Genomic DNA, 230686 nt, shown 5'->3' with positions numbered 1-230686 from the left:
ATGTCTGGCGTGACGATCTCCAGCCGGGTCGGATCGAGGTCGACAGTTGCCGAGCACTCAACGATCTCGGTCTGGCATTTGAAGCCGACCCAAGCACCGGAATAGCGGCTCATCGCCCAGCCAAGCAGACCGTAGTCGATATATTCACTGATGCCGGCCGGCGACAGAAGCGGCACCATGGCCGAGATCAGGTTGTGCTCGCTCTGGTGGGGCAGGGTCGACGACACCGCGCCATGGTCGTCGCCGACGAGCAACAGCACGCCGCCATGCTTGCTGGTGCCGACGGCATTGGCGTGGCGGATGACATCCATGGTGCGGTCGACGCCCGGGCCCTTGCCGTACCACATGGAAAAGACGCCGTCGTAGCGCGCGCCGGGGAACATGCCGGTCTGCTGCGTGCCCCACACCGCGGTCGCCGCCATGTCCTCATTGAGACCGGGCTGGAAGACGATATGGCTTTCCTTGAGATGTTTCCGGGCGCTGGCCATCTCGCGATCGAAGCCGGCTAATGGAGAGCCGCGATAGCCCGAGACGTAACCTGCGGTGTTGAGCCCGACGGCCAGATCCCGCTGGCGTTGGACCATCGGCAGGCGCACCAGCGCCTGCGTGCCCGAAACCAGGATGCGGCCGCGTTCGAGCGTGTAGCGCTCGTCGAGCGCCGAGGGCATGTCGACCGGGCGGGCGCCATTTTCAGGAGAAGTCACAGCTGTCATTGCGGCACTCAGACGTTGGGCAGGGCAGGGGGCATGTCGAAGATGCGGCCCGGATTGAGAATGTTGTTGGGGTCGAGCGCGGCCTTCAGGCGGCGCATCGCCGCGAGCTCGGCCGGCGCGCGCGTCAGATGAAGATAGGCCTTCTTGTCCAATCCGATGCCATGCTCTGCCGAGATCGAGCCGCCGCTTTTCGCGACGCAATCGAACACCGCGCCGGCGACCTGGTCGGGCCTGTCGGTTCGCACGACGTAATGCAGGTTACCGTCGCCGAGATGGCCGAAGAGATAATCCCGCGCCGCCGGGTCGACCTGCCGCTGGGCCGCGCGCGCCATATCGAGGAAGGCGCCCATTTCAGGCAGCGGCAGGCTGACATCGAGGCTGAGCATCGCATCTTCGGCGAACAGGAAGCGATTGACGTCATCGCGCAGCGTCCACAGCGCATGAAACTCGCGATCCGACTGCGAGACCACGACGTCCTCGACCAGTCCGTCCTCGATTGCCTGCGACAAAGTCTCGATGAAGGCCTCCTCGTCGGTTCCCGGGCTCATGCCCTGGATATCGGCGAGCACGTAGACCGGTGTCGACAGGGCGACCGGCGCGGTGAAGCCGAGCGCTGCGACCATGTCACCCATCAGCGGCGCCAAGATGACCTCGAAGCCTGACAGCAGGTTGCCGAGGCGGGCGCGCAGGAATGTGAGCAGGCCGAAGGCCGCGCCCAGCGACGGCAAGGAGCAGAAGGCCGCGGACTGCGTCACGGGCCTGGGATGCAGCCTGAGGCAGGCGCGGGTGACGACGCCGAGCGTGCCTTCGCTGCCAATGAAAAGCTGGCCGAGATCGTAGCCCGAATTGTCCTTGGCGAGCCCCTTGAGCGAGGACAGAACACTGCCATCGGCGAGCACGGCCTCAAGCCCCAGCACCTGGGCGCGGAAGCTGCCATAGCGCAGAACGCGAATGCCGCCGGCATTGGTGGCGATGTTGCCGCCGATGGTGGCGGTGCCGCGTGCGCCGATGTCGACGCCGAAGACGAGGCCCGCAGTGTCGGCCTTTTCCTGCACGAGTTGCAGCGGCACGCCTGCATCGGCAACGATGGTTCCGGCCGTCGGCTCGACCTCCCGCAAGGTGGTCATGCGCTCGAGCGACAACACTGCCTCGCCTGCCAGCACCCTCGCCCCGCCCGACAGTCCGGTGCGGCCGCCCTGGACGACCAGCGGCAGGCGCGCGTCGTTGCAGACCTTCAGGATCTCGGCGACCTCGTCGGTGCCGCGTGGCCGCAGCACAAGCTCCGGCCGGGCGCCCCGCTCACCGGCAAGATCGTCGCTGTAGCGTGGATCGATGGCGTCGCCTACCAGGATGGCGGCCTTGTCGAGCCGTGCCTGGAGGAGGGAGAGAACCTGATCGCTCTTGGGTGTCATGGCGCCTGGATGGCCCGGAGGAAGCCATTTCCGGGCGCTGTCTCGGTCAAGCTTATTTCGCTTGCAATATTTGTCAAACCTATATTGTTTATCTTCATATCGAAACGGAGGCGGCCGCAAGGCAGCACCGACGGAGGGCGAATGCCGATCGAATATCAGGACGTGGTTCGCACTGGCGTGGCCCGGCAGGTCGCCGACAAGATCCGCGCGGCCATTCTCGACGGCCGCCTGCAGATCGACGAACGCCTGCCGACCGAAGAAGACCTCGCCAAGAGCTTCGGCATATCGCGCCCGACGGTGCGCGAGGCGCTGAAGCGGCTTGCGGCACAGAACCTGATACGCTCGCAGCGTGGGCCGACCGGTGGCACCTTCGTCAGCCGCCCCGATCCGGAGGGCCTGTCATCGGCGATCACGGGGGCCGCGACATTGCTTGTCGGCGTCGGCGCCTTCGACATCGACGAGATCATAAGCGCGCGGCTGGAAACGGAAGCAATCTGCTGCCGGCTTGCCTGCGAGCGACGCAGCGACGCCGACCTTGCCGCGATGCGCGCCGAGATCACGCTGCAGCGTTCCAAGCTGCTCAGCGACGAGGATTTTTGCGCCTCAGACGTGCGCTTCCACCGCGCCGTTGTACAGGCGGCGGGCAACGGCCCGCTCAGCCTGATGATGTACACGGTGGTCGAGGCGTTCATGCCGATCACCAACATGATCGTTTCGCATGTGCGCGAGCGCAGCACAGTCGCCGATTTCCATGAAAAGCTTGCTGGCGCCATCGAGGCGCGTGACGCAAGCGATGCCACCGCCGTGCTGTCGGAGTTGCTCGCCTATGTTCGCGACAGCTATGCGCTCAGCCTGACACGGCGCGCAGAACGCGAGGCCAAGCGCGGCTAAGCCGGAGATTACCCCATGACTTCCTGGAGACTTTCATGAGCGAGACTTTTACGGCGTTGATGCTTGAAGACGTCGACGGCAAGCCGCGCGCCGGCTTCCGCGAGATCACCAAAGCCGACCTGCCAGACAACGACGTGCTGGTCGAGGTCGCCTATTCAAGCCTCAACTACAAGGATGGCCTCGCCATTTCGGGCAAGGGCCGTATCGCGCGCCGCCTGCCGATGGTCGCAGGCATCGATATTGCCGGCACTGTCGTCGAGTCGCGCTCACCGGCATGGAAGGCGGGCGACAAGGTCGTGGCCAATGGCTGGGGCATGTCGGAAACGGAGTGGGGTGCCTACACACGCTTTCAGCGGCTGAAGCCGGAATGGCTGATCCGCCTCCCTGAGGCCTTCACCATGGAACAGGCGATGGCAATCGGCACCGCGGGTTACACTGCGGCGCTGTGCGTCGACGCGCTCGAAGACTGGGGCAAGATCCAGCCCGGCAAGGGCGAGGTGCTGGTGACGGGTGCTGCTGGCGGCGTCGGCTCGACAGCAGTCAGCCTGTTGTCCTCCAAGGGTTATGCCGTCGTTGCCTCGACCGGCCGGGCCGAGACGCATGACTATCTCCGCTCGCTGGGCGCAACTGCCTTCCTCGACCGGGCAGAACTCGCCGGTGAGGTCAGGCCGCTGCAGAAGGAGCGCTGGAGCGGTGCCGTCGACAGCGTCGGTTCGACCACGCTCGCCAACGCGCTGGCGCAGACTGTTTATGGCGGCGCTGTCGCGGCCTGTGGGCTGGCCGGCGGCCACGACCTGCCCGGCACCGTGATGCCGCACATCCTGCGCAGCGTGACGCTGATCGGTGTCGATTCCGTATTCGCGCCGCAGGCGAAGCGGGAGCGCGCCTGGCGCACGCTGGCCGACCATCTCGACCGCACCAAGCTTGCGGCAATGACCGAGACCCACAAGATGAGCGAACTGCCTGACCTCGCCAAACGCATCGTCGCCGGCCTGGTCCGCGGCCGCGTCGTCATCGAAATCGCCTGAGGGGAGGGGAGACCATGAGCACTGACGTCGTTATCTGGGAGAAGGACGCCGAGGATGCGTTCGTCACCCTGACGCTCAACCGCCCCGACAAGATGAACGCCATGAACCAGGAGCTCGGCGACGCGCTCGAGGCGGCGATCGCCCGGGCGGTCAAGGATCCCGAGATCCGCGCCGTCATCATCACCGGCGCCGGGCGCGCCTTCACCGCCGGCTTCGACCTCGGCGGCGAGGACTTCGAGATGGATGCGGAAGCCTGGCGCGAGGACATCGGCGCCAACATGCGCCGCATGAAGCTCATTCGCGAGGCGCCGATCCCGATCATTGCCGCCGTCAACGGCTATTGTCTAGCCGGCGGGCTAGAGCTGATGATGTGCTGCGACATGACTGTCGCCGCCGAGGACGCGATGCTGGGTGAGCCGGAAGTTCGCCATGTCTCGGCGCCACCGACGCTGATGCTGCCGTGGACGGTGCCGATGATCCATGCCCGCCACCTGATGTACACAGGCGACCTGATCGACGGCCGCGAGGCCGCGCGCATCCATCTGGTCAACAAGGCCGTCCCGCGTGACCAATTGAGGGTGGAAGCCGAAAAGCTGGCGCGCAAATGTGCGCGCATGCCGGGTGCCGCGATCAAGTTCGCCAAGGCAGCGCTCAACCACCAGCAGCAGACGGCCGGTCTCGAGAGCTCCTGGACTTACAATCGCGAAACCACCGCGATCCTGCATGCCTCGGAAGAGGGTCGCTACTGGATGCGGCTGCTCAAGGAGCATTCACTGAAGGAATTCCTCGACATCCGCGAAAAGCCGTTCCGCGATCTGGACTAGGCTTTCAAGGCGTCAGGCGCCCACGGGTGCCTGACCGCCACCTGCCTGAAGCGCCTCGAACAGGTCGGCGTGGTTGCGCAGATAGCGCGACTGGACGATTTGGCCTTTGTCCGACTGCTCGCCCTTGCTGCGATCGGCCGGCGCAGTTGCGAGATCGAAACGGGCTATCGCGGTCGACCCCGAGGGATTGGCGGCGTTCCAGGCGGCAATGCGCGCGCTGAGTTCGTTGGGACGAGCCTTGCCCGCCGGCGAGGGAAACACCAGCGCCACGAGGCGGTCACGGTTCTCGCCCGAAATGACGATGTCGTCGGCAAGCGGCGCACATTGCGCCAGAAGGCCGGCGCGCAGCGGCCCGGTGCGCACCTTGACCCCGCTCGACAGCTTGAAATCCTCGGCGAGACGGCCATCGAAGCCGAACACGGCAACACCGTCCGAGCGCAGGCGCAGAACGGCGGCGTCGCCGCTGCGATAGAAGCCATGCTCGTCCATCGGCAGGTCAATTCGTCGGCCCTCGATCAGATAGCAGGGCGCGATGTTGGGACCAGAGACGCGCAGCTCACTGCGGCCGTCGATGTCGACAAGCGCCACGCTGTGACCGGGCAGGGGGTGGCCAAGCTCACCCGGACGCTCGAGCGGCGCCGGCGACAGCGTGATCGTCGAAGCCGCTTCGGTCGCGCCATAACCTGAGAGAATCTGGAAATCGCCATGGCTGTCGCGAAAGGCGGCGAGACGGCGCCACAAATCGGCATCGATACCTGCGCCGGCAAAGAAGATGGCGCGCAGATTCCGCGTCAGGGCAAGAGCGCCGGCATCGTCGTTTTCCAGCCGGTCGAGCAGGAGCCTCAGCCCGAGCGGAACGGCGATGTGCATGGTCGGGCAGACATCGGCCATCAGCTTTGCCGTTGCCTCGATCGTCGCGGGGCCGGGTGCGGCGTCGACATGCATCGCGCCGCCGTTCCAGATCACCTTGAAGATGTTGTCGAGGCCGCCGAAGACGTGGTGCCATGGCAGCCAGTCGACGAGCACGGGCGGCGTTTCCACGACGAACGGCCACATCGCTGCGATGGCGGCCTGGTTGGACGAAACCATGCCTCGCGTGATCGGCACGCCCTTGGGCGCACCGGTGCTGCCGGAGGTGAAGAAGATCGCGGCCCAGTCATCCGGCGACACTGGCTCGTCCACTCCGGGCGTGGCCATGTCGCTGCCATCGGCTGCAAGGTCGTTGAGCGAAACGGCGTCCATGCCCTGGATGGCCGGATGGCCTGACGGCGCCACGATCAGCCGGGGCCTGGCGTTTTCGAGAAACGAGCTTGTCGCTTCGGTTTCAACGCCATCGCGGAAAGGAAGGGAGGCAGCGCCGCATGGACGAAGCCGCCGGACAGGCAAGCGAGCTTGAGCACCAGCGCATCGATGCCGGCCGGAGCCAATGTCGCCACGCAATCGCCCTTGCGCAGGCCATAGCGGCCCGTCAGCACCTGCCGCAGGGCACGGGCGCGGGCAAGTGCCTCGCCATAGCTGATCGACCGCCTGGCGCCTTCCCGCGGCTCTGACAACAGCACCTTGTCAGGCTGCTCCTTCGCCCATCTGGCAAGCCGCACCAGAATATCAGGCAGCTCGTCTGGCAGGGGGATCGAACTGCTGTAGACGCGGCGCCCATCGGAAAGCTGTTGTTCGACCAGCTTCTGCCCCGGCGCCACGTGCTGTCCCATCAGGCTTCCTGCCGCTGGGCGCCGTCACCCTGGCGCGCCGACAGCGCCTTTTCGTAGACGCTGGACTGATAGGCAATGAGCTCCTCGAAGGCCGCCGTGGCAGCCGAGGCGTCGCGGGCGCGCAGCGCTTCCAGGATATCGGCGTGCAGCGAGACGACGCGGCCGCGTTCGCGGAAGCGGAAGGAGATCATGTTGGTTGCCGGAATCAGCGAGTCGTTGACGACCAGCATGATGAAACGCAGCTCGTTGTTGCCGGTGGCCTGGGCAATGGCGTGGTGGAAGGCGACGTCGAGGCGGCAAAATTCCTCGTCGGAAATGTCGTCGCGCTCGAACGCCTCCAGCGTCGCCTCGATCGTTTCTAGATCTTCCGTAGTGGCGCGTTCGGCGGCGAGCTGGACGCAGGTGCGGCCGAGCAACAACCGCGCCTCAACGATCTCGTTGAGCCCGAATACGCCGAGCCCGACGAACCATGTGGTCATCTCCTGCAGCATCTGGCTGGCGGCGGTGAGCGAAGGCGCATTGACGAAGACGCCGCCATTGGGGCCGCGCTTCGAGCGCACCAGCTTCTTCGCCGCGAGAATCTTGAGCGCCTCGCGCACCGTCGGCTGCGAGACGCCGAAGCGCTGCGCGATCTCGGCTTCGGACGGCAGCCGCGCCTCGACGCTGAGCGTGCCCTGCACGATCTCCTGCTGCAGCGACGTCGCGATCTGATGTGCCAGGCTCTTGGTCGCCTGGACTGCCTGCTTGGCGTCCTCCATGCCCTTATGCTCTCCCTCGTTGGCCGCTTCTTATTATTTCAATATTACAATATCTAAATTGTTGACCGCCTGGTCCAAAAATGCAAGCCTTCGATCCAACAGGGCTGCGCTTTCGACCCGCGACGCAAGCCACCATAAGAACTTCAGTGGGAACATGGGAGATAATTTCCGATGAAGCTGACTAGGCGTGAATTCGCCGTCGGTATGACGACGGCTATTGCCTCGATGACCCTGCCACGGCTTGCCGCGGCGCAATCGCCACTGGTCGTTCCGACCTATGGCGGGCTATGGGCCAAATTCTGGGAAGAGAAGCTCTTGCCCGGCCTCACGGCCGCAACAGGCATCCAGCCGCAGCTCGACGTCGGGCTCGGCAAGGATTTCGTCGCCAAGATCCGCGCCGGCGGCGGTCGGTCGCCCTACAGCATCTTCATGGGCAACGAAAACATAGCCGCCGTGCTGCGTGCCGAGGGCTTCTTCGAGCCTTTCGACCTCGCCAAGGTGCCGAATGCGGCAAAGACCTTCCCGCAATTCGTCAACAAGGACGCCAAAGGAATCCGCGCCATCGTCTCACCGATCGGACTCGCTTACCGCACCGACCTGGTGAAGACGGCGCCTACCTCCTGGCACGACCTCTGGGACAATCCCGAGTTCAAGGGCAAGACCGGGCTCTACCAGATCGGCAACACCGGTGCGGTCCTCTTCCTACGCCTGGTCGCCGAATTGTTCGGCAGCGGCCCGGACGATTTCGACACCGCATTTGCCAAGATCAAGGAACTGCTGCCCTTCACGCAGGCTTCATGGAGCGGCGAGGTGGCAACGGCACTGATCCGCGGCGACGCCATCATCGCGCCGGTCGACTGGACCGAGATCATGACGCTGCAGGACAAGGGGGCACCGGTGGCCATCGTCGCCCCCAAGGAAGGGGTGCTCGCCTTCGAGCAGTCGTTCAACCTGGTCGCGACCGGGGCCGAGAAGGACGCCGCGCACGCCTATCTGAACTACATCCTCGACGCCAAGGTCCAGCAGGACATGGCCAAGGCCTTCTACACCTCTCCGAGCAACAGCGAGTCTTCCGTCGACGACGCGATGAAGGCGCGCACGCCGATCGTCGGCCCGCGCATGGCCGAGATCAAGAGCTACGACTGGGACAGCTACGTCGACAAGGCGGCAGACATTGCCGACCGCTGGAACCGGGAGATGGCGTAAAGCCACCCCGCCATCGCATCGACGTAATGGCCGGGAGGGATGCCCCCACCTCCCGGCCGAGAACCCCGCGAGGACGCCGGATGACCGCACTGACCATCGACCGTATCAACAAGCGGTATGGAAACCTGCACATCCTGAAGGACATATCGATCCCGATCGCCCAGGGCGAGTTTGTCTCGCTGCTCGGCCCCAGCGGCTGCGGCAAGACAACGACGCTGCGCTGCATCGCCGGCTTCGAGCGGCCCGACGATGGCCGCATCCTGTTTGGCAACCGCGACGTGACACGCGCCTTGCCGGAGCAGCGCGACATCGGCATGGTGTTCCAGTCCTACGCGCTTTTTCCGCACATGACGGTGGCCGAGAATCTGAGCTTCGGGCTCGAGGTGCGCAAGGTCTCCTTGCCCGACCGCCAACGGCGCATTGCCGACGTGCTCGCGATGGTGCGCCTCGAAGGCTACGACAAGCGCTATCCGCGCGAGCTTTCCGGCGGCCAGCAGCAGCGCGTGGCGCTTGCCCGCGCGCTGGTCATCGAGCCGTCGGTGCTTTTGCTCGACGAGCCGCTGGCCAATCTCGACGCCACCTTGCGCGACGAGATGCGCTTCTTCATTCGTGACCTGCAGCAGCGCGTCGGCATCACCAGCATCTATGTCACCCACGACCAGGCCGAGGCGATGGTGATGTCGGACAAGATCGTCGTGATGAGCGCCGGCGCGATCTCGCAGTTCGGCTCGCCGCGCGACATCTATGAGCGGCCGGCGTCGCAATCGGTTGCCGGCTTCATCGGCCGGTCGAACACCATTGCGGGCAAGATCGCCGAAGCGCTTGGCCCGGACAGCTACAAGGTCGACACGCCATGCGGCAGCATCGGCACGACGGGCCCGGCGGGGCTCGCCAAGGGGGCTGAGGTCAAGATCATGATCCGGCCGGAAAACATCGACACCCGCAGGCAAGGGACAGGGGAGACGGGTGACAATGACAACGTGCTCGCCGGATCGGTGATCAACTCGGTCTATCAGGGCAGTGCCAACCAGCTGGCCGTCAGGCTCACCAGCGGCGACCGCATGATCGTCGACGTCAATGGCCGCAACCCGCTCGACATTGGCGAGCAGGTCGCCTTGCGTTTTGCCGCACGCGACAGCTGGGTCCTCGCATCATGAGCGCGGTCGAGGCGGCACCTCGCGTGGACAGCCGGGGCAACCGTGGCAGTGCTGCCTGGATGGTGGTGCCGGCGCTGGTGCTGCTGATCGGTTTCTTCGCGCTGCCATACCTGACGATCATCACCATGAGCCTGCGCGAGGCATCGACCCGCGCCGTCTATGGCGACGGCTTCACGCTGGCGCATTACACGACGGCGCTCGGTGATTTCTACATCTGGGGCATCCTCGGACGCACCTTGCTGATCGGCGCGACCGTCACCGTCATTTCGCTGCTGCTGGGCTATCCGGTCGCCTATCACCTCGCCAAGTCGCGCTCGCGCTGGACCAGCCTGCTCTACATCTTCGTGCTGTCGCCGCTGCTGGTCGGGCTGGTCGTCAGGACCTTTGCCTGGATGATCATCCTGTCCAACAACGGCGTCGCCAACCAGGCGCTCAAGGCGGCCGGCCTGATCGACTTCCCGCTGCAGCTGATGAACAATTCGCTCGGCGTCACCATCGCGCTGACGCATGTGTTCCTGCCCTTCATCATCCTGCCTTTGCTCGGCAATTTGCAGGCGATCAGTCCCGACCTTGCCATGGCGTCGCGCTCGCTCGGCGCCTCGCGCATGCGCACCTTCTGGAAGGTGACGTTGCCGCTCAGCATGCCCGGCATCCAGGCCGGCACGATCCTGGTGTTCGTGCTGTCGATCAGCGCCTATGTCACGCCCGCCATGCTTGGCGGCACCGGCGGCCGCACCATGTCGGTGCTGGTGGTGCAATACCTTGTCGACAACTTCCGCTGGCCGGCGGGGGCGGCACTGGCCATCATCATGGCGGCGGTGGCGGTCATCTTCGTCGGGCTCTATCTCAGGCTCACGGCGCGCGCGATGCGGAGACTGCCATGACAGGTTCGTCGAACGGCGTCGAAAAGACCATCTGGGACCGCCTGTTCACCGCGCTGGTCACGGCGATCTACATCTTCCTGATGTTCCCGATCGTGCTGGTCGTGCTGTTGTCGTTCAACTCGGGCGAGTTCCTGGCGTTCCCGCTCGAGGGCTTTTCGCTGCGCTGGTTCGAGGCGCTGTTTTCCAACAAGCGCTTCCTCGATGCCACGCTCTACTCGATCCAGATCGCCGCGACATCGACGGTCGTCAATGGCGTGATCGGCACACTGGCGGCGATCTACGTTGCCCGCCACGCAACGATGGCCCGCGACTACATCCGCCTGATCATGACCGCACCGCTGCTGGTGCCGGAGATTCTGACGGCGATCGCGCTGCTGTTCTATTTCTACGAAATCCGGATCGGCACCGACTATTCGATCGGCATCCAGATCGGCCACATCGTCGTCACCTTCCCCTATGTCTTCCTCAACGTGTCGTCGGCGCTGTTCAACTTCGACCGTTCGCAGGAAGAGGCGGCGCGCAGCCTCGGTGCCGGCGGCTGGATGACCTTCCGGCGCGTGACGCTGCCGGCGATCAAGCCTGGCATCATCACCGGCTGCCTTTTTGCCTTCGTCATCTCCTTCGACATCTTCAACATTTCGCTTTTGCTGAAGTCGCTCGGCAAGAACACGCTGCCGCTCGAACTGTTCGACTACCTGCGCTTCAACTTCGATCCGACCGCAGCGGCCATCGCCTCGCTCAGCATCTTCATGACCTTTGCCGCGATCCTGATCATCGACCGCACGGTCGGGCTGCGTTCGCTTCGGTTCTGATCGTGGCGGGTGAAGCACGAAGCGATATCGAGTGCCCGTTCTGCCGCCGCGATTTCTGTGACAGGGCCGGTGCTGCTCGCTTGACAATTCAGCGGCCATAAAAATACATTTCAATATCAGAATTGGTTCTGACGTGAACGCCGACGGCAAGAAGCGCACTTCATCGAGGGGAGGGCGGTCACGGGGACGAAGCCAGGGGCAGCCGCCGCCGGCCATCTCAGCATCATGAGGAGGAACAAAGTGCATCATTTTTCGCTTCTGCGCGGCGCAACGTTGGCCGCAACGGCTGCAACCGCCCTGGTGACTTTTGCCGGCGCGCTGACCGCCGCCGAACTGCCGAAATCGGCCGAGGTCAAGGACACCGGCAAGCTGATCATCGCCAACACCCTCGAATACGCGCCGTTCGAATTCATCGACGAAAACGGCAAGCAGGTCGGCATCAACATCGAGCTGGCCCAGGAAACCGCCAAGCTGCTCGGCGCCGAGCTTGAAGTCACCCGCATTCCCTTCCCCTCGATGGTGCCGGGCCTCGCCGCCGGCCGCTTCAAGGTCGCGTGGGAAACCTTCGCCGCCACCGACGAGCGCCTGAAGCAGGTCGACTTCGTGATGTTCATCAAGTCAGGCATCGTTGCGTCTACGACCGCCGACAAAGCCTCGCAGTTCCAGGGCGAGAACAATCTCTGCGGCAAGCGGGTCGGCGTCATCGGCGGCGCGGTGTCGGACTTCATCGCCGACCGTCTGAGCGCCGAGTGTAAGGAAAAAGGCCTGCCGGAGATTGCCAAGAGCATCTTCCCGGAGGGTAAGGACATCATCCAGGCCGCGCTCTCCGATCGTATCGATGCCCGCCTCGACGACGCTACCGCATCGGGCTATTTCGAGGTGACCAGCAAGGGGCAGATGGTGGTCGTTCCGGGTCTCTACGACGTCGCACCGCTCGGCATCGCCATCCCCAAGGGTGACAAGGAAACGGCCGACATGCTGGCCGCCGGCGTCAACGAGCTGATCAAGAACGGCACCTACAAGACGATCATGGCCAAGTACGGCATGACCAGCGCCATGATCGACGAAGCCTATATCGTCGACAGCGCCGACAAGATCCGCAAGTAATACGAAAGGCCGGCGAGGGACATGGAACCTTCGCCGGCCATCAGCACTGCTGGGAGGGCGGCTGAATGGACCGGGCCGAAACGCAAACGCCGCCGCCGGAGGCGCTGACAGTCGTGCCGCTGCGCCACTATGGCCTGTGGGTCGGCACAGCGATCACGCTGGCTATCCTCGGACTGATCCTCAAGGCGCTGGCCACCAATCCCGCCTTCGACTGGCCGACAGTCGGAAAGTACCTGTTCCACCCCTCGATCATGCGCGGCCTCGGCCAGACGCTGGTACTGACCGTCACCATCATGGTGCTGGCGATCGTCATCGGCACCATCGTCGCCATCATGCGGCTGTCGCCGAGCCGCATCCTGAACGCCTTTGCCAGCGCCTACATCTGGTTCTTCCGCGGCGCACCGGCGCTGATCCAGCTGATCTTCTGGTTCAACCTGGCACTGGTGGTGCGCGAGTTCTCGCTGACGCTGCCCTTCATCGGCACGCTGTTCACGGTCAAGACCAACGATTTCATGACACCTTTCGTGGCGGCCGTCATCGCGCTGTCGCTGCATGAAGCCGGCTACATGGCCGAGATCGTGCGCGCCGGCATCAACTCGGTGGCTTCAGGCCAGACCGAGGCTGCCGGCAGTCTCGGCATGAACCACCGGCTGATCCTGCGCCGCATCACGCTGCCCCAGGCAATGCGCTTCATCGTGCCGCCGACCGGCAACGAAACGATCAACCTTCTGAAGACGACATCGCTGGTCACCATCATCGCCGTCAACGATTTGCTCTATGCCGCGCAGAGCATCTATGCGCGCACCTTCGAGACCATCCCGCTGCTGATCGTCGTGGCTTTCTGGTATCTGTTCGTCGTCACCATCCTGTCGATCTGCCAGCACTACATCGAGCAATATTACGGTAGAAGCGACCTGCAGCAGGGCGCGTCCTTCGGCGACACGCTGAAACGCGCCTTCAAGTTCGGACGGGTGGCACAGCCAGCATGACATCGAAAGCAGAAAACCAGGCCCGCTTCGGCGTTCCCGACAATTCGATGGTGTTCGCACGCGGCGTGCGCAAGTCCTTCGGCGCAGTCGAAGTGCTGAAAGGCATCGACCTCAACGTGCCGACCGGCTCTGTCGCCTGTGTCATCGGACCGTCGGGTTCGGGCAAGAGCACCTTCCTGCGCTGCATCAACCATCTCGAAGAGGTCAGCGGCGGCGTGCTCCTGGTCGACGGCGAATTCGTCGGCTACGACCTGCGCCACGGCAAGCTCTACGAGGTCAACAACAAGCTTTTGTGCCAACGCCGTGCCGACATCGGCATGGTATTCCAGTCCTTCAACCTGTTCTCGCATATGACCGCACTGGAGAATTTGATCGAAGCGCCGATCATGGTGAAGGGCATGTCCAAGGCCGAAGCCAAGGACAAGGCCCATGCGCTGCTCGAGCGCGTCGGGCTATCGGCCAAGGCAGACGCCTATCCGCGCCAGCTTTCCGGCGGACAGCAGCAGCGCGTCGCGATCGCGCGAGCATTGGCGATGAACCCAAAGGTGTTGCTGTTCGACGAGCCGACCTCGGCGCTCGATCCGGAGCTCGTCGGCGAGGTACTGGTGGTCATGCGCGACCTGGCCGAGAGCGGCATGACCATGGTCGTCGTCACCCACGAGATCGGCTTCGCCCGCGAGGTCGGGGACCAGCTGATCTTCATGGATCGCGGCGTCGTCGAGGAGCGCGGCGAACCGCGCGAAATGATCGCCAACCCGCAATCGCCGCGCACGCGCGAGTTCCTGTCCCACGTGCTGTAAGGCGACGGGCTGACCAGATATGTGGCGGTGCTGATACGCTTGGCGCATGGCGCCCGATGCTGACAAGAAGCGGCTCAAAGGCCGCTTTTTGTTGTCGTGGCACAGCCGGCTAAAAGACTGCCAAGTATTTAAGCAGCGAAACAATACCGATAATGATCACAATTATCTGCGCAATCTGCCGCATCTTGGCGTCGATCGGCAGGCGCTGAACCAGATAAAGCACAAGTATGATCACCAGGAACGTGATCAGGATACCGATGAGCACGGATGAAGCCATGTGGTTCTCCTATGGGAACTGAATGGAATGGGGCCGGCTGGTGGCGCTGTGATCGTTCAATACCAGCGGCCACCCTGATCGTTTGAGCCTTTCGCGATCGCAAAGCCGATTATGAACCCGACCAAACCTGCCAAACCAATCACGGCACCGGTCGTGGCCGGATTCTCGCGGGCGGCCTCGGAGACAGATTGGGCTTGCGAGCGAAGCTGCCGGGCCGCTCGCGACGTCCGCATCGACGCCCCCTCAATGACGCCGTGCGCCGTGTCGGTTGCTTCCGCGACAAGGTCCAGGCTGCGGTCGGTAAGGGATTTGTTGATTTTGGCGATCTCCTTGCGCAGCTCGGAGATCTGCTTTTCGACCGACTTTTGGATGCCGTCGATACCAGGAACCTCGGTTTTGGGGGTGTCAGCCATGATTTTTCCTTCTGCAACCAGATGGCAACGGTGCAGACAGGAATTTGTTCCGTGGCCGGTCGACCGCAACGGGTCACCCCGACGCCCCTCCAAAAGAGAGCCGCGCAACGGCTCTCCCAGCTTCGTCGTGAAAAATCAGACGCCCGTGACGAGCCGCCGCTGCGAAGCCTGGTAGACGAGCGAGGTCCAGCTGTTGCTCGATGCGAGGTGGCAATAGACCAGCCCGAGCGCGCCCGATCTGCGCAAATCGAGAAAGGCTTCGTCGGAGAGCTTGTTGAATGCCGGCTCGTCGATGACCTGGAAATCGGTGACGTTGAGCACTTCACCGCCTTCGAGCGTGACCGTGCTCTGGCGCGGCGCAAACAGGCCGTGGGCGTCGATCTTTTCCACCATCGCGCGGGTGGCATTGAAATCGATCTGGAACTGGTTGCAGAAGGCGAGCGCCTGCTTGCTTGCCTCGCTGGCTTCCGCCGCATTGAAGAACGGTGCGACCTTGCCGGCGCTGGAGGATACCTCGGTGACGCGCTCGCTGGCGCGGTCGACGCACAAGGTCAGCCGGCCGGTGCCCGTTCCGGAGTCGTCGGCGAGGATAAAGGGGTAGCGGCGGACATAGGCCGGGATGTAATGCGGCTCGAGCCACTTGCCGCTGGCCTCGACGAAGAGGTTCTCGTTCTGGCGCAGCCCGGTGATAATGACGGGCGCCTTGGTGGCCCCGATAAAGACAATCGGATAGGAGCGCATCGCCGCCGGCATTTCGGATGCCACCACCGGGATGGCATGCGCCTCGCGGGCGAAGGAAAAATCACTGCGCGCCGTCAGGCCGAGCGAGCCATGCCGTGCCGGGTTGAGCGCCTCGGGCCTGGAATAGAACAGCGGCAGGCCGGCGGCCGCGGCACCTTCCACGGCTTTGGTTTCGGTCGTCGGTTCAGTCATCGGTCAAGTCCTTCCGGCGGCTCGGATCGCGTGGCGACTGCGCGATCGTCTTGATATTTGCTTCATAGAGTTGGCAATGTCGTGAAACTGTACTGCGACTATGGACAGGACACTGGCAAGCAGCAAGATTGGGTGCTTCTCGGATTGTGCACTAGTGGGCGGACCAGATGATTTCGGCTTCGGATTTTGAAAGCTCTGTCGGGCAGACCTTCACCGTCGACGCCGGCGGCACGCAGTTGCGGCTCGAATTGCATGCGGTGCGCCCACTGTCCTCGAGCGCGCGCCCGGGCGGCGGCTTTTCGCTGCAGTTCAAGGGGCCGCGCAATGCTGCCCTGCAGCAGGCAACGTACCGCTTTGTCGGCGCCGATTTCGCCGACGACATCTTCATCGTGCCAGTGTCGGCCGACGCGACTGCCGTGTTCTACGAGGCCGTGTTCAACTGAACGCGTCATGACGGCTGCGAGCCGGGCGGAAACGCCGCCATCAGGTCGTAGACGCCCTTGTCTTCGACGACGGTGAAACCCAGCCTGAGATAGAGCCGCTTTGCCGGATTGTTCTTTTCGACGTGGATCGAGGCGCGCTTGCCCGCCGCGAAAGCCTCGTCGAGCGCGTCGCCCAGCACGGCGGTGCCGTAGCCCTGGCCGCAGGCCTCGGGCACGAAAGCGACATCGACGATACGATGCTCATCCTGCCAGCGCGCGACATAGAGCCTGCCGATGGGACGGCCCGCGTGATCGATGACGAGCCGCTCGGCACCGGGATAATGCTTGATGTAGTGGTAGTGTTGAGCGGCAAACTGCTGTGCCAGGAACGATTGTTTCTGGCCCTCCGACCATCCCGTCGGCTCGAGCTCCTGCCATCGCGACGAGGCATACAGCGCCGACAGGAACGGCAGGTCCTGATCGCCAGCCGGCCGGAAACTCAGCCTGGCCTGGCGAGAACGACGCCAGGACGACAGACTTCCCGCCGAGACGGTCTCGGCCTTGCCCCTCAGAATTGCAGTCATCAGACCGGCGGCGTCAGGTCACGCACCACCGAGAAGCGGCGGATGCCGCCGTCGGCCAGTTGATCCCAGTCGAGGTCCCATTCCGTGCTGTCGAACGCTGTCTGGCGCTTGGCCCACAGGCCGCCTCCGGCCGGAGATCTCGTCGCATGGCTGAACAGCATCAGCCGGCCATCCGCGTTGTAGTCGAGCTTGAATTCGACATTGCTGTCGGAACTGGAAAAATCGCGCCAACCGGTCCAGTTCTGCGTGCGCGCGCTGTTCTGCGCATTGAACTGATGAACGAAACTTCGGTCGCTGCCGACAAGGACTATGTCGTTGTCGCCCTGGATGCCGCTGGCGAGCGTGTAGATGGGCGTGCGCGAGAAGCCCGGTGTCGCCCATGGCGTCCACGTATCCGATCCCGCCGGCTGCTGCCTGGTGTGGACCACCTGGCCATTGCTGGTCAGGCCGAAGAAATTGAGTCCGCCGCCGGGCCCCAGCACCGGTGACATTCCCACAAACGTGCCTGTCGTCGGCGTGTTCATCATCACCCAGGGCGTCCACTGGCCGACAGCGGTCGTGCGCGCCACCGATTGCTGGCAGCGGTAGAGATTGAGGCCCGAATTGATGCCGAAAAGGACGATGCGGCCATCGCCCTGACGCTTGGCTGATATGGCAACGACGCTGCCCGGTATCTGCTGCCAGTCGCTCCACGGCTTGTCAGGTGGTGCCAGCTCCTGGACGGTTATGGTGATCGGCTTGTCGGTGCCGGGCGGCGTGACGGTGACCGTCTTCTCCACGACCTTGGGCGGGTTCTCCCGTATCCACCAGATCTGGCCATTGGCGGTGACGACAAAGATCTCAATCAGACCGTCGGCATCCCGTGCCATCGACATGCTCTGATAGCCCGTTGCGCCCGGTACCGCGCCGATGTTGACCGGCGGGTTCCATTTCTCGATCGGCCCAACCTGGTTGGCGTCTTCGGTGATGAAGACGAGTTGCGGGCCGCCGGACGGCTGTGCCACCACTGCGACCCGGCCATCGCGCGTCAAGCCTGTCGCCATGATGGCGTAGGTGCCCGGCGCGACAGGCGACCAAGCCTTGGCCCAGGGGCCATTGGGACCGTTCTGCGCCTTCTGCACGAGCTGACTGTTGCCATCGATGGCGATGACCATCAGCCGTGACAGCTCGAAAAACTTCACGCCAGGCGGCAGGTGGCGCAAGGCCGGTCCACTCGACCGTTTCGCGCGCACGGCCAAGGCTTTGACGGGCGTTGTTGCTTTCGCCGTCGAGGCAGACGCCTTGGCAAGGGCCGTTTTCTTCGTGGCCGAAGCAAGCGCGGCTTTCGCCTTCGATGCGGGCGCCGACTTGGCCGCCGCCTTCTTCACTACCGGCGTCGACGTTGCCTTTGCGGTTGGTGCCTTGGCTGCAACAGGCTTCTTGGCGGTTGCGTTCTTGCCGGCGCTATCACGCGCCGTCGACTTTGGAGCTGCTTTCTTGGCCATGATGTTGGTCCTGCGTGGCTCGAAATTCATTAGCCTCTGGGCGGGAAGACGCCCTGCAGCGCGATACAGAAATAGCAGGTGAGATAGGGCTGCAGATTGTTGTGTGCTGCGTCGCCACCGGCGGGTGCGAGAGCATTGGCATTCATGCTTGTCAGATTGGCTGAGACATTGGTCTGGTAAAGCTTGCCGCCAACCGAGGTGGCCACGGTAATGTCTGCCGTCAGCGAACCTTGCGTGCCATCCTCGTTTGTCACCATCAAGCTATGCGAATGCGTCGGGATCTCGGATTCGAGCAGGGTCACCGTCTCTTCCCCGCCTGTTTCGCCGAGATCGTGCAGCGACAGCCCCGGTCCCTGGCCGGGGTGCATCGGCGTTCGTCCCTGCAGATCGGGCAGGGCGAAATTGGACTTGCCATTGCCGCCATAGGTCGTGCCAAGCAGCGAGAACAGGGCGGTGTTCTGCGACAGCGGCAACAACTGGCCGTCGCACCACGCCCACCCCCTGGGCGCGAAGTTGAAGGGAAAAATACGGATTTCGGCGACGAAGGGGTCGGCCATTGCTTCCTCTCAGGTCGGCGACGGGAAGATTCCAAAAAGCGAGATGATGAAATTGATGCAGAGATAGGGCTGGAAGTTGGCGTGCGGCTGGCTGCCGCCGACCGATCCCACCGCGGCTTGCGCCATAGCTACAGTCACCGTCTCCGGAGCGTAGGGTGTGATCACAGTCGAGCTGGCCAGGACGTTACCCTCGGGTGCCGGCTGAGCGCCATTGACTGTCGAGCCGAGCAAGGGATGGGAGTGCGCGGGTATCTGGCCGATGGTCAGCGTGATCTCCTCGGCGCCGCCGGTCTCGGCCAGGATAAATCCATTGCCGTGGTGCAGCGGCACCCGGCCGCGCAGATCGGGCAGCGCGAACGTGCTCTCACCGTCGCCGCCATAGGTCGTACCGATGAGGTTGAACAGCGTCTCGTTCTCGGAGATCGGCAGCAGCTGACCTTCGCAGAACATCCATCCCGCCGGCGCGAAATTGCCGGCAAACATGCGAACCTCGCCAACATAGGGCTGTGCCATGGCTTTGCCTCCTCAGGTCGGCGAAGGGAAGATGCCCTGGAGGGCGATACAGAAGCTGAGCGTCAGGAACGGCTGCATGTTGAGATGCGCCTGGCTGCCGCCGACGTTGCTGATGCTGCCGGCTTTCAAAGCCACCAAACTCTGCGCGCTCGCCGAGTAGGTGTTGCCCGGGTCCTTGGCAAACACCGTGCCGTTGGTGTTCTGCGGTCGCGGATTGACGGCGTCACCTTGCGAACTGGACCCGCTGAGAACATGGGTGTGAGTGGGTATTTCGGAGATCGACAGCGTATGCGCCGGCTCACCACCACGTTCACCCAGCGTATGGTTGGAGCCGACATGGATCGGCAGCCGACCGCGATAGTCCGGCAGGGCAAAATTCACCCGGCCATCGCCGCCGAACGTCGTGCCCAGAAGAGAAAACAATCCCTGGTTCTGGTTTATCGGAAGAAGCTGTCCATTGCACAATGCCCAGCCTCTGGGCGCAAACGCAAAGGACATGATGCGAATTTCTGATAGAAATGGTTCCGCCATGATCGCCCCTCAACCCATTTCAATCTAGAATCAAGAATTAGAACTGTCTACTAAAACAACTATTATATCAACTACTGAAATTATATTTCAAGACATCTTAGACACTATTCACCCAATCCGGACCATCCGAGCAAGAGATGAATGCCGGTCAAGGCAGCGGTGGTGGCGCCGCCCCGAAGGTGATTGTCCCTCCAATGCTAAGATCCGCCAGGGTGAGCCCGTTCAGCGTTGCGAGATCAGCCGCGCTGAGCTGAACCAGATTGAACGTTCCACCAGCCAGCTGGCGAAGCCGGATCTCGGTCCCGTCGCCGGCTTGGCCAGCGACATTGGCAAACGTGTTGCCATGAATGGTCGCGTTCATGATGCCTGGGGCCGTGCTGTTGTTCTGCTGGATGGTGATGCCGCGACTGTTGTCTACATCGGAAATAATGTTGTTCCGGACCGTGACGTTCTGGGTGCGGGTAAACGCCTGGCCGACGATGCCCTGGTTGACATTGATCGCCGCGAAATTGGCAAGTTCGCGCACTGTGTTATTTTCGATCAATACCGTAACCGCATTTGCAGTTGTGGTACTGCCCTCGTTCTGGACACGAATACCGAAGCCGAGATCGGCACCCGATCCTGTGACACCTGCCGTGCCGATGATGTTGTTGCGGAAGGTTCCGGTGACCGCTCCTGTGCTCGACGCACCAACAAAAAGATTGAGACCATGTGCACGATTGCCGGTGGCGGTGACGCCATTGATGTCGAAATCGAGATTGCCGCCATTTGCCGACGACACGCTCACGGCGACGTTGTTGTTGGTGAACGTGCCGCCATTGACGTTGGCCGTCATCAACCCACCGGTGCCCGAATGGTCGATATGCAGACCCGTCGCCGTGTCCGGCGCGGCGCCGGTGTAGCTGCCGCCACTCGCATTCAGCGTCATGTTGGCCGTGCCCAGGCCCAGGAAGTTGACGAGATTGCCATGGGCTCCGCCGACCGGGCCGTTGCTGCTGATGGTGTTGTTGGTCAGACGGAAATCGCTGAGCGTGCCGGCCGTGTTCGTTATCTGGATTTCGAACTCGTGGTTGTTGCTGATCACCGAGTCGATGATTCCGGTGTCGTTCGTGCCACCAAATGGGGTGCCGGTCAGCTCGTAAACATTGATGCCGGATTCGTCGGTCCCAGCGTCATTGCCGTTGCCGCTGATGTTGAACCGCTCGATCAGCAGCCCGTTGATCGTGGAACCACCGATGCCGCTGCCAAGGTTGTTGGTGATGTTCATCCGGGCGAGCCGCACCTGCGCGGTGTTGTTCAGGCTGATGCCGTCTCCGCTCGAATTCTGGATGATACCGCCCGAGCCGTTGTTGCTGCCGCCGCCGTCGCCGGTCACCGTCAGGCCGCCAAGAGCACCCGTGGTGTTGAGCACGATGCCGTTGGCGGCACCGTTGGACGAAATGCTGCGGAAGGTCAGGTCGTTTGCACTGATGGTCGTGCTGGTGACGGTGAGCGCCGTACCGGTCGTCGAAGCGATCGTGTTGTTCGAGCCCTGGACGCCGACCGTGCCGCCGCCAGTGGCGCTGAAACCGGCGCCTGACGTCGTGGAGATGGCCAACCCGCCACCGGTGAAATTGATGGTCGTGCCGGTGTTGCTGGCGAGGCTGACTGCCGTGTTTGCGCCCGTCGTCAGGGTCTTGGTCGAACCTGAGAAGTTGATCGTGCCACCGCTGTTGCCGGTGACCGAGATGCCATTGGCCACACCGCCCGTCGCGCTGAGGCTGCCGGACAGGGTCAGCGTGCCGCCGGTGCGGCCGGCGATGCTGACGACATTGCCGGCCGTCGTCTTGGCGATGGTGCCGGCATAGTCGACATTGGCAGATCCGCCGCCGACGAGGAACGCGGCACCCGAGGCACCGGAGAGCGCGCCCGAGCCCAGATTGACCGTGCCGCTGACATTGGACAGGCCAACATTGTTGGTACCGCCGGTCGAGTTGACCGCGGTGAAGGTGGCGTTGGCGGCAACGCCGTTGAGCAAGATCGCCTGTGCCGAGATGGCATTGATCGTGCCGGTGGTGACGTTGACCGTGCCGCCATTGCTGACCGAGAAGCCGGTCGTGCCGCTGCTTGCGATATCGAGGTTGGCGAAGCTGATCGTCGAGGCCTGACCGTTGTTGTTGATCGCAACGGCAGTGCCGGTCATTGCAGTCGTGGTGCCGAGGTCGACGGTTCCGGTGAAGCTCACCGCGCTTGCCGCCGTGGCGCCCGAGACGCTGATGCCGCTCGCCGCGCCATTGGCCACGACCGTGCCGCCGAAGCTGAAGCTACCGCCGGTGCGGTTGGCGATCGTCACGGCGGTGCCCGAGCTGTTGGCAATGGAGCTTGCCGCATCGAAGCTGATCGCGGCATTGCCGCCGGTTATGGCAAGGGCGTTGGCGCCGCCGATGTCGACATTGGTGGCAGTGATCGTGCCGGCCGGGCCGGAAACGCCGCCGAAGGAGATGCCGCCGGTACCAGCGCCGGTGATCGAGATGTTGCCGAGCGTCGTCGTGCCGCTGGCGTTGCGGATGTCGAAGGCGATGCCGGTCGCGCCGGCGCTGGTGACGTTGCTGATCGTGGTGTTGGACGCATTGAGGATGGCATCGGAGCCGTTGGACGAGAACACCACGTTGTTGATCGTTGTGCTTGCGGACGGCGTGATCTCGATGCCGGCGGTCAGGAAATTCCTGATCGTCATGTTCGAAATCATGGTACCGGAAGCACCGAAGCCATTGTCCTTGATGCCGCGCGCCGCAGTTGCCGGGCTGCCGTCGAGGATGAAGCCGTCGATGATGTTGCCGCTGGCGCCGAGCGTGATGACATTGCTGCCGGCGCTCGTGGTCAGCGTCGCGGCACCACTGCCGACGGCGGCGATGCTGATCGTGTTGCTGGCGAGCTGGATCGTGCTCGGCACCGTCATCGCCAGGTTGATCGCACCATTGCCGAAGCCGCGCACCTGCGTGCCGGCAGCAAGATTGAGCGTGTTGTCGGCGTTGGTGCCGGCAGCCGTGATGACGCTACCGTTGTTGATCAGGACGATGATGTCGTTAACGCCCGCGACCACCTCGGCCTCTGCCAGCGTCATCGGGTTGGCGCCGTCGATGCCCGACCCGTTGCCGCCGCCGATGGCGCCGTCCGAATCCACGAAATAGACCTTGCCGATGCCGAAGCCGAGGCCAGGGCTCGCCTGGAAGTCGACGTCCTGGAAGTCGTAGCTGCCGGCGACCGGCGCGCTGCTGGCGTCGATCGCCACATTGGCGCCGATCGTCGACAGCTTGTCGGTGGCAGACTCGCCGTCGCCATAGGTGAAGGCAAGGTTGGTCGAGCTGTTGAGGTAGATACCGGTATTGACGCCTGCAATGCTCGAGCTGTTGCCGCCGACGACGGCATCGCCGAGCCGCACGGTCTGGCCGCCTATGGCACCGCGCAGGTCGACGCCGATCGAGGTGCCCGCCGCGCCCGAATTGGTCACGTCGAAGTCGTTGGCCGTGACAGCGGCGTTGATGGTGGCGCCATTGAGGTCGAAGGCAACCGCCGAGCCGTTCAGGCCGATGTCCAGGTCGTTGAAGGAGACCGCAGTCCCCAGCGTGCCGGAGATGTCGACACCACGGACGGTGATGCCCTGGAGGTTGACGGTGCCCAGCGCGATGGCGCCACCGCCGCTCGAACTTACATTGTTCAGCACAATGCCCGTGGCCGCGCCGTTCGCTGAAACCGTCGCAAAATTCAGGCCTGCCGCGCCGACGGTGGCGCCGTCGAGGCTCAGAGCCGTGCCAGTCGTCGTGGTGATCGTGTTTGCGTTGACGCCGGTGCCGACACTGATGGTGCCGCCGCCGCTGGCGCTGAAGCCGCTGCCGCTGGTGGCACTGATCGCCAGCCCGCCATTGCTGAAATTGATCGTCGCGCCGGCATTGTTGGTCAGGTTGACGGCGTTCGCGATGCCAGAGGTCAGGATCTTCGTCGCGCCCGAGAAGTCGATGGTGCCGCCGCTGTTGCTGTTCGCGGCGACACCGGCCGCGTTCAGATCGCCCGACAGCGTAACCGTGCCCGACGTGACGCCCTGGACATTGGCCGCCAGACCGCTTGTCGAGGCGATCGCCGAATTGATGTCGACAGCGACTGCACCGACGCCGCCGGTGACGGTGACACCCGTGCCGGATCCGGTGTTGATCGTGTTGCCCGCGCCGGAGACGGCGACGCTCGCGGTGCCGCCGGTGCCGTTGACACTGATGCCGGTGCCCGTCGTGGTGTCGATGTCGAGGCCGCCATTGATGAAGCTGACCGCCGTCGGCGAGAACACACGCACGGCGTTGAAGGTGCCAGTGTTGAGGGTCTTCTGCGTGCCGGAGAAGACGACGCTGCCGCCGCTGCCGCCATTGACCTCGACGCCGCGCAGCGCCTGGGTGATGTTGCCTGAGATGGTGACGGTTCCACCCGAACGACCGGTGATCGACGCACCCAGACCGACGCTCGAGATCGATGCGGCGCTGCTGATCGTTCCGCTGCCGCCAACGGCCAGGAATGCCGTCCCAGCCGCGTTCGTGGAGGTCAGGCTGCTCGATGCGTGCTGGATCGAGACCGCCAGATTGCCTGTCGTGTCGTTGAGGTCGACGGCATTCATGCCGGTGGTGACGTTCAGCGGCCCGGTAAAGTCGACGGTCAGCCCGGCGCCGGTGTTCCTGATGTAGACGCCATTGTCGTCGGCCCCGCCTGTGATGGTGGTCGAACCGGCGAAGGTGTAGGTGCCCGTCGTGCCGCCACCGATGCTGATGCCGTAGGCGGTTCCGACCGTGGCGGCATCCGGTGACAGGGTCACCGTCCCGCCGAAGCGGACGGCGCCGGAGCCGGCATTGATGTCAATGCCGCCACCGCTGAGATAGCCGTTGGCGCTGACATTGTTGAACTCGGCCGCGCCGGCAGCACCGTTGCTGAAATTGGCGCCGTTGATGACCAGCGCACGCCCATTCGTCGTGGCGATGTTTCTGGTCGCAGCACCCGACAGCACGACATTGCCGTAGGTGGCATTGAAGCCGACCCCAGCATTGTTCTGGATGTCGAGACCACCGGCGAAAGTCAGCGTATCGGTACTGCCGGCGGAGCGCTGCCACTTGACGCCGCCCTGGCCGGCATTGGTGATCCCGACGGTCCCGGCGAAGGTCACCGAAACGCCGTTGGTGACGTTGTCGAGCTGGATTGCGTTGACCGTGGTATTGGCGATGGTGACCGGGCCGTTGAACTGGACCGTCGGCGAGGCGATCAGGTTAAGCAGCTTGATGCCGTTCTGGCCGCCGGTCACATTGATAGAACCGAACTGTGCCGGGCCCGCAGCACCATTGGTGAGCGCAACATTCGAGACGTCCAGTGCCGGACCATTGACATTGAACGCGTTGCTGGCGCTGGCGAAGAACAGCTCGCCGCCAGTGGCTGCCGCGCTGTTGGCGGAGATGCCGCCGACACCGTTCGTGCCGGTGAAGCTGGTGGCGCCGGAGAAGCCAATCTTGTTGGTGCTGTTGACCAGCAGATACGCGCCGTTGAAGAAGCTGCCGGCCGTTCCGCCGCCCGCGATGTCGACCGTCGCCGTGCCGAAATCAAGCGTGCTTCCGGAACCGTCGAGAGCGTTGGCGTAGATGCCGAGTGCGACATTGCCGCCAAAGAGCACGTTCGTTGCCTGCTGGACGGCAATGTTCGTCGTGTCGAACTTCAGATTGCCGGAGATCGTATCGTCCAGCAAAAGACCAAAGCCGCCAACACGGTTGGCCGCGGTGCCGGCGACGAAGGCACCGCCATCGACCTGGTCGATGCCGGCGGTCGCCGCGTTGGCGTCAAAGACCACGCCCCCAAGAATGAAGCCGCCGACTTCGCCATTGTTGCCCAGCAGCGTGACGTCGGAGAAGGCACTGACCTTCAGGACTCCCGCCCCCACCGCACCATCGACGACGCCGATGTTGCCGCCGGTCGCCGACAGGATCAGGTCCGACAGCGCGATCTCGCCATTGGCAACACCGTCGGTCAGCGACAGCGCGCCACCACCGCCACCAGCGATCATGGCGCGGCTGAGCATCAACTTGGTGATGTCGCTGCCCTGGATGCCGATGCCTGAGGCACCGGTGTTGGCGATAATGACGTTGTCGATGCTCGCCGTGCCGGTGAAGCTGATCGTGTTGCCGTTGGCGGTGGTCAACGTCGGAAGCACGGTGTCGATGCCGCTGGGTGCATCGATGATCGTCGACGAGCTGATGCCGCTGAAGCTGAAGGCATTGCCAAGGCCACCGCCGACGGCGCCGAGCGGCGCCGTGTCGATGGATTCGCCTGCCTTAAGTCCGATCACCACCTGGCCATCGGCCAGGTTGAAGGTGTTGTTGCCGGCACCGACCTGCTGCGCCAGCATCATGTCGATGAAGTCGCTGGTGCCGTTTACCGACGTGTCGATGAAGACGATGACGTCGGCGCCCGAGGCTTCCGCGCCCTCGATAGATCCCGGATTTGCTGCCGTGCCGTTGCCGGTGCCGTTCTGGTCGACGTAATAGACCGTCGGCCCTTGCGCCTCCGAGATATCGCCGACGAAACCGCCATTGGCGCCGTCGACGTCCTTGAAATTGTAAGTTCCGGCGACGGGGAAGGCGCCAGTCGAGGCCATGATGTCGACGGCCTTCACCGTCGACAGCTTGTCGACTGACCCCTCGCCATCGCCATAAATGAAGTTGACGGCCGTCGTGCTGGTGAATTGAAAGCCGATCGCCGGTCCGTTCCCGCTGCCGCCGATGGTGGCAGCGGTCGTGTTGCCGGGCGCGCCCGCGTCGCCGAGCTGGATGGTACCCGTGCCGGTGGTGTTGGACAAATCCACTGCCGTCGTGCCGAGCGAACTGTCGCTGCTCAGGTCGAAGTCAGTGGCGGTGAAGTTCCCGTTCATCACCGCATTGGCGAAGCTGATGCCGGTAGCACCATTGCCGGACATGGCGATGCCGAGGCTGGCGAAGGACACCGTACCCGCATTGGTCCCGGACACGCTGACACCGGTCTGGCCCAGCCCTACGTTGGTCACACTGGTAGCGCCGAATGCAACGGTGCCGGTGTTGTTGCCGAGACCGATGCCGGTCGCGGCGTCACTGACCGTGACGGAATCGAAAGTGGCGCTGCCGGCGACATTGGTCACCAGCAAGCCGGTCCCGGTTGTGTTGGAAATCGACAGCGGCGCGCTGGCGTTGAAGGTCGCACCGGTGCCGAGCCCGGCCATCGTCACCGTTCCGCCGCCGCTCGCGGTCAGCGCCGAGCCGGTGAAGCTGATCGTGCCGCCGGTCGGCGCAGTCGTCGCGCCGATGGTCAACAGGTTGCCGAAGCTGGTCGAGGTGACAGGACCGGTGAACGCAACCGAGCCGCCTGTGATGCCGTCGATCTTGACGGCATTGCCCCCCAGGACGGCCGAGCTCGAGATCGAGGCTCCGATGGTGATCGCAGCGCTGCCGCCCGAAACGACGACGCCGTCGCCGGAGCCGCCATTGGTGATGGTACCGCCGATCGAGATCGTACCGGTGTTGTTGGTCAGGCTGACGTCGGCGCCGGCGACATTGGACGTGACCAGGTTGTTGACGTTGATGGTGGCGGCACTGCCCTGGACGGCGAAGCCCGGACCCGTTCCGCCAACCATTGCGATGGTGGTCGTACCACCAAAGGTATAGGTGCCGCTCTGAACATTTGTCAGCCGGATGGCGTCGCCCATGGCACGGCTGATGTTGACGGTACCGAAGGTGACGTTGCCGCCGCTGGTGTTCTCGATGAGGATGCCGGTCGGCACTGTGCCACCGGAGCCGTCGACGGTCACGCTGGCGAAACTGATTCCGCCAGTGCCAATCGTCAGGCCGGTGCCGCCGAGCTGGATGCCGCGTTCCGTCACGCCGGCGCCGGTGCTGATGGTGTTGCCGGCCGCCGTCACCGACACCGTGCCGCCATCGATGGCCCTGAAACCGAAGCCGCCATCCGTGGTCAGGCTGAGGGCACCAGTGAAATTGATCGTGCCGCCGGCATTGCTGGTGAGGTCGATGGCATTGGCCACGCCGGTACTGGCGGTGATTGCACCTCCGAATGTCGCGCTGCCTCCGGTCATGGAGCTGACGCGCACAGCGCTTGCCGCGCTGCTGTGGTTGATGGTGCCGTCATAGGTCAGGTCGGGCGTCGAGCTATCTATGTTGAACGCCATGCCCGCACTGTTGGCAATCGAGCTCGCCGCGTCGAAGCTCATCGTGCCGGTGGAGCCGCCGGCGATGCTGATACCGGTGAATGCGCCCGAAATGTCGAGATTGGCGAAGGTCGCCGTGCCGCTGTAATTGTTGAACGACAGCGCGGTGCCACTGACGCTGCCGATCGTATTGGCGCCGGTGAAGGTAACGGTGGCAGCCGTGTTGGCCAGCAGGATGCCGGTCTGGGCAGACTGGATGGCAAGATTCTGCACGCCGATCGCGCCAGCAGCACCCGTCAGGTCGAGTCCGGTAACAGCGCTGGCGATCGTGACGCCGGCAACATTGAGGCCCGAGATGCTCGTCCCGTCGATGGCAGCACCCGAGCCGCCATTGCTGACGGTGAGGTTCTGGACGAGGTTGCCATTGGCGAGGTTGATGGCGCTGCCGGCAGCGTTGTTGAGAACCGCGCCACCATGGCCGAAGGGATCCACCTGGGTCGCGCCGGTGACGACATTGGCGCCGGTGACGTTGGCAGGCGGCGCTCCCAGGTCGACCGTCGCGCCATTGGCGAAGGACACCACCGACTGGCCGTTGGCAAGCGTGAAGCCATCGGCGTCGGTGTTGATGAGATCGAGTGCCGAAGACTTGACGAAGACAAAGATCGTGTTGGCGTCAGTAGTCAGGTCGTCGGCGGCGGCGGCGTTGATGAGGTCGTTGACGCTCGAACCGGTGCCCGAACCGGTGTTGGACGATCCGACGAAAATCAGATTGGCCGTGTCGAACAGTTGCGGACCGACCAGAGCGGTCGTGCCGAAGGCATAGGTGCCACTGCCGGCTAGAAGCCCGCGCATATCGAGCGAGGCGACAGAGCCGGTGATCGAGCCGCCGCCAAACGAGAAAGTGATGTTCGCAGTCGCGCCGATCGCCCCATTGGGGCCCATCTGGACACCGGTGCCGACGCCCGAAATAACGCCGCTGCCGATAGTGACGGTGCCGCCCGAGGTGCCGGAGAGGTCGATACCCGTCGAGGTGCCGCCGGTTCCGGCAATATCGAGCGTCGTTGCCGTGAAGGTCGAGCTGCTGCCCGACAGGTCGAGCCCTGTTCCGGTAGCCGAGACGCCGGTAACGTCGATGTTCTGGAAACTGATCGTTCCGTTGACGCCCTGGACGTCGATGCCATTGGCGCTTGGCTGGCTGATCGCCACGTCGGCGAAGCTGACTGCGCCCGAGTTGCCGTCGAGCAGGATGCCGCTTCCGCCGGCATTGCTGATCGTGACTGCGCCCGCGAAGCCGACCATCGCCGAGCTGCTGACGATCGAGATACCGTGGCTGGTGGTGTTGGAAATCGTCGTCGTGCCGGAAACGGCGAAGCTTCCGGAAACGCCGTTGAGGTTGATGCCGGTCGCGCCACCGGTCTGGCTCAGGCTGCTCAGCGTGACATCGAGGCCGAGGCCTGTGGCGTCGAAACCGGAAGATGCGTTGCCGGAGATGGTTCCGCCGTCGATCGTCAGCAGACCCGCCGACGAGCCGGTGGCAACGACGCCGCTGGAGCCGTTGCCCGTCGCGTTGAGCGTGTCGAAACTGTAGCTGCCGGAGCCACTGCCGATCAGCAATCCACTACCCGTATTGCCGGTAAGCGTGGTCGTGCCGGTAAAGGCGTAGGTGCCACCACCCTGGAGCGAGAGACCGGCACCGCCATTGCCCGACGACGTCAGGTTGGAACCCGTGACACTGCTGGCACCCGCGAGCAGTACACCATTGAGGTCGGCACCCGAAATCGTCAGCCCCGTCAGTGCGACGTTGGTGACGTTGTTGCCATAGATGCCGTTGCCGCCGCCTGCATTGGACAAGTTGAAGTCGAGCAGCGACGTGTTGTTGGCCAATGTGACCGTGTCGCCGCCACCGGTGTTTGTTAGCGTCGCGGCGCCGCCGGCGTCCGATATGGTGGTGCTGTGCTGGACGTTGGCGCCGGTCACGTTGATCGGCACGCCGCCGAGCGAGAACTGTCGTCCGTTGCCGAAGGAAGCAAGCGTCTGGCCGGCACTGAGCGAGAAGCCGTCGGCGTCGTTGATGTCCGTGCCACGATTGACCAGCACGAAGATCGCCGTGCCGTCGGTGTTGGCATCGGCGGTGGCGATCGAGGCCAGGTCCAGCAGCGACGAGCCTGTGCCCGAACCGGTGGCCGAGGCGCCGACGAAGATCAGATTCTGGGCGTCGAAGAGCTGCGGCCCGACGAAGGTCGTCGATCCAAAGGCATAGCTACCGAGCGTCTGGTTGAGGCCGCGCGCGTCGAGCGACGCAGTGACGCCCGAGATCGAGCCGCCGCCGAATGTGAACTGGGCATTTGCAGAATTGACCAGCGAGCCGGAGATGCCGAGGCGGACGCCGGTGCCGACATTGGCAATGACGCCGCCATTGGTGATGACGATCGTCGAGCCGCCGACGGTCTGGGCCAGATCGATGCCGATCGATCCGGCGCCGGTACCTGTGATGTCGACCGACTGGGCGGTGAAATTCGTCTTGCTGCCGGAGAGATCGAGACCGGTGCCGAGGCCCAGACCCGAAATGACGATGTTGCCGGCAACGACAGTGGCATTGACGCCGGCAAAGGAGATGCCGTCGCCGCCCGGATTGGTGATGCTGATGTCGCCGAAACGGATCGACGCCGGCGAATTGACGATGTCGATCGCCGGGCCAGACGTGTTCGAGATCGTCGTCTGGCCGGTGACGGTGAAGCTGCCGGCGAGGTTGTCGAGCACCACGCCCGACGTGCCGCCGGTATGGCTGATCGAATTCAGGGTCACATGGGCCGTGATCGGGTCGATGAAGACGGCGATGCCGCCATTGCCCGAAACGGTGCCGCCTGTGGTTGTGAAGCTGCCCGCAACGGAGGTGCCGGCGACGTAGATGCCGGCGTCCGCATTGTCCTGCGCATTCAGGATGGCGAAGCTGTAGGTGCCCTGGCCTGATATATCCAGGCCATCGTCGCCATTGTCCTGCAGCAGCGTGGTGCCGGTGAAATTGTAGGTGCCGTTGCCTACGATGTGCAGGCCATCGAGGCCATTGCCGGTCGAGGTGAAGTTGGAACCCTTGATGCCGGTCGACGTGCCGGTGAAGTTGGCGCCATGGCCGCCGGCGCCGCTCACGGTCACGCTGGTCAGGGTGGCGCCGTTGACGTTGTTGCCGAAGATGCCGTCGGCACCGCCTGTGATGGTGATGCCCCGGAGCGTGTTGCCGTTGCCGAGCGTAATGACGTTGTTGCCGGCGTTTGTGCCGGCGATAGTGCCGTTGCTGCCGCCGAGATTGTAGGAACCGGTGCCGCCGCCGAACAGCTGGGCGGTGACGCTCTCACCACCGCCGATGACCGTCTGGCCGTTGGCCAGTGTCACGCCCGCCGTCAGCAGGTTGCCGCTGCCGCCAAGCACGACGACAAAACCGTTGGCGCCCGCATCAGTGACGGCATCATCCAGGGTCGTAGGATCGCCTAACGTACCGAGGCCGAGCGTGTTGGCGCCGTCGGCGAAGAAGAATTTGCCGAACGCCGTGCCCGTGGCGGCGTTTATCGCCACCCGCGTCGACGAGCCGACGAGCTTTTCGCCACCCTCGATACGGACACCGATGTCACCGCGGACGCGCTCGTTGACCCGCTTGCGCAAGCCTTCGCCGACCGCATGGACCGGCTCCGGTCCCTCGGCGTCACCCTGGGCCTCGCCCCCCGGATTGAACGGGATCGTCAGCCTGACGCTGCCGGCGAACTGCGTATCGTCGCGATTGTCGTTGCGCACCTCGCCGGCGAAGGCGAGGGACGCGCCGCTGCCGAAGACGTCGCCGATCTGATATTCGAAGCCGGCCTTGCCGCCGGTGATGCCGTCGTCGTCGCCGTCGGGGTCGCCGAAATGGTAGGCGCCGATGGAGAGCCGAAGCGCATGGTTCTCGGGCAGCTCGACCGGCACCTGCGCGCCGATCTCACCCTCGATGCCCCATGCGGCATAATTGCGCCGGTCGATGACCGATATCTGCTCGAGCAGTTGGTTGCCGACCATCGACAGACTGGATCTGGTCGATTGTTCTGCCCGGTCTCCGCTGATCGGCAGGAAGACGTTCACATGCGCGTCGAAATTGGTCGTAATCGCTTCGAGACCCAGCGTGGCGCCGGTGAACTGGTGTCCGTCCTGTCGCTGGGTGTTGATGTAGGCATAGCCGCCAAGCATCAGGTCCGGATTGACGATCCGGCGGATGCCGATGCCGAAGTCCTGGCCAAAACCGTCCTCGAAGTCGTGCTTGGCCCTGACATCGAGGAACAGGACCGATTCGGCCGTCTGCTTGAGCGGAACGAAACCTTCGAGCGCCGCGGTGGCGCCGTCATTGTTGGCGCCGATGATGGCGCGCACTTGCGGCTGCCACAGCCCGCCTTCCTCGGCAAAGGCCGCCATGCCCGACAAGGCCAACGCGATCGTTGATAGGGCGGACGTCCGCAACAAGCCCCGAGCGCTGCGCGACAGCCTATACTCGACCGAAACTTGCGTCGCGGTCGCGGGCGGTACATTAGACACTGCTTGTCTTGCGTTTCCGGGCAGGAACAAACGCGAATGCATAGATCATCCATCCAAGGGGGGCGTTCTTGGTTGCTGCGATTGATCTGCCAATGCCCGGCACTTGCAAGGGGAGTCTTTGCTACCAACGCGTGTACACACACAAAAAACAAAGATGTTGCCGTCAAGCAACACCTAATATGATTGTTTGCGCATAAGTTTCGCGCAGTTCACCAAGTCGATTTCCCAGAAAAGGCAAGCAATATGCGCTCCACGTTCACGCGAACAACAAAGCCAGGTCGCATCATCAACATGATGGCCGCCGCAATCGGACTGTTGTTTGCCGGCAGCGCGTTTGCGCAGGAAGCCAAGCCAGTCGAAGCCAAGCCGGCCGACGCCAACCCCTGGGCGGTCAACTGCGCCAGCGGTGCGACGATCAACGAACTACAATGCCAGGTGTCGCAGAACCTGACCGAGTCGAAGACAGGTCAACGCGTGTTGACGGTCACTATTCGCAAGGAAAACGACAAAGGCGGCCTGGCCATGCTGCTTGCGCTGCCGCACGGCCTGTTCCTGCCCTCCGGCGCGTCCTACCAGATCGACCAGGGTGAGAAGGTGACCGTCGCGATTCAGACGAGCGACCAGAACGGCGCCTATGCCGCGGCACCGCTGACGCCGGAATTGATCACGGCAATGAAGGCAGGCACCAATCTGAACGTTGGCATGGAATCGGTCACGCGCAAGGCGGTGGCGATCCCGGTGTCGCTGGCGGGCTTCACCGCCGCGATCGAAAAGCTGCAGGCCATCAAGTAGCGCGAGCAAGGACGGGGCGGTTCACCCCGCCCTGTCTTTCAACCAGGCCTGCGATCACTCCTGATCGTCATTCGTCTGCGCGTGGTCACGGCGACCGGCCATGATCTCGCGCTTGCCGACATGGTTCGGCGCGCCGACGAGGCCTTCCTTTTCCATGCGCTCGACCAAAGATGCAGCACGGTTGTAGCCGATGCCGAGGCGGCGCTGGATATAGGAAGTCGAGCACTTCTTGTCGCGCTGCACCACCTTCACCGCCTCGTCATACATTGCATCGCCGTCCTCGGCAGCGACCGAGCCCTTGTCGAAGACCGGGCTGTCATCGACGTCCGGCACCTCGTCCTCCTCGTCGGCGGTGACGGTCTCGAGATACTCGGGACGTCCCTGTGCCTTGAGGTGATTGACGACATGCTCGACCTCGGCGTCCGAGACGAACGGGCCGTGGACGCGGGCGATGCGGCCGCCTCCGGCCATGTGCAACATATCCCCCTGGCCGAGCAGTTGTTCGGCGCCTTGCTCACCAAGGATGGTGCGGCTGTCGATCTTGGACGTCACCTGGAACGAGATGCGGGTCGGGAAGTTGGCCTTGATGGTGCCGGTGATGACGTCGACCGAGGGTCGCTGGGTTGCCATGATCAGATGTATGCCGGCGGCACGTGCCATCTGCGCCAGGCGCTGGATCGCACCTTCGATCTCCTTGCCGGCGACCATCATCAGGTCGGCCATCTCGTCGACGATGACGACGATATAGGGCATCGGGGCAAGGTCGATTTCCTGCTCCTCGAACAGCGGCACGCCGGTGCCCTTCTCGAAGCCGGTCTGCACCTGCATCACCACCGTTTCGCCCTTGTCGCGGGCGATCGCGGCACGCTCGTTGTAGCCGTCGATGTTACGCACGCCGAGCCGCGCCATCTTGCGGTAGCGATCCTCCATCTCGCGCACTGCCCATTTGAGTGCCGTGACAGCCTTCTTCGGATCGGTGACGACAGGCGTCAGCAGATGCGGGATGCCGTCATAGATGGAGAGCTCCAGCATCTTCGGGTCGACCATGATCAGGCGGCACTCTTCCGGCTTCAGCCGATAGAGCAGCGACAGGATCATGGTGTTGATGGCGACAGACTTGCCCGAGCCGGTGGTGCCTGCGACGAGCAGATGGGGCATCTTGGCGAGTTCGGCGATGACCGGCTCGCCGCCGATCGTCTTGCCGAGGCAGAGCGCCAGCTTGCAGGCGGTGTTGCGGAAGCCGTCCGATTCGATCAGCTCGCGGAAATAGACCGTCTCGCGTGTCTCATTGGGCAGTTCGATGCCGATGACGTTGCGGCCGGGGATGACCGCGACACGCGCGGAGATCGCGCTCATCGAGCGAGCGATGTCGTCGGCAAGGCCGATCACGCGCGACGATTTCACGCCCGGCGCCGGCTCGAATTCGTAGAGCGTCACAACAGGGCCCGGGCGAACATGGATGATCTCGCCACGCACGCCAAAGTCCTCGAGAACGCTTTCCAGCAGGTCGGCGTTCTGCTCCAGCCGCTCCTGCGACATGTAGAAGCCCTGGCCTGCCGGCGGCAGCTGCAACAACTCCTCTGAGGGCAATTCGTAGGTATCGCCGGTGGTCGCCGGCACGATCTTGCCCATCAGAGGCAATGGCGACACCGCGCGAAGGGGAGCCGTCGGCTCGGCGATGGTGACTGGTTCTGGCGTGCCAGCGACGACCGACGCGCGCTCAGCGCGTTCGGCAATCGTGGGAGCTTCGATCTTCACCTCATTGGAGTTGGCAGGCGCTGCAGGCGCTGTGTTGACCTGTTGGGTCGGAATGCACTCGATGACCCTGAACAGCGCCGTGATTTCGGCTGCGGCAATCTCGGCCTGCCTGGCGACAACAGGTACCGGCGCAACTCGCACCGGCACCGGCGCGGGGCGGGCGGTAGCAACCGCGGCTACCGGTGACGGACCGTCCGATGTGCTCGGCGCCATCAGCTCGAAAAATGCGTGATCGGAAAGATAGGACCACCGAGCCTTCTTGGGCTGGGCCGCCGCATATTCACCGGCGCCGGCCAGCTTGGCTGCGGCTTGCACTGGCGGGTTGGCGGAGTTCACTGCTGCAACGGGCTGTCGTACGGGCGAGGGCGCCTGTGGAACCGGCGCGGCAATCCTGCTTGCGATTTGCGCCTGCAAGGCCTCGATGACCTGGGCCCCTGTCGTCACGGTCGCCGGTCTTGCCGGAACCGCGACAGGTGCGACAACTGTCGCGCGCTCGGCCGTCAGCGGCTGCAGGCCGGCGGCGTTCGCCTGGGCTTCATTGTGGGCGGCCTCCGCCGCTTCATATGCCTGGCGCTTGGCGGCATCGTAATCCGGCGTGCGGGTGAAGCGCACATTGGGCGCGAGGAAGAAATAATCCTGCCAGCCGGGGCCATCGGCCGGCGAAGCCACATGCGTTCCGTCTGCCTTGCTTTCCGGGCGATTCTGGCCGTCATCGTGCGAGACTTGGTTCGAAAAATTCACTCGAGGCAAACGCGTGCTTCCCATGCTCAAGACTCGCTGATGAAACGTCCCCCGAGCAATAGGAAGCCAGTGGTTAACAGTTCCTTCCAGCTTCCTGCTTTGTGATCTGGAAGCGGCAATTCGCGACCACCGCATCACGCCATGCTGTGATTGTTAGATGAGTGTACGGCAATCGCTGACACCAATGGATGGTTGTGGAGTTCGCACGCCGAGTGTTTGCAAGCCCTTGTTCCGCTGTGCTAACTTTACGTCATGCGGTAAGGAGATGCGGACTTGTACCGCTTTTGGAATTGGTTTGGGTATCCGAAGGCTGGGGACAAAAGAGGCGGAGGGCAGGGGCCCTCGAACCTCTCGATGGCCCGCGATGCCCGCCTTTCAGGTTTCCTCGCCAACACCACCGATCTCGTATCGTTTTATGACCACGAATTCCGGCTGACCGACTGCTCGGCCCGACTGAAAAGCATTCGCGGAAACGCCATGACCCCGGGCGCGGTGGCGTGGGAGATCTATCCGAACTTTGGCGAAAACGAGCTTCGCGCGGCAATGCAGCTCGCCGCGCGCGATGGCTCGTCGACGCGAATCAAGCTCAAGGCGCTGTCGGGCCAGCCGGCGGGAGTGGTTTTCTGTTTCGGAATGGCCGACGGCGTCGGCATCATCGAGACAGCGGAAACCGGTCATGACGGCCGCGCTGCCACCGAGGAAGCCGATCGCGTCAAACTTCTGCAGCATCAGGCGACACATGATGCGCTGACCGGATTGCAGAACCGCCGCCGCTTCAGCGAGCGCCTGGACGAGGTTCTGGCGGAAAGCGGCGATTCCCGGGACAAGTCGGCGCTGCTGCAGATTGATCTCGACGACTTCAAGTCGGTCAACGACACGCTTGGCCATGGCACTGGCGACACCTTGCTGCAGCTGGCGGCAAATCGAATCCGCGGCGCGCTCCAGGACGGCGATGCGGCCTACAGATATGCCGGCGACGAGTTCGCGGTGATCCAGGCCAACAAGCAGCAGCCCATGGCGGCCGAACGGCTGGCTCAGGCGATCGTCGATTCCTTCAAGGCGCCCTTCGTCATCAACGACATCCCGCTGTTTGTCGGCGCGAGTGTCGGTATCGCCTTCGGCCCGCAGCACGGCGCGGAGAGCGAGGAGCTCATGAAGGCGGCCGACATCGCTCTCTACGCCGCCAAGCGCGACGGCCGTGGCTGCGCCCGCACCTTCAATCGCTCGATGATGCTGCTTCTGGAGCAACGGGAGAACCTTAGGCGAAGCCTGCGTATGGCCCTGGAACGGCAGGAACTCTATCTCGAATATCAGCCACTCATCCGCCCGCCATCGACGGTAGTCGGGTTCGAGGCGCTGCTGCGATGGCACCATCCCGAGGTTGGCCTCATCCCGCCCAACGTCTTCATTCCGATCGCCGAGGCCGATGGCCTGATGGACGACATCGGCCGTTGGGTGCTCGAGGAGGCCTGCCGCCAGGCGATGACCTGGCCATCGTCCATGAACGTCGCGGTCAACCTGTCGCCGGCGCAGTTCCTGAGTGGCTCGCTCACCGACACCGTGGCGCACATCATCGACAAGGTCGGCATCCGCGCCGACCGCATCGAGCTCGAAATCACCGAAACGGTGCTGCTGGAGCAGACAGTCGACAACCTCGACACGCTGAACACGCTGAACGTCCTGGGGATCCGGATTTCCCTCGACGACTTCGGCACGCACTACTCGTCGCTGAGCTATCTCAAGAATTTCCCGTTCGACACGCTGAAGATCGACCAGTATTTCATCAAGGACCTGGTAGCCGACCGCAAGAGCCAGGCCATCGTCCGGTCCGTCATGAGCCTGGCACACGGCCTGGGTATCAGCGTCACCGCGGAAGGGGTCGAAACGGCCGGCCAGGCAAACTGGCTGATCGAAGAGGGCTGCGATTGCTTGCAGGGCAACTTCCTGGGGCGGCCGATGGGGGCGGACGCGACGGGTGAGTTTGCGGACCGCCCGCCGGCGGAACAGAAGGCGCCGCAAGAACAAGACCGATCATGACGACAGGCAACACCCTGCAAGCTTGCCTCGACGGGGCAAGCGAAGAAGGCCATACATACGCATAGTGTGACGGCGCACCGACTTCGGGCCGGACACCGCAGATAAGCCGAGCAACCCTGTTGCACGGCCAGAACGGTAAGAGGGTGACATGCCTACGAAAGATGCGAATGCGGAACCAAGTTTTCGCACGATGATCCAGGTCGACATGGAGATCGCATCTTTCCTTTCGAATTGGGCGCATTGCGACTACATTTCGAGTTACCTTGCGCGTACTATCAGCCATAACAGACCAGACTCCGTTCTTTTCTCCAATCTCTTTTCGTCCGCACTGAATGAATTGCTGGAGGTCACTTTCAGGACGCGTCATTCTGGGGGAGCACTCGAGTGCAGGCTGTCTCGCTTGGGCGAGACTGACCGAATCGAGTTGACGTTTGCCTGCAGCCGGGAAGAGCACACCTTCCTGGAGGCTGCCATTGCGCGGGTTCAGGGTGCCGACCGGCAGGCACGTTACCTGAGTTCGCTTTCAGGCGATGTCGCGCCTAGCCGCGACATGATGCTTCTCGAACTGACCGTCAACTACAACGCCACGCTTCGGCTTGAAGAGGTTGATGGCGATACGGTCACAATCGTTGTCGACCTCCCGCTCGGGGGCCTGGCAAATTGACTGCGCACCCTGCCCCTTCCAGTATTTCAGGGCGCTTCAAGGCGCATTTCGACCTGAACAACCAGGAATTCTCGCTTGCCGGGTCGGTACGCCCGCAAACGATTGACGAGCTGGCGCCCAGCCTGGGCCTGCTGAAAGAATCCATCGAAAGCGTCCGCGGCGTGCTTTACATCAACGTCAGACGCCTCGCGCAGATGAACAACACTGCGTTCCATGCCTTTTCACGCGTCATCATCGACGCCTGCCGGGTCAGGCCGGACCTGAGATTTGTCGTCATTACCTCCAGCGTCGTCGGCTGGACGACGCGCAAATTCGGCCGTCTCAGCAAGATCGAGCCGGGTATCACCGTCGAGGAATATGACAGCGAGTTCTACCCCGGCCAGAGCTTCCTAGAAGAGGGTGGGTTCATTCCCATCCTGCGGACCCAGACCAAGATGACCTGGCGTCACGAACGCTCTATCTTGCCGCGTCACGGCATGCGGCCGGGCATCGTCATGGCCGACATCTGCTGCGGCATCGGTGATTTCGCGGTGCTGGTGCAGAAGGAATTCGAGCCGTCGCGGATCGTCGCCCTCGACCATTCCAAGTCGAGCCTGGCCTACGCCAGGAAGGTCGCTACGGAGTTCGACATCACCGGCATCGAATACACCTATGGCGACGCCTCCGAGATGTTGCTCGACGACGACCAGTTCGACCTCGTCACCTGCCGGCACTCACTGCAGATCTTCAATCGTCCTGCGCAAATCCTCAAGGAGCTGTTCCGGATCTGCAAGCCGGGTGGCCGGGTCTACATCACCAACGAGAAGAACTCGCACTGCCTGGGCGAACCACGCGGCGAAAGCATCCGCTGGACCTACAACGAGGTAGCCAAACTGTTCGAACATTTCGACATGGACGTCGAGCTCGGGCCCAAGAGCCGGCGCTATCTGGCGGATGCTGGCTTCGACGACATCCGCGTCGAACAGTTCATGGTCACCAATCTCGACGGCGATCCGAAGGACTTTGCCGACATGATCGCGGCATGGGAAGACGTCTATGCCGGCGACATGGCCGTCAAGCGCGGCGATTCCAGCGAGTTCATCAAGCAGTTCAGGCAAGGGTTCAAGGACCACATCTCGGCCGCCCTCCACCCGAAGGGGTATGCCGGTTGGCCAATCTGGGCTGCCTCAGGGCAGAAGCCACTATGAGCACGGACATGCAGGACACCCCTCGTTTCGGACTGCATTCCTTCCGCGCGAAGTTCGTGCTGGTGGTGGGCGGAGCAGTGCTGTTCGACCTGCTGATGAGCGGCGGCCTGGCGCTGTGGAACGTGCAGCGGCTGTCCCAGGACGCGACCTCCGAGGTCGGCGCCGGCCTGACGACGGCAAACCAGGAGTATATCCGCTCCTATGCCGAGTCGACGGCGTCGCGGGTCGACCTGTTGCTCGACCGGGTCCATGCCGACGTCAAGACGCTTGCCGGCGTCATACAAGGGCAGATCGACGACCCTGACCGGCAGAAGCAGGTCGGCGCCACGCTGGCAAACCAGGCCGCAGCCTCGGTGAATGTGGTCTATGACACCAAGGGACAGTGGGCGCAGAACTTGCCAGGCGCACCTTCCGTGGTCAGCGTCTGGGGTTACCTGCTTGGCCCCGACCACAAGCCGCTGCCGGCGGTCCAGGATGAGATTGAAAACAGCGCGGTGCTCGACCTCGTCGCGCCGAGCCTGCTGACCAGCGGTTCGTCAAAGCTGCAGATGTATTACATTGGCCCAAAGGAGCGCCCGATCTTCAGGACGGCGCCTTATACGGACCAGGCCCAGACCTTCGATCGCCTCTATCCCGGCCACAACAATTCGGAATTCTGGGAGTTCTTTTTCCCCGGCATCTATGGCTCGTGGCAGAAATGGGCGCTCGATCCGGCGTCGCGTTTCATCCCTGACAACGACATCACCCAGACCGCGCCCTATACCGACGCGATCACCGGCAAGCTGATCGTCAGCTTTTTCCATCCGCTGTGGACGCGCGACCGCACGGGCGTGGCAGGTGCCGCCGGCGCCGATATCACCCTCGACCAGCTCGCCGAGATCGTAGAGAACGTCAAGATCGCCGAAACGGGTTTCGGCTTCCTCACGATGCCGAACGGCAATGTGGTCGCCATCAACGCGAAGAGCGAAGCGACGATCGGGCTGGTTTCCTCGAATGAACAGGGTACGGGCGGGGTTACCGGCCTCGAGCGCTCTCTGCGTACCAGCACCCAACCTGCGATCGCAACCCTCGACCTCGACAGCAGCAATGACGGTGCGATTCAGCATGTCCTCTTGCAGAAGGACGGGGAGGACGTCCCTTACATTGTCGTGCTGAAGGGGCTGAAGCCGACAAACCTATGGACCACCGGGCCTATCGAAAAACAGGCGATGTCGGTCGGCATCGTCGTGCCCGAGCGCGAGATCTATGCTGCGCTGTTTGCAGCGCAGGACAGCATTTCGAAGGCGACGAACCGGATCCTGCTTTATCAGCTCCTGGCCATCATCGTTTCACTGATGATCGTGTTTGCCGCAGTGTTTGGCTTGTCCAAGCGCATCACGGCAGGCCTCAGCGCGCTTGCAGCTGGCGCCAGGAGGCTGCAGGCAAAGGATTATTCCGTCCGCGTCAACATCCCGTCCAAGGATGAGGTGGGCGAGGTCGGTGTGGCCTTCAACCGCATGGCCGAGCAGATCAGCTTCCACACAGAGAACCTCGAGCAGCTGGTTGACGCGCGCACCAGGGATCTCGAAGACGCCAATGTCGAAATCTCGACGCTCAACGAAAAGCTGCGCAGCGAAAATGTGCGGCTCGGCGCCGAACTCGACGTCGCGCGCCAGATTCAGATGATGGTGCTGCCCAAGCCACGCGAACTGGCGCTGATCCCGGGCATCGAGATCGCGGCCTACATGCGGCCGGCAGACGAGGTCGGCGGCGACTATTACGACGTCCTACAGGATGGGCACCGCCTGAAGATCGGCATTGGCGACGTCACTGGACACGGCCTCGAGAGTGGCGTGCTGATGCTGATGGTGCAGTCGGTGGCACGCGCGCTGCAGGAGACCGGCGAGGACAATCCCCGCCAGTTCCTCGACCGCTTGAACCGCGCCATCTTCAAGAACCTGGAGCGCACCAACTCCGACAAGCACCTGTCACTGGCCTTCCTCGACTATGAAGACGAGCGCCTGGTTCTGTCGGGTCAGCATGAAGAGGTGCTTGTCGTCCGCGACGGCGGCAAGGTCGAACGGATCGACACGCTCGACCTGGGCTTGCCGGTTGGCCTCGAACGGGACATCTCGCCGTTTGTCGCCACTCGCAACATCCCGTTCAGCAGCGGCGACGTCATCATTCTTCACACCGACGGCGTGACCGAGGCTGAAGGAACGGGCGGCAAACTGTTCGGCCTCGACCGGCTCAGCGAAAGTGCACGCTCGCGCTACGGTAGCAGCGCGGAAGAGATCAAGAGCGGAATTGTCGACGACCTGATGGCGTATATCGGCACACGGAAGATACACGACGACATTACACTCGTCGTCATGAGGCACAGGTGAGCACATGACAACTATGTATGGACCGGCCGACATTGCGATGGGCATGCGGGACAACATCAGCCGCGTCAGGTTGTTTGACGGGCCGCTGGACCTGAAATGGCACCACTGCGCAACGACTTCGGACTTCATCGCTGATCTTTTCGCGCTGCCCTTCCACGCGTCGCGAAACGACTACAAGGAAGTGCGCCACAGCATTGGATACCTCGTCAACGAGCTGATCGAGAATGCCGTGAAGTTTCGCGAGCCGGGCGAGATCATCGTCGAAGCATCGATGGACTCAAACAATTTCAAGGTGAAGGTTTCCAACGTCGTGGCAGACAAGACCGCGATAACGTTTCAGAAGCTTCTCTCCCAGATTACCATAGGAGATCCGGGAGACCTTTTGATCCAGCAGATCGAGGCGAATGCAGCTGATCCCGATGCTACCGGCTCGGGGCTTGGATTGCTGACGCTGATGAGCGACTATGGCGCCAGACTGGCATGGATCTTCAGCCCGGTTGAGTCCAGCAACCGAGTGCACGTCGAGACCTATGCCACGATCCCGATCTCGCAGGCTCACTAGGAAAGAATGAAGGCGCACATGGAAGTAAGAACCGATGACTATCGCGTCTGGACCGAAAACAGCGATGTCTATTTCGACGGCTCCATGCGGCTTGCCGGCTCCGAAGCCTATGCGCCGGTGCTGGCTGTCATGACCGCCATTCTGGCTGAAAAGCCTGAGACGATGACACTCAACTTGACCGACCTCGAGTTTCTCAACTCATCCGGCATCAACCTTTTGGCCAAGTTCACCATCGAGGTGCGCAAACACCCAGATGTGCAACTCGTCGTGCGCGGCAGCTCCGAGATCCCATGGCAGTCGAAGTCGCTGCCGAACCTGAAGAAGCTGCATCCGGCGCTGGTCCTGCAGATCGATTGAACGAACACCATCCAGCCTCCGCAACGCCGGACAGCAGAAAAAGCCGCGGCATCGATGCCGCGGCTTTTTCGTTTCGACTGACGTCATCCGATCAGTTGACCGCTGCAATATTGCCCAGACGAATGAACAGGGTTTCGCCCGAAGAGTCGTCGACGCCGTCATTGTCGGTGACGACAAAGGCCTCACCCGACGTATCGATGGCAAAACCTTCGACCTTGTCGACGACGTAGCCGTTGGTCGCGGCCTTGAGATCCGGCACCAGGTCGCGCACCAGCGTCTTCGCCACCACCGGCAGTTCACCGCCGAGCTTGGCCGGCTTGAAGCCATCGAGCGCGACCGAATAGAGACGCTTGTTGACAGCTTCCTGGCCGATCAGATTGTCGCGTTCGATGATGAACAGCTTGCCGTCATGGGCGGTGATTTCCGACAGGCCGACCCAGCCCTTCTCGGTCTTGTCGAGGGGATAGCGGACCGCCGACCATTCCTTGTCCGTGGGCTTGTAGGCCAGGAGCTTGACCTGGCCCTTGGGGTCGTCTGCCCATTCGCGCTGGATCGCCATGACCAGGGTCAGGTCGTCGCCTTCGCCAAGCGTGGTGATGCCTTCGAGGCCGAAGCGGGTCTCGTGCGCCAGCAGCTCGGCCGGGAACGCGATCTCTTCCTTGATCTCACCCTTGGCGTTGACGTTGAAGATGGCGTGCGGGGTCAGCTTGTCGGTACGGCCTTCGGAAGCGAGCCAGAAGCCGCCCTTGCCATCCGGTGCCAGGCCTTCGAGATCAAGCTTCTGCGCCGGCTTGCCGTCACGCGTGACGACGGTCGTTGCGGTGATCAGGGCAGGGGTCTTGGTGGTATCGACGGTGAAGATCGCCGGCGCCGAGCGGTAGACCGAATCCGACACCGCATAAAGCTTGCCGGCTTCCTTTGGATCGGCGGCGAGGCCGGAGAGCGCGCCCCAGCCGAGCGGGGTGCCGTCCTCCTTGAGAGCTGCCACGATTTGCGGATAATTGGCGGCGCCTTCGCCGAGCTCATAAACCATGACATGCGAACGGACGAGGCCGTCCTCGACGAGATCAGTCTCGTTGGCGGTGACCAGCAGGTTGCGCTGCGGGATGGCGACGAGGCCCTCGGGGCCGACACCCGAGGGCAGGAGTTGGACGAATTCCGGCGTCTCGCCGGTGTCCTTGTAGACGCCGACCAGCGACGCCCGCTCGGCGGCAACGAAGATGTACTTCTCATCGCCGAACTGAGCGAACTCCAGGCCTTCCGGCTCGATACCCTTCTTGTTACGGCCGTCGGGATAGTGGCCGGCAGCAGCTGCCTGGTATTCGAAGGATGGACCGGACTCGTAGAGCACTTCGCCTGACTTGGAGAAGATGGTGAAGCCGCGCGCACCGCCCTTGTAGTCGCCTTCATTGGCAACGACGAGACGATCATTGTCGAGCCACTTCACCGCATCGGGTTCGCGCACAGCGTTCTCGACCTTGCCGGTGAAGCTCAGAGCACCGTCCTTCTTGGTGTCGACGTTTTCGAGCGTCACTTCGCCCGCCGAAAAATGCGAGACGATCTTGCCCGAGGCTGCATCCACGATCGCGATGTGGTTGTTTTCCTGCAGCGTGACGGCGATCTCTCCAGCTTCGTTGAAGGCGACGAATTCCGGCTCCGGATCTTCCGGCGCAACCGCTGCGATACCGGTCAGGTCGACCGTCCTGATCGACGCACAGTCGGCTGTACCGTCCTTCAACGAGACGATCTTCAGATTGCCGGCCGGCAGCTGCGGCAGCGCACCTTCGTTCAGCTCTTCGTCGCGCTCGTTTTCGATCGCAATGGCGAGGAACTTGCCATCCTTGCTCAGCGCCACCGAGTCCGGCTGGCCGCCAAGATCGCAGGAGGTGTCGATTGCCTTGGAGGCGAGGTCGATAATGGTCAGGTTGCCCGAAGGCTCCTGCTTGGTCTTCGATGTGTTGACGCCGGCGAAGACCTTGCCGCCCAGGACCGTGACGGAAGTCGGCTCGCCTTCGATCTTGACGATACCGGCAGCCTTCGGCGCCTTGGCGTCGGTGATGTCGATGAAGCCGACGGCGCCGAGCGGACTGTCGGAGTAGACCAGCGTCATGCCGTCTTCGGTCGCGGCGATGATCTCCGACGAGGTCAGAGTCGCGGCGTCGACGCCAGCCGGCAGATTGGTTGCGACCGGGAAGGTGGCGATCCGGTTGAACGCCTGGTCGGCATAAGCGGGGAAGGCTGCGGACGCCGCCAGCGCGGACGTCAAAAGCAGGAGCTTGCGTGACATGGGAAACCTCTTTGCCTGAACGGAATTGCGGTCCTCGTTTGGGGCAATGAGATTTCAGCGCGATGACAACAGCATGATGGTTTCATGACAGGTGCGACGAGCGCCGAACGATGGGGAGGGGGTATTGCATTGCCGCGAAAGACCTCCCGGGCGACGAGCGCCGCCCGGGAGTCTTTGCAGGTCAGGATGGGGTCGACCACTGGCCGCCCTTGTAGAGGCGGGTGGCGGTGTTGGTCGAGGTGAGGTCGATCTCGGTGGACATGGAGCGAGCCGAACTGAACATCGTCGAGGTGGCGATGTCCTGCTGGAACCACACCATCACGGTATCGATCGGGGTCAGCGTCACCGAGCCCTGAACCATGCCGCTGGGCGCCACGTAGAGCGGCGTCGTCTGCTGGACACCGTTCAGCGTCGAGATCTGGCTCAGCGCCGGGTGGATCAGGCCGAACTGGTTCTGCATGGAGACACCGGTGACTGGACCGCCGGTCGCCGGCGGCTGCAGGATACCGTTCGCGTCGAGCAGGCACTGCTGGCCGAGGCCGAGCGCCCGCTGGTTGGTTGTCGCCGTGACCGTCACCGTGTCGGCGAAGACATTGGTGCCGAACAGCGAGAATTGAGGCGTCCACGAGAAGGCAGTGCTGTAGACATATTTGGTCAGCGACTGCCAGACGACGTTGTAGCTGCCGCCGTCGCTGCCGGAGGCGACCTTCTTGGCAAAGCACATGGCGTAGTTGTTGGTCTTGAGCGTGGCCAGGTCATCGAGATCGACAAGGATTGTCACTGCCTTGGACACCGCGTCCAGGGCCGCGTAGAAGCTCGCCAGGCTCTGCCGTGCGACATCCCGTTCGTAGGTCTCCACCTCGTCGGCCGCCGCCGCGCTGAAGGTCGCGTTCTTGCCGTTAACCGCAGTGCAATTGCACAGGTCGCCGGTCACCGACTGGCCTTGCCTGATGTCGTAGGTGTTTCCGCTGGTGACGGACCCTGACGACAAGGTAACCGTGAACGGCTCGTCGGTGCTGACGGTGCCGTCACCATTGGCGATCTTCGTCCATGTATTCCCGACCTTCTTGTAGATGTGTAGCTTCGCCATTTTGGCCTCCTGGAACTATGGTTGACAAAAATCAGACACAACAGAAATCGCCGCGAAGCGCGCTCCCACGAAACTCTTGGAACTCCAAGAATATTTCGTAGTATTTTAAGTAACCTTCCGCCACGCCGCTAAATATAATCTGTCGCAATTTCGGAGACCCGTCCTCCGGCTGGCGTCCCAAAAACATGTCTGTCTGTCCCAGCAAGCTCTGCTGGCTCTCCACCGCGAGGCGCCTGTGGGTAGGTCACCCAGCCATCAACTCTTTGAGCCAATGCTCCAGCTGATTACCGCCCGGTGCGGGAGAGGCGACCGCGAGCCATTCAGCATCGCCGCGCTTGCTGGCAGCGCGTGCAGCACGGGGCGAACTGCCGAAGGCGTCGTGGAAGATCCGGCTGAAATGAGCCTCATTCCTGAAGCCGAGATCGTAGGCGATGTCGCCGATACGCCTATGGCGAAGGGCCGGGCTGCAGATGTCGAGCAGCGCGCGGCGAAGGCGGCGACGGCTGATGTAGTGCCTGACGCCGCCAGATGTCTCGAACAACCGATAGAGTTGGCTTCGCGAAATGAGGAACGCTGAGGCCACTTCTTCGGGCGCCAGGTCCGGCTGATGCAGCCGCTCTTCGATGTAACCTCGGATGGACCGCATGAGACCGCCGTGAGACGTCGTCGTGGGCGCCGGATACGAGACGGCGCCGATGCCCAGGCATGTGTCGGCCAGGTTCGCCGTCACCCGAGCGAGCGCCACCGCCTCGTGGAGCCATAGCCGTGGCGCCGTCTGGCACAAGGTCACGATGTGCTGCCCAAGCAGACCGCCAACCGGGGTGTCCCGCAACAGAATGCGGCCATGCTGCCTGTCCAGTTCGCCGGTGGTCGGCGACAGGAGCGATCGCGGCAACACAAGGCTTACGCTTTCGCTGGCATAGGCGACGAAATCGAGCGGGCTTGCCAGGTCGACGATCCCGACATCGAGATGGTTCAGTCGCCTGTTCTCGCCGGCGCGCCTGAGATGGCCGCCGCCCTGGCTGCAGACATGGATGAAAAGATGATCCAAGTCATCGCGCAGGGTCCAGGCATCGGAGCGCGAGTAACGCACGGCATCGCTCTTTCCGTGCAGAACCAGCGCCAAGCCTAGGTGGTAAACGGTCAGCGAGGCGAAAAAACCATGCTCTCGCCGATGAAACGGCCGCGTCACCCTGAACAGCGACGCCAGAAGCTGTTGCCAAGATTTAAAGCTATCAGAGTCCGTATCACCTGAGACTGAATAATTGAGAGTCTGTACTTTTGAGCCATTCGTACCGGTCTGTTGCATCTCGGGAAATATACTTGACACGACCACACCGCACCCCCATGCGACCTACGGAGGTGATCAATTATCAAACTATCATCTATTCACGAAGTTGCTTTTAAGATGCACATAAATTTAAGTATATATATACAATATATCTCGGCAGGTTCGGTCATGACAGCAAGACCAGACGCAGGCCATGTCGCCTGGCGATATCGAGATCCAGCCGCGGTCCAGGCATCAGCTCCACCAGATCAGGGACCGCTGACGCGGCGCCGCTCCACAACCGAAGCGCAACGCCAAGCTTCACGGCCGTGTGGGCGTGGGCACGCTGTTCCATGCCATCAGGGCCGATCCTAACCGGGCAAACCTTCGCGCCCCGAAGGAGCTCGGCGAAGAGGGATCGACGTGCATTGGCCCAAGCATCAATGCCACTGGATCGGCAGAAAAGGTTTGACAACAACCGACAAAAGCCTAGCCTCTAAAATATGGAATATATTCCATTACACTGGAAGTCTGGGAGGACTGGCATTATGACGATGAGACTGGCTGTTGTTTCTGCGTTGGCCGCGCTTTCAACCGCATCTGCGGCTTATGCGGAGCCAACCAAAGGTGGCATTATCAATGTCGCGACGGTTGGAGAGCCACCAACGCTCGACGCGATGATTACGTCGACAGATCTCGTCGGCATGATCAGCCAGCACATCTTCGAGACGCTCTTTACCTTCGACAAGAACTGGAATGTCGCGCCGCTGCTGGCGGAGAGCTTGCCCGAGGTGAGCGACGATGGGACCGTGTACACCATCAAGCTGCGCCAGGGCGTCGTCTTCCACGACGACACCCAGTTCGACGCCGCAGACGTCGTCGCTTCCCTGGACCGCTGGATGAAGCTCGCAGGCCGGGGTAAGCAGATCGCTCCGACCGTCAAGCAGATCGAGGCTGTCGATCAGTCGACAATTCGTATCACCCTGACCAAGCCCTATTCAGCACTGCCGGCTCTGCTTGCATTCAACAATTCCGCCGCGATCATGCTGCCCAGCGAAAAGCAGACAGACCCGATGGTCGAGGTCATCGGCACCGGCCCCTATCAGCTCAAGGAGCGCAAGCCGGATCAATACATCCAGCTGACGCGCTTTGACAAATACAAGCCGCGCGCCGAGGAAGGCTCCGGTTATGCTGGTGCGAGGATCGCTTATCTCGACGAGATCAGGTTCGTTCCGGCACCGGACGCCTCCACCCGTCTCGAAGGGGCCATTGCGGGGCAATTTGCATATACGGACTCGCTGCCCGTCGAACAAATGGGCCGGCTCGCCGACAGCAAGTCAGAGGCGGTTCTGTTGCAGAACTCCGGTTGGCTGATGATGCGCATGAATGCCAAGCAAGGCGTTCTTGCTGACGTAAAGGTGAGAAAGGCCGTGCAGGCGGCCCTCAGCGAAAGCGATATGCTCGCTGCCGCCTTTGGCGACCCGAAATTCTTTGCTGTCGAGGGCGCAATGTATCCGGAGGGATACCAATGGCATAGCAACGTCGGTGTTGAGGGCAACTATGATGTCGGCGATGCCGATGCAGCAAAGAAGCTGCTCACCGACGCCGGGCTGACGACGCCGACGCCGCTGCGGATTCTGACCAGCCGCCAGTACGAGTTTCATTACAAGATGGCGCTGGTCGCTGCAGAATACCTGAAGCTCGCTGGTTTCGACGTGAAAATGGAGGTCGTCGATTGGGCGACCTTGACCCAGCGCATCCTGAATCCTGAATTGTGGGACATCTTCATCACGCACAGCCCGTTCTTGGCTGAGCCGGCGCTGATCAATATCTTTTCTCCAACGGCGGTCGGCTGGTGGAGCACGCCAGAAATTGCGGATGCGATGACGGCGCTGACAGGCACCGCCGATCCGGCGAAGCGCGTTGCTGCTTTTGGCACCGTGCAGTCGCTGATCATGGAGCAAGCGCCAATAATCAAGGTTGGAAATTTTAGCGCACTTTCGGCCAAGGCGCCCGGATTGAAGGGTTTCTGGCCGTCTCCTTGGGCCTCGTTCTGGAACGTGTCGCTGGAGAAGTAAGGGACCGCCTGTCCCCGTTCCTCACGGGGACAGGCTTCTTGTCGCGGAATATTAGCGGAACATCAAATGTCTGTTTCTCAGCGTTCGGGATCGCTCGGATCAACCGAAGTCGCATTGCTTGATGCATGTATCTCCGAGGCAGCATCGCCCGACGGCCCCGGCGTCGCCGTAGCTGTTCTGCACAAGGGCCGCCCTGTCTATCAACGGGCGAGGGGGCTTGCCAGCCTGGCCCATCGACTGCCGCTGACGGACCGCTCGGTTGTGCGAATAGCGTCCCAAAGCAAGCAGTTCACCGTGCTGATGATCCTCATGCTGGAGAGTGAGGGCAAGCTTTCGCTCGAAGACGACATACGAGATCACTTTCCATGGCTGCCCGATTGGGGCAGCCGGGTGACGCTTGGCCATCTGGCATCGAACACCAGCGGCATTCGCGACATCCTGGATTCGATGATCATGGCTGGTATTCCAATCACCGCGCCGTCCTCCAGGTCGGCTGCAAAGGCAATCGTCGCACGGCAACAGGGGCTCAATTTCGAGCCCCTGACAGACCTCCTCTACAGCAATTCCAACTTTCGCCTGCTGTCTGAACTGATCGAGAAGGTAACAGGCAAGAGTTTCAACGAGGCGCTTGAGCACTACATCAGCGGTCCCCTCGGGATGACTGATACGCAACTGATGGTGAGAGATGACGAAATCCGTCCCCGTCTGGCGGATCATCACCGGCGTGGGCCACAGGGCCAATGGCTCAAATCTGCCTGGGGCATTGCGATCGGCGGGGAAGGCGGCCTGGTGTCGACCCTGGCGGACATGATCATCTGGCAGCAAAACCTGCGGGAGCCAAAGGTCGGCACAGCCGAGATGATCGAGCGCATGGGAAAGCCCTATGTAACGATCAACGGCGTCGCGTCGCCCTATGGACTAGGCCTCGTCAACACATGCCACAAGGGCGCTCCGCTCGTCGGCCATGGCGGCTGGATCGCCGGCTCGCGTTCGGAATCGTTCCGCAACCTGTCGGAGGACATCTCCATCATCGTCTTGTCCAATCACGATGATTTTTCATCGTTTGGGCTCGCGCGCGACGTGCTCGACATCGTGCTTGGCCGCAGCCCTGGCGGCCTGCTCTCGCCGGAAGGCATTGCATCCCTCGAGACCCGTTACGGGTTCTGGCGATCCGACGATGGCGGCCGCGTCTTTGGTCTCGAGGAGTCGGGCGGACTGCCAGCAATCGTCGGCAGCATGGGCGTCTCGGCACTGGAGGAACCGGAAGTGGGTAAGTTCCATGCCCGTGGTTCGCTGCCGGCATTTGTCTTTTGGTTGGAAGCGGACGGATCCATACGAACCGAAACGTTCGGCCGTTCAAGGCGCTATCGACGGGTGGAAGCATCAAGGCAAACCGGGAGCGACCCGTCAGGCACGTACAGCAGCACAGAGAGCGGTTTGACCGCAAGCATCGGAAATGTTGACGGCCGCTGGAGCATGCGCGTGACATCGCCTTTTGGCACGGCACGGCTTTCGCTCGATGCATGCGATGCGGACATGTATCTCGCTCGCCCGAGCGAAACCGACATCCACGACCAATGGCGTATCGCGCCCTGGGTGCTGCCGTGGCTCTACAGTGTTCGCATCAGGAGCGACGCGATCGTGCTCAACAGCGATCGCGGTCGTGACGTGGTGCTCACCAGGCTGCCCTAGACACGCGCCGGACGCCTCGCAATGGCAGGCGGCGTGGCCGAATGTCCGTCAGCGGCCATCACCCTGGCAACAGCAATTGCCGCGTAATCTATCTTATGGAACTTGCCAGACGACATTGCGACAGGTAACTACTTGCGCCTCACTCGGGAAGCCCCGCCTTGCAGAAACCGTCGACGAAATGCGCAAGCGTGGCGGCGTCGCGGAACGGCTCAGTCGCGGCCCAGTGGCGGGTGGTGTAGTCGGGGTTGCCGACAAGAAACAGTTCGGCTTCCGCACGTGCCTCGTCGAGCCTGCCCAGCTGGGCCAAGCTTGCCGCCAGGAAACGGCGCGAGCTCGTGCGATAGGTCTCGTCCTTGAGCAGCGTCTCGGCGGCAGCCTCGTAGTCCCGGGCCGCATACTGCGCCTGGCCAAGCACCAGATAATACCAGCCTGCCGGAAACGGGTTGAGCCGGAACGCCTTGTGGATGTGAGCGAGGCCATCTTCGATCCGTCCTGCAAGGATCGCGATGTCGGAGAGTGCAGCCCAGGTGTCGGCTTCGTTCGGGTCGAGCTCGATCGCCCTGGCGAACTCCGCATCGGCCTCGGCGAAGCTTTTGTCGTAGGCCAGCAGATATGCCAGCACCCAGCAGCAGCCGGCGTCGCCGGGATCGAGCGCCACAGCCTTGCGCGCCAGGTCCAAAGCGTCCTTGCGGCCGGCTTCCGCCGGTCCGCCGCTGTGCACCCATCCCATCCAATGGTTCATGGCGAGCCAGCGATGGGCCTCGGCGTAACCGGGATCGAGCGAGATCGCGCGCGACAACATCAGATGCGCTTCACGCGCCGCTTGCGGTGAATCGTCCATCAGCTTGCGTGCCCGGACGCACAGATCATAGGCCTCGAGGTTTTTGGGCCGGACGCGCGGTGGCGGGGTGCGCAACCGGCCAAGCAACGCCTCGACGATCTTGCCCGTGACCTCGTCCTGCACGGCGAAGATATCTTCCAGGCTGCGGTCGAAGCGCTCCGCCCAGAGATGATCGCCGCTCACGGCATCGACCAGTTGGACGTTGATGCGCACCCGCCCGGCAGCGCGCCGGGCACTGCCCTCGAGCAGGTAGCGCACACCGAGCTCGCTTGCGATCGTGCGAACATCCATCGCCCTCCCCTTGTAGGCAAAGGACGAGTTGCGCGCGATGACGAACAGGCCTGGAACCCTGGACAGGTCAGTGATCAGGTCTTCGGTCAGGCCGTCCGCGAAAGCCCCCTGCTCTGAACCGTCGCCGACATTGACGAAAGGCAACACGGCAATCGACGGCCTGTCGGGCAGCGGCAAGGGTTTTCGCCCGGCTTCGCCAAGCTGCTCGACCCTGCCCAGGAAGCGGTAGCCGACGCGCGGGACCGTGGAGATCCATTCGCCACCGTCGGCCTTAGGACCGAGCATTTTCCTGAGCTGCGCGATCTGGACGGTGAGATTGCCCTCCTCAACGGTTGTACCGGGCCAGGCCGCGTCCATCAACTCGGCCTTGCCGAGGATCGCGCGCGACCGCCCGACCAGCGCTGCAAGCAGCTTCATCCCGCGATGGCTGACGGCTACGGGATCGTCGTTCCGGAGCAGCGTTCCGGCATCCGGATCAAGCAAGAACGGACCAAAGGCGAAACGCACTCCCATGCAGCGCATCTATAGCCGGTTTGGAAGTTTTTGGAACTATTTGGCGGGACTTAAGGACGACGCCGTTCGTCTTCTGCAGAAGTCATCCTCATCCAGGTCGAAGCTCCAGCAACCAGACGGAGGGTGGCATGAACGATATTTGCATGGACACATCTGCCTCCCCTCGAGCGAGATGGGCGGCCCTGCCAGGCACCATAGCCAACTGGCGCTGGCGGATACGCTTCCGCTGGGAACTCGAGCAGAAATTGAGATCCGATTCCCACTTGATCGAGGATATTGGCCTGACGGCACCACAGGTCGAGGCTGAGATCGCCAAGCACTTCTGGCAGGCGTGAAGAAGACCGATGACACCTGACCGCCAATACCCCGAACACCTGCAGAGGAGCCGAGAGTGGCTTGCCGTAGCGCGACATCGAGGCGAGAGGTCCCATGGGAAGCGATGGCCGGTGTCATCGCCACCGTCACGGTGTTTGCGGTGGCACAGGGGCTGACCTATCCACTGCTCAGTTTCATCCTCGAACGCCAAGGAACAGAGCCGAGCCTGATCGGCCTGTCGGCGGCGATGACGCCGCTGGGCTTCATCGCCTCTTCGCCTGTCATACCCGCGCTGACGCAGCGCATCGGCGCGGGACGGCTTGCGATCCTGTGCTCGATGCTGGCGGCAACGACGCTGATGGCGATCGCCTTGATGCAGGACGTCTGGGCCTGGATGCCGCTGCGCTTCCTGCTCGGCTTCTTCGCCAATCCGCTTTACGTGATCAGCGAAACCTGGCTGCTGGCGATCACGCCGGCATCGCGCCGTGGGCGCATCATGGGCCTCTACTCGTCGATCGTCTCAGGCGGCTTCGCCATCGGCCCGCTATCCCTGGGCTTCGTCGGCACCGATGGCTGGCCGCCCTTCATGGTCGGCATCGTGGCATTCCTTGTCTGCGGCACAATCGTGCTTGCTGTCATACAACGCATGCCAAAGATGGCGCATAACGGCGACGCAGCTTCGATCGGCGGCTTCGTCGCGCTTGCGCCGCTGTTGTTGTTTGCGGTCTTCACCGCCGCAGCCTTCGAGCAGACATTGATCTCCCTGTTTGCGGTGTATGGCGCTGCACTTGGCAGCGCCGAGGGCAGGATCGCTTCGCTGATCACCTGCTTCATCGCAGGAAACGCCCTGCTGCAGATATTGCTCGGACGGCTGGCCGAGCAGTTTGGCGCGGCGCGGACCATGCTGCTCTGTGCGCTGGGGTCCCTGGCCGGCTGCCTGCTTTTGCCGCTGGTCTTCGACGCGTGGCTGATCTGGCCGATGCTGTTTCTATGGGGCGGCGCATCGTTCGGGATCTACACCATGGCGCTGATCCAGCTCGGCGAACGCTTCGCCGGCCAGGCCCTGATCGCCGGCAATGCAGGCTTCGCACTGGCCTGGGGCGTTGGCGGCATCGCGGGCTCGCCCGCGACCGGCCTCACCATGCAACTGATCGGACATCAGGGCCTGCCATTGGCACTGGGCCTGATGAGCGGTGCGTTGGCGCTGTTTCTGCTGTTGGCCCGACGGAGACTGTGACCTCGGTACGAACCGCACGCGCCTCGATGTCGACCTATAGCGTCTTCAGAAAACCCTCGGCAAGGCGCGTCTCGCCGAACCAGTTGATACGGTTGATGGTGATGTAGCCGGCGTCGATGGTGCTGTTCTCATCACCCTCGACTGTTGTTCTTTCACGGCCGCGGGGCACCACGAGCACGGTGCGGTCGCCATCCTGTTCGACGACCTCGGAGCGCCGGGCGATCTTGTCGCGACCGATGCTTGGCTGGCGGATTTCGGCCGGCAGCGACGACGGCAGGTTGATGCTGAGCCAATGGCCCTCCAGCACCCAATCAGCCCGCCTGCGCCAGAGGTCGGCGATCAGGCCGCCGAGCCAGGCATCATTGCCGGCACGGATTTCCGGCGACTTGACCTGCGAGAAGCCGATCGCCGGCACGTCCCAGAAGCTCGCCTCGCGGGCAATGCCAAGCGTACCGGAGTAGGCGAGATCCTCGGCGACGTTGCGGCCGTCATTGATGCCGCCGAGCACGAGGTCGGGCCTGCCGTCGCCGGCAAGCAGCCAGGTCATGGCGGTCACGACGCAGTCTGCCGGGCGACCCGAGCACGAGTACCAGCGCTCGGCGGTACGACGCATGGTGAGCGGCTCGGCCATGGTCAGCGAGGCCCCCGCGGCGGTGTGTTTGCGTTCAGGCGCCACGACCCAGACATCGTCGCTGATGGTCTCTGCCGCTGCCGCCAGGCGGGCAAGGCCCGGCGAAGCGATGCCGTCGTCGTTGCAGATCAGGATTCTCATGGCGGACCTCAGGCAGCGAGAGTGTAGCTGTCGCCGGTGCGCAGGCCTGTGCGCAGCGACGGCATGTGGGGCGCAAGCTCGGCGAGCATACCGGGCGGGCAAGAATGGCCAAAAGCAGTCGGGCGTCCAGCGCCTTCCCAGATGGCCAGGCTTCCCGACAATGTCGGGTGCGTCGGCATGCGTATCCAGTCGGCGCGACCCGCAGCATGCAGCACATCGCCCGGCGAACCGGCCGGCAGGTGGCCAGAGAGCAGGATGGGATAGCGGGCAGCGTCCGCCAGCGGCAGAAGCATCGCCGACGGCCCGGCCTTGCCCATGCCGTCGTCGGCGAGCAACGGGCAGGCCGGCAAGGCATCGCCGTCATGCCAGTCAATGGCTGTGGCCAGACGCTGCCGCAACTGGGGGACCATCGTCGGATGAAGAGCCGCCCTCGCCTCGATCTGGACGGCGAGCGATGCCCGCATGCTGGCATGGATGGCAAAGGGGCCATCGAGAATGGCCATCAGCTCGAGCGAGCGACCGGAAAGCGGCGTCGGCAGCAGGCAGCCGCCGGGCCGGGCTGCGACCCATTCGGCGATGGCTTGCGCACGTGCCGTACCGCTGACCGGATCGGCGCCATAGGACGCATCGAACACAAGAAGGTCGCAACGCGGCATCGAATCCATGACGAACACGCTGCTGTCAGGCACGACGTCGGCGGAATAGACGACCTTGCGGCTGCCGTCATCGACGGCGAACCAGACACCGCCGACGACATGGCCGGAGCGGCCCGTCGCTATCGTCAGCCCGCCGATGGTCAGGCTGTCGCCGGGCTCAAAAAGTTCTATCCGTTCCTCGGCAAGCGGAAAGCGCTTGAAATCATCCGGCTCGGCATAGGCATCGAGCGTTGCGGAAGCTTCCTCCCGCGTCTCGGCCGTCATCAAGATACGGCCACGATAGCCTTGCGCCAGCAACCAGCTCAGCGCCCCGACATGGTCCTCGTGGGCGTGGGAAATCAGCACTGCATCAATGTCGCCGACGTCGGCAGGAAGCACCGGGTAGTATTCCGCGCCGGAAGCGCCGACTTTGATGCCGGCGTCGAGCAGGATGCGTCGGTCGCCGCCTGACACGGCAACACTGGTGCGTCCCTTCTCACCGAAACCACCGCAGAGGTCGATGCGCATGCTCATGCCGAGGCACCGCCCGGGATGAGCCAGCCGGAAGCGATGCGGACGCGGGCCCTGGCGCCGGCCTCGAAGGGATTGGGATCGGGTTGTTCGAAGTGCAGCACGACCGAAGGATCGGCATCGGGGGCGAATTCGATGCGTGCCACGCCGCCCTTGTAGACCGCGCGCCTGACCGTGCCGTCGATGCCCGGCTCGTCCGGGGCGGCCGCCGAGATTTCAGGCCCCCGGCAGCAAATTTTGGCTTCGGCGCGTCGCATCTCGTCAGGACGGCAGCGGACCACGACCTCCTGGCCGAGCACATCGACCTTGACGTGGCCGCCTTCGGCCGGGATCAGCACCTTGGCCGGGAGGACGATGCCTTCTGATATGAATGACGCGACCATCTCGTTGGCCGGCTCACGATAGAGATCGCGGGGAGCCGCGAGCTGGGCCAGGCGGCCATTGTCCATGACGGCGATGCGGTCGGCCAGCGCCATCGCTTCGGCCTGGTCGTGGGTAATGTAGACGATCGTCGTGCCGGTGCGCTTGTGGAAGGCGGCGAACTCGTCCTCCATGGCCGCGCGCAGGTGGACGTCGAGATTGGCCAGCGGCTCGTCGAACAGCACCAGCGACGGTGCCGCCACCAGGCAGCGGGCGAGCGCGACGCGCTGGCGCTGGCCACCCGATAGATTGGCGGGGCGGCGGTCGCCAAAACCCTTGAGGTCGACCAGCGCCATGGCATCCTCGACCCGGCGCTTGCGGGTCTCTGCATCGACCTTGGCGACCTTCAGCGAATAGCCGATGTTTTCGGCAACCGTCATGTGCGGCCACAAAGCGTAATTCTGGAAGACGATGCCGACCCGCCGCTTTTCCGGCGGAACACAGCCTTGCGCGGTCGAGACGATTTCGCGGCCGATGCGGATGTCGCCCGATGTGACGTTCTCGAAACCGGCGACGAGCCGCAGAAGCGTGGTCTTGCCGCAACCCGACGGCCCGAGAACAGCGAGGAACTCGCCGTCCCTGACGTCGATGGAGACATCCTTGACGGCGTCGAAATCACCGAAGGTCTTGGTAACGCCGTTGATGGTCAGTCCCGCCATGGGAGCACTCCGCTGGGTAGGTGGGCGGCAAGCAGATTTGCCAGCAGCATAAGGACGAAGGTAATCGCCACCGTGATCGCCGAAATCGCCGACGCGTAGTTGGAATCGCCGCCTTGCTCGAAAGAGAACATCAGCACACCGATAGTCTCGGAACCTGATGACCACAGCAGCGCCGAGACGGTCAGCTCGCTGAGTGCGGTCATGAAGATGAGCAGACCGCCGGCAAGGGCCGCCGGTGCGACGAGCGGGAAGATGATGGTGCGCATGCGGGTGAACAGGCTGGCACCTGCGACCCGCGCCGCCTCCTCGAGCGCACGGTCGATCTGGTGGTAGCCGGAGATCGTCGGCCTGAGCGCCAGGACCAGGAAGCGTGCGAGATAGGCGTAAAGGATGATCCAGACGGTGTTGTAGATCTGGATGCCGGTGAACGGAATCGGCTTGAGGAACATCAGCAAGGACGCAATCGCCAGCACCACGCCCGGCAGGGCATAGGGCAACTCGACTGCGAGGTTCAGATACTTGACCCACTTCTTGCCGCTCCAGGCAACGAGATAGGCGACCGGGATGGCGACCAGCACGGCGAAGGCGGCTGCGGAGAGAGACAGTGCGAAACTGTTGAGGAAAGCGCGCCTGGCGGCGCTATATTCGAACAGCACGAAGCGATAATTGTCGAGCGTGGCGGTGGCGGCGGTGAGCGGGATGCCATAGCCGGGCACCAGCGACGAAAGCAGCAAGCCGAACAGCGGCAGCACCAGAATCAGCACGATCAGGCACCACATCACGACCTGCACCGGCACCCGCCACTTGCCAAGCTCGTAGGGTTCGGCAGCAAGCGATGTCGAGCTGATACGGTAGTCGCGGCGCCGGCTCATCATTTCCTGGGCGAGGATGCCCGCCATGGCGATGAGGCCGATCAGCACCGACAGGAAGGCGGCGTCGCCGAGCACGGCCGGGCCGCCGCCGGCGAGGCGCTGATAGATCAGCGTCGGCAGCACGAGATAGTTGGCCGGGATGCCGAGAAAGGCAGGAATGCCGAAATTGCCGACGCAGGAGACGAAGGCAAGTGCAGCGGCGGCAACGACCGACGGCGTCATCAACGGCAGCACGATGGTGCGCAGCACTGTGAACCAGCCGGCGCCGCTGGCGCGGGCGGCCTCGACCAGCTCGCGCGGCAGCTTGCGCAGGCCGGCGCGCACGAGCAGAAAGACCAGCGGGCCATACTGCACGCCGAGCAGCAGGATGATGCCCTCCGGCGAATAGAGCGGATTGCGGCTGCCGAGCGGGGGCGCGATGCCGAGCATCTTGAGCAGCGGGCTGGCCGGCCCGAACAGCTGCAGCCAGGCAAGAGCCGTCACCTGCGGCGCGATCATCAACGGCATGACGTAGCAGAGCACGAAGGCGCTGCGTCCCCGGACGTCGGTGAGGGTGACGAGCAGCGCGACGGAGGTGCCCAGGATCACGGCGAGAGCTGTGCCGAAGAAGCCAACCACGAGCGTGTTGCCGGTGGCGACCCAGGTCGTCGCATTGGTCAGTCCGGCGCTGATCGCTGCGGTGGACAGCGTCCCGCCGGGAGCAAAGATCTCCTGGATCAGGCGCAGCATCGGCAGGATGGACAGCAGCACGATGAGTGCGGCAACCACCACCGTCATGGCCCATTCCTGGCCGCGACCTTGTTTCAGCCTGACAGACATTTTTCGGGTTCCGGAAAGCAGGGCGGCACTCGCTAACAAGGATGCCGCGCGATACTGGCACATCGGCCAGTTCAAATCTGGAGAAAGGACCCGGAAGGCCGATCGGCCTTCCGGGTCGGACGATCAGCCGCCGAACAGGCCGGAGAACTTCGCCTTGTCGGCTTCGATCTTCTCGACGATCGCCTTGACGTCGAAGTTCATGACCTTGACCTCCACGCCTTCGGGCAGCCAGGCGGGCCGGCCGACGGAAGGCTTGGCCGGCAGGTAGCCCTGCTCGAGTGCCAGCTTCTGGCCATCGTCGGACAGGATGAAGTCGACGAACTGCTTGGCGCCCGCGACGTTCTTTGCCGTCGAAAGAATGGCCACCGGCTCAGTGACGGCAGGTACGCCCTCGGACGGGAAAACGAACTCGACCGGCGAGCCCTTGGCCTTGGCATTCATCGCCATGAAGTCGACCAGGATGCCATAGGGCTTCTCGCCGCTGGCCACGGACTTCAGCACGGCACCGTTGCCGCGAACCGAGATCGTGTTGTTGGCCTTCAGCTTGTCGAAATAGTCCCAGCCATAGTCGGCATTGCCGGTAAAGCCGGAGAGCAGGTAGGCGGCGGCGCCGGAATAGAGCGGGCTCGGCATAACGAGGCCGTCGGCGTAAGCCGGCTTGGCAAGATCGGCCCAATGCTCGGGCTTCTCGGCAGCTGCGGTGTTGTAGGCAATGCCGGTCGTGATCAGCTTGGAGCCGAAGTAAGTCTTGTCGACGTCATAGGAGTCCGCTGCGAAGCCATCGAGCTTGGCCTCGGCATAGGCCATCAGGCGAGAGTCCTTCTTCAGCAGTTCCATCGAGACCGCATCGGCGATCAGCAGCACGTCCGGCTGCGGGCTGTTTGCGGCAAACTCGGCGGCGAGCTTGGCGAGGATATCGCTGGTGCCCGAACGGTAGACCTGCACGTCGACGTCCGGATGGACCTTCTTGAAGGCCTCGACGGTCTTGGTCGCATCAGCTTCCGGCTGCGACGTATAAAGGGTCAACGTTTCAGCGCTGGCAGCGCCGGCGAAGAGCGCCACGGCCAGGGCGAGCTGGCTTGCGGCCAGCCTGGCGAATGTCGTTTTCATGAAACCTCCTGTTGTGTCCACACATGGCAAGTCGGCTTCAGATCCGCGTGCCACGACCTCCCTACACAGCGCGTTTGACACTTGGGTGACGGAACGCTGACACATTTATGATATGATCATTTGTTGCGTGTCAAATACAAATGATCATGCTGCATTGCGAAATTTGGAGCATGAAAACAGGCTTCGGAACCGGCATCCGGCCCTTGCGCCAGACTGCAGAACAGCCATTCTCCAGAATCGTTGTGGCGCCGAGGGGGAGACCGGACAAGGAATGCGCACGAAGCAGGAAATGTCGGTCGAGCCGGGTGCCGCCATGGTCTCGTCCGACCTCGCGGTGAAGACGGCATGGCTCTATTATGTCGAGGGCCTGACCCAGGAACAGATCGCCGACAAGCTGAAGGTCAGCCGGGTCAAGGTGATGCGCACTCTCGCCGCCTGCACCGCCGACGGCGTGGTGGTAACGACGATCAACGCCCAGACCGCCAGGCAGGTCGAGCTCGAGCGGGCGTTGGAAAAGCGCTGGGGGCTCGACGCCGCGATCGTGGTGCCGACACCTTCGGCCGACGAACATCTGGAACGGGCGATCGGCCATTCGGTGGCGCTTTATCTCGACCAGCAGATGCAGGACGGCATGACGCTGGCGATCGGCGGCGGGGCGACGCTTCACTCCAGCATCGGCTTTCTCAACCGCCGGCAGCTCAAGAACGCGAGCGTTGTCGCCCTGGTTGGCAGCCTGCCGCACTCACAATGGGTCAACCCGTCGGCGGTGGCGGCAAAGGTTGCGGAGACGCTTGGCGTCGACAGCTACCAGATCACCGCGCCGGTCATCGCCCACAGCCGCGAGCTGCGAGACCTGTTGTGGGCCCAGCCGGAACTGCTCGACGTGCGCAAACGCGCGGCAAAGGCCGATGTCGCTCTTCTGACCGTTGGAGAGATGTCGGCAAACGCCACCATCTTCCGCCACGGCATCGTGCCGCAATCCTTCGTCGCCCCGCTCAAGGCCAAGGGCGCGGTTGCCAATATGTTATGCTACTTCATCGATGCCGAAGGCAAGATGGTCGACCACGAGGTCAATGACAGGGTCATGGCGATCGATCTCGAGGCCGTCAGCGCCGTGCCGAACCTGGTCCTTGCCGCCGGCGGCAAGCGCAAGATCCCGGCCATTCGCGCCGCCCTTGGAGCCGTCAACGCCAATGTGCTGATTACCGACAGCGACAGCGCCGCAGCGCTGACCTAGCTGTCCTGAGACCTCCGGACAGCGGTTTAGAGCAGCCCTCTTTCGCGCAGAAAGTCCTCGATGCCGACATGGGTCATGGCCTCGAATTCGGCGATGGCCTCGGCCATCTTCCGGCGCTGCGCGGCAAGCAAGGTGAAGACCTGGCGCATTTCACCGGAGACGCCGAACCGGCCCCAACGCTCGGCAATATGGCCGGGAAGGCCGATATCGGCACAGAAGGCTTCCAGGCTGCCATAGCCGAGTTCCGTGACAAAAGCCCTCGCCGCCTCGGGCGACATACGCTCTTCGACAGCATGGTCATGCAGGCGCTGCGCGATAAGCCTGACGTCGGAAGGCGACGCCCTCATGACCTTGCTGACCAGGGAGCGGACATTCTCCGGGTTGAAATCAGGCATGGGACCTCCAATTGTGGCAAAGCTATCCGGTTCGTCCGGCGGCTCGTCGAGCAAGCCGCCATTCGCGATCATGCAGGCCACACCAAGGGATGACAAGCACGGCAGGCATTTGTAGCTCAGGGCGCTTCGATCATCCGTCTTGCGCTGTGTTCATCGGTGATCAGCACCGTCGGCTTGACCAGCTTCATGGCGCCGAGCAGCGCGTCGATCTTGTCTGAGCCACCCGAAGTCAGGATGCGCAGCGGCGCACGCAGGATGCGGTCGACATCGACCGACATGCCGAGCTGGTTGATGGGATGGTCGACAAGCTTGCCGGCGCGGTCGAAGAAATGGAACAGAAGATCGCCGACCGCGCCCTTGGCAGCCAGCTTTTCGCGCTCGGCCTCGGTCAGGAAGCCGCCGCGATAAAAGGTCGAGGCCGAAGCGATGTCGCCGACGCTGACCAGCACCGCATCAAGCGAATCGGCCAGCGCAAATACTTCGGACAGGCCGCAGCGCTCGATCAGCGCACGCTTGGTCTCGATGCTGTCGACGACGGCAGGCGCCGGAATGAGATAACCGTCGCCCTGGAAGGCCTGGGCGAAGCGCCAGGCGAATTCGGCCGGGTTGGTACGGCGTGCGACGCCGACGCCGCCGAGCAGCGAGATGACGCGGAAATCATTGAGTGGTTTGCCGCTGATGTAGGGCAAGGTGCCGGTCAGCGTGCGGCCCCAGCCGACGCCGACGGACATGCCCGACTTCATCGCTTCGGATAGATAAGCGCCGGTTGCCGCTCCAATCGTCGGGATCGGATCAGCGCCCTCCCCGGAGAGCGGTGCGACGATCGCCCGCTGGACGCCGAACTTCTGCTCCAGCGCCCGCTCCTGGCGGACGATATCGGACAGGTCACCTTCGATGGCGATCTTGATCTCGTTGCGCAGGCGCGCCTCGGCCAGCATGCGCACCACGGTGACGCGGCCGACGCCGAGAACCTCGGCGATGTCGTTCTGGGTCATCTGTTCGATGAAGTACATCCAGGCCGCGCGAACCCGCAGCCGGTCAGCCCGGCTGTCGGTGGGGGAACCCTCGACATCCTGAGGTGTCTCGGCGGTACGCGATCTTCCACCCGACCCTTTGACACCTTTGCTCACGCCGCTCCCCCCGTTTCAGTTCACATCACTTTTCAAGGAACCGCGGCAAGGTCAAGCGGCGAGGTGTCGCGATTGATTTGCACCCCGCGCAAAACAGTGCTGCAATGCCCCGAGGCTGCGGCTTCGTGACGGAGCCGCCACGGCAGCAGGGAATGCGCAAGATGCTGAGGAGTCTTTCGGAAGATGTTGTCGTCAACATCAAGGATCGCCTCCGCGACATGCGCCATCTCGTCCGCTCCAGCCGCCACGACAATCCCGGCGGACCGCGCAGGCCACAAATGGCCGAGCCGTTTGCCCCGCCACCTGAAATCGAGCGCCTGCTGGGTCGCGCTGCAAGCGTTGTCGATGACACGCTGACCGTCGCCGAGACGGTGTCGCGCACGCTGCTGCCGATGGTGCGCACCGGTGACAGCGCCCGGCTGCATGGCTTCGACACCTATTTCGCCACCGGGCGCTCGGCCACGGTCGAGGGCGAGCGCTTGTTTCGCCGCGACCTTTATGCAGCTTTCAAGGCCATGCCGCGAAAGGCAGTCGGCGATGGATTGCCGCTTCACGAAGCAGGTTTCAGTCAGGCGCATCTGGCCGTCCGCAAGAAGCATGGCGGTTTGCTCACCGCCATGCACATCGCGAGCCCGGAGAGCCGGCTTGAAGCTGTCGCTGCCGTTGCCGCCGCAACGTTTGTCGAACTGCTTGCCTGCCAACCCCGGTCTGGCGACGAGGCTATGGTCCCTGCTCTCGTGCCGCTTGCGCCCATGGTGCTTGCCGCGGCCATCTTGACGTTGTCGCCATCGGGTATGAGCGACGCCGACCTGCTGGAAGCCACCGGCATGGCGGTCGACGCGCGCCGCGAGCGCATCTTGCGCGCACTCGACGGTGCCAACCCGGCCAACGAGCTTGGCGCCATCTTCCGGGTGCTGCTCGCGCATCTGCCCTGAGCCGGCTAGGCGCCGAGCTCGGCTATCCGTTTCTTGGCACGCTGGATCGAGGCCGGGCTCATCGAGAGCTCGGTCAAGCCCATGCGCAGGAACTCTGGGATCAGGTCCGGCCGCCCGGCGGCCTCGCCGCACATGCCGACCATGATGCCCGCCGCTACCCCTGCCCTTGCCGTCATCTCGATCGCCGACATGACAGCGACATTGGTCACGTCGTTGAGCTTGGCGACCGTCGGGTTCAGTCGATCGGCGGCCATGATGTATTGGGTCAGGTCGTTGGTGCCGATAGAGAAGAAGGCGACTTCTTTCGCCAGCGCAGGCGCAATCAGAACCGCAGCCGGCGTCTCGATCATGACGCCAAGCTGAAATTCGCCGAAGGTTACCTTCTCCGCCGCAAGTTCGGCCTTGCAGGTTTCGATCAGCGCACGCGTCGCGCGCACTTCCGACACGTCGGCGACCATCGGCAGCATCACCTTGACGTTGCCATGGACGGCTGCGCGCAACAGCGCTCGCAGCTGCGGCTTGAAGATGTCGGGCCGGTCGAGGCACATGCGAATGCCGCGCCAGCCGAGGAACGGGTTCTCCTCCTGAGGGAACTCGATACCCGAAATCGGTTTGTCGCCGCCGATGTCGAGCGTGCGCACGATAACGGGATAAGGCGTGAAGGCCTTGGCAAGAGCCGCATAGGTCTCGGCCTGCATGTCTTCCGAAGGCAGGTGCATGTGACGCATGAACAGCAGTTCGGTACGGAACAGACCGACGCCCATCGCACCCGCTTCGCGGGCGGCGTCGATCTCTTCGAGTGAGCCGATATTGGCGGCCACTTCGATGATCGTGCCGTCGGCACGGCGCGGGGTGGTATCGCGGAATGCCTTCAGCGCTTCACGCTCGCGTGCGGCCTCGTCGATGCGGGTGCGGAAGCGGTCGAGCACCGGGCCCTCGGGATCGGCCACGACATGACCGCGATGGCCATCGAGCGCGATCTCGCGTGCCTTGGCGAGGTCATGCACCTGCGCGCCCATGCCGAGAACCGCCGGAATGCCATGGGCGCGGGCGATGATGGCGATGTGGGATGTAGCTCCGCCATGGCCGCAGACGATGCCGCCGATGCGCTTCAGCGGTGCGCGTGCCAGGTCCCAGGCGCCGATGTCCTCGGCGATCAGGATCGCCCTCTCGGGAATGTCGTCGAGGCTGATGTCGGCCTGGCCGAGCAGCGCCAGGCAGATCTGGCGACCGACCGCCTGAACGTCATCGGCGCGGGCGTTGAGGTAAGGATCGTCGACCTGGCCGAACTGGGCCGCAATCTTGGCGGCGGCGCCGATGACCGAGGTGACCGCGTCGCTGCCGGTGTTGATGGTGGCGACCACTTCGTCGCGCAGCTCGTCGTCAGCGGCTATGTCGCGCAGCGCGGCGATGATGCCACGATCATTTGCCGACAGCGTGTCCGATGCCAGCGAGGCGTTCATGCGCGCCTGCACGGCCTCGACAGCCTCGGCGAAGCGAACGAGTTCGGCGTTGATGTCGCCAACCGAAAGCGTGCGGCGCTCCGGCTTGATCTCGGGCGGGAAGTGGGCGAAGGCGGTGCCGACGGCATAGCCCTCGCTGGCAGCCACGCCCTTCAGGGCGCCTGATATCTCTTCCTCGAATGCCGCGGGCTTGGTCGGTTCGATCTTGAGCGTCACGCCCGCGGCGGCGGCGGCATCAGGCTCGCCCGGCGCCTGTTCCTCGGCCAGACCGGCGAGCGGGTTCTCGAGATAGCCGACCAGCGCTTCCACTGCCTCGATCTCGTCAGCACCTTTGGTGCGGATCGTGACTTCGTCGTTTTCCTTGACGGCGAGCAGCATCAGCTTGACCGCGCTCTTGGCGCTGGCCGACTTGCCGTCCTTGATGATCTCGACCTCGCTTTCGAAGCTCTTGGCGAGCTTGACGAAACGGGTGGCGGGCCGGGCATGCAACCCTTCATGCACTCTGACGATCGTCGAGCGTTCCATAGGCAGGTCTCTTGTTCCAGGTCAGTATAGCGGCGTAACGCGCGGCAATCAGCGGCCGATGGTAATGGCTGCGCCGGCCTTGAGAGCTCCGACGAGCACTTCGCCCTCGACCACCGAGGCGCAGATTTCGCCCGGCCGCTCGGCGGCATCGGCGCCGTTGAAATTGATGACCACGTGGCCGATCTCGCGCACCTTGTTCCAGGCACTGTCGCCCATGGCGGTGATGGTGCCCTCGAGTTCGCCGATGGCAATGGCGGCGCCGACGACTGGGGCCGCGTCGCTCGGCCCGACTTCAGCCTTGTGCAGCACCGACACCTCGGCCAGCTCAGGCGGAGCACCGTCGGCGAACAGGATCAGCACGCCGCCTTCGGCCAGCTCTGCCACTTCCGGTCCGATTGCCGTTATGAGCGTCTTGAGATGAACCGACATGATCGAAGCCTTTTTCTGGGCCCGGGCTGGAATGCTGTCCGGGCGTACCTGTTTTGCCGGCTTGGCCGGCCGATGAAATGCCCGGCGACGACAAGCGCCGCCGGCAAGGATCTTAGAATACGACCAGGCTGACCGCCCAGGCGATGAGCACCGAGACCGGGCCCATGATCTGGCGGCTGATCAGAACGGCGGGAACGCCGATCTCGATGGTCTTGGGCTTGGCCTCGCCGAGCGCCAGGCCGACCGGCACGAAGTCGCAACCGACCTGGGTGTTGTAGGCAAACAGCGCCGGAAGCGCCATTGCCGGCGAGATCGTGCCGTTGGCGATCTGCGGGCCGATGATCGCCACGCCGATGACCTGGGCGATGACCGCGCCTGGCCCGAGGATGGGCGACAGGAACGGCAGGCCGCAGATGGCCGAGATGACCAGCAGGCCAACGATGTTGTTGGCCAGCGGTCCCATCGGCTGGGCGAGCACGTCGCCAATGCCGGTATAGAGGATCAGGCCGATCAGCATCGTCACGAACGCCATGAACGGCAGCACGTTGCGGACGACCTGGTCGATGGTGCGGCGGCCGGCATTGAAGAAGATACCGACGACACGCCCCATGACGCGGCCGATGCTGGCGACGAGGTTGATGAACCCGCCGTCGTTGGACGCTGCGGGGGCGGTGGTGTTTGTCGCCGTCGCGAACGAGGCGTTGTTCGCGTTGGAGGCAGAGCCTGCCGATGTCACGGCTTCCGAACCGTCGGCCATGGTGATGTCGCTTTCCTTGACGCCCGACACGTAGATGTCTTCGGTGATGAACTGGGCGAGCGGGCCCGCCTGTCCCACCGGGGTGAGGTTGACGGTGGGGATGCGTTTGCGCGGATACACCCCGCAACGCGCGGTGCCGCCACAATCGACGACCACCACCGCCATCTCGCCTTCGACCGGCGGCGACTTGAAGCCATCCACGGCTTCAGCACCGGTCATCTCGGCGATGCGGGCAGCGACAGGGTGGATGCCGCCGCCGGTGACGGAGACGACCTTGTTGCGCTGGTCCGTCGGCTGGACGACCAGGGGACCGCCCCAGCCGCTCTTGCCGCGGGAAATCTTGACTGCCTTGTAAGACTTGGCCATGTGCCCCTCCCCGCCCTTACAGCTCGACGCCCTGGCGGCGTGCCATGATGGCGGTGATGCGCTCGGTCAGCATGCCCTTGAGCAGGATGACGACGAGGCCGACGATGGCGTACCAGATGGCCACCTGGATGTGATAGCCGCCGGGAACAACGCCCTTCTTCTCAAGCTCGAGCAGAGCCACGAGGATGCCGCCCCAGACGAAGTATTCGCCCGGATTGATGTGCGGGAACAGGCCGAGGGGCGGATGCACGTAGGACACGGCCGCGTCATAGAAGGCGGGCTTGTGCTTTTCTTCCAGGAAAGAGCCGAAGGTGTAGGCCATCGGGTTGGTCAGGAAGAACACCGAGATCAGCGGCAAAACGGTGTAGCGGGTCAACGCGATGCGCCCGGCGCCACGGGCGATGCCGTGAACCCTCTCCTCGCCGACGAGCTCGGTCAGCGCGTAGAAGGCAGTCATCAGCACGACGAGCGTCGGGATGATGCCGGTGACGAAACCGGCGAAGACCTCACCGCCCTTCTGGAAGATGCCGATAAAGTATTTGCCGATGCTGGTGAGCCAGCCGAGCTGTTCCTCCTGAGCAACGGTGTTGAGCTTTTCCTTGAACTGCTCGACGGTCAGGTCGCCGCTCGCCTGGGCGAGCACGACGAGATCGTTCGTCGCTCCCTTGACGGCGAGCTTGCCGTGAATTGCAGCATCCGTGGCCATTGAACCCGCGACATGCAGGTTCTGGACGGCCATGTCGGCGTGCTGCGCCAACATAGATAGGACTGACATTTCTCCTCCTTGATATCCTCACCCTAGGGACCGCGCCCGAAAGGTGCCGCCCCTACATACCCACTGGCTTGAGGCCGGCGAGGCCGGGCCCCTTTGGCTCGAGCCGCGCGCGGTCGACTTGTTCGACAGCCTTCTTCACGGCTTCCGCCACACCGGCTTCCCCCTCTCCCAGTACAGCGGGATTGGACCGGAGTTGATCGAGGGAAATTCCCTCCAGATTTTCATGACGCTTGAATTTGGCGAAGACGGAGCGCCCGGTCATGGTCAGCAGCCGCTGGACCTTGAGGTCCGGCGTGACCACGATCAGCGCGATCGTTCCCTTGCCCAGGCGGCCGCGGCAATTGCCGGCGCCGACATAGCCATCCTGGTACTTCGCCGTGATGCCCTTGAAGACATCGGCGTAGTGCCGCATCTGGATCCACACGCCGAGCGACTGCAGCGCCCAGACGACGCCCAGAAGCAGCAGTCCCCACTGCCAGATTGCCATAAGGCTCTTCCTCCCGAAGTCCTCCGGAGCGGCGACATGCTGAGCCGCTCACATATCAATCAAAGAACATTTGTCTTTATGAATGTCAATATGTATAACTTTGGACACCCCGCACGATGGTTCCGATCCACAGCGGCATTTGGCATTTTGCCTGCCGATGGTATCTTCGGACAGGGCAGGAGCACTGCGACGATGGACCTGATCTTCAAGAACGAACTGGCGCTGGTGCCCGACCTCCGTCACAGGCTCAGGCAATTGCGCTGGTTCCGCACGACCTTCCGCAACAGCGCGCGTGCCATCACCGCCCGCTATGGCATCCGCTTCGACATCGACGAGAAGAAACTGACGCGCATCTTCCTCGACTGGGTCGAGATCGTAAACGCCCAAAAATCATATGCACAGCTCGACCGCGCCGACTTCATCGTCTACGCCGCCGGCCTCGCCCTCAAGGAGCTGATCAGGCAGGCGCCGGTGCGGATCGACGATGCGCGGCCTCCCGAGGCGTCGACACCGGCGCAGGCCATTCCCGACATCGTAAGGTTCTGGCCGGAGGGCTTCGTCTACACCAACTTCTGCGTCTGCTCGATTGCCGTGCTGTTCGAGCAGGAGTTTGGCGAAGCCCCTGCCCTCGACGCATGCGCCGACGACCTCAGGACCTGGTGGTCCTACAAGGAGAATACGGCCGAGATGCCGAGCTATGCCGTTGCCTATCTCGACCGCTTCCTCGGCGCCGAGCCCAACTGGCTCGCGCCCGACCTGCCGGAAGAGCGCAGCGCCATGCAGCGTGCGCTGCAGGCGTCGCCACGACCCGAGGCGATCGGCCGGGATTAGATCTTCCACCATCGCGGCTGCAACGCGGCGCGACCGCAGCAGCCTGCTTTCGACAAACGGCGGCCTGTGCGCCGCAAAGCTTCCTGGAGTTCGACTTGCCCAAAGACAGCCTGGTGATTTTCGATTGCGACGGCGTGCTGGTCGACAGCGAACCGCTGGCCGCCCTTGCCTATGTGCGCGCCTATGCCAGGAACGGCCTCGAGATCGAGGCAGAGGTCATCTCGCATTGCGTCGGCATGAAGCAGGCCGACATCATCGCCAAGATCCACCAGCTCACCGGCCATTTGCTGCCCGACGACGCGACCGACGATATCTGGGGCGAGACCAAGGCGCTGTTCACCGAGCAGCTGGCCTCGACGCTCGACATCGCCGCTTTCCTGTCGAAGCTCGAAACCGCCCGTTGCGTCGCCTCGTCCTCGTCGGTCGAGCGCATCAACCACAGCCTCGAAGTCACCGGCCTCGCCCATTATTTCGGTCCATCGATCTTCAGTTCGTCGATGGTCAAGAACGGCAAACCGGCGCCCGACATCTTCCTCTTTGCCGCCGAGAAGATGGGTTTTGCGCCCGAGCGCTCGGTGGTCATCGAGGACTCGCGCTACGGCGTGCAGGGCGCTGTCGCTGCCGGCATGACGGCCATCGGCTACGTCGGCGGCGGCCACACCCATGACGGCCACGGCCCGGAGCTTATGGCGGCGGGCGCATCAGCCGTCTGCGCCAGCTGGGACGAGATCTCGGCCGAGCTGCTCAAGCGCGGCTTCGTCTGACGACAAACCACCTTTCCCGTTGTTGCCGCTACTTGATGCGGGCATAGTCGCGCATCACCGCGACCAGCTGGTCATGCGGCATCGCCTGGATGCGGAAACGATCGAAGGCGGTGCCGCCGGCGTCCTCGGCCGCCAGCATCGCATTGACCACGGCTTCCTCCACGCTGTCGACGGTCGCGGCATAGACCGGATCCAGCTTCTCGTCATTGACGATTTCGAGGTTCAGCCTGGCCGGCGCATGGTGGGCCATGGGTTGCGGGTTGGCGGTCGAGAAGGCCAGGAAGATGTCGCCTGAATTGTTGCCCCCTGGTGTGCCGCCACGGCCGATGCCTATGGCGGCGCGGCGCGCCAGCCGCTGCAGCTGATGTGGCGCCATCGGCAGGTCGGTGGCGACGACGACGATGATCGACCCGCGTTCGGCGAGCTGGCTCTGGGGCGTGCCGTCGCGCATATGCTCGCCGACGGGCACGCCCCTGATCGTCAGCCAGTCACGCTGGCCATGGTTGGCCTGGACGAGCGTGCCGATCCTGTGCTCGCGGCCGCCGAATTCGACGATACGCGACGACGTGCCGGTCCCACCCTTGAAGCCGTAGGTGACCATACCGGTGCCGCCGCCACAGTTGCCTTCCTGGACCGGCCCCGATGACAGGCTGTCGAGGGCGGCCCTGACGTCCGCTTCGGTCAATGGCAGGCCGTTGATGTCGTTCAGCACGCCGTCATAGGTCTCTGCAATGACAGGCATGATCCAGAGGAAGTTGTCGGTGTCATAGGTCGAGGCATAGCGCTCCAGCATCCATTTCACGGTCGCGTGGTGGGCCATGCCGACGGCATGGGTATTGGTGATGACGACGGGACCGAGGAAGTAGCCGCCATCCTCGATCCAGTGCGTGCCGGTCATCTCCCCGTTGCCATTGAAGCGGTGCACACCTGCATAAACCGGGACGGGCGTCGGCGAGGCCGCATGCGGCAGGATAGCGGTTACGCCGGTGCGCACCGGGCGCTTGCGGCCGGGCCTCGGTACATCTTCGAAAATTGTCCTGAACCCGACGCCAATGCCCTCGACATCGGTGATGGCATTAAACGGGCCGGGCCGGCCCGGAAACGGCAGGCCGAGGTCGCGGGCCCGGGCTTTGGTGGCGGGAGATTTCGGTTTGGTCATCAGGATCATTTCTGCCGGGAGCGCAGGTAGAGGCCAAGCGAGGCCACGACGAAGGAGAAGGTGAGCATCATCACCGCAATCGCATTGATCTCGGGTTTGATGCCGCGGCGAAGCATGGCGAAGATGAACATCGGCAGCGTCGTCACATCGACGCCGGCGATGAAGTAGGTGATCACCAGGTCGTCCATCGAAATGATGAAGGCAAGCAGCGCGCCGCCGATGATGCCTGGCAGCAACTGCGGGAACACAACCTTGCGGAATGTCACCCACTCGTTGGCGCCGAGATCGGCGGAGGCGTTTTCGAGCGTGCGGTCCATGCCGGCAAGACGCGCCGACACGACGATGAAGACATAGGAGATCAGGAAGGTGCACTGGCCGATGATGATCGTTTTCAGGCCGAGCGTGATCCCCGAATTGACGAAGAAGATCAGCAAGGCGATGCCGAGCACGATGTCGGGCATCAGCATCGGCATGAACATCACAGTGCGATAGAAGCGCTTGCCGAAGAAGGCGAAGCGGTAGAGCGCAATGGCAATGGCGGTCCCGAACACGGTCGCGATTATGGTGGTGGAGGTCGCGATGATCAGGCTGTTCCAGACCGCCTGGACGAGTTGGTCGGTCGATTCGATGTAAAGGGCATTCTCCGAGATCGTCGTCTTGAAGCCGAGGACCTGAGCGTACCACTCGGTGGTGAAGCCGCTCCACGTCATCATGTTCACGGGATTGGAGTTGAACGAGTAGACGGCGATCAGCACCAGGGGGATGTAGATGAAGGCGAAGAACAGCATGGTGTAGGCAATCAGCCCACCGCGGAAGAGAAAGCGGGTAATCTTCATCTGCAGCCCCTCAATTTGTGGCGTCAGCGCCGCGGCGACCGGACGCGACGACATGGATGAAGAGCAGCACCAGCATCACGCTCATCACCATCATCGCCAAGGCCGACCCGAAGGGCCAGTTGCGGGCAGACAGGAACTGCTGCTCGATGAGATTTCCCAGCATCATCACCTTGGCGCCACCAAGAACCGCAGGAACGACGAAGTTCCCAAGCGCCGGGATGAAGACGATGATGGCACCACCGGCAATGCCAGGCGCGGTCAGCGGCAGGATGATGCGGACAAAAGTCCGGACCGGGCCCGCGCCGAGGTCGAGCGACGCGCGTACCAGCGTCCAGTCGAGCTTTTCGACGCTGGCATAGATCGGCATGAACATGAACGGAATGAAGATGTAGACCATGCCGAGCACAATGGCGCCATCGGTGTAGATCAGCTCGAGCGGTCGCGTGATGACGCCTGTCGCGAGCAACGCCTCGTTGACGATGCCAGTCTGGCGCAGGATGAGCACCCAGATGAACAATCGCACGATCAGGCTGGTGAAGAAGGGCAGTGTGATCAGGAAGAGGCAGAAATTCCTCCAGCGCTCAGACAGCCGCGCAATGCAGAAGGCTGCGGGATAACAGACGACCATGGTGGCGATGACGGTGAAGCCCGCGATCTTGAGCGAGCGCAGGAAGATCGAGAGGTAGACCGGGTCGAAGACCTCGAATGCCGGGTCGGCGAAACCGAGGATGCGGCCATAATTATGCGGATAGTAGGTCCACTCCACGCCCCCATAGAGGCCGGGGGCGAGAAAGCTGGTGACGATCATGATCGCCAGCGGGCCCAGGAAAAAGACAGCTAGGAAAAGCGTCACCGGGGCGAGCAGCAGCGCCAGCTGAACGCGGCGGCGACCAGCGAGAGACATCTCAGATGCCATCGGCGTCGCACCTGATGAGATGAACAGCGGACGGGTCGTAGGACAGCCGTGCCTTCTTTGCCTGTTCGACCTCGCCGACGAAGCTGCGCCGTCCGGCCGGAATTTCGGCAACAACCTTGCGGCCTTCGACGGTATGACCGAACAGCTCGAATGACGAGCCGACGAAGACGATCTGCTCGACCTCGACGTCCAGGAAAGGATAGTCCCGTCCCTCCCCCGTAATGAAGAACTGTTCGGGGCGGATCAAGGCCTTAGCCTTGCCTGACACTTTCCCAAGCGACGGCTGATGGCGGATCGCGAGGCCATCGCCGGTCAGCAACCATCCGTTGTCCAGTTGGCCTTCGAAGAGATTGCTGGCGCCGACGAAGGTGGCGACGAAACTGTTGGCCGGGCGATCATAAATGCTGCGCGGGGTATCGAGCTGTTGGATGCGTCCGCCTGACAGAACGGCGACGCGGTCCGACATCGTCAGCGCTTCCTGCTGGTCATGGGTGACGAAGATGAACGAGATGCCGAGCTCGCTTTGCAGCGTCTTCAGCTCGATCTGCATCGACTGGCGCAGGTTCTTGTCCAGTGCCGACAGCGGCTCGTCGAGAAGCAACAGCTTTGGCCGGGCAATGATGGCACGGGCGAGCGCCACGCGCTGCTGCTGGCCGCCGGAAAGCTGGCGTGGCCGGCGGCCCTCCATGCCGGAGAGTCCGACCATGTCGAGTGCAGCGGCGACCTGCTTGTGGCGTTCAGATTTGGAGACGCCCGCAACCTCAAGCGCGTAGCCCGTATTCTCGCCGACGGTCATGTGCGGAAACAGCGCATAGTTCTGGAAGACGGTGTTCACGGGCCGGCGATAGGGCGGGCGTGTCGTCATGTCGACACCGTCGATCAGAATGCGGCCGGCATCGAGCTCGACAAAACCGCTGATCGCCTGCAGCAAGGTCGTCTTGCCGCAACCCGAAGGGCCGAGAAGCGTCAGGAACTCGTTGCGATCGACATCGAGGTCGATCTTGTCGAGCGCGACCACGCTTTGACCTTCCGGCGTGGGGAAGGTCTTTGCCGCTCCCTCCAGCCGGACAATGGAATCTCGCATCTGCCGTTCCCCGAATTGTTATTCAAATAACTCTTGTGCGATTTCGAGATTTGGATACCATTTGATCATCCAAGTCAACGGCCACCAGAAGCCGGAGCCGGAACACGCGAAGCCGGCCTGCAATGGGCAGATAACCACACAGAGGAGAATTCGATGAGGATCATGAACCATGCCCTCGCGGGCGCCCGCCCGACCAGGCGAAGCCTGCTGACGCAAGTCGCCGCACTATCGATTGCGGCCGCCATGACGACGATCGCGCCGGCCAGCGCTGCCGAGCTCAACATCTACAACTGGGGCGAATACATCAATCCGGCGGTGCTGAAGAAATTCGAGGACGAGACCCAGATCAAGGTCAACCTGTCGACCTACTCCTCGAACGAAGAGATGCTGGCGAAAATCCAGGGCGGCGCCACCGGCTACGACATCGTCTTCCCGTCGGTGCACATGCAAGACATCATGGCCAAGCTCGACCTGCTCGAGAAGACCGACATCAACACCTATGAAGGCTTCAAGAACATCGACCCGGCCTTCATGCGCGCCAAGAGTGACCCCAAGGGCGAGTATTGCCTGCCCTACGCATTCGGCTCGGTCGGCATCTTCTACAACCGCAAGATCCTCGGCAAGGACATCACCGGCTGGAAGGACCTGATCGCCACGGTCGAGGCCAAGGGCCTCAAATTCACCCTGCTCGACGACATGCGCGAGGTGCTCGCAGTCGGTCTCATCCTCAACGGCCACAAGGTCAACTCGACCGACCCCAACGAACTGCAGCAGGCCGCCGACACGATCATCGCGATGAAGCCCGATGTCGCCGCCTTCACCTATGACACGCGCCCGATGGTGCAGTCGGGCGACGTCGCAGCGGGGCATTTCTTCGTGGGCGCCATGGTCGACGTGTTCGGCAACACTGCCGACCTCGGCTATGTCATCCCGGAAGAAGGTGCCACCATGTACCAGGAGGACATCTGCGTCCTCAAGACCGCGCCCAACAAGGAAAACGCGCTCAAATTCATGCAGTTCTACACCCGTCCGGAGGTCGCCGCGCTCAATGTTTCCCAGCAGACCAACGGCACCGCGAACGTCCCGGCGCGGCAATTGACCCCCGACAACATCAAGAATAGCAAGGAGATCAATCCTTCGCCCGAAACGATGCAGCGGCTGCAGATTTTCGAGGATCTGGGACCTGGCCTGCGCCAGCTTGACCGGGTCTGGACCAAGGTGAAGACAGCCCAATAGCTGCCTGAAAGGCGGTTGGCCGGAGAGGACATGGCGCAGCGAATCCTGAAGCTCGTGCAAGGCGAGGAGCTGAGGCGGTCAAAATCCGACAAGCTGATCGCCAACTACATCGAGCGCAACCTGGCGGAAATCCCGTTCGAGACGGCGCGATCCATTGCCACCCGTCTCGAACTGTCGCCGATGACCGTCGGCCGCTACCTCCGCCGCATGGGCTTCGACGGACTCGACCAGTTGAAGCATGAGTTGCGACGCGGCAGTTCCAACCCTGCCTGGCAGGTCAAGGGCCCGGTCGACCGTTTCCGGGAGGACATCCGCGAGGGCAAGCTTCTTGCCGGGCTCATCCAGCAGCAGATCGACAATCTTGGACGGATCTATGAACTGACGGCGGCACCCGAGTGGCAGCAGACGATCGACGCGCTGGTTTCGGCAAGCGAGGTCTATGTCGCCGCCTACCAGAATGTCCGCGGCATCGCCCAATATTTCGCCAGCCAGCTGTCCTACACGCGCCCGCGTGTGCAGTTCGTAGACGGCCTGAACGGCACCTATTCCGAACTGCTCGATGGCTCGGTCGAAGGCCGTGTGCTGTTCCTGCACGACGTCAGGCGCTTTGCCGCCAAGGCGCGCCCACTTGCCATGGAAGCGCGGCGCATGGGCGTGAAGGTCGTTCTGCTGACCGACGAGTTCTGCCCCTGGGGGCCGGAGGTGTCAGACATCTGCCTCGTCGTGCCCGGTTCGCACGGTCCGCTCTGGGACGGCTCGGCAACAATCGTCGCGGTGATGGACCTGATGCTCAGCAACATCATCGTGCTGCTTGGCGACGAGGTCGGCGAACGTGTCGACCTGCTGACCCGGCTGCAGAACACGTTTGGCGACTTTGAGAGCTGATCCAGTCGCATACAAAATCCCCACATACGTCGCGTGGGGATCTCGAAAGCATTAGGCCCGCGCCATCTCCAGGAGGATCCTGAGCACCTGCGCACGCCGCTCGACCTGCGGCATGTGGCCGGTGGCCTGGAAGACATGCAGCGCAATTTCGCCGGGCAACCCCTGCGACTGACTTGCCGGGATGATCCGGTCGTTGGCGCCGACAATGACACGAACCGGAATGCGCAAGGCTGCCAACAGCCCCCTGATGTCGAAGGTCTGGGTGCCATCAGCGAAGAAGCGGTCCGATATCCCGCCTTGTGCAGCACGCAGTTCGCTGTCGCCCGCCTGCGCCAGCGTGGCGTTGACGAAAGGCTTTGATAGAACCTGCTCGTCTGATACCAGTTGGCGAAGCCATGGCATCAGGCTTGCCTCGCTCTTTGCCCGCACGAAACCCTGCAGGAAGGCACCGTTGATCTCGGGGCCGAGGCCGGCCGGCGCGATCAGCGCCAGTGCACGGACATCGGCATGGCCGCGCGCGGCAACGGTTGCCGCCACGGCTCCACCGAAGGAATGGCCGACAAGCAGAATCGGGCCAAGGCCAAGCGATGCCAGCGTCGCCTCGACATCCGCAGCGATGGCGTCGAGGTCGGCAGGTGTCTGGCGCGGCGAGCCGCCATGTCCGGGCAGGTCGAGCGCCAGCAGCGGTGCATCGACCGGACCGGCCGCCAGCATCGGCCGCCAGCTGTTGAGGTCGGCGCCGAAGCCGTGGATCAGAACGATCGGACGCCCTTCACCCTGTCGCAGCCAGGCAAAGTTCAGCGGTGCCGCGCCAGCGGACCGCTGTGGCGCCGGCCGCGGCTGGGAGGATGCCGGCGGCCTGGAAATGATCCGGTCGGGCCAAAGCGCGGCTTTCGCCTCAAGCTTAGGCGCCGTCATGGCGCTTTCGACGTCCTTGCGCATGATGCGGCCCTTGGGGCCGGATCCTGCGATGGTGTCGAGCGCGAGCCCGGCTTCCGCCGCGAGACGGCGTGCGAGCGGCGTGGCGCGCGTGCCGTTCAATGACATGGACGGGGCGACGGTCTTCACCCGGGCGAGCTCTGCCGGAGACACCGGGGCGATCGCTGCCGCGGCAGCCGGCGCAGCAGGAACCAAATCCTGCACAGGCTTGGCTTCGGCTGCTGCGTCCTTGGCCGGCTTGCCGGCTTCGCCCTCGGCGTAGATCCAGGCAACGGCTTCGCCGACCGGGATGTCTATACCTTCCTTGCCTGTGATGTCGCGGATGGTGCCCGAGGCTGGGGCGTCGATTTCCATCGCCGCCTTGTCGGTCTCGATCTCGAACAGCAGGTCGCCCTTCTTGACCGCAGCACCTTCGTCGACATACCAGCGCGAGATGCGCCCGGTCGCCATGTCCATGTCGACCTTGGGCAGGATTACTTCGACCGGCATGGTCTAGCGGCTCCCCGTGGCGAGGCTGCGCGCGGCGGCCAGGATGTCGGGCACTTGCGGCACGGTCGCCTTTTCCAGTTCCGGATTGTAGGGGATCGGCGTCTCGGCGCCGCCGAGGCGGACGATCGGCGCATCGAGGAAGTCGAAGGCCTCGCTCTCGGCGATCATGGCGCTGACTTCAGCTCCAACGCCAAGGGTCTTCACGCCTTCATAGACGCAGAGCAGGCGCGACGTCTTCTTGACACTCTCGATGACGGTTTCCTTGTCCATCGGCCTGATGGTGCGCAGGTCGACGACCTCGACGTCGATGCCTTCGGCTTCGAGCGTCTTGGCGGCTTCGAGCGCCTTGTGCACCATGATCGAGGTGGCGACGATGGTCAGGTCGCGGCCCTCGCGGCGGATCTCGGCCTTGCCGATCGGCACGGTGTAATAGCCCTCGGGCACCGGGCCCTTGGTCTTGTAGAGCAGCTTGTGCTCGAAGATCATCACCGGATCCGGATCGGCAACGGCCGCGAGCAGCATGCCCTTGGCGTCGTATGGCGTCGCCGGTTGGATGACCTTCAAGCCGGGCACATGGCCGAGCCAGGCTTCGAGGCTCTGGCTGTGCTGGGCTGCAGCACCCGTGCCCGAACCTGCCGGAAAGCGCATGACCACGGGCACCGACACCGCGCCGCCGAGCATGTAGCGCATCTTGGCGGCCTGGTTGACGATCTGCTCCATGGCGAGCGTGGCGAAGTCGGAGAACTGGAACTCGAAGATAGGCCGGAGGCCTGTCACGGCGGCACCTACGGCAACGCCGGCGCCACCAAGTTCCGAGATCGGCGTATCGATGACACGGTCGGCGCCAAAACGCTCGACAAGGTCGCCCGTCACCTGGAAGGCGCCGCCATAGACGCCGATGTCCTCGCCCATCAGGAAGACGCGTTCATCGGTCTCCATGGCAATCGCCATGGCTTCCTGGATCGCCTGGGCATAGCTCAGCTCGCGCACGGCCTGATCCATCACACAGTCTCCGTGTAGACGTAGCGTTCGAGATTGCGGATCTCGGGCGACGGGCTCGCCTTGGCAAACTCGATGCCGTCGGCAATCTCCTTGGCGACCGCCTCGCGGATGGCCTCGATACCTGCCTGGTCGATGACACCGAATTCCATCAGTTCATTCTCATAGCGGACGATCGGATCGCGGTTGGTCATCCAGTCCTCGATCTCTTCCTTGGTCCGGTAGCGGTTACGGTCGCTCTTGGAGTGGCCGCGATGGCGATAGGTCTTGGACTCGATCAGCGTCGGCCCCTCCCCTGCCCTTGCACGGCGAACGGCCTCGTGGCTGGCTTCGGCGACGTCGGACAGCACGTTGCCGTCGACGATCACACCCGGCATCGAATAGGCGGCGGCGCGGTCGGCGACATTCGGCACCGCGGTCGAGCGCGCCATCGAGGTCGACATGCCGTAGCCGTTGTTTTCGCAGACGAAGATGACCGGTAGCTTCCACAGCGAGGCCATGTTGAGCGCCTCGTGGAAGGCGCCCTCATTGTTGGCGCCGTCGCCGAAGAAGGAGATGACGACGCGATCAGATTTCAGGCGCTTGGCGGTGAGTGCCGCACCCACGGCGATCGGAATGCCGCCGCCAACGATGCCATTGGCACCGAGATTACCCGTCGTCACGTCGGCGATGTGCATCGAGCCGCCGCGGCCGCGGCAATAGCCGGTCGTTTTGCCAAAGAACTCGGCGAACATCTTCGACACTTCAGCACCCTTGGCAATGCAGTGACCATGGCCGCGGTGCGTCGAGGTGATCTGGTCGTCATTGGTGAGCGGCATGCAGATGCCCATGGCGCTCGCCTCCTGGCCGATGGACAGGTGCATCGTGCCGTGGATCAGGCCACGCATGTAGGATTCTTCCGCGCCCTCTTCGAACTGGCGGATGAGATACATCTTGTGCAGGGCCTGCTTCAGCCGCTCGGCACTGTATTCCCGGTAGATGAAGGGCAGGTTCACGCCCGTCGGCAGGTCCTTGGTCTTAAGCTGGGCCACGATTATGCCTCCGCCCCGTAGACCAGCCGGTCCTGTCGTGCGCGCAGCTCGGCGATCTTGGAGCCTGGCGCGACTGACGCATTGGCCGTGGTGATCAGCTCGCCCTTTTTGATCGGGGCCGTCACCGTGCCGCCCTGCAGCAGGCCGCAAGGGATGGCTTTTGCGGCACGCGCCTCACCCGCCGTCATGATCCAGGCGCGGTAGGTGTATTCGCCGATGGCATCGAGCGCGTCGCCGGGCGCAAGATCCTTCTTGGCCACCGCACAGACGTCGGCCACCGGCTTGGCCAGCGGCACCATGTCGGCCTTGCCGTAAAGCACCACACGGGCACAGGTCAGCGGCACCTCGAGCGAGGTCAGGTGATAGGGCCGGTGGAAGGTGAAATACGGGCCATGGCCCATCTTCAAATCTTCCATGCGCTCGCGGATGCGCGGATGCGACATGTCGGCGATGACGAACACGCCGGGGGCAACCCCCTTGCCGATCGAATAGTCGACGACGCCGACCTTGGAGAGAACACCGCCGTCCTTCTCCGGGACCAGCACCTTGTTGAGCTCCGGCAAGGTCGCGGCCGGGCCGTGCATGCCGGCCTTGTCCGGCACCAGACCGGTGGCATTGGCGATCGCCGCCATCTCGACCATGGTCTTGGAGCCGTCGACGAACTCGACAAGCATACGCACGTTCATGTTGCGGCGGGCCGCTTCCTCGGCATAGTCGTGCGGCACCGCGTCGATGTTGAGCGGGTTGTTCTTGCCCTTGCCGGCAGCGACGATGGTGTGGCCCATCGCCGAGACGAACTCGATCAGCTCCATGCAGGACGACGGCTCGTCGCCGGCGCCGAGCGAATAGGTGACGCCAAGCCTGTCGGCCTCTGACTTGAGATAGGCACCGATGGTGACGTCGGCCTCGACATTCATCATCACCAGATGCTTGCCATGCTCCATGGCGCGCAGGCCGATCTCGGCGCCGACGGCAGGAACGCCCGTCGCATCGATGACGACGTCGATCAGGCCGCTGTTGAGGATCAGGTCGGCATCATTGGTGACCGCGACCTTGCCGGCCTCGATCGCCTCGTTCAGCGCCGAACCGGAGGCAACTTCGCGGGCGTGACCCTTCTCCTGATAGGCGATGTCGACGGCGCGATGCGCGTTGGGCAGGTTGAGCTCGGAGATCGCGCCGACCTCGATGCCGGGCATGTGCGCCACCCGCGCCACAATGTCGGTGCCCATCTCGCCCGAGCCGATCAGGCCAATGCGGATCGGCTTGCCGGACTTGCCGCGCTCGGCAAGATCCCGCGCCAAGCCGACAGGGGCTACGTTGATGGTCATCCGATGGTTCCTCCCGAGCACGCTCTGCAATTGCGCCCAGAGGTAATGAACATATGTATTTGTGTCAATACGAATGTCCATGCTTCATGGCATCGATGCGCCGTCGCTCGCGAGCCTTTCTTTCGGTGGCGCCGTGATCATGAGCATCCGCCGGCCGCATCGGCTCGAGATCCGCCAGCAGATTGTTGCAGCTTTATTGTTGGCTGTGGGCTACGACTTGGGAACAGAGTTCGACGGAGTATCGGCCAATTGAGCGTCGCATTTGCCAAGGAAGAAAGTGCTGAGGCGGCATCGGAAACCATTCTGCCGGCACGCCCTATCTCCGATCGGATCAACCTCGTCACGCAGGCGGGCCTTCAGATGCTGAAGGATGATCTGGCCCGCGCCCAGCAAGCACTCGAGGCCGCGAATTTGCTTGAAGACGTCAATGAACGGCGACGGCAGTCGGCGGTTCCGATGCGGGACGTGCGCTATTTTGCTGAACGCGTGCGTACGGCCCAGCTCATGCCGGCGCCGACCTCGAACGAGGTGGTTGCGTTTGGCCACACCGTCACCTTCGAGCGTGACGATGGCCGCACCCAGAGCTTCCGCATCGTCGGCGAGGACGAGGCCAACCCGTCTCGAGCCTCCATCTCGCATGGTTCGCCGGTCGCCTTGGCGCTGATCGGCAAGGCCGTCGGCGACATCGTCATGCTGGGGCAGCGCGAGCTTGAGATTCTGTCGATTTCCTAACCCGACACGGCTGCCATCTACGACGACCGGAGTGAGGCGCGCCTAACCACTGCCCCTTGGCCTGACCGCCGCCAGATACCCGGCAGCGGTTAGAATCTTGGCTGGCATGCGACCAACCGAACGATGCCTTTAGTTGGCCGGCAGAACGAGCGGCACAGGGGGCGCAGCCTCAGACACTGGTTCGATCACCACACTTGCTTCCGCTGTCTCGCTTGGCAAGGTGGCCTTGACCTCGTCGATCTTGCCGTAAGCGTCGCCGACGCCAAGGACATCCTTGGCCCAATCCATGACCTCGTCATTCAAATAGGCGTCGCCATATTCAGCGACGCGATTGGGATTGGCTGCGGCGAGCAGCGCCTCCTTGAGGTCGTCTTCGCTGGTGCCGTCGGCCGCGGCATCGGCCGCCGCTTGGGCGTCTGCAAGCTCCTCTTCAGCCTTGGCCAAATCATCTGCGGCCGCAAGTGCATCAGACAGCGCTGCCTTCTCCGCCTCGAATGCGGCTAGGTCGGCCGGATCGACCGGCGGCTCCAGCGCATCCAGCGCGTCGAGGCGGGCCTGAAGTGCATCTGCGGTCGGATCTGCAATTGGCGCACCGCCGTCAAAAGGCACGATGACTGCTGCGGCCGCGTCCAACGCAGCTTGCAACTGGGCGGCCTTTTCGGCTGCTGCTGCTGCAGCTTCGCCCGCCAGCTCGGCCTTGGCAGAATTCAGGACATACTCCCTGACAAGCGCCATCCGCGGAGACTGCGAGTTCAGATAGGCGTGGTAGTTTCGATTAAGCGAGTTGAGACCCGCCAGACGCGCATTGAGGTTCTTTTCCTTGACAGGCTTTGTCCCTGGCACAGCCACGGAGGCGGGCAGAACATTGGCCGTCAAAGCTTTGGGATTCTGCTTGGCCTTGGCGGTTCTCGGCGCCTTGCGCTTGTTGTTAACAGCCACCGACTTCTTGGTCTGGCCGCCGCCGAAGATCGACGTCAACAACCCGCCAACAGAGGCCGGCTGGACACCCCCGCTCGATTTGGTTTTACCGGCGGCCGATGCAGACTTGCCGTTGGACGAGCCACTGCTCTTGCCACCACTATTGCCCCGATCGCCGCCACCACCATTGCCGCCGCCACCGCCGTTGCCACCGCCATTCTCGCTCTTGGCGAACGCTGAAGTCTGGGCGAAACCGCCGACTGACCCGATGTCAAACTTGATCGGCAATGCGCTGATGGCGAGCGCGGATGCCGCGCTGACAAGTAGCTTCCTGCTATTGGTCACCGGATGTTCTCCCTCTCTCGGTGCAGAATTCGAATCAAGCCCGACTCCACATTAGGATTCCGCGATATGCGTGCCAGCCAACTCGTGTTGCAGCCTGAAATGTCCGGTACGCGCCATCAGCGTGCCAGCGAACTCCGTTGCCGTTCCGCCTTGTTGCACAGGCAAACGAGGTCGCGCACGCCTGCGACGCCGGTCATCATCAGCAGCAAGGGCTGTCCTGATCGCGGAATTGCATGCCCGACCCTCGCCAGAATTTGCGATACATTAGGGCATGCTGACATTTCAGGATCTGTTGCCGGAACCGTTAAAATGCCGACTACATGTTGAACAATCGGCTTGGAAGGCTATGCCTTCGTTAGGCGTTCAGGGTGGGCCTGTCGTCGCTGTCGTCGCTGTCGTCCGACATGTCGATGAATTCGACGCGGTTGCGGCCGCGGGCCTTTGCTTCGGTAAGACGACCGTCGGCCTTGCGGAACATCTCGTCAAACTCGAACTGATCGTCGAACAGGACTGCTCCCACGCTGACCGTCAGCGGGCAGTTGCGGCCTCCCGGCTCGAGCACGGTATCGGAAATGGAGCCACGAATGCGTTCGGCAACACGCTCGGCATTCTCCTTGCTGGCGCCGGGCAGGAAGACCCCGAACTCCTCGCCGCCGATGCGGCCGACGAGATCGCCGCCACGCACCGACGATTTGATTGCACCGGCAACGATCTTGAGAACCTCGTCGCCCCAGGCATGGCCAAATCTGGCATTGATCGCGCGGAAGTCGTCGATGTCGACGACCAGCAAGGCGCCCTGGCGGCTGGAGGGCGAATTGCGAAAGGCGTCGATCAGACTGGCGAACACGCTACCGTTCAGGCATGAGGTAAGGGCATCGACCGAAGACAGGCGGCTGACTTCGGATTTCAGCGCGCCAAACTTGCGCCGTTCGTTGGCGATGATCGTAAGAAGCGGTGCAGCAACAAAACCAGCAACGACGCCGGCGCCGATCACGCCGCGCCAGAATGCGCCGTCGGCCTGGCCCTGAAACAGCAGTGCCGCGGCGCCCGCCGCGACGACGACGCAAGCAGCCGTGCCAAGACCGGCATAGCGCGCCACCGCCCCAGAATCGCCAGCCGTATTACCCGTACCAGAAGTGTCCACGCCAGATCCCTCCGCTCCCATGGTCGAATCGATCTACCTGTGGAGAATGAAACATTCCTTGTGCGATTTCGAACAGTTTGACGAAACCGGTCGAAAGTCTCGTCATTTTGGCATGATAGCAGCCTCCATCGTCGGTTTGAATGGCCCGGCAGTCTCAATCTGGCGGCCCGAACACGCCCATTCTTGCCTTGCGTGCCACGGCCTCGGCCTTCTCGTACCCGCCGCCTGGCCGCGCATAGGCCCAGCCATTGGCAACCAGCCAGGCACCGACATCCTGTTTGCCAAGCCTGCATGCGGCCGCAACCGGCTGCCTCTCGGCCGGCGAAAACACCTGACACAGCGGTGCGCGGCCTCGCAACCAGTAGCGGAAGGCGAGCCTGGCACGTTCGCCACAGCGCCATGCCACGCCTGCGAAGTCGCATGACTGGTCCGGTCCGACAGGCTCGGTCCCGGCGACGAAAATGGTATGGCCCATCGCCTCGAACGAAGCGGATGAGGTCACGACCGGACGGTACAGCACGGTGCCCTCCCAATCGTCGGGCCTGACCGGTTTCGGAGGTGCGGCAAGCCCGAGTTCGCCGAGCGGCGGCCGCGCCTCGATACGTTCCAGTCCAAGCTCCGCGACCTCGGGCGGCGCAACAATGTCGGGTGCGATCGCGCGCGCGGCGGCAAGCTCCGTCTGACCCGATCCTCTTTTGAGGACCCGAGCTGGATGGAGTACCGCTTCAGCCGGCCCCTCGTCGCTGAAAACAGGCTGCAGTGGCAGGCTTGGCGCCGACGCGACCACGAAAGCGACAGCGCCGATGGCTGCCGCGGCTGCGATCTTTATCAGCACGGGACGCACCGGCTTCATGCGTCGCACCCTACTCCGCGCCAGATGAGCAGCGTTTCGACCAAATTCGACTGGCTCCTGTTTCGACACAAGAAGGCCATGGATCGCGGTAGAGCGCCAGTCACCTAGGCTGCAAGTGAAAAACTTCGATAAAATTTGATCTAAAATATCGCTTCAATATTATAGGAGAATTGTCCTAGTTCCTTTCCGATAATTTGATACGCCGTTGCTATCGTTCATCAAAATAGGTGGACGTGATGAAAGCAACGACGGCCAATTTTGCAAGATACCTGACCACAAGCTTCGCAGCGGCAGCATTCCTCGCTGCTGCCGCCCAAGGCGCCACGGCAAGTCAGGCTCACCTTGCTGAAGCAACCGTCTCGATTGAGACGCGCATGCCCCAGCTTCTTGGTGGTTTGATGCTGGCGGAACCTCTGGCAGTCGTTGCGGCCAAGCCCTTCCAGTTCGGACCGGACTTCGACGGCTACGGGCTCGTTGCGCGAACCGCAGTTGATCAAGCGGAAACGCCGGCCGGCGTCGACCCGATGAAGACAGCGGCCATCATCCCGGGCGTCTTCGGTTCCGTCGCAATTCCGATGCGCAACTTCCCGGTGGCAGGCCGGTGGGCCAAGGTCTATCGCGACATAAGTGGCTGCACCGAAACCTCATGCGGCAAGAATGGCGCAGCACTTTTCGGACTTGCCGCGGACAGCCGCGACAGGAAATTTCTCGACAAGCTTGCCGTCGTGAACCGCGCCGTCAACACCATGATCGCCTATCGCAAGGACCAAGGCGTTTATGGCAATCTTGACTACTGGGCGAAGCCCTCCGAAATACTGTCGCGCGGTGCCGGCGACTGTGAAGACTTTGCCATTCTAAAGATGTCGGCACTGATCAAGGCGGGTGTTCCGGCACAAAGCATGTCGCTGGTGGTTCTCCAGGACGCGAGTCGGGGTGTATTCCACGCGGTGTTGTCCGTTGCCACCCAGAGTGGAACTTTCATCCTCGACAATCTGAGCAACCAGGTCCTGCGTGACGAGGCGCTCAAGAGCTATGTCCCTCTCTACTCGTTCAGCACCGACCGTGCATGGATCCATGGTGCGCGACCGGGGATGGGGCAGATCGCGTCCGCCAGCAACAATTTTTCTGCGATAGCGCCCGGTGAAGGTCCTCTACACCAATAATCTGGTCGCAGCAGAAAAATACAGACCCGACGGCCTGACTGCGATTCGGCATCAGGCCGCCGCCGCAATCCGAGGCTGAATATGAGCTTGCCTTGTGTGGTCACGCGAGGAGAACACAACCTCAGCGTTAGCCCGCCAAATGTATTTTAGGCGCAGGAAATGTAGCATTTTTGCATCACGGCGGCGACAAATGGCTCAAATGCGATCGAATCGATGCCAAAGTAACCAAAACACTGTCGATTTCAGTTCTCTTCTGGATAATTGCATTCAGTTGGGTACGATTGGGGTCTCGAACGCTCTGCGTCGGGATGGGAGTGGGAGATACTTTATGCCGAAGCGTTTTGGGCAACTTGCGGCGCGGCTCACCATAATGCTTGCCGCGACCATGCTGTCGGGCACGGGTGCAAATGCGCTGACGCTCAAGGAAGCAATGGCCGTCGCCGTCGAATCCAATCCGGAAATCGGCCAGGCCATCGAGAACCGCGAAGCAATCGAATTCGAGCTCAGGCAGGCGAAGGGGCTCTACCTCCCAAGCGTCGACCTCGAAGCCTCAACCGGCGTGCGCCGCCTCGACAACCCGTCACGGCGCCTCAACGGCGTCGAAGACGACGAGCTCTATCCGTCCGAAGCCGGCTTGGTCGTCACCCAGAAGCTTTTCGACAATGGCGCCCGGCGCGCCGAACTGACCCGCCAGGCCTCACGCGTCGACGGCGCATCCTTCCGCGTTCTCGAACGTTCCGAATTCATCGGCCTGTCGGTCGTCCAGGACTATCTCGAATATCTGCTGCAGGCGCAGATCGTGGGCGACGCCAAGCGGAACCTCGGTTTCCATCAGTCGATCCTCGGCGACATTCGCGAGGGCATCCAGGGTGGCGCACTGACCGACGCCGACCGCCAGCAGGCCGAGGAGCGCCTCTACGCCGCCAAGGCCCGTGTGCAGGAAGCCTCGGAAGAGCTTGAAGCGGCAAAGATCCGATTCTTCAAGACCGTCGGCAAGCCGCTGACCAACCCGTCCAAGCCGGGTTCCGTCGCCAAGGCCCTGCCCCGCTCGCTCGATGATGCGCTCGGCCTTGCGCGCCGCAACAATCCGCGCGTCCACATGGCCAACAGCGATATCGACGCGGCGGCTTCGCTCGTTGACGCCGCCCGCGCCAAATACGGCCCCGAGGTCGTCGCCGAAGGTCGCGCCCGGATCGGCAATGACATTGATGGCGCCGAAGACGAAACCAACGATCTGCAGGCCCGGCTGGTGTTGCGCTGGAACCTTTATCGCGGCGGCATCGACAAGGCCAACGAGCAGGAGCAGATCCGGCGCGTCAGCGAACAGCGGCTCGCCCTGCACCAGGTGCAGCGCGAGATCGAGGAGGCGGTGCGGATTTCATGGGACCGCCGCTTCCGCCAGGCTGACTTGGCCAAGACGCTGCGCCAGCAATCAATCGCCAACGACCGGCTGGTCACCTCCTATCGCGAGCAGTTCAAGGTCGGCCAGCGCTCGCTGCTCGACGTGCTGGATGCGCAGAACACGCGCTTCAACACTGCGACGCTTTCCAACACCGCCGCATTTGCGTCGCTCTTTGCCGAGTATCGCCTGCTGGCAGCAACTGGCCAGTTGCTCAAGACGATGAACCTTGCGCCGGCAAAGCAGGCTGACGCCTATGCCCGAACGGAGTTCAACGTGCCGGCGACAGCCGACACCGAGACCTATGCGCGGACACCTTCGCAGCAGGCAAACGACATGCCTTTTGATCTCTTGGCCCCAGTCAGAAAGAAGTAGGGCGTCTGACGGCAGACCCCGTCCGTCATGAATCAGCAGGCGCATATCCAGACCCCGGTCGAAGCGTTCAAGTCCTGCTTTTCGGCTGTGGCCGCGTTCCTGGGCAGGCCGAGCGCCGAAACAGTGCTGTTCGCCGGCGTGCCGTTCTCGGAAGAGCGGATCGAGGTCCAGGAAATCAGGCACCTTGCCGAACGGATCGGCCTTGAAACGATCGAGTTCGCGCATCGCGACTTCATGCGTGGCCGCTTCGACCTGCCGGCCATCATCTTTCGTCCCAATCGCCTGCCGATCGCGGTACTGGCCGAACAAGGCGACGGCGCGGAGTTCCTGACCGGTCCGCAGGAAGACGGCCGCACATCGATATCGCGCGCCGAACTGGCATCCGTTCCGATATTGGGCGGCGTCGGCTTCTCCATCACCTACGCCAACACCGCCGAGGACATGAGTGTCGGCAACGCGGCAAGGATCGAGCGGCCGCACTGGCTGTTCGGAACGCTGGGTGCGTTCTGGCGTTCCTATTCCCGCGTGGCCCTGGCTGCGATCTTCATCAACCTTCTCGCCATCGCGTCGCCCATCTTCACAATGAACGTCTATGACCGCATTCTGCCCAACAAGGCGATCTCATCGCTTTGGGTCCTGGCGATTGGCGTGTCGACCGCAATCCTGTTCGACCTTTTGCTCAAGACGGCGCGCGCGGCACTCATCGACCATGCCGGACGCAAGGCCGACCTGCGCATTTCCTATATGCTGTTCGAGAAGGTGCTCAACACTTCGCTCAGCGCTCGCCCGGCATCCACCGGCGAGTATGCCAATCGGGTTACGCAATACGAATTCGTCCGCGAGTTCTTCACCTCCAACACCGTCAGCACCTTCATCGACACCGCCTTCGTCTTCATCTTCCTGCTGGTGATCTACGCCATATCAGGATGGCTGGTGATTATTCCGATTATCGCCTTCGTAGCCGCGGTCGTCATCGGGCTTATTGCCCAGCAGCGCATCGGCAAGCGTGTTGCCGCTTCCATGAATGAGGCTTCGCAACGTCAGGCGTTGCTGGTCGAGTCGATATCCACGGTCGAGACGATCAAATCGCTGCGTGCCGAGGCCTATCTGCTGCGGAAATGGCGCGAACATTCCAAGAATGCGGCCAATACATCCGAAAAGATCAAGCAGCTTTCGGCTGCCGCAGCCAACATGACGCAGTTCGTCCAGCAATTGGTGACTGTAGCGCTGGTGGTGGCTGGTGCCTACGCATTCGACAACGGATCGATTTCCACCGGAGCCATTATCGCCGCGGTCATGCTCTCGGGTCGTGCGGTTGCGCCGCTCGGGCAACTGGCGATGACGATTTCCCGCTTCCGCCAGGCAATGTTGTCACTGCGGGTGCTGAACTCCATCATGCAGCAGCCCGAGGACCGGCCCGACACCGTCGGCTTCGTCAATCGTCCGATCCGGGTCGGGGCACTTACTTTGCGCAATGTCGGCTTCGTTTACCCCGGCACAGAGGCGGAGGTGCTGACGGGCGTCAACCTGTCGATCAATCCAGGCGAGCGGATCGGCATCATCGGCCGCATCGGCTCCGGCAAGACGACCTTCGGCCGGCTGGTCGGACGGCTGTTCCTGCCAACCACCGGCGAGCTGCTGCTCGACGGCATCGATGTACGCCAGTATCACCCCTCGGAGGTTCGCGCTGCCGTTGGCATCGTCGCCCAGGCCGGCGACCTCTTCTCCGGCACCATCAAGGACAATCTTCTGATGGCGCGCCCGGAGGCCACAGACGAGGAGATCATCCTCGCAGCCAAGGCCGCCGGCGTCGACGAGTTCGTTTCACGCCATCCGCGCGGCTACGACATGAATGTCGGCGAACGTGGCACCAATCTGTCCGGTGGGCAGCGACAGGCCGTGGCGATCGCACGGCTGTTGCTGACCAAGCCGAAGATCGTCTTCCTCGATGAGCCGTCGGGGTCGATGGACCTGGCCTCCGAGCGTCTGCTCATCAAGCAGCTCAAGGTCGCCTTCGACGACAAGACCACGCTGATCATATCCACTCACCGCTACAGTATGCTCGAAATCGTCGACCGTCTTATCGTGGTGGAACAAGGACGTGTCGTTGCCGATGGCCCCAAGGAGAAAGTCATTCAGGCGCTGCAGAAGCCTGCCGGCTGAGATTTTGCAGGATTGAGGGGTTATTATATTGGCCATGTTCAATATAATGGAGTTCTAATGATATCGAGGGAAGACAGGCCGCCATTGTTTGCATCGGCTGTGGTGCTGATCATCGCGGCCCTGTTTGCAGCGTTTGTGGTCTGGGCTTCATTCGCCGAGATCGACGAGATCGCACGCGGCGAAGGCAAGGTCATCCCGGCCTCCAAGACCCAGATCGTGCAGGCAAGCGAGGCCGGCGTGGTCCAGGAGATCGCCGTCAAGATTGGCCAGGTGGTCAAGAAGAACGACCTCATCATCCGGCTCGACAATACCGTCAGCACCTCGAGCCTCGGCGAGCAGCAAGCCAAGGCGCGCACGCTCAGTGCCCGCATCGCCCGTCTCAAGCAGGAGCAGGAAGGCCGGATCGGCGAGCCGCTCGCTTGCCCCGAAAGCCTTGTGAAGGCAGCCCCCGAGATTTGCGAGAACGAGCAGAAGCTGCTGGTGGCACGCCGGCAAAACTTCGAAACCAAGCTCAATGTGCTGAAGTCGCGGCTGGACCAGCGCGAGAAGGAGCTGAACGAGGCCAAGGTCAATGTCCAGCGCCTGACGGAGAGCCTTGGCGTCAGCGACAGGGAAGCCGAGCTCGTTACCTCCATGGTCAAACGCAACCTGATGGCCAAGACCGAGCAGATCCGCGTCGACCGCGAGCAGACGGAGATACGCGGTCAGCTCAACCTCGCCGACGAGACTATCAAGCGAACCGGCGCTGCGATCGTCGAAGCGAAATTGCAGGTCGACGAGTTCGGGCTGCAATTGCAGCAAGAAGCGCTCGACGAACTGACCCAGGCGCTGGCCGAGCTCTCGGTCGTGGAAGAAACGATCCGCGGCGCCAGCGACCGGGTCGCCCGCACCGACATCCGCTCGCCGGTGGATGGCATCGTCAACACGCTTGACGTCAACACGCTGGGTGCCTTCGTCCAGCCCGGCGCCGTGGTGGCCGGCATCGTGCCGACCTCCGAGACCCTGCTCGTCGAAGCCCGCGTGTCGCCGCGCGACGTCGCCTTCATTCGCCCGGACCAGAAGGCGCTGATCAAGGTCTCGGCCTATGATTTCTCGATTTTCGGCGGGCTCGACGGCAAGGTGCAGAACATCACCGCCGACAGCCTCGTCGACCAGAATACCGGCGAACCCTACTATCAAGTCCGGGTCTCGACCGATCGCTCGGCGCTGGAGCGGGATGGCAAGTCCTATTCCATCATTCCCGGCATGATCAGTACGGTCGAGATCATCACCGGGCGAAAGACAATCCTGAGTTACCTGCTGAAACCCATCAACAAGGCGCGCGACGAGGCGCTCCATGAACGATAATAGCGGAGCGTTGCCCGGTGGAGGCGCACTCCACATCTACTCGGCCGACGATCTGACTTCGGATTTTCGGGTTGTCGTGCGCCAGGGCACGCGGCGCGGCATCAAGCTCGAGCGCGTGTTTTGGTCAACGCTGAAACAGCTCGCTGAAGACAAGCACCTGACGCTCGGCGAAATGGTCGACGAGATCGAACTTTCCAACACGCAGACCGGCAATCTGACCTCGGCCATCCGTGTCGCCTGCCTGCGCTGGATGACCGATCAAAGCACAGCACTGGCCAAGCTGGCCTCGCTCCGGACCATCAACGCGATCCTGGGCGCCTGCCCGGCACCGGCCTTCGCATTGTCGTCGACAAAGAAAATCCTGACCTTCAATCCGGCCTTCCAGAACCTGGTCAAGCGGCATTTGCCCGTCGGGTTTGGCGAAGAAGCCCGCCGCGACCTCAGGCTGTCCCTCGACCTGAACGTCGCCGACATCTTCGCCAAGCTGGACGCCAACTATGGCGTGCCGATCGCCAGCGGTTTCGTCATCGCCACCGCCGAGCGGCGTTATCGCGGCCAGCTCAACATCGTCCGCGCCCCGGTCAAGTCGCCGGATCTGCTGCTTTCCTTTGTCGTCAACGGATAGTTGCAGCCAAGACTCCTGGCTTCAACAGGATACTTTGCTCGATACTCACGGCACCTAGCCGAAGTCTGTTCGGAACGGTGTTCCGAACGCATCTCACTTCGCTAAATTAACCACCCGTTAAGTTTTCATGTTCGCCCGCATAAGGGGATATGCAGCTTTGCGCACGCCCCCGTTGCATTCCCCCAAATCTCGCTGCTCTGCTACGGCAAGCAAGAAATATGGGGATGGGCTATGGCAAACTCCGTTGACCAGGGAATTCTTTCGGCTTCCGCAACCGGCAGCGACGCGCTGCCGGAACAGGCAGCGCCGTTGTCGGAGGCACAGCTCCTGGCGCAAGCGACCGAGCCTGCAGCCAAGGCAGACCCTGTTCCCGTCGATGCCGGCTCCGGCCAGCCCATCCAGGCCGCACAACCCAATGCCGCGCCACCCGCGCCGGCCACGTCCGCCGAGTACACTGCCGACGCCTCCAACGTCGTCCACCTGCCTGCCAACATCTCTGTCGACAACATCAAGGTCGACGGCAAGAACCTGATCCTCGAGCAGGCCGACGGCACCGAAATCGTCATCAAGGACGCTGCTTCCAACGTGCCGACCTTCATGCTCGGCGACGTCGAGCTCCCACGTGTCGCCCTGATCGCTGCGCTTGAAGCCGGCGGTGTCGACGTCGCTTTTGGTCCTGACGGATCGATTTCGGTCGGACCTGGTTCGACCAACAGCTCCGGCGGCAATTTTGAAACGCCGGTGGGCGGCATCGGCAATGGCTTCGACCTCTCCGCCTTGCTGCCGCCAACGGCGTTGCAGTTTCCGCAATATGAAAACCGCGAACTATATGCCGGCCTTGAAGAAAGGGACACCGAACCGACGATCGACGTCGGGACCGGGTTCTTTGTCGATGAAGAGGCGCTTTCTGACGGCTCTAACCCGACAAGCAACGCCGAGCAGGCATCGGGCTCGTTCAACATTTCTTCCGGAAATGACATCGGCAGCCTGGTTATCAACGGCGTCGACGTCACAAATGGCGGCCAGGTCGCCGGCACCTACGGCACACTGACCGTTACCGGCGATCCGCAAAGCGGATATAGCTGGACCTACGTCCTCAACGACAACACCTTGGACCACCTCGACAAAACGTCGACCGGTACCGCCGAAGGCATCTTCGACAGCTTCAACGTCGTGGTTACCGACACTGACGGCGATCCAGCTTCGGCCACGCTCAACATTGACGTCCTGGACGACGGCCCCACGCTCAGCGTTCAGGCAAACACGGCAACGTCCGGCGGCCTCGTCATCGAGTTGGACGAAACCGTTGGCCCGGACCGTTACAATATCAGCGAGGTCGAGAGCGGCACCAACAACAACACCGACGATGCAGCACCGGCCCTGGCGCAGAACGCTACGGCTCTGGTTGGCGGCCTTGCGTCGTTGTTTTCTGTTGGCGGTGTCTACGGCGCCGATGGCGCGGGCCAAACCGTCGGGTCGTTCTCGTTTTCAGGCATTCCGAACACCGGCCTTGCGACCAACCTGTCGGCGACCGACGGCGGCGCGATCACGCTGTTCCTGGAAGGCGGCGAGATCGTCGGCCGCGACACCCAGAACAACATGGTGCTCAAGATCGCCATCGTTGGTGCGCCCGGCTCCGAGCAGCTGCAAACGACGCTTTATGAAGCGCTCGACCATGGCCAGGATTCCAACCAGTTCGATTCCAGCCAGATTCTGAAGTTGGCCGGCGACGGCAAGATCGAGCTGCAGTACGAGGTCACCCGTATCGACGGCGACGGCGACAGCATCACCCAGACGGCATCCGTGCCGCTGGCCGACAGCCAGGGCTCCGGCTTCGTCTTCGACGACGACGGTCCCAGCCTGACGGTTGCCGCCAATGAGGGTGCTGCCGCACAGCTTGCCGCCGAACTCGACGAAACCGTCGGCGCCGATCGCTACAATACCGGCGAGGTCGAAAGCGGTACCAACACCAACACCGACGACGCCATTGGCGTTCTGGCGCAGGTCTCGAGCAATGTGACCGGCGGCCTGACACAGCTCTTCACCGTCGGCGGCGACTTCGGCTCGGACGGCCCGGGCAAAGTCACCAGCTCGCTGAGCTTCATCGGCATTCCGGACGCAGGCCTTGCCACCAACCTGTCAGCGACCGACGGCGGCGCGATCACGCTGTTCCTGGAGGGCGGCGAGATCATCGGCCGCGACACAGACAACAACATGGTGCTCAAGATCGCCATCGTTGGTGCGCCCGGCTCCGAGCAGCTGCAGACGACGCTTTATGAAGCGCTCGACCATGGCCAGGATTCCAACCAGTTCGATTCCAGCCAGATTCTGAAGTTGGCCGGCGACGGCAAGATCGAGCTGCAGTACGAGGTCACCCGAACCGACGGCGACGGCGACAGCATCATCCAGACGGCATCCGTGCCGCTGGCCGACAGCCAGGGCTCCGGCTTCGTCTTCGACGACGACGGTCCGAAGCTCGCAGGCAAGGCCCAGCTCATCGCAACTGTCGACGAAGACGGGCTTGGCAACAGCCAATCCACAGGCAATGCGGACGCCGGCAAAACAGGCGAAGTGACCGGGACCAACCTGGCCGTCGCCACAGGCAATGCCGGTGCGCTGCTGTCGCTTGTTGATTTCGGCCAGGATGGACCTCACCCGACGACAGCGTTCGGTTTGGTCACCCAGACCACTCCGGTGGACTCCGGGTTCAATTCGAAAGGCGGCGATGTCGTCATCGTTTCCGACGGAACGACCTTGACGGGTTATGTCAACGTCGGCAGCGGCGCAGGATTTGATTCTGGAACCGACCGGGCTGTCTTCACGCTCGTGGTGGGCGGCGATGGCTCCTATGTCTTTACCTTGATCGACCAGATCGACCACCCTGCCCTGACCGGAGAGCCGGGTGACGACGCCGAAAACCTACTCACCGACAGCGGCATCGACCTCTCGTCGTTCGTCGTGGCAATGGATGGCGACGGAGACACCATCGGTCTGGGTGCCGGCTCGTTCCAGGTCCAGGTGCTCGACGATATCCCGACGATCGTCGCTCGCGACGCCGATTCGACGACGACCACGACGACGGAAACGATCGTCTACACGCTGCAGGCGGGGAATACCGACGTTCGCGGCATGGACGGCACCGGCAACCATGACATCAAGCTGACCGGCATCGACATCAACGAAGGCGACAATTCCGTCAACACCACGGGCACCAAGATCGGCGTCGGCGACGGCCAGATTATCGACGGCTATGAAACCCATCCGAAGACAAGTGGTCCCGAAATCCTGACAATGGATTTCGTCAACAACTTGTCCATCACGCCCAACAATCCCAACCCGCCGATTGTCACCGATGGCGGCTCGTACGACGTCAGTTCGGTCACCTTCAGTATCGATGTTGCCGAAGCAAAGGGGATCGAGTCCGCCATCCTGTTTATCGGCGCCAAGGATGGCGGTGCATTCGAGGCTCTCACCGTCAAGATAAACGGGGTCTCGGTCGTGGGCACACCCGTCTTCGAAGGGGGTGTCCAGGTCGGCTATGCCTTCTCAAGTGTACCTGACGGTGCAACCGTCGAGGTTACCGGCAACACGCCCTTCGACCAGCTCAGGGTTGGCAACTACAACGGCTTCACCTTCGACTCGACCGCGGGCGGGGCGGACACCACGCTCACTGGCGGCAATCCATTCAAGATCTATGGGATCGAGGCGAAGGTCACCATCACGACCACGGTGACCGAGGTGTTCCGTGTCAGCCACGACGAGTCGGCCGGCGTCAATCCCGGCAGCGATCCGAATCCAGCCAACGATGTCGCCCTGGTGCCTCACCCGGCGCTGATCGATGGCGCCTTCGGTTATGCCAAGTCGTCGGCATCCGTACTGACGCTGTTCCAGAATGTTTCCGTCGGCGCGGACGATGACGCCACCTTTGCCTATGCGATCACCGACGCCAATGGCAACGCGCTCAGCAATGTCGATTCCGGGCTGAAGAGCCTCGACGGCACAGCGATCATGCTCTCCACCGACGGAAACGGTGTCCTTGTCGGCACTGCTGGCGGCGAACCCGTCTTCAAAGTCTATGTCGACGGCGATGGCGCCGTCTGGATCGCGCAATACAAGCCGATCGCACATGCAACTGACGGTTCGAGCGCGGCCGCCTTCGATGACATCGCGACAATCGCGGCTGAGCTTCACGTCAAGGCGACGATCACCGACTTCGATGGCGATTCGACATCGGCGGTTTCCGATGTGGCGCTTGCCATCGACTTCCAGGACGACGGTCCCGTTGCCCATGACGACCAGAACTCGGTAACGGAGGACGGCCCTGTTTCGGCCAGCGGCAACGTTGTCACGGATGCACCGGGAGCAGACGCCACCGGTACGGATGGCTTTGGTTCGATCGCGTGGGACGGCGCTGCGGGAACTGTTGTTGCAGGCACCTACGGCCAACTCACCGTCGGCGTGGACGGCAGCTACACCTACACGCTCTACACGCAGGCACAAAATCCTGCAGGCTATGCAGCCGTGCAGGGGCTTTCCGTCAACGAGACGCTTGCCGAGTCGTTTGACTACACTTTGACCGATGGTGACGGCGACAGCTCGCCGGCAACGCTGACGATCACCATCAATGGTGCTGACGACGGCGTGACAATTGGCGGGCTGACCCCGAGCGCTGACGGCGGCGACGCCGTCGTCGATGAAAAGGGTTTGCCGCCACGCTCCGGGGAACCGGCTGGTTCCGGCGAGGCGTCCCCCAACCCGAACGACAATTCGGACACGTCGGAGACGACCACCGGCAATTTCAACTTCACGTCGCCTGATGGGCTGCAGTCGCTGACGATCGCAGGGACGGTGATCAGCTACGCCCAGCTCGCCGCCTCCGGCAGCACCCCCATCACCATCGCCGGTGGCCCGGCATACGGCACGCTGATCATCAACGGCTTCACCGGCAGCCAGGCCGGTGGCACGGTTCAGTACCGCTTCACCCTGACCGACAATCTGGCCAGCCACTCCGACACCGACCCGAGCGGGGATGGCGATTCGGATCGCGGCGCCGCCGATCAGCTGTTCGCCGATTATCTGATCTCGGTCACCGACGCCGACGGCAGCTCGGCGCCTGGAACCCTGTCGATCGCAATCAACGATGACGGCCCGACAGCCAACAACGACGGCCCTGTGACGCCGGCAGAAGACACTGCGGTGACCTTCAGCGTTGTGGGCAACGACGTGTTCGGTGCCGACGGCGTCGACCTGGCGACGGGCGTGGTCAAGGCCACCGATCCGACCAAGGGCGCGGTCGTCTACAATGGCGACGGCACCTTCACCTACACCCCGACTGCCGGCCAGACCGGATCGGACAGCTTCACCTACACCATCACCGACAAGGACGGCGACAGCTCGACGGCGACGGTGACGATCACGCTGGCCGCCGACTCGACACCCTCGGTGTCTTCGACCACGAACCTGGTCGTCGACGAAGACGGCTTTGCCAATGCCGCGGTCGACACCGCGACGGCACGCGCCGACGAGACCGACTCGACCGAGAGCCTGACCCAGTCGGGCTCGGCGGTGGTCAACTTCGGCAACGACGTTCCTGCCAACCTTGCCGCCTCGATCGCGCTGGTCGACACGGCCGGCCTCGACGGGCAGCTGCAGACACTGGCCGGCAATGCCGTCAACTTCGGCCTCGAGGGCGGTGCCCTGGTCGGCCGTGACAGCGTCACCAATGTCGAAGTGATCCGCATTGCGGTCACCGGCGCGGTGGCCGGACCTGGCGCGGGCGATGTCACCTACAGCTACTCCACGACCCTGTCGCAGCCGCTCAAGCACACCGCCGGCTCCATCGAGAACAACGCGGTGCTGTCCGGCGTCACCTTCCAGGCGACCGACAAGGATGGTGACCCCGTCCAGGGCACCTTCAGCGTCACCGTCGTCGACGACGTGCCCCAGGCCAACAACGACGGCCCTGTGACGCCGGCAGAAGACACTGCGGTGACCTTCAGCGTTGTGGGCAACGACGTGTTCGGTGCCGACGGCGTCGACCTGGCGACGGGCGTGGTCAAGGCCACCGATCCGACCAAGGGCGCGGTCGTCTACAATGGCGACGGCACCTTCACCTACACCCCGACTGCCGGCCAGACCGGATCGGACAGCTTCACCTACACCATCACCGACAAGGACGGCGACAGCTCGACGGCGACGGTGACGATCACGCTGGCCGCCGACTCGACACCCTCGGTGTCTTCGACCACGAACCTGGTCGTCGACGAAGACGGCTTTGCCAATGCCGCGGTTGACACCGCGACGGCACGCGCCGACGAGACCGACTCGACCGAGAGCCTGACCCAGTCGGGCTCGGCGGTGGTCAACTTCGGCAACGACGTTCCTGCCAACCTTGCCGCCTCGATCGCGCTGGTCGACACGGCCGGCCTCGACGGGCAGCTGCAGACACTGGCCGGCAATGCCGTCAACTTCGGCCTCGAGGGCGGTGCCCTGGTCGGACGCGACAGCGTCACCAATGTCGAAGTGATCCGCATTGCGGTCACCGGCGCGGTGGCCGGACCTGGCGCGGGCGATGTCACCTACAGCTACTCCACGACCCTGTCGCAGCCGCTCAAGCACACCGCCGGCTCCATCGAGAACAACGCGGTGCTGTCCGGTGTCACCTTCCAGGCGACCGACAAGGATGGTGACCCCGTCCAGGGCACCTTCAGCGTCACCGTCGTCGACGACGTGCCGCAGGCCAACAACGACGGCCCTGTGACGCCGGCAGAAGACACTGCGGTGACCTTCAGCGTTGTGGGCAACGACGTGTTCGGTGCCGACGGCGTCGACCTGGCGACGGGCGTGGTCAAGGCCACCGATCCGACCAAGGGCGCGGTCGTCTACAATGGCGACGGCACCTTCACCTACACCCCGACTGCCGGCCAGACCGGATCGGACAGCTTCACCTACACCATCACCGACAAGGACGGCGACAGCTCGACGGCGACGGTGACGATCACGCTGGCCGCCGACTCGACACCCTCGGTGTCTTCGACCACGAACCTGGTCGTCGACGAAGACGGCTTTGCCAATGCCGCGGTTGACACCGCGACGGCACGCGCCGACGAGACCGACTCGACCGAGAGCCTGACCCAGTCGGGCTCGGCGGTGGTCAACTTCGGCAACGACGTTCCTGCCAACCTTGCCGCCTCGATCGCGCTGGTCGACACGGCCGGCCTCGACGGGCAGCTGCAGACACTGGCCGGCAATGCCGTCAACTTCGGCCTCGAGGGCGGTGCCCTGGTCGGACGCGACAGCGTCACCAATGTCGAAGTGATCCGCATTGCGGTCACCGGCGCGGTGGCCGGACCTGGCGCGGGCGATGTCACCTACAGCTACTCCACGACCCTGTCGCAGCCGCTCAAGCACACCGCCGGCTCCATCGAGAACAACGCGGTGCTGTCCGGTGTCACCTTCCAGGCGACCGACAAGGATGGTGACCCCGTCCAGGGCACCTTCAGCGTCACCGTCGTCGACGACGTGCCGCAGGCCAACAACGACGGCCCTGTGACGCCGGCAGAAGACACTGCGGTGACCTTCAGCGTTGTGGGCAACGACGTGTTCGGTGCCGACGGCGTCGACCTGGCGACGGGCGTGGTCAAGGCCACCGATCCGACCAAGGGCGCGGTCGTCTACAATGGCGACGGCACCTTCACCTACACCCCGACTGCCGGCCAGACCGGATCGGACAGCTTCACCTACACCATCACCGACAAGGACGGCGACAGCTCGACGGCGACGGTGACGATCACGCTGGCCGCCGACTCGACACCCTCGGTGTCTTCGACCACGAACCTGGTCGTCGACGAAGACGGCTTTGCCAATGCCGCGGTCGACACCGCGACGGCACGCGCCGACGAGACCGACTCGACCGAGAGCCTGACCCAGTCGGGCTCGGCGGTGGTCAACTTCGGCAACGACGTTCCTGCCAACCTTGCCGCCTCGATCGCGCTGGTCGACACGGCCGGCCTCGACGGGCAGCTGCAGACACTGGCCGGCAATGCCGTCAACTTCGGCCTCGAGGGCGGTGCCCTGGTCGGACGCGACAGCGTCACCAATGTCGAAGTGATCCGCATTGCGGTCACCGGCGCGGTGGCCGGACCTGGCGCGGGCGATGTCACCTACAGCTACTCCACGACCCTGTCGCAGCCGCTCAAGCACACCGCCGGCTCCATCGAGAACAACGCGGTGCTGTCCGGTGTCACCTTCCAGGCGACCGACAAGGATGGTGACCCCGTCCAGGGCACCTTCAGCGTCACCGTCGTCGACGACGTGCCGCAGGCCAACAACGACGGCCCTGTGACGCCGGCAGAAGACACTGCGGTGACCTTCAGCGTTGTGGGCAACGACGTGTTCGGTGCCGACGGCGTCGACCTGGCGACGGGCGTGGTCAAGGCCACCGATCCGACCAAGGGCGCGGTCGTCTACAATGGCGACGGCACCTTCACCTACACCCCGACTGCCGGCCAGACCGGATCGGACAGCTTCACCTACACCATCACCGACAAGGACGGCGACAGCTCGACGGCGACGGTGACGATCACGCTGGCCGCCGACTCGACACCCTCGGTGTCTTCGACCACGAACCTGGTCGTCGACGAAGACGGCTTTGCCAATGCCGCGGTCGACACCGCGACGGCACGCGCCGACGAGACCGACTCGACCGAGAGCCTGACCCAGTCGGGCTCGGCGGTGGTCAACTTCGGCAACGACGTTCCTGCCAACCTTGCCGCCTCGATCGCGCTGGTCGACACGGCCGGCCTCGACGGGCAGCTGCAGACACTGGCCGGCAATGCCGTCAACTTCGGCCTCGAGGGCGGTGCCCTGGTCGGACGCGACAGCGTCACCAATGTCGAAGTGATCCGCATTGCGGTCACCGGCGCGGTGGCCGGACCTGGCGCGGGCGATGTCACCTACAGCTACTCCACGACCCTGTCGCAGCCGCTCAAGCACACCGCCGGCTCCATCGAGAACAACGCGGTGCTGTCCGGTGTCACCTTCCAGGCGACCGACAAGGATGGTGACCCCGTCCAGGGCACCTTCAGCGTCACCGTCGTCGACGACGTGCCGCAGGCCAACAACGACGGCCCTGTGACGCCGGCAGAAGACACTGCGGTGACCTTCAGCGTTGTGGGCAACGACGTGTTCGGTGCCGACGGCGTCGACCTGGCGACGGGCGTGGTCAAGGCCACCGATCCGACCAAGGGCGCGGTCGTCTACAATGGCGACGGCACCTTCACCTACACCCCGACTGCCGGCCAGACCGGATCGGACAGCTTCACCTACACCATCACCGACAAGGACGGCGACAGCTCGACGGCGACGGTGACGATCACGCTGGCCGCCGACTCGACACCCTCGGTGTCTTCGACCACGAACCTGGTCGTCGACGAAGACGGCTTTGCCAATGCCGCGGTCGACACCGCGACGGCACGCGCCGACGAGACCGACTCGACCGAGAGCCTGACCCAGTCGGGCTCGGCGGTGGTCAACTTCGGCAACGACGTTCCTGCCAACCTTGCCGCCTCGATCGCGCTGGTCGACACGGCCGGCCTCGACGGGCAGCTGCAGACACTGGCCGGCAATGCCGTCAACTTCGGCCTCGAGGGCGGTGCCCTGGTCGGCCGTGACAGCGTCACCAATGTCGAAGTGATCCGCATTGCGGTCACCGGCGCGGTGGCCGGACCTGGCGCGGGCGATGTCACCTACAGCTACTCCACGACCCTGTCGCAGCCGCTCAAGCACACCGCCGGCTCCATCGAGAACAACGCGGTGCTGTCCGGTGTCACCTTCCAGGCGACCGACAAGGATGGTGACCCCGTCCAGGGCACCTTCAGCGTCACCGTCGTCGACGACGTGCCGCAGGCCAACAACGACGGCCCTGTGACGCCGGCAGAAGACACTGCGGTGACCTTCAGCGTTGTGGGCAACGACGTGTTCGGTGCCGACGGCGTCGACCTGGCGACGGGCGTGGTCAAGGCCACCGATCCGACCAAGGGCGCGGTCGTCTACAATGGCGACGGCACCTTCACCTACACCCCGACTGCCGGCCAGACCGGATCGGACAGCTTCACCTACACCATCACCGACAAGGACGGCGACAGCTCGACGGCGACGGTGACGATCACGCTGGCCGCCGACTCGACACCCTCGGTGTCTTCGACCACGAACCTGGTCGTCGACGAAGACGGCTTTGCCAATGCCGCGGTCGACACCGCGACGGCACGCGCCGACGAGACCGACTCGACCGAGAGCCTGACCCAGTCGGGCTCGGCGGTGGTCAACTTCGGCAACGACGTTCCTGCCAACCTTGCCGCCTCGATCGCGCTGGTCGACACGGCCGGCCTCGACGGGCAGCTGCAGACACTGGCCGGCAATGCCGTCAACTTCGGCCTCGAGGGCGGTGCCCTGGTCGGACGCGACAGCGTCACCAATGTCGAAGTGATCCGCATTGCGGTCACCGGCGCGGTGGCCGGACCTGGCGCGGGCGATGTCACCTACAGCTACTCCACGACCCTGTCGCAGCCGCTCAAGCACACCGCCGGCTCCATCGAGAACAACGCGGTGCTGTCCGGCGTCACCTTCCAGGCGACCGACAAGGATGGTGACCCCGTCCAGGGCACCTTCAGCGTCACCGTCGTCGACGACGTGCCCCAGGCCAACAACGACGGCCCTGTGACGCCGGCAGAAGACACTGCGGTGACCTTCAGCGTTGTGGGCAACGACGTGTTCGGTGCCGACGGCGTCGACCTGGCGACGGGCGTGGTCAAGGCCACCGATCCGACCAAGGGCGCGGTCGTCTACAATGGCGACGGCACCTTCACCTACACCCCGACTGCCGGCCAGACCGGATCGGACAGCTTCACCTACACCATCACCGACAAGGACGGCGACAGCTCGACGGCGACGGTGACGATCACGCTGGCCGCCGACTCGACACCCTCGGTGTCTTCGACCACGAACCTGGTCGTCGACGAAGACGGCTTTGCCAATGCCGCGGTCGACACCGCGACGGCACGCGCCGACGAGACCGACTCGACCGAGAGCCTGACCCAGTCGGGCTCGGCGGTGGTCAACTTCGGCAACGACGTTCCTGCCAACCTTGCCGCCTCGATCGCGCTGGTCGACACGGCCGGCCTCGACGGGCAGCTGCAGACACTGGCCGGCAATGCCGTCAACTTCGGCCTCGAGGGCGGTGCCCTGGTCGGCCGTGACAGCGTCACCAATGTCGAGGTGATCCGCATTGCGGTCACCGGCGCGGTGGCCGGACCTGGCGCAGGCGACGTGACCTACAGCTACTCGACGACGCTGTCGCAACCGATCAAGCACACTGCCGGCGGCATCGAGAACAGCGCGGTGCTGACCGGTGTCACCTTCCAGGCGACCGACAAGGATGGTGACCCTGTGCAGGGCACCTTCAGCGTCACCGTCGTCGACGACGTGCCCCAGGCTAATGCGACTTCCGCAGCGACCGTCCTTGACGACGAGGCACAGCCTGGCGGCATCACTGCCAACGAGGCGCCCGGAGACGTTGATGCGCCGGAAGCGGTGAAGATTGCCACCGGCACGCTCAACATAACGCCGGGTGCCGACGGGTTGGCCTCGGTTGCTTTTTCGGCGAGCGTATCTGCTGCTGGCGAAGCCGGAGCAGTCTCGCCGTTACAGGCGATTTATGTGGATCCCGTTACCAAGCTGCCTACCCTTGAGACGATCAGCACCAGTTGGACTGCCGATGGGACGGGTGGCGGGACACTTACGGGCACCAGCGCACACTATCCGGCCGGATCGCCGGCCTTTACCCTCAAGGTCGAGGCGGACGGCGACTACACTTTCACGCTCAATGCACCTCTGTCGCATCCGCTTTCCGACGATGTCGGAGGCTCCACACTTACTGCCTATGAAGACAACCTGACCCTTACGTTCAACTACACCGCCACGGACCGTGACGGCGATACGTCCAGCTCCACATTGAGCTTAACAGTCGACGACGATACGCCGAATGCCGTCAACGACACGGCTGTTGTCGATGAGGGCACGATTCCGAGCGTCAACGTTGTGCTGGTCATCGATACTTCCGGTAGCATGGACGATGACGATCTCGATCCAGGCCCGGGCGTATTGACCCGTTTGGACCTCGCCAAGGCGGCAGCTCTCAACCTGCTGAACTCAGCTGGTGTCAACATCAACCAGGTAATGGTTGTCGAGTTCTACAATGGCACGACAGTCAATACGCCAATATGGGGCACTTGGAGCAACGCAGCCGACAGAGCCGACATCGAGTCGTTCATCAACAGCCGTGTTGCAGGCGGCGGCACAAGTTACGATGCCGCGACGGCTGCCGTTCGCGCGAATTGGGGAACGGGGCCCTCTGAGGCCGATTTCACCAATGTCTACTTCCTGTCGGACGGCAATCCCGATCCGAACTCCGCCGGACTTGACGCCACGGAGCAGGGAGTCTGGGAGAGCTTCCTGGTCAATCCGGACAACAATGCGGCGACAAATGACGCCATCGACAACGTCTACGCCGTCGGCATTGGCAATGGCATCACGACAGGCCCGCTCGAGCCGATCTCATGGTCGAACGGCAATGCGAACTTCCCGCCGATTATCATTACGGAAGCCACCCAGCTCAGCCAGACGCTGACGAATACACTGCCAAGTGCGGTGACAGGCAACGTGCTTGCGAATGATGGGGTTCCGGCCAACGCGTTTGGTGCTGACGGCGGCTTTATCAAGACAATCGTCGTCGATGGTGTCACCTACACCTACAATCCGGCCAACGGCACGATTACGGCGTCCGCTTCCGATCCAGGCCTGATTTCGAACACCGGCACACAGATCAAGATACAGACCGACCTGGGTGGCGTGTTCGTCTTCAACTTCGCCAACAATGGCTCAAATCAGGCAGGAGCCTGGGGCTACACAGCGCCGACCGGCGTCACCAGCGACAAGCACGAGCTCTTCACCTACACGCTGGTGGATGGCGACGGTGACGGCGATTCGGCCACGCTGGATATCACCGTCCAGAACGTGAACAAGGTTCCGACTGGCGGCAGCGTAGCTGCGCAGCTCGATGACGAAGGACTGTCCGGAGGCAACGCAGGCGGCACCGGCGACATCGTTGTCCCGGCTCAAAGCGACAACAACGAGGCCACGTTCAGCGGCACGCTGACAGGAACCGGCGGTGATGGCGCATTGACCTACAGCTTCTCCAACCTGAACACGACCACGCAGGCGGTCGGAACGGAGACAGTGCAATACGGCTGGAACGCTACGACCAACATGCTGACGGCAACCATTGCTTCAGGTGCGCGAGCTGGCCAGACTCTGTTCACCGTCGCATTGAACCCAGCGACCGGCGCTTACGACCTGGTTCTCCTCAGGCCGGTCATGCATGCGACCGGTGGCAATGAGCAGAGCATCATTGTCAATCTGGACTACAAGGTTGCGGATTCCGATGCCGATGTTTCGGCGACGGATACGGGAACGGGCCAGCTTGCCATCACCTTCAATGACGACATGCCGGAGGCGTTTTCTGCCCAGTCGATGCGAATCGAGAATATTACCAATGCGACCGGCAGTGGCGCTCTCAATTTCTTCGAGAGCATCGGAGCGGATGGCGGATCGGTCGTCTTTACGGGCACCAACAACTCCAACCTGCAGACGACTGGCAGCACAAACATTACTTCGGGCGGCATACAGGTTAAGCTCTATGGCTTTGGCACTGACATGCTCGTTGCCAAGACGGGAGCCGATGCCGCTGGCAATGGCGGCACGACGGTCTTCACGGTCAAGCTTTCGCCTAACGCGACTGTAGAGGCCCAGGACGCGTATACGGTAAAATTCTTCAAGCCACTCGACGATGGCTCAGGCCAGACCATCAATCCAAGCAACTACACCGACAACTCGTCACAAAACTACAAGGTCTTCAACGGTGCGAACGATCGCGACGTGATCATTTCGGCCAATGACGCAGGCAGTGTTGCGCGCGTAAATGGCAGCAATAATGGTGGTCTGTACACGGACTTCGGCGTCGGAAGCGGGACGACAATTGCATCCGGTGAAAAACTACGATTCGATTTCGCAACCGGTGCTGGCGTAAGCGGTGGAGGCAACAACAGCATCAGCCCTGCATCGCTGAATCATTACCTCGTAAATGGATTTACCTTTACGCTTCAAAATTCCGGCACTTCAACACTTCTGATAACTGCCATCGACGCGGACAACGACACTACGTTTACCGACGACACGACAACGGTACCGGTGTTTGAAGTTTACAAGAATGGTGTCTTGACTTCATTCACCGTCTCCGGCGGAGGCATCCTTGTCTCAGGTGTAAACGGAGACGTTTTTGCCATCGTAGGCGCCAATGGCTACGACCGCATTGAGCTCGGCTATAGCAGCGGAGCAAATTTCACGGTCGCGAACGTTGGATTTACGGAGTTCAACGTTGGCAATCCGCTCGCCATGAACTTCAATGTAACAGCGACCGACGCGGACGGGGATACGGCTGCCGGCACGATCGGCATCACCACGGCCCCGCTGTCAGCTACAGTTGCCGGAACCAGCAGTGGAGAAACAATCGTAGCTGGTAGTGGTACCGACACGATCAACGCAGGTTCTGGCGACGATTGGCTGATCGGTGGGTCGGGTGCCGACACGCTGAATGGCCAAGGTGATACCGACACTGCCGTTTACCGAGATTCGGCCGCAGGCGTGACTGTGACCGTGAATGGTTCGGGCACAGGCGGTGACGCCCAGGGCGACACCTTGTCGGGCATAGAGAACCTGATGGGGTCCAACTTCGCCGACGCGCTGACAGGCGACGGCAGCCCCAACATTCTCTATGGCCTTGATGGCGACGACATCCTCAGCGGCGCAGGCGGGGCCGACATCCTCGACGGCGGTTCGGGTGCCGATCGCATGTCGGGGGGTATCGGTGGCGATACATTTGTCATCAGTGCCGACGCAATCGGCGCCATCAACGACGTGATCACCGATTTCAATCCAGGCCAAGGTGATCAGATCGACCTGAGCGAACTGCTGTCCGGGATTGCGCCCGGTACCGACCTCGAGACCACGGGCTATGTCAGCATCGTCCAGAATGGCGCAAATGCCGAGTTGCAGGTCGACGTTGACGGCGGCGGCAACAACTTCCAGACGGTCGCCGTGCTGGAGAACTACACCGCCGTCAACGAAGCCGTGAAGGTGCTGTATGAAGATAATGCAGGCACCAAGCACCAGGATAACATATGATGCCTGGACAAGGGCTTAGGGTGGGTGTGACGCGATGACGGTCAAGGGGCCGGACGCAACGGTTGGCGTCGGTGACAGCATCTCGCTGGAATCGGCGGTCGATCTCAGCACGTGGCACGCCGAGGCGCTTCTCGACATGCCGATGCTTGCGCCCAGCCCTGTCCATGTGGACGCGCTTCAAGGCCTGGGCGAAATCCTTGCGGATTCGCTGGTTGTCGAGCCGGTCGACATTTCGGACCTGCTGCCAAGCGTCCAAGAGCCGGACTCTCATGTCGTGCTGGTGCCTATGCTGGAAGACGCCACGGCGCCAACCGGCGAGGCCGGCGACCTGATCGATCTGCCCGACGCGTTTTTCATGCCAACCGTAACCCTGGCGTCATTGCTGGACGACAGCGACAAGGGGCATATTGCTTTGTGAACAGGGGATGCGGTCCGGGCAACCGGATCGCCATGATGTCAGCAGGCCGGCAACAACTGCTTCCGGCGAGGAGAGGAACGATCGATGCTGTTTGAAGGTTTGAAGCGGTCAGCCATTGGCGGCCTGTGCGTACTTGCCTTTGCCGGGCAGGTGGCTGCGGCGGATCTGATCGACGTGCCGACGGCAAGCTACTGCCGCCTGGCGACGACGTCGGATATGGCGCTGAACGAGAACATCGGCGAGGTGAAGACAGAGGTGGTGCGCATGATGGACGAGGCTGTGGCTGCGGCAAACAGCTCGCAATGGCTCGATTCCTCGCGCCCGGTCTTCGTCTGGGCGTCGGAAGCGAAGGTCGCCTGCGGCAAGGCCTATGGCTACCTCAAGACAAATTATCGCGACGAGGACTACCTCAACAAATGCGAGTGCTTCCACAGCCGCATGGTGGAGTACATGAACTAGCCTGGCAGCGGCCGCCCTTGGCATGTGGTGGTCGTGGATGGGCCTTGGCACCGCACCATGAGACAGCGTGTCGTCACGGTACTCCTGGCAAATCTCGCGCTATCGGCAGCAGCCGTCGCTGCGGTGCCGGAGCAAATGCGGCCACATGCTGATAGGCCGATCACTGTCGCGGCGTGCACCGACCTCGGCACCGAGGCCGGCAAGGATGCATTCCGTGCCCTCGCCACCTGCGAAGCCAGGGCAAAAGAACTGCCCGCAGAGTTTGCGCTTGCGGTGATGGAAATCGAGAGCTTTTACGATCCCGAGGCACGTGGCGGCGATGGCGAGGTCGGGCTCATGCAGGTGATGCCTGCGACCGCCCGGCTGATGGGTTTTCGCGGCACAGTCGATGAACTCGCCGACCCCCGGACCAACATATCCCTTGGCGTGCGATATCTCGCCGGTGCATTCCGGCTGGCAGAAGGCGATCTCTGCACGACTGTGATGAAGTACCGCGCCGGCCACGCCGAGACGCGGTTTTCGGCCCTTTCAGTGCGCTATTGCCTCAGGGCCCGGGCGATCCTCGAGCGCGACGGCTTCAAGGTCACCGGCACGGTGCCGGAGGCGACATTTGGTTTCGCGGCCGTGGCTGGGTTGGGCGAGGTCAATGCCAGAGGTTCGGCAGCAACCAAAGGTGTCTGCGTCAGGCGGTCCTTCGTGCCTGGCCCACGCTACATGCGCTGTGTCGAGTACCGACCGGCAGCGCAGGCGCGCCATATCCGCAGCCTGCGCGCCAAGTTGTTCGGTGGCTAACACCAATGGCACACCTCGGACGACTGCAGGAGTGTCAGGTTGTGCCCAACACGGCCACGGTGATCGGACGCTTGTCCACCCGGCCAACTGACCGGTGAATTTTGCAACAGGTGGCGGAACAATTGCTGATCTGTTCAACGGTCCCTCGCGAAATGACGTGGACATTCCCCCACGCGATAAGCAGGTTGATGGTCGGAGTGCGAGTTTGCGCTCCTGGGGAGGAATGATGAGGGAACCTGAACGGCTGGGGCGTGCCGCATTGCTGGCACTCGCCTTGGCGCTGCCGCTTGGCCTTGGCGCATGCCAATCCGACACCAGCACCGAAGACGTCCTCGGCTCCGCGTCCGACGGCCAGATCGGCCCGCAGAATACTTCAGCTGCAAAATCAGGACCTGCGAAATCGGGCGAAAGCCTGGGCAAGGGACCGATCAAGGTGTCGATGCTGCTGCCCTTGTCGGCAGGCGGGACCGCCGGCGACCGCGGCCGCAAGATGCGCGACGCCGCTGCGCTGGCCATGGCCGACCTCGGCAATGACCTATTGACCTTGAACATCGAGGATACCGGTGGCGACGAAACGCGTGCTCGGACCCTGACGACGGGGGCGCTTGCTTCGGGTGCCAAGCTGGTCATCGGTCCCTCCGAGCAAGGCGCGGTGCGCCAGCTGGCAGCCGTCTCGGGCGCCAACAGGCCACTCGTGCTGGCGCTCGCCGACAACTACGCCGGCGCACCGGGCGTCTATTCGGTGCGGCTCAACGAGGCCGACAGCGCCGCGGCTGGTGCTGCGGCCATTGCCGCCAAGGGCGCGCGCAAGTTCGTGCTGTTCATGGCCGAAGGCGATGCCGGCAAGGTTATCGAAAAACGCGTCGCAAACAGTCTCAGCATCTATGGTGCGTCACTGGCGGTGGCGCTGCCTTTCGGTCCAGCCGGTGGCGGTTCGGACAAGGCAGTTGCAGACATGATGGCACTTGTCGACGATCCACAGGCCATCGTCATCGCCAGCGGCAGCGCCAATCCGGCGCCGCTTGTCTCGGCGCTGAAGGCCAAGGGCGTGCTCGGCAAGAACGTTTCGCTTGTCGGCTCCACTCGCTGGCTCGAGCACGGCATAAGCGACCCAGCACTGCAGGGCGCCTACATCGCCACCCTCGACGCGGCCGAGATCGGGCCGATCGCCGACCGCTTCCGCAAGACCTACAATTACGAACCTGACATCAACGTCGCCTATGGCTACGACACGGTTGCCCTGGCCGCCGGCATTGCCAGCGCCATGGGTCCGAAGGGCTTCACCAAGAAGGTGATCGAAAACCCGACCGGCTTCCGTGGATCGACCGGCATCTTCCGCTTCCGCGACGACGGCGCCGGCGAACGTGCAATGCCCTTCTTTCGCATCGAAAACGGCAAGCTGAAGCAGATCGAGAAATCGACGTCAGGGTTCTGACAGCTCATTCGATCCAGTCTTGAGCTCCTATTGCAGTGTCTGGCCGCCGTCGGCGAGCAGGGTCTGGCCGGTGATCCACCCGCTCAATGGCGAGGCGAGGAACAGGACTACGTTTGCGATGTCTCCGGGCGTGCCGAAGCGGCCAAAGGGAAAACTCGCCTGCGTCCTGTCGTAGAGCGCCGGGTTCTGAACCCGGCATTTGTCCCACCATCCGCCAGGAAATTCCAGGGAGCCCGGGGCAACGCAGTTGACGCGAATGCCCTTGCCGGCAAGGGCTGCGGCCTGCGACCGGGTGAAATGCATGATCGCCGCCTTTGCCGCCCCATAGGCCGGTGTGGTCGGGGCGGGGCCGAAAGCAGTGCGCGAGGAGATGTTGACGATGGCCGCATTGGTTCCCTGCTCCAGGTAGCGTTGCGCGGCCGATGATGCGCGAACGGTGGCGAGTACGTCGACGCTGAGGCTTGCGGCCCAGTCCTGTTCGGTGTCGGAACTGGCCTTGCCGGTGGCGTTGTTGACCAGGATGTCGATGCCGCCAAGCCTCGCAGCAGCGTCCTCGACATAGGCCATGATCGAAGCGTGCTCGGCGAGGTCACACAAGGCCGCGTGGGCGATGACACCGTGCAGCGATCCTCTCTCGGGCATCGTCCAGGTCGCCTTTGCCGCGGGCGCAGATCGACACCGAGGCCCCAGCCTCGGCGAAGGCAAGCGCGGTGTGGAGGCCAAGCCCCCTGCTGCCGCCGGCGATGACGACATGGCGCCCGCTCAGATTGAGCTCGAACATATGAAACCCTCCCGCATTCCCGCCGGCGAACTTATCTGCAATATTTTCATGCTCAAGGAGAAAATTTCCTTGCATGATCCCTTGGCATCGCCATGGTGGGGCGGGTGTGAACGCCCGACGAAGCCATATTCCATCGCCAGCTTTTGGCAGTTGCCGAGGTTGCGCGATGGCCAGCCACGGAAGGGAAAGCTGTGGTCTGATGGCACGGAGGCGCCTGGCGAATGAGTGGAAACAACGACAGTGGAACAGGCGAGTTGGCAAACTCGGACATACGGAAAATGACCACCAAAGAACCGGATGAACTGGCGACACTGGAGGCGGATGGGGCTGTCCGCGAAATCAACCGGACTGCGCGCAGGGCTTCGGGCCGCAAGCCGAGCCGCAAGACCGAAGGCGTGCAGGAAAAGATCCTCGACGCTGCCGCCAAGGTGTTTGCCCAGAAGGGCTATCAGCTTACCAAGCTCAGTGAAATTTCCGACGCGATCGATCTGCATGTGACGGCGCTGCGCTATCACTTCCCGACAAAGGACGTGCTGGTCGAGGAAATGATCAACAGCCTGACCCGGGAGCTGCATATGAGGCTCCTGGCCACGCTGCAGCAACTGCCGCCGGAAACGTGCTATCGCGAGCGCATCGAGGCAGCGGCGATCACCTATCTCAACACGACGCTGCAGAAGCTCGACTACATCGCTGCGCATGGCAATGTCATCAATCAGGTTCCAGAGGATGTGCGCGAGCGGCATTTCGGCCTTTTGAACGAGACCAACAGGATCTGGCGCGACCTGATGGCAGCCGCTTCCGAGGCAGGCGAATTGCGGCCCGGCATCAATGTGTCGCTTGCCAACCAGGTGCTGCAGGGAACACTGATCTGGACCCGCGAATGGTACCGTCCGGGGGGGCTCACGCCGACCGAGCTCGCGCTGCAGATCCTCGATATCCTGTTCGATGGGATCGCGCCGCGTTAGGCACTGCTGTCAACGTGCAGCGGCCTCTGGCGAGAAATGGGTTTCGAACTTGCCATCGAGCCCCTTGAAGTCTTGTGCATCCTGAGGTGGCGGCAACTGGGCCGAGATGACAGGCCATTTCGCTGAATACTGCCTGTTCAGCGCCAGCCACTTTTCCGCCAGCGGGTCGGTATCGGCGAGGATCGCATCGGCCGGGCACTCCGGTTCGCATACGCCGCAGTCGATACAAACCTCAGGATCGATAACCAGCATGTTCTCGCCTTCGTGGAAGCAGTCCACCGGGCAGACAGCCACACAGTCGGTGAATTTGCACCGTACGCAGGCGTCGGTCACCACATAAGTCATTTTCGTCCCTCCAAAGCCGTGGCGGGAAGCTAGCGAACATTTTTTGTACTTCAACATGAAATTTCATGTTCAAGGAGAAAAAAGTCTTGCACCCTGAACCGGAAGTGCGTAGCTCTAGGGTCACGAGCAACCGGGAGGGGTTACTTGGAACTCGATCTTTTCATTTCCGGCATTGGCGGGCAGGGCATCCAGCTCATCGGCAAGTCGCTGGCGCTCGCCGCCATCAAGGATAGCCGGCATGTGATGCTCGCCGGCGAGTATGGCGGCCACATGCGCGGCGGCAGCTCGATCGGCACCGTCGTCATCGGCGCGAAGCCCTTGAAGGCGCTGCCTATCCTTCCGCATGCCGGCTCAGCCATCGCGATGTCGCATCTGTTCTGGGAGCGTGTCGGTTCGCGTCTGCGGCCGGGTTCGTTCGTGCTGGCCGAAGAGACCATCGCGGCCGACCTGCCCGATATGGAAAAGCACAGGCTTGTGAAGCTGCCTGCCACGGCGATCGCCACCGAGCTGGGAAGCCGCATGGCCGCTGGCATGGTGATGCTCGGCGCCTTCGCGGCGCTCACCGGTGCCGTGGAAATCGACAGCGCTGTGGCTGCAATGGCCGAACAGATCCCATCCTATCGCCGCCAGCACATCGAAGCCAACGAGCGGGCGATACGTGCTGGTGCAGCCTCAGTCACGCCGATGGCCTTCGCCGTCGACCTCGACGCACGGGAGGTCGCATGAGACAGGTCACGCGCGGCACGCTCGTCATCGATGCCGACCGCTGCAAAGGTTGCGAACTCTGTATCGTTGCCTGTCCGCCGAGGGTCCTGACCATGTCCAGGACAGGTAACGCCACCGGCTATCTCTATCCCGAACTTGCTCCCGGCTGCACCGGCTGCACCGCCTGTCAGCAGGTGTGCCCCGATTTTGTCTTCGAAGTCTACAAGTACCACGAGCCGATCGTTTCGGGCTCCGACGCCGAAAGGATGCAGTGATGACGATGCGCCTGATGGATGGAAGCGAGGCGATCGTCGAGGCGGCGATCCAGGCTGGCCTGCGCTTTTATGCTGGCTATCCGATGTCGCCGGCGACCGAGCTGCTCGAATACATGGCCGAGAAACTGCCGCACCATGAAGGGGTCTGCATCAATGCGGCGACGGAGATAGAAGGCATCAACATGGCACTGGGTGCTGCAGCCGGTGGTTTTCGCGCCGCCAGCGGCTCCTGCGGCCAGGGCCTGGCGCTGATGCAGGAGGCGATCGCGGAGGCCGCGCTCAACGAGACGCCGATCGTCATCTTCAACATGGCCCGCAACCAGCAGGATTATTTCCAAGCGACACGCGGCGGCGGTTGGGGTGACTACCGCACCATCACGCTGGCGCCAAAGGATCTGCATGAGGCGGTCGAGCACGCGCAACTCGCCTTCCACCTCGCCGACAAGTACCGCGTGCCTGTCATCTTCATGGGCGACAATCTGCTCGCCCGCACCCAGATGGGAACGACGCTGCCGCAGCTTGACCTCGAGCCGCTGCCGCCCAAGGACTGGCAGCTCGACGGCACTTCGGGTGGCACCGGCAAGTCGCGCCAGATCTGGACCTTCGGTTGTGGCAAGACCAACGACCCCGGTCCCGGCCCGAGCAAGCACTGGGAGCGCATCGCCGCCAAGTTCGACGCCATCGCCGAAGTCGAGGCGCGCCATGAAGAAGGCTTCACGGACGACGCTGAAACGCTCGTCGTCGCCTTCGGCTCTGGCGGCAAGTTCGTCGAGCATGTGGTGCGCGAGATGCGCGCCGACGGCCACAAGGTGGGCTACTTCCGCCCTGTTACACTGTGGCCTTATCCGGGCGAAGCGCTCGAGCGGGCGTCGCAGGGCTGCAAGTGCGTGCTGGTGTTCGAGCTCAATGCCGGCCAGATGATCGATGACGTCAGGCTCAACGTGCACGACCGCAAGCTGGTCAAGGCTATCGGCGGCGTCAGCTTCGATGAGTCCGGCCTGAACCTCGGCCCCCTCATGGATGCGACCGTGATCCGCGAGCGCATCGAGCTAGCCATCCACGGAGCCAGCAAATGAGCATCGTCATGACCACGCGCCCGCCCGAGGCGCCCAGCAACAAGGTGGCTTCGTTCAAGCCGACGCTGCTGCAGACCGAGGAACATCATCTTTGCCCAGGCTGCGGCGAGCCGGTGGCCATCCGCCTAGTGCTCGAGGTCATCGAGGAACTCGGCCTAGCTCAAAAGAACGTATCGATCATCGGCCATGGTTGTTACGGCTCGTTCATCATGACGATGGATGTCGACTCCACGCTTTGCCTGCACGGACGCGCACCCGCGGTTGCGACCGGCCTCAAGCGCATGCGTCCGGAGGTCGCCGTATGGACGTTGCAAGGCGATGGCGACATGACCAGCGAGGGTCTCGCCGAAATACTGCATGCGACGGCACGCGGTGAAAACATCACCTGCATCCTGCTGAACAACGGCGTGTTCGGCGACACCGGCGGCCAGATGACGGCATCCTCCGTCATCGGCCAGCGCACCAAGAACACGCTCGAAGGCCGCGATGCCGCCTATCACGGCTATCCCATCGTCATCGGCGATATGGTGGCGGCGATGCCGGGATCGGCCTTCGTGGCGCGCGGCTCGGTGCACAACGCCGCCTCGATCGCGGCGACGCGGCGACTGATCCGCAAGGGCTTCCAGCGACAGATGGAAAAGAAGGGGCTCAGCCTCGTCGAGATCCTGACCATGTGCCCGACCGGCTGGTTCGTGCCGGCATCTGGTGGCGCGGACTACATGATGGAGTCGCTCGGCAAGACCTACCCGCTGGGCGAAATCAAGGACATTGCGGCTACGGAACAGGCATGATGCAACGGCACGTCCATCGCATACTCGATCTTGCTGTCAGCTCGACGCCGAATGCGCTCGCAGCGTCGCTCGATGAACACACTGTCACGTTCGCCGAGGTCGATGGCGCTGCCAATGCGATGGCAAGGGTCCTCCAATCCCTCGGCATCAAGCGTGGCAGCCGCATTCTGTTTCAGGCCGAAATGACACTCGATCATCTGGCTTTTTATTTCGCCAGCCAGCGACTGGGGGCCGCCTTCGTGCCGCTGAACCCGGCGCTGTCGCAAGATGAGCTGTTGCCGATTGCCGACTACATCCGGCCAGACCTTCTCGTGCTCGATCCGTTGCGGCAGCACGGCCATCGCTTCTCCTCAGCCTGCGCCGATGTTCCGGTGGCGATCCTCGGCGCTGGCGCCGCGGCAACTGCGGGCGTGAACCTTGATGCTCTCGCCAGCAGGGCCAGTTGCGACCGACTTCCCGACCTTGGCGTCGAGGAAGAGGACAGCCACGCGATCTTCCTGACCAGCGGCAGCACGGGCCGGCCGAAGGGCGTGGTGCTGTCACATAAGGCAAGTTGGCTGCGCTCCTATCTCGGCGCTTCGCGTTTCGTCACGTCAGGTGGCCGTGGCGAACTGATGACGTTCCCGATGTTCCATTGGGCCGGCTGGAACTACCTGATGGAGAACTGGGCGCATCGGCGCGCTGTGCACTTCGTCAGCCGTCCCGAAGGCGACATGCTTGCCCGCGCCATAGACCGCTGGAAACCGGCTTTTCTCTACTGCATTCCGGCTGTCTGGGAGCGGCTGCTCGCCTCCAACGTCGCTTTCGACGCTACGGTGGTGCGCTCGGCGGCGTCAGGCACGTCGCGCTTCGACCCCGTGCTGATGGACCGCATCCGTGCCCGCTTTCCGCGCGCCTATCGCGCTGCAATGTACGGCTCCACCGAGTTTGGCGCGGCACTTGGCCTCAACGATTCCGAGATCGATCGCAAGCCCGGCAGTGTAGGCCTGCCCCTGCCTGGCAACGAGACGCGCATTGTCGATGGCGAGTTGCAATTGCGCTCACTCAGCATGATGGACGGCTATTTCGAATTGCCCGATCAGACTGCCGAGGTGTTCGTCGACGGCTGGTATCGCAGCGGCGATGTCGCCGAGACGGATGACGAAGGCTTCCTGACCATCACGGGTCGCCGCCGCGAGGTCATCCGCTCGGGTGGCGAGACGGTTGCACCTGCCGAGGTGGAGCTCGCGCTCGCCGGCTGCCCGGGCATCCGTTCGGTCGCCGTTGTTGGTTTGCCGGACCCCGTATGGGGCGAACTGGTCTGTGCTGCCGTCGTACTCGACCGCCCGGGCGAATGCCCGAGCCTGGAGGCCGTGCGCAGCCATCTCGGCCAGTCGCTGGCGACCTTCAAGCATCCGCGCCGCATCGTGGCTGTCGACGAACTGCCAAAGACGCCGGCCACCGGACAGATCATGCGCTCGCGCGTGAGGGAGTTGGTTCTGCAGATCCACTGACCGCATTCATCCGGGGAGGAGGAAGCCCCGGTCTTTTGGGAGGAAGACATGCGATTGAACAGAAGACATTTTCTGACGACCTCGGCAGCGGGCGTCGGCGCGCTGGCTATGCCTGGCATCTTGCGCGCGCAGCAGGGAGAAGCTGTACGCATAGGCCTGATCACCACGTTGAGCGGCCCGGGCCAGCTCTACGGCAACTATATCAAGGATGGTTGCGAGATTGCGGTCGAGCGCCTCAATGCTGCCGGCGGCGTCAATGGCGCGAAGATCGAGCTGGTGGTGCGTGACGACAAGAACTCGCCCGAAGGTGCCGTCACTGCTTTCCGCGAACTGACCGGCAACGGCATCAAGCTGTTCGCCCAGGGCACCTTCACCGCCAACCTGCTCGGCACCTTGCCGCTGCTCGAGGAAGCTGACGTCACCATGGTGATGGTCGGGGCATCGGCGCTCGCACTGACCCATGAAGCCTTCAATCCGCGCGCCTTCCGCCTCGGGTTTTCGTCGCCGATGTGCTTCGGCGGCTATGGCACCCTGATGGCCCAGAAGCACCCGGAGATCGAGAAGTGGGCGACGCTGCGCTCCGACGTCACCGCGCTTGCCGACATCACCAACGCCTTCACCAAGGGGCTGGAGGCGGAAACCGAAAAAGCCGGTCGCAAGGTCGAGGTGCTCGACCCGGTGCTGGTGCCCTATGGCGGGGCCGACTTCCGCAACCAGATTTCCAACATCATCGGGTCGGGCGCGCCGGGGCTGTTCAACGTCCTGCAGGGCGCCGACGCCATCAGCTACTACAAGCAGGCTCGCACCTTCGGTCTCGACGAGAAGTTCAAGGTGCTGTGCGACAGTGCCAACGAGTTCGCCATCGCCAAAGCCATGGGCGCCAACACGCCTGCATCGCTGTGGAGCTGGACCGGCTGGTATCCGGCTGCCAACAAGGGCAACCCGGTCAGCGGCGAGGTCCACAAGGCCTACATCAAGCTGCGCGGCGACGAATATCCGAACTGGTACATCGGCGTTTCGCACGACAGCATCCTGACGATCGCCAATGCCGTCGCCAAGGCGGGTTCGCTCGACGCGGCCAAGCTGATCCCGACCATCGAGACCGAGACGCCGCAAGGGGCGCTGGGCAAGATCCAGTTCCGCAAGGAAGACCACGGCTTTGCCGGTGACCTGACCTACATCCGCTTCGGCCGCGACGACAAGAATGCCAATGGCTGGAGCGTGTTCGAGACGGCGCAGCTTCCGGGCGCGGAGTTCCTAGAGAAGGCAACTCCTGGCTCCAAGCTCAACTAGAGGCGGAAAATCAGATGTTCACGCTGGTCAACGGTCTCACGACCGGGATGGCCGTGTTCCTCGTCGCCGCGGGTCTGACCCTCGTCTTCGGGATCATGCGCATCCTCAACTTCGCCCATGGCGCCTTCTTCATGATCGGCGCCTATGTCGCGAGCTCGCTCGTCGGCTCGGCTCCGCGTTCGGTCCTGGCGCTGGTTGCCGCGGCCGTCGTTGCGGCGCTGGTGGTGGGCGTCCTCGGGATCGTTGTCCAGCGTTTCGTCCTTCGGCGCATTCAGCATGTCGACGAACACTACATGCTGATCGCTACCTTCGCGGTGATGCTTGTCTGTGTGGGCTTCGTGAAGCTTGTCTGGGGACTGGAATTCCTGTCGGTCGATCCGCCGCCCGGCATCGATACCGGTGTCGACATCTTCGGTCTGTTCGTGCCGTCCTTTTCGCTGTTCATCATCGGCTCCGGCATCGTCGTTTTCCTGGTACTCGACTTCGTCATTCATCGGGCCTGGGCCGGCAAGATGATCACCGCGATCGCCCGTGACGGCTGGATGGCCGAATTGCTGGGCATCAACGTTCCGGCGGGCATCATGGCGGCGGTTGGCGGCAGCTTTGCCCTTGCCGGGCTTGCCGGCGGACTGCTGCTGCCCAATCAGACGCTGTCGCCGGCGCTCGGTGACACCTTCCTGCTGCTCGCCTTCATCACCGTTGTCATCGGCGGGCTGGGCAATGTCCGCGGCGCCTTTATCGCCGCCATCCTGCTCGGCCTGATCGACGGCCTCAACACAATGTTCCTGCCGGCCTATCCGGGCGTTGCCGTCTATGTCGGCATGGTCGCCTTCCTGCTGATGTGGCCGAACGGCATACTCGGGGAGAGCCGGCTATGAACCGCACCATTTCGGGCGCTCTGCTCGCTGTCCTTGCGGCAGCGCTTGTCCTTCTGCCCTTCTGGGCCAATTCCGGGCTTGTGTTCCTCACTGGCACGACGATGGTTGTCGCCGTCTTCGCACTCTCCTGGAACCTGCTGTTCGGTTATGCCGGCCTGGCCAGCTTCGGCAGCGGTGGGCTGTTTTCCATCGGCGCCTATACGATGGCAGTGACACTGCGCGGCGGGTATGAAGGGCAGTTCCTGCTGCTGATCGCCCTGTCGACGGCCATTGGCGGAGCGGTGGCGTTTGCCATCGGTGTCGTGGCGCTCAGGCGGTCGACCGGCATCTTCCTGGCCATCCTGACGCTGGCGCTGGCCGAGCTGCTGCGCATCACGCTCGCCAAGATCCATTGGCTGGGTGCGGAGGACGGCATCCCGAGCATTGTCCGGCCGAAGGCCTCCATCGGCGTTGCTACTGTCGATCTCGCCCAAGGCAACCACTATTACTGGTTCCTGTGCGTCGCCTGCGCTCTTCTGGTGGCCCTGTGCTGGTGGATCGCCCACGGTCGCTTCGGTCGCACGTTGCGCACGATCCGGCTGGACACCGAACGCGCCGCGTTCATGGGCGTCGATACTCATCGCTACCGCCTGGTCGCATTCACCATTTCAGGGGCGATTGCCGCCTGTGCGGGCTCGCTCTTCGCGCCCTGGGCCCAGATCGTCACGCCTGACATCGGCAACATGATGCGCTCGACGCAACCGATACTGTTCACCCTTCTTGGCGGTGCTTCGTCCTTCTGGGGGCCGATGATCGGTGCCTTCCTGTTCTCCGCAATCGAGTTCTCGACGCGCACCCTGGTCGGTATCCAGGAGATCATCACCGGCGGCATCCTGCTTGGTGTCGTACTGCTGTTTCCCACTGGCGTGGCCGGTGCCTGGAACGCGCTGGTCGCCCGTCTTGCTGATCCATATCGGGCCGAGGCGAAGGCCACAGCGACGACCCTCCGGCCGGTGAAGGAGTAGGCGTTATGATCCGGCTGCATTCCGTCGACAAGAGTTACGGCGCGCTCAAGGTACTGCACGGCATCGAGGCGGAGATTCTGGAAGGTGAGACCTTCGCCATCATCGGCCCCAATGGCGCCGGCAAGACGACACTGTTCAAGGTCATGACTGGCGAAGTCGGCTGCGAGGCGGGCACCGTCGAGTTCCTCGGCAAGGATGTAACGAAGGAACCGGCATACCGCCGCACACGCGCGGGCATGGGCCGCACCTTCCAGATGGCGCGCATCTTCAAGGAAATGACTGCTGAGGAGAACATCGTCGTTGCCATCGAGGCGCGCGCCAAGAACATGGGACAGCGGGACACCCCCTGGTATCAGGTCAGACCGTCGCGCGCGACCGTGGACGAGGCCGGTGAAATCCTGGCCAGGCTGTCGCTCGAGCGCAAGGCAAGGATTGCCGCCGCCCAACTGTCGCATGGCGACAAGAAGCGCCTGGAACTTGGCATCACGCTCGCCGGGCGGCCCAAGGTTCTGATGCTCGACGAACCCACCGCAGGCATGTCGCCCAGCGAACGCGTTGGCGTGACCGAGCTGATCCGCAGCATCAGTGGCAAGGGCAGCGGCCTGACCGTCATCATGACCGAGCACGACATGGGCGTCATCTTCGGGCTGGCCGACCGTATCATGGTGATGAACCAGGGCCGCAAGATCGCGGAAGGCAGCATCGATGATATCCGCGCCGACCCTGTGGTGCGCGACGTCTACCTCGGCAAGGAGGCGCATCATGCTTGAGGCGAACCGTATCAACGCCTTCTATGGCAGCAGCCACATCCTGCACGGCGTCGAACTCGATGTTCCTGTCCTCGGCCGGGTGGCCGTGATCGGCCGCAATGGCGCGGGCAAGTCGACGCTCTTGAAGTCGATCATGAATGCCGGCCCGACCGTCGACGGCGAGGTCCGCTGGGAGGGCCGGTCGCTCAAGGGCCTGCCGGCGTTCAAGCGGGCACGGCTCGGCCTGCAGTTGGTACCGGAGGACCGACGTATCTACCAGCATCTGACGGTGCGCGAGAACATCAGGATGGCTGCCTATGCAACCGCGCCCGGCCGTACGCCCATTCCTGCTCAGGAGATCGTCGACCGCTTCCCGATGCTGCAGCCGATCAGCGAACGCGGCGGCGGCCAGATCAGCGGCGGCCAGCAGCAGATGGTGGCGATTGCCAGGGCAATCGCCTGCCGCCCGCGGTTGCTTCTGCTGGACGAGCCGACCGAGGGGCTGGCACCGGCGATCGTCGAGCAGCTTGCCATCAGCGTGCGTGAACTGTGCGAGGCCGAGCAGGCGGCGCTACTGTTGTGCGAACAGAACATCTGGTTTGCCAGGCAGACAACCGACACGGTGCTGGTGATGGACACCGGCCGCATCGCCTTCCGCGGCAGTTGGCAGGAGTTTGACGCCGACCCTGACATCAAGCAACGGCACCTGGCCGTCTAGCCGAGTACCCACCCACACGTCCACCGTCCAAACGGACCTGAACCCTTAGCGAGGAGCACGGGGAATGAGCAACCTTACCCAACAGCAGGTGTTGAGCGTGCATCACTGGACCGACACACTTTTCTCCTTCACCACGACACGCGATCCGGCGTTCCGCTTCGAGAATGGCCAGTTCGCCATGATCGGGCTGGAGGTGGATGGCAAGCCGCTGCTGCGGGCCTACAGCGTGGTCAGCCCAAATCATGACGAGACGCTCGAGTTCCTGTCGATCAAGGTGCAGAATGGCCCGCTGACCTCGCGGCTCCAGCACCTCACTGTTGGCGACAGCATCGTGGTCGGCCGCAAGGCGACAGGTACGCTGCTGCTTGCCAATCTCGCGCCAGGCCGCAATCTCTACTTGTTCGGTACGGGCACGGGGCTGGCTCCTTTCATGAGCCTCATCCGCGACCCTGAAACCTTTGAACGCTATGAGCATGTCGTGCTGGTGCATGGTTGCCGGCAAACAGACGAACTGGCCTACAAACAACAGATCACCGAGGAATTCCCGGCCAACGAGTATTTCGGCGAATTGCTGTCGGAAAAGCTGATCTACTACCCCACCGTGACGCGGGAACCCTTCCGCAACCGCGGCCGGATCACTGACCTCGTCCGCGCGAGCACACTTGTGTCAGACATCGGCCTGCCGGAGATTTCAGCAGAAAATGACCGAGCAATGCTTTGCGGCAGCCCTGCTTTCATCGCTGACATGCGCGAGATCCTCGAAGGGCTCGGTATGCGTGAGGGCAACAGCTCGATACCTGGCGACTACGTCGTCGAGAAGGCTTTTGCAGAGAGAGCTTAGTTGGGCTGCGATGCGGCGGCAGCGAGACAGTCGCTGCCTCAACGGTCGAGAAATGGAGTTCTCGACGATCATAAGGGATGCACGCCCCCGCAGGAATGAGGGCAGGTGTAACAGTACCTCGTCGATTTCGCCCGGTTGTCCGCCCCGGCATCTCTACTGCGCCTCGATCTGGCGTCTACGCCAGGTTGAAGGCGCTTCGCCGCAGCGGCGGCGGAAAAAGCGCGAGAAATAAGCCGGGTCGCCGAAGCCGGTCTCAAAGGCGATGTCCTCGACCGGCCGGATGGTGAACATCAAGAGCCGCTTGGCTTCGAGCAAACGCCGCTCCAGCACCACGTCCTTGACCGACATGCCCAGCACCTGGCGCGCGGCCTTGTCGAGCAGGTGCGGGGTCGTCGCCAGTGCCGCGACATAGTCGTCGACAAGCCAGGCTTCGCGATAATGCGCTTCGACGGCTCCGCGCAACGCCGTCGCAAGAACGACAGCGGGTGATCCTACCGCCTGCGGCTGACTGTGGTTGAGCCGCGCGATGTAACACAGCGCTGAGGCCGCCAGTTCAGGCATCAGCTTTCCGGCCATTGGCGCGTCGTCGCGATACTCGGAGGCCAATGTTTCGACGACCGTTGCAAGCCGGCGCCAGCTGTCGCTTTCGCCCTGGCCGGCGACGAAAACCGGCGTGTCGAGCGACAGCTGAAGCTGCCGTGCCAGATCCTTGAGCATGTCGTCGGCTATGGAAACCACTGTCGCGTCGGCATCAGGCTCGACGTCGAAACCATGGACGATACTGCTGGGAACGAAACTGACCGCTGGCGCGGAAAAGTCCCATGACGTGTCTTCGATCCGGTAGTGGCCACTACCCTGGGTCCACAATGTGATCTGGCCCATATGCGGGTGTCGATGCGCTCGAACCTTGCCGAAATGGATGTCTTTTCTGTCGCTTACAGCCTCGACATGGAGAAAGCCGACTTCGAGGAGGCGGCTCGGCTCGCCATAGACGAAAAAGCTCGGAATGTTGGGATCGGATTGCATTCCGGAAAAAGTACAAGCGAATTTGGCAACCTGTCCATCCCCTGCCCGCTCCTTTCGCGCTAGGTTCGGGCATCATCAGGGGAGGACAGCGTGCGTTCCGAAGATTTCCGCCAAGACAAGACCAGGCCATTCACAGGCGCTGAATATCTCGAAAGCCTGAAGGACGGGCGCGAGGTCTATATCAATGGCGAACGCGTGGCCGACGTCACCTCGCATCCGGCGATGCGCAACTCGGCCCGCTCGCTGGCCCGGCTCTATGATGCGCTGCACGACCCCAAGCGCAAGGACAGCCTGACGTCCCCGACCGACACCGGTTCGGGCGGCTTCACCCACAAATACTTCCGCGTCGCGCGCTCGTCGCAGGAGCTTGTCGCCCAGCAGGGCGCGATCGCCGAATGGGCGCGCATGTCTTATGGCTGGATGGGGCGGACTGCCGACTACAAGGCGGCGTTGATGAACACGCTCGGCGCCAATGCCGACTGGTACGGCCCGTTCAAGGACAACGCACTGTCGTGGCATAAGCGAGCGCAGGAATCCGTCCTGTTCATGAACCACGCCATCGTCAACCCGCCGATCGACCGCCACAAACCGGCCGACGCGGTCAAGGATGTGTTCGTGCACATCACCAGGGAAACCGACGCCGGCATCTATGTCTCGGGCGCCAAGGTGGTGGCGACATCGTCGGCACTGACGCATTACAATTTCCTGGCCCAGAGTTCGGCCACGGTCACCGAGGATCCTTCGCTGTCGGTGATGTTCATCGTTCCGATGAACGCGCCCGGCATCAAGATGTTCTGCCGTGTCTCCTACGAGCAGACGGCCAACACAGTCGGTACACCCTTCGACTATCCGCTGTCGTCGCGCTTCGACGAGAACGACGCGATCCTGGTGCTGGACAATGTCTTCATCCCCTGGGAGGACGTGCTGGTGCTGCGCGACGCACCGAAGATTCTGTCGTTCCATCCCGCTTCCGGCTTCATGCATGGCTACTGCTTCCAGGGTTGCACGCGCTTTGCCGTCAAGCTCGATTTCCTCGCCGGCCTGCTGGCCAAGGCGCTGCGCGCCACCGGCGGCGATGCCTTCCGCGGCAACCAGGCAGCGCTGGGCGAGGTCATCGCGCTCAGGCACATGTTCTGGAGCTTCTCAAATGCCATGGCCTACAACCCGATCCCATGGGCGAATGGTGCCGTGCTTCCCAATCTCGAGGCCGCGCTATCCTACCGGACCTTCATGTCGGAGGCCTATCCACGCGTGATCGAGACGGTCCGCAAGGTCATCGCCTCGGGCCTGATTTACCTCCCCTCCTCCGCCGCCGATTTCGACAATCCCGACATCAATCCCTACCTCGCCAAGTATGTTCGCGGCTCCAACGACATGGGCCATGTCGAGCGGATCAAGATCATGAAGCTTCTGTGGGATGCGACCGGTACCGAGTTCGGCGGCCGTCACGCGCTCTACGAGCTGAACTACGCCGGCGCGCCCGAAGAGGTCCGTCTGCAGGTGCTGAAGGGTGCCGAGCGCGGCGGTCGCCTGAAGGCGATGGAAAAACTCGTCGACACCTGCATGGCCGACTACGACCAGAACGGCTGGACCGGTGATACCTGGCTGCCGCCGCTTCGCGGCTGACGGCCAAGGGAGGAGAAAAGCCATGCCGGACGTTCTCACGAAGGTCGAGTTCCGCAACGCCATGGCCAGGGTCTGCGCCCCGGTCAACATCGTCTCCACCGACGGTGAAGCCGGTCGCGGTGGCTTCACCGCAACTGCCATGTGCAGCGTTTCTGACGAGCCGCCGACCATTCTGGTCTGCATGAACGGGCGTTCGGCACAGTGCGACATGTTCCTCACCAACCGGCGCTTCTGCATCAATGTGCTTACGCAGGAACATGCACACCTGGCCGGCAAATTCGCGGGCACGACACAGGACATGGATGAACGTTACGCCGCCGCCGACTGGCTCGTCATGGGCTCCGGTTCGCCGGCGCTGACCGACGCCATCGTCAATCTCGACTGTGAACTGGAGACTGTGCACCGCGTCGGCACCCACAACGTGATGATCGGGCGCGTGACCGAGGTTCGGCAGCGCAACGACGGCAACGCGCTGCTCTATGTCGATCGCAACTATGCCCACCCATCGGCGCCTCTCGGCAGTTTCGGCGGCTGAGCCGATCGTATGGAAATGAAGAAAGGGCGGCTCAAGGCCGCCCTTTCTGCTGCCGGCTTTCGGTCGCCAGACTATCCGGCAGCGATCGCCGGAACCTGATCGGCGTAGTGACAAGCCGACTGGCGGCCAGCCGCTACCTGCCGGAGTGCGGGCACTTCACTGCGGCACTTGTCCTGCGCCATCGGGCAGCGCGTGTGGAAAAGGCAACCGTCTGGCGGATTGACCGGACTGGGCAACTCGCCTTTGAGCACGAAACGCTTGCGGGACGCCGCGCGGTCAGGATCGGGATCGGGCGCAGATGAGAGCAGCGCCAGCGTATAGGGATGCAACGGCCGCTCGTAGAGCGGGCCGACCCCCGCGATCTCGACGATACGTCCGAGATACATCACCGCGACGCGGTGCGAGATATGGCGAACCACCGACAGGTCATGGGCGATGAACAGATAGGACAGGCCGAGATCGCGCTGCAGGTCCTGCAGGAGATTGATGACCTGGGCCTGCACCGAAACGTCGAGCGCCGACACCGGTTCGTCGCAGATGATCAGCTTCGGCCGCAATGCGAGCGCCCGCGCGATGCTGATGCGTTGGCGCTGCCCACCGGAAAACTCGCGGGGGTAACGGTAGTAGTGCTCCGGGTTGAGCCCGACCCGGCGCATCAGTTCCTGAACCGCAGCTTGACGGCCTTCGGCCGGTGTCATGCCCTGAATCAGGAACGGCGCGCCGATGATATCGCCGACCGTCTGGCGTGGATTGAGCGACGAATACGGATCCTGGAACACCATCTGGATGTCGCGCCGCAGCGCGCGCAGATCGGCCCCCTGGATGTGCGACATGTCGCGGCCCTGAAAGCTGACCCGGCCGCTGGAGACATCGAGCAGCCGGGCGATCAGGCGTCCCGTCGTCGACTTGCCGCAGCCGGATTCGCCGACGAGGCTAAGCGTTTCGCCCGGCGCGACATCGAAGGACACGCCGTCGACAGCGCGGACCGATCGCGCCTGCCCGCCGAACAGACCGGTGGACAGCGGAAAGTGCTTGCTCAGCTTTTCGACCTTGAGCAAAGGGGCAGCGTGTTGCGACGCTGACGATGGCGCGTTCATGGCTGGACCTCGGATGCTGAGGGCTGGCGTGGATTGGAACGGGCGGCGGCCCGGCCGGTATCCGTAAGATGGCAGCGGATGGAATGGCCGGCAGCGATGTCGGTCGGCAATGGCGCCTGGCTGGCGCACAGCCCGTCAGGCACAGAGGCTGCATGGCCACATCGCTTCCGGAAAGCACAGCCTTCGGCAAGGCCGGCAAGCGAGGGCGGCGACCCCGGGATCGCCGTCAGCCGGTCGCGCTGGTGGTCCAGCCGTGGAATGGATTCGAGCAGACCCCAGGTGTAGGGGTGCGAAGGCCGATAGAAGACGTCGCGCACTGTGCCGGTTTCGACGGCGCGTCCGGCATACATCACCACCACCTCGTCGGCGACTTCCGCGACGACACCCAGATCGTGGGTGATCATGATGATCGCCGACCCGAACTCGCGCTGGAGATCCTTGAGCAGATCGAGGATCTGGGCCTGAACGGTGACGTCGAGTGCCGTCGTCGGCTCGTCGGCGATCAGCAATTCGGGGTCACAGCACAAGGCCATGGCAATCATAACGCGCTGGCGCTGGCCGCCGGAAAGCTGGTGCGGATAGCTGTCGAAGGCGCGTTGGGTATCGGCTATGCCGACACGCGCCAGCATGTCGAGTGTGCGCTGCCGGGCTGCTTTGCGCGACACACTGCGATGCGTGCGATAGGCCTCGACTATCTGTTCGCCGACCTTGTGATAGGGGTGCATAGCGGTCAGCGGATCCTGGAAGATCATCGCCATACGGTTGCCGCGCAGCCGTCGCAGCGTCGATTCCGAAGCGCCCACCACCTGGGCATCGCCAATGGCGATCTCGCCGCTGATGCGCGCTGCCTTGCCGTGCAGGCCAAGCATCGCAAGGCTTGCCGCCGTCTTACCCGATCCGGACTCGCCAACGATGGCAAGCGTCTTGCCGCGCTCGATCGAGAAGGACAGTCCATCGACGGCGCGGACCAAGCCCTCCTCCGCCGGGAAATGCACCTTCAAATCGCGAACAGAAACGAACATGTCGTCCTCTATTGCTCCAGTGTGGTTTGGAACAAGCGCCCTGCGCCTTCGGCACGGGGATCAACCCCGGCGCGACTGACAGTCGCCCACAAGCCGGCCAGCGGCGAGGTGATGACGGGAATGCCAGCTTCAGCCTCGATTGTGCGTACCGCAGCACGGGTCGCGAGCCCGCCACACGAAATCAACACTGCCTCGGCGTCGGGCGCGGATGCAAAGGCGCGGCGTCCGAGATCCGTGACGTCGTCCTCCGGCACCTGGTGAACCGCATCGACCGACGCGATGCCAAGGTGCTCCAGCGACAACACTTCAATTCCCGCCGCTTCCAGGAAGCGCTGCAGTGAAGCATTGACGTCATCGCGATATGCAGTGGCGACCGCGAGCCGACGTACGCCAAGGGCCGTCGCCGCTTCCAGAATTGCGGTGCTCATGGTCAGCGCAGGAACGCCGGCGCGCACCGCGATCTCGTTTTCCAGCACCGCGTTGAAATCGGGGCCGCGATAAAAGCTGAGCGAGGTGCCCATCAGCGAGACCACACTTGCGCCACGGGCCGCAAGGCGCACGGCAGCAGCGCCGACCGTCTCGATGACCGAGTCGTAGCCGTTGCTGGACAGTTCGGTGAGGCCAAGCCCTTCGGCCAGGAAACTGTATTGTGGGTAGATCGTGGCCGCATCGGGCGGCACGGCACCGGACGCCGGCGGGACGATCAGGCCGAGTTGCGGGCGGTTCAGCATGACCGCCCCGAGAGACCGCGAATGTCGCGCAATACCAGAAACATGAACAACTCCACTGGATGATGTCAGCCGAGGCGGACGCGGGGGTCGCGCACGGCCTGAAGGATGTCGACGCACAGATTGGCAACGACGACGAAGAACGCGGCGATCAGCACGGTGCCCATGATGACTGGAAGGTCGCCGCTCTCGACCGCCTGCACGGCAAGCGAGCCGACGCCGTTGAGACCCCAGATGCGCTCGGTGATGATCGTGCCGCCGAGCAGGCCGCCGAGATCGAGACCGACAAGCGTCATCACGGGTGTCATCGCCGGCGGCAAAGCGTGCTTGTACATGACGCGCTGTTCGCCGAGGCCCTTGGCCCGCGCCGTGCGGACATAGTCCTGATTGAGCGTCTCAAGCATCGAGCCGCGGGCAATTCGGGTGTAGGTACCGGTGCCGACGACCGCCAGGGTTGCCCATGGCAGGATCATGTGGCGCAGCCATTCCAGCGGATCGCGGGTGATCGGAACGAACCCACCCGAGGGAAAGAGCGGAAATCCTGCATTGGTGAGCTGGAAGAACAGGACATAGAACAACAGCGTGCCGACCACGAAGGTCGGAAACGACATGCCGGCAAGTGCCGCCATGGTGATCAGGCGGTCGGCGGCCTGGCCGGAACGCCGAGCCGAAAAGATGCCGGCCGGAATGGCGATCACAAGCCAGACGGCAACCGAGCCCAGCGCAAGCGAGATGGTGGCAGGCATGCGCCGTACGATGGTTGCCAACACCTCCTCCTGATTGACGAAGGACATGCCGAGATCGAAGTGGAGCAGCGCCCACATGTAGCGCAGATATTGCACGTAGACCGGCTGATCGAGCCCGAGCCGGGCACGGACCATGGCAACCTGGTCGGCTGTGGCGAACTCGCCGGCGAAGTTGAGCGCGGGGTCGCCCGGCGTGGCCAGGAAAAACAGGATGAAGACGGCGAGCGTGATCAGCCAGAGCGTAAGCAATCCGAACAGGAGCCGGCGCAGCAAGAACCTCAACATGACAAATCCTATCTGCTGCGCTGGGCCGTCGGGTCGAGCGCGTCGCGCAGGCCGTCGCCCAGGACGTTGAAAGCCAGCGTCGCGGCGAGCAGGAACAGGCTCGGAAACAGGATCGACCACCAGGCAACAGCATAGTTGGTCTGGTTTTCGGCAATGATGCCGCCCCAGGTGGCCGTCGGCGGCGGCACGCCGAGGCCGAGGAAACTCAGGGACGCCTCGAGCACGATGACCTGCGGGATCAGCAGGCTGCCATAGACGATGACCTGGCCTGCGATGTTGGGCAGGATCTCGCGCACCATGATGTGGGTGTCGGAGGCGCCGAGCATGCGTGCCGCGTCGACAAATTCGCCGCTCTTGGTCGCCACCACGAGGTTGCGCACGACGCGCGCCACTGGCCCCCAGGTGAAGAAGACGATGGTGCCCATCATGATGCCGAAGCTCGCGCCATAGACGGAGACAAGCGCCACCGCGGTGATGAGCAACGGCAGGCCGAGGACCACGTCGACGAAGCCGGACAAGAGTGTGTCGATGAGGCCCCCGCGATAACCCGCCAGCATGCCGATGACCACGCCGATGACGATGGCTGTCAGCGCGCAGGCGATGGCGACGAAGACGGTCACCTGGGTGCCGACCACCAGCCGAACGAACAGGTCCCGGCCGACGACGTCGGTGCCGAGCAGGAAGAGCGACCCCGGCGGCAGAGGCACCCCGCCGGCGGTCAGGCCCGTGTCGCGGAACTGTTCGTTGGGCCCATGTCCGACCAGGGCCACGATCAGTGGCGCGAAAACGGCCATCAGCACAAGCAGCAGGATAACGGCACTTGCCGCCATCGCAGCCTTGTCGCGCAGCAACTGTCGCATGACGCGCTGCCGTGTGCTGAGCACTGGCGCGGCCGGCGGCCGCGATGTGGCTGTGGTATCGGACATGGGCATTTCCAACGAGACGGGTCAGTCCTTGGCGGTTCAGTCCCTGGTCAGGGGCGTGGCGTGGTTCGGCGGCAGATCGAACTCATGGCCGGCGACGCCAAAACCGGCGAGCGCCGCGACGATGGCCTCGCCATGCTTTTCGACCAGCGCCACAGCGCCGACATTGTCCTCGAGCTGGCCGATGCGGCTGGCACCGAACAGCAGCGACGCCGTCTGCGGGTTGGCGATGCAGAAGGCGATCGCCAGCTGTGCCATGGAGCAGCCAAAGCCCTCCGCAACCTCGCGTAGCTTCGGCACAAGCGCGATGATCTCTTCGCGGACATTGCCTGGGTCGCGCCCGAGCACGCGCTCGCGGACCAGGTTGCCGGCCAGGATGCCGCCTTCGAGACTGTCGGAAGCGTGGATCGCAATGCCAGTCTCGGCACGCAGCTGGGTGTACTCCTCGGACTCGACGATGTGGCGGCGGGCGATGTTGTATTTCAGCTGGACGATTTGTGGTGTCGGCAGGCCTTCGGCGACGCAGGTTTCGTGCGCGATGCGCAGATCCTTGGCCGACCAGTTCAGGCCACCCCAGGCGCGCGCTTTGCCCGAGGTGACGAAGCCGGCATTCAGACGCGCGGTTGCCGCCGGATCGTCTCGGCCCGGACGCATGCCGTAGCACATGATGACATCGAGATAGTCGGTGTCGAGGCGGAACAGCAGCTCGTCGAGTTGGTGCTCCAGCGTCGGCTCGTCATTGTCGTACCACCAGACCTTGTCCATGATCATGATCTGGTCGCGTTTCAGGCCGGCATCGCGCAGGGCGCGCGCGAGCACCACTTCGGTGTGCGGGGCCGTGCGATAGTGGGCGACGTCGAAGAGATTGATGCCGAGCTCCGCAGCACGCCGCACGAGATTGACGACGTCGCGATACTCCATCCGCGAATAGGTTTGGTAGGACCCTAGCGACAAGACCGAGGTCTTGAGGTCCGATGTTCCGATCTGACGATACTGCACTTCAGGCTCCGGGCATTTGGATGAGAGGGGGACGGGGCGGCGGTTGGCGCCGCCCGCGCAGGCTTGCTTATTCGTCGATCCAGACCAGAGTCGGATCGACGTTGTTGAACAGCAGGTTGACGGTGGTGCCGCGCATGCGCTCGGAAGCGTAGAGCGAGATCTTGCCGGTGATCAGCGGCACGACGGGCGCATCCGCCATGATCGCGCGGTCAGCCTGTGCCCAAGACTCGGCAGCGACCGCTTCGTCGGTCGCCGTCAGCGCCTTGTCGATCAGCGCATTGACCGCCGGATTGTTGTAGCAGGTCCAGTTGCTGGTGCTCTTCTCGCAGGCCTCGCCATGGAACATCGGCACGATCATGGTGCGGGCGGAATCGCCGACCCAGTCGGCGCGCAGCGAGGTCATGCCAAGGTCCCAGGCGCCGGCATTGGTTGCCTGGCGGTTCTGGTACATCTGCGACATCACCGTGCGCGACGGCCCCGGCTGCATGATCAGCTTGATGCCGGCCTTGGCGAGGTCAGCTTGAAGTGCGGCGGAGTAGAGATCGTAACGGCCGCCGGCGGCATAGCTGTATTTGAGCTCGATGCCATCGGGGAAGCCCGCTTCGGCAAGCAGCTGCTTGGCCTTTTCGGGATCGCCCTTGCTTTCCGGCGTCGGGTAGGGGTCATACGGCTTGTGACCGATGACGTTCGCCGTCAGAAGCTGACCGATCGGCTGCTTGACGGCTGGACCGCCGCCGACCTGGACGATCGCCGACTTGTTGACCGCGTAATTCAGCGCCTGACGAACGCGTATGTCGGCCAGCGCCTTGTTGTTGTTCGGCGATGCCAGGTTGATGACGAGGACCGGATTGATCGCGCCGTCGGCGAACTGCAGCAACTGCGTATCGCCTGGATTGGTCATGATGCGGGTCAGGTCGGCGGTGGCGATCGACAGGTCGAAATAGCCATCGATATCGCCGGCTTCGATCATACGCTGGGTCTTGCCGGCATCGGGTGTCCCGAAAGCAACTTCGATGCGGTCGACATAGGCCTTGTGGATCGGATCGGCAGCCGCGTTCCAGCTCTCGCTGCGCGCAAGCGAGATGCTCTCGTTCAGGATGTAGTCTTCGATCACATAGGGACCGGAGCTGACATAGTTACGGCGCAGCTCAGGCGAATTGGGCAGGTGGTCGAGCATCTCCAGAGCCACCGGCGCAGAAGAGACGAGTGCCAGGATCGAGGCGAAGTCGGCGGTTGGCCGTTCGAGCGTGATCTTGAGCGTGCGTTCGTCCTCGGCCGTCAACCCTTCGACATCGGTGCCCTCGACATAGTCGCGAATGGCCGCGACATCGGCAGGCACCTTGGCGAAGCCAGCGCAATAATCGGCGAAACCCTTGATGACGCCGATGTAATAGGTCGGCGTGCCGGTCGGCTGGACCGGGTTGCACAGGCGCTTGAAGCCGCGGATTGCATCGGCTGCGGTGATCTGGCGCGGCGTCTCGGTGTTCCATGTCGCACCTTCGCGAATGGTCAGTCGATAGACGAGCCCCCCTTCCTCGGCCACCGGCACGGCTTCGGCCAGATCGGCGACCGGCTGCGCGGCAACCTTCGGGTCGGCATCGGTCGGGAACGCCACGAGGGTACGTGTCAGGGCGCGGTGCAGGAATACGGCGGCCGTGCGCGCGGATACCGGATCGAAGCCGGCGACGTCACCCGATCCAACGAGCTTGAATGTGCCGCCCGACTTGGGCTCCGCGGCCACGGCCTGGCCGGCCAGGCAGAGCGCCACAGCAGCGGCACCCAGCATCCACCTGCCGGCTGATACGATCTTCATCCTCATGTTTCCTCCCCTGTCAGCATGCCGGGCAACGATGCATTCGTCTTGTTCCGGCGAATTTAGAGTTTGCTTTCTGTGCCGTATTTCGGTACGATGTTCCAAATTACGGCATGATTGCTATTTCAGGCTTGGGAGGATGTCAAGGCATGAACAGCGTGAGGAAGGCTCTTGTGGTGCTGGAAACCGTTGCCGACCTGCAGCCGGTCGGGGTCAGCGAACTCGCCGTCCACCTCAAGCAGCCGAAATCATCGGTTCAGCGCGCGCTTGAAACGCTGCACGAGGCGGCTTGGATCCGGCCGGCCAGTGGAGAGCGCACACGATGGGAACTGACGTTCCGGGCCAGCCGCCTCGCCCGCAAGGCGGGCAACCATTTCGGCCTGCGCGAAGCGGCCTTGCCGGTGATGGAACAGCTTCGGCGCGAAACCGGCGAAACCATCCATCTCGCGGTTCTGGACGAATCCGAAATCGTGCTGATCGAGCGTCTGGAAAGCCCGCATGCGGTGCGCCATGTCGAACCGCTCGGCGGTCGCGCTCCGGTGCTGGTCACCGCAACCGGCAAGGCCATGCTGGCGCAGATGCCGGAAGCGGACATCGAACGGATCTATAGCGAAGCGGTCAAGGCAGACAGCCAGGCAAGTGCCGTGTCAGCCGCGTTGCCGCTTGGCGAGCTGCTCGTCGAACTGCGCGGCATCGCCTCGCGCGGCTACGCCACCACCGCGTCGTGGCGCGACGGCGTGTTTGCAACGGGCGCCGCCATCAGCGGGCCGGACCGGCGACCTATTGCTGCGATCAGCATCTCAACGCCGGCTGCCCGCGCCACCGCCGAAGCCCGCACCGCGCATGCCGAGCTTATCGTCGCCGCCGTCAGCCAGATCGCCGAGCATTTGAACTGATATGTGCGACAGCGCTCAGTCGTATCGGGTTATGCATTCTCGTAGGCACCGAGCAAATGTTCCACTTCCGATCGTAGCCGGGCTTGCAATTCAAATGCGGGCTGGACCAATGGAGCGAGCACCTCGGGGGCATCGACGCCGACCAGATCGAGCACCGATTTCAGTGGCCCGGGGTTGGTTTCGGCGAAAGCCAGGTTGATCAGGGGAATGAGCTTCCGGTGCAGCAGTAGTGCCTCTTGGGTCCGGCCTTGGGACACGAGATCGAACATCCGCCGCCAGGTTCGCGGCAGAAGGCTTGCGGTCACGACGATACCGCCATTCGCCCCGGCCGCGACATGCAAGGGAAACAGGCTGTCCTCGCCACTGAGAACGGCGAACTCTTTGTCGACACCGGCGACCACTCGCAAGAAATGATACATGTCGGTGTTGCACACCTTCATGCCGATGATGCGCTCATGCCGCGACAGCAGATGCGTCACCTCGGGGTCCAGCGCGATGCGGGTGCGGTAGGGAATCTCATATAGCAGGATCGGCAGCGGGGATTCATCCGCGAAACGCAGGAAGTAGTCGCATAGGCCTGCCTGAGTCGGATTGGTGTAATAGGGCGTCACGACCAGAAGCGCATCGACGCCGGCGGAGGCAAAGTCGTACGCTGCCGCAAGAGCATCGTGATAGCCGGGGTCGAGCACTCCGGCGATGACAGGCACCCTGCCCGCAACGCACTCGGCGCAGGCCGATGCAATGCGAATGCGCGCCGCGCGCGACAAGGCCCCGTACTCCCCGGTTCCGCCGAGGGGCAACAGACCGTCGACGCCTCCGGCCAGCAGATGGCCGACAAGCTTTGCAGCGGCCTGCTCGTCCACGCTCCCGTCCGCTCGTACCGGCGTCGGAATGGCTGGCAGGATGCCTTTCAATCGGGAGGCGTTGAGCACGAAGTGAGCCTTGGACGAGAGTCAAATGCCTGGGGCGAACCCGCCTACTCAAGGGTGACGCGGCAGCTTAGGCGGCGATGTAGGGTGCCGGATCCACGGCGTGGCGGGCCAGCGGATGCACGTTCACCTGGATCATCCAGGGGAATGCCGGCAGTCCGGAGATGATGTCGTGCAGCTCGGTGGCATCCTTGGCCCGCCACAAGCCCCAGTTCTCGAACCGCGCCGGCACGCGCCACATCCGCACGAGGTGGCCTTGCTTGATCAGCTCGGCGGCGTGCGCCCGTTCATCGACGATAATCCGGTCCCTGAGCTCGGGCTCCATGTTCTCGGACCATTTGAGCGTGATATTGACTAGGAATTCCATGTAGCGTCCCTGACGTTTCTGTGGGTGGCGTTGGCGATGTCGGCAAGCACGGCCGCGGCCGTATTGTGGCCGGGAATGCCGGTTACGTAGCCGCCGGGCCAGGTGCCCGAGGCACTGAGATAGAGGCCTTCCAGCGGCGTTCGGTAATCATTGGCCGCGACATGAGGGCGGGCGCCGAACAGGTTGTTGGGCAGCATGTCGCCGTGCGTGATGTTGGCGCCGACAAGACCCAGTTCGTGCTCAAGATCGACCGGGCTCAGGAAATGATGGCCGATGATCCGATCCTGAAGATCTGGCATCAGCCTGCCCAGCACGTCGATGCAGCGGCGGCCGAAGACTTCCTTTTCGGTGTCCCAACTGCCCTGTCGCAGATCATGCGGCGCATGCCATACATTTACGCTCATGATGTGTTTTCCGGCCGGTGCGAGGCCCGGCGACGAAACTGTCGGCATCAGCCCCCACATGATCGGCTCGTCGGACGGCACGCCGCGCAGCCCGTCGAGTACCGCGTCCTCGATATGGGCAAGCGACGAGGCGATGCGGAACTGCGTGCCGGCAACCTGCGCCGAGTTCATCCCATCCGGCAGGCCGCGATAGCGAGGTAAACCGTCCAGCGCGAGGAACATCTTGAAGGCGGAGCCGCGCATTGGCACCGCCGCAACCTCGCGCCGCATCTCGGCACCGACGGCATCGTCATCCAGCATGTCGGCAAACAGCGTCCGCGGATTGATTGCCGAGATGATCCGTCGCGCGCGGAACTCCCGCCCCGAACTTGTCACGACGCCGACCGCACGACCATACTCGTGCAGCACGGAGGCGACCCGCGTGTTGGTGTGAACCTCGCCCCCATGCGCAAGCAGCACGCTTTGGAGAGCGTCTATGATAGCGCCCATGCCGCCGATCGGCAGGCCGGTAGACCCGCGCAACGCGGTCCGCCTCGGATCGTTGGCGTCTAGCACCGGTGAAGAGGCAAGCGAGATCGGCCGCATCATCAGCCCGATCGCAGTGCCCGGCGCAGATGGCGGCGTCAATGTGGCGTTGAGCGCTACCATGCCGAGCAGCGCTTTGGCCTGCTCGGAACGGAGATTTTCATCAAGCAGTTCACGCAGGCTGCCGAGGAACACCTGCTCGAACAGACGCTCGTGTGCTTTCGGGACATGACGCGCCACCTCTGCCAGGCTGCGCGACGGCTCGAACACCGAAACCCCGAGATGGCGCCCGAGCTCTTCGAGGCGTGACAGCAGGCTGTTGTAGCGAGCAGCCTCGCCCGGAGCAAAAGCGTCGAGCTGGGTGGCGACCGCCTCGCGGTCGCGCCAGCCGATGAAGCAACCTTCCGGAAACACATGGACGACATTCGGGTCGGTGCGATGAAAGCGCAGTCCGTGGCCTTCCAGGTCGAGATCACGGAGAATGCGTGGCTCGAAGGATCCGGGCGAATTGGTGATCGCGCTGCGATAGCCGGGCAGGAACTCGATGGCGCCACATGGACCGCCAAGAATGTGCCTTGCCTCAAGCACCGCGACCTTCAGGCCGGCCTTCGCCAGATAGCCGGCAGCGACGAGGCCATTGTGGCCTCCACCAACAACGATGACGTCCAGACCGGCGCCCGAATCCTTCGAAACCATCATGTCCTCACTGCAGCGGCGAGAAGCTCTCGCGGAAGAGGCGTACCCAGTTGCCTCCAGCGATCTTCGCGACCTCCTCTGACGAAAAGCCGCGCTTCTCCAGCGCCTCAATCAAGGCCGGGAAATCGACCGGCGACTTGAACCAGTCCGGCCAGCTCGAGAACCCCTTGATCGGAACAGCACTTTCACGGGCCCAGCGGCCGGCGCGCCACCACTTGATCTCGCTGACCGGCCAGCCGTCATAGAAATCGGTACCGATGCCGACGGCGTCGACGCCGATGGTTTCGACAGTCCAGGCGACCATCTCGGTGAAGGTTTCGAGCGTGCAGTTCGAGCCGTCACGCATGATCTTCGGATACATCGACAGGCCGAGCACGCCGTTACGCTCGGCAAGACGCTTGATCAGCTCGGTCGACTTGTTGCGACGGTTGAGCTCGATGTCAGTGCCGACGAAGGCCGAGGGATTGGCATGGGTAATGGCGATCGGGCGCGAGGAGTATTCGATCGCATCGCGCGACGAACGTTCGGTGCAGTGCGACACGTCGATCAGCATGCCGAGGCGATTCATCTCGGCAATGACGTTTCGGCCGAAGAACTGCGAGACGCCGTTTTCGTCCGGCTCCCAGCAACCCGAGGCGATACGGTTCTGCACGTTGTAGGTCAGCTGGGCGATGCGCACACCGAGCTTGTGGAAAATCTCGATCAACTCGATGTCGTCTTCGAAGGGCGAAGTGTCCTGGAAGCCGTAGATGATGGCCGTGCGACCCGATGCGGCAATGGCCTCGATTTCGTCAGCGGTCGTCGCGAGGGCGATCAGGTCGGCGTTGTTTTCGAGCAGTCGGTTCCACTCGCCGATGGCCGAAAGTGTCTCGCGCGCAGATTCCCAGATCGCCAGCGTCACATGCACGCAGCCGACGCGGCCCTTTTGCCACTCCAGAAAGCGTGCGCGCTCCGGCTTGTTGAACTGCAAGGCGTCGACGATGATAGGGGCTCGAAGCCGCGCGCTCTGATGGTCCATTTTGCTGTCCTTTCAGTGACGTTGTTCTAGTAGGCGAAGGGGTCGAGCGCGGCTGCGTAGTCGGTGACGACCGATTTGATCTGCGTGAATTCATCAAGGGCTTCGGGCCCGTTCTCCCGGCCAAGCCCTGACTGCTTGTAGCCGCCGAACGGGATCTTGACGTCGATGGCACGGTAGGTGTTGACCCAAACCGTCCCAGCCTTGAGCTTGCGGCTGACCCGTCTGGCGCGGCGCATATCGGTGGTCCAGAAGCCTGCTGCGAGACCAAACTCGCTGCTATTGGCGAGTGCCACCGCTTCCTCTTCCGTCTTGAAGGTCTGGACGGTGACCACGGGGCCGAACACCTCCTCGCGCACGACCCGCATGTCTGGTGTCACGTCAACGATGACAGTCGGCGCATACCAGCAGCCGTTCGCCAAGTCGCCCGGCATCTCGGGCGACTTGCCACCGACAAGCACGCGTCCGCCTTCGGCCACAGCACCGCTGACAAACCCTGCGATCCGAGCGAGATGCTGTGCCGAGGCAACAGGCCCCACATGTGTGTCCGCCACCTTGGGATCGCCGATGCGCAGGCGCCCGATCGAGGCCTTGTAGCGCTCGAGGAACTCGTCGGCGATCGAGGCGTGTAGCAGCAGACGGGAGCCGGCGACGCAGGTCTGCCCTGTTGCCGAGAAAGCGCCTTGGGTTGCGGCAACGACGGCCGAACCTATGTCGGCGTCCTCGAACACGATATGGGCCGACTTGCCGCCAGCTTCGCAGACGAACTGTTTCATCGCGCCGACAACCTTGCCACCCAACTGCCGCGCGGCTGCCGTACTGCCGGTGAAGGTGACCATTGCCGTCTCATGATGCAGGGCCAGCGCTTCGCCGATCGCGGCATCGCCGATCACGACGTTGACGACGCCCTTTGGAAAGCCCGCCTCGATGGCCAGCGCGGCGAGACGTATGCTTGATGCCGGCGCTTCTGCCGGTGGCTTGAGAATAACGACATTGCCTGCCGCAAGTGCCGGCGCCAGCTTCCACGAACCCAGCGATAGCGCCCCGTTGAACGGCGTGATCGCGACGACGATTCCCAGCGGCTCGCGTTCGATGCGAGCCTCGACGCTGCGGCCGATCTCCCGAACCAGCCCGTCATGCGTCTCCGCGAGGCTGGCGTAATAATGATACCAGCGCGACGTCGCGCGCATCTCGCCAAAGGTCGCCCGGTGCGGCTTGCCATTGGCCAGGCTTTCAAGGCTGCCGAGCTCTTCGGCATGGGCGGCGACGAGGTCACCCAGCCGGCGCAGCATTACGGCCCGTTCAGCACCGGTGAGGTCCGCCCAGCGGCCCGAATCCCGTGCCACGACTGCACTCGCCATGGCAGCATCGGCAGCGGCTGGATCGAGCTGCGCGTGAGCCCAAATCCGGCCTGTGGCCGGATCGACGAGTGGCAGTGAAGTAGCGGCCGCCGACAACGAATTGCCATCGACGAAGGAGGCGTAAAAGACCGGCATGGCCGAAGCTGCCTGTTCGGTATGAGTTGTTGTCCTGGTGTCCATCACGCGGTCACTCCTGCGATGCCGGCGCCAAGCGCGCGGCGGACTGTCATGTTCTGCATGTGATGGCAGGCAGCGAGATGCCCGTGTTCCACTTCACGCAGCAGTGGTTCGGTTCTGCGGCACTCTTCGGTCGCGAACTGGCACGACTTGTGGAAGCGGCAGCCACTCGGCGGCGCGATCGGGTTTGGCGGTTCGGCGCGGATTTCGACACGCGCCCGGTTGCGCTCGACACGCGGGTTGGGAACCGGCACCGCCGACAGCAGCGCATGGGTGTAGGGATGATGCGGCGCCGCAAACAGGCGATCTCGTCCCGCCACTTCCATGACCTTGCCGCCATAGAGGACGACGACCTGGTTCGACACGTGGCGGACGACGCTGAGATCGTGGGTGATGAACAGGTAGGTCAGGTTGCGCTTCTTCTGCAAGTCCATCAGCAGGTTCAGGATCTGCCCCTGGATGCTGACATCGAGCGCCGACACCACCTCATCGAGCACGATGAACTCCGGCTGCACGGCCAGCGCACGGGCAATCGCCACGCGTTGCCGCTGCCCGCCCGACAGTTCGAGCGGATAGCGCGCGGCGAGTTCCGGCCTCAGGCCGACGCTGTCGAGCAACTCGCGGACGACCGTGCCGCAGTCCGCCTTGGACGCGATGCGATGATAGACAAGAGCCTCCCGCAAGGTCGCGCCGATTGTCATGCGCGGGTTGAGGCTGGCGTAGGGATCCTGGAACACCAGTTGCCCGACGCGTGGCAATGCGCCTCGTTCCGCCTTGAGTGCCGCCAGGTCGCGGCCAAAGATGCTTACCGAGCCGCTGGTTGCCGGTGCCAGTCCGAGCAGCGCCCGCCCGGTCGTGGACTTGCCGCTGCCGCTTTCACCGACAAGGCCAACCGTCGAGCCGGCAGGGATTTCGAACGACACGCCATCGACGGCGCGGATCGCGCCCGTCGGCCGTCGCAGGAAGCCGCCACGGATCGGAAATTGGACGCGGAGGTCTTCGACCCTGATGGCCGGCTTGGTGACGAGACTTTTCATGAAAGCGCCCCCGATGCCGAGACGCCGCGTGCTTCAGGCGTTGCGGTCCTGGCCCATGGATCGACAGAGCAGCGGATGAGATGTCCAGCACCCGCGTCCTTGGCCTCGAGTGCAGGCAGTTGCTCGCGGCAAAGCGGCTGCACAAGGCGGCAACGCGGATGGAAAGCGCAGCCCGCCGGCGCGCGACGAGGATCCGGCGGCAACCCGGCAATCGGTGTCAGACGCTTGTCGGCCGGCTCGTCGAGCTTGGGAATCGCCTCGAGCAACGCACGCGTGTAGGGATGGCGCGGTTCGCTGAAGATCGCGTCCGTCGACCCGGCCTCCACGACACGCCCCGCATACATCACCGCCACCTGGTCGGCGACGCCGGCAACGACGCCGAGATCATGGGTGATGATGACAAGTGCCATGCCAAGGTCGCGACGCAGCCGGTCGATCAGGCGCAGGATCTGGGCTTGGATGGTGACATCGAGTGCTGTGGTCGGCTCGTCGGCAATCAGCACCTTCGGGTTGCCGCTGATCGCCGTTGCGATCAGCACGCGCTGGCGCATGCCACCCGACAGTTCGTGCGGATAGGCGCCGAGCCGCGCTGCCGCACCCGGAATGCCGACGAGGTCGAGCAGCTCGATGCAGCGCTCGCGCGCGGCCGCCCGGCTCATACCGTCATAATGGATCATCGGCTCGGCCATCTGGGTGCCGATTGTCATCGACGGATTGAGTGCCGACAGCGCATCCTGGGAAATCAGCGCCATGCCCTTGCCGCGTAGGCCGCGGAGTTGGCGTGCCGACAGCCTGGCCAAGTCCTGGCCCTCGAATGTCACCTTGCCGGCGCTGATGCGGCCGCTCGACGGCAACAGGCCAAGCACCGCCAGCATAGTCTGGCTCTTGCCGCAACCGGATTCGCCGACGATGCCGAGCGCTTCGCCGCGGCCGACGGCAAAGGAGACGTCGTTGACGACATGGATCGGGCGGGATGCGCTGCCGTAGCTGACGCGCAGGTCGCTGACCTCCAGCACCGGCGCCGGGCGTAGTGCATCCATGGGCGTTGAAATGGCGTTCATCGGATCAAGCCAGTTTGATCTTGGGGTTGAAGTAGGCGTACAGGATGTCGATCGTGAAATTGATCAGCACGAAGGCGACGGCGAGCAGGAGAATGCCGCCCTGGATCAGCGGGATGTCCCGCGTCGAGATCGCCTGGTACATGGCAAGTCCGATTCCCGGCCACGAGAACACGGTCTCAGTCATGACCGCCCCGCTGAGCAGGAAGCCCATCTGCATTCCGATGACCGTGATGACGGCCGGCATGGCGTTGGGCAGGGCGTGGAAGAAGACGATGCGCCATTCGCCGATGCCACGGCTGCGGGCAGTGCGGACATAGTCGCTGCCAATGACGTCGAGCAGTGACGACCTCGTCATGCGGGCAATGGCGGCGAGAGACCAGGCCGCAAGCGTCAGCGTCGGCAGCAGCATATGCGCAAGCAGATTGACTAGACCGCCGTCACCGGAGGTCATGCCGCTGACGGGCAGCAACCGAAGCTGGAGACCGAAGGCCAGGATCAGCAGCAGGCCAAGCCAGAAGGACGGCATGCTGTTGAGAAACAGCACGACGACAGTCAGCGCGCGATCGCGCAGCGATCCGGGCTTGAGGGCCGCGAACGTGCCTGCGGCAACGCCGAGCACCGAGGCAAGCACGATTGCCGCAAAGGCGAGCAATGCCGTATTCATCATGCGCGAGGCAAGCACCTCGGAAACCGGCTTGGAGAAGGTCAACGACTGGCCGAAATCACCCTGCACCAGGTTCTGCAAGTAGAGCAGGTATTGGCCGACCGCAGAGCGATCGAGACCCAGCGCCTGGCGCAATTGCGCCCTCGCCTCCTCCGATGCACCCGGCCCAAGCAAAATGTCAGTCGGGTCACCGGGAATGATCTGCGACAGCAGGAACGTTGCCAGCGTGACACCGAATATCACGGGGATCGTCTGCAAGGCGCGACGTGCGATAAAGGACAGCATCTCGGTTTCCTAAGCTCAGTCGCGGTCGCGCTTCATGCGCGGATCGAGCAGGTCTCTTGCGGCGTCGCCCAGAAGGTTGAAGCCGATGGCAAGCAGGGCGATGGCAATGCCCGGGATTGTGGCGACGTGGGCGGCAGTGGCGAGCGCCATGCGGCCGCCGCCAAGCATCTGTCCCCAGTCGGGCGTCGGCGGCTGAGGGCCGAGGCCAAGGAAGCTCAGGCTTGCTGCCAGAATGACGTTTCGCCCGGTCTGTAGCGTGCCATAGATCAGCACCGGAGCGAGTACGTTTGGCAGTACGTGGCGCAGGGCAATCCGGAGATGGCCATAGCCAAGCGCTGTCGCCGCCTCGACATAGAGCTCTTCCTTGACGCCAAGGACGACGCCGCGAACGATCCTGCCGAAGGCCGGGATGGTGACGACGATCATCGCGATGATCATCGAGGACAGGCCAGGCCCGAGCGCGGCACTGATGCCCAGCGCCAGCAAAATGCCTGGGAAGGCGAACATCACGTCGAAGATGCGCATGACGATGCTGTCCCAGACACCGCCGGCATAACCGGCGAACAGCCCGACCGCACCACCGATGACCAACGCAATGACTGTGGGGACGACAGCGACCAGCAATGCCAGCCTCGCGCCGTAGATCAGCCGGCTCAATATGTCGCGGCCGAGCTCGTCGGTGCCAAGGAGGTATCCTGGCGAGAGCGGGGGAAGATAGCGCGCAATCGGATTGGCGCGGAACGCGTCATGCGGCGCAATGAGGTCGGCGAACACGGCCACGAACACCATGACACCCAGTATGGCCAGGCCTGTCACCAGCGTCCCGTTCCGGAACAGCCGGCCGAAGCCTGCCGAGCGCGTGGTGTCCTCGCCTGCAGTTGCTGCTGCCTCTGACATCGCTATCCTCCCCAAGCGCTGTCTAGGCGACGGACCAGAGCTTCCCGAGATTGGGAATCTGGTCGCGAAGGCCGAGATAACGCAGCGCACGCCACAGCGTCGCCTGGTTGCTGGAGATCACCGGCACGCCGGTGTCCATCTCAAGATAGTGGATCATCTCGAAGGTACGGTAGGTACCGCAGGAAATCAGGATCGCGTCGGCGTCGCCGGCTTCCTTGAACACTTGCCGGCCGAGGCGGTAGGCGCTGTCGGAATCGTGAAGGCTAGCCTCGAACGGATCGGTGATCTGGAGACCGCCCATGGCACGGACCTGAAAGCCCTGTGCTTCCATATAGCTCGTCATCGCCGCGTTGACCTCGTCGGAATAGATGGTTCCAACGGCGACCTTGCGGGCATTGACCGCCTTGAGGGCGTCCATCATCGATGCCATCATGGTGATTGCCGGAATACCAGTTTCCTTCTCGATCTCTGCGACGACCTGTTCGTCATGACCGGGGCCACGCAAGAAGGTGCCGGGTGCGCCGCACTGCACGATCAGGTCGACCTTTGCGGTCGCAAGCTGGCGCGATGCCTCCAGAACCTGGCTCATCATCACCCGCAACCCGGCGTCATCGACGCGTGGGACGATGGTGCGGGCATCGGCGAAGGCGACACCGACAGGTGCAACCGAGCGCCACTCTTCGGCCCCTTCAATGGACGTCGCGGGACGCATCTGGCCAATCCTGGCTCGCCAACCTAACATCATGTGAAAACTCTCCCTTTGGTAATTCAATGTGCCGAAATCGAAGCGCGACCCTGGAACGGGTTCGTGATGATGTCCGGGTCGCGCCCCGACAGATGGGTTCGAGCCCCGCCCTTGGTGGTCGGGGCAGAGATGGGCTCAGTCGACCGAGACCTGCGAGAAGTCGATGTAGACCGACGATGCAGGCTCGATACCCTTGATGTTGCTGCGGATGACCCGCGGCAAACGATCCTGGTAGAGGAACACGTAAGGGGCATCCTCCGCTACCTTTGCGGCGGCATCGACGTAGAGGCCGGCACGCTTGGTCTCGTCGCGCTCGCTGCGGGCGGCAGCCAGCTTGGCGTCGACGTCGTCGTTCTTGTACCAGCCACGATTGACGCCCTTGGGCGGCTGCTGCGAACTGGCAAACAAGCGCTCGAAGACATAGGCGCTACCCGCACCGGTGACCCAGCCATTGTAGGAACCGTGCACGTCGTTGGCGTAACCCGGCCGCTCGGTCGAGATCATTGTCGTAAATTCGAGCAGCTGCGGCTGGAGGTCGACGCCGACGGCGGCCAGATCCTGCTGGACGAGCGCCATCAATTGCGGCGACAGCCCGAAGCCCGGTCCGTTGTTTGGGGCCAGCACCTTGAGCGTGACGGGCTGCTTGACGCCAATCTCGGCCAGCAGTGCCTTCGCCTTTTCCGGGTCGTAATTGTATTCCTTGACGGTGCCTGCCGCCAACGCGGTTATCTCGTTGCCGGTCGGCACCGGCCCGCCACGCGGCACAGCCTGACCACCGAACAACGCGGCGATGAAGTCGCGATTGACGGCGTAGTTCAAGGCCTGGCGAAAGCGCACGTCCTTGGTGTGCTCGGCGTTCATGTTCAGACGGATGAAATAGAAGTTCGCTGCGTCGGTATACTGCACCTTGAGATCGGCCTCGGCCGAAAGCTGCGTCACCTGCTCGGCGCTGGCGCTCGGGATGACGTCGACGACACCGGTCTGCATGGCGATGGCGAGTGCCGTCGGATCGGTCACCGCCTTGAAGACGAGCTTGTCGACCTTCGGTACACCTCGCCAATAGGCATCATTCCTGTCCAGTGTCAGGACCTGGCCCTGGTCCAGCGTACCCAACTTGAACGGGCCGGTGCCGACCGGATTGAAGCCGAGCTCGTCACCCTTGTATTTTGCCATCGCGGCAGGCGAGATGATCGACATGCTGCGATCGCTGAGCAGGCGCGGCAGCCCGGAAAACGGCTCTTTCAGAACCAGGGCGAAAGTCTCGCCGTCGACCACCTTGGTGCTGGCGATCCAGCGCGTCAGGAACGCCATGGTGCTGGAAGCGCGCTCGTCGAAAACAGGCGATTCCTTGTTCAGAAGCCTGTCAAAATTGGCCTGCACGGCCTGCGCGTCGAACGGCGTGCCATCGTGGAACGTCACGCCCTTGCGCAGCTTGAGGGTATAGGTCAGGCCATCTTCGGAAACGCTCCAGGACTCGGCCAAGCCGGACGCGATATCAGGCACGCCGGCGCCGCCCTTGGACAGGTCTTCCCGGATCAGCGTATCAAAAATCGCGCCCGCAATCCGAAGCCCGACACTGCCGGTGGTGCGCTGCGGGTCTAGCGGCGGCAGCGCAGCCTCCGATCCGACGGTAACCGTTGCTGCAAAGGCCGGCGCCTGGGCCGACACCATCGCTGCACCCAGCGCGATCAGCGCAATGCCTGCCGCATGCGCCTTGTTCTTCAAACGAAACATGTTGTTCCTCCCCAATTCCATCTCGGTCTCCCCAGCTCGATTGTTCTTGTCGTTGTTAGCGCAGGCGCGGCCTCCTTCCGACCGATCCAAGCGTCTTTGCCTGCAAGTCCAAGGCCACTATCAAACAGGGCGATTGGATATTCAAATCTGAAAAACTCGTCTATTGATTAGCAATACTTATTTATCAGGATGGACGAATCAGCATGGCCAGCCCGCCTCGAAATTCCCCCATCTACACAGTCAGCATTCGGCACATCCGCTCTTTCTTGAGCGTCTGCAGGTACAAGAGCTTCACTCGCGCCGCAGTCGACCTGCATGTCTCGCAACCGGCTCTGACCATGGCGATACGACAGCTCGAAGACATGGTCGGCGCGAGCCTGTTCGACCGGACGACCCGCAATGTGACGCTGACTCCAGAGGCGAGCGATTTCCTGCCCATCGCCGAGAAGATCGTCGGCGACTTCGACATAGCCATCCAGGATATCCGGGCGACGGCGCACCAGCGCCGCCAGCGTGTTGCCATCGCCTCGGTCTACTCCATCGCCACCAAAGTGCTGCCGGACATTGTCAAGGATATGGCCGACCGCAATCCAGACATTCATGTGCGTGTGCGTGACGGCAACTCGTCTGATGTCCGCCGCAGGGTGCGCCAGAATGAGGTCGACTTCGGTGTCGGCAGCAAGGAACGCGAGGACGCGGAGCTCGAATTCACACCGCTGTTTCGCGACCAGCTCGGGCTTCTGGCACGTTACGACCATCCCCTGGCGCAAACAGGAGCCCCGGTGCGATGGGCAGACCTCGCCGGATGGGATTTCATCGGCTTGACCATCGATACGGCAACCGCGCCGCTGCTCGAACAGATACCCGAGCTGCCCGAGACGATCCGGCTGCCGCGCTACGAGGTTTCCAACAATTCAACGCTGTGGGCGATGATCGAAACGGGATTGGGCGTTACGACAACTCCTGCCCTGTCCGCCCCGAAAGCCGACAGCCCCCTGCGCTTCTGCCAGCTTGTCGAGCCAACGGTCTGGCGCGACGTCAGCATCATCAAGCGCCGCGGCAGAATCTTGCCGCCGGCGTCAATCGAGATCATCCGGATGATCAAGACGGCGCTACGCGCTGCCGCAAAGGACAATATCATCGAACCGGCAAATGAGGGCACGGCTTAACGCCGTCAATCCTCGGACGTGAGTGCTTTGTCTATTCGAAGCGGCAGGCCGTGCATGCCAATTCCGCGTCGACCCAGGAACGATCGTTCGTTCCCGCCAGTATTTTCGCCATGACCGCATCCTCATCGGCCTTCTTTGCCGCTGCCAAGGCATGGATGGCGATGGCGTCACGATGCGGTACTGCGAGGATGCCGTCATCGTCGCCGATGACGAGATCGCCCGGACAAACGACCATGCCGTCGATGGAAACCTCGACGTTGATCTCGCCCGGGCCGTTGCGATAGGGCCCGCGGTGGGTCACGCCTGCCGCATGGATGGGAAAGCTGGCCTCGCCAATCGCCTTGCTGTCGCGGATGGCGCCATTGATGATGATGCCGGTGACACCCCGGTTTGCTGCATGAGCTGCCATCATCTCGCCGATGATGGCGTTGGTCAGGTCGCCGCCGGCGTCGACAACCAGCACGTCACCCGGCTCGGCAAGATCGATGGCCTTGTGCACCATGAGGTTGTCGCCCGGTCGCGTCTTCACGGTCAGCGCCGGACCGGCGAAGCCGCCGCCGGCATGCATGGGCCTGATGCCGCTGCCGCCGGCTGCCATGCGCGACATGCAATCGCTGACGATTGCCACCGGAAGCTTCCGGAACAACGCAACCGTTGCGTCATCCACCTTGTGCCGGCGCTGCAGCACCCTGAACCCCCAACCACGCATCTCTTCGGTCATTCTTTCCCCCTCAGACAAAAACGCCGGCCACTGCAGGTCGGCGTTGGTGTTCTTTCGATTACGGCCCTTTGGACGGCGCCGTCGGTTCGTCCTTCAGCAGCCCACCGACCGCGCAGTCCTCACGCTGCATCTCCCAAAAGGTGATGTAGACGGACTGCGGTCCCATGCCGCCAAGTGTGTTGACCAAGGCCTCGGTCACCGCCTTGGCCGCTGCCGCCTTTTGCTCGCGCGTGCGGCCGGGAAAGAGTTCGATTCTTACGAAAGGCATGCCGTGCTCCTGCTGCTACCAGATTGTTCGGGAGGGACCGACCCGAGATCGCGTCGGTAGTATTCGGCCAGTTCGGCACGAAATTCGGCTATCGCCAGATTCATGTGCGCCTGATCCCAGCCATTGCTGCGGCCGAGCGCATCGGCGGCGGACTGAACCATTTGCTCGTCGAAATGAGCTGCCCAGGCTTGCCCACCGCGACGGAAAACCACGTCGGCGATAGTTCGGGCATGTTCCACGGCAAATCTTGGGGCGTCGGCAGCGCCACGTTTCGGATCAAGCAGGTCGAGGCGCTCACCTTTGGCCGAGCGAGATGCCTTGAAGCGCCTGGCAACCAGCCTCCGTAAGGATTGGGCGGTCTGACGCGAGGTCGCGACTGTTCCGCCTGTCACCGAAACAAGCCCGGGCAGGCCGTCGGCCGCGTGGTCATGAATGACTCGCCCGGGCGAACCCCTGCTGCCCGGCCGGACACCCGCAATGGCATAGCGCACATCGGCCCTGCCCAGGCCCGCGCCGGGCAACAGCGCATTCGTACGCGCGAGCAGATTCTCAATTTCGTCTTCAGTCGCTACGGCATCCGAGGGATCGCCGGTGAATTTGCTGTTGGTTGCACCGATCAGGTGCAGCCCCTGGCTAGGGATGCAGACAAATGCCCCCTTGTCTGTCGCCGCCACCAAACCGTGGTCCTGGAAGCGTTCGGGCAGCGCAACGGCGATCTGCACACCCTTGCTCGCCGCGATACGCTGGGGGGCGGTCGAAGATGCCGTTTGCGTGACTTTGTCGATCCAGGGTCCGGCAAGATTGAGAACGAGCCGGACTGCAACAGTTGCCTTGGTGCCGTCAATCTCGTCGCGCAGGGCCACTGTCCAGCCACCGTCTGAAGACTGGAACATGGTTTCGACGGCGGTGTAGTTGCGAACGCAGGCGCCCAGTTGTTCCGCCGCCATCGCCTGGTCGACGCAGATGCGTTCCGGCCAGTCGAAAACATAATCACAAAAGGTCACGGCACCGGTGAAGTCTTGGCGCTGGCGCAACCAATCGGTAAACGGCAGGTCCGCGAGTTCATGGGCCTTCAGCCGCCTGTAATCGAGCGGGAAGCCACCCGTTCCGAGCAGTGACAGCAGCACCGCCGCCATGTCTATCTGCCACCCGCCGACGCTGCCGCGAAAGAGTGGCATGGCGATAGTCACCGGCCGTACCCGCGCAGGCATCACCGAAGCGAACTCGGCACGTGCGGCAAGCTGTTCGCGGGCACTCTTCAACAGCTTCAGCCGGTCCGGCAACTGGGACAGATGCTGCCACAAGGACTTGCCAGCAGCGCCTTCGAGCGATCGGAAGCCACAGTGCAGCATGCGGCTAGAGCGACTGGTGGTGCCGCTGCCAAAATCCGACTTGTCAACGAGCAAGACCAGATAGCCGGCCCTCGCCAACGCTTCCGCCGTTGCCGAACCATTGGCACCGGCACCGACGATGAGGACATCGAAGCTCCGCCCTTCGAGCAGTTCGACAGATGGTTCGCTCATGGTCCGCCAACTTTCCAGCGCCGGTCGCTTGTTTCGAACACGTCAGAGGCATGCTGGCAGCGCTCGCGTCAGCGAGATTGAGAGTTTTCAGGTGATGAAAACTGGCCGTGGGAAACATGCGCTACCCACAGGTTGTCTTGCCGCCAACCGCACGCCCCTCATGCAGTGAAAGAGTCTTAGCAATGCTGGGGATTGATCGACAAATAGCAATTTCTGGATTATTTATCAGGAACCCTGATTAATCTGATTGTCGCGGACCAGAAGATCGGTCGAGGCTTGGATCGGGACGGCTAGGCTGCCGCCGCCCGCAGTTTGCTCGGCAGGACCTTGAAGTGATCGCGGAAGCTTTTCGAGAAATGCGATGACGAAACGAAGCCGCAGGCAACCGCGACGTCCATGATCGGCATCGCCGTCAGCTCGATCAGCTGGCGCGCCTTGGCAAGCCGCAGGCCGAGATAATGCTGCCACGGCGTTGTCGCGAGATGGCGTTCGAACAGCCGTTCGATCTGGCGGCGCGACAGCGAAACCCGCTCCGAGATCTCCTCGAGCGACAGCGGCTCTTCGATGTACTTTTCCATAAGCTGGATGATGCGCAACAGCTTCTTGCCGGTGTTGCCGTAGCGCAGGCCGGGTGGCACCGACTGGCAGGCCGCGCCATCACGCCAGCGGTCGGCTGTGACGTGTTGGCAGATGCTGCGCGCCAGCTCGGTGCCGCAGCGCTCCTGCACGATGTCGATGGCGAGGTCGAAGGCCGCCAACTCACCGGCGCAGGTGATGATCTGGCCATCACGCACGAACAGCGCATCGTCGATGGCGAGGTCGTAAAAGGTCTCGGACAGCGCCGCCATCTTGCCCCAGTGGATGGTGCAACGGGCGTCACCGAGCAATCCAGCGTCGGCCAGCAGCCAGGTTGCGGTGCCCAAGGCATAGATCGGGAGTTGGGCGTGGCCGACACGGCGCAGGCAGGCGCGCAGTTCCTGCGAGCCGTGCCGTTCCACACCTTCCCCGGCGCAGATCGCCAATGCCCCCTGCGGCTCGAACGGCAGCGCCCTGGCCGCCTCGGCGAAGCTGCCGGAAACCTCAACCGAAATGCCGCTGGCGCTCGCCACCGAGCGGCCGTCGAGGCTGACGAGCTTCCAGCGGAACAGCTCGGCACCGGCGAGGGAATTCGCGAGCCGCAACGGTTCGACCAGTGACGACAGGCAGAGCTGGGAAAAGCCCTGCAAGAGCAGGATGGAGAACGCGGCAGATGCCTGCGCCACCTGGGATCGCGGCACCGGACGCTGGAAACCCACGCCCGGCCAGCGGGCTGCCACATCGAAGTCCGTGTGCTTGCTTGGCGCGTTCATGTGGCCCTCCCGGCGCATGCGGCAAGGCAGGAGTTCGACTTTTCCCAGGCCAAAACCGTCGAGGCACAAATTGGCGCAAAATAGCACAAAATGCAACATTGCGATTCTTGGCAGCGTCACTCCAGGCAGTCCTGGTTAACTGCCCGACAGCTGCCACGGGCGCAGTCACGCTCAACAGCCAGTCACGGAAAGCCGTCACCTTCGGTGACCTGGCTTTCTGCGGCGTGGCAAGGAACCAGTGGATTCTCAAGGGTGAGGAGGTGGACCTCAAGGAAATCGAGGTCAAGGCCTTCGGCCGCCGCAGCCGGGCGACGGTCGTCGAGCGCTGCGCCCACGACTAGCCAGAGCGCCGCGCGTCCGAACAGACATATGCGGCGTTCTGATGTGGCGCCACACTCCACATGCCACACATTGCAACATCTGCTTGCCATAACAGGAGCAATGCCGCCACATAGAGTGCATGTCCGACTCGCAGAACCACAGGGCGCTCGCGCCGCGCCGCCACGATGAGATCCTGAGGCGGCTGGCCACCGACGGATCGGTCGGCATCACCGAGCTCGCCGCCTTCTTCGACGTGTCGCGCGAGACCATCAGGCGCGACATGAAGTTCCTGGCCGAGCGCGGCCAGCTCGACCTCGTCCATGGCGGCGCAACCCTGTTCGAGGCGACCGAGCCGGCCCTGACCCTGCGCAGTCAGGAGAATGCCGGCGGCAAGGCGGCAATCGGCAGGGCTGCCGCAGCGCTGGTCGAGGACGGCATGGTGGTGTTCCTCGATTCCGGCACGACCACGCTCGCCGTGGCCCATGCGCTGACAGGCAAACAGAACCTGACCATCTGCACCACCAGCCTGACGATCGCTTTGCACATGTGCCGCCAGCCGCATGTGCGCGTGCACATGCTGGGCGGCGAGATCGACCCGTCGGAGGAGGCTGCCGTCGGCGTCGACGCGCTCGAAGCCATCGGCCGCTTCCGCATCGACGTCGCCTTTCTCGGTGGCGGCGCGTTGTCGCCCGACGGCGAGATCACCGACTTCACCCGCAACGGCGCCGAACAGCGCTCGCGCATGGCAGCCACCGCGGCCCGCGCCTATTTCGTGCTCGACAGCTCCAAGTTTGGCCGGCTGACGCCGCTGCGCATCCAGCGCTTCGAACTCGCCGCCGGCGTCATCGTCGACGCTCCTCCGCCCGCAGCGATGATCGAGGCGCTGGAGCGCAAGGGGCCGAAGGTGATCGTCGGGGAATAGATGGCGAAGCGCGGCGCCACGTCGCTCCGCCTTTTGCGTGAACGTCAAGTCAGCTTCCGCCGCCGCTCCAGTTCCGCCTCTGTCGGCGTCTCGAACTCGAACGAGCCGGTGACGATATCGCCGTCGCAGACATATTTGTTGACGGTCACGCCCGTGCCGGAAACCTTGGACGACACCAGTTTCAGCTTCGACGGCAGCGCCGCGTCGCCGAACAGGCGCTTGCCCTTGCCGAGCACCAGCGGAAAGATCGAGACGTTGAGCTCGTCGACGAGGTCGCTGGCGAGCAGGGTCTTGAGGAAATCGGTCGAACCCTGGGTGAGGAGGTCCGGCCCGTCTTCGGCCTTCAGCTTGCGCACGGCAGCTACCGCATCCGGGCCGAGCGAATGACTGTTCTGCCAGCCGAGCTTCAGCTCGGGGTTGCGTGTCGCCACATATTTGTTGATGCGGTCGAACAGCGGGCCGATCGGGTCGTCGGCGTCGACATAAGGCCAGTGCGCGGCGAAGATGTCCCAGGTCTTGCGCCCGAGCAGAAGGTCGAAGGGCCTGGCGAACATCCCACCCACCGCCTCGGTCATGGTCTCGTCGAAATAGGGCGCGGCCCAGCCGCCAAATGTGAAGCCGCCGATCGGATCCTCGTCCGGTCCGCCCGGCGCCTGCATGATGCCGTCGAGGCTCATGAATGCACCCACCACGATCTTTCTCATGTCATTCTCCTTCATCGCCCCTGCCGGCTTTACGTCTTCAAGACGTTCGGCGGCGGCGCGTTCCGACAGCGCCGCGAAAATTTCTGCCAGCCGCGCCACGCAGCCGCAAGGTCGCCATCAGGCGCGTGATCTAATGTGGCTATTTGTTGCATTTTGTGTTGCATTTTGTTGCGATCAAGATATGGTGACAAGCATCACCTTTGGGAGGTTCTTTCATCATGGCGCAGCAATTCCCGACGCAGGCACGCGTCGTCATCATCGGCGGTGGCATCATCGGCTGCTCGGTCGCCTATCACCTGACAAAACTCGGCTGGACCGATGTCGTGCTGCTCGAGCAGGGCCAGCTGAGTGGCGGTACCACCTGGCACGCCGCCGGCCTCGTCGGGCAACTGCGCAGCCACGCCAACATGACCAGCCTGATCAAATACTCGACCCAGCTCTACAGCGAACTCGAGGCCGAGACCGGGCTTGCGACGGGCTGGAAAAACTGCGGTTCGCTGTCGGTGGCACGCAGCGCCGACCGCATGACCGTGCTGAAGCGCACCGCCGCCTCGGCCCGCGCGCAGGGCGTTGACATCGAGGTGATTTCGGCCAGGGAAGCGCAAGAGAAATGGCCGGTGATGGCCATCGACGATCTGGTCGGCGCGGTCTGGCTGCCGGGCGACGGCAAGGCCAACCCGACCGACCTGACCCAGTCGCTGGCCAAGGGCGCGCGCAACCGCGGCGCGCGGGTCATCGAGCGTGTCCGCGTCACCGGCATCCAGACCAAAGACGGCCGGGCGACAGGTGTTTCCACCGACAAGGGAGACATCGCAGCCGAAATCGTGGTCAACTGCGCCGGACAGTGGGCGCGCAAGGTTGGCGCGATGTGCGGCGTGACGGTGCCGCTGCATTCGGCAGAGCACATGTACATCGTCACTGGCAAGATCGCGGGTGTGCATCCGGACCTGCCGGTGCTGCGTGACCCCGACGGCTACATCTATTTCAAGGAAGAGGTCGGCGGCTTGGTCATGGGCGGCTTCGAACCCGAGGCCAAGCCGTGGGGCATGAAGGGCATTCCTGACGATTTCGAGTTCGCGCTTCTGCCCGACGACTGGGACCAGTTCGAGATCCTGATGCAGAACGCGCTTATCCGCGTGCCGCAGCTGGAAACCTCAGAGGTCAAGAAATTCTACAACGGGCCCGAAAGCTTCACCGCCGACAACAACTTCATCCTCGGCGAGGCACCGGAACTGAAGAATTTCTACGTTGGCGCCGGTTTCAATTCGATGGGCATCGCCAGTGCCGGCGGCGCCGGCCGGGCGCTGGCCGAGTGGATCGTCAATGGTGCAGCGACCATGGACCTGTGGCCGGTCGATATCAGGCGCTTTGCCGGCTTCAACAACAATCCGCGCTGGCTGCACGACCGCGTCAAGGAAACGCTCGGCCTGCACTACGCCATGCCCTGGCCGAACCGAGAGCTCGACACCGCCCGTCCCTTCCGTCGCTCCGCGCTGTACGACCGGCTCGCCGCGAAGGGCGCCTGCTTCGGCTCCAAGATGGGCTGGGAGCGCGCCAACTGGTTCGCCGCCCAAGGTGAGAAGCCCGAGACGCAATACGCCTTCGGCAAGCAGAACTGGCATGAGGCGGTGAAGCGCGAGATGAAGGCCACCCGCGAGGCATCAGGCATTTTCGACCAGACCTCGTTTGCCAAGATTTTGGTGCAGGGCCGCGACGCAGCGCGAGTGCTCAACCGCATCTGCGCAGCCGATATCGACGTCGAGATCGGTCGCTCGATCTACACCGGCCTGCTCAACGAGCGCGGCGGCTATGAGAGCGATCTTACCGTGATGCGTCTCGGCCGCGACAAGTTCTTGCTCGTCACCGGCTCGGCCCAGGCGGTGCACGATGCCGACTGGATTTCAAAGAACGTCCCCGAGGACGCGCATGTAACGCTGACCGACGTCACCTCGTCTTATGCCGTGCTGGCGCTGATGGGACCACGCTCGCGCGACATCCTGGCCAAGCTGACTTCGGCCGATCTTTCCAATACCGGCTTCCCCTTTGCCACCATCCGCGAGATCGACATCGGCTATGCCACCGCCTACGCCAACCGCATGACCTATGTCGGCGAGCTTGGCTGGGAGCTGATCGTGCCGACCGAATTCGCCATCGGCGTCTATGAGGCGCTGCACGAAGCGGGCCGCGAGCATGGCCTTGCCGACTGCGGCTACTATGCGCTGGAAGCGCTGCGTATCGAGAAGGGCTTCCGCGCCTGGAGCCGCGAGCTGACGCCCGATATCACCCCGTACGAGGCCGGCCTCGCCTTCGCCGTGTCGATGGACAAGCCTAACGGCTTCATCGGCAAGGAGGCGCTGGTCGCCGCCAAGGCCAAGGGCAAGCTCACCCGCCGCATCGTACAATTCACGGTGGACGATGCGGCACCCATGCTCTGGGGCGGTGAACTGATCCTGCGCGACGGCAAACCAGTCGGCGAAGTGCGCTCGGCTGCTTACGGCCACACGCTCGGCCGCTCGGTGGCGCTCGGCCTGCTGCACAACGAGGCCGGCATCGACAAGGACTTCATCGAAAGCGGCCGCTTCGAGATCGACCTTGCCGGTGAACGCTACACGGCAACGGCTCATCTCAAGGCGCCCTACGATCCCAAATCCGAGCGCGTGAAGGCCGACAGCACGGAACTGCACGAAGCTGCCTGATCATTCCCAGACCCCTCCCCCGACTGCCCCTCCCGCCGCGGGAGGGGCTTTTCTTTTGCGTCAGGCTTCCGCCAGCTTCAGCATGGCGATGCCGGCAAGCACGACAATGACGCCACCCAGCTTCAACGGCCCAAGCGTCTCGCCGAACAACACGACGCCCATAATGACCGTGCCGGCTGCGCCAAGACCGGTCCACACCGCATAGGCGGTGCCGACGGGCAGGACCTGAATTACCTTGCCAAGCAGATAGACGAAGGCTGCCAGCAGAAGCACCGAGACCACCGTCCAACCGGGCCGAGTGTAGCCTTCGGCATGTTTCATCGACACCGCCCAGGCAACGTCGAGCACGCCCGCCACCACCAGAAGCGCCCAGGCAAGTCCCTGGCCCATGGTCAGGCCGCGAGCTTCATGCCTTCGGCCCGCATCGCGTCGCGCACCTTGGGCCGCGCGCCGACACGATCCATGTAGGCGCGCAGTTGCGGGAACGCGGAGAGGTCGACCTTGGCATAGGCGGACCAGCCGACAATGGTGAAGAGATAGGCGTCAGCGGCGGTGAAGGTCTCGCCCATCAGATAGAGGCCGCTGCGCTCCAGATGGCGTTCGACATAAGCCAGACGTTCGGTGATCTTGCCGCGCGCCACCTCCTGCGCCTGAACGCCATATTCGGGGTGGAACAGCCACGGGCTGTACATCTTGTGCAGTTCGGTGGCTACGAAGTTGAGCCAAGACTGCAACTGGTAACGCTCGCGCGTGCCGGCCGCCGGTGCCAGCCCGATTTCCGGCTTAAGATCGGCAAGATACTGCACGATCGCTGCCCCCTCGGTGAGGAGCGAGCCGTCGTCGAGTTCGAGCACCGGCACATAGGCGTTCGGGTTCACCGTGGTGAAGTCATTTCCGGCGCCGGTGACATGCGGCTTCCTGAAGATGTCGACGCGCTCGATGTCGAGTGGAATGCCGGCCTCCAGCGCCACGATGTGTGGCGAGAGCGAGCAGGTCCCGGTGGCATAGTAGAGTTTCATGGTCTGTCCTCTTGGGTTCTGACCTGACGGTCGTTGCTTCAGGGGACAATCTAGAGCTTGCGATCTGGCAACGCTCATTGGCATTTTGCCAACCACGCTTGCATGACTGCAAAGATACGAAGTGCTAGAACATCTGCATGGAAGACTGGAATGAACTCAGGCTGGTGCTCGCCGTGGCCCGTGCTGGCAGCCTCACCTCAGCCGCAGCATTGCTCGGCATCGACCACTCGACGGTGTTTCGCAGGCTCAACGGGCTCGAACAGAAGCTGGCGGTGCGGGTGTTCGAGCGCCTGCCCGGCGGCATCTACCAACTGACACCGGCAGGCGAGCGCATGGCGGCGGCTGCCGAGCGCATGGAGGACGAGGCGCTGGCGCTGGCACGCGACATCGCTGGCGCCGATGGCCGCCTGTCCGGGCGGCTGCGCGTCACCTCGTCGGAAACGCTCGCCTACTCCAGGCTGACCAAGCATCTGGCCGGGTTCCGCGCCGTGCATCCCGGCATCGTTGTCGAACTGGCCATCGAGAACCGTGTTCTCAGCCTGTCGCGTCGCGAGGCCGACGTGGCGCTCAGGCCGATCCGGCCCAGGGAAGGCGACCTCTGGGGCCGCAAGCTTGCCGGCGTCGCCTGGACCTTCTTTGCCTCGCCGGCTTATCTCGACGCCCATGATGGCGCGATCCGCGACACAGCGGCGCTCGGACCGCATGCCCTTGTCGGCTGGGAGGAGACGGCGGGTGGCATCACGGCCGCAGACTGGCTGGACCGCAACGTTCCGGCCGAACGTTTCGTCTACCGCACCAACAGCCTGGTCAACCAGTCGGTGGCGGCCCGGGCCGGCATCGGCCTGGCACTCCTGCCTTGTTATCTCGGCGACGGCGAGCCGGGGTTGGTGCGCGCGCTGGCCCGGCCGATCGAAGAACTCGCCGGCGAACTCTGGATCGTCACCCATCAGGACCTCAAGGGCACGGCGCGTGTCCGTGCCTTCTTCGACGTCGTCGGCGAGGGATTGGCTCGCGAGCGCGAGCTTTTCGAAGGCATACGCATGTGATCGGCTGCCGTCCTGCCAAGACGGCGACCGGACAGCTTTTGACACTTGCAGTCAGCATCAAACAATGGCTCGCTTGTCCGCAATCGGAAGGTGCGGAAGAAGAGAGGAACAACCATGCTGTATGCCATCCTGGCCTATCACGCCGAGGGCGTTGTCGAATCCTGGACCGAGGAAGAAGACGCCGCACTTATGGAGGACCTGCTTGAGGTCAATGATCGTCTCGTCGGCGAAAAGCATCTGGGACCGGCAGCGCGCCTCGGGCCAACCGAAAGCGCGGTCACACTGCGGGGAAAGGGACTTGGACTGGTCACCGACGGTCCGTTCGCCGAGACGAAGGAGCAGCTTCTCGGTTTCTACGTGGTGGACTATCCCAGCATGGACGGCGCGGTGGCCGCGGCACGCGAGCTGCGTTCCGCCAACCCGACCGCGGTTTACGAAATACGGCCGATCTTGCTCTATGTTCCCGGCGCTGCGATCGCCGTCGACGGCTAGCAGGCATTCTCCTCCGGTTCCGCCTCAGGCCTGCGCTGTCAGGCATTCGGTGATCGTCTGACGTCCGGCTCCCGCCATGGTCTGCAGGGCACGGCGCACACCCGGCGTCTGCATGTCTCCCGCGCCAAGGACCCGGGCAACGAGGCATGCGCTCAGGGCCAAAAGCTGGAGGAAGGTTGATGCCGTTTTCATAGCCATCGCCAGTCAATAGCGACCTGCCCGAAGCCCGGAGGCTTCGGCACATGGTTCGGTTGCTTGGGTCTGCGAATGTTCGGATGGCGGCCGATTGCCGATCTGATCCGAAGTCAGATAATTCCTAGCATGAAATCTTGTTTCACACCAGAGAAAATTTTTGCAAAGTGTTGAACCTGGAACCGCCAGATCGCTAAGACCATGCCTGGGCCGGTGAGCCAATCGTCCGAACAAGAACTGCAACCGATATGGCAAACAGCAGATAGGCAAGCGCCGCCTCCTGGGCGCCTATGGGTAGCCCCACCAGCAGTAGCGTGTCGTTGCCACCAGGGATAAGCACTGCCCCGCTTCCCATCAGCGTCCCTCCGACGAGGCGGCGAAGCGCGCCGCGGAGGCTTGGCCATTTGATCCTGGTGCGGCCTCTCTCCAACCAGCGACTGCCAACGCTGCCGGCAAACATTGCCACGGTAATGGCTATGGATGCCAATGGAAGCGATTGAGCATGCGACAGCGCGATGGACCAGCCAGGTTTGAGCAAGACGATCGTGGCGTAGGCCACGCCAGTGGTCAGCATGGCGCATGTCATCTTGAGATATGCCGTGACGTTGTTTCGCTGGATCACAAAACGGAGGAGGGCAAAACCGACCAGCATCGACAGGGTGACTGGCGCGGCAACCTGAAGAGACATTGACGACGTCATCACTGCGGGCAACAGATTTGCAAGGCTTGCTACAGTCGAGACCGCATACATGCCAAGGAATGTGAAGCCGAACTGGGTATCGCCATTGCCAAGATGGCCGACGCTGCCGAAAGCGCAGGCGCCGTTCACGAAAGCCCCGACGCCGAAGATCACGCCGCCGGTTGCGGTGTAGGCCAACGCCGACCAATGCGCCTGCGGTCCGGACGTCATTTGCCAGGCCGCGTAGGTGAGCGCGCCCCAGAGCGTGCATTCGAAGAATGCTACGAAACGCGCCGGTTTGCGCTCCTGGATCAGTTCGGTGATCGCGATCACCGCGCAGGTCGAGCCACGGTTAAGGGCAAAACCGAGCGAAAAGGCCAGCGACAGCAGCAGCAGCGAGAGGACGATGATCTCCAAGACGGGCAGGCCTCCCAGGCTGGTGGGCAAGACAGCCTAGCACAGGTCGCTAGCGATGCTCATCCCGTAGCCATCGACCTAGCGATATCGAGGAAGACCCGCACCAGCTTGCCGCCGCTGCGCTCCTTGAGGCAGATCAGTGCTTCGTCCATCAGCATTTCGGGCGCAGCGATCGGGATCTGGACCAGTCGGACGTCCTGTCCGAACTCTGCCGCCGATACGAAGCCGACACCGGCGCCCGAGGCGACGATCTCGCGCACCGCCTCGCGGCCTTCCGCCTCGATCGCCGGCTTGAATTCGTAACCCTCCTTCGAAGCGAGGTCCTCCAGCTTGGCGCGGGTTTTCGAGCCGCGTTCGCGCATCACCAGCGGCAGCAAGGACAGTTCGTGCAGCGACAGCGACTTGGCTGTCGCCAGCGGATGATCGGTCGAGACGAATGCTATGATCGGCGTCGAATTGAGCTTGACGATCTCGAAATCGCGGCCGGTCGGAATTTCGCCGAGCACGCCGATATCGGCTTCGTAGCTGTAGAGGCTGGAAATGACCGTCTCGGTATTGCCAGCGCGGACCGAGACCTGGATACCGGGATATTTCTGGCGGAATTGGCCGAGAATGTGCAGCAGATGGTGGGCGGCGTCCGCGACGATGCGCAGCGTGCCTGAGCGCAGCGCGCGGGATTCCGACAAGAGCTCGAGTGCTTGCTGTTCCGTGTCGAACATGCGCCGCGTGATTTCGAGCAGTTGGAGGCCCGACGCCGTCGGCGTCACCTGCTTCTTGTGACGGTTGAACAGGAGCACGTCATACTCTTCCTCCAGCTTGCGCACCTGGTCGGAGATGGCCGGCTGGGTGAGAAACAGCATCTCGGCGGCGCGCGAAAAACCGCCGCACACCGCGACATAGTGGAAAGCCCTGAGCTGCACGTAGCGCATGTCTGATCCCTGATATCAGAGCAGACTAGCAATAAACTGGAGCGATAGAAACATCGAAACTAACGATTTGATTTATGGCCTGACATGCCGAGGATAGGGCAGGCGCCACCCTTGCGCGCCGCGCGTTGGGAGGCACGGCACCATGCATCTTCTGTATATCCTGCTGCAGCTGGCAGGCGCCATCATGCTTCTGCTGTGGGCCGTGCGCATGGTGCGCACCGGCGTCGAGCGCGCCCATGGCGTATTTCTACGCGAGGCGCTGCGTGGCGCCACCAAAGGCCGGGTGCGTGCGGCGGCTGCCGGCACCGTGCTTGCCGTCATGTTGCAGAGTGCGACGGCCGTTGCAGTGCTCGCCGCGGGTTTCGCTGCAACCGGCGTGATGACCGTCTCCGGCGGGCTTGCCGTCATGCTGGGCGCCGATGTCGGCTCTGCGCTGGTGGTGCAGGCGCTGTCTTTCGACCTCAGCTGGCTGGTGCCGTTGCTGCTGTTCGCCGGCGCCACGATGTTCCTCAAGGTCGAGGCCCGGATCGTCAAGCAGACCGGGCGCACGCTGCTCGGCATCGCCTTCATCCTGATCTCGCTGCGTATGGTCGGCGAAGCGACCGCACCGATGCGTCACAGCGCCTTGCTGCCGATGGCGATCGACTATCTGCGCGGCGATCCGGTGACGGCCTTCGGCGCAGCTGCCCTGTTCACCTGGCTGATCCACTCCAGTGTCGCCTCGGTGCTCTTGTTCATGTCGATGGCAGCCCAAGGCGTGCTGCCGGCAGAGGTGGCGCTGCCGATGATCCTCGGCGTCAATCTCGGCGCCGGGCTCGTCGCCGTCGGCTTGACCCGTGGCCAGGCAATCGATTCCAGACGCATCCCGCTGGGCAACCTGATCTTCCGAGCAACGGCAGCGGTCGCAATTCTGGTTGGCTTGCAGGCGGCTACTCTGCCGATGGCTTGGTTCGGCGAGACGGCCGCCCGGCAGGTGGTCAACATGCACCTCGCCTTCAACCTCGCTTTGCTGGTTGCCTGCCTTCCTTTCACGGCTGTCATGGAGAAGCTGGCGCGGCTGATCCTGCCCGACGCGCCGGCAGCCGAAGAAACATTCGACCTGATGTCGCGGCGCAAGAGCGCGCTCGACCGCACCGTCATCAAGATGCCTGGCGTGGCGCTGGCGAGCGCCACCCGCGAGGTGCTGCGCATGGCCGAAACGGTGGAGATCATGCTGCGGCCTGTCATGGAGCTGTTCGAAAGCGGCGACAAGGCACGCGTGGCACAGTTGCGTCGGCTCGACGAGGAGGTCAACCGCGCCCACACCGACATCAAGCTCTACATCGCCGAGGTCAATCGCGGCACGATGAGCCAGGACGAGGCGCGGCGCGGCATCGAACTGACCGACCTCGCCATCAATCTCGAACATGCCGGCGACATCATCGCCAAGAACCTTTTGGTACTGGCCGAGGAGAAGAGCGACAAGAGGCTGAGCTTCTCGAGGGAAGGCTGGTCGGAGCTGACGGCCCTGCATGACCGGGTTCTGGCCAACATGCAGATTGCCATGAACGTTCTGGTGTCGGGCGACCTCGAAGCGGCGCGCCAGCTGGTGGTCGAGAAGGAACGCATGCGCAAGCTTGAGCGCGACAGCCATGAACGCCACCTGAAGCGCCTGCAATCGGGTACGGTGCAGAGCATCGAGACCAGCGACATCCATCTCGAAGCGGTGCGGGCGCTGAAGGAATTCAACTCGCTGCTGGTATCCGTCGCCTACCCGATCCTGACCCAGAGCGGCGACCTCTTGGAAAGCCGGCTGGCCAAGACGGCCTGAGCGAATTTGCCCGTGTCATCCAAACATCATTACCCAGACTTATCATTGGATACGAAATAACGATTGTACATATGGATCAGGGGATTCCAAGGTGAGCCATAGGCAATCTCAGGATGACGGCGAGGAGACGAAAATGCTGTCCGAACATAAGCTTGCGGCTCAGGCCACCTTCCCTGCTCCGGCCCCCCTCCCTGCTCCGGCATTGGGTGAACCCTATTTGCTCACCCCCGGGCCGTTGACCACCTCCTATGCCGTCAAGCAAGCGATGCTGCGCGACTGGGGCTCATGGGACGGCGACTTCCGGGCGATGACATCAGAGATGCGCCAGCGGCTGCTCGCCATGCTCGGCGACGGAAACGGCGAGTTCGATTGCGTGCCGATGCAAGGCAGCGGCAGCTTCGCCGTCGAGGCGATGCTCGGCTCGTTCGTGCCGCGTGACGGCAAGGCGCTGGTGCTGGTCAATGGCGCCTACGGCCAGCGCATCGTCCAGACGCTCGGCTATCTCGGCCGCGACCACGTCGCCATCGACAAGGGCGACTACATGCCGCCGCGCGGTGATGAGGTGGCTGCAGCCCTCGACGCCGACCCTGCCATCACCCACGTCATCCTGGTCCATTGCGAGACCAGCTCCGGCATCCTCAACCCGGTCGCCGAGATCTCCGAGACCGTCTACGCCAAGGGCCGCAAGTTCCTGGTCGACTCGATGAGCGCCTTTGGTGCCATCCCGCTCGAAGTCGGCGACGTGCGCTACGAGGCCATGGTGTCTTCCGCCAACAAATGCATCGAGGGCGTACCCGGCTTCGGCTTCATCATCGCCCGCAAGAGTGAGCTCGAAGCCGCAAAGGGCCGCAGCCACTCGCTCAGCCTCGACGTGCATGCCCAGTGGGCGCACATGAACAAGACCGGCCAGTGGCGCTACACTCCGCCGACGCATGTGGTTGCTGCCTTCCTCGAGGCGCTGCGCCAACACGAGGCCGAAGGCGGTGTCGCCGGCCGCGGCGCCCGCTACACCAGGAATCGCGACGTCATGGTGGCTGGCATGCGCGAACTCGGCTTCGAGACGCTGCTCAAGGACCGCTGGCTGTCGCCGATCATCGTCACCTTCTTCTGCCCGGCCCATCCGGACTTCGCCTTCGACCGCTTCTATGAGCTGATGAAGGAAAAGGGCTTCATCATCTATCCGGGCAAGCTGACCGTGGTGGACAGCTTCCGCGTCGGCTGCATCGGGCGGATGGACGAGCATGTCATGCGCAAGGTCGTCGAGGCCGCCGGCCAGTCCCTGCGTCAGATGGGCGTCGACACCGCTGCTCCCCCCGCAGCCGCCATCGCCGAGCGCGCCAAGCTCGCCGCCTGATAACAAGAAGATCACAAAGGACCCCTCCCAATGAACAAGATGACCACGATCAACGTCAGCGCCAACGGCCGCAACTACGAATGGCCGCGCGTGCCGGCAATCGCCATCTGTCTCGACGGCTGCGAGCCGGCCTATCTCGACGAAGCGATCAAGGCGGGCCTGATGCCGAACCTGGTGAAGATCCGCGCCAACGGCACCGAGCGTACCGCCCACAGCGTCATTCCGAGCTTCACCAACCCCAACAACCTGTCGATCGCCACCGGCCGTCCGCCGGCAGTGCACGGCATCTGCGGCAACTACCTCTACGAGCGCGAGACCGGCAAGGAAGTGATGATGAACGACCCGCGCTTCCTGCGCGCGCCGACCGTCTTCCAGGCCTTCTACGATGCCGGCGCCCGCGTCGCCGTGGTCACCGCCAAGGACAAGCTGCGGGCGCTTCTCGGCAGCGGCCTGAAGTTCGACGACGGCCGCGCCATCTGCTTCTCGTCTGAGAAGTCCGATGTCTCGACAAAGGCCGAACACGGCATCGACAATGCGTCGGCCTGGCTCGGCAAGCCGGTGCCTGAGGTCTATTCGGCCGAACTGTCGGAGTTCGTCTTTGCCGCCGGCGTCAAGCTGCTGAAGGAATTCAAGCCTGACGTGATGTACCTGACAACGACCGACTATGTGCAGCACAAATATGCACCCGGCGTGCCACAGGCCAACGCCTTCTACGAGATGTTCGACAAGTATCTCGGCGAACTCGACGCGCTCGGTGCTGCCATCGTCATCACCGCCGATCACGGCATGAAGCCCAAGCACAAGGCCGACGGCACCCCTGACGTGGTCTATGTCCAGGACCTGCTCGACGAGTGGCTCGGCAAGGACGCAGCGCGCGTCATCCTGCCGATCACCGATCCTTATGTCGTCCATCACGGCGCGCTCGGCTCGTTTGCCACCGCCTACCTGCCCGAGGGTGCAGACCAGGCCGGCATCATGAAGCGCCTCGCCGCCATCGAGGGCATCGACGTCGTCATCGACAACGCCACGGCCTGCGAACGCTTCGAACTGCCCTCCGACCGCATCGGCGACATCGTTCTGGTGTCCACCGAAAACAAGACCATCGGCACCAGCGAACACCGCCACGACCTCGCAGCCCTCAACGAGCCGCTGCGATCGCATGGCGGCCTGACCGAGCAGGCAGTGCCGTTCATCGTCAACCGCAAGCTTGAGACGCTGCCCAACGAGCCGGTTCTGCGCAACTTCGATGCGTTCTATTATGCCGCGCTTGCCGCAGCACAGGCCTGAGGGAGGACCAACCATGGTCAAGGCTGAAACGACGTTCAAGGTGCGCCACGAGCCGATGCGCATCGCCGGACGCAAGGTCGATGCCGACGGCGTCGTCAACGTCCACTATCCCTACACCGATGCCGTCATCGGCACGGTACCCGCGGGCCGTGCCGAGCACGCCCGCCAGGCCTTCGAAATCGCGGCCAACTACAAGCCGAAGCTGACGCGCTACGAGCGTCAGCAGATCCTGTTCCGCACGGCCGAAGCGCTTGCCGCGCGCAAGGAAGAGATCTCCGACATCATCACGCTGGAGCTCGGCATCTCCAAGGCCGACTCCCTCTATGAGGTCGGCCGCGCCTATGACGTGTTCACGCTGTCGGCGCAGATGTGCATCCAGGATGACGGCCAGATCTTTTCCTGTGATCTGACGCCACATGGAAAAGCGCGGAAAATCTTCACCACCCGCGAGCCGCTGCGGGCGATCTCGGCGATCACCCCCTTCAACCACCCGCTCAACATGGTGGCACACAAGGTGGCACCGGCAATCGCCACCAACAACTGCGTCGTCGTCAAGCCGACGGAACTCACGCCGATGACGGCGCTGATCCTCGCCGACATCCTCTACGAGGCCGGCCTGCCGCCTGAGATGCTGTCTGTCGTGACCGGCATGCCCGCCGACATCGGCGCCGAGATGATCACCAATGACAACATTGAGCTGATCACCTTCACCGGCGGCGTGCCCGTCGGCAAGCTGATCTCCCGCACCGCCGGCTACAAGCGCCAGGTGCTGGAACTCGGCGGCAACGACCCGCTGATCATCCTCAACGACCTGTCGGACGACGATCTCGCCAAGGCGGCCGATCTCGCCGTGGCAGGTGCCACCAAGAACTCGGGCCAGCGCTGCACGGCGGTGAAGCACATCCTGTGCCAGGAAAGCGTCGCCGACCGCTTCGTGCCGATGGTGCTCGAGCGGGCGAAGAAGATCAGGTTCGGCGATCCGATGGACCGCTCGACCGATCTCGGCACCGTGGTGCACGAGAAGGCCGCCGCACTCTTCGAAAAGCGCGTCTACATGGCCGCCGAACAGGGTGCTGAAGTGCTCTACGACCCCGGCCGCAAGGGCGCGCTGTTGCCGCCCATCGTCATCGACCGCGTGCCGCATACGTCCGAGCTGGTGATGGAAGAGACCTTCGGGCCGATCATCCCGATCGTGCGCGCGCCCGACAATGACGACGAGCTGATCGCACTGTCCAACTCCACCGCCTTCGGCCTGTCGTCGGGTGTCTGCACCAACGACTTCCGCCGCATGCAGAAATACATCGCCGGCCTGCAGGTCGGCACGGTGAATATCTGGGAGGTCCCGGGATATCGCATCGAGATGTCGCCATTTGGCGGGATCAAGGACTCGGGCAATGGCTACAAGGAAGGCGTCATCGAAGCGATGAAGAGCTTCACCAACGTCAAGACCTTCTCTTTGCCGTGGGCCTGAGCCTTGTCTTGAGCCGGCAAATCAGATGAGTGTCGATGAGGGAGCCTGGTGCTCCCTCATTTGCTTGGAGGGGAAATGCTGTTGCCTAACGCCGGCTCGTACTCGACCGGGACACTACCCTTGCCTGCGACCTTCCTGAAAGCCTGAACGCATGTCCGGCTTTGCCCTTACCATCGTGCTGGTGGCAGCCTTGCTGCATGCGAGCTGGAACGCCGTCGTCAAGGCCGCAACCGACCGTGCCGTCGTCCTGGCAGCAGTGTCCGCCACCCATGCCACGCTCGGGCTCGTGTTGGTGTTCTTCGCCACGCCACCGTCGCAAGCGAGCTGGATCTACATCTTCCTGTCGACGGTCGTCCACTACGGCTACTACGTCTTCCTGTTCCAGTCGTACCGGCTGGGTGATCTCAGCCAGGTCTATCCCATCGCCCGCGGACTGGCCCCGGCGCTTGTCGCTTTCGGTGCCTATGTGATGATCGGCGAGACTCTGCCGCCCTTAGGCTGGGTCGGGCTTGGCGCGATTACCTTCGGCATTGCCTTCCTCGCCTTCCAGCGCGGCGCAGCCCATGCCGATCCGCGCGCCGTCGGCGCTGCCGCCATCAACGGCGTGCTGATCGCCTCCTATTCGGTCATCGACGGCATCGGCGTGCGCCTGTCCGACAGCCCGTTCGGCTATATGGGCTGGCTGTTCCTGCTCGAATTTCCCGTCACGCTGTTCGTGCTGTTCCGACGCCGCGGCGCAACCCACAAGATCGATCGCAAGACGGTCACGCTCGGCCTCGTCGGCGGCCTGGGCGCCGTCTCCGCCTACGGCCTCGTCATCTACGCCAAGACGATCGCGCCCTTGGGGGCTGTTTCGGCCGTGCGTGAATCGAGCGTCATCATCGCAGCCCTCATCGGCCTGTTCATATTCGGCGAGCAACCGTGGCAGGCCCGCATCTTTTCAGCCGTCATCGTTGCCGGCGGGGTGATCGCACTCGCCTTCTCAGGCTGACAGGCCGGCAAGCTTTTGCGTTTCGGTGCAAAAACCAACGCCCGTGCACAAGCATGCGGCAGCCTTGTCACATGCCTGTCGCAACCCTGTGCATCACATAAGCTCAGCCTACCAGATCATAAAAAGAATAGATTTTACTTATTGACCGCCCGTTCCCACTATCGACCATGGACGAGGCGCAAACGGGCACAGCCAAAACGCGGCCCGACAAACCTCTCCCAATCAGAACGTGCCTAAGCGATTCAAATGGGAGCCACTTCAATGAACCAGAAGAAAACCTTCGCGCTTGCCGCCTTTGCGACGATGCTGATGTCATCGGCGGCCTGGGCGGAGACGGAGCTCACAGTCTACACGGCCATCGAGGCCGAAGACCTCAAGCGTTATGCCGAGACGTTCAACCAGGACCATCCCGACATCAAGCTGAACTTCATCCGCGACTCCACCGGCGTCATCACCGCCAAGCTGCTCGCCGAGAAGGACAATCCGCAGGCCGACGTGGTCTGGGGCCTCGCCGCCACCTCGCTTCTGGTTCTCAAGTCCGAGGGCATGCTGGAAGCCTACGCGCCCAAGGGAGCCGACCAGCTGAAGCCCAATTTCGTCGACAGCGACAATCCGCCGAGCTGGGTCGGCATGGACGCCTGGGCAGCCTCGATCTGCTTCAACACCATCGAAGGCCAGAAGCTTGGCCTGACCGCGCCGAAGAGCTGGAAGGACCTCACCAAGCCTGAATACAAAGGCCATGTGGTGATGCCAAACCCGGCGTCATCAGGCACCGGCTACCTCGACGTATCGAGCTGGCTGCAGCTGTTCGGCGACAAGGACGGCTGGACCTATATGGACGGCCTGCACCAGAACGTTGCCGCCTACACGCATTCGGGCTCCAAGCCGTGCAAGATGGCAGCCGCAGGCGAGACGGTAATCGGCATTTCCTTCGAGTTCCGCGCCGCCAAGTCGAAGGCAGAGGGTGCGCCCATCGACATCATCATCCCCGAAGAAGGCATCGGCTGGGACATGGAAGCGTCGGCAATCGTGGCCGGCACGTCCAAGGAAGAGGCTGCCAAGACCTTGCTCGACTGGTCGGTCTCGAAGAAGGCAAACGAGATGTACAATGTCGGCTATGCGGTCGTCGCCATGCCCGGCGTCGCCAAGCCGGTTGAGCACCTGCCGGCCGACATCGAGGCCAGGATGATCAAGAACGACTTCGAGTGGGCGGCCAACAACCGCAACGCCATCCTCGAGGAATGGACCAAGCGCTACGACTCGAAGTCCGAGCCGAAGAGCTGACCTCCATCAGCCACCCTCGACAAGCGGGCGTCGCCTCGGGCTGCGCCCGCCCCTTGCCCCCAAGCCGGATGGTTACGATGAGACACGAAACCCTCGCCGGGCAGCCGCGAATTCCGACTGAAGTGAGCGCCATGACCGCCGCCAGCCCGAACGTGAAGCCTGCCTATCTCAGAATCGCAAACGTCTGGAAAGCCTTCGGCGAATTCCATGCGCTGAAGGACATATCGCTCGACATCAGCGAGGGAGAGTTCGTCTGCTTCCTCGGCCCGTCGGGTTGCGGCAAGACCACGCTTTTGCGTGCCATCGCCGGCCTCGACCTGCAGACCCGCGGCTCGATCCAACAGGGCGGGCGCGACATCTCGACCCTGCCGCCGTCGCAGCGCGATTACGGCATCGTCTTCCAGTCCTACGCGCTGTTCCCCAACCTGACGATCGCCAGGAATATCGCCTTCGGCCTCGAAAACACCAAGCGCCCGCGTGCCGAGATCGAGGCTCGCGTCACCGAGTTGCTCAAGCTTGTCGGCCTGCCCGACCAGGGCAACAAGTACCCGGCCCAGCTTTCCGGCGGCCAGCAGCAACGCATTGCTCTTGCCCGCGCCATTGCCATTTCGCCCGGCCTGCTGCTGCTCGACGAACCGCTGTCGGCACTCGACGCCAAGGTGCGCACCCATCTGCGCCATGAGATCAAGGAATTGCAGCGCAAGCTCGGCGTCACCACCATCATGGTCACCCATGACCAGGAGGAGGCGCTGTCGATGGCCGACCGCATCGTGGTGATGAACCACGGCGTCATCGAACAGATCGGCACGCCGACCGAGATTTACCGCCACCCGGCGACTCTCTTCGTCGCCGACTTCATCGGCGAGGCCAACAAGTTCGAGGCCAGGGCGTCGAACAACGCCGTCGGCATCGGCGCGGCGAGCTTCAGCTGCGCTGCCCATGATTTCGACGACGGTACGCCGGTCATCGCCGCGATCCGGCCGGAAGACGTCATCCCCCACGCCAGCGGCTCTCTCGCCAACGGTGCGACCGCCAACGCCATCGACGTCACCATCAGCGAGATGGAATTCCTGGGGTCGTTCTGGCGCACCCGGCTGCACGGCCACGCGCTCGGCAATGAAACGTTGATTGCAGATTTCTCGATCAATGCCGCGCGCCGCCTGTCGCTGGTGCAAGGCGTGGCGCTGACGGTCGAACTGCCGGCCGAACGGCTGCTGATCTACCCTAGGGGTGCCTGACATGGCGATGGCTCTCGACTCTGCCCTTCCCGTCGGCCGCAGCCTCCGCCTCAGGCTCGACCGCGACGAGTTGATCAAGCGCGGCCTGATGGTCGTGATCGCGCTTTATCTGGTGGTGGGGCTGGCAGCCCCCCTGGCGATCATGCTGTCCAAATCGTTCTCGACCTACAGCTTCAACCTCGCCAATTTCGAGTTCCAGGTCAGCGACAAGGACGGCAACTGGGGCCAACCTGTCACCGCGGCAGCGCTGAACGAGAAACTCGATGCGGTACCGCCGGCCAAGCTCGCCACCAACTCCGACGGGCGGCTGCAGGCGACGAGCTTCTTCCCCGACTTCAGCTTCCGCAGCCCGGTGAAGTACAAGATTCGTGGCACGACTTCTGACGCAACCTATCTCGTCGGCCTCAAGCCGCAGACCGGAACGGAATGGCAGGAACTCACCTCCAACGACTTCCGCCGCGTGATGCTCAGGCCGTCACGGGCGCTCGGACTTGAGAACTACGCCGCCTACTTCTCGACGCCGACGCTGTTCCGCTCGATCGAGAACTCGGTGTTCATCGCACTCGTCAGCACCATCATCACCGTCGGGCTAGCCTTCGGTTTCGCTTATGCGCGGAACCGCAGCTGCATGCGCTTCAAGGGTGTTTTCAAGCTTGTTGCCATGGTGCCGATCCTGGTGCCGTCGCTGCTTCCCGGCATTGCCCTGATCTACCTGTTCGGCAACCAGGGCATGCTCAAGGATCTGCTGATGGGGGCCTCGATCTACGGCCCGCTCGGCATCGTCGTCGGCTCGATCTTCTTCGCCTTCCCGCATGCGATGATCATCATCTCGACGGCGCTGGCGATCTCCGACCAGCGCCACTACGAAGCGGCCGCCTCGCTGCGCGCCAGTCGTTGGCGCACCTTCTGGACGGTGACCATTCCCGGCGCCCGCTACGGCCTGATCTCGGCAGCCTTCGTCGTCTTCACCCTTGTCATCACCGATTTCGGCCTGCCCAAGGTCATTGGCGGTCAGTACAATGTGCTTGCCGTCGACATCTACAAGCAGGTCATCGGCCAGCAAAACTTCGAGATGGGCGCGGTCGTCTCGGTCATCCTGCTCGTCCCTGCCATCGCCGCCTTTATCGTCGACCGCATGGTGACCAAGAAGCAGGTGGCGCTGCTGTCAGCGCGCTCGGTGCCCTACCAGCCCAAGCCGAACCGCGGATTCGACACGCTTTGCCTCGCCTGGTGTTCGCTGATCGCCGTCTTCATCCTCGGCATCATGGCGACCAGCCAGTTCGCGGCACTGGTCAAGCTCTGGCCCTACGACCTCAGCCTCGGTCTCAAGCATTTCGCCTTCGACCGCATGGATGGCGGCGGCTGGGGTTCGTACTACAACTCGATCCGGCTGGCGGCGCTGACGGCGGTCATCGGAACGGTCATCATCTTCGTCGGCGCCTATATGGTCGAGAAGACCGACGGCTTCCGCGCCGGCCGCACGGCGTTCCAGTTCCTCGCCATGCTGCCGATGGCAGTGCCGGGCATGGTGCTCGGCCTCGCCTACATCTTCTTCTTCAACGATCCGGCCAACCCGCTGCATGCCATCTACGGCACCATGACCATTCTGGTGGTCTGCACCATCACCCACTTCTACACGGTGGGACACCTTACGGCGCTGACCGCGCTCAAGCAGATCGACCAGGAGTTCGAGCCGGTGGCGGCTTCGCTCAAGCAGCCCTTCTACAAGCTGTTTGCGCGCGTCACCGTGCCTGTCTGCCTGCCGGCCATCCTCGACATCTCGATCTACATATTCGTCAACGCCATGACGACCGTGTCGGCGGTGGTGTTCCTCTATTCCAAGGACACGACGCTGGCTTCGGTGGCGGTGCTCAACATGGACGACGCCGGCGATGTGGCACCGGCGGCCGCAATGGCGATGATGATCTTCTACACCAATGCCGCCGCACGCCTGATCCACCTGTTCCTGTCGCGGGTTCTGATCAAGCGGACGCAGGCGTGGCGGATGCGCTGAGCCTCAGCCTTTGGCGCGATCCGGATGGGCTTTGGCGAAGGCCTCGAGGCCTTCGCAGCGGGCGGAAATCTCCAGCAGCCGCTTCAGGCCCGAAATGTCGACGTTCCAGCGCCGGGCATTGTAGACCTGCGGCACCAAGCAGATGTCAGCCATGGTTGGATTATCGCCATGGCAGAAGGCGCCAGTAGCCGGGTGGTCGAGTAGCTTTTCGAAGGCTGCCATACCATCGCCGATGAACTTCCGCATCCAGGCGTCGCGCGCCGCCTCGCCATTCGGGACCAACCGCATCAGCTCGGCGATCACACCGGTGTTGCAGACAGCGTGGATTTCCATGGCGATGGCAAAGGACAGCTGGCGCACGCGCTGGCGGCCGAGCGGATCGGAGGGCAGGAAACCGGCATGGCGGGTCTCATCGAGATATTCGATGATCGCCAGCGACTGGGTGAAGGCGTGGCCATCGATGTCGAGCACCGGCACCAGCCCCTGCGGATTGCGTGCCAGATGCTCGGGCGACTTCTGCGCCTTGGCCAGCAGGTCGACAGATACTGGCCGATACGCCTGACCCAGTATGTTGAGTGCGATGCGTACCCGGTAACTCGCCGACGAACGCCAGTAGTCGAACAGGACTGTCTCGCTCATCAACCTCAGGCCTTTTCGTATTTCGTCACGGTCTGCTCGATGGCACCAAAGATCGAGTGACCTGTCTTGTCGTGCATCTCGATGCGGACCTGGTCGCCGAACCTGAGGAACGGCGTCTTCGCCGCCCCCGTGTCGATGGTTTCGATGGTGCGGATCTCGGCGATGCAGGAATAACCCGCGCCGCCTTCGGCGACAGGCTTGCCCGGTCCACTGTCGAGCTTGTTTGACACGGTGCCCGAACCGATGATGGTTCCCGCAACCAGAGGCCTGGTCTTGGCAGCATGCGCCACCAGCTGGCCGAAGTCGAAGGTCATGTCTTTGCCGGCATTGGCGCGGCCGAACGGCTGCCCGTTAATGCTGGTCAGCAGCGGCAGGTGCAGCTTGCCGTCGCGCCAGGCGTCGCCGAGTTCATCGGGCGAAACGGCGACCGGCGAGAACGCCGTTGACGGCTTGGACTGGAAGAAGCCGAAGCCCTTGGCGAGCTCGGCAGGGATCAGGCCGCGCAGCGACACGTCGTTGACCAGCATGACCAGGCGGATGGCATCGCGCGCCTCATCTGATGTTGCCCCCATCGCCACGTCGTCGACGATGACTGCGATTTCGCCCTCGAAGTCGATGCCCCAGGCTTCGTCGGCCATGACGATCGGGTCGCGTGGGCCGAGGAACGAGTCCGAGCCGCCCTGATACATCAGGGGATCGGTCCAGAAGCTCGCGGGCATCTCGGCGCCCCGCGCCTTCCTGACCAGCTCGACATGGTTCACATAGGCTGAGCCGTCGGCCCACTGATAGGCGCGCGGCAGCGGCGAGGTGGCATCGTGCTCATGAAAGCGCATGGTCGGCTGCGAGCCGGTCTCGATGCCCTCGGCGACATTGGCGAGGCGCGGACCGACATGGGCCCAGTCGTCAAGTGCCGCCTGCAAGGTGCGGGCGATGTGGCCGACTTCCGAACAGCGTGTCAGGTCGCGGGAGACCACGACAAGGCGGCCGTCACGGGTGGAATCCTTCAGCGTGGCGAGCTTCATCTACGTCCTCACTTGATGCTTCACTTGATACCGGGCGTGCCGTCGAACTTGCGCTCGAGACCGTCCCAGCAGTCGATGTAATTGTCCTGCAGCGTCTCCAGTTCGGCGGCGAACTTGGTCAGCTGCTGGGGGAAACGCGTCTCGAACATGAAGGCCATGGTGTGGTCGAGCTTGACCGGCTTGAGCTCGCCGTTGGACGCCTTCTCGAAACCCATCGCATCAGGCCCATGCGGCAGCATCATGTTGTGCAGGCTCATGCCGCCGGGCACGAAGCCCTCCTCCTTGGCGTCGTACTGGCCATGAATGAGGCCCATGAACTCGCTCATGATGTTGCGGTGATACCAGGGCGGCCGGAAGCTGTGCTCGGCCACCAGCCAGCGCGGCGGGAAGATGACGAAGTCGACATTGGCGGTCCCTGCTTCTTCGGTCGGCGCCGTCAGCACTGTAAAGATTGACGGGTCCGGATGGTCGAACAGGATCGCGCCGACAGGCGAGAATGTCCTGAGGTCGTATTTGAACGGCGCATAGTTGCCGTGCCAGGCGACGACGTCGAGCGGCGAGTGGCCGATCTCGGTGATATAGAACTTGCCGCACCATTTGACGTGCACGCGGCAGGGCGTTTCCTTGTCCTCATAGGCGGCGACGGGCGTCTTGAAATCGCGCGGGTTGGCAAGGCAGTTGGCGCCGATCGGGCCGCGATCCGGCAGTGTGAACTTGGCGCCATAGTTTTCGCAGACATAGCCGCGGTGGAAAGCGGCATCGCCCAGGCGCGAAACCTTGAACATCATGCCGCGCGGCACGAGGCAGATCTCCGACGGCTCGACGTCGATGACGCCCATTTCGGTAAAGACGCGGATGGTGCCCACCTGCGGCACGATCATCAGCTCGCCATCGGCGTTGAAGAAGTAGTCGTCGACCATGTCGCCGTTGAAGATGTAGGCATGCGCCGCCATGCCGACCTGGGTCATCGCATCACCCGCCGTCGTCATGGTGCGGATGCCTTCGATGAAGTTCAGCTTGTCCTTCGGCTCCGGCAATGGGTTCCAGCGCAGCTGGCCGAGCGGCAAGGAATGGTCGTCGAGGCAAGGTGCAGTCTTCCAGTGCGGATAGCTGGCATTGGAAAAGCGCTTGGTGTGCCGAACGCTCGGTCGGATGCGGTAGAGCCAGGAACGCTCGTTGGTGCCGCGCGGGGCGGTGAAAGGCGAACCCGACAGCTGCTCGGCATAGAGGCCATAATTGCACTTCTGCGGACTGTTCTGGCCTTGCGGCAGCGCGCCCGGCAATGCCTCGGTCTCGAAATCATTGCCAAAGCCCGGCATATAGCCGGTGGCAGTCGCGAGTGACGCTTGTTTGGTGGCCTTGTCCAGCATGTCTTGCACCTCCCTGGCGGACGTGAGAACGTCGAGATGGTTGCAAGTGTAACCGTCGATTTTGTAACTATCAAAGGATTGAGATGCCGGACGCATTCGATCTGGAGAGCTTTTTGCCCTATCGGCTGAACCGGGCGGCGGAGCTGATCAGCCTGAGCTTTTCCAGGGAATACAAGCAGCGCTTCCAGATGACGCGGCCCGAATGGCGAGCGCTCGCCGCCTTGGGCAGCGTCGGCAGCATGACCGCGACCGAGATCGGCACGCATTCCAACATGCACAAGACCAAGGTCAGCCGCGCCGTCGCCGCACTCGAGGAGCGCCGCTGGCTGAAGCGCCGGGAGAACGAGACCGACCGGCGGGTCGAACATTTGGAACTGACGGCAGCCGGCCAGAAAGCCTATCGCGAAATCGCTGACCTCGCCCACACCTATCAGGCAACCCTTGAAAAGGCGCTCGGCACGGGTGCCATCGAGCGCATCGAAGCAGGACTGGCCGATGTCGAGCGGGCGCTGTTGGCCAAGCGGCGTTAGTCCGCTCCCCACAAGGGGGCGGGAGGGCGCCCGCGTCGCGCTTTGCGCGCCCTACCCGATCGGCAGCGGCCCGAACTGCTTCAGCGTGTTCAGCACGATCGCTGTCTTCACATGCTGTACGGAATCATGTGGCAACAGAACCTCGTTGACGAAGCGCGACAGGTCCGACAATCCCCGCACCACGACCTTGATGTGGTAGTCCATCTCGCCGGTCAGCGAATAGGCCTCGAGCACCTCTGGCAGGTCGTTGACCAGGCGGGCGAAACGCTGGGCGTTGTCGCGATTGTGGGTAGCAAGCGTCACCGAGATCACCACCAGCAGATCGAGCCCCAGTCGCTCGCGGTCGAGCATGGCCTGATAGCCGCGGATGAAGCCCTCCGCCTCCAGCCGGGCACGCCGACGCGAGCACTGCGAAGCTGACAGCGCGATCTTCTCCGACAGTTCGTTGTTGGTCAGCCGCCCGTCGAGCTGCAGCGCGCGCAGGATCTTGAGGTCGAATTGGTCAAGCACCTCATTCATTGCATACACCTCCACATCCATGCACGTTCCGCGCATAGATCGACCCATAGGAGGCCAGAATGCAAGCACATTGCATGGAATCGAGGGCACAATATGCACTACCGAGTTTTGAGGAGGAATTTCTATGGGTCCGTTCCCGCACGATGCGCCCCCGGCCAGGATCAGCGACGACAACCCCGCCGGCACCGACGGCTTCGAATTCGTCGAATTCGCCCATCCCGAACCCGAGAAGCTGGAAGAGCTTTTCGCCCGCATGGGCTACCAGCCTGTGGCTCGCCACAAGACGAAGAAGATCACCGTCTGGCGCCAGGGCGACATCAACTACATCATCAACGCCGAGCCGGGCAGCCATGCCATGCGCTTCGTCGATGAGCACGGCCCCTGCGCTGCCTCGATGGCTTGGCGCGTGGTCGATGCCAAGCACGCCTTCGACCACGCGGTGTCGAAGGGCGCTACCCCCTACACCGGCACGGACAAGGCGCTCGACGTGCCGGCCATCGTCGGCATCGGCGGCTCGCTGCTCTATTTCGTCGACAAATACGGCACCAAGGGCTCGGCCTATGAAGCTGAATTCGACTGGCTCGGCGAAGCCGATCCGAAGCCTGCGGGCGTCGGGTTCTATTTCCTCGACCACCTGACCCACAATGTCTATCGCGGCAACATGGACAAGTGGTGGGACTTCTACCGCGAGCTGTTCGGCTTCAAGCAGATCCATTTCTTCAACATCGACGGCCGCATCACCGGTCTCGTCAGCCGTGCCATCACCTCGCCCTGCGGCAAGATCCGCATTCCGCTGAACGAGTCGAAAGACGACACCAGCCAGATCGAGGAATATCTGAGGAAGTACAAGGGCGAAGGCATCCAGCACATCGCGGTCGGCACTGACGACATCTATGCCGCCACCGACCGGATCGCCGACAAGGGCCTGAAATTCATGCCCGGCCCGCCCGACACCTATTACGAGATGTCGCGCAACCGCGTGCATGGCCATGACGAGCCGCTCGACAAGATGAAGAAGCACGGCATCCTGATCGACGGCGAAGGCGTGGTCGACGGCGGCATGACCAAGATTCTGCTGCAGATCTTCTCGAAGACCGTGATCGGGCCGATCTTCTTCGAGTTCATCCAGCGCAAGGGCGACGAGGGCTTCGGCGAAGGCAACTTCCGCGCACTGTTCGAATCCATCGAGGAAGACCAGATCCGCCGCGGCGTGATCTCCCAATCTGCCGCCTGACCGGCAGATTCAAACAGGCCTCTGGTGGGGCGGGTTGCACGCAGGGCAACCCGCCTTTTTTTTTCGCCGCCAGCTTGATCCAGCGCAAGGAACGCTGCCGCCCCGCCTGCAACAGTTGCAAAGGGTGAGGGTGTCTCGTGAATGTGGGAGATAGCAGCAATGAATACGATGCCGCAGTCGTACGAGCTCTGGCGAACAGTCGTGCTCCGCTTCAAGGACTGGCGCCAGCGGCGTGCCGCGGTGTTGGAGATCAGCCAACTCGGCAATGACGGCGAACGCATGCTGGCAGAGTGCGGGCTATCGCGGTCGGACTTCAGGCAGGCCATGCGTCTTGCCTTCGCCTCAAAGATCCTGCTGCCCGAGGCCATCAAGTCCAAGGGTATCGACGCAGAGACTTTCGAGAACCGCTACCCGGAATGGAACCGCGACATGCGCCGGACCTGCATGATGTGCCCGGCACGACGCGTCTGCAGCGACCGGCTGGAAACCAGAGATTTCGAGGCATCCTATCGGGATTTCTGCCCCAACGCCGGCAATCTCGACGCCTTGGCCGGCCGCGGCGATTGCAGGCTGGCGAGCTGAAGAGTCAGACCTTCGGAGCCATGAACCAGCGTATCCGCGCCCGTCGATAGGCATCCGGTATCGACAGCGCCCAGACGAACAGGCCGCCGGCATGGCGGCCAAGGAACGATGTTTCCGGCGTCGTAGTGACGTAGGACAGCACGGAAAACAAAACGACAAAGAAGGCGAAGGCGAGCCCGCGCGTCGCGTCGCGTACCGCGACGTGGCCGGCACCGGGCAGCACGACAGCCAAGGCCAGAACGACATAAGGATTGATCGTTTTTGTCATGGAACCCTCAAGCCGCTTGATAGACGGGAGCGACGATGTCGTCTTCGACCAGCAAGGCGCTCAGCGTTTCAGCTTCGTCGATGGCCAGTGCCACCAAGTCAGCGGGAATCGCCGTCAGCGGAAAACGCACCTGCCTCAGCACCTTGTGCGCACCAGGCTCGCCCTGTGCGGCCTGGCGGATGATACGGGTGCCACGCGGCGTGATGACGGCTTCCTTGACCTTCGGGTCGGCAAACAGGCTGCGGAACAGCGCCGAGACGCGCTCCACCTGCCATGCCGTTGCACGGCCATCGCCGCGCATCAGCAGCGAGGCGTCAGTCTGCGCCGGTGATAGCCATTCCGGCATGTCATGGACCAGAGAGTAGTATTCCGCGCCTGTCGGCCGGGCGAGCGCGCCGATTGTCGGCCTGTTGCGCTCCCCGCTTTCGCTGAGCGTCACCCTGAGCCACAGCTGCGGCAGTCGCCGCGTGACCATCGTGTCGGCAATGAGTTCGATCTTGGCCCGGCGGCCATCTCTGGTCTCGCCGACCAGGACCGGGAACTGGTCGTGGCCGAAGGTAACCTTCGAATTCTGGAGCAGCCTGGCCGCGTCATCGAGCAGCCTCCTGCGTTCGGCGAGGGCGCCGCGATGGTCACGGACCGCGCGCGTGCCGATCCAGCCGCAGGAAACTGCGACGAAGGCAGCGAAGGCAAGCGTGGTGAGCATCGGCAACGCCTTGTTTTTTGGAAGATGGCGGCGCGGAGATCCGCGCCGCCATGCCTGGTCAGTAACCCTGCGGCTTCGGCCAGGGCATGGTGAACTGGTCGCCGCGGCGCACGAACTGGTAGCGCCGGAAATGGAACCAGAGCGACGCCACGATGTAGAAACACATCATCGCGCTGAGCTGCGTGCCATAGCCGAGGAACACCGCGAAGTAGGCCGTCGAGCACAGGATCAAGAGCACGATGGTCGGCAGCGGGTGGAACGGATGGACATAACCGCGCTTGATCGTGTCGAGCGGCCACTTGTTGCGGAACATCACCATGTTGAAGGTCATGAAGGTGTAGCCGAGCAGGCCCGACAGGATCGAGAAGGTCACGACCTGGTCGAGCGGTGCGCCGAGCGCGAAGATCAACGCGATCGGAACAAGGAAGACGATGGAACGGTAAGGCGTGCGGTAGACTGGGTGCACGGCACCGAACCAGCTCGGCAGGTAGCGGTCGCGGCCCATCGAGAACCAGGCGCGCGAGGCATCGTTGATGCAGCCGTTTGCCGATGCAAGCGTTGCAAAGGTGGTGCCGACAAACAGCAGGATCATCAGGGTAGTGCTGCCGGTGACGCGCGCTGCATCGAACAACGGCGTGCCGGCCTGTCCGAGATATTCCCACGGAATGAGGCCCGAGCAGACATACCAGGTCATGGTCGCGGCGATCAGCAGCGTCATGATGCCGGCCATGGTGCCGTAAGGCAGCGACCGCGCCGGCGAGCGCACTTCCTCTGCGGCCTGGCAGGTGCCTTCGATGCCGAGGTAGTACCAGAGGCCGAAATGCAGTGACGCGACGATGCCGACCCAACCGTAAGGCAGCGGATCGGAGGTCACGGCCGAGAAGTCGAGCGGCACACTGGAGGCGCCGAACTGTACCGAGATGAACAGCGTGATGATCGCAAGGAAGGCAATCGCCGTGATGATCAGGTTGAAGGTCAACGTCGCCAGCACGCCGCGATAGTTGAGCCATGCCAGAAACATGATAGCGAGGATGATGAAGGGTTGCTGGTTGAGGCCACTATGCCCCTGCATGCCGGCCACCGTGTCGAGCAGGAAGCCGACAGTGATCGCGTTGGCCGCTTCCAGCATGGTGTAGGCCATGACCAGGAACAGGCCTACATTGAAGGCCATCAGCGGGCCGACGATATGCTTGGCCTGCGCGTACTGGCCGCCGGCCGCGGCGACCGTCGAGGTCACCTCGGAGTCGATCATGGCGACGCAGGTATAGAGCAGGCCGGCCACCCAGCAGGCGATCAGGCCGGCGATCATGCCACCTTTGCCGACCGAGAAGTTCCAGCCCATATATTCGCCGACGAGAACGATGCCGACGCCCAGCGCCCAGATATGGGCGGGGCCGAGCACGCGCAGCAGCTGGAGCCGTTCGGGCTCGGCTGCGGTTGAAGTCACATTTGCCATCGTCGTCCCCTCAGATCTCGTGGCGTTCTGCGGTCGCCTCGATCTCGCCTTCGCGAGAGGAGATCAGCAGCTCGTTGTCATAGGTGCTGTCGATGCGGACGAGGTCGATGAGCATCAGGACGCCAAACAGCGCGGAGAGCGCCCAGGCCGCGTATTCCAGAATGTTCCAGATATCCATTGTGGCCTCCCCTAGCGCTTCTTGTCGCCGAAGCGCTCGTCGATGACTTCGCGGTATTCCTTGTCGGACAACCGCACGACCATGACGAAGTAACCGATGACCAGCACGACCATGACGATCAGCGCGCTCCAGCTGAAGCTGTAGTCGAAGCGGGCGGTGATGATGTCATTGGCGGCCGCCGGATCGGTGATGCCGAGGGCAGCCCATTGCTGCTGCTCGGCGGCGTTCTGGCCGAGCGCTTCCCAGGTCGGATTGGCGATCGGATTGGGCACTTTGACGGCGCCCGCCAGACCCAGATAGAGCGGAACGTAGAGCGCGCCGATGGTCAGGACGAGCAAGGTCACGACGTCGAAAATCTGGCCGGCGAGACTCTGTGTCGGAGGTTTGTAAGCCATTGAGCGCTCCTCAGCCGCGCCGACGACGCATCTCGTCGAGATGCTTGAGGTCGAGGCCATAGATGAAGTGTTTGTCTTCGACATAGTGGCGCAGCATGGCGACGATGGCCGCCGTGTTGAAGATCAGGACCAGCCCGCAGGCGATGGACAGGATGATGCGGATTTCCGGCAGCGCGATGTAGGACCACACACTGAACAGGGCAAACAACATGGTGCACCACAGCACCACGACAAATGCCACGAGGCCCGCTCGATCACGCCCGTGCATCTTGTCGATGCGCTGTTCGAGAGTCGCGTCCCCGCGTTGCTGACTTAAAGTCGCTTCCATTTTTCCTCCTGCACCACGGCCGTTTTCGGCTTCATTCTGGTTTGCTTCTGCGGGAAATTAATTTCCCCTGAGGAATGTCTGGCAAAGTTAATTTCCTGTCAAGTGACGACCGCGCGCACTTGTCGCACCACGACTTTCGACGAAACCCAATGTCATTGAATCGATTGGATTTTGTTGGCCCGACGCGGTGTCGGAAATTTTACGCCAGAGGTCGCTAACGGGCGGTCCGCATTGCCCAAACGGGCGGGAGCGTCCCTGCACGTTATGTTTTCGCAGAGTGAGCGGCAAAGAGAGTCGGCTGACGTTCGCGGCAACCTCAAACGCCAGCGGCGGCAGCCAGCATGTGAAGCCGGTTGCTGCCAATCACCATGGGAAGGTGGGGATCAGGCGCCTGATTTGACCGAGACCAGAACGAAGCTTGCAGGCCCTTCCTTCTTCGTCTTGTCTGTGACCAGCAGATAGAGATCGCCACCAAGGCCGGTCAGTCCTTCGAAGTTGTCAGTGAGCAACTGGCTGACCCCCGGGTCGAGATTTTCGACAGCGCAAACATTGGCCTCGCCGCATGTATTCGGATCGAAAACCCTGAGGCGGCCGATGCTTGGCGCGCCCTTCTGTTGGCGCGTCCGTTCAATCAGCAGCAGGCGACCTTCCGGCATCGGCTCGATTGCCTTGAGGTTGCTGCGCTTGGGCTGGAAGGTAGCGAAGCTCCAGCGCCTGCCGTCGAGGCCATGGATGGTGTGGGTGTCGCCCGGCTCGCTCAGCAACGCCTCCTCCGGTGCAGTGACCACACCAAGCGAACCCGCGATTGCCACCGCTTCGAGGCGGCTGTTGGCCTCGCTGTACTTTGCCGCATCGGCCAGTGCTTCCGGCAGTTGCAGCGCACCGAGCACGGTGCCGTCGGGCTTGAAGCGATGGATAGCCGGCCCATCCTCGAAGGCGACGAGAAGTTGGGTGTCGCCCTGCTTGCCGTTGTTGCCATTGCTGACGGCCAGCCCCTCGGCGTTGACGACCTGTGGGGCCATGCCTGCCCTCAACGGCACCGACTGGACGGGCTCCAGATTGGCGATCCTGCCGTCCGCGATCTCGAGCCGGAAGTGATGCAGCACGCCGTCGTCGGAGACGGCGTAAAGCAGCTTCTCGTCGGCATCCCAGGCCAGGCCGGACAGTTCGTTGATCGATTGGCCGTCCGGCGCGGTTGCCGGAGCAGGCCTGCTGTCCAGCACTGCAAGTTCGGACGAACCTGCCATGACGGGGGCCGCGAGCACGAGGGCTGAAGCGCCGAGCAGCGCGGCGGTAAAGTGCTTGATCATGTCTCTCACTCCTATTGGATGTTTGGCTGGTGCAGGGCTGGACGATCGGTCACGCTGCCAAGCTTGCGCAGCGCCGGCAGGAAGCGGTTGTGCTTGGTGCCGGGGTTCAGCAGCGCGGTGGCGACGCAATATTTCGAGCAGCGCTTGGTCGGGTGCTGGTGCAGCGCCCTGAGGATGCCGTCGGCAACGCCATTGCCATTTGCCGACTTGGTTTCGAGGATGAACAGGTTGGGGTCGACGGCACGACGCGCGCCGCCGGCAAAGAACTCGAGACCGGTGTCGATGGTCATGCGTTCGCCGCCCTGCCGGGCCACCAGCGTCATGCGGCGGTAGCGCATGTCGAGGACACGGGACAGTTGATGTGGGAAGGTCTGGCCGTATTGCGCGTGGTAGACCTTGTCGATGAAGGTCACTGCCTCGTCGTCGAGTTTGCCGAAGCTCTCGACGTCGAGGTCGAGGCGCTTCTTGACGGTCATGCCGCGCTTGTCCTTGAGCTTCACTTCCAGAAAGCATAGCCCCGCCTCGACATAGCGCCGGATGCGCACCTTGGCCCGCTGCCGCCGGCCCTGGTGGTGGTCGAAATAGCTGCGGCGCCCGGCGTCGTCGAAGTAGCAGGTCTCGTAAGTGAAGGCGCGCCGGCCTTCGATCTCCAACATGTCGAAGACCTCGGTGAAAGTGCCGGCGGCCTGCATCAGCACGGTGCCGTCGACAACATATTTGTTGTCCAGCCGCTCCAGCATGGCGGCCTTGCCGTTCAGAGCCTTCAGGCTGATCGGCGCGAAGCCGCCTGCGATCAGCACGTCAGTGCTTGCGATAATGGACATTGAGCTTCGCCATTTCCGTGATGTAGTCGAGCTGCAGCACCTGGTAGGACAGCACGTCGACGCCCAGCCGCTGGGACAGCTCGCAGCGCATGGCAGCGGGGTCCGACAGCAGCGCGACATTGATCTTGTCGAGCGACACCTTGGTACCGCTGACCGACTGCAGCATGCGGGGATGATCGACGACGAAGGCACCGACGAGCACCAAGGCAACCGTCACCGCCACGAAGGGCAAGGTCGTGCCCTGGACCGAGCAGATGACGGCAATCGCCACGCTGCCGAAGAAGTAGGTCATTTCGGTCTTCGACAGTGGCTCCGATCGGAGCGTGAACAGCGCCAGGATGGCGAACAGTCCGAAGCCGGCGGCAACCCCAAACTGCACGGTCGACAGCACGGTCAGCACGGCAAAGACGAAGATGTTGAATAGCGCCGCGGCGGTGACCAGTTCCTTGTCGCGATAGCGACGGTAATACATGCCGAACAGCAGTGCCGACATGCCGGTCAGGTTGATGCAGAAGCGAGCGAGTTCGGCCGCGAAGGGCGTCTGTAGCAACTGCGCGATCATTGCCCTCTCCCCGTCGTGGAAGAAGGCCTTCGTAGTGCCTGACAAGGCGAGCAAGGGATTGGCATTTGCGGTTCTCCTGAATTGCGCCGCCGAGCGGCTACGTCAGGAAGAACGGGCGTTGCGAGAACCTATTCCATCGCCGGCAAACTATTTTCAATCTCGGCGCGGAACCTGCAAATCGGCATGAAAACAGTATGATACGAGACGCCTCTCGCGCGTCGCCTGCGGCTCAGCTCCGACAGATCGTTCGCGCATTGAGCAGGCCCCAGCCAAACACCGGATCCTTGCCGGGCTTGCCGAGATCCTCGGCACCCTGGCGCAAAAGCGTCTCGACCTCGCCGGCCTTGAGCTCAGGATTGGCGGCCTTGACCATCGCCACTGCCGCCGTGACAAAAGGTGCGGCAAAGGACGTGCCGGTCTTTGATGAGGCGCCCTTGACCGAGGCCGCCGTCCAGACCTGAACGCCGGGTGCTGCGATGTCGATATGATCGCCGGCTCCGGCCCGCCGGTAGGGATTCTTGCGCCGGTCGATCGCCGTTACGGCAATCACAGGCTCGTAGGCGCCGGGGTAGAGCGGGGCGGCGCGCGGGCCGCCATTGCCGGCGGCTGCGACCAGCACGATGTCGCGCATTGCCGCCGCTTCGACCGTTCGTTCCAGCAGAAGGTTAGCCGGACCCGTCAGGCTCATGTTGATGACGAGCACCCCCTTGCCCGCCAGCAGGTTGATCGCCCGCACAAGATCGTAGACGGCGGACCGGTCGTCATTGCCATTGCGCTGGAAAGCATCCACCGCAACGAGTTCGCCGCCGGGCACGAGGCCCGGCGTTCGGCTTTCCGCCGAGCCTACGAGAAGGGCTGCCACCGCGGTGCCGTGCTGGCGCCCGGACTCAGGCAGGTCACCAGCCGCCAGTCGGATCGTCTCGATCCGCCCGCCGGCAAAGGCGAGATGTTCCTCATTGATCGCCGTGTCGATGAGGCCGATCCGCGTCGATGCCGTGCAGCGATCCGGCATGTCAGATGCCTCCGGCCAGCCGACGACATGGCGCGCCAGGCATTGTTCCGCGCCACAAGCTTCGGCACGGTCCTGGTCGGGGCGGTAGAAATGGTTGAAGTCGACGACCGCATCGGGTGCCGTGGCCGCTACCTCGGCACGCGCCGCTTCGAGCGTCGTGCCGTTGGGAACAGTGAGCTTGACGATTTCGGCTCCAACGAGCGGAACATCGGCCCGGTCGCTGATGCCGTAGCCCGCGGCGGTCAGGCGCGTGATCGAGGCCTGATCGAGGCCGATTGCCACGATCTCCCGTGGCGCCTCGCGCACAAGCGCGGGCGCTGTGCGGACCACCTTGCGTCGTGGCTCAGGCTTGCCGAAGAGATCGGAGAGATTACGCCCCTTCCCCGTTCCCGGCGAGCTGGAATCCCTGCTCTCCGAGCGGCTTCCGCCGCCATCATCATCGTCGTCATCGGCCAGCGCAATCCCGCCGCCGAAAACCTCTCCCCGCATGGGAGTGACCACGGACGCGCCAAAGGTCGCGCCGCCCAGCGCCACCGCGAACACAAGCGCAAGGGAACCTGACGGGCGCTTCAGCTTCATGGTTTGTCCTTTCCCCGGCGATATGGCGCGCTGATGGCAATTGTTAGCGATCCACATAAGCCTTTCGTCATCCCATATCATTTTGACTACATTTGTGCATTTTGAGCCCAACGGACGGGAGACCGGTTTATTCCATCACCTCGCCGATTTCCGCGGGAGAGACAGGATAGGACTGCATGAAGGGTGACGATGTTTCGGTCAGCGATCGGCTGATCGCTTTCCTACCCAATCTGCGTCGGTTCGCCATCTCGCTGTGCCGGTCGCGTGATCTAGCCGACGACCTCGTGCAGGCGGCATGCGAACGAGCGCTCGCCAGCCAGGACCGGTTCGAAGCGGGCACCCGCTTCGATGCATGGATGTTCCGCATCCTGCGCAACCTGTGGATCGACCAGGTGCGCCGGACCAAGACGGCCGGCCCGCGCGAGGATATCGACGACCGCAACGACATCGTCGGCGTAAGCGGCGAGCATGACGCCGAAGCCCGGCTGACGCTGCAAAGCGTGGCCGCGGCAATCGACGAGCTTGTTGACGATCAGCGCGAGGTCTTGCTGCTCGTCTGCGTCGAAGACCTGTCCTACAAGGAGGCGGCCGAGGTGCTGGGCATCCCCATTGGTACAGTGATGAGCAGGCTTGCCCGGGCCCGCAAGAATCTTGCAGAGGCGGCTGGAATAAACGCCGCAACCGACCGTTCACCGGGTAAAGGTGGGAAGGCATGAACAGGCGCGATTTCGACGACGAAACACTGATGGCCTTCGCCGACGGCGAACTCGACGCCGAAACCACGGCGGCGATCGAGGAGGCTATGGGCAGCGACGATGCGCTCATTGTCCGCATCGCCACCTTCCTGGAAAGCCGCGCCAAAGCGTCAGCGGCGCTGAAGCCGCTGATCGACGAGCCGGTTCCCGAGGCGCTGACGCAGTCGGTGCAGAAGATGATCGATGAGGCGCGCATGCGCGAAAACGCAACTGCTGAACCAATCCAGCAGCCTGCGACAGACAACGTCGTGACCTTCCAGCCGAAGGCAACACCGAGCAAGGTCGGCTCGAGCTGGACGCTGCCGCTCGCGGCATCGCTTGCCGCCGTCATCGTCGGCGCCGGCGGCTATCTCGCCGGCAAGGCAGGCATGCCAGTTGCGGACGGCCTTGTCCTTGCTGGGATTACCGACCCGGCGATGATCAGAACGCTCAATGCAACGCCGTCAGGTAGCGATGTGACTGTCGGCGACACGACTGTACGGCTCGTTTCCAGTTTCCGTGATGGCGCCGGCGCGCTCTGCCGCGAGTTCGAGCTTCACCGCGCGTCAGGCTCGTCCCTCGTCTCGGTCGTTTGCCGCGCCGGCCAGCAGTGGGACGTAAGGCTTGCCGTGGCGGCACCGGCTGCCGGACAGGATTATGCTCCGGCCGGGGCTTCGGAAACTGTCGATGCCTATCTGTCCACGACCCAGGCCGGGGCGCCGCTCTCGGAGGCTGAAGAAAAACAGGCCCTCGGCTTGCCCTGAACGGCTCTATCGGGTGCCCGTCTGCGGGCCGCGCTTGCGTTCGCTGGCATAAAGCGCGACTGCCATGGCGCGGTTGCGCACGCCCAGCTTGTCGTAGAGATTCTTCAGGTGATACTTGACCGTGTTCTCGGAGATTCCGGTCCGCGTCGCGATCTGCAGGTTGGTCCAGCCGTCGGCCAGCACGCCGAGCAGCTCGAGTTCGCGCGTCGTCAGTCGCGACAGCGGCGTCTCGTTGATCTTGGCGACATCGATGTAGGGGATACAGATGCGGCCATTGGCGACCGCAAGCAGCGTGTCGAACAGGATGCAGGGATCGTCGAACTGATAGCAGAAACCCTGCACGCCCAGGCGCACACATTGCTTGAGGATGCCGACGTCGTGGTCGTTGGAAAAGATCACCATGCGCGCGGTGAGCTGTCGGCGCTGCAACTCGGTGAGAACCTCGCTGGCATCCATGTCGGACAGCTTCCAGGCAACGATCGCGACATCGAATGCCGGCTCAGCCGAGGCCACCGCCCTGATGAAGGCATCGCCGCTCTGCACCCCCTCGACGAAGGCGAAGCGCTCGTCGCGGCTGATCATGTCGCGCAAAGCCGAAATCACCAGCGGGTTGCGCTCGGCGATCAGGACATTGAGCTTCTTGTGTTGCGCCATCAGCCAGCCATCAACATCGTACCTTGGCGCATTCCAATCGAATTCGCCAAGGTGCGCCCGCTCTGCAGCGACAGATTTCAGTCGTAGATTCGGAATCGGCTGACCAAATCGTGCGTTTCCTCACGAACGGCAGCTTCGATCTTGGCGTTGCCTTCCTCGCCATTGGCCGCAAGCCCGTCGATGACGGCCATCGTCATGCGGCCGACCTGGCGGAACTCCTCATTGAGGAAGCCGCGCGTCGTGCATGCCGGTGTGCCCAGGCGAACGCCTGAGGTGACCATCGGCCCCTGCGGATCGAACGGAATGCCGTTCTTGTTGCAGGTGATGTGGGCGCGACCCAGAGCAGCTTCCACCGCTTTGCCGGTGAGGTTCTTGCGCCTGAGATCGACGAGCATCAGATGCGTGTCGGTGCCACCGGAGACGATGTCGACGCCACCGTCCTGGAGCGATTCGGCCAGCGCCTTGGCGTTCGAGACGACATTGGCGGCATAGACCTTGAAATCAGGCGTCAGCGCTTCGCCGAAGGCGACCGCCTTGGCAGCGATGACATGCATCAGCGGACCGCCCTGGAGACCCGGGAACACCGCCGAATTGATCTTCTTGCCGATCTCTTCGTCATTGGACAGCACCATGCCGCCGCGCGGACCGCGCAGCGTCTTGTGCGTGGTCGTCGTCACGACATGGGCGTGTTCGAGCGGGTTGGGATGCACGCCACCGGCCACCAGGCCAGCGAAATGCGCCATGTCGACGAACAGCTTGGCGCCGACCTCGTCAGCGATCTCGCGGAATGCCTTGAAGTCGATGATGCGCGGATAGGCAGAACCGCCGGCGAGGATCACCTTGGGCTGATGCTTCTTGGCGAGATCACGGACCTCATCCATATCGATGCGATGGGTGTCGGTCTTAACGCCATAGGAGACGACATTGAACCACTTGCCCGACTGATTGACCGGCGCGCCATGGGTCAAGTGACCGCCAGCGGCGAGGTTCAGGCCGAGGAACGTATCGCCCGGCTGCATCAGGGCCATGAACACCGACTGGTTTGCCTGGCTGCCGGAGTTGGGCTGTACGTTGGCGAAACTGCAGCTGAACATCGCCTTGGCGCGTTCCCGCGCCAGATCCTCGACCTCGTCGACATACTGGCAGCCGCCATAGTAGCGGCGGCCCGGATAGCCCTCGGCATATTTGTTGGTCAACACCGAGCCTTGTGCTTCGAGCACCGCCCTGGAGACGATGTTCTCCGAGGCGATCAGTTCGATCTCGTCGCGCTGGCGCTGAAGCTCGCGCCCCATCGCATCGCTGACAGCGGGGTCTGCCTGGGCGACGCCCGTGCGGAAGAAGTTGCGGGCACTGCCGATGCCGGGTCTTGTCGGGATATTCATGGGCTCCTCCTAGCGGCGCCTGAGACGCCTGAAATCTGGGTCATCCGGTCCAGCCGAGACCGGCGGAAATGCAATTGATGGAAAGCAGAAGCGCATTGACGGCCCGCTTCGGGTTGACGGTCGCGTCGTCCTGGGCGCGCACCTCGCGCAGCAGTTGCACCTGCAGCCGATGGATCGAGTCCATCTGCGGGCGGATGCGGTCGAAATGGCGCTTGAAGGCCGGAAAGCGCTCGGACAATTTCAGGCCGCCATTGACCTCGGAGATCATCCGCCTGGTCAGCGCATACTCAGCCGAGATCTTGGCATAGATGCGCTCGCCGACCTCGCGGTCCTGGACCAGCCCGGCATAGAGCTTTCCGATGTCCATGTCGGATTGGTAGAGACCCTTGTCGACCTCGTCGATGACCAGCCTGAAGAAGCGCGAGCGCTCGAACATCTGCCTGAGCAGATCCAGGCCGGCATCGCCGCGGACATTGACGAAGGAGTTCAGCGCACTGCCGATGCCGTACCAGTTGGTCAGCAGGTGGCGGTTCTGGCTCCAGGCGAACACCCAAGGGATGGCACGAAGATCGGAGATGTCGCGGGCGCCGAAGCGGCGGGCTGGACGCGAGCCGATCTTGAGCAGCGCCAGCTCCTCGACCGGGCTCGCCTGATTGAAGTAGTCGATGAAGCCCGGCTCGTTGATCAGCCCCGAATAGGACGCCTGGGACATGCCGGTGAGCGCTTCCAGAGCCTCGCTGAACTCCGGAATGTCCTTGAGTTCGGCCTCGTTCTGCGACTTGACGCTGTGGGCGAAGACGCTCGCGGCGAGGATCTCAAGCTGATAGAGCCCGGTGCCGCGATTGGCGAACTTGGACGACACCACCTCGCCCTGCTCGGTGACGCGCATCGCGCCGCCAATGGTCCCCGCCGGCTGGGCGGCGATCGCCCTGCCCGTCGGCGCACCGCCGCGGCTGACCGAACCGCCGCGGCCATGGAAGAAGCTGATCTTGACCTTGCGCTTGATGCCAAGTGCCGTGATGCGCCGCTGTGCCTTGTTGAGCTCCCAGTTGGAAGCGAGGAACCCGCCGTCCTTGTTTGAGTCGGAATAGCCGAGCATCACCTCCTGGCGGTTGCCGAAGTCACGAACCGACCGGCGAACGATCGAGACGCCGAACAGCTGATCGAGAATGTCTGGCGCGGCACGCAGATCGGCGATGGTTTCGAACAGCGGAACGACACGCAGCGCGATGGTGCCACTGCCATCCATGGCCGTTGCAAGGCCGGAGTATTGTGCCAGCAGATAGACGGCGAGCAGATCGTCGCTCGACCGGGTCATCGACAGGATGAAGGCACCGACAGCGCCACCATTCAAGCCGGCCGAAGCCTTGCGGATGACGTCGAACAGATCGAGCAGCTCCTGCGCTTCCTCCGACAGCGCCAGCCTGTCAACCTCCAGCTGCTCGCCGGAGTTGAGCGCCGCCCTGATACGCTGCGTCCATTGCGGCGTGTCGGGTGCCGGTGCCGCGGCCGGGTCGGCGAGCTTGAACAGCTCTGCCAGCACACGGTTCACCACCGTCGAATTCTGGCGGATGTCGAGCGAAACGGTACGGAAGCCGAAAGTCTCCACCTGCTGGCGCAGCGGTCGGACGAAGCGTCTGGCGATGAGCTTGCCGCCAAGCTGGGTCAGCACGTTTTCAAGCTCACGCAGGTCGGTCTTGAAGCCTTCCGATCGGGTATAAGGCTTGGCAGAGGCTGCGCCGCGCATTGCCTCCAGCCGGTCGAGCATGGCACCGGCGAACTGGCGCAGCGGCTCGTCGGGATTGCGCGCCACGATCTCCGAGGCATTGCCGGAGCGATGCAGCGCATGCCCAAGCGCCTTGATGAAGGTATCGGGAATGTCGACGACATTGGCGCTGATGCTGAGCACGGTGACCAGCTTGCGCACCTGGCCGATGTACCAGCCGACGATCGCCTGGCGGCACTCGTTGAGCGCATAGGCCGTGATCTTTGCCGTGACGTTCGGATTGCCGTCGCGGTCGCCACCGATCCACGAGGCGTACCGCATGAAGGACGGCACCTTGATATCGTATTCGGGATAGTGACGGGCCAGCGCCTCTTCGACGCTGTCATAGAGCTTGGGCGTCGCTTCGAAGATCACTTCGCGGAAGAAGTGCAGGCCCCAGGCGATCTCGCGCTCGACCGACGGGCGCTCGAGCCGCAGTTCGCCCGACATCCACAACAGCTCGATCTCACTCTTGAGATCGTCGATCAGCTGTTCGCGTTCACGCGGCGCCCAACGTTGCTGCTCGAGCTCGGTCAGCTTGCGGTAGATGCGGCGGTGGATTTCGAGAACCGTGACGCGCTTGGCCTCGGTCGGATGCGCCGTCATCGTCGGGCCGACGCAGAGCTCTTCGAGGGTAGTCTGGATCTGCTCGGCCGGGTAGCCGCCGGCTGCTATTTCGCCCATCACATTGGCAAAAGAGCCGATGACCTCGTCGGCCCCGCCCATCTGTTCGAGTTCGCGACGCGAGCGCATCGCCAGAAGTTCATTGGCGATGGCAACAAGCTGGAACCAGATGCCGGTGGCCTGCAGCGCGGCAATGCGTTGCCCGCTTTCGAGCGCATCAAGGCTCACGCGGCCGGTAAGAACCTCCGCCATATCGGGCTCGCGTTCGCTGACGACTGAAAGCAGCACCCTGAACAGCAGGCTGCGCACGTCTTCGCGAAAGCTGAGTGGTCTGCTCTCCTCCAAGCGACACCCATTCATCTCGAGTTGTTTCCCCGTGCCGTTTCGTTGAGCCGGCTGTCGGGAAAGATGCAGTTTTCCTAACTGACAGCAGACAGTTTTTGTGCCGGCTTGAAAACGCCCCGGACGGGTAGATTTCCCATTCGTTCGGGTGGTGCCGAAACTGGCCGAACGATGATCTCCAAGCCCAGATTGGACTATCGCCGCAAGCACACGATCAGGATGTTGGCGTGGATTGGTCCAGCGCGTTTTGCAGTGGACGCGATTTAACTCATGTGCAAATATGTTGCATATAAGGCAAGTACGGGAGGCGCGTGAAAGTGAGGTCCACTACCCTGATCCGCATCGCCGCAGCACGATCCAAACGAGATTGAAGAGGAACATGCACATGCAGAAAGTGCTGCCGGAACTGTATGAAGGCCACGCGCCCATCACCCTCCACAACGCGTTCCATGACGCGCTCGAAGCGCTTGAGGAATGGAAGGAAGGCAATGAAGAGCCTCTCGTAGCCGTCGACGGCTACAACGTCCCCATCAGCCACATCTTCGCGCGCATGAGCGCGTGCACCGACCTGTTGCCGCTGCGCACCCGCGACGTGCTCGAAACCATTGTCGACAAGGGTTCGTTCCGCGCTTCGGGAGGCTCGCTTTATGCCGATGGCGCCAAGCTGGTGATGCCGATCTGCGTCGAGCGGCTGACACTGTCGCTGCTGCGTCCGACAGCCTCGTTGATCGAGCTGCGCAAGGCCTGCGAGGCCTGATCCAATCCTCTCCGAACGACCTTTTGCCGCGAACGCTCCAGCGTTTGCGGCAACATCATTTTTCGCGACTGAGTTACAGCCTGCCCTCGCGAACCAGCGAGCCAAGCGAAAAAAGCCCCGCTCGCTGGAACAGGGCTTTGTATCTCCTGGAACGTTTGGCGCGTCAGGCCGCCCGGGCGCTCGCCGCCTCGACGCCATATTCCAGCGACGAGTCCACGATGGTGTGCCACAGGCTGTCGGCAAAGCTGGTGAACACCAGCATGTTGTAGACAGGATGCCCGTCAGCGCCATTTGCGTCGCGCCACAAGTTGACTGCCGTGTGGTCGACCGACGTGTTCGCCGCTGCGCCGACCGGAAAGGCCAGGTCATGCAGATCGAGCGACGAGAATTTGGCGATGGCGTCGCGGCCACGTGGGCCTGAAACCCGGATCAAGCAGCGGCCATCCGACTGGTCGGACAAAGATGCTGATCCGGCAAAGACCTGCACCATGGCCGCAAGCTGCGACGCCTCGTCGGTCCGGGGCGCAATGACCGTGAACTGATCGGGGCCCGACCAGATCAGCGTCGCCGTCTTGCCGGTGACAGCCTTGGGCGTAGCCGGCGCCTCGATGCCGAACAGCTTCTTGGCGGCTTTGGCCGTCTCTGCTGCCTTGCCGCGCCGGGCCATGACCTGCACCAGCACGATATCGCGCACTTCATTGAGCGTCACGCCGGCATGTGCGCCGGCGGCGCCATGGCGGCCGGGAACAAGCGCCTTCTGCAACGGCGATTGGGTGTTCCAGAGATAATCAACCACGCTGGCGCGCTCCTTCTGGATCGTAGAAGACTGGGTTGCAGATTTCGGCTTCGTAGTCTTCGCTGCGCAACGGGTCGTGGATGCGCACGACTTCGCCGAAACGCTCGCGGCCGCGTTCGACCAGGCCAAGGCCGATCCACTGTTCCAGCATCGGCGAATAGCAGACCGAGGTGACGTAGCCCTGGTCGGTTTCCGGACCGGGGATCGCGCCCTTGGGAACGACATGGGCGCCGGAGCGCAGGCGACGCTTCTGGTCGAGCGGCTTGATGCCGACGACGACCTGGCGGTCAGGTGCCGTCAGTGCTTCGCGACCGGCCATGACGCGGCCGATGAAGTCCTTCTTCTTCGACATCATCTTGCCGAGGCCGAGATCGTCGGCGGTCGTGGTGCCGTTGAGCTCGGGGCCGGCGACGTGGCCCTTTTCGATGCGCATCACACCCAGGGCTTCGGTGCCATAGGGCGTGACGCCCAGGTCGCGGCCGGCGATCATCAGGTTCTGCGCCATGGCAGCGCCATAACGAGCCGGGACTGAAATTTCGAAGGCGATTTCACCTGAGAACGAGATGCGGAACAAGCGGGCAGTGACGCCGCCGCGCAGCTTGACCTCGCGGGCGCCCATGAAGGGGAAACCTTCGTTGGACATGTCCTCGGACGGATCGACAAGTTCCTGGAGCAGCTTGCGGGTGTTGGGCCCAGCAATCGAGAACTGCGCCCACTGGTCCGAAGCCGACGACAGTTGCACGTCGAGTTCAGGCCAGAGCACCTGGCGGCAAAATTCGAGATGCGCCATCACAGGGCCGGCCTTGGCCGTGGTCGTGGTCAGGAAGTAGTGGTCTTCGGCGATACGCGAGGTCGTGCCGTCGTCCATGACAATGCCGTCCTCGCGCAGCATCAGGCCGTAACGCGCCTTGCCCACGGCAAGCGACGAAAAGGCATTGATATAGACGCGGTCGAGGAAGGTGCCGGCGTCCGCACCGCGGACATCGACCTTGCCGAGGGTGGAGACGTCGCAGAAGCCGACGCCGTTGCGCACGGCCAGCACTTCGCGGGTCACCGACTCCAGCCAGTCCTTTTCGCCCGGCTGCGGATACCACTGCGCGCGCTTCCACAGGCCGGTGTCGACGAAAACAGCGCCCCGGGCAGCAGCCCAGCGATGCGACGGCGTCAGGCGCCAGGCATGGAAGTTCTCGTCGCGATGATGACCGGCGAGCGCACCGATCGCCACCGGCGCATAGGGCGGACGGTAGATCGTCGTGCCGGTCTGCGGGATGGTGCGGCCGGTGGCTTCGGCCATGATGGCGAGGCCGGTGATGTTCGACGTCTTGCCCTGGTCGGTCGCCATGCCAAGCGTGGTGTAGCGCTTGAGATGCTCGACGCTTTCAAAACCTTCGCGCTGCGCCAGCGTCACGTCGGACGCGGTGACGTCGTGCTGGAAGTCGACGAAGGCCTTGCCCTTGGCCTTGACCTGCCAGAGCGGCGAGATCGCATAGACCTCATCGCCGGCTTCCGACGCTTCGCCGGCATTGCCCGATGCACCGCATTCGGCAGCGGCCGTTGCACCTGCAGCATGACCATCGCGCAGGCAGGCGCCGAGCGAGAACTCGCCATTGGCGGCACCGGCAGTGGTCATGCCCTTCGGCGCATCGCCGGGAACGAAGGCAGCGATGTCGTCGCGCCAGACGGGCCGCCCACGATGGAAGCAGGACAGCCCGACATTCGGGTTCCAGCCGCCGGAGACGGCGAGGCAGTCGGCGTCGATCTGCTGCGCACGGCCATTGCCGTCGGTGACGACAATGCCGCGCACGCCGTCGACGCCACCCTTGACGTCGGAGACGCCGCCCGAAAGAACGCGCAGGTCGGAAAGCTCGGCCAGCGCCTGGTATTCCGCCGGCACCTTGCCGCGCGGATCAATCACGGCCGATATGTCGCCGCCCGCCTGCTGGATCGCCTCGACCGTGCGCCAGCCGTCGTCATTGTTGGTGAACAGCGCCACCTTGCGACCCGGCATCGCCGCGAAGCGGTGGACATAGGTGCGCACGGCGGATGCCATCATCACGCCCGGACGGTCGTTGCCCGGGAAAACGATCGGCCGCTCGATGGCGCCTGCCGTCACCACAGAACGCTTGGCGACGATGCGCCAGACACGCTGGCGGACCTGATGCGGACCCGGCACCGGAACATGGTCGTTGACACGCTCGAGCGCGGCATAGACGCCGCCATCATAGACACCGAACAGCGCGGTGCGGACCATGATGCGGACATTCGGAAGGGCTGTGAGTTCTTCGGTCGTACGACGCACCCACTCCTCGGCATGCATGCCGTCGATCTCGCCACCGTCGCTGAGCAGACGACCGCCGAGACGGCTGTCTTCCTCGACGAGGATGACGCGCGAACCGGCGCGGCCAGCCGCCAGGGCAGCCGAAAGACCAGCGGCACCACCACCTATGACGAGCACGTCACAATGCGCCCAGGCCTTGTCGTAATGGTCTGGATCGGGCAACTCGGCGCTCTTGCCGAGACCAGCCGCACGGCGGATCAGCGGCTCGTAGACCTTCTCCCAGAACTTCGCCGGCCACATGAAGGTCTTGTAGTAGAAGCCGGCGACGAAGATCGGCGCGGCCAGCTGGTTGATCGACATGAAGTCGCGGCGCAGCGACGGCCAGCGGTTCTGGCTCTGGGCAACCAGCCCGTCATAGAGCTCCTGCGTGGTGGCGCGGGTGTTCGGCTCCTTGCGGGCGCCGCTGCGCATCTCGACCAGCGCGCTCGGCTCTTCGGAGCCTGCGGTGATGATGCCGCGCGGGCGATGATACTTGAACGAGCGTGCGACCAGCTTGACGCCGTTGGCGACCAGCGCCGAGGCCAGCGTGTCGCCGGCAAAGCCCGACATGACCTTGCCATCGAACGAAAACTGCAGCGGCTGCTGGCGGTCGATCAGGCCGCCGCTGCGCAGGCGATGCGACTGGCTGGCTGAAGCTGCCTGGCTGCGGGCGCTGGTCGGCGCGCCCTCGAGTGCGGCCGTCCTGCCGAGCGGTTCGGATCCGGAATAGCCCGACATCTTTATTCTCCTGCCTGCACCGGCTTGGCCGCGCCAACGCCTGGGGCTGCGGTCACCGATCTGAATTCATGCGTCACCGTGTTGCGCTCGGCGATCAGCCACGAGCGACAGCCACCACCGTGGTACCAGTACTCGCGCATGTAGCCGGCGACGTTGTCGCGCAGATAGACGTAGTCGTAGAAGGCGTCCTCGACGCCCTCGGGGCTTTCGCCGCTATCGACTGCGAAGTTGGGCCGCTTGGGCGAAGCGTCGCCGAGATAGGTGAACTCGCCGTTCTCGCGTTCGCCGCAGAAAGGACATGCAATACGCATTCCGCCAGTCTCGCTTTCAGTGCAGGTTGGGTTGGGCGCCCTGGCCCTTTTCATCGATCATCGCGCCGCGGCGGAACCGGTCGAGCCGGAAGCGTGCCGCTTCCGGATGCGGTTCGTCGCGCGCCAAGAGGTGGGCGAAGACGAGGCCCGAAGCCGGCGTCGCCTTGAAGCCGCCATAGCACCAGCCGGCGTTGAGGTAGAGGCCATCGATCGGCGTCTTGTCGATGATCGGCGTGCCGTCCATCGACATGTCCATGATGCCGCCCCACTGGCGCAGCATGCGGACGCGGCCGATCATCGGCATGACCGCCATGCCACCTTCGCAAACGTCTTCGATGACGGGCATGTTGCCGCGCTGGGCGTAGGAGTTGTAGCCGTCGAGGTCGCCGCCGAAGACAAGGCCGCCCTTGTCGGACTGGCTGATATAGAAGTGGCCGGCGCCGAAGGTGATGACACCTGGGATCAGCGGCTTGATCGCTTCGGAGACGAAGGCCTGCAGCACATGGCTTTCGATCGGCAGCTTCATGCCGGCCATCGCCGCCACGCGGGAGGTGTTGCCGGCGACCGCCATGCCGACCTTGCCGGCGCTGATCTTGCCGCGCGACGTCTCGACGCCGGTGATCTTGCCGTTGTGGTCGCGCACGAAGCCGGTGACTTCGCAGTTCTGGATGATGTCGACGCCGCGCTGGTCGGCGGCGCGGGCGTAGCCCCACACAACCGCGTCGTGGCGGGCGGTGCCGCCGCGTCGCTGCAGCAGGCCGCCCATGATCGGAAAGCGCGGGCTGTCATAATTGAGGAATGGCAGTTCCTTGCGGATCTGCACCGCGTCGAGCAGTTCGGCGTCGATGCCGTTGATCCGCATGGTGTTGCCGCGACGGGCAAAGGCGTCGCGCTGGGCATCGGAGTGGTAGAGGTTGATGATGCCGCGCTGGGAAACCATCGCGTTGTAATTGAGATCCTGCTCCATGCGCTCCCACAGCTTCATCGACATCTCGTAGAAGCCGGTATTGCCGGGAAGACCGTAGTTGGAGCGGATGATGGTGGTGTTTCGGCCGGCATTGCCGGAGCCGATCCAGCCCTTTTCCAGCACCGCAACGTTGCGGATGCCGTATTCGTTGGCGAGGAAATACGCCGTGGCCAAACCATGGCCGCCACCGCCGATGATGATCACGTCGTAGTGGCTCTTGGGCGCCGGATCGCGCCAGGCCCGGGTCCAGCCCTTGTGGCCCGACAATGCAGCCTTGGCGAGTGAGAAGATCGAATATTTCATCGCATGTGTTCCGGCGAAATGTGAGGTGTATCCGAGGCCCGCGCCCGGTCTCCACGACCGGGCACAGCCTGTTTGGGTGCCTCAGACGTCCAGCGTGTGGTCGCGTTCCCACTGGGTGAAGTGCGACGCGTAGGAGTTCCACTCCTGGTGCTTGAGCTTGATGTAGGCGGCGGAGAACTCCTCGCCCATCGCGGCCTTCAGCTCGCTGTCTTCGTCATAGGCGCGGAGCGCGTCGAGCAGGTTGAGCGGCAGCTTGGCACCGTGGGTGACGGTGTGGCCCTCGCGGTACATGTCGACATCGCTGCGCGGGCCGGGATCGGCCTTGGTGCGAATGCCGCTGAGGCCGGCGGCGATGATGATCGCCTGCATCAGGTACGGATTGGCCGCGCCGTCGGGCAGACGCAGTTCGAAGCGGCCAGGGCCGGGCACACGCACCATGTGGGTGCGGTTGTTGCCGGTCCAGGTCACCGTGTTCGGCGCCCAGGTAGCCCCGGAGACGGTGCGCGGTGCGTTGATGCGCTTGTAGGAGTTGACGGTCGGGTTGCAGATCGCGGCGAGCGCCGAAGCATGCTTCATGATGCCGCCGAGGAAGTAGCGGCCCTTCTCCGACAGGCCCAGTTCCATGTTCTTGTCGGCGAAGGCATTGGACTTGCCGGCAAGATCCCACACCGAGATGTGGGCGTGACAGCCCGAGCCGGTCAGGCCCTGGAACGGCTTCGGCATGAAGGTTGCCCGCAGGCCGTGCTTTTCGGCGATCGAGCGAACCATGAACTTGAAGAAGGAGTGCTTGTCGGCGGTCTGCAGGACGTCGTCATACTCCCAGTTCATCTCGAACTGGCCGTTCGCGTCCTCATGGTCGTTCTGGTAGGGCTTCCAGCCGAGGTCGAGCATGGCATCGCAGATTTCGGCGATGACGTCGAAGCGGCGCATCACGGCCTGCTGATCGTAGCAGGATTTTGCAGCGGTATCGTACTCGTCGGCGATCTGGTTGCCATCCGGCGTCGTCAGGAAGAATTCCGGCTCGACGCCGGTCTTGACGCGCATGCCTTCCTTGGCGGCTTCGGCGACAAGGCGCTTCAGCGTGTTGCGCGGTGCCTGGGCAACGCCCTTGCCTTCCATCAGGCAGTCCGATGCGAGCCAGGCCACTTCCGGCCGCCAGGGCAGCTGGATGACCGAGAGCGGATCCGGCACGGCAAGCATGTCGGGGTGCGCCGGCGTGAGGTCCAGCCAAGTCGCGAAGCCGGCAAAGCCGGCTCCGTCCTTCTGCATGTCCGAAATGGCCTGGGCCGGTACCAGCTTGGCGCGCTGGCCGCCGAACAGGTCCGTATACGAGACCATGAAGTATCTGATGTTGCGAGCCCTTGCGAACTCTTTGAGATCGGTCACCTCTGACTGATCGATTTTGGCTTCGAAGGCCGTACCCATGAATTGCTCCTCCCAATCCTTGTGGTTTTAAAAGGGACCCTTACCAGGTACCCAGCTTGTCCCCGCAAGCGGCACGCCAGCCATGGCGGCAGCTTCGATCGAAAGAGCGCAGAGATCTTCAGGCTCGAGATTGTGCAGGTGATTTTTGCCGCAGGCACGGGCGATCGTCTGTGCCTCAAGCGTCATGACCTTCAGATAATTCGCCAGACGGCGACCAGCCGCGATCGGATCGACGCGCTTCATCAGCTCGACGTCCTGCGTGGTGATGCCGGCAGGGTCCTTGCCCTCGTGCCAATCGTCGTAGGCACCGGCGGTGGTGCCAAGCTTCTGGTATTCATCCTCCCAACGCGGGTCGTTGTCGCCGAGTGCGATAAGTGCCGCGGTACCGACCGATACTGCATCGGCACCGAGCGCCAGCGCTTTGGCCACATCCGCACCATTGCGTATGCCACCGGAGACGATGAGCTGAACCTTGCGGTGCATGCCGAGATCCTGCAGCGCCTTCACTGCCGGACGGATACAGGCAAGCGTCGGCTGGCCGACATGCTCGATGAACACTTCCTGGGTTGCTGCCGTGCCGCCCTGCATGCCGTCGAGCACGACGACGTCGGCACCGGCCTTCACGGCAAGGGCCGTGTCATAATAGGGGCGTGCGCCACCGACCTTGACGTAGATCGGCTTTTCCCAGTCGGTGATCTCACGGATTTCGAGGATCTTGATCTCGAGATCGTCCGGACCGGTCCAGTCGGGGTGGCGGCAGGCCGAGCGCTGGTCGATGCCCTTGGGCAGCGTGCGCATCTCGGCGACGCGGTCGGAAATCTTCTGACCCAGGAGCATGCCGCCGCCGCCTGGCTTTGCGCCCTGGCCGACAACGATTTCGATGGCGTCGGCGCGACGCAGGTCACGCGGGTTCATGCCGTAGCGCGACGGCAGGTATTGGTAGACGAGCTGCTTGGAGTGGCCGCGCTCTTCCTCGGTCATGCCGCCGTCGCCGGTCGTGGTCGAGGTGCCGGAGAGCGTTGCGCCACGGCCCAGCGCTTCCTTGGCCGGGCCCGACAGCGAGCCGAAGCTCATGCCGGCAACCGTGATCGGGATCTTCAGCTCGATCGGCTTCTTGGCGAAACGCGTGCCCAGAACGACCGACGTGTCGCACTTTTCACGGTAGCCTTCGAGCGGATAGCGCGAGATCGAGGCGCCGAGGAACAGAAGGTCGTCGAAATGCGGGACCTTGCGCTTCGCACCGGAGCCGCGGATGTCGTAGATACCCGTCGCTGCGGCGCGACGGATTTCGGACATCGCGTATTCATCGAACGTGGCCGACTTGCGTGGCGTCGTCGGAGGATTGTGATAGCTCATAGTGTTCCTCAGTAAGCGTCGGCGTTGTCGATGTTGAAGTTGTAGAGCGTGCGCGCCGAACCGTAGCGCGAGAACTCTTCCGGCTTGACGTCGGTGATGCCGGCGCGATCAAGCAGGTCCTTCAGGATGGCAATGTGCTCGGGGCGCATTTCCTTCTTGATGCAGTCGGCGCCGAGGCTCTTCACCGAGCCGCGCACGAACAGGCGGGCTTCGTAGATCGAGTCGCCCAGCGCATCGCCGGCATCGCCGAGGACGACGAGGTTGCCCGACTGGGCCATGAAGGCCGACATGTGGCCGATATTGCCACGGACAACGATGTTGATGCCCTTCATCGAGATGCCGCAGCGCGACGAGGCGTTGCCTTCGATGACAAGCAGGCCGCCGCGGCCGGTGGCGCCGGCGTACTGGCTGGCGTCGCCCTTCACGATGATCGTGCCCGACATCATGTTTTCACCGACGCCGGGGCCGGCCGAACCATGCACGGTGATCGTGCTGTTCTGGTTCATGCCGCCGCAATAGTAGCCAACGGAACCCTGCACATCGATCGAGATCGCGTGTTCGGCGCCGACGGCAACGGCGTGGCTGCCCTTGGGGTTGAGAACCTCCCAGTTCGATTCACCGGCGGCATCCTTCACATTGTGAAGAGCCTGGTTGAACTCGCGCAAAGTGATCTTGGACAGATCGAAGGTCTTCGGCGCGTAGTTGGCCTGGTGCAGAGGCGCGGTCGCAAGATTTGTTGAATGCATAATCTCAGTGCTCCCAGAAATAGACGGTGGACGGCTCGGGCTCCCAGACCTTGGCGTCTTCGATGCCTGGCAGATTGGCGAGGGCGCGATACTCGGAGCCGAAGGCGACGTACTGGTCGGTTTCGGCCATGACGGCGGGCTTGCAGGAGATCGGGTCGCGGACGACGCCGAAGCCGTTCTTGGTGCCGACGACGAAGGTGAAGAAGCCGTCGAGGTCGTTCAGGCTGCTTTCCAGCGCCTCTCCGAGGTTCTGGCCGTGCGCGATCTTCGAGGACAGATAGGCTGCGGCAACTTCGGTGTCGTTTTCCGTCTCGAAGCGCATGCCGTCGCGGATCAGTTCGCGGCGCAGGTTGTTGTGGTTCGACAGCGAGCCGTTGTGCACCAGGCACTGGTCGGGGCCGGTCGAGAAGGGGTGCGCGCCGAGCGTGGTGACGGCGGATTCGGTGGCCATGCGGGTATGGCCGATGCCGTGGCTGCCGCTCATCTTGGTAACGTCGAAGCGCTTCACGACTTCGACCGGCAGGCCGACTTCCTTGTAGATTTCGATCGCTTCGCCGGCGCCCATGACACGGACGCTGGGGCGCAGTTCGGCAAGTGCTGCACGGGCTTCGGCGACCTTTTCGGTCGGCACGTCGAGCACGGCGTGAGTGGATTTTACAGTCGACGAAACCTTGGCGCCGATCTTCTTGCCGAGCTCGGCGTCCAGACCCTTGAAGTCCACGTCCGGATTGGCCGACTGGATGGTGACCTTGGCATGACCTTTTGTGCCGCCGCCGTAGATGGCGATGCCCGCGCTATCGGGGCCACGATCGGTCATGGTTACAAGCATTTCGGACAGCAATGCGCCCAATTGGGGCTCCAGCGACTTGTCCTTCAAAAAGAGTCCTACAATTCCGCACATCCCGGTTTCCTCACCTGATTGGCTGCCTGTGACAAAAGCTAGCAGGTTCCGGATGCCAATTCAACTGTGATGAATTTTTTATTCCTGTAGAAAAACAACGGAGCCGACAAAAACCGTAGCCGGGGTCGTTCGCCGGCTCTCGGGCGCAGGTCCCCATCCCCTGCCCGGCCGGTTGGCCGGAAAGAGGTATTCGCAGCCAGCAAACTTCAGGAACCGGCGCCGAGCAGCGCGACGTGCAGTGTTGGGTGAAGTGGCAGCGAAATCCCAACAGCAAAAAAGGCCAGCCTACCTGGCCGGCCATTTCATGGTCCATGACGGAAATTCAGCAACTCAGACGGGCGCGCGACGAAAATCCCGCGTTTCGCTCGCGCAGCTGAAGCGCGAACTGCTTAGTCGCCGCCGCGACCGCGTGGATAAGAAATAATCGACAGATATTTGATCGGCAGATGCGTCAGTTCTTCCGGGCCGTGCGGCGCGTCAGCATCGAAGAACAGGCTGTCGCCCGGCGTCATGCGATAGAGATTATTGCTGTGGCGGTAAACGACCTCGCCTTCCAGCATGTAGAGGAACTCCATGCCGTCATGCTGGAAGGTCGGGAAGACGTCGGAATCTTCCGACAAGGTGATGAGATAGGGCTCGACCGTCACGCCCGATGTGTCGGAACCGATATGGCCGAGCAGCGTATACTGGTGCCCGGCACGCGTGCCGCGGCGTTCGACGTCGACGCCCTCGCCCGATTTGACGAACACGGCGTTGCGCTCCTCCTCGAAGCGGCGGAAGAAGGCCGTGACCGGCACGCCGAGCGCTCGCGAAAGCGCCTGCAATGTCGTCAGCGATGGCGAGGTGATGCCGTTTTCGATCTTCGACAGCATGCCGAGGGAGATGTCGGTGGCCGAGGCAAGGTCGGCGACGGTGATGCCGAGCTTCTTGCGGAAGGCCCGCACCTCGTGGCCGATCGCCACTTCAAGTACTTTTTCGCGCGTGTCGCGGACGGCGTGCGGATCCTGGTGCAGCGGCGGCGAGACGTGAGACAGCGCGGACTTTGCGGCACCGGCTGAAACCGCAGCCGACATGGCCTTGCCATTCTTCTTCGAATGCCCGTTCTTTTCCGCTGCCTTGTCCTTGCTCATATGCCGCCGCCTGTCTCTGCTCGCTGAATCTATTTCACCGAGAGTAAACATTTTCGGCGGCGCGTTCAACAGATTCTGACAAACGCAGCAATGCGGTCAACGGGCCAGCGACTGGCCGAGCGCAGACTGGACAGGTTCCGAAGAGCGCAGTCGCGGCTACTGCATCAGCAGTATTTGCAGGTCGGCGACATTGGTGCCGGTGGCGCCGGTCATCAGAAGGTCGCCCGACGATGCCAGCGCATGATAGGAATCGTTGTTCTGCAGATGCGCCACCGGGTTGCAGCCGAGCTTGCGCATCCAGGTGGTCGAGCCGGCGTCGACGATGGCGCCAGCGGCATCCGTGGGGCCATCGCGGCCATCGGTGCCACCGCTCAGGAAAACCCAGGGGCGCTTGATCGAGGTCCACTCGTTGAGCAATGCGAAACGCAGCGCCAGTTCCTGGTTGCGTCCGCCCTTGCCGTTGCCGGCGACGCGAACCGTCGGCTCGCCTCCGGCGACGATCGCGACGGGACCGCGCTGGCTGGCGGCAAACACCGCCATGCGGTGCAAGGTCTTGGCGACATCTGATACGTCGCCGCTCAGCCAGTCATCCGCCTTGACGACAACAGGATAATTGGCCTCGGCGCTGTGCATCACCCTTTGCAGGCTGATGCCATTGCTGCCGATGACGATGTTCTCGACATGGTCGAAGCTGGTCGCGACCTCGTCGCGTTCTACGAGCAGGTCGAGATGCGCCTTGAGCGCCGGCGACAGCGTCCTGACCAGACCATAACGGTCGAGAATGGCGATGGCCTCGGCCTGTGTCGCCGAAGGCCGCGCGGTCGGACCGCTGGCGACAGTGCCGACATCATCACCGGGCACGTCGGACAGGATGAGCGACAACACTTTGGCCCGCGACGCGAGCTGGGCGAGGCGTCCGCCCTTGAGCCGCGAAAACAGTTGCCTGACGGCGTTGATTTCGCTGATGTCGGCGCCGCAGCGGATCAGCGTGTCGTTGAGCGCGATCTTGTCGGCGAGCGCAATACCGGCGGCTGGAGCGCAGGTGAGCGCTGAACCGCCGCCGCTGACCAGCACCAGCACCAGGTCGCCCGGTTCGGCCGACAGGGCAGCGCGTTCTATGTGCTCGGCGCCCCTGATGCTGCCTTCGTCGGGCAAGGGGTGACCGCCTGATATCACTTCGACGCCTTCGATGTCGGCCAGGTTCTCGAAATTGGTCACCGCAACGGCGGTAACAAGCTTGTCGCCAATGAAAGGCAAGGCCGCGCGCGCCATCGGGCACGCCGCCTTGCCAAAGGCGATCAGGATGACGCGCCTTGCAGCGGCGATCTCATCCGTTTTGGTTTCAAGTGTGGAAATGACCGCCTGCTCGGGATCGGAAGCCGCGATGCCTTCGCGAAACAGGGCGGTTGCCTGCGCGCGAAGCTTGACCAGTGCCGAAACCGAGCAGTCGAGATACATCACACCACCTTGTCGGGTAAGGCGCGGCCCTCGAAGAAGGCGGTCAGATTGTCCACCGCCTTCATGCCCATGGCCACGCGGGTTTCCTCGGTGGCGCTGCCCAGATGCGGCAACAACACCACATTTTCCATGCGCATCAGGGCGCCGGGCACGTCGGGCTCGCCATCATAGACGTCGAGACCGGCGCCCCTGATCGTGCCGCTGTCGAGCGCGGTTACCAGCGCCTTCTGATCAACGACGTCGCCGCGCGCCGTGTTGATCAGGAACGCACTGCGCTTCATCGCGGCAAGCCGGTCGGCGTTGATCAGGTGACGGTTCTCGGCACCGCCGGGGCAATGCAACGACACGAAGTCGGACGCGGCCAACACCTCTTCGATGCTTGCCAGCTGGCGCGCGCGCATGGCGCGGGTTTCCTCATCGTCGACCTTGGAGCGATTGTAGAATACGACATCCATGTCGAAGCCGAAATGCGCGCGCTTGGCCATGGCCTTGCCGATACGGCCCATACCGATGATGCCGATCGTCTTGCCGGTGACCTTGGCGCCGATCATGTGGGTCGGGCACCAGCCTGCCCACTGGCCGGCGCGAACCTGGCGCTCGCCCTCGCCCGCCCGCCGGGCGACCGAAAGCAGCAGGCTCATACCGATGTCGGCGGTGCAGTCGGTGAGCACGCCAGGCGTGTTGGTCACCACGATGCCACGGGCGCGAGCGGCGTCCGTGTCGATATGGCTGAATCCGACACCAAAATTGGCAAGGATCCTGGTGCGGATGTCGGCATCGGGGAAGACCGACGCCGGCAGCTTGTCGCTGACGGTCGGCAGGATCGCGTCAAAGTTCAGGAACGCTGCCTTGAGCTCGGTCGGGCCAAGCGGCGCATCGCCCTGATTGAAGGTCGTGTCGAAGCGTTCCGCCAGGATCTGCTCGACTGCCGCGGGCCAGCGGCGGGTGACGATAACGCGAGGTTTCATTTCAATTCCTTGGTCATGCTTGGAGCGCCACGCGTCGCTGTTGAACGCGCAAGGCGCACTTTAGCAGTTCGAAACGACACATCATGCGATGGATCATCGATAATCGGCCGGTGCACCAGCCGGACAGAGGGGAGCCGGTCGGCGCCGGCTCCCCGAAGGCCAGGTCAGGCGGCCTTCTTCTGCTGCTCGAGCACGCTGGCGACAGTCGGGCCGAAGGCTGCCGGGGTCGGCACGATGGTCACACCGGCTTCGCGCAGGATTTCGACCTTCTCCTGGGCGGATTCGCCGAAGGCCGAAATGATGGCGCCGGCATGGCCCATGCGCTTGCCCTTCGGCGCCGAAAGGCCGGCGATGTAGGCGATGAGCGGCTTGCGCATATTGTGCCTGGCCCATTCGGCGGCCTCGGCTTCCTGCGGACCGCCGATCTCGCCGATCATGACCACGGCATCCGTGTCCGGATCGTCTTCGAACAGCTTGAGGATGTCCTTGAAGGACGAGCCGTTGATCGGGTCGCCGCCGATGCCGACCGAGGTCGAAACACCGATGCCCAGCGCCTTCATCTGCGAGGCAGCTTCATAACCGAGCGTACCCGAGCGGCCGACGATGCCGACACGTCCCGGCAGGTAGATGTTGCCGGGCATGATGCCCATCAGCGCCTGGCCGGGGGTGATGACGCCGGCGCAGTTCGGGCCGACAAGGCGCATCCGGTCTTCATAGCGGAAGCGACGCATATAGCGTTTGACCCGCATCATGTCCTGGGAGGGGATGCCGTCGGTGATGCAGACGCAGAGTTTCAGGCCGGCTTCCGCCGCTTCCATGATCGAGTCTGCCGCGAAGGGCGGCGGCACGAAGACGATCGAGGCTTCGGCACCGGTCTCGCGCACGGCACCACGGACGGTGTTGAACACCGGAATGCCCTGGTGGACCTGCCCACCCTTGCCCGGAGTGACGCCGCCGACCACGTTGGTGCCGTAGCGCTTCATGTCATCGGCATGGAACGAGCCGATCTTGCCGGTCAGACCCTGGACGATGACGCGCGTCCGGCGATTCAAGAGAACTGCCATTTCGACCTCCCTTAGTTCTTTTTTGATTTCGAGTAGGCGCGCATCGCTTCGACCGACTTTTCGGCCGCCTCGGCGAGCGTCTCGGCGACGATCACTTTTTCGCCCGACTCGGCGAGAATGCGCCGGCCCTCTTCGACATTGGTTCCGGCGAGCCGCACGACCAGAGGCACGGTGACGCCAACTTCGCGGATAGCCTTGATCACGCCCTCGGCCACCCAGTCGCAGCGGTTGATGCCGGCGAAGATGTTGACGAGGATCGTGTCGACGTTCTTGTCGGCGAGCACGGCGCGGAATGCCTTGGCAACACGCTCCGGCGACGCACCGCCGCCGATGTCGAGGAAGTTCGCAGGCTCACCGCCGGCGATCTTGATCATGTCCATCGTCGCCATGGCGAGGCCGGCACCGTTGATGATGCAGCCGATGTTGCCTTCGAGGCCGACATAGGACAGACCACGGTCGCTGGCGAAGGTTTCGCGCGGATCTTCCTGCGACTTGTCGCGCAGCTCCGAAATCTCGGCGCGGCGGAACAGGGCGTTTTCGTCGAACGACATCTTGGCGTCGAGCGCGATCAGATTGCCGTCCTTGGTGATGACGAGCGGGTTGATCTCCAGCATCGAGGCGTCGAAATCGCGGAAGACGCGGTAGCAGCCGAGCAGCGTGTCGACGGCCTTGCCGATCAGGCTGTTGTCGAGGCCGAGACCAAAGGCGATCTCGCGGGCCTGGAACTGCTGCATGCCGGCGCCCGGATCGACGATAGCGCGGATGATCGAGTCGGGTTGCTTTTCGGCGATCTCCTCGATCTCCATGCCGCCCGACGCGGAAGCCACGATCATGACGCGCTCCGACTTGCGGTCGAGCACGATGCCGAGATAGAGCTCCTGGCGGATATCGACGGTTTCCTCGACATAGAGACGCGACACCAGCTTGCCCTTGGGCCCGGTCTGGTGCGTCACCAGCTTGCGGCCGAGCATGGATTCGGCAGCCTCGGAGACCTCGTTGTCGGTGGTGCAGATGCGGATGCCGCCGGCCTTGCCGCGGGCACCGGAATGGATCTGTGCCTTGACCACCCATTTGCCGCCGCCGATCTCGCTGGCGCGATAGGTCGCCTGCTCCGGGCTGTAGGCCAGGCCGCCGCGCGGGATCTGCACCGAGTAGCGGGCGAGCAGTTCCTTGGCCTGATATTCATGAATATCCATGTCGAACTCCTCCTCAGTTTGGCAGGCTGTTGCGCGACCGCGCCGACTGCTCGATTGCGTCGTGCATGACCAGGACGTTGCGGGCCATGCGTTCGGATGCGGCGTCGATCATCTTGCCGTCGAGCGCTGCGGCACCCTTGCCCTGCTCCTCGGCTTCCTTGAGCACCTCGATGATGCGACGGGCGCGGGTGACTTCCTTCTCCGGCGGCGAGAACACAGCGTTGGCCAGCTCGATCTGGGAGGGATGGATCGCCCACTTGCCCTCGATGCCGAGGGCTGCCGCGCGCTTGGCGGCGGCGATGTAGGCCTCCGGATCGGAGAAATCGCCGAACGGGCCGTCGATCGGACGCAGGCCGTAGGCGCGGCAGGCAACCGTCATCCGCGACAGGGCGGCGTGCCACTGATCGCCGGGGTAATCGGGGTTGAGGCCACCGATGCTGACCGTGCGCGCCTTGCAGCTGGCGGCATAGTCGGCAACGCCGAAATGCATCGCCTCGAGCCGGCCGCCATAGGCAGCAATGGCCTCGACATTGGCCATGCCAAGTGCTGTCTCGATCAGCGCTTCCAGGCCGACGCGGGTCTTGAAGCCTTTGGCCATCTCGATCTGGGTGACCATGGCGTCGACCGTATAGAGGTCGGCGGGCACGCCGACCTTGGGCACCAGGATGGTGTCGAGCTTGTCACCTGCCTGTTCCATCACGTCGACCACGTCGCGGTACATGTAATGGGTATCGAGGCCGTTGATGCGGACCGAAATGGTCTTGCCTTTGGCGCGCCAGTCGATTTCGTTCAGCGCCTGGATGATGTTCTTGCGCGCCCGCTCCTTGTCAGGCGGCGCCACCGCATCCTCGATGTCGAGGAAGATGTAGTCGGCTTCGCCGTCGGCGGCCTTGCGGATCATCTCCGGATTGGAGCCCGGAACGGCGAGCTCCGAGCGTTGCAGGCGCAGCTTGCGGAGGTGGTGGAGTGTATGGCTCATGCGATCCTCCCTCAGGCTGCCTTGGCGACGGCCGGCTGAGCCGACAGGCGGTAGTGTTCGAGTGCGGCACCGACGCCGGAGCCCGGCTGAACCTTGACGCCGCAGTCGCGCAGCGACATCTCGGCGGCCGAGATCGCACCGCACATCATCACTTCGTTGACCCAGCCGAGATGGCCGATGCGGAATACCTTGCCGGCGACCTTGTTGAGGCCGACGCCGAGCGAGGTCTGGTAGCCGTTATAGGCGCGGCGGACGATGTCGGCGCTGTCGATGCCTTCCGGAACCACGATCGCGCTGACCGTGTCGGAATTCCACTTCGCTTCCTTGGCGCAGACGCGCAGGCCCCACGCGTCGACCGCCTTGCGCACGCCGGTCGCCAGCCGGTGATGACGTTCGAAGATGTTGTCGAGCCCTTCTTCCTGGATCAGGTCGAGGGCAGCGCGCAGGCCGCGCAGCAGTTGGACGGCCGGCGTGTAGGGGAAGTAGCCGGTGTCGTTGGCGCGAATCTGGTCCTCGAACGAGAAGTAGCAGCGGCTGAATTTTGCAGTCTTGGCAGCGTTGAGGGCCTTCTGGCTGACCGACAGGAAGCCGAGCCCGGGCGGCAGCATGAAGCCCTTTTGCGAGCCGGACACTGCGCAGTCGACACCCCACTCTTCCTGGCGGAAGTCGATCGAGCCGACCGACGACACGCCGTCGACGAACAGCAGCGCCGGGTGCTTGGCGGCGTTGAGGGCGGCACGCACGGCGCCGACATCGCTGGTCACGCCGGTTGCGGTTTCATTGTGGGTGACGAAGACCGCCTTGATGCGGTGCTCCTTGTCGGCTGCCAGGCGTTCGGCATAGATCTCGACGGGAACGCCCGTGCCCCATTCGACATCGACGACGTCGACATCGAGGCCGAAGCGCTCGGCCATGTCGACCCACAGATGCGAGAACTGGCCGAAGCGCGACATCAGCACGCGATCACCGGGGCTCAGCGTGTTGGTGATGGCGGACTCCCAGGCGCCGGTGCCCGAGGACGGGAAGATGAAGGCGCGGCCGGTCTCGTTGCGGAAGACCTTCATCAGATCGGTGAACAGACCGCGCGTGAAGGTCGGATAATCCGGCGCCCGCATGTCCTCCATCGGCATGTTCATCGCCTGCCGGACACTCTCCGGAACGTTGGTCGGTCCTGGAACGAAAAGCTGATTGAAGCCGGCCATGAAAAGTCCTCCCGAATATTGTTGCGGCGTGGCGCCTGTCTGTGGCTTTCGGGAGGATGATCGGTTTTGTACCGCCGGCTCACAACACCTGCCGGGATAGATTCGCGGACCTTTGGGCGTTGGACCGGGCCTACTCTTTCAGATGTGCCGACCCCCTGTCGGATAGGGTGAAACCTACCCGGCCACCGCATGCATGGCGCCAGTTCCGCTCACGCAAACTTGTCAGCAAGGGGGCTCGTCCTGCCGCCGCTTAGGCCGATAATGGACCGGAGAAGGAACCGCCCATGGACATCAAGACCCTCGGCTTCCTCATGGCGACAGCCCTCCATCTGCTGCAGCCTTTGGCAGCTATGGCGGATGAGGCACCGCCGAAATCGGGCAATGCCGTCTTTGACCGCGCCGTCGAGCTCGTCATCGACAATTTCCACGACGCCTCGGCGCTGCCACGGTTCAGCGCAGCAGTCAGGCAGGAAATCGGCACCGGGCCACTCAACGCGAACAGTTCGGAGACGCGGGTCGACAAGGCGATCGATACCGTGCTTGCCAGTCTTCAGGCCTCCCACACCGGCCGTTTCGAACCCGACACGATCGCCTACTTCGAGCTCGCCGACATCTTCCGCTTTGCCATCCGCAACGACATGCGGCGGCTGTTTCCGCCCGACGGCCAGGTCAGCTATCCCGGCATCGGCATGATCGCCGAACCGCTGGCAGGGTCGCTGTTCGTCAGCGACGTCTATGACGGCTCCCCGGCGGCCCGGGCAGGGATCCTGACTGGCGACGAGATCCTTTCGGTCGACGGCGCGCCCTATCATGAGATTGCATCATTCAGCGACAAGGTCGGCCGCACCGTCGAGATCAGGCTGCGCCGGGACGCCGGTGCCGAACCCACGACCGTCAAGGTAGCGGTGGAGCGGCTGCGTCCGCTCAGGACATTCGAGCAGGCGATCGAGGCAAGCGTCGGCGTCTCCGAGCAAAACGGAAAGCGCATAGGCTATGTCAGGCTATGGACCCTTTCGGCACCTGATGGTCTCGACATCGTTGCCCGTGAAATGGCCGACGGTCGCCTCAAGGACGTCGACGGCATGGTCGTCGACCTGCGCGGCCGCTGGGGCGGCGGCCCTTCCGATGCGGCCGAGCTGTTTGTCGGCGATACACCGACATTCCGGCTCATCCCGCGCAAGGGCGAGGCGACACTTGCCAATATGCGCTGGCAAAAACCTGTTGTCGCGATCATCGACGAAGGCGCGCGAAGCGGTCTGGAACTGTTCGCCTATGCGTTGAAGAGCAACGGCATTCCGCTCGTCGGCGCCCGCACCGCCGGCGCGTTGCTGGCCGGGCGTGCCTATCTGCTGCCCGACGACAGCCTGCTCGAAGTGGCGGTCTCCGACGCTGTCATCGGCGACGATGTGCGGCTTGAGGGGATCGGCGTCGCACCCGACATTCCGGTGGCTTTCAGCCTGCCCTACGCCGCGGGCCGGGACCCGCAGCGCGATGCCGCCCTGCGGGAGATGCAGCGCATCCTTGCCGGCGGCTGAGCACCATCATACCCCCGTCGTCGGACGATGCCTGGTGCCGTCGATGAAGCGCTCGTAACGGAAGGCCTGCGGATCGACGAGCGGCGCATTGCCCATCACCAGATCGGCGGCCAGCCTGCCTGCGGCCGGGCCGATGCCGAAGCCATGGCCGGAAAAGCCAGTGGCGATGACCAGCCCGGGCAGCGATTTGACAGGCGAAATCACCGGCACGGCATCCGGCGTGGCGTCGATGAAGCCGGCCCAGCGCTGCAGCGTAGGTACGCCTTTCAGCACCGGGAAGACCTTCTCCATGTTGGCGCGAGCAGCCTCGAGCGGGGCAACTGCCGGTTCGGGATCAAGCGTGCGGTGCCGCTCATAGACACTGCCCTCGCCTTCCAGCCTGGGCGAAAGCCCGAATGGGCCACCGAGGAAATCGCCGAAGCGCAGGCCGATGGAGCGCCACTCCCGCGACAGGATCGGCAGGAAATCGGTGAAGTAGCGGAAGCTGTCGGGGTTCACATGATGATAGCTGATGGTGCCGTCGGCGATGGTGTAGCCGCCGTCGAGACGCTTGCGGTAGGCAAAACCTTCCGTCCAGGCAGCGCCATCGGGGCCGCCTTCAACAGGACCGGTACGCATCACCGACGAGCGCACGGCAAGTTGCGGCAAGCGGATGCCGACCGATCGACAGAGGTGGCTCGACCACGCGCCGCCGGCGACGACGACGGTGCTCGCCCGGATCGGTCCGTTCTCGGTCACCACGCCCGAGACGCGGCCCGCTTCGGTCTCGATCTCGCGCACCGCGCAGCGCAAAAGGATGCGTGCGCCGGCGCGCTGGGCGGCACGGGCGATCGCGGGTGCTGCTTTCTGCGGCTCGGCCCTGCCGTCGCTCGGCGTGTGCAGTGCTGCCCTAAACGTCTTTTGCGCGCCGGGCATGAGATCGGCCAGCGCTCTTCCCTCGATCATCTTCGAGTCGAGCGCATAGTCGCCGGCGCGTCTCACCCATTCGGCATGGTGTTCGACGTCGCTTTCGTCCTGGCAGAGATACAGGATGCCCGTGCGGCGAAAGCCCACGTCTTCGCCGACCAGCTCTTCGATGCCGCCCCACATCTTCAACGCTTCGACGATCAGCGGCAGCTCGCGGGGGTCGCGGCCCATTCGCCGGCACCAACCCCAGTTGCGGCTCGACTGCTCGCCGGCAACATGCCCCTTCTCGCAGACGACGACCGAAATGCCCTTCCTCGCCAGGAACAGCGCAGCACTGACGCCGATGATGCCGCCACCGACGATGACGACGTCGGCGATCTTCGGCTGGATGTCGCCAGCGGGCACCGGATCGACTGAAGGCCCCATTCATTTCTCCCCGATGTGCCAACGGGAGGTCTGCCAACCCGTCTTGAAAATAACATACAGTACTGTATGCATTGACGCCCAATTCTTGCAATGCCGCCGAAGCTATCCGGCGATCGAACCTTGGGGAAGAGCCATGTCGCCGCGAAAGATCATCATCGACACCGACCCCGGCCAGGACGACGCCTTTGCCATCCTGTTCGCGCTGGGGTCGCCCGAGCTCGAGGTGTTGGCGCTGACCACCGTCGGCGGCAACGTGCCGCTGGCACTGACCTCGCGCAACGCGCTGCAGATCGCCGAACTCGCTGGCCGGTCCGACGTGCCGGTCTATGCCGGCTGCTCGCGTCCGATGGTCAAGGCGCTCAAGACCGCCGAATATGTCCATGGCCCGACCGGCATCGACGGCTGCGTCCTGCCCGAGCCGGAAAAGCCGCTGCAGGACAAGCATGCCGTCAACTTCCTTGTCGACACGTTGATGGCCGCCCCCGAAGGCGAAATCACCGTCTGCACGCTTGGCCCCATGACCAATCTCGGCATGGCGATGGTGATGGAGCCGCGCATCATCCCGCGCATCCGCGAAGTCGTGCTGATGGGCGGCGGCTTCTTCGAGGGCGGCAATGCCACGCCTGCCGCCGAATTCAACATCTGGGTCGACCCGCATGCGGCTGCGGTCGTGTTCGATTCCGGCGTGCCGGTGACCATGGCCGGCATCGACTGCACCTACACCGCCCAGATGACGCCGGAATGGCTGCAGCAATTGCGTGCGCTCGGCACCCGTTCGGCAATCGAAGCCGCCAATATGGCCGATTTCTACCGCCAGTACGGCTCGCACAAATTCCCGACCGAGGCCCGGCCCATCCACGACGCTTGCGTCACCGGCTACCTGCTCGCACCGCATCTCTACGAGCAGAAGCAATGCAACGTCACCATCGAGTTGATGTCGCCCGAGACCATCGGCATGACCGTCGTCGACTGGTGGCACGTCACCGGTCGCCGCAAGAACTGCAACGTGCTGCGCCGCATCGACGCCGATGGTTTCTTCGCGCTGATGCTGGAGCGCTTCGGCAACCTCCCCTGAGGAACGACGAGATGAAGCGCAGCCCAACGTCTCCCGAACGATCGGCCAGGTCCGAAGCACGGAAAACGCTGTCGCGCGAAGCGTGGATTGCCGCTGCCATCGCTGCGCTGGAAAAGAAGGGCATCGCCAACGTCAAGATCGATCACCTGTCGAAACAGCTGAAGGTCACGCGCGGCAGCTTCTACTTCCACTTCAGGAACCTGAAGGATTTGCTCGACAGCCTTCTCGAGGAATGGCGTCAGCGCAACTGCAAGCCGTTCGAGGCGCTCATCGACCAGGAGGTCATCGACGGCCCGGCCTTCTTCGACGCGGTAACCGGCGTGTGGATCAGGGAGGACCCGTTCAGCCCGCGGCTTGATCTCGCCATCCGCGACTGGGCGCGCGGTTCGGCAGTGATCGCCCGCAAGGTGCAGGCACAGGACGATTTTCGTATGGCGCTGCTTGTCCGGGCTTTTACCGCGATGGGCTATGACCAGGACGAGAGCCTGATCCGCGCCCGCATCACCTATTTCCAGCAGATCGGCTACTACGCCACTCACTTCAAGGAGCCGCCGGCGGACCGCAAGCGCTTCCGCTCGCTCTACACCAAGATCCTGATCGGCTCCGACTAGACTTCAAGGAAGCGAAATGTCCCTGCCAGTACCTTACCTGTCCGCCCGAACGCTGACCGTCGTCAAGAAAATCGACACCACGGGTGCGGCACGCGTCGTCAATCTCGGCCTCAACGAAAGCTGGCTCGGATCGGCGCCCGGCGTGGTCGAGGCTATTCGGGAGGCAGCTCCCAACGTCTATCGTTATGCCGACCCGAACTGCGGAACGATGCGCGCAGCGATCGGCAAGCAGTTCAATCTCGACCCCGCCCGCATCGTCTGCGGCAACGGCTCGGAGGAATTGCTCGATGCCGTCGGCCGCGTCTATGCACGCGCCGGCGACGAGATCCTGTTTCCGGCCTATTCTTTCCTGCAGTTCGCCATCGTTGCCTATCGCCTCGGCGCCAAGGCGGTCGAAGCACCGCTTGGCCCCGACTTCTCTGTCGATGTCGATGCGCTGCTGGCCGCCGTTACGCCCAAGACGCGCGTCGTCTTCCTCGCCAATCCCAACAATCCCACCGGCTCGGTGGTGCCGATGGACGAGGTGGCGCGGCTGGCGCGCGAACTGCCGTCACACGTCGTCCTGGTGCTCGACGCCGCATATGCCGAATATGTCGACCCGGCCGAGGCGGTCGCGACCTTCGAGATCGCCGATCACCACCCCAACGTCATCGTCACCCGCACCTTCTCCAAGGCCTACGGCCTGGCCTCCGCACGCGCCGGCTGGGCCTATGCCTATCCGGAGGTGGTTTCGGCGCTGAACAATGTCCGCGGCATCGGCAACGTCAACGGACTGGCGCAGGTGGCGGCTACTGTCGCGGTCGGCGAACAGGACTTCGTCCAGCACGTGCGGACCCGCACCGCCGAAGAACGCGACTATCTCGAAGGCGAACTGCGCAAGCTTGGCTTCGAGATTTCGTCGAGTGCCGCAAACTTCGCCTTCGTTCGCCTGCCCGGCGCCTATGCCGGTTGGGCCCAGGAGACCGTGGCGCGGCTGGCCAGGAAAGGTTTCATCATCCGCTCGAACGAAGACTACGGCTTGCCGGAATGGCTGCGCATCTCGATCGCCGACCGGGCCGATCTCGATGAAATGCTCGCCCTGTTGCGCATCGAGGTACGTGCCGCCAACGGCTAGGTCGCAACAAACCCAGCTGCTTTGCGCCGGGAGGGCGAAGCGTGAACGGTGTCCGCACCTAGGTGGTCCTTCTGCTGTGTGGCTCCAGTTCTGGTGAAACCCAACCTGGCAAGACCAAGCCGGACTTCATGTGCCCCCATGAACAGCTTCCACAAGAGCCCGGTTCTGTGGTTTTCGATCATTGCGACGATGGGGCCCTGGTTTATGGCCAGATAGGTACGGGCATACCAGTTGCGGTTTTCGCAGAACGCATCGACAAAGCCGAAACGACCCCAGATACGATCCCTCGGCTTGGTCAGGAAACCGCGTAGGGCGGCCATCGCCTGGTCGGGCACATAAGGAAAACTGGACAGGGCCGCACTCGGCGTGATGACCCCGACATCCCTGTCAGGAGCATGCGCGATGTAGGCAGTCGGCCCGTGAGACGCGGTAAGCCCCCAGCAATCCGCGCCATAGCCTTTGTGACCATGCGGGTTGAGCACGCAATGCTGGTGGTTGATCAATGCGTGGCAAGTATTTTGCTGCCAATAGTCGGCATAGCGATCACTGAGACCGTTGGGATCGAGCCCGCAAAAGGAGTAGTGCGCGAAAAAGAGCGGTCCGCCAAAGTTAGGTCCAAGCTGCAGGACGATTCCGTTGTAGTTACGCCCGTTTTCAAAGGTTGGGGCGCGAGCAAAACCGTCGTGGTAGCAATCCGGATCAATGGCATGATGCTGCGATCCCGCCGCAAGAACGAATGCAAGTAGGCACTCGTTCCAACCCTCGATCGGATTGTTCATGGCCCAGCCATGTCTGGGGCTCCAGTGCCAGTAGAGCTTGCCTTTCCGCGCAAACCAGTCCCACTCGGCCTGAGCCAGCAGCGTGTTCACCCGAGCGCGAAAACGCTGCTCCTCGCTCGCAGTCTGATCAAGATATTCGCGGGCACAAATCAGGCCCTGAAATAGAAACGCCGTCTCGACGATGTCAGCGCCATCGTCCTTTCGTCGGAACGGAATGGTGTCGCCCGTACTGCCGTTGATGAAATGCGGCAACATGCCGTGGTAGCGCGGCGAGCCCTCAAGCAGATCGAGCATCCGATGCAATCGATGAAGGGCTTCAGCGCGATCGACCCAGCCGCGCTCCACCGCAACGATGATGGCCATGATCCCGAAGCCGGAACCACCGATCGCCACGAGATCGTTCGGCGCATCGCCAGCGGTCTTCTGGCGGTCGCGGGCAAGACCGCTGACCGGATGGGCACCCTCCCAGAAATAGCGGATCGTCTGCCGCTGCACGATATCGAGCAGCGCGTCATCAGCAAATTCGAGCGCATCGTTTGGAAGGTCGGGCGTCCGACAGGAGGCAAGAATCATGAAGCCAGTATGCAGCCAAATGCGTCGTTGAGACGCTCATTCGCGCAAGCTAACCAGACGCACCCCAATCCATACGCCCTCGGCGCTTGACTTTGCCCAGCGCAAGCAATTCCAAATGCAACGCGCCACGTATTACGTGGCTCTGCTCTTTGCCATTTCAGAATCGTTTGCCGCGCGAAATATTTCACAACCGCATAGACGGGAACTTAATAAAGGCGCAGGGTCGATTGTCGGCCGCTCGTCTTAGGGCGCGGCTGATTGAGGGCGGCCATCGTGCCCTAGCCCCAACTGAAAGGAGGACACCCTTGTCTTCCAACTGTCTGAATTCCGAAAACATGAGCGCGATCGGCGCCCCTGATTAGAGCGAACCGATTTCCAGGCGATGGACGTTTGGGTTCCAATCCGCAGGAAGCCAAAGCTACGCCTGGGACCTAGCGCCTTGGTGGCTCACCATTCGTTGGGCGCCCTTCGGCAATCTGATCTTCCCGACGACATTGTATTGGAGCAACCGATGTCACTTGCCTTTCCCAACAGAAGCCGCAGTTATGACGCCGCGAGAAAAGCCATACGTTTCCTTGGATACGACGGCACGTTCGAAGTTCCGTTTTTCGTCGAGGTTCAGGCGCTCAAAGCCAGCCAGCCGGCGGTTGACAATGAAACGCGATATCTTGCCGCCTTCGATGCAGCTCGCATCTCAATCCAGGACGTCGCTCGTGAAGTCTATTCTCACGGGCGCAAGCGCCTGTATGTGCTGACCGCATACGACTTTAAATGACGCGCTTCCGACCGGCCTGAGGTCGGCTTTTGTCGGAGCCGCCACAAGGACGGCTCCGACAGGGACAGCTAGGCCTTGGTTGCGGCAACCGCAGTCGATGGCTCGCGGCCTGCACTGCGGTGCTGCCACCAATCACCGAGCAGGAGCAGGATCGGTGCTGCGATGAAGATCGACGACGTCGTTGCGATGAACACGCCGAAGACCATCGGGACGGCGAAGTTCTCGACCGCGCTGCCGCCCCAGATCGCCATCGGCAGCATCGACAGCAGGATGGCGACGGAGGTGTAAATACAACGCGCGAACACCTGATTGATGCTCATGTCGATGATCTCGCGCAGCGGCATCTTCTTGTACAGGCGCAGGTTCTCACGCATGCGGTCATAGACAACCACCTTGTCGTTCACCGAATAGCCGATGATGGTCAAAAGCGCGGCAATGGCCGTCAGGTTGAAGTCCAGCCCGAACAGCGCGAAGAAGCCGACCATTTTGGTGGTATCCAGCACCAGCGTGGCGATGGCGCCGATGGCAAAGTTCCATTCGAAGCGCCACCAGATGTAGACCAGCATGGCAAGGGCTGCCAGCACCACCGCCATGATGCCGGACTGCGCCAGCTCGCCGCTGACCTTCGGTCCGACCACTTCGGTGCGTTCGAACTTCACGCTCGGGTCGAGCTTCTGCACCGCTGACTTGATGGTGTCGACGGCAGCGGTCTGCGCCGCCTCGCCGCCCTCCTGGCGCTGGACACGGATCAGCACGTTGCCGTCGCTGCCGATCTGCTGCAACGCCACTTCGCCGATGTTCAAGCCGCCCAGCGTGCTGCGCAGTTGCGCCAGGTCGGCCGGCGTCGACGTCGCGATCTCGACCTGGATGCCGCCCTTGAAGTCGATGCCGTAATTGAGACCCGGCTTGAAGAACAGGCCGATCGAGGCCAGCGACAGGAAGATCGACATGCCGATACCGAGATAACGCGCCTTCATGAACGAGATCGAGGTCTTTTCCGGGAAGAAGCGGACCAGCGGTTCGATGGTGATGGTCTTCAGGCGCCTGCGGCGAACGACTGCCGCCATCAGGATACGGGTCACCGAAACGGCGGTGAACATCGACAGGCAGGTGCCGAGGAACATGGTGATGGCGAAGCCACGCACCGGACCGGAGCCGAACGTGAACAGCAGGCCGGTGGCGATCAGCGACGTCACATTGGCGTCGACAATCGTCGAGTACGCGCGCTTGAAGCCGTTGTCCAAGGCGGCGAAGGCGCTGAGCCCCTTCTTCGATTCCTCCCTGATGCGTTCATTGATCAGGATGTTGGCGTCGACGCCGAAGCCGATGCCGAGAATGATGCCTGCAATGCCAGGCAGAGTCAGCGTGCCGCCGATCAGCGTCAACACACCGAAGGTCAGGATCAGGTGCAGCAAGAGCGCGAAATTTGCGATCATGCCCCAGGTGCCATAGAGCGCCACCATGAACAGCACGACGGCCACGAAGCCGGCGATGCCGGTGTAGATGCCCATCTTGATGACGTCGCCGCCCAGATCGGGACCGACGGTGCGCTCTTCGATGACGGTCAGCGGTGCCGGCAGCGCGCCGGCGCGCAGCAGCGCCGACAGCGTCACGGTCTCTTCAACGCTGAAGCTGCCGCTGATCTGGCCGGAACCGCCGGTGATCGGTTCGCGGATGTTTGGCGCCGACAGCACCTTGCCGTCGAGCACGATGGCGAATGGCTTGCCGACATTGGCGGCGGTGATCTCGGCGAACTGGCGCGCGCCGACGCTGTCGAAGCGGAACGAAACGAGCGGTTCCTGAGTGCGCTGGTCAAAGCCGGCGCGCGCATCGGTGAGGCGTGCGCCATCGAGCGCGACACGGTCCTCGACGGGATATTGTGCGCCGGACTTGGCGTCGGGCAGCATGGTGACGCCACGCGGCAACGGTTCGCCATTGGCGACATTGGCCACCATGTGGAACGTCATCTTGGCGGTGCTGCCAAGCAGCTCACGCAAGCGGGTCGGATCCTGCAGGCCGGGTAGCTGGACGAGCATGCGGTCGCTGCCGACCCGCTGGATCGTCGGCTCGGCAACGCCGACCTGGTCGACACGCTGGCGCACGATCTCGAGGCTCTGCTGAAGGGCTGCGTCGAGCTTGTCGCGCTGGCCAGCCTCGGTCAGCACGACCTTGATCTGCTTGTCGGCAGTGGTGACCTCGATGTCCGGCGTGCCGCCGCCAAGGCCGAGGCCGCCACTGACGGGAACAGCCAGTGCCTGCAGCGTTGCCAGCGCCTTTGCGCGCTGCGCATCGTCGGCGACGTTGACGACAATGGAATCACCGGCAAGCCGCGCCGAAGATGCGTTGATGCGCTCCTTGCGCAGGGCGCCGCGCACATCGTCGAGCAGCGAGCGCAGGCGGTCTGTCTTCAGGGCCGCCGCATCGACTTCAAGCACCAGGTGCGAGCCGCCCTGGAGATCGAGGCCGAGCGTGACCTGCTGTTTCGGGAACCAGCTTGGCAATGCCGCCAGTTGCTTGGCGGTCAGAACGTTGGGAAGCGCGGCAATGATGCCGGCCAGAATGATGATGGTGTATGTCCACACCACCCATCGGGAGGTCCGCATATGATCTATCCTGCAAAGGCCGTCGCCGCGGCGTCGGGACGCGCGGACGACGGCTGTTCGTTCAGCGGCGCGGCGTCGGGCCGCACCATTCACAAATGGTCAGGAGATTGCTGGCGGCGCGCGAGCGCCATAGGTTGGCCCAGACGGCAAGACATCCGTCTGCAAGACGAGATCGGCCTGCGGACGGGCAATGGCCATCGCAAGCGTGTCCATCCTGGAAGGGATGATTGCCGACTTGCCGTCATCATGCTGCGGCGTCGCCTTGACGCTACGCCAATCGACGACGACGAACGATCGTTCGGGAATGGCGGGGCCGCCATGCCGTCCGCGGGCGTCCATCTGACCCGAAGCGGGCTCTGTGGCACCCGATGCCTGAGGCAGGCTGTCGACCAGCGACCCGCCAAGCATCACCGCCAAGCACAGCAGCATGGCCGGCAATAAGCCGGTCGCAAGCGATCTATATGCCTTGGTCTGGTGCATCAGGCGGTGGCGCGGTCCGTGATCTCTGGGGCTGAATTGCCCAAGAAGTCTCCCAGTACGGCATTTTGATGGATACGCCAAGCAAGTCTCGCTGCCTGAGGCGAGCACACCGGTGCAAACGCAAGGCCTGTTGCCTGATCAGGCGTAGAGATAGCCGACCCCGCGAATGGTCTTGATCACCTCGGGCTTTGTTGGGTCAGTCTCGATCTTCTTGCGCAGCCGCGAAATTCGGATGTCGATGCTGCGGTCGAACGGATCCCAGCCCCGATCATGCGCAAGTTCGAGCAACTGGTCACGGTTGAGTATCCGCCCCCTGTTCTCGGCGAACACTTTGAGCAGCCGGAACTCCATCGGGGTGATCGCAATATCAAGGCCATCGGCGTCGAACAGCTTGCGCTGCTCAAGGTCCAATCGACAGCTGCCGAACTGGGCGCTCTGGGGCCCAAGCGCATTTTCTGCAACACGATCCCTGCCCGTTGTCCTGCGCAGCACGGCCTTCACCCGCGCCAGCAGTTCGCGCAGGTCAACCGGCTTGCCGATATAATCGTCGGCACCGATCTCGAGACCGACGACCCGGTCGATGATCTCGGCCGAGCCCGTCAGCATGATGATCGCCACCTCGGAATGCTCGCGCAGGTAGCGCGCCAGCGAGAGGCCGTCTTCGCCGGGCATGCGGATATCGAGGATCACGACATCGACGGGCTGGCTCTCGACGATCTGGCGCAAGGCCGGCCCGGCATCGGCTGTCGTCACGGCATAGCCGTGGCGTTCCAGATATTCCGCGACCATGTCGCGGACATCGGGCTCGTCATCACAAACGACGATCTGCGAAATGGCAGTCACCGGGTCCTCACCTCGACTGGAAAACTACCTCGCTTCGGCGAGGGCGGCAAATCAAACGACATCCCTCACACCTGCCTGACGACCAGGCCTGAAACAAACCGGCGTAGTTCGATCGGCTTCACCGGCTTTTCCAGATAGGGACGCTTGGTGGCGCGCAGGAACACCTGCGCGTCGGGGCTGATCGTGTCGCCGGTCAGGAAGGCGAGCCTGTCGACTTCGGCCGGGTGGTAGTCGGCGATGTAGTTGTAGAGCCGCCGGCCATCCATGCTAGGCATCTTCAGGTCGCTCAGGATGACGGCAAACGTCCGCTTCCTGAGCTGCGTCAGAGCCTCTTCGCCTGACCGCGCGACGACGACATTGAAGCCGTCGCGCATCAAGACTTCCGCGATCAGGTCGGCAACCTCGCTTTCGTCATCCACCACCAGGCATGACAGGCCGGCTGAGTTCTCCGGCTCTTCGTCAGCGGGTCCTGAAGTTTCGACGAACCGGTCGGAAGCCGGCAGCGAGACGACAAAGGTCGAGCCGCCGCCAGGCATGGTCTCGACCTCGATCGTTCCCTGATGGGCCTGGATAATGCGATGGCAGAAGGACAGGCCGATGCCCGTGCCGGCGCCCACCTCCTTGGTGGTGAAGAACGGCTCGAAGATGCGCGGCAGGATTTCTTCCGCAATCCCGGGGCCAGTATCGGTGACACTAATGGTGATGTTGCCGCATTCCGGATGCCGTCCCGTGGCAACGAGTATCTTCCTTGACCCCTCCCAATGGTGGAGCGCGTGCTCGGCATTGACCAGCAGGTTGATCAGCACCTGGCTGAGCTGATCGGGGTCACCCCAGATCGCCGGCAGATCCGGCTCAAGATCGAACATGAGCTGGATGTCGGAAGACCGGATCGAATAGTTGACCACTTCGAGAGCTGCCGAAACAACCTCGTCTATCGACACATTCGTGGCGCGCGTCGGCTGCTGCCTGGCCATTGCCAGGAAGGTCTTGACGATACGGGCGCAGCGTTCCGCTGCCTTGCTGATCTTGTCGGCTCGCTCGACCGTCTTCGCGTCGACCGATGTTTCCTTCAGCGTCAGCGACATGCCGAGCACCACCGACAGCGGATTGTTCAGCTCATGGGCAACACCGGCCAGTAACCCGCCGAGAGCCGACAGCTTCTCGTTCTGGTGCAGCTTCTCGCGCTGGTGCTCGACCTGCTTCTGCAGCTCGATGCGGTCGCTCAGGTCGTGCGTATGGGAGACGATGACCTGCTCGCCATGGAAATCGATCAGTCGCGACGAGATCGAGCACCAGAATGTCTGGCCGTCGCTGCGCTTGAGCTGTGTTTCGAATTCATCGACAGCGCCATCACGCAGCAGGCGTTCGATATATTCGTCGCGATGCGCCTGACTGGCGAAGTGGTCGAGCGCGCCAACGACATCGCCCAGCAACCTCGTCGTCGCCGGGCTGCTGTAGAGCTGCTTGCCGTCGTGGGCGCGCGTCATCTGGATGCTGACGGGGCTGGCCTCGAGGACCCTGCGAACGAGGTCGTCTGCTTCCTTGGCCGCCAGTTCAGCTCGCTTGCGCTCGGTTATGTCGAGGCGGGTGACGACGAAGCCGCCCTCCCGTGTCGGGCTGTTCGAAACGAAAAACCAGCCGCCGTCTGCATGCTGGAATTCCTGCTGGCGGTACTCGCGCCGATCCCTCGCCCGCTCGGCCAACCACTCGTCGATCTTGTCGCCGGGAACACGGAACTGGCTGCGTTCAGCAGTCACCCGCAGGAAGTCGAACCAGTTCACCCCGGGGACCAGCACGTCGGCGCAGATGGCATGCATCTTCCGATACTGGCTGTTGGCCAAGACAAGGCAATCGTCCTTGTCATAAAGCGCGAACCCTTCAGCCAGCGACTCGATCGCGTCGGTCAGGCGGTTGTTTGCCTGGCGCGTCTGTTGCTGCGCCATGATCATGGCGTTGATGTTCGTGGCGTTGGAAACAATCACCTTCTTGCCCTGGAAGTCGATCAGCCGTGCCGAAAGCGAGCCCCAGAAAATGGTGTCGTCGGAACAGTATTGCCGCACACGGAAGTCGTCGATGCTGCCCTTGTCCAGCAGGGTGCTGACCAGAATTTCCCGGTCGGCCGGGTTGACATAATAGTCAGCGATGTGAGGGCGATCGCCGTAGAGTTCCCGGCTGGCGGGATTGGCATAGAGCGTCTCGCCTTCGATCGTCGACATGCGTGTCGGCGACGGGCAAGCGTCCAGCACCCGTTGCATCAGCGATGTCGCCTCGCGTTCCGCTGCTTCGGCTTTCTTGCGCTCGGTGATGTCGAGCACGCCGATGACCAGCGACGGGCGCGAACGAAAGACGCTCCGCCGCCAGTTCGTCGAGCACCAGACATTTGAGCCATCTTCGCGCTGCATCTCAATCTCGCAATCGCGCAAGATGTCGTTGCCGTGGACATGGCGACAGGCCCGATCGAATTCGTCCGGGTTCACAAAATGGTCGGTGAGGCGCTGTTGCTGTTGCGGCTGCCATTTGCGGCCAAGCAGGTGCGACCCGTCGAGGCTCTCATAAAGGATCTGTTTGCTTTCTTCGTCGACGACCCAGACCGGCAGCGGATGGCTGTCGGTGATACAACGGAAGATCTCGGCGCTGTTGAGATGTGCGATCTGGGCCAGCTTCATTTCGGTGATGTCGGTGCTGATCAGCGCGATGCCGGTGCCAAGGCGGGGGTGGCTCGTCAGCAGTTTCCAGCCGCCGTCGACGGTTTGCGCCTCGATCGGCGGCACGTTCGGCTGCCGCCAGCGCAACGCGGCGCGCCGAACGAAGTCATCGGTCTGTTCCACAACAAGACCGTCGAAGCTGGCAAACTGACGAAGCACCCGGGCGACCGCTGCGAGGACATCCATCGGCGGCTGCTCACCGCGCGGCTGGACAATGCCGCCGAAAATCTCGGCATTGGCGTCGACAAGCATGTCGTCGCTGTCGAAAAGCGCGTAGCCCGTCCGAACATTCACCGCCGGATCGCCAGCTCGCATGATCGTCTCCTCAATCCTGAGCGCGGCCACATCACGGCGGCGTGAGGGCGGCGGATGATTACAAGCACTCTGTTTCGGTATGAGGTCGAAACTCACTCACTTTGTTTCAATTATTTCGGCCTGAGAGCCATTTTCGCGCAATCGCGCGAACAAACGAAACCTTTTCCCTCAGATCAGAAAAAGCGTCGAAACAGGCCTGAGCTAACTTCCGCCATGTCGACTTCGTTGGGTCGGCTCCGGCATGCGGAAGCATCCAGTCTATCAAAAACCCACGGGATGTTGATAGGCGGCCCATCCGCAGGCGAGGCGCCCGGCAAGGTCGAGAACGCGAACGTCCCCAAGGAGACATGAGATGCGATCGACCATTCTAGCCTTTTGCGCTGTTCTGCCGACCTTCGGCATGGCGCATGCTTTCGACATCGCTTCCAGCTTTCAATTCCCACCCGCCGGGATGATGTCGTCACTGCACGACCCTGCTAACGCAACGTCCCCGCGGATCGTGAAGAAGCAGCGAACCGACGTCTATTCACGCGTATCGCTGGGCGCGACACCAGGGCGGCTCACGTCGCGCCGCCTGTTCAGCGGCCTGCCACTGTCAGCAACGGGCGACAACGGACGCGGCTCGATCGGGCTTTCGTCAGCAGCTTCGATGGCGGCTGACGTCCCTGCTCGCCCGGGCAGCCGTCATGCGCCCTGCGGCAACCCGCAGATCGACTAAACATCGCCACTGAAACAAACGAAACACTTCTCCCGATGCCGGGAACATGCCCGAAACAGGAGAGGTCTAGATCCGTATCGCCGACTTGGCACAGCTCAAAGGAGTTCCAGAACATGACTACCCTGACCATCCGATCACCCGCCGCCGGCCTCGTTTCGTCGCTGGCTTCGCGGATCGCGGCCGCCCATCGGGCATTCTGGCGGCATCGCGCCCATCGCCGCGCGGTGTGGAGCCTTGGGGAACTTGACGACTACCTGCTCAAGGATATCGGCGTGGCTCGCTCTGAAATCCAGTCGCTTGTCAGCGATCCATCCGGTGACCGGAAGCGCGGCCATGAACACGATGTGGAATAGCGCTAGCTGGCAGTCCGACCCGGGCCCAATCTGCCAGCCTATGCTCAGCAACACCGTACTCGCGCTGCACGGCTCGGCGAATACAGGCAGGCTGTGGCAAGGCACCGCGGAATACCTGCGCGGCCGCCACCGGCTGATCGCGCCTGATCTGTCTCGTTACGGCAGCAATCGGACGGCCGGTAACATCCCCGATGTTGCCGGCGTCGTCATTGGCGTGATGGCGGAGCCGATGCACCTTGTCGGACATGGGCATGGTGCGGCAGTGGCGCTGGAGATCGCGCTGATACGGCCGCAACTGGTCAAAAGCCTGACGCTGATCGAGCCCGCATTGTTCCATCTGCTGCGCGCCGGGGCTCCGTCGGATCTGGCCTTGTTCGCCGAGCTTGCCGGCATGGCCGAGAAACTGGCGACAACAGCACGTGCCTCCGGCCCGTCAGCCGGCATGCGCGCCTATATCGACTTCTGGCATGGCGCAGGGGCCTGGCGCCGGACCAGCGAAAGCCTCCGGCAAGAACTCGTGCGCCATGCCGAGCAAGCGGGCCGTGATCTCGCAACCGCACTTGCCGCAACCTGGCCGGCGAACCGCTGTCGCGCGCTCGGTTGCCCGACGCTTGCGGTGATGGCGCTGGACAGCCCTGTCTTGAGTTTGCGCGTCACCGAAATGGTCGCCGAGGCTATTCCAGGCGCCAGGCTTGCCATCGTTCCCGATGCCGGACATATGGCGCTGCTGACCGCCCCCCACATCGTCAATCCGATGATCGCAGCGCATCTGCGCGCCGCCGACGGAGTGCGCACGGCCCGCAAGTCGCGGCTTTCAACGACGGCACCCTCCCGTTCGATCTGACCGGCCGGCGCTTGCCGGTCGGTGCGTTTGCGTTTCCGAACTGCGGGAGCGCATCCAGCGCCACGAAGCAAGGTCAAACCTCGCCGCTTTCGCCCTCCCCTTTCGATCGCGTTGCCGTTGGCTCGACAGAGCGAGACTGCCCCTCGCGCCCTGGCTGCCGTCATTCCGACAGTCGCCTGCCCCCATCAGCCCTCGCCAAGCCCGATCGTCGCGCGCCGGTGTCTGGTCACAGGCCGTCGTCGTCCCCACACGATCGCTGTTCAAGCAGAACACGCCTGCCCTTTCCAGCCGGCAAGCAGCGCCATGTTTCGCTTTACCGGCGGCGACTGAAACAAACGAAACACTTATCGCCGTGTTCTGAAAACCGCTCGAAACGGGGCGCCGCTAGAAATGGGACGTCGCCGATGTTGGCGTCACCTCCCAAGAAAGGAACTACCAAATGAAGAAGATCATCCTGGCTGCCGCATCCCTCGCCTTGATGTCGGGCGCAGCGCTCGCGTCGTCGAACAACGGCGTGGTCATGAAGTTCAGCCCGGCATCTCGCGTCATCACTCTCGACAACGGCCACAGCTTCACCGTGCCGCGCGACGTCGGCCTTCCAAATATCCAGATCGGCGAGAAGGTTTCGATCGGGCTCAACGATGAAGGGGACAAGGTCACCAGCGTCCTGCGCTGAACGACACCTCCCCACCGCCAAAGGCAGCTTGATGTTGCCGCAAAGCCATGGGCCGCCCCTGCCCATGGCTTTTTTGCTGTTGGTCGCCACAGCGGCAGGGCTGCGCCGAATACTCCGCCTGATTAGGCGGCCGGCGTCTGGCCATTCTGCTGCTGGCCCTTGGCCTTGGCGTGCCAATCGAAATCGATCGAGCCTTCCTCGGCTTTGTGGAAGAACTGCGAACACACCAGCCAGCCCTTGAGCGGCCGCAACAGTGCCATGCAGCTCAGCACGGTCAGCGGCAAGGTGATGAACAGATGCACCCATAGCGGCAGGCCGAATGCCGTCTGGAACCATGCGCCGAAGGCGAGCGCCGGCACCGCGGCAATGGTCATGGCGAAGAAGGCGGGGCCATCGGCCGGATCGGCGAAGGAATAGTCGAGCCCGCAAACCTCGCAACGCGGCGCAAGCTTCAGGAAGCCCTGGAACAGGTGCCCCATCTGGCAGCGCGGGCAGAGCCCCTTGATACCCGTCTTCATCGGGTTGTCGGTGGGGGTAAACCCCTCTGCCGTATATCTGGACCGAGACATGCGCGTCTCCTTCTTGCGGGTCGCAAACATGCGGGGAACGCCACAGCGCGCCCCTACGCCCCGACACATAAGGCGCTTCAGCCTTGCCGGCAAGGTGCAATATGCATATAATTCACATACATTCCTGACAATTGATGAATGCATGGACCTATTGTATGGAGAATGATCGCCCCGTAACTGCGCGGGTCCGCCACATGGGGCAAAATGTCCCCCGGGGTGCGTCGACTTTCCGCGCTGCGCAGATCAAGATGGAGGTCTATTGCAAGGTGTGAGCAATACCTGACGACAATCGACGAGTATTACGCTTCGACCAGCAATCGCGCTCAAGCCGATTGTACATGCAAGAGAGGTCCTTGATGTTCGGCCTAACCGCACTCGAACTGGCCCGCATACAGTTCGGCTTTACCATCTCCTTCCACATCATCTTCCCCGCCATCACCATCGGTCTCGCAAGTTACCTCGCGGTGCTGGAAGGCTTGTGGTTGTGGAAGCGCGATACCGTCTACCGCGATCTCTACCATTTCTGGTCGAAGATCTTCGCCGTCAACTTCGCTATGGGCGTCGTCTCCGGCCTCGTCATGGCCTACCAGTTCGGCACCAACTGGAGTTACTTCTCCGCCTTCGCCGGCTCGGTGACCGGGCCGCTGCTCGCCTACGAAGTGCTCACCGCCTTCTTCCTCGAGGCCGGCTTCCTGGGCGTCATGCTGTTCGGCTGGAACCGGGTCGGCCCTGGTTTGCACTTCTTCTCTACCATCATGGTTGCGGTCGGGACGCTGATTTCGGCAACGTGGATTCTCGCCTCCAACAGCTGGATGCAGACCCCGCAAGGCTTCGAAATCGTCAACGGCGTCGTCATCCCGGTGAACTGGTTCGAGATCATCTTCAACCCGTCATTCCCCTACCGCCTGGCGCACATGACCGTCGCCGCCTACCTGGCGACCGCCCTTTTTGTTGGTGCGTCGGGCGCCTGGCATCTGCTGCGCGGCAACGACAACCGCCACACCCGCACCATGATGTCGATGGCGATGTGGATGGTGCTGGTTTCGGCACCGGTGCAGATTCTGATCGGCGACCTGCACGGCCTCAACACGCTGAAACACCAGCCCGCCAAGATCGCAGCACTCGAAGGCCATTGGGAGAACAAACCCGGCGAAGCCGTGCCGCTGACCCTGTTCGGCTGGCCCGACATGGAGAAAGAAGAGACGCTCTACGCGATCAAGCTTCCGAACCTCGGCAGCCTGATCCTGACCCACAGCTGGGACGGCCAGTTCCCTGGCCTCAAGGAATACGCCAAGGAGGACCGTCCGAACTCGACCGTCGTATTCTGGAGCTTCCGGATCATGGTCGGTCTCGGCATGCTGATGTTGCTGCTCGGTGCCTGGGGGCTATGGCTGCGCTGGCGCCAGCAACTCTATGAAAAGAGGCTGTTCCTGCGCTTCGCCACCTTGATGGGCCCGGCCGGTGTGATCGCCATCCTTGCCGGCTGGTACACCACCGAGATCGGCCGCCAGCCATGGATCGTCTATGGCGTGATGCGCACCAAGGACGCCGTGTCGAACCATTCGGTGCTGGCGATGAGCACCACCCTCATTGTCTTCGTCGTGGTCTACTTCATCGTCTTCGGCATCGGCACGAGCTACATGCTCAAGCTGGTCGGCAAGGGCCCCGAAGTCGACGAGCATGATCCGGGCGACGACGATATGAGCGGCCGGCCGGCGCGGCCGCTATCTGCCGCCCACGAACAGATCGACATGTTCGCGCAGACTCACGCCGACAGGAAAGGCTGAACCGATGGGCATCGATCTTCCAGTTGTCTGGGCCGTCATCATCGCCTTTGGCCTGATGATGTATGTCATCATGGACGGGTTCGATCTCGGCATCGGC

General features: G+C 63.2%; 199 protein-coding genes and 2 pseudogenes (2 of these 201 cut by a window edge). 88 read left to right on the top strand and 113 right to left on the bottom strand.

Annotated elements, in window-relative coordinates; genetic code table 11:
- Together Amn_RS29900 and Amn_RS29895 are read right to left on the bottom strand one after the other, a co-directional pair.
- Positions 1-713, bottom strand: partial view of an indolepyruvate ferredoxin oxidoreductase family protein gene (locus tag Amn_RS29900; RefSeq protein WP_286298805.1) — the start only. Its footprint begins 2773 nt before the window's first position; the window shows 713 of its 3486 coding nt (coding positions 1-713); it begins with the start codon at positions 711-713; its stop codon lies off the left edge, out of view.
- Positions 714-721: 8 nt separating this feature from the next.
- Positions 722-2125, bottom strand: a complete 1404-nt coding sequence (locus Amn_RS29895; protein ID WP_286298804.1) for an FAD-binding oxidoreductase — start codon at positions 2123-2125, stop codon at positions 722-724.
- A gap of 141 nt (positions 2126-2266) precedes the next feature.
- Between Amn_RS29895 and Amn_RS29890 the strand changes: the two genes are divergently transcribed.
- From Amn_RS29890 to Amn_RS29880, 3 genes are read left to right on the top strand one after another with little or no spacing between them, the layout of a single operon-like run.
- Complete coding sequence (locus tag Amn_RS29890; protein WP_067968373.1) at positions 2267-3016, top strand: FadR/GntR family transcriptional regulator; 750 nt, start codon at positions 2267-2269, stop codon at positions 3014-3016.
- Between the two features lie 35 nt (positions 3017-3051).
- Entirely contained in the window at positions 3052-4044 is a 993-nt protein-coding gene (locus Amn_RS29885; protein WP_286298802.1) for an MDR family oxidoreductase, read from the top strand.
- A gap of 14 nt (positions 4045-4058) precedes the next feature.
- Positions 4059-4868 carry an enoyl-CoA hydratase/isomerase family protein gene (locus Amn_RS29880; protein ID WP_182574712.1) on the top strand — a complete coding sequence of 270 codons (810 nt, stop codon included), beginning with the start codon at positions 4059-4061 and terminating at the stop codon, positions 4866-4868.
- Positions 4869-4880: 12 nt separating this feature from the next.
- Here the strand turns inward: Amn_RS29880 and Amn_RS29875 are convergent, their stop codons facing one another.
- From Amn_RS29875 to Amn_RS29865, 3 genes are read right to left on the bottom strand one after another with little or no spacing between them, the layout of a single operon-like run.
- Positions 4881-6254 carry an AMP-binding protein gene (locus Amn_RS29875; protein WP_286298800.1) on the bottom strand — a complete coding sequence of 458 codons (1374 nt, stop codon included), beginning with the start codon at positions 6252-6254 and terminating at the stop codon, positions 4881-4883.
- Entirely contained in the window at positions 6146-6577 is a 432-nt protein-coding gene (locus tag Amn_RS29870) for an AMP-binding protein (RefSeq protein ID WP_286298799.1), read from the bottom strand. Before Amn_RS29870 ends, Amn_RS29875 begins: the two co-directional genes overlap by 109 nt.
- Positions 6577-7335, bottom strand: a complete 759-nt coding sequence (locus tag Amn_RS29865) for a FadR/GntR family transcriptional regulator (RefSeq protein WP_182574716.1) — start codon at positions 7333-7335, stop codon at positions 6577-6579. The genes Amn_RS29870 and Amn_RS29865 overlap by 1 nt, the downstream gene beginning before the upstream one ends.
- Positions 7336-7506: 171 nt before the next feature.
- Between Amn_RS29865 and Amn_RS29860 the strand changes: the two genes are divergently transcribed.
- From Amn_RS29860 to Amn_RS29830, 7 genes are all read left to right on the top strand, one after another.
- Positions 7507-8541, top strand: a complete 1035-nt coding sequence (locus tag Amn_RS29860) for an ABC transporter substrate-binding protein (RefSeq protein WP_083948853.1) — start codon at positions 7507-7509, stop codon at positions 8539-8541.
- Positions 8542-8621: 80 nt separating this feature from the next.
- Complete coding sequence (locus Amn_RS29855; RefSeq protein ID WP_067968361.1) at positions 8622-9698, top strand: ABC transporter ATP-binding protein; 1077 nt, start codon at positions 8622-8624, stop codon at positions 9696-9698.
- Positions 9695-10582: an ABC transporter permease gene (locus Amn_RS29850; RefSeq protein WP_083948852.1), complete on the top strand. Its 888-nt coding sequence runs from the start codon at positions 9695-9697 to the stop codon at positions 10580-10582. The genes Amn_RS29855 and Amn_RS29850 overlap by 4 nt, the downstream gene beginning before the upstream one ends.
- A complete protein-coding gene (locus Amn_RS29845) occupies positions 10579-11394 on the top strand; it encodes an ABC transporter permease (protein ID WP_192320064.1) in 816 nt (271 codons plus the stop codon). Before Amn_RS29850 ends, Amn_RS29845 begins: the two co-directional genes overlap by 4 nt.
- 225 nt (positions 11395-11619) lie before the next feature.
- On the top strand, positions 11620-12501 hold the full coding sequence (locus Amn_RS29840) for an ABC transporter substrate-binding protein (protein ID WP_432289197.1): 882 nt from the start codon (positions 11620-11622) through the stop codon (positions 12499-12501).
- Positions 12502-12566: 65 nt separating this feature from the next.
- Positions 12567-13490, top strand: coding sequence for an amino acid ABC transporter permease (locus tag Amn_RS29835; protein ID WP_286298791.1), 924 nt, complete (start codon positions 12567-12569; stop codon positions 13488-13490).
- Positions 13487-14290, top strand: a complete 804-nt coding sequence (locus tag Amn_RS29830) for an amino acid ABC transporter ATP-binding protein (protein WP_067968354.1) — start codon at positions 13487-13489, stop codon at positions 14288-14290. Before Amn_RS29835 ends, Amn_RS29830 begins: the two co-directional genes overlap by 4 nt.
- A gap of 109 nt (positions 14291-14399) precedes the next feature.
- Here Amn_RS29830 and Amn_RS29825 read toward each other — a convergent pair whose 3' ends face one another.
- From Amn_RS29825 to Amn_RS29815, 3 genes are all read right to left on the bottom strand, one after another.
- Positions 14400-14567 (bottom strand): Thivi_2564 family membrane protein, encoded by a 168-nt coding sequence (locus Amn_RS29825; protein WP_154384416.1) that lies wholly within the window; start codon positions 14565-14567, stop codon positions 14400-14402.
- 56 nt (positions 14568-14623) lie between these two features.
- A complete protein-coding gene (locus Amn_RS29820; RefSeq protein WP_286298790.1) occupies positions 14624-14980 on the bottom strand; it encodes a hypothetical protein in 357 nt (118 codons plus the stop codon).
- Between the two features lie 135 nt (positions 14981-15115).
- Positions 15116-15913, bottom strand: a complete 798-nt coding sequence (locus Amn_RS29815) for a SapC family protein (RefSeq protein WP_286298788.1) — start codon at positions 15911-15913, stop codon at positions 15116-15118.
- Between the two features lie 167 nt (positions 15914-16080).
- Here Amn_RS29815 and Amn_RS29810 point away from each other — a divergent pair, with 167 nt between their 5' ends.
- Positions 16081-16356, top strand: coding sequence for a DUF6916 family protein (locus Amn_RS29810; protein ID WP_067968347.1), 276 nt, complete (start codon positions 16081-16083; stop codon positions 16354-16356).
- Positions 16357-16361: 5 nt separating this feature from the next.
- On the opposite strand, the gene Amn_RS29805 is transcribed toward Amn_RS29810, so the two are convergent.
- From Amn_RS29805 to Amn_RS29780, 6 genes are all read right to left on the bottom strand, one after another.
- Positions 16362-16919: a GNAT family N-acetyltransferase gene (locus Amn_RS29805; protein WP_192320073.1), complete on the bottom strand. Its 558-nt coding sequence runs from the start codon at positions 16917-16919 to the stop codon at positions 16362-16364.
- Positions 16919-18403, bottom strand: coding sequence for a DUF8189 domain-containing protein (locus Amn_RS29800; RefSeq protein ID WP_286298784.1), 1485 nt, complete (start codon positions 18401-18403; stop codon positions 16919-16921). Before Amn_RS29800 ends, Amn_RS29805 begins: the two co-directional genes overlap by 1 nt.
- A gap of 29 nt (positions 18404-18432) precedes the next feature.
- Positions 18433-18960, bottom strand: coding sequence for a phage tail protein (locus Amn_RS29795; protein ID WP_067968333.1), 528 nt, complete (start codon positions 18958-18960; stop codon positions 18433-18435).
- Between the two features lie 9 nt (positions 18961-18969).
- Positions 18970-19473 carry a phage tail protein gene (locus tag Amn_RS29790; RefSeq protein ID WP_286298782.1) on the bottom strand — a complete coding sequence of 168 codons (504 nt, stop codon included), beginning with the start codon at positions 19471-19473 and terminating at the stop codon, positions 18970-18972.
- A 12-nt stretch (positions 19474-19485) separates the two neighbouring features.
- The gene (locus Amn_RS29785) at positions 19486-20004 is read right to left on the bottom strand and encodes a phage tail protein (protein WP_067968327.1); all 519 of its coding nucleotides are present in this window, start codon (positions 20002-20004) and stop codon (positions 19486-19488) included.
- Between the two features lie 148 nt (positions 20005-20152).
- Positions 20153-32629 (bottom strand): hypothetical protein, encoded by a 12477-nt coding sequence (locus tag Amn_RS29780; RefSeq protein ID WP_286298780.1) that lies wholly within the window; start codon positions 32627-32629, stop codon positions 20153-20155.
- Between the two features lie 363 nt (positions 32630-32992).
- Here Amn_RS29780 and Amn_RS29775 point away from each other — a divergent pair, with 363 nt between their 5' ends.
- Positions 32993-33541 (top strand): invasion associated locus B family protein, encoded by a 549-nt coding sequence (locus tag Amn_RS29775; RefSeq protein ID WP_154384414.1) that lies wholly within the window; start codon positions 32993-32995, stop codon positions 33539-33541.
- Between the two features lie 54 nt (positions 33542-33595).
- Here Amn_RS29775 and Amn_RS29770 read toward each other — a convergent pair whose 3' ends face one another.
- The gene (locus Amn_RS29770; protein WP_154384413.1) at positions 33596-36064 is read right to left on the bottom strand and encodes a DNA translocase FtsK; all 2469 of its coding nucleotides are present in this window, start codon (positions 36062-36064) and stop codon (positions 33596-33598) included.
- A gap of 330 nt (positions 36065-36394) precedes the next feature.
- Between Amn_RS29770 and Amn_RS29765 the strand changes: the two genes are divergently transcribed.
- From Amn_RS29765 to Amn_RS29740, 6 genes are all read left to right on the top strand, one after another.
- Entirely contained in the window at positions 36395-38077 is a 1683-nt protein-coding gene (locus tag Amn_RS29765; RefSeq protein ID WP_154384412.1) for a putative bifunctional diguanylate cyclase/phosphodiesterase, read from the top strand.
- A gap of 148 nt (positions 38078-38225) precedes the next feature.
- Positions 38226-38741 carry a ubiquinone biosynthesis methyltransferase UbiE gene (locus Amn_RS29760; protein WP_246670713.1) on the top strand — a complete coding sequence of 172 codons (516 nt, stop codon included), beginning with the start codon at positions 38226-38228 and terminating at the stop codon, positions 38739-38741.
- Positions 38738-39928, top strand: a complete 1191-nt coding sequence (locus Amn_RS29755; RefSeq protein ID WP_067968313.1) for a class I SAM-dependent methyltransferase — start codon at positions 38738-38740, stop codon at positions 39926-39928. Before Amn_RS29760 ends, Amn_RS29755 begins: the two co-directional genes overlap by 4 nt.
- Before the next feature lie 8 nt (positions 39929-39936).
- Positions 39937-42294: a PP2C family protein-serine/threonine phosphatase gene (locus Amn_RS29750; protein ID WP_502874773.1), complete on the top strand. Its 2358-nt coding sequence runs from the start codon at positions 39937-39939 to the stop codon at positions 42292-42294.
- 4 nt (positions 42295-42298) lie between these two features.
- Complete coding sequence (locus Amn_RS29745) at positions 42299-42856, top strand: slr1658 superfamily regulator (RefSeq protein ID WP_067968307.1); 558 nt, start codon at positions 42299-42301, stop codon at positions 42854-42856.
- An 18-nt stretch (positions 42857-42874) separates the two neighbouring features.
- Positions 42875-43213, top strand: coding sequence for a slr1659 superfamily regulator (locus Amn_RS29740; RefSeq protein ID WP_182574733.1), 339 nt, complete (start codon positions 42875-42877; stop codon positions 43211-43213).
- Between the two features lie 91 nt (positions 43214-43304).
- On the opposite strand, the gene Amn_RS29735 is transcribed toward Amn_RS29740, so the two are convergent.
- The 3 genes from Amn_RS29735 to Amn_RS29725 form a co-directional block, all read right to left on the bottom strand.
- Positions 43305-45500, bottom strand: a complete 2196-nt coding sequence (locus Amn_RS29735; RefSeq protein WP_286298761.1) for an esterase-like activity of phytase family protein — start codon at positions 45498-45500, stop codon at positions 43305-43307.
- A 181-nt stretch (positions 45501-45681) separates the two neighbouring features.
- Positions 45682-46590, bottom strand: coding sequence for a hypothetical protein (locus Amn_RS29730; protein WP_154384410.1), 909 nt, complete (start codon positions 46588-46590; stop codon positions 45682-45684).
- A gap of 244 nt (positions 46591-46834) precedes the next feature.
- Positions 46835-47899, bottom strand: coding sequence for a helix-turn-helix domain-containing protein (locus tag Amn_RS29725; RefSeq protein WP_286298758.1), 1065 nt, complete (start codon positions 47897-47899; stop codon positions 46835-46837).
- A gap of 509 nt (positions 47900-48408) precedes the next feature.
- On the opposite strand from Amn_RS29725, the gene Amn_RS29720 reads away from it, so the two are divergent.
- Positions 48409-49938 (top strand): ABC transporter substrate-binding protein, encoded by a 1530-nt coding sequence (locus tag Amn_RS29720; RefSeq protein WP_154384408.1) that lies wholly within the window; start codon positions 48409-48411, stop codon positions 49936-49938.
- A gap of 66 nt (positions 49939-50004) precedes the next feature.
- Complete coding sequence (locus Amn_RS29715; RefSeq protein ID WP_286298752.1) at positions 50005-51630, top strand: serine hydrolase domain-containing protein; 1626 nt, start codon at positions 50005-50007, stop codon at positions 51628-51630.
- A gap of 139 nt (positions 51631-51769) precedes the next feature.
- Here the strand turns inward: Amn_RS29715 and Amn_RS29710 are convergent, their stop codons facing one another.
- The gene (locus Amn_RS29710) at positions 51770-53284 is read right to left on the bottom strand and encodes a winged helix-turn-helix domain-containing tetratricopeptide repeat protein (protein WP_083948845.1); all 1515 of its coding nucleotides are present in this window, start codon (positions 53282-53284) and stop codon (positions 51770-51772) included.
- 119 nt (positions 53285-53403) lie between these two features.
- Here Amn_RS29710 and Amn_RS29705 point away from each other — a divergent pair, with 119 nt between their 5' ends.
- Together Amn_RS29705 and Amn_RS29700 are read left to right on the top strand one after the other, a co-directional pair.
- Positions 53404-53610 carry a DUF1127 domain-containing protein gene (locus Amn_RS29705; protein ID WP_286298747.1) on the top strand — a complete coding sequence of 69 codons (207 nt, stop codon included), beginning with the start codon at positions 53404-53406 and terminating at the stop codon, positions 53608-53610.
- A 104-nt stretch (positions 53611-53714) separates the two neighbouring features.
- Positions 53715-54827 carry an MFS transporter gene (locus tag Amn_RS29700; RefSeq protein WP_286298744.1) on the top strand — a complete coding sequence of 371 codons (1113 nt, stop codon included), beginning with the start codon at positions 53715-53717 and terminating at the stop codon, positions 54825-54827.
- 34 nt (positions 54828-54861) lie between these two features.
- Here Amn_RS29700 and Amn_RS29695 read toward each other — a convergent pair whose 3' ends face one another.
- The 5 genes from Amn_RS29695 to Amn_RS29675 form a co-directional block, all read right to left on the bottom strand.
- The gene (locus Amn_RS29695) at positions 54862-55599 is read right to left on the bottom strand and encodes a 5'/3'-nucleotidase SurE (protein ID WP_154384404.1); all 738 of its coding nucleotides are present in this window, start codon (positions 55597-55599) and stop codon (positions 54862-54864) included.
- Between the two features lie 8 nt (positions 55600-55607).
- The gene (locus tag Amn_RS29690) at positions 55608-56768 is read right to left on the bottom strand and encodes an MBL fold metallo-hydrolase (RefSeq protein WP_502874772.1); all 1161 of its coding nucleotides are present in this window, start codon (positions 56766-56768) and stop codon (positions 55608-55610) included.
- Complete coding sequence (locus Amn_RS29685; protein ID WP_067968271.1) at positions 56765-57844, bottom strand: ABC transporter ATP-binding protein; 1080 nt, start codon at positions 57842-57844, stop codon at positions 56765-56767. The genes Amn_RS29690 and Amn_RS29685 overlap by 4 nt, the downstream gene beginning before the upstream one ends.
- A complete protein-coding gene (locus tag Amn_RS29680) occupies positions 57832-59535 on the bottom strand; it encodes an ABC transporter permease (protein ID WP_286298739.1) in 1704 nt (567 codons plus the stop codon). The genes Amn_RS29685 and Amn_RS29680 overlap by 13 nt, the downstream gene beginning before the upstream one ends.
- A 123-nt stretch (positions 59536-59658) precedes the next feature.
- Positions 59659-60645, bottom strand: coding sequence for an ABC transporter substrate-binding protein (locus Amn_RS29675; protein ID WP_067968265.1), 987 nt, complete (start codon positions 60643-60645; stop codon positions 59659-59661).
- Between the two features lie 271 nt (positions 60646-60916).
- On the opposite strand from Amn_RS29675, the gene Amn_RS29670 reads away from it, so the two are divergent.
- On the top strand, positions 60917-61882 hold the full coding sequence (locus Amn_RS29670) for a sugar-binding transcriptional regulator (RefSeq protein WP_067968263.1): 966 nt from the start codon (positions 60917-60919) through the stop codon (positions 61880-61882).
- Between the two features lie 26 nt (positions 61883-61908).
- Here Amn_RS29670 and Amn_RS29665 read toward each other — a convergent pair whose 3' ends face one another.
- Entirely contained in the window at positions 61909-62277 is a 369-nt protein-coding gene (locus Amn_RS29665) for a hypothetical protein (protein WP_067968536.1), read from the bottom strand.
- A gap of 116 nt (positions 62278-62393) precedes the next feature.
- Positions 62394-63407, bottom strand: coding sequence for a sugar-binding transcriptional regulator (locus Amn_RS29660; RefSeq protein ID WP_067968259.1), 1014 nt, complete (start codon positions 63405-63407; stop codon positions 62394-62396).
- A gap of 161 nt (positions 63408-63568) precedes the next feature.
- Between Amn_RS29660 and Amn_RS29655 the strand changes: the two genes are divergently transcribed.
- On the top strand, positions 63569-64342 hold the full coding sequence (locus tag Amn_RS29655) for a hypothetical protein (RefSeq protein WP_157097249.1): 774 nt from the start codon (positions 63569-63571) through the stop codon (positions 64340-64342).
- A gap of 5 nt (positions 64343-64347) precedes the next feature.
- Here the strand turns inward: Amn_RS29655 and ptsP are convergent, their stop codons facing one another.
- The 5 genes from ptsP to Amn_RS29630 form a co-directional block, all read right to left on the bottom strand.
- Positions 64348-66330: a phosphoenolpyruvate--protein phosphotransferase gene (gene ptsP, locus Amn_RS29650; protein WP_286298729.1), complete on the bottom strand. Its 1983-nt coding sequence runs from the start codon at positions 66328-66330 to the stop codon at positions 64348-64350.
- 48 nt (positions 66331-66378) lie between these two features.
- Positions 66379-66759 carry a PTS glucitol/sorbitol transporter subunit IIA gene (locus Amn_RS29645; RefSeq protein ID WP_067968250.1) on the bottom strand — a complete coding sequence of 127 codons (381 nt, stop codon included), beginning with the start codon at positions 66757-66759 and terminating at the stop codon, positions 66379-66381.
- 112 nt (positions 66760-66871) lie between these two features.
- Complete coding sequence (gene srlE, locus Amn_RS29640; RefSeq protein WP_067968247.1) at positions 66872-67882, bottom strand: PTS glucitol/sorbitol transporter subunit IIB; 1011 nt, start codon at positions 67880-67882, stop codon at positions 66872-66874.
- A 16-nt stretch (positions 67883-67898) separates the two neighbouring features.
- Positions 67899-68657, bottom strand: coding sequence for a PTS glucitol/sorbitol transporter subunit IIC (gene srlA, locus Amn_RS29635; protein WP_154384397.1), 759 nt, complete (start codon positions 68655-68657; stop codon positions 67899-67901).
- 52 nt (positions 68658-68709) lie between these two features.
- Positions 68710-69144 carry a transcriptional regulator GutM gene (locus tag Amn_RS29630; protein ID WP_067968240.1) on the bottom strand — a complete coding sequence of 145 codons (435 nt, stop codon included), beginning with the start codon at positions 69142-69144 and terminating at the stop codon, positions 68710-68712.
- Positions 69145-69336: 192 nt separating this feature from the next.
- Here Amn_RS29630 and Amn_RS29625 point away from each other — a divergent pair, with 192 nt between their 5' ends.
- Positions 69337-69975, top strand: a complete 639-nt coding sequence (locus Amn_RS29625; RefSeq protein ID WP_286298719.1) for a hypothetical protein — start codon at positions 69337-69339, stop codon at positions 69973-69975.
- 95 nt (positions 69976-70070) lie between these two features.
- Positions 70071-70739, top strand: coding sequence for an HAD family hydrolase (locus tag Amn_RS29620; protein WP_067968232.1), 669 nt, complete (start codon positions 70071-70073; stop codon positions 70737-70739).
- 28 nt (positions 70740-70767) lie between these two features.
- Here the strand turns inward: Amn_RS29620 and Amn_RS29615 are convergent, their stop codons facing one another.
- The 4 genes from Amn_RS29615 to Amn_RS29600 are packed head-to-tail and all read right to left on the bottom strand — an operon-like array spanning position 70768 to position 74734.
- Complete coding sequence (locus tag Amn_RS29615) at positions 70768-71898, bottom strand: DmpA family aminopeptidase (protein ID WP_067968533.1); 1131 nt, start codon at positions 71896-71898, stop codon at positions 70768-70770.
- 5 nt (positions 71899-71903) lie between these two features.
- The gene (locus tag Amn_RS29610; RefSeq protein ID WP_067968227.1) at positions 71904-72734 is read right to left on the bottom strand and encodes an ABC transporter permease; all 831 of its coding nucleotides are present in this window, start codon (positions 72732-72734) and stop codon (positions 71904-71906) included.
- A 10-nt stretch (positions 72735-72744) separates the two neighbouring features.
- Complete coding sequence (locus Amn_RS29605; RefSeq protein ID WP_067968224.1) at positions 72745-73638, bottom strand: ABC transporter permease; 894 nt, start codon at positions 73636-73638, stop codon at positions 72745-72747.
- A gap of 1 nt (position 73639) precedes the next feature.
- The gene (locus Amn_RS29600; protein ID WP_067968222.1) at positions 73640-74734 is read right to left on the bottom strand and encodes an ABC transporter ATP-binding protein; all 1095 of its coding nucleotides are present in this window, start codon (positions 74732-74734) and stop codon (positions 73640-73642) included.
- A 243-nt stretch (positions 74735-74977) separates the two neighbouring features.
- On the opposite strand from Amn_RS29600, the gene Amn_RS29595 reads away from it, so the two are divergent.
- Together Amn_RS29595 and Amn_RS29590 are read left to right on the top strand one after the other, a co-directional pair.
- Positions 74978-75970, top strand: a complete 993-nt coding sequence (locus Amn_RS29595; RefSeq protein WP_269441487.1) for a polyamine ABC transporter substrate-binding protein — start codon at positions 74978-74980, stop codon at positions 75968-75970.
- Between the two features lie 30 nt (positions 75971-76000).
- A complete protein-coding gene (locus tag Amn_RS29590; protein WP_067968219.1) occupies positions 76001-76855 on the top strand; it encodes a MurR/RpiR family transcriptional regulator in 855 nt (284 codons plus the stop codon).
- 51 nt (positions 76856-76906) lie between these two features.
- Here the strand turns inward: Amn_RS29590 and Amn_RS29585 are convergent, their stop codons facing one another.
- Genes Amn_RS29585 through Amn_RS29570 form a run of 4 tightly spaced genes read right to left on the bottom strand, consistent with a single transcriptional unit; the run spans position 76907 to position 81641 of the window.
- Positions 76907-78283 carry an acetoin dehydrogenase dihydrolipoyllysine-residue acetyltransferase subunit gene (locus Amn_RS29585; protein ID WP_286298713.1) on the bottom strand — a complete coding sequence of 459 codons (1377 nt, stop codon included), beginning with the start codon at positions 78281-78283 and terminating at the stop codon, positions 76907-76909.
- A 3-nt stretch (positions 78284-78286) separates the two neighbouring features.
- Positions 78287-79285 (bottom strand): alpha-ketoacid dehydrogenase subunit beta, encoded by a 999-nt coding sequence (locus Amn_RS29580; RefSeq protein ID WP_263008271.1) that lies wholly within the window; start codon positions 79283-79285, stop codon positions 78287-78289.
- Complete coding sequence (locus Amn_RS29575; protein ID WP_286298707.1) at positions 79285-80313, bottom strand: thiamine pyrophosphate-dependent dehydrogenase E1 component subunit alpha; 1029 nt, start codon at positions 80311-80313, stop codon at positions 79285-79287. Before Amn_RS29575 ends, Amn_RS29580 begins: the two co-directional genes overlap by 1 nt.
- A gap of 2 nt (positions 80314-80315) precedes the next feature.
- Complete coding sequence (locus Amn_RS29570; RefSeq protein ID WP_286298705.1) at positions 80316-81641, bottom strand: NAD(P)H-dependent oxidoreductase; 1326 nt, start codon at positions 81639-81641, stop codon at positions 80316-80318.
- A gap of 79 nt (positions 81642-81720) precedes the next feature.
- Here Amn_RS29570 and Amn_RS29565 point away from each other — a divergent pair, with 79 nt between their 5' ends.
- Positions 81721-81894: a hypothetical protein gene (locus tag Amn_RS29565; RefSeq protein WP_286298702.1), complete on the top strand. Its 174-nt coding sequence runs from the start codon at positions 81721-81723 to the stop codon at positions 81892-81894.
- A complete protein-coding gene (greA, locus tag Amn_RS29560) occupies positions 81891-82373 on the top strand; it encodes a transcription elongation factor GreA (protein WP_286298700.1) in 483 nt (160 codons plus the stop codon). The genes Amn_RS29565 and greA overlap by 4 nt, the downstream gene beginning before the upstream one ends.
- A gap of 129 nt (positions 82374-82502) precedes the next feature.
- Here the strand turns inward: greA and Amn_RS29555 are convergent, their stop codons facing one another.
- The 3 genes from Amn_RS29555 to Amn_RS29545 all read right to left on the bottom strand — a co-directional run bounded on the left by Amn_RS29555 (position 82503) and on the right by Amn_RS29545 (position 85633).
- Positions 82503-83636, bottom strand: coding sequence for a hypothetical protein (locus Amn_RS29555; protein ID WP_286298698.1), 1134 nt, complete (start codon positions 83634-83636; stop codon positions 82503-82505).
- A gap of 355 nt (positions 83637-83991) precedes the next feature.
- Positions 83992-84780 carry a GGDEF domain-containing protein gene (locus Amn_RS29550; RefSeq protein WP_286298696.1) on the bottom strand — a complete coding sequence of 263 codons (789 nt, stop codon included), beginning with the start codon at positions 84778-84780 and terminating at the stop codon, positions 83992-83994.
- Positions 84781-84934: 154 nt separating this feature from the next.
- A complete protein-coding gene (locus tag Amn_RS29545; protein WP_286298692.1) occupies positions 84935-85633 on the bottom strand; it encodes a thermonuclease family protein in 699 nt (232 codons plus the stop codon).
- Positions 85634-85869: 236 nt separating this feature from the next.
- Here Amn_RS29545 and Amn_RS29540 point away from each other — a divergent pair, with 236 nt between their 5' ends.
- The 10 genes from Amn_RS29540 (at position 85870) to Amn_RS29495 (ending at position 111106) form a co-directional block, all read left to right on the top strand.
- Entirely contained in the window at positions 85870-86796 is a 927-nt protein-coding gene (locus tag Amn_RS29540; protein ID WP_286298690.1) for a transglutaminase-like cysteine peptidase, read from the top strand.
- Positions 86797-87124: 328 nt separating this feature from the next.
- Positions 87125-88570 carry a TolC family outer membrane protein gene (locus tag Amn_RS29535; RefSeq protein ID WP_286298688.1) on the top strand — a complete coding sequence of 482 codons (1446 nt, stop codon included), beginning with the start codon at positions 87125-87127 and terminating at the stop codon, positions 88568-88570.
- A 27-nt stretch (positions 88571-88597) separates the two neighbouring features.
- Positions 88598-90733, top strand: coding sequence for a type I secretion system permease/ATPase (locus Amn_RS29530; RefSeq protein WP_286298685.1), 2136 nt, complete (start codon positions 88598-88600; stop codon positions 90731-90733).
- 57 nt (positions 90734-90790) lie between these two features.
- Positions 90791-92080: an HlyD family type I secretion periplasmic adaptor subunit gene (locus tag Amn_RS29525; RefSeq protein WP_154384381.1), complete on the top strand. Its 1290-nt coding sequence runs from the start codon at positions 90791-90793 to the stop codon at positions 92078-92080.
- A complete protein-coding gene (locus Amn_RS29520) occupies positions 92070-92705 on the top strand; it encodes a ribbon-helix-helix domain-containing protein (protein ID WP_286298681.1) in 636 nt (211 codons plus the stop codon). Before Amn_RS29525 ends, Amn_RS29520 begins: the two co-directional genes overlap by 11 nt.
- Before the next feature lie 231 nt (positions 92706-92936).
- A complete protein-coding gene (locus tag Amn_RS29515; RefSeq protein WP_286298677.1) occupies positions 92937-108002 on the top strand; it encodes a beta strand repeat-containing protein in 15066 nt (5021 codons plus the stop codon).
- Between the two features lie 34 nt (positions 108003-108036).
- A complete protein-coding gene (locus Amn_RS29510; RefSeq protein WP_286298676.1) occupies positions 108037-108420 on the top strand; it encodes a hypothetical protein in 384 nt (127 codons plus the stop codon).
- 84 nt (positions 108421-108504) lie between these two features.
- A complete protein-coding gene (locus Amn_RS29505) occupies positions 108505-108879 on the top strand; it encodes a hypothetical protein (RefSeq protein ID WP_286298672.1) in 375 nt (124 codons plus the stop codon).
- Between the two features lie 57 nt (positions 108880-108936).
- Positions 108937-109671, top strand: a complete 735-nt coding sequence (locus Amn_RS29500; RefSeq protein ID WP_286298669.1) for a lytic transglycosylase domain-containing protein — start codon at positions 108937-108939, stop codon at positions 109669-109671.
- Positions 109672-109897: 226 nt separating this feature from the next.
- Positions 109898-111106 (top strand): ABC transporter substrate-binding protein, encoded by a 1209-nt coding sequence (locus Amn_RS29495; RefSeq protein ID WP_286298666.1) that lies wholly within the window; start codon positions 109898-109900, stop codon positions 111104-111106.
- 27 nt (positions 111107-111133) lie between these two features.
- On the opposite strand, the gene Amn_RS29490 is transcribed toward Amn_RS29495, so the two are convergent.
- Positions 111134-111748 carry an SDR family NAD(P)-dependent oxidoreductase gene (locus Amn_RS29490; RefSeq protein ID WP_353622441.1) on the bottom strand — a complete coding sequence of 205 codons (615 nt, stop codon included), beginning with the start codon at positions 111746-111748 and terminating at the stop codon, positions 111134-111136.
- On the bottom strand, positions 111696-111887 hold the full coding sequence (locus Amn_RS32660) for an SDR family NAD(P)-dependent oxidoreductase (RefSeq protein ID WP_353622440.1): 192 nt from the start codon (positions 111885-111887) through the stop codon (positions 111696-111698). Before Amn_RS32660 ends, Amn_RS29490 begins: the two co-directional genes overlap by 53 nt.
- Positions 111888-112165: 278 nt before the next feature.
- Between Amn_RS32660 and Amn_RS29485 the strand changes: the two genes are divergently transcribed.
- Entirely contained in the window at positions 112166-112852 is a 687-nt protein-coding gene (locus tag Amn_RS29485) for a TetR/AcrR family transcriptional regulator (protein ID WP_165915992.1), read from the top strand.
- Positions 112853-112861: 9 nt separating this feature from the next.
- Here the strand turns inward: Amn_RS29485 and fdxA are convergent, their stop codons facing one another.
- On the bottom strand, positions 112862-113197 hold the full coding sequence (gene fdxA / locus Amn_RS29480) for a ferredoxin FdxA (RefSeq protein WP_154384376.1): 336 nt from the start codon (positions 113195-113197) through the stop codon (positions 112862-112864).
- A gap of 144 nt (positions 113198-113341) precedes the next feature.
- Here fdxA and Amn_RS29475 point away from each other — a divergent pair, with 144 nt between their 5' ends.
- The 12 genes and pseudogenes from Amn_RS29475 (at position 113342) to Amn_RS29425 (ending at position 123020) form a co-directional block, all read left to right on the top strand.
- Complete coding sequence (locus Amn_RS29475) at positions 113342-113923, top strand: 2-oxoacid:ferredoxin oxidoreductase subunit gamma family protein (protein ID WP_154384375.1); 582 nt, start codon at positions 113342-113344, stop codon at positions 113921-113923.
- Positions 113920-113982, top strand: a pseudogene (locus Amn_RS32770) (ferredoxin); the annotation flags it as partial. The gene Amn_RS29475 and the pseudogene Amn_RS32770, both read left to right, overlap by 4 nt.
- A gap of 3 nt (positions 113983-113985) precedes the next feature.
- Positions 113986-114177: a ferredoxin gene (locus tag Amn_RS29470; RefSeq protein WP_442866541.1), complete on the top strand. Its 192-nt coding sequence runs from the start codon at positions 113986-113988 to the stop codon at positions 114175-114177.
- Entirely contained in the window at positions 114177-115253 is a 1077-nt protein-coding gene (locus tag Amn_RS29465) for a hypothetical protein (protein ID WP_154384374.1), read from the top strand. Before Amn_RS29470 ends, Amn_RS29465 begins: the two co-directional genes overlap by 1 nt.
- Positions 115250-116044, top strand: coding sequence for a thiamine pyrophosphate-dependent enzyme (locus tag Amn_RS29460; protein WP_067968149.1), 795 nt, complete (start codon positions 115250-115252; stop codon positions 116042-116044). Before Amn_RS29465 ends, Amn_RS29460 begins: the two co-directional genes overlap by 4 nt.
- Positions 116041-117537 (top strand): class I adenylate-forming enzyme family protein, encoded by a 1497-nt coding sequence (locus Amn_RS29455; RefSeq protein ID WP_067968146.1) that lies wholly within the window; start codon positions 116041-116043, stop codon positions 117535-117537. Before Amn_RS29460 ends, Amn_RS29455 begins: the two co-directional genes overlap by 4 nt.
- 48 nt (positions 117538-117585) lie before the next feature.
- A complete protein-coding gene (locus Amn_RS29450; RefSeq protein WP_154384373.1) occupies positions 117586-118830 on the top strand; it encodes an ABC transporter substrate-binding protein in 1245 nt (414 codons plus the stop codon).
- A gap of 14 nt (positions 118831-118844) precedes the next feature.
- Positions 118845-119708, top strand: coding sequence for a branched-chain amino acid ABC transporter permease (locus Amn_RS29445; RefSeq protein WP_067968139.1), 864 nt, complete (start codon positions 118845-118847; stop codon positions 119706-119708).
- Positions 119705-120712, top strand: a complete 1008-nt coding sequence (locus Amn_RS29440) for a branched-chain amino acid ABC transporter permease (protein WP_067968137.1) — start codon at positions 119705-119707, stop codon at positions 120710-120712. The genes Amn_RS29445 and Amn_RS29440 overlap by 4 nt, the downstream gene beginning before the upstream one ends.
- A 5-nt stretch (positions 120713-120717) precedes the next feature.
- Positions 120718-121482: an ABC transporter ATP-binding protein gene (locus Amn_RS29435; RefSeq protein ID WP_067968134.1), complete on the top strand. Its 765-nt coding sequence runs from the start codon at positions 120718-120720 to the stop codon at positions 121480-121482.
- On the top strand, positions 121475-122179 hold the full coding sequence (locus Amn_RS29430; RefSeq protein ID WP_154384372.1) for an ABC transporter ATP-binding protein: 705 nt from the start codon (positions 121475-121477) through the stop codon (positions 122177-122179). The genes Amn_RS29435 and Amn_RS29430 overlap by 8 nt, the downstream gene beginning before the upstream one ends.
- Positions 122180-122243: 64 nt before the next feature.
- A complete protein-coding gene (locus Amn_RS29425) occupies positions 122244-123020 on the top strand; it encodes a ferredoxin--NADP reductase (RefSeq protein ID WP_154384371.1) in 777 nt (258 codons plus the stop codon).
- Between the two features lie 153 nt (positions 123021-123173).
- Here the strand turns inward: Amn_RS29425 and Amn_RS29420 are convergent, their stop codons facing one another.
- The gene (locus tag Amn_RS29420) at positions 123174-124046 is read right to left on the bottom strand and encodes a helix-turn-helix domain-containing protein (RefSeq protein ID WP_067968122.1); all 873 of its coding nucleotides are present in this window, start codon (positions 124044-124046) and stop codon (positions 123174-123176) included.
- A gap of 90 nt (positions 124047-124136) precedes the next feature.
- Here Amn_RS29420 and Amn_RS29415 point away from each other — a divergent pair, with 90 nt between their 5' ends.
- Both Amn_RS29415 and Amn_RS29410 read left to right on the top strand, forming a co-directional pair.
- A complete protein-coding gene (locus Amn_RS29415) occupies positions 124137-125672 on the top strand; it encodes a 4-hydroxyphenylacetate 3-hydroxylase family protein (RefSeq protein WP_286298633.1) in 1536 nt (511 codons plus the stop codon).
- A 22-nt stretch (positions 125673-125694) separates the two neighbouring features.
- Positions 125695-126207: a flavin reductase gene (locus Amn_RS29410; protein ID WP_067968116.1), complete on the top strand. Its 513-nt coding sequence runs from the start codon at positions 125695-125697 to the stop codon at positions 126205-126207.
- Positions 126208-126278: 71 nt separating this feature from the next.
- On the opposite strand, the gene Amn_RS29405 is transcribed toward Amn_RS29410, so the two are convergent.
- From Amn_RS29405 to Amn_RS29375, 7 genes are all read right to left on the bottom strand, one after another.
- Positions 126279-127304, bottom strand: coding sequence for an ABC transporter ATP-binding protein (locus Amn_RS29405; RefSeq protein ID WP_067968113.1), 1026 nt, complete (start codon positions 127302-127304; stop codon positions 126279-126281).
- Positions 127301-128326 (bottom strand): ABC transporter ATP-binding protein, encoded by a 1026-nt coding sequence (locus Amn_RS29400; protein ID WP_286298625.1) that lies wholly within the window; start codon positions 128324-128326, stop codon positions 127301-127303. The genes Amn_RS29405 and Amn_RS29400 overlap by 4 nt, the downstream gene beginning before the upstream one ends.
- Before the next feature lie 8 nt (positions 128327-128334).
- Entirely contained in the window at positions 128335-129057 is a 723-nt protein-coding gene (locus Amn_RS29395) for an arylmalonate decarboxylase (protein WP_210252503.1), read from the bottom strand.
- A 65-nt stretch (positions 129058-129122) separates the two neighbouring features.
- Positions 129123-130085 carry an ABC transporter permease gene (locus Amn_RS29390; RefSeq protein ID WP_192320203.1) on the bottom strand — a complete coding sequence of 321 codons (963 nt, stop codon included), beginning with the start codon at positions 130083-130085 and terminating at the stop codon, positions 129123-129125.
- 8 nt (positions 130086-130093) lie between these two features.
- Positions 130094-131011 carry an ABC transporter permease gene (locus tag Amn_RS29385; protein WP_154384368.1) on the bottom strand — a complete coding sequence of 306 codons (918 nt, stop codon included), beginning with the start codon at positions 131009-131011 and terminating at the stop codon, positions 130094-130096.
- 36 nt (positions 131012-131047) lie between these two features.
- A complete protein-coding gene (locus Amn_RS29380; protein ID WP_286298615.1) occupies positions 131048-132007 on the bottom strand; it encodes an aldo/keto reductase in 960 nt (319 codons plus the stop codon).
- Between the two features lie 67 nt (positions 132008-132074).
- Entirely contained in the window at positions 132075-133820 is a 1746-nt protein-coding gene (locus Amn_RS29375; RefSeq protein WP_286298612.1) for an ABC transporter substrate-binding protein, read from the bottom strand.
- A 149-nt stretch (positions 133821-133969) separates the two neighbouring features.
- Here Amn_RS29375 and Amn_RS29370 point away from each other — a divergent pair, with 149 nt between their 5' ends.
- A complete protein-coding gene (locus tag Amn_RS29370; protein WP_067968094.1) occupies positions 133970-134716 on the top strand; it encodes an IclR family transcriptional regulator in 747 nt (248 codons plus the stop codon).
- A gap of 29 nt (positions 134717-134745) precedes the next feature.
- On the opposite strand, the gene dapA is transcribed toward Amn_RS29370, so the two are convergent.
- The 11 genes from dapA to Amn_RS29315 form a co-directional block, all read right to left on the bottom strand.
- Entirely contained in the window at positions 134746-135648 is a 903-nt protein-coding gene (gene dapA, locus Amn_RS29365) for a 4-hydroxy-tetrahydrodipicolinate synthase (RefSeq protein WP_067968092.1), read from the bottom strand.
- Between the two features lie 67 nt (positions 135649-135715).
- On the bottom strand, positions 135716-136012 hold the full coding sequence (locus tag Amn_RS29360) for a muconolactone Delta-isomerase (RefSeq protein WP_067968089.1): 297 nt from the start codon (positions 136010-136012) through the stop codon (positions 135716-135718).
- Positions 136000-137640 (bottom strand): phytoene desaturase family protein, encoded by a 1641-nt coding sequence (locus Amn_RS29355; protein WP_286298607.1) that lies wholly within the window; start codon positions 137638-137640, stop codon positions 136000-136002. The genes Amn_RS29360 and Amn_RS29355 overlap by 13 nt, the downstream gene beginning before the upstream one ends.
- A gap of 4 nt (positions 137641-137644) precedes the next feature.
- A complete protein-coding gene (locus Amn_RS29350) occupies positions 137645-138655 on the bottom strand; it encodes a membrane dipeptidase (protein ID WP_286298604.1) in 1011 nt (336 codons plus the stop codon).
- A 26-nt stretch (positions 138656-138681) separates the two neighbouring features.
- A complete protein-coding gene (locus Amn_RS29345) occupies positions 138682-140193 on the bottom strand; it encodes an aldehyde dehydrogenase family protein (protein ID WP_286298600.1) in 1512 nt (503 codons plus the stop codon).
- Positions 140193-141227 carry an ABC transporter ATP-binding protein gene (locus tag Amn_RS29340; protein WP_286298596.1) on the bottom strand — a complete coding sequence of 345 codons (1035 nt, stop codon included), beginning with the start codon at positions 141225-141227 and terminating at the stop codon, positions 140193-140195. The genes Amn_RS29345 and Amn_RS29340 overlap by 1 nt, the downstream gene beginning before the upstream one ends.
- Complete coding sequence (locus tag Amn_RS29335) at positions 141224-142288, bottom strand: ABC transporter ATP-binding protein (protein ID WP_067968081.1); 1065 nt, start codon at positions 142286-142288, stop codon at positions 141224-141226. The genes Amn_RS29340 and Amn_RS29335 overlap by 4 nt, the downstream gene beginning before the upstream one ends.
- A gap of 4 nt (positions 142289-142292) precedes the next feature.
- The gene (locus tag Amn_RS29330; RefSeq protein WP_154384363.1) at positions 142293-143237 is read right to left on the bottom strand and encodes an ABC transporter permease; all 945 of its coding nucleotides are present in this window, start codon (positions 143235-143237) and stop codon (positions 142293-142295) included.
- Between the two features lie 15 nt (positions 143238-143252).
- A complete protein-coding gene (locus Amn_RS29325) occupies positions 143253-144134 on the bottom strand; it encodes an ABC transporter permease (protein ID WP_154384362.1) in 882 nt (293 codons plus the stop codon).
- 22 nt (positions 144135-144156) lie between these two features.
- Positions 144157-144879, bottom strand: coding sequence for a maleate cis-trans isomerase family protein (locus Amn_RS29320; RefSeq protein ID WP_067968075.1), 723 nt, complete (start codon positions 144877-144879; stop codon positions 144157-144159).
- Between the two features lie 135 nt (positions 144880-145014).
- Positions 145015-146613, bottom strand: coding sequence for an ABC transporter substrate-binding protein (locus Amn_RS29315; protein WP_154384361.1), 1599 nt, complete (start codon positions 146611-146613; stop codon positions 145015-145017).
- Positions 146614-146816: 203 nt separating this feature from the next.
- Here Amn_RS29315 and Amn_RS29310 point away from each other — a divergent pair, with 203 nt between their 5' ends.
- Complete coding sequence (locus tag Amn_RS29310; protein ID WP_246340891.1) at positions 146817-147782, top strand: LysR family transcriptional regulator; 966 nt, start codon at positions 146817-146819, stop codon at positions 147780-147782.
- Positions 147783-147813: 31 nt separating this feature from the next.
- Here Amn_RS29310 and Amn_RS29305 read toward each other — a convergent pair whose 3' ends face one another.
- The 4 genes from Amn_RS29305 to Amn_RS29290 all read right to left on the bottom strand — a co-directional run bounded on the left by Amn_RS29305 (position 147814) and on the right by Amn_RS29290 (position 151643).
- Positions 147814-148503, bottom strand: coding sequence for an RraA family protein (locus Amn_RS29305; protein WP_246340892.1), 690 nt, complete (start codon positions 148501-148503; stop codon positions 147814-147816).
- Between the two features lie 58 nt (positions 148504-148561).
- Positions 148562-148771 (bottom strand): tautomerase family protein, encoded by a 210-nt coding sequence (locus Amn_RS29300; RefSeq protein WP_286298582.1) that lies wholly within the window; start codon positions 148769-148771, stop codon positions 148562-148564.
- Positions 148759-150294, bottom strand: a complete 1536-nt coding sequence (locus tag Amn_RS29295; RefSeq protein WP_286298580.1) for an FAD-dependent oxidoreductase — start codon at positions 150292-150294, stop codon at positions 148759-148761. The genes Amn_RS29300 and Amn_RS29295 overlap by 13 nt, the downstream gene beginning before the upstream one ends.
- Positions 150295-150584: 290 nt before the next feature.
- Positions 150585-151643, bottom strand: a complete 1059-nt coding sequence (locus Amn_RS29290) for a GlxA family transcriptional regulator (RefSeq protein ID WP_286298577.1) — start codon at positions 151641-151643, stop codon at positions 150585-150587.
- Between the two features lie 107 nt (positions 151644-151750).
- Here Amn_RS29290 and Amn_RS29285 point away from each other — a divergent pair, with 107 nt between their 5' ends.
- Both Amn_RS29285 and Amn_RS29280 read left to right on the top strand, forming a co-directional pair.
- Complete coding sequence (locus Amn_RS29285) at positions 151751-151984, top strand: hypothetical protein (RefSeq protein WP_286298574.1); 234 nt, start codon at positions 151751-151753, stop codon at positions 151982-151984.
- Between the two features lie 119 nt (positions 151985-152103).
- Complete coding sequence (locus tag Amn_RS29280; RefSeq protein ID WP_067968058.1) at positions 152104-152886, top strand: DeoR/GlpR family DNA-binding transcription regulator; 783 nt, start codon at positions 152104-152106, stop codon at positions 152884-152886.
- Positions 152887-152930: 44 nt separating this feature from the next.
- Here Amn_RS29280 and Amn_RS29275 read toward each other — a convergent pair whose 3' ends face one another.
- Positions 152931-153590: a dihydrofolate reductase family protein gene (locus Amn_RS29275; RefSeq protein ID WP_286298571.1), complete on the bottom strand. Its 660-nt coding sequence runs from the start codon at positions 153588-153590 to the stop codon at positions 152931-152933.
- Between the two features lie 218 nt (positions 153591-153808).
- Between Amn_RS29275 and Amn_RS29270 the strand changes: the two genes are divergently transcribed.
- Complete coding sequence (locus Amn_RS29270) at positions 153809-156286, top strand: GcvT family protein (RefSeq protein WP_286298569.1); 2478 nt, start codon at positions 153809-153811, stop codon at positions 156284-156286.
- Between the two features lie 60 nt (positions 156287-156346).
- Here Amn_RS29270 and Amn_RS29265 read toward each other — a convergent pair whose 3' ends face one another.
- Complete coding sequence (locus Amn_RS29265) at positions 156347-156676, bottom strand: DMT family transporter (protein WP_067968053.1); 330 nt, start codon at positions 156674-156676, stop codon at positions 156347-156349.
- Between the two features lie 2 nt (positions 156677-156678).
- On the bottom strand, positions 156679-157305 hold the full coding sequence (gene gstA / locus Amn_RS29260) for a glutathione transferase GstA (protein WP_154384357.1): 627 nt from the start codon (positions 157303-157305) through the stop codon (positions 156679-156681).
- A gap of 137 nt (positions 157306-157442) precedes the next feature.
- On the opposite strand from gstA, the gene Amn_RS29255 reads away from it, so the two are divergent.
- A complete protein-coding gene (locus Amn_RS29255; RefSeq protein WP_067968047.1) occupies positions 157443-158351 on the top strand; it encodes a LysR family transcriptional regulator in 909 nt (302 codons plus the stop codon).
- Positions 158352-158465: 114 nt separating this feature from the next.
- Positions 158466-158843 (top strand): YciI family protein, encoded by a 378-nt coding sequence (locus Amn_RS29250; protein WP_067968045.1) that lies wholly within the window; start codon positions 158466-158468, stop codon positions 158841-158843.
- 24 nt (positions 158844-158867) lie between these two features.
- Here Amn_RS29250 and Amn_RS29245 read toward each other — a convergent pair whose 3' ends face one another.
- The 3 genes from Amn_RS29245 to Amn_RS29235 all read right to left on the bottom strand — a co-directional run bounded on the left by Amn_RS29245 (position 158868) and on the right by Amn_RS29235 (position 161060).
- Positions 158868-159035, bottom strand: a complete 168-nt coding sequence (locus Amn_RS29245) for a hypothetical protein (protein ID WP_169808396.1) — start codon at positions 159033-159035, stop codon at positions 158868-158870.
- A gap of 193 nt (positions 159036-159228) precedes the next feature.
- Positions 159229-160131: a YeeE/YedE thiosulfate transporter family protein gene (locus tag Amn_RS29240; RefSeq protein WP_286298562.1), complete on the bottom strand. Its 903-nt coding sequence runs from the start codon at positions 160129-160131 to the stop codon at positions 159229-159231.
- A gap of 59 nt (positions 160132-160190) precedes the next feature.
- Positions 160191-161060, bottom strand: a complete 870-nt coding sequence (locus Amn_RS29235) for a LysR substrate-binding domain-containing protein (RefSeq protein ID WP_182575074.1) — start codon at positions 161058-161060, stop codon at positions 160191-160193.
- Positions 161061-161202: 142 nt separating this feature from the next.
- Between Amn_RS29235 and Amn_RS29230 the strand changes: the two genes are divergently transcribed.
- The 8 genes from Amn_RS29230 (at position 161203) to Amn_RS29195 (ending at position 172509) form a co-directional block, all read left to right on the top strand.
- On the top strand, positions 161203-162870 hold the full coding sequence (locus tag Amn_RS29230) for a Na/Pi cotransporter family protein (RefSeq protein ID WP_286298557.1): 1668 nt from the start codon (positions 161203-161205) through the stop codon (positions 162868-162870).
- Between the two features lie 133 nt (positions 162871-163003).
- Positions 163004-164224, top strand: coding sequence for a 2-aminoethylphosphonate--pyruvate transaminase (locus Amn_RS29225; protein WP_286298556.1), 1221 nt, complete (start codon positions 163004-163006; stop codon positions 164222-164224).
- 30 nt (positions 164225-164254) lie between these two features.
- On the top strand, positions 164255-165511 hold the full coding sequence (phnA, locus tag Amn_RS29220; RefSeq protein WP_286298551.1) for a phosphonoacetate hydrolase: 1257 nt from the start codon (positions 164255-164257) through the stop codon (positions 165509-165511).
- Positions 165512-165524: 13 nt separating this feature from the next.
- Positions 165525-166982, top strand: coding sequence for a phosphonoacetaldehyde dehydrogenase (phnY, locus tag Amn_RS29215; RefSeq protein ID WP_286298549.1), 1458 nt, complete (start codon positions 165525-165527; stop codon positions 166980-166982).
- A gap of 151 nt (positions 166983-167133) precedes the next feature.
- On the top strand, positions 167134-167973 hold the full coding sequence (locus Amn_RS29210) for an EamA family transporter (RefSeq protein WP_286298547.1): 840 nt from the start codon (positions 167134-167136) through the stop codon (positions 167971-167973).
- A gap of 261 nt (positions 167974-168234) precedes the next feature.
- The gene (locus Amn_RS29205; RefSeq protein ID WP_067967996.1) at positions 168235-169257 is read left to right on the top strand and encodes a putative 2-aminoethylphosphonate ABC transporter substrate-binding protein; all 1023 of its coding nucleotides are present in this window, start codon (positions 168235-168237) and stop codon (positions 169255-169257) included.
- 77 nt (positions 169258-169334) lie between these two features.
- Positions 169335-170495: a putative 2-aminoethylphosphonate ABC transporter ATP-binding protein gene (locus tag Amn_RS29200; protein WP_286298544.1), complete on the top strand. Its 1161-nt coding sequence runs from the start codon at positions 169335-169337 to the stop codon at positions 170493-170495.
- Position 170496: 1 nt separating this feature from the next.
- Positions 170497-172509 (top strand): putative 2-aminoethylphosphonate ABC transporter permease subunit, encoded by a 2013-nt coding sequence (locus Amn_RS29195; RefSeq protein ID WP_286298541.1) that lies wholly within the window; start codon positions 170497-170499, stop codon positions 172507-172509.
- Positions 172510-172512: 3 nt separating this feature from the next.
- Here the strand turns inward: Amn_RS29195 and maiA are convergent, their stop codons facing one another.
- From maiA to hmgA, 3 genes are read right to left on the bottom strand one after another with little or no spacing between them, the layout of a single operon-like run.
- Positions 172513-173148, bottom strand: a complete 636-nt coding sequence (maiA, locus tag Amn_RS29190) for a maleylacetoacetate isomerase (protein ID WP_286298538.1) — start codon at positions 173146-173148, stop codon at positions 172513-172515.
- Between the two features lie 5 nt (positions 173149-173153).
- The gene (locus tag Amn_RS29185; RefSeq protein WP_154384351.1) at positions 173154-174170 is read right to left on the bottom strand and encodes a fumarylacetoacetate hydrolase family protein; all 1017 of its coding nucleotides are present in this window, start codon (positions 174168-174170) and stop codon (positions 173154-173156) included.
- A gap of 20 nt (positions 174171-174190) precedes the next feature.
- On the bottom strand, positions 174191-175540 hold the full coding sequence (hmgA, locus tag Amn_RS29180) for a homogentisate 1,2-dioxygenase (protein ID WP_067967982.1): 1350 nt from the start codon (positions 175538-175540) through the stop codon (positions 174191-174193).
- An 83-nt stretch (positions 175541-175623) separates the two neighbouring features.
- Between hmgA and Amn_RS29175 the strand changes: the two genes are divergently transcribed.
- A complete protein-coding gene (locus Amn_RS29175) occupies positions 175624-176070 on the top strand; it encodes a MarR family winged helix-turn-helix transcriptional regulator (RefSeq protein ID WP_067967980.1) in 447 nt (148 codons plus the stop codon).
- A gap of 51 nt (positions 176071-176121) precedes the next feature.
- On the opposite strand, the gene Amn_RS29170 is transcribed toward Amn_RS29175, so the two are convergent.
- The gene (locus Amn_RS29170; RefSeq protein WP_067968504.1) at positions 176122-176589 is read right to left on the bottom strand and encodes an Lrp/AsnC family transcriptional regulator; all 468 of its coding nucleotides are present in this window, start codon (positions 176587-176589) and stop codon (positions 176122-176124) included.
- A gap of 124 nt (positions 176590-176713) precedes the next feature.
- Here Amn_RS29170 and hppD point away from each other — a divergent pair, with 124 nt between their 5' ends.
- Positions 176714-177823, top strand: a complete 1110-nt coding sequence (gene hppD, locus Amn_RS29165; RefSeq protein WP_067967978.1) for a 4-hydroxyphenylpyruvate dioxygenase — start codon at positions 176714-176716, stop codon at positions 177821-177823.
- Positions 177824-177982: 159 nt separating this feature from the next.
- On the top strand, positions 177983-178405 hold the full coding sequence (locus tag Amn_RS29160; protein WP_067967975.1) for a hypothetical protein: 423 nt from the start codon (positions 177983-177985) through the stop codon (positions 178403-178405).
- Positions 178406-178409: 4 nt separating this feature from the next.
- Here Amn_RS29160 and Amn_RS29155 read toward each other — a convergent pair whose 3' ends face one another.
- The 10 genes from Amn_RS29155 to Amn_RS29110 all read right to left on the bottom strand — a co-directional run bounded on the left by Amn_RS29155 (position 178410) and on the right by Amn_RS29110 (position 186023).
- On the bottom strand, positions 178410-178673 hold the full coding sequence (locus tag Amn_RS29155; protein WP_067967972.1) for a hypothetical protein: 264 nt from the start codon (positions 178671-178673) through the stop codon (positions 178410-178412).
- Between the two features lie 7 nt (positions 178674-178680).
- Entirely contained in the window at positions 178681-179379 is a 699-nt protein-coding gene (locus Amn_RS29150) for a hypothetical protein (protein WP_067967970.1), read from the bottom strand.
- A 58-nt stretch (positions 179380-179437) separates the two neighbouring features.
- Complete coding sequence (locus Amn_RS29145; protein WP_067967966.1) at positions 179438-180835, bottom strand: APC family permease; 1398 nt, start codon at positions 180833-180835, stop codon at positions 179438-179440.
- A 10-nt stretch (positions 180836-180845) separates the two neighbouring features.
- Positions 180846-181013 carry a hypothetical protein gene (locus tag Amn_RS29140; protein ID WP_154384350.1) on the bottom strand — a complete coding sequence of 56 codons (168 nt, stop codon included), beginning with the start codon at positions 181011-181013 and terminating at the stop codon, positions 180846-180848.
- Positions 181014-181024: 11 nt separating this feature from the next.
- Entirely contained in the window at positions 181025-181408 is a 384-nt protein-coding gene (locus Amn_RS29135; RefSeq protein WP_286298519.1) for a hypothetical protein, read from the bottom strand.
- 10 nt (positions 181409-181418) lie between these two features.
- A complete protein-coding gene (locus Amn_RS29130) occupies positions 181419-181736 on the bottom strand; it encodes a hypothetical protein (RefSeq protein WP_067967959.1) in 318 nt (105 codons plus the stop codon).
- A gap of 383 nt (positions 181737-182119) precedes the next feature.
- Complete coding sequence (locus Amn_RS29125; protein ID WP_067967956.1) at positions 182120-183046, bottom strand: esterase-like activity of phytase family protein; 927 nt, start codon at positions 183044-183046, stop codon at positions 182120-182122.
- An 11-nt stretch (positions 183047-183057) separates the two neighbouring features.
- The gene (locus Amn_RS29120) at positions 183058-183870 is read right to left on the bottom strand and encodes a polyphosphate polymerase domain-containing protein (RefSeq protein WP_067967954.1); all 813 of its coding nucleotides are present in this window, start codon (positions 183868-183870) and stop codon (positions 183058-183060) included.
- Positions 183848-184432, bottom strand: a complete 585-nt coding sequence (locus Amn_RS29115) for a DUF4956 domain-containing protein (protein ID WP_154384349.1) — start codon at positions 184430-184432, stop codon at positions 183848-183850. The genes Amn_RS29120 and Amn_RS29115 overlap by 23 nt, the downstream gene beginning before the upstream one ends.
- Before the next feature lie 229 nt (positions 184433-184661).
- Complete coding sequence (locus tag Amn_RS29110; protein WP_083948836.1) at positions 184662-186023, bottom strand: S8 family serine peptidase; 1362 nt, start codon at positions 186021-186023, stop codon at positions 184662-184664.
- 176 nt (positions 186024-186199) lie between these two features.
- Between Amn_RS29110 and Amn_RS29105 the strand changes: the two genes are divergently transcribed.
- Positions 186200-186739, top strand: a complete 540-nt coding sequence (locus Amn_RS29105) for an RNA polymerase sigma factor (RefSeq protein WP_067967951.1) — start codon at positions 186200-186202, stop codon at positions 186737-186739.
- A complete protein-coding gene (locus Amn_RS29100) occupies positions 186736-187521 on the top strand; it encodes an anti-sigma factor family protein (RefSeq protein ID WP_067967948.1) in 786 nt (261 codons plus the stop codon). Before Amn_RS29105 ends, Amn_RS29100 begins: the two co-directional genes overlap by 4 nt.
- A gap of 6 nt (positions 187522-187527) precedes the next feature.
- Here Amn_RS29100 and Amn_RS29095 read toward each other — a convergent pair whose 3' ends face one another.
- The 3 genes from Amn_RS29095 to Amn_RS29085 form a co-directional block, all read right to left on the bottom strand.
- Positions 187528-188175: a LuxR C-terminal-related transcriptional regulator gene (locus tag Amn_RS29095; protein ID WP_067967945.1), complete on the bottom strand. Its 648-nt coding sequence runs from the start codon at positions 188173-188175 to the stop codon at positions 187528-187530.
- A gap of 77 nt (positions 188176-188252) precedes the next feature.
- Positions 188253-189557 (bottom strand): serine hydroxymethyltransferase, encoded by a 1305-nt coding sequence (gene glyA, locus Amn_RS29090; protein ID WP_067967942.1) that lies wholly within the window; start codon positions 189555-189557, stop codon positions 188253-188255.
- Positions 189558-189597: 40 nt separating this feature from the next.
- Positions 189598-192306, bottom strand: coding sequence for a phosphoenolpyruvate carboxylase (locus tag Amn_RS29085; RefSeq protein WP_286298500.1), 2709 nt, complete (start codon positions 192304-192306; stop codon positions 189598-189600).
- A 367-nt stretch (positions 192307-192673) separates the two neighbouring features.
- On the opposite strand from Amn_RS29085, the gene Amn_RS29080 reads away from it, so the two are divergent.
- Complete coding sequence (locus Amn_RS29080) at positions 192674-193045, top strand: BRA0787 family protein (RefSeq protein WP_067967937.1); 372 nt, start codon at positions 192674-192676, stop codon at positions 193043-193045.
- A gap of 163 nt (positions 193046-193208) precedes the next feature.
- On the opposite strand, the gene Amn_RS29075 is transcribed toward Amn_RS29080, so the two are convergent.
- From Amn_RS29075 to Amn_RS29005, 15 genes are all read right to left on the bottom strand, one after another.
- A complete protein-coding gene (locus Amn_RS29075; RefSeq protein WP_067967934.1) occupies positions 193209-193841 on the bottom strand; it encodes a sarcosine oxidase subunit gamma in 633 nt (210 codons plus the stop codon).
- A complete protein-coding gene (locus Amn_RS29070; RefSeq protein ID WP_286298485.1) occupies positions 193834-196896 on the bottom strand; it encodes a sarcosine oxidase subunit alpha family protein in 3063 nt (1020 codons plus the stop codon). The genes Amn_RS29075 and Amn_RS29070 overlap by 8 nt, the downstream gene beginning before the upstream one ends.
- Before the next feature lie 2 nt (positions 196897-196898).
- Positions 196899-197207 carry a sarcosine oxidase subunit delta gene (locus tag Amn_RS29065; RefSeq protein WP_067967931.1) on the bottom strand — a complete coding sequence of 103 codons (309 nt, stop codon included), beginning with the start codon at positions 197205-197207 and terminating at the stop codon, positions 196899-196901.
- Between the two features lie 16 nt (positions 197208-197223).
- Entirely contained in the window at positions 197224-198477 is a 1254-nt protein-coding gene (locus Amn_RS29060) for a sarcosine oxidase subunit beta family protein (RefSeq protein WP_067967926.1), read from the bottom strand.
- Between the two features lie 81 nt (positions 198478-198558).
- Entirely contained in the window at positions 198559-199902 is a 1344-nt protein-coding gene (gene glnT, locus Amn_RS29055; protein ID WP_067967923.1) for a type III glutamate--ammonia ligase, read from the bottom strand.
- Between the two features lie 27 nt (positions 199903-199929).
- The gene (locus tag Amn_RS29050) at positions 199930-201258 is read right to left on the bottom strand and encodes an FMN-binding glutamate synthase family protein (RefSeq protein WP_182576238.1); all 1329 of its coding nucleotides are present in this window, start codon (positions 201256-201258) and stop codon (positions 199930-199932) included.
- A gap of 8 nt (positions 201259-201266) precedes the next feature.
- Positions 201267-202004, bottom strand: a complete 738-nt coding sequence (locus tag Amn_RS29045) for a GltB/FmdC/FwdC-like GXGXG domain-containing protein (protein WP_067967917.1) — start codon at positions 202002-202004, stop codon at positions 201267-201269.
- Positions 202005-202008: 4 nt separating this feature from the next.
- On the bottom strand, positions 202009-202905 hold the full coding sequence (locus Amn_RS29040; RefSeq protein ID WP_286298472.1) for a class II glutamine amidotransferase: 897 nt from the start codon (positions 202903-202905) through the stop codon (positions 202009-202011).
- Positions 202906-203294: 389 nt separating this feature from the next.
- Complete coding sequence (locus Amn_RS29035; RefSeq protein WP_154384337.1) at positions 203295-204035, bottom strand: helix-turn-helix domain-containing protein; 741 nt, start codon at positions 204033-204035, stop codon at positions 203295-203297.
- A 156-nt stretch (positions 204036-204191) separates the two neighbouring features.
- Complete coding sequence (locus Amn_RS29030; protein WP_286298466.1) at positions 204192-205493, bottom strand: glycerate kinase type-2 family protein; 1302 nt, start codon at positions 205491-205493, stop codon at positions 204192-204194.
- The gene (locus Amn_RS29025; protein WP_263005230.1) at positions 205493-206461 is read right to left on the bottom strand and encodes a 2-hydroxyacid dehydrogenase; all 969 of its coding nucleotides are present in this window, start codon (positions 206459-206461) and stop codon (positions 205493-205495) included. The genes Amn_RS29030 and Amn_RS29025 overlap by 1 nt, the downstream gene beginning before the upstream one ends.
- A 164-nt stretch (positions 206462-206625) precedes the next feature.
- Positions 206626-207525, bottom strand: a complete 900-nt coding sequence (gene sucD, locus Amn_RS29020) for a succinate--CoA ligase subunit alpha (RefSeq protein WP_067967870.1) — start codon at positions 207523-207525, stop codon at positions 206626-206628.
- Between the two features lie 11 nt (positions 207526-207536).
- Complete coding sequence (locus tag Amn_RS29015; RefSeq protein WP_067967867.1) at positions 207537-208721, bottom strand: malate--CoA ligase subunit beta; 1185 nt, start codon at positions 208719-208721, stop codon at positions 207537-207539.
- Positions 208722-208734: 13 nt separating this feature from the next.
- Entirely contained in the window at positions 208735-209700 is a 966-nt protein-coding gene (locus Amn_RS29010) for an HpcH/HpaI aldolase/citrate lyase family protein (protein WP_067967863.1), read from the bottom strand.
- 11 nt (positions 209701-209711) lie between these two features.
- Positions 209712-210902, bottom strand: coding sequence for an aminotransferase class V-fold PLP-dependent enzyme (locus tag Amn_RS29005; RefSeq protein ID WP_067967860.1), 1191 nt, complete (start codon positions 210900-210902; stop codon positions 209712-209714).
- A 284-nt stretch (positions 210903-211186) separates the two neighbouring features.
- Between Amn_RS29005 and Amn_RS29000 the strand changes: the two genes are divergently transcribed.
- Positions 211187-212437 (top strand): S41 family peptidase, encoded by a 1251-nt coding sequence (locus Amn_RS29000; RefSeq protein ID WP_067967858.1) that lies wholly within the window; start codon positions 211187-211189, stop codon positions 212435-212437.
- A gap of 6 nt (positions 212438-212443) precedes the next feature.
- Here the strand turns inward: Amn_RS29000 and Amn_RS28995 are convergent, their stop codons facing one another.
- Positions 212444-213769 carry an NAD(P)/FAD-dependent oxidoreductase gene (locus tag Amn_RS28995; protein ID WP_286298451.1) on the bottom strand — a complete coding sequence of 442 codons (1326 nt, stop codon included), beginning with the start codon at positions 213767-213769 and terminating at the stop codon, positions 212444-212446.
- A gap of 133 nt (positions 213770-213902) precedes the next feature.
- Between Amn_RS28995 and Amn_RS28990 the strand changes: the two genes are divergently transcribed.
- The 3 genes from Amn_RS28990 to Amn_RS28980 are packed head-to-tail and all read left to right on the top strand — an operon-like array spanning position 213903 to position 216569.
- Positions 213903-214844, top strand: a complete 942-nt coding sequence (locus Amn_RS28990; protein WP_067967852.1) for a nucleoside hydrolase — start codon at positions 213903-213905, stop codon at positions 214842-214844.
- A gap of 11 nt (positions 214845-214855) precedes the next feature.
- Entirely contained in the window at positions 214856-215455 is a 600-nt protein-coding gene (locus tag Amn_RS28985) for a TetR/AcrR family transcriptional regulator (RefSeq protein ID WP_067967850.1), read from the top strand.
- A 16-nt stretch (positions 215456-215471) separates the two neighbouring features.
- A complete protein-coding gene (locus tag Amn_RS28980) occupies positions 215472-216569 on the top strand; it encodes a pyridoxal phosphate-dependent aminotransferase (RefSeq protein ID WP_067967847.1) in 1098 nt (365 codons plus the stop codon).
- Here Amn_RS28980 and Amn_RS28975 read toward each other — a convergent pair.
- On the bottom strand, positions 216566-217921 hold the full coding sequence (locus Amn_RS28975) for a glucoamylase family protein (protein WP_083948831.1): 1356 nt from the start codon (positions 217919-217921) through the stop codon (positions 216566-216568). The genes Amn_RS28980 and Amn_RS28975 overlap by 4 nt on opposite strands.
- A gap of 511 nt (positions 217922-218432) precedes the next feature.
- Between Amn_RS28975 and Amn_RS28970 the strand changes: the two genes are divergently transcribed.
- Complete coding sequence (locus tag Amn_RS28970; protein WP_263005234.1) at positions 218433-218696, top strand: DUF1488 family protein; 264 nt, start codon at positions 218433-218435, stop codon at positions 218694-218696.
- A 68-nt stretch (positions 218697-218764) separates the two neighbouring features.
- Here the strand turns inward: Amn_RS28970 and secD are convergent, their stop codons facing one another.
- The 4 genes from secD to Amn_RS28950 all read right to left on the bottom strand — a co-directional run bounded on the left by secD (position 218765) and on the right by Amn_RS28950 (position 225024).
- Positions 218765-221299 (bottom strand): protein translocase subunit SecD, encoded by a 2535-nt coding sequence (gene secD, locus Amn_RS28965; RefSeq protein ID WP_154384333.1) that lies wholly within the window; start codon positions 221297-221299, stop codon positions 218765-218767.
- Positions 221300-221398: 99 nt separating this feature from the next.
- Positions 221399-221728 carry a hypothetical protein gene (locus tag Amn_RS28960; protein ID WP_154384332.1) on the bottom strand — a complete coding sequence of 110 codons (330 nt, stop codon included), beginning with the start codon at positions 221726-221728 and terminating at the stop codon, positions 221399-221401.
- 189 nt (positions 221729-221917) lie between these two features.
- Positions 221918-222622: a response regulator gene (locus Amn_RS28955; RefSeq protein WP_185910437.1), complete on the bottom strand. Its 705-nt coding sequence runs from the start codon at positions 222620-222622 to the stop codon at positions 221918-221920.
- Positions 222623-222687: 65 nt separating this feature from the next.
- Positions 222688-225024: an ATP-binding protein gene (locus tag Amn_RS28950; protein WP_185910438.1), complete on the bottom strand. Its 2337-nt coding sequence runs from the start codon at positions 225022-225024 to the stop codon at positions 222688-222690.
- A 33-nt stretch (positions 225025-225057) separates the two neighbouring features.
- Here Amn_RS28950 and Amn_RS28945 point away from each other — a divergent pair, with 33 nt between their 5' ends.
- The 5 genes and pseudogenes from Amn_RS28945 (at position 225058) to Amn_RS28925 (ending at position 228233) form a co-directional block, all read left to right on the top strand.
- Positions 225058-225687, top strand: a complete 630-nt coding sequence (locus Amn_RS28945) for a hypothetical protein (protein ID WP_185910439.1) — start codon at positions 225058-225060, stop codon at positions 225685-225687.
- Between the two features lie 307 nt (positions 225688-225994).
- Complete coding sequence (locus Amn_RS28940; RefSeq protein WP_154384330.1) at positions 225995-226360, top strand: hypothetical protein; 366 nt, start codon at positions 225995-225997, stop codon at positions 226358-226360.
- Positions 226361-226533: 173 nt separating this feature from the next.
- A pseudogene (locus tag Amn_RS32765) lies at positions 226534-226662 on the top strand (DUF1127 domain-containing protein); the annotation flags it as partial.
- Positions 226663-226753: 91 nt separating this feature from the next.
- Positions 226754-227557, top strand: coding sequence for an alpha/beta fold hydrolase (locus Amn_RS28930; protein WP_286298434.1), 804 nt, complete (start codon positions 226754-226756; stop codon positions 227555-227557).
- Between the two features lie 439 nt (positions 227558-227996).
- The gene (locus tag Amn_RS28925) at positions 227997-228233 is read left to right on the top strand and encodes a DUF1344 domain-containing protein (RefSeq protein WP_067967820.1); all 237 of its coding nucleotides are present in this window, start codon (positions 227997-227999) and stop codon (positions 228231-228233) included.
- A 122-nt stretch (positions 228234-228355) separates the two neighbouring features.
- Here the strand turns inward: Amn_RS28925 and Amn_RS28920 are convergent, their stop codons facing one another.
- A complete protein-coding gene (locus Amn_RS28920; RefSeq protein WP_067968489.1) occupies positions 228356-228802 on the bottom strand; it encodes a DUF983 domain-containing protein in 447 nt (148 codons plus the stop codon).
- Between the two features lie 356 nt (positions 228803-229158).
- Here Amn_RS28920 and Amn_RS28915 point away from each other — a divergent pair, with 356 nt between their 5' ends.
- Together Amn_RS28915 and cydB are read left to right on the top strand one after the other, a co-directional pair.
- Entirely contained in the window at positions 229159-230589 is a 1431-nt protein-coding gene (locus tag Amn_RS28915; RefSeq protein ID WP_067968486.1) for a cytochrome ubiquinol oxidase subunit I, read from the top strand.
- Between the two features lie 4 nt (positions 230590-230593).
- Positions 230594-230686, top strand: partial view of a cytochrome d ubiquinol oxidase subunit II gene (gene cydB, locus Amn_RS28910; protein ID WP_067967817.1) — the start only. 915 nt of this gene lie beyond the right edge of the window; the window shows 93 of its 1008 coding nt (coding positions 1-93); the start codon lies at positions 230594-230596; its stop codon lies off the right edge, out of view.

This window comes from Aminobacter sp. Y103A (genome assembly GCF_030294925.1).
In the GTDB taxonomy this organism is placed as follows: Bacteria; Pseudomonadota; Alphaproteobacteria; order Rhizobiales; family Rhizobiaceae; genus Aminobacter; species Aminobacter ciceronei.
This window is presented reverse-complemented; position numbering and strand designations above follow the sequence as displayed.

Bases quoted from the DNA above. Each gene is read 5' to 3' on its own strand.
- Amn_RS29895 (WP_286298804.1), bottom strand. From the start codon at position 2,125: ATGACACCCAAGAGCGATCAGGTTCTCTCCCTCCTCCAGGCACGGCTC.
- Amn_RS29890 (WP_067968373.1), top strand. From the start codon at position 2,267: ATGCCGATCGAATATCAGGACGTGGTTCGCACTGGCGTGGCCCGGCAG.
- Amn_RS29885 (WP_286298802.1), top strand. From the start codon at position 3,052: ATGAGCGAGACTTTTACGGCGTTGATGCTTGAAGACGTCGACGGCAAG.
- Amn_RS29880 (WP_182574712.1), top strand. From the start codon at position 4,059: ATGAGCACTGACGTCGTTATCTGGGAGAAGGACGCCGAGGATGCGTTC.
- Amn_RS29870 (WP_286298799.1), bottom strand. From the start codon at position 6,577: ATGGGACAGCACGTGGCGCCGGGGCAGAAGCTGGTCGAACAACAGCTT.
- Amn_RS29865 (WP_182574716.1), bottom strand. From the start codon at position 7,335: ATGGAGGACGCCAAGCAGGCAGTCCAGGCGACCAAGAGCCTGGCACAT.
- Amn_RS29860 (WP_083948853.1), top strand. From the start codon at position 7,507: ATGAAGCTGACTAGGCGTGAATTCGCCGTCGGTATGACGACGGCTATT.
- Amn_RS29855 (WP_067968361.1), top strand. From the start codon at position 8,622: ATGACCGCACTGACCATCGACCGTATCAACAAGCGGTATGGAAACCTG.
- Amn_RS29850 (WP_083948852.1), top strand. From the start codon at position 9,695: ATGAGCGCGGTCGAGGCGGCACCTCGCGTGGACAGCCGGGGCAACCGT.
- Amn_RS29845 (WP_192320064.1), top strand. From the start codon at position 10,579: ATGACAGGTTCGTCGAACGGCGTCGAAAAGACCATCTGGGACCGCCTG.
- Amn_RS29840 (WP_432289197.1), top strand. From the start codon at position 11,620: ATGAGGAGGAACAAAGTGCATCATTTTTCGCTTCTGCGCGGCGCAACG.
- Amn_RS29835 (WP_286298791.1), top strand. From the start codon at position 12,567: ATGGACCGGGCCGAAACGCAAACGCCGCCGCCGGAGGCGCTGACAGTC.
- Amn_RS29830 (WP_067968354.1), top strand. From the start codon at position 13,487: ATGACATCGAAAGCAGAAAACCAGGCCCGCTTCGGCGTTCCCGACAAT.
- Amn_RS29825 (WP_154384416.1), bottom strand. From the start codon at position 14,567: ATGGCTTCATCCGTGCTCATCGGTATCCTGATCACGTTCCTGGTGATC.
- Amn_RS29820 (WP_286298790.1), bottom strand. From the start codon at position 14,980: ATGGCTGACACCCCCAAAACCGAGGTTCCTGGTATCGACGGCATCCAA.
- Amn_RS29815 (WP_286298788.1), bottom strand. From the start codon at position 15,913: ATGACTGAACCGACGACCGAAACCAAAGCCGTGGAAGGTGCCGCGGCC.
- Amn_RS29810 (WP_067968347.1), top strand. From the start codon at position 16,081: ATGATTTCGGCTTCGGATTTTGAAAGCTCTGTCGGGCAGACCTTCACC.
- Amn_RS29805 (WP_192320073.1), bottom strand. From the start codon at position 16,919: ATGACTGCAATTCTGAGGGGCAAGGCCGAGACCGTCTCGGCGGGAAGT.
- Amn_RS29800 (WP_286298784.1), bottom strand. From the start codon at position 18,403: ATGGCCAAGAAAGCAGCTCCAAAGTCGACGGCGCGTGATAGCGCCGGC.
- Amn_RS29795 (WP_067968333.1), bottom strand. From the start codon at position 18,960: ATGGCCGACCCCTTCGTCGCCGAAATCCGTATTTTTCCCTTCAACTTC.
- Amn_RS29790 (WP_286298782.1), bottom strand. From the start codon at position 19,473: ATGGCACAGCCCTATGTTGGCGAGGTTCGCATGTTTGCCGGCAATTTC.
- Amn_RS29785 (WP_067968327.1), bottom strand. From the start codon at position 20,004: ATGGCGGAACCATTTCTATCAGAAATTCGCATCATGTCCTTTGCGTTT.
- Amn_RS29780 (WP_286298780.1), bottom strand. From the start codon at position 32,629: ATGGCGGCCTTTGCCGAGGAAGGCGGGCTGTGGCAGCCGCAAGTGCGC.
- Amn_RS29775 (WP_154384414.1), top strand. From the start codon at position 32,993: ATGCGCTCCACGTTCACGCGAACAACAAAGCCAGGTCGCATCATCAAC.
- Amn_RS29770 (WP_154384413.1), bottom strand. From the start codon at position 36,064: ATGGGAAGCACGCGTTTGCCTCGAGTGAATTTTTCGAACCAAGTCTCG.
- Amn_RS29765 (WP_154384412.1), top strand. From the start codon at position 36,395: ATGGCCCGCGATGCCCGCCTTTCAGGTTTCCTCGCCAACACCACCGAT.
- Amn_RS29760 (WP_246670713.1), top strand. From the start codon at position 38,226: ATGCCTACGAAAGATGCGAATGCGGAACCAAGTTTTCGCACGATGATC.
- Amn_RS29750 (WP_502874773.1), top strand. From the start codon at position 39,937: ATGCAGGACACCCCTCGTTTCGGACTGCATTCCTTCCGCGCGAAGTTC.
- Amn_RS29745 (WP_067968307.1), top strand. From the start codon at position 42,299: ATGACAACTATGTATGGACCGGCCGACATTGCGATGGGCATGCGGGAC.
- Amn_RS29740 (WP_182574733.1), top strand. From the start codon at position 42,875: ATGGAAGTAAGAACCGATGACTATCGCGTCTGGACCGAAAACAGCGAT.
- Amn_RS29735 (WP_286298761.1), bottom strand. From the start codon at position 45,500: ATGTCACGCAAGCTCCTGCTTTTGACGTCCGCGCTGGCGGCGTCCGCA.
- Amn_RS29730 (WP_154384410.1), bottom strand. From the start codon at position 46,590: ATGGCGAAGCTACACATCTACAAGAAGGTCGGGAATACATGGACGAAG.
- Amn_RS29725 (WP_286298758.1), bottom strand. From the start codon at position 47,899: ATGCAACAGACCGGTACGAATGGCTCAAAAGTACAGACTCTCAATTAT.
- Amn_RS29720 (WP_154384408.1), top strand. From the start codon at position 48,409: ATGACGATGAGACTGGCTGTTGTTTCTGCGTTGGCCGCGCTTTCAACC.
- Amn_RS29715 (WP_286298752.1), top strand. From the start codon at position 50,005: ATGTCTGTTTCTCAGCGTTCGGGATCGCTCGGATCAACCGAAGTCGCA.
- Amn_RS29710 (WP_083948845.1), bottom strand. From the start codon at position 53,284: ATGCGCTGCATGGGAGTGCGTTTCGCCTTTGGTCCGTTCTTGCTTGAT.
- Amn_RS29705 (WP_286298747.1), top strand. From the start codon at position 53,404: ATGAACGATATTTGCATGGACACATCTGCCTCCCCTCGAGCGAGATGG.
- Amn_RS29700 (WP_286298744.1), top strand. From the start codon at position 53,715: ATGGCCGGTGTCATCGCCACCGTCACGGTGTTTGCGGTGGCACAGGGG.
- Amn_RS29695 (WP_154384404.1), bottom strand. From the start codon at position 55,599: ATGAGAATCCTGATCTGCAACGACGACGGCATCGCTTCGCCGGGCCTT.
- Amn_RS29690 (WP_502874772.1), bottom strand. From the start codon at position 56,768: ATGAGCATGCGCATCGACCTCTGCGGTGGTTTCGGTGAGAAGGGACGC.
- Amn_RS29685 (WP_067968271.1), bottom strand. From the start codon at position 57,844: ATGGCGGGACTGACCATCAACGGCGTTACCAAGACCTTCGGTGATTTC.
- Amn_RS29680 (WP_286298739.1), bottom strand. From the start codon at position 59,535: ATGTCTGTCAGGCTGAAACAAGGTCGCGGCCAGGAATGGGCCATGACG.
- Amn_RS29675 (WP_067968265.1), bottom strand. From the start codon at position 60,645: ATGAAAACGACATTCGCCAGGCTGGCCGCAAGCCAGCTCGCCCTGGCC.
- Amn_RS29670 (WP_067968263.1), top strand. From the start codon at position 60,917: ATGCGCACGAAGCAGGAAATGTCGGTCGAGCCGGGTGCCGCCATGGTC.
- Amn_RS29665 (WP_067968536.1), bottom strand. From the start codon at position 62,277: ATGCCTGATTTCAACCCGGAGAATGTCCGCTCCCTGGTCAGCAAGGTC.
- Amn_RS29655 (WP_157097249.1), top strand. From the start codon at position 63,569: ATGCTGAGGAGTCTTTCGGAAGATGTTGTCGTCAACATCAAGGATCGC.
- ptsP (WP_286298729.1), bottom strand. From the start codon at position 66,330: ATGGAACGCTCGACGATCGTCAGAGTGCATGAAGGGTTGCATGCCCGG.
- Amn_RS29645 (WP_067968250.1), bottom strand. From the start codon at position 66,759: ATGTCGGTTCATCTCAAGACGCTCATAACGGCAATCGGACCGGAAGTG.
- srlE (WP_067968247.1), bottom strand. From the start codon at position 67,882: ATGGCCAAGTCTTACAAGGCAGTCAAGATTTCCCGCGGCAAGAGCGGC.
- srlA (WP_154384397.1), bottom strand. From the start codon at position 68,657: ATGTCAGTCCTATCTATGTTGGCGCAGCACGCCGACATGGCCGTCCAG.
- Amn_RS29630 (WP_067968240.1), bottom strand. From the start codon at position 69,144: ATGGCAATCTGGCAGTGGGGACTGCTGCTTCTGGGCGTCGTCTGGGCG.
- Amn_RS29625 (WP_286298719.1), top strand. From the start codon at position 69,337: ATGGACCTGATCTTCAAGAACGAACTGGCGCTGGTGCCCGACCTCCGT.
- Amn_RS29615 (WP_067968533.1), bottom strand. From the start codon at position 71,898: ATGACCAAACCGAAATCTCCCGCCACCAAAGCCCGGGCCCGCGACCTC.
- Amn_RS29610 (WP_067968227.1), bottom strand. From the start codon at position 72,734: ATGAAGATTACCCGCTTTCTCTTCCGCGGTGGGCTGATTGCCTACACC.
- Amn_RS29605 (WP_067968224.1), bottom strand. From the start codon at position 73,638: ATGTCTCTCGCTGGTCGCCGCCGCGTTCAGCTGGCGCTGCTGCTCGCC.
- Amn_RS29600 (WP_067968222.1), bottom strand. From the start codon at position 74,734: ATGCGAGATTCCATTGTCCGGCTGGAGGGAGCGGCAAAGACCTTCCCC.
- Amn_RS29595 (WP_269441487.1), top strand. From the start codon at position 74,978: ATGACGACGATCGCGCCGGCCAGCGCTGCCGAGCTCAACATCTACAAC.
- Amn_RS29590 (WP_067968219.1), top strand. From the start codon at position 76,001: ATGGCGCAGCGAATCCTGAAGCTCGTGCAAGGCGAGGAGCTGAGGCGG.
- Amn_RS29585 (WP_286298713.1), bottom strand. From the start codon at position 78,283: ATGCCGGTCGAAGTAATCCTGCCCAAGGTCGACATGGACATGGCGACC.
- Amn_RS29580 (WP_263008271.1), bottom strand. From the start codon at position 79,285: ATGGATCAGGCCGTGCGCGAGCTGAGCTATGCCCAGGCGATCCAGGAA.
- Amn_RS29570 (WP_286298705.1), bottom strand. From the start codon at position 81,641: ATGACCATCAACGTAGCCCCTGTCGGCTTGGCGCGGGATCTTGCCGAG.
- Amn_RS29565 (WP_286298702.1), top strand. From the start codon at position 81,721: ATGCTTCATGGCATCGATGCGCCGTCGCTCGCGAGCCTTTCTTTCGGT.
- Amn_RS29545 (WP_286298692.1), bottom strand. From the start codon at position 85,633: ATGAAGCCGGTGCGTCCCGTGCTGATAAAGATCGCAGCCGCGGCAGCC.
- Amn_RS29540 (WP_286298690.1), top strand. From the start codon at position 85,870: ATGAAAGCAACGACGGCCAATTTTGCAAGATACCTGACCACAAGCTTC.
- Amn_RS29535 (WP_286298688.1), top strand. From the start codon at position 87,125: ATGCCGAAGCGTTTTGGGCAACTTGCGGCGCGGCTCACCATAATGCTT.
- Amn_RS29530 (WP_286298685.1), top strand. From the start codon at position 88,598: ATGAATCAGCAGGCGCATATCCAGACCCCGGTCGAAGCGTTCAAGTCC.
- Amn_RS29525 (WP_154384381.1), top strand. From the start codon at position 90,791: ATGATATCGAGGGAAGACAGGCCGCCATTGTTTGCATCGGCTGTGGTG.
- Amn_RS29520 (WP_286298681.1), top strand. From the start codon at position 92,070: ATGAACGATAATAGCGGAGCGTTGCCCGGTGGAGGCGCACTCCACATC.
- Amn_RS29515 (WP_286298677.1), top strand. From the start codon at position 92,937: ATGGCAAACTCCGTTGACCAGGGAATTCTTTCGGCTTCCGCAACCGGC.
- Amn_RS29510 (WP_286298676.1), top strand. From the start codon at position 108,037: ATGACGGTCAAGGGGCCGGACGCAACGGTTGGCGTCGGTGACAGCATC.
- Amn_RS29505 (WP_286298672.1), top strand. From the start codon at position 108,505: ATGCTGTTTGAAGGTTTGAAGCGGTCAGCCATTGGCGGCCTGTGCGTA.
- Amn_RS29500 (WP_286298669.1), top strand. From the start codon at position 108,937: ATGAGACAGCGTGTCGTCACGGTACTCCTGGCAAATCTCGCGCTATCG.
- Amn_RS29495 (WP_286298666.1), top strand. From the start codon at position 109,898: ATGAGGGAACCTGAACGGCTGGGGCGTGCCGCATTGCTGGCACTCGCC.
- Amn_RS29490 (WP_353622441.1), bottom strand. From the start codon at position 111,748: ATGCCCGAGAGAGGATCGCTGCACGGTGTCATCGCCCACGCGGCCTTG.
- Amn_RS32660 (WP_353622440.1), bottom strand. From the start codon at position 111,887: ATGTTCGAGCTCAATCTGAGCGGGCGCCATGTCGTCATCGCCGGCGGC.
- Amn_RS29485 (WP_165915992.1), top strand. From the start codon at position 112,166: ATGACCACCAAAGAACCGGATGAACTGGCGACACTGGAGGCGGATGGG.
- fdxA (WP_154384376.1), bottom strand. From the start codon at position 113,197: ATGACTTATGTGGTGACCGACGCCTGCGTACGGTGCAAATTCACCGAC.
- Amn_RS29465 (WP_154384374.1), top strand. From the start codon at position 114,177: ATGACGATGCGCCTGATGGATGGAAGCGAGGCGATCGTCGAGGCGGCG.
- Amn_RS29460 (WP_067968149.1), top strand. From the start codon at position 115,250: ATGAGCATCGTCATGACCACGCGCCCGCCCGAGGCGCCCAGCAACAAG.
- Amn_RS29455 (WP_067968146.1), top strand. From the start codon at position 116,041: ATGATGCAACGGCACGTCCATCGCATACTCGATCTTGCTGTCAGCTCG.
- Amn_RS29450 (WP_154384373.1), top strand. From the start codon at position 117,586: ATGCGATTGAACAGAAGACATTTTCTGACGACCTCGGCAGCGGGCGTC.
- Amn_RS29445 (WP_067968139.1), top strand. From the start codon at position 118,845: ATGTTCACGCTGGTCAACGGTCTCACGACCGGGATGGCCGTGTTCCTC.
- Amn_RS29440 (WP_067968137.1), top strand. From the start codon at position 119,705: ATGAACCGCACCATTTCGGGCGCTCTGCTCGCTGTCCTTGCGGCAGCG.
- Amn_RS29435 (WP_067968134.1), top strand. From the start codon at position 120,718: ATGATCCGGCTGCATTCCGTCGACAAGAGTTACGGCGCGCTCAAGGTA.
- Amn_RS29430 (WP_154384372.1), top strand. From the start codon at position 121,475: ATGCTTGAGGCGAACCGTATCAACGCCTTCTATGGCAGCAGCCACATC.
- Amn_RS29425 (WP_154384371.1), top strand. From the start codon at position 122,244: ATGAGCAACCTTACCCAACAGCAGGTGTTGAGCGTGCATCACTGGACC.
- Amn_RS29420 (WP_067968122.1), bottom strand. From the start codon at position 124,046: ATGCAATCCGATCCCAACATTCCGAGCTTTTTCGTCTATGGCGAGCCG.
- Amn_RS29410 (WP_067968116.1), top strand. From the start codon at position 125,695: ATGCCGGACGTTCTCACGAAGGTCGAGTTCCGCAACGCCATGGCCAGG.
- Amn_RS29405 (WP_067968113.1), bottom strand. From the start codon at position 127,304: ATGAACGCGCCATCGTCAGCGTCGCAACACGCTGCCCCTTTGCTCAAG.
- Amn_RS29400 (WP_286298625.1), bottom strand. From the start codon at position 128,326: ATGTTCGTTTCTGTTCGCGATTTGAAGGTGCATTTCCCGGCGGAGGAG.
- Amn_RS29395 (WP_210252503.1), bottom strand. From the start codon at position 129,057: ATGCTGAACCGCCCGCAACTCGGCCTGATCGTCCCGCCGGCGTCCGGT.
- Amn_RS29390 (WP_192320203.1), bottom strand. From the start codon at position 130,085: ATGTTGAGGTTCTTGCTGCGCCGGCTCCTGTTCGGATTGCTTACGCTC.
- Amn_RS29385 (WP_154384368.1), bottom strand. From the start codon at position 131,011: ATGTCCGATACCACAGCCACATCGCGGCCGCCGGCCGCGCCAGTGCTC.
- Amn_RS29375 (WP_286298612.1), bottom strand. From the start codon at position 133,820: ATGAAGATCGTATCAGCCGGCAGGTGGATGCTGGGTGCCGCTGCTGTG.
- Amn_RS29370 (WP_067968094.1), top strand. From the start codon at position 133,970: ATGAACAGCGTGAGGAAGGCTCTTGTGGTGCTGGAAACCGTTGCCGAC.
- Amn_RS29360 (WP_067968089.1), bottom strand. From the start codon at position 136,012: ATGGAATTCCTAGTCAATATCACGCTCAAATGGTCCGAGAACATGGAG.
- Amn_RS29355 (WP_286298607.1), bottom strand. From the start codon at position 137,640: ATGATGGTTTCGAAGGATTCGGGCGCCGGTCTGGACGTCATCGTTGTT.
- Amn_RS29350 (WP_286298604.1), bottom strand. From the start codon at position 138,655: ATGGACCATCAGAGCGCGCGGCTTCGAGCCCCTATCATCGTCGACGCC.
- Amn_RS29345 (WP_286298600.1), bottom strand. From the start codon at position 140,193: ATGGACACCAGGACAACAACTCATACCGAACAGGCAGCTTCGGCCATG.
- Amn_RS29340 (WP_286298596.1), bottom strand. From the start codon at position 141,227: ATGAAAAGTCTCGTCACCAAGCCGGCCATCAGGGTCGAAGACCTCCGC.
- Amn_RS29335 (WP_067968081.1), bottom strand. From the start codon at position 142,288: ATGAACGCCATTTCAACGCCCATGGATGCACTACGCCCGGCGCCGGTG.
- Amn_RS29330 (WP_154384363.1), bottom strand. From the start codon at position 143,237: ATGCTGTCCTTTATCGCACGTCGCGCCTTGCAGACGATCCCCGTGATA.
- Amn_RS29325 (WP_154384362.1), bottom strand. From the start codon at position 144,134: ATGTCAGAGGCAGCAGCAACTGCAGGCGAGGACACCACGCGCTCGGCA.
- Amn_RS29320 (WP_067968075.1), bottom strand. From the start codon at position 144,879: ATGATGTTAGGTTGGCGAGCCAGGATTGGCCAGATGCGTCCCGCGACG.
- Amn_RS29315 (WP_154384361.1), bottom strand. From the start codon at position 146,613: ATGTTTCGTTTGAAGAACAAGGCGCATGCGGCAGGCATTGCGCTGATC.
- Amn_RS29310 (WP_246340891.1), top strand. From the start codon at position 146,817: ATGGCCAGCCCGCCTCGAAATTCCCCCATCTACACAGTCAGCATTCGG.
- Amn_RS29305 (WP_246340892.1), bottom strand. From the start codon at position 148,503: ATGACCGAAGAGATGCGTGGTTGGGGGTTCAGGGTGCTGCAGCGCCGG.
- Amn_RS29300 (WP_286298582.1), bottom strand. From the start codon at position 148,771: ATGCCTTTCGTAAGAATCGAACTCTTTCCCGGCCGCACGCGCGAGCAA.
- Amn_RS29295 (WP_286298580.1), bottom strand. From the start codon at position 150,294: ATGAGCGAACCATCTGTCGAACTGCTCGAAGGGCGGAGCTTCGATGTC.
- Amn_RS29290 (WP_286298577.1), bottom strand. From the start codon at position 151,643: ATGAACGCGCCAAGCAAGCACACGGACTTCGATGTGGCAGCCCGCTGG.
- Amn_RS29280 (WP_067968058.1), top strand. From the start codon at position 152,104: ATGTCCGACTCGCAGAACCACAGGGCGCTCGCGCCGCGCCGCCACGAT.
- Amn_RS29275 (WP_286298571.1), bottom strand. From the start codon at position 153,590: ATGAGAAAGATCGTGGTGGGTGCATTCATGAGCCTCGACGGCATCATG.
- Amn_RS29270 (WP_286298569.1), top strand. From the start codon at position 153,809: ATGGCGCAGCAATTCCCGACGCAGGCACGCGTCGTCATCATCGGCGGT.
- Amn_RS29265 (WP_067968053.1), bottom strand. From the start codon at position 156,676: ATGGGCCAGGGACTTGCCTGGGCGCTTCTGGTGGTGGCGGGCGTGCTC.
- gstA (WP_154384357.1), bottom strand. From the start codon at position 157,305: ATGAAACTCTACTATGCCACCGGGACCTGCTCGCTCTCGCCACACATC.
- Amn_RS29255 (WP_067968047.1), top strand. From the start codon at position 157,443: ATGGAAGACTGGAATGAACTCAGGCTGGTGCTCGCCGTGGCCCGTGCT.
- Amn_RS29250 (WP_067968045.1), top strand. From the start codon at position 158,466: ATGCTGTATGCCATCCTGGCCTATCACGCCGAGGGCGTTGTCGAATCC.
- Amn_RS29245 (WP_169808396.1), bottom strand. From the start codon at position 159,035: ATGAAAACGGCATCAACCTTCCTCCAGCTTTTGGCCCTGAGCGCATGC.
- Amn_RS29235 (WP_182575074.1), bottom strand. From the start codon at position 161,060: ATGCGCTACGTGCAGCTCAGGGCTTTCCACTATGTCGCGGTGTGCGGC.
- Amn_RS29230 (WP_286298557.1), top strand. From the start codon at position 161,203: ATGCATCTTCTGTATATCCTGCTGCAGCTGGCAGGCGCCATCATGCTT.
- Amn_RS29225 (WP_286298556.1), top strand. From the start codon at position 163,004: ATGCTGTCCGAACATAAGCTTGCGGCTCAGGCCACCTTCCCTGCTCCG.
- phnA (WP_286298551.1), top strand. From the start codon at position 164,255: ATGAACAAGATGACCACGATCAACGTCAGCGCCAACGGCCGCAACTAC.
- phnY (WP_286298549.1), top strand. From the start codon at position 165,525: ATGGTCAAGGCTGAAACGACGTTCAAGGTGCGCCACGAGCCGATGCGC.
- Amn_RS29210 (WP_286298547.1), top strand. From the start codon at position 167,134: ATGTCCGGCTTTGCCCTTACCATCGTGCTGGTGGCAGCCTTGCTGCAT.
- Amn_RS29205 (WP_067967996.1), top strand. From the start codon at position 168,235: ATGAACCAGAAGAAAACCTTCGCGCTTGCCGCCTTTGCGACGATGCTG.
- Amn_RS29200 (WP_286298544.1), top strand. From the start codon at position 169,335: ATGAGACACGAAACCCTCGCCGGGCAGCCGCGAATTCCGACTGAAGTG.
- Amn_RS29195 (WP_286298541.1), top strand. From the start codon at position 170,497: ATGGCGATGGCTCTCGACTCTGCCCTTCCCGTCGGCCGCAGCCTCCGC.
- maiA (WP_286298538.1), bottom strand. From the start codon at position 173,148: ATGAGCGAGACAGTCCTGTTCGACTACTGGCGTTCGTCGGCGAGTTAC.
- Amn_RS29185 (WP_154384351.1), bottom strand. From the start codon at position 174,170: ATGAAGCTCGCCACGCTGAAGGATTCCACCCGTGACGGCCGCCTTGTC.
- hmgA (WP_067967982.1), bottom strand. From the start codon at position 175,540: ATGCTGGACAAGGCCACCAAACAAGCGTCACTCGCGACTGCCACCGGC.
- Amn_RS29175 (WP_067967980.1), top strand. From the start codon at position 175,624: ATGCCGGACGCATTCGATCTGGAGAGCTTTTTGCCCTATCGGCTGAAC.
- Amn_RS29170 (WP_067968504.1), bottom strand. From the start codon at position 176,589: ATGAATGAGGTGCTTGACCAATTCGACCTCAAGATCCTGCGCGCGCTG.
- hppD (WP_067967978.1), top strand. From the start codon at position 176,714: ATGGGTCCGTTCCCGCACGATGCGCCCCCGGCCAGGATCAGCGACGAC.
- Amn_RS29160 (WP_067967975.1), top strand. From the start codon at position 177,983: ATGAATACGATGCCGCAGTCGTACGAGCTCTGGCGAACAGTCGTGCTC.
- Amn_RS29155 (WP_067967972.1), bottom strand. From the start codon at position 178,673: ATGACAAAAACGATCAATCCTTATGTCGTTCTGGCCTTGGCTGTCGTG.
- Amn_RS29150 (WP_067967970.1), bottom strand. From the start codon at position 179,379: ATGCTCACCACGCTTGCCTTCGCTGCCTTCGTCGCAGTTTCCTGCGGC.
- Amn_RS29145 (WP_067967966.1), bottom strand. From the start codon at position 180,835: ATGGCAAATGTGACTTCAACCGCAGCCGAGCCCGAACGGCTCCAGCTG.
- Amn_RS29140 (WP_154384350.1), bottom strand. From the start codon at position 181,013: ATGGATATCTGGAACATTCTGGAATACGCGGCCTGGGCGCTCTCCGCG.
- Amn_RS29135 (WP_286298519.1), bottom strand. From the start codon at position 181,408: ATGGCTTACAAACCTCCGACACAGAGTCTCGCCGGCCAGATTTTCGAC.
- Amn_RS29130 (WP_067967959.1), bottom strand. From the start codon at position 181,736: ATGGAAGCGACTTTAAGTCAGCAACGCGGGGACGCGACTCTCGAACAG.
- Amn_RS29125 (WP_067967956.1), bottom strand. From the start codon at position 183,046: ATGATCAAGCACTTTACCGCCGCGCTGCTCGGCGCTTCAGCCCTCGTG.
- Amn_RS29120 (WP_067967954.1), bottom strand. From the start codon at position 183,870: ATGTCCATTATCGCAAGCACTGACGTGCTGATCGCAGGCGGCTTCGCG.
- Amn_RS29115 (WP_154384349.1), bottom strand. From the start codon at position 184,432: ATGATCGCGCAGTTGCTACAGACGCCCTTCGCGGCCGAACTCGCTCGC.
- Amn_RS29110 (WP_083948836.1), bottom strand. From the start codon at position 186,023: ATGAAGCTGAAGCGCCCGTCAGGTTCCCTTGCGCTTGTGTTCGCGGTG.
- Amn_RS29105 (WP_067967951.1), top strand. From the start codon at position 186,200: ATGAAGGGTGACGATGTTTCGGTCAGCGATCGGCTGATCGCTTTCCTA.
- Amn_RS29100 (WP_067967948.1), top strand. From the start codon at position 186,736: ATGAACAGGCGCGATTTCGACGACGAAACACTGATGGCCTTCGCCGAC.
- Amn_RS29095 (WP_067967945.1), bottom strand. From the start codon at position 188,175: ATGGCGCAACACAAGAAGCTCAATGTCCTGATCGCCGAGCGCAACCCG.
- glyA (WP_067967942.1), bottom strand. From the start codon at position 189,557: ATGAATATCCCGACAAGACCCGGCATCGGCAGTGCCCGCAACTTCTTC.
- Amn_RS29085 (WP_286298500.1), bottom strand. From the start codon at position 192,306: ATGAATGGGTGTCGCTTGGAGGAGAGCAGACCACTCAGCTTTCGCGAA.
- Amn_RS29080 (WP_067967937.1), top strand. From the start codon at position 192,674: ATGCAGAAAGTGCTGCCGGAACTGTATGAAGGCCACGCGCCCATCACC.
- Amn_RS29070 (WP_286298485.1), bottom strand. From the start codon at position 196,896: ATGTCGGGCTATTCCGGATCCGAACCGCTCGGCAGGACGGCCGCACTC.
- Amn_RS29065 (WP_067967931.1), bottom strand. From the start codon at position 197,207: ATGCGTATTGCATGTCCTTTCTGCGGCGAACGCGAGAACGGCGAGTTC.
- Amn_RS29060 (WP_067967926.1), bottom strand. From the start codon at position 198,477: ATGAAATATTCGATCTTCTCACTCGCCAAGGCTGCATTGTCGGGCCAC.
- glnT (WP_067967923.1), bottom strand. From the start codon at position 199,902: ATGGGTACGGCCTTCGAAGCCAAAATCGATCAGTCAGAGGTGACCGAT.
- Amn_RS29050 (WP_182576238.1), bottom strand. From the start codon at position 201,258: ATGAGCTATCACAATCCTCCGACGACGCCACGCAAGTCGGCCACGTTC.
- Amn_RS29045 (WP_067967917.1), bottom strand. From the start codon at position 202,004: ATGCATTCAACAAATCTTGCGACCGCGCCTCTGCACCAGGCCAACTAC.
- Amn_RS29040 (WP_286298472.1), bottom strand. From the start codon at position 202,905: ATGTGCGGAATTGTAGGACTCTTTTTGAAGGACAAGTCGCTGGAGCCC.
- Amn_RS29035 (WP_154384337.1), bottom strand. From the start codon at position 204,035: ATGAGCAAGGACAAGGCAGCGGAAAAGAACGGGCATTCGAAGAAGAAT.
- Amn_RS29030 (WP_286298466.1), bottom strand. From the start codon at position 205,493: ATGTATCTCGACTGCTCGGTTTCGGCACTGGTCAAGCTTCGCGCGCAG.
- Amn_RS29025 (WP_263005230.1), bottom strand. From the start codon at position 206,461: ATGAAACCTCGCGTTATCGTCACCCGCCGCTGGCCCGCGGCAGTCGAG.
- sucD (WP_067967870.1), bottom strand. From the start codon at position 207,525: ATGGCAGTTCTCTTGAATCGCCGGACGCGCGTCATCGTCCAGGGTCTG.
- Amn_RS29015 (WP_067967867.1), bottom strand. From the start codon at position 208,721: ATGGATATTCATGAATATCAGGCCAAGGAACTGCTCGCCCGCTACTCG.
- Amn_RS29010 (WP_067967863.1), bottom strand. From the start codon at position 209,700: ATGAGCCATACACTCCACCACCTCCGCAAGCTGCGCCTGCAACGCTCG.
- Amn_RS29005 (WP_067967860.1), bottom strand. From the start codon at position 210,902: ATGGCCGGCTTCAATCAGCTTTTCGTTCCAGGACCGACCAACGTTCCG.
- Amn_RS29000 (WP_067967858.1), top strand. From the start codon at position 211,187: ATGGACATCAAGACCCTCGGCTTCCTCATGGCGACAGCCCTCCATCTG.
- Amn_RS28995 (WP_286298451.1), bottom strand. From the start codon at position 213,769: ATGGGGCCTTCAGTCGATCCGGTGCCCGCTGGCGACATCCAGCCGAAG.
- Amn_RS28990 (WP_067967852.1), top strand. From the start codon at position 213,903: ATGTCGCCGCGAAAGATCATCATCGACACCGACCCCGGCCAGGACGAC.
- Amn_RS28985 (WP_067967850.1), top strand. From the start codon at position 214,856: ATGAAGCGCAGCCCAACGTCTCCCGAACGATCGGCCAGGTCCGAAGCA.
- Amn_RS28980 (WP_067967847.1), top strand. From the start codon at position 215,472: ATGTCCCTGCCAGTACCTTACCTGTCCGCCCGAACGCTGACCGTCGTC.
- Amn_RS28975 (WP_083948831.1), bottom strand. From the start codon at position 217,921: ATGATTCTTGCCTCCTGTCGGACGCCCGACCTTCCAAACGATGCGCTC.
- Amn_RS28970 (WP_263005234.1), top strand. From the start codon at position 218,433: ATGTCACTTGCCTTTCCCAACAGAAGCCGCAGTTATGACGCCGCGAGA.
- secD (WP_154384333.1), bottom strand. From the start codon at position 221,299: ATGCGGACCTCCCGATGGGTGGTGTGGACATACACCATCATCATTCTG.
- Amn_RS28960 (WP_154384332.1), bottom strand. From the start codon at position 221,728: ATGCTGCTGTGCTTGGCGGTGATGCTTGGCGGGTCGCTGGTCGACAGC.
- Amn_RS28950 (WP_185910438.1), bottom strand. From the start codon at position 225,024: ATGCAGCGCGAAGATGGCTCAAATGTCTGGTGCTCGACGAACTGGCGG.
- Amn_RS28940 (WP_154384330.1), top strand. From the start codon at position 225,995: ATGCGATCGACCATTCTAGCCTTTTGCGCTGTTCTGCCGACCTTCGGC.
- Amn_RS28930 (WP_286298434.1), top strand. From the start codon at position 226,754: ATGCTCAGCAACACCGTACTCGCGCTGCACGGCTCGGCGAATACAGGC.
- Amn_RS28925 (WP_067967820.1), top strand. From the start codon at position 227,997: ATGAAGAAGATCATCCTGGCTGCCGCATCCCTCGCCTTGATGTCGGGC.
- Amn_RS28920 (WP_067968489.1), bottom strand. From the start codon at position 228,802: ATGTCTCGGTCCAGATATACGGCAGAGGGGTTTACCCCCACCGACAAC.
- Amn_RS28915 (WP_067968486.1), top strand. From the start codon at position 229,159: ATGTTCGGCCTAACCGCACTCGAACTGGCCCGCATACAGTTCGGCTTT.